General features: G+C 68.6%; 169 protein-coding genes, 3 tRNA genes and 1 other RNA gene (1 of these 173 only partly in view). 92 read left to right on the top strand and 81 right to left on the bottom strand.

All coding sequences use genetic code 11. The annotated features are described in order from the left end of the window. Nucleotides 1–159: 159 nt before the first annotated feature. Nucleotides 160–235, top strand: a tRNA-Cys gene (locus FN829_RS07370). Nucleotides 236–439: 204 nt separating this feature from the next. On the opposite strand, the gene FN829_RS07365 is transcribed toward FN829_RS07370, so the two are convergent. The 3 genes from FN829_RS07365 to FN829_RS07355 form a co-directional block, all read right to left on the bottom strand. Then, the gene (locus tag FN829_RS07365) at nt 440–3319 is read right to left on the bottom strand and encodes a UvrD-helicase domain-containing protein (RefSeq protein WP_142986336.1); all 2880 of its coding nucleotides are present in this window, start codon (nt 3317–3319) and stop codon (nt 440–442) included. Next, entirely contained in the window at nt 3312–5900 is a 2589-nt protein-coding gene (locus FN829_RS07360) for a PD-(D/E)XK nuclease family protein (RefSeq protein WP_142986335.1), read from the bottom strand. The genes FN829_RS07365 and FN829_RS07360 overlap by 8 nt, the downstream gene beginning before the upstream one ends. A gap of 236 nt (nt 5901–6136) precedes the next feature. Further along, the gene (locus FN829_RS07355; protein ID WP_142986334.1) at nt 6137–7180 is read right to left on the bottom strand and encodes a C-terminal binding protein; all 1044 of its coding nucleotides are present in this window, start codon (nt 7178–7180) and stop codon (nt 6137–6139) included. Between the two features lie 399 nt (nt 7181–7579). Between FN829_RS07355 and FN829_RS07350 the strand changes: the two genes are divergently transcribed. The 6 genes from FN829_RS07350 to FN829_RS07325 all read left to right on the top strand — a co-directional run bounded on the left by FN829_RS07350 (nt 7580) and on the right by FN829_RS07325 (nt 11802). Then, on the top strand, nt 7580–7780 hold the full coding sequence (locus FN829_RS07350) for a hypothetical protein (protein WP_142986333.1): 201 nt from the start codon (nt 7580–7582) through the stop codon (nt 7778–7780). A gap of 181 nt (nt 7781–7961) precedes the next feature. After that, entirely contained in the window at nt 7962–9617 is a 1656-nt protein-coding gene (locus FN829_RS07345) for a CTP synthase (RefSeq protein WP_142986332.1), read from the top strand. After that, nucleotides 9618–10535 (top strand): glutamine-hydrolyzing GMP synthase, encoded by a 918-nt coding sequence (gene guaA, locus FN829_RS07340; RefSeq protein WP_142986331.1) that lies wholly within the window; start codon nt 9618–9620, stop codon nt 10533–10535. Further along, nucleotides 10535–10894 carry a DUF7126 family protein gene (locus tag FN829_RS07335; protein ID WP_142986330.1) on the top strand — a complete coding sequence of 120 codons (360 nt, stop codon included), beginning with the start codon at nt 10535–10537 and terminating at the stop codon, nt 10892–10894. Before guaA ends, FN829_RS07335 begins: the two co-directional genes overlap by 1 nt. A 104-nt stretch (nt 10895–10998) precedes the next feature. Next, nucleotides 10999–11670: a DUF7119 family protein gene (locus tag FN829_RS07330; RefSeq protein WP_142986329.1), complete on the top strand. Its 672-nt coding sequence runs from the start codon at nt 10999–11001 to the stop codon at nt 11668–11670. Between the two features lie 58 nt (nt 11671–11728). After that, nucleotides 11729–11802: transfer RNA gene (locus FN829_RS07325), tRNA-Lys, on the top strand. 267 nt (nt 11803–12069) lie between these two features. Here the strand turns inward: FN829_RS07325 and FN829_RS07320 are convergent. The 5 genes from FN829_RS07320 to rio1 form a co-directional block, all read right to left on the bottom strand. Further along, nucleotides 12070–12723, bottom strand: coding sequence for a lactate utilization protein (locus tag FN829_RS07320; RefSeq protein WP_142986328.1), 654 nt, complete (start codon nt 12721–12723; stop codon nt 12070–12072). 352 nt (nt 12724–13075) lie between these two features. Then, complete coding sequence (thsA, locus tag FN829_RS07315; protein WP_142986353.1) at nt 13076–14728, bottom strand: thermosome subunit alpha; 1653 nt, start codon at nt 14726–14728, stop codon at nt 13076–13078. A gap of 678 nt (nt 14729–15406) precedes the next feature. Beyond that, a complete protein-coding gene (locus tag FN829_RS07310) occupies nt 15407–15949 on the bottom strand; it encodes a KH domain-containing protein (protein ID WP_142986327.1) in 543 nt (180 codons plus the stop codon). A 117-nt stretch (nt 15950–16066) separates the two neighbouring features. After that, nucleotides 16067–16819 (bottom strand): hypothetical protein, encoded by a 753-nt coding sequence (locus FN829_RS07305; RefSeq protein WP_142986326.1) that lies wholly within the window; start codon nt 16817–16819, stop codon nt 16067–16069. A 75-nt stretch (nt 16820–16894) separates the two neighbouring features. Continuing rightward, entirely contained in the window at nt 16895–17863 is a 969-nt protein-coding gene (gene rio1 / locus FN829_RS07300; protein ID WP_142986325.1) for a serine/threonine-protein kinase Rio1, read from the bottom strand. 112 nt (nt 17864–17975) lie between these two features. On the opposite strand from rio1, the gene FN829_RS07295 reads away from it, so the two are divergent. Next, nucleotides 17976–20021 carry a DUF460 domain-containing protein gene (locus tag FN829_RS07295; RefSeq protein WP_142986324.1) on the top strand — a complete coding sequence of 682 codons (2046 nt, stop codon included), beginning with the start codon at nt 17976–17978 and terminating at the stop codon, nt 20019–20021. 77 nt (nt 20022–20098) lie between these two features. Next, the gene (locus FN829_RS07290) at nt 20099–21085 is read left to right on the top strand and encodes a tyrosine--tRNA ligase (protein ID WP_142986323.1); all 987 of its coding nucleotides are present in this window, start codon (nt 20099–20101) and stop codon (nt 21083–21085) included. A gap of 71 nt (nt 21086–21156) precedes the next feature. Here FN829_RS07290 and FN829_RS07285 read toward each other — a convergent pair whose 3' ends face one another. The 3 genes from FN829_RS07285 to FN829_RS07275 all read right to left on the bottom strand — a co-directional run bounded on the left by FN829_RS07285 (nt 21157) and on the right by FN829_RS07275 (nt 24596). After that, nucleotides 21157–21897, bottom strand: coding sequence for a topoisomerase DNA-binding C4 zinc finger domain-containing protein (locus FN829_RS07285; RefSeq protein ID WP_142986322.1), 741 nt, complete (start codon nt 21895–21897; stop codon nt 21157–21159). Between the two features lie 52 nt (nt 21898–21949). Beyond that, nucleotides 21950–23257: an amidohydrolase gene (locus FN829_RS07280; RefSeq protein ID WP_142986321.1), complete on the bottom strand. Its 1308-nt coding sequence runs from the start codon at nt 23255–23257 to the stop codon at nt 21950–21952. 82 nt (nt 23258–23339) lie between these two features. After that, nucleotides 23340–24596: an MFS transporter gene (locus FN829_RS07275; RefSeq protein WP_142986320.1), complete on the bottom strand. Its 1257-nt coding sequence runs from the start codon at nt 24594–24596 to the stop codon at nt 23340–23342. A 129-nt stretch (nt 24597–24725) separates the two neighbouring features. On the opposite strand from FN829_RS07275, the gene FN829_RS07270 reads away from it, so the two are divergent. Then, nucleotides 24726–25067, top strand: a complete 342-nt coding sequence (locus tag FN829_RS07270; RefSeq protein ID WP_142986319.1) for a dihydroneopterin aldolase family protein — start codon at nt 24726–24728, stop codon at nt 25065–25067. A 33-nt stretch (nt 25068–25100) separates the two neighbouring features. Here FN829_RS07270 and FN829_RS07265 read toward each other — a convergent pair whose 3' ends face one another. Then, nucleotides 25101–26801 carry a GTPBP1 family GTP-binding protein gene (locus FN829_RS07265; protein ID WP_142986318.1) on the bottom strand — a complete coding sequence of 567 codons (1701 nt, stop codon included), beginning with the start codon at nt 26799–26801 and terminating at the stop codon, nt 25101–25103. Nucleotides 26802–26958: 157 nt separating this feature from the next. Between FN829_RS07265 and FN829_RS07260 the strand changes: the two genes are divergently transcribed. After that, nucleotides 26959–27804, top strand: coding sequence for an HFX_2341 family transcriptional regulator domain-containing protein (locus FN829_RS07260; RefSeq protein ID WP_142986317.1), 846 nt, complete (start codon nt 26959–26961; stop codon nt 27802–27804). Between the two features lie 458 nt (nt 27805–28262). Beyond that, nucleotides 28263–29507, top strand: coding sequence for a tellurite resistance/C4-dicarboxylate transporter family protein (locus tag FN829_RS07255; RefSeq protein WP_185955712.1), 1245 nt, complete (start codon nt 28263–28265; stop codon nt 29505–29507). A gap of 90 nt (nt 29508–29597) precedes the next feature. Here FN829_RS07255 and FN829_RS07250 read toward each other — a convergent pair whose 3' ends face one another. After that, nucleotides 29598–30593, bottom strand: a complete 996-nt coding sequence (locus tag FN829_RS07250; RefSeq protein ID WP_142986315.1) for a transcription initiation factor IIB — start codon at nt 30591–30593, stop codon at nt 29598–29600. Nucleotides 30594–30754: 161 nt separating this feature from the next. Here FN829_RS07250 and FN829_RS07245 point away from each other — a divergent pair, with 161 nt between their 5' ends. Beyond that, nucleotides 30755–31276, top strand: a complete 522-nt coding sequence (locus FN829_RS07245; protein WP_142986314.1) for a DUF7858 family protein — start codon at nt 30755–30757, stop codon at nt 31274–31276. 168 nt (nt 31277–31444) lie between these two features. On the opposite strand, the gene FN829_RS07240 is transcribed toward FN829_RS07245, so the two are convergent. Beyond that, a complete protein-coding gene (locus FN829_RS07240) occupies nt 31445–32218 on the bottom strand; it encodes an AAA family ATPase (RefSeq protein WP_142986313.1) in 774 nt (257 codons plus the stop codon). Nucleotides 32219–32367: 149 nt separating this feature from the next. Between FN829_RS07240 and FN829_RS07235 the strand changes: the two genes are divergently transcribed. Then, a complete protein-coding gene (locus FN829_RS07235; RefSeq protein WP_142986312.1) occupies nt 32368–33585 on the top strand; it encodes an MFS transporter in 1218 nt (405 codons plus the stop codon). 34 nt (nt 33586–33619) lie between these two features. On the opposite strand, the gene FN829_RS07230 is transcribed toward FN829_RS07235, so the two are convergent. Beyond that, nucleotides 33620–34051, bottom strand: a complete 432-nt coding sequence (locus tag FN829_RS07230; protein WP_142986311.1) for an HIT family protein — start codon at nt 34049–34051, stop codon at nt 33620–33622. 99 nt (nt 34052–34150) lie between these two features. Then, a complete protein-coding gene (rnz, locus tag FN829_RS07225; RefSeq protein ID WP_142986310.1) occupies nt 34151–35083 on the bottom strand; it encodes a ribonuclease Z in 933 nt (310 codons plus the stop codon). A 117-nt stretch (nt 35084–35200) separates the two neighbouring features. Between rnz and FN829_RS07220 the strand changes: the two genes are divergently transcribed. Beyond that, complete coding sequence (locus FN829_RS07220; RefSeq protein WP_142986309.1) at nt 35201–35536, top strand: DUF7538 family protein; 336 nt, start codon at nt 35201–35203, stop codon at nt 35534–35536. A 145-nt stretch (nt 35537–35681) separates the two neighbouring features. Beyond that, nucleotides 35682–37628: an ABC transporter ATP-binding protein gene (locus tag FN829_RS07215; RefSeq protein WP_142986308.1), complete on the top strand. Its 1947-nt coding sequence runs from the start codon at nt 35682–35684 to the stop codon at nt 37626–37628. Between the two features lie 4 nt (nt 37629–37632). Here FN829_RS07215 and FN829_RS07210 read toward each other — a convergent pair whose 3' ends face one another. Beyond that, complete coding sequence (locus FN829_RS07210; protein WP_246066468.1) at nt 37633–37950, bottom strand: DUF5789 family protein; 318 nt, start codon at nt 37948–37950, stop codon at nt 37633–37635. Between the two features lie 122 nt (nt 37951–38072). Here FN829_RS07210 and FN829_RS07205 point away from each other — a divergent pair, with 122 nt between their 5' ends. Beyond that, nucleotides 38073–38864: a creatininase family protein gene (locus FN829_RS07205; protein ID WP_142986307.1), complete on the top strand. Its 792-nt coding sequence runs from the start codon at nt 38073–38075 to the stop codon at nt 38862–38864. Nucleotides 38865–38869: 5 nt separating this feature from the next. On the opposite strand, the gene FN829_RS07200 is transcribed toward FN829_RS07205, so the two are convergent. The 4 genes from FN829_RS07200 to mdh form a co-directional block, all read right to left on the bottom strand. Further along, nucleotides 38870–39154, bottom strand: a complete 285-nt coding sequence (locus FN829_RS07200; protein WP_142986306.1) for a hypothetical protein — start codon at nt 39152–39154, stop codon at nt 38870–38872. An 89-nt stretch (nt 39155–39243) separates the two neighbouring features. Then, nucleotides 39244–39651 (bottom strand): DUF5790 family protein, encoded by a 408-nt coding sequence (locus FN829_RS07195; RefSeq protein WP_142986305.1) that lies wholly within the window; start codon nt 39649–39651, stop codon nt 39244–39246. Nucleotides 39652–39754: 103 nt separating this feature from the next. Next, on the bottom strand, nt 39755–39916 hold the full coding sequence (locus tag FN829_RS15880) for a hypothetical protein (protein ID WP_185955711.1): 162 nt from the start codon (nt 39914–39916) through the stop codon (nt 39755–39757). A 150-nt stretch (nt 39917–40066) separates the two neighbouring features. After that, the gene (mdh, locus tag FN829_RS07190) at nt 40067–40981 is read right to left on the bottom strand and encodes a malate dehydrogenase (protein ID WP_142986304.1); all 915 of its coding nucleotides are present in this window, start codon (nt 40979–40981) and stop codon (nt 40067–40069) included. 144 nt (nt 40982–41125) lie between these two features. Between mdh and FN829_RS07185 the strand changes: the two genes are divergently transcribed. From FN829_RS07185 to FN829_RS07175, 3 genes are read left to right on the top strand one after another with little or no spacing between them, the layout of a single operon-like run. Then, nucleotides 41126–41719 (top strand): DUF7474 family protein, encoded by a 594-nt coding sequence (locus tag FN829_RS07185; protein WP_142986303.1) that lies wholly within the window; start codon nt 41126–41128, stop codon nt 41717–41719. Nucleotides 41720–41765: 46 nt separating this feature from the next. After that, complete coding sequence (locus FN829_RS07180; RefSeq protein WP_185955710.1) at nt 41766–43178, top strand: MFS transporter; 1413 nt, start codon at nt 41766–41768, stop codon at nt 43176–43178. 47 nt (nt 43179–43225) lie between these two features. After that, on the top strand, nt 43226–45013 hold the full coding sequence (locus tag FN829_RS07175) for a sensor histidine kinase (protein WP_142986302.1): 1788 nt from the start codon (nt 43226–43228) through the stop codon (nt 45011–45013). A 48-nt stretch (nt 45014–45061) separates the two neighbouring features. On the opposite strand, the gene FN829_RS07170 is transcribed toward FN829_RS07175, so the two are convergent. Both FN829_RS07170 and FN829_RS07165 read right to left on the bottom strand, forming a co-directional pair. Then, nucleotides 45062–45805 carry a DNA polymerase sliding clamp gene (locus FN829_RS07170; RefSeq protein ID WP_142986301.1) on the bottom strand — a complete coding sequence of 248 codons (744 nt, stop codon included), beginning with the start codon at nt 45803–45805 and terminating at the stop codon, nt 45062–45064. 72 nt (nt 45806–45877) lie between these two features. Beyond that, nucleotides 45878–47257: a phosphoglucomutase/phosphomannomutase family protein gene (locus FN829_RS07165; protein WP_142986351.1), complete on the bottom strand. Its 1380-nt coding sequence runs from the start codon at nt 47255–47257 to the stop codon at nt 45878–45880. Nucleotides 47258–47731: 474 nt separating this feature from the next. On the opposite strand from FN829_RS07165, the gene FN829_RS07160 reads away from it, so the two are divergent. Both FN829_RS07160 and FN829_RS07155 read left to right on the top strand, forming a co-directional pair. Beyond that, entirely contained in the window at nt 47732–48265 is a 534-nt protein-coding gene (locus FN829_RS07160) for an NADPH-dependent FMN reductase (protein WP_142986300.1), read from the top strand. Then, nucleotides 48262–48660 carry a rhodanese-like domain-containing protein gene (locus FN829_RS07155; RefSeq protein ID WP_142986299.1) on the top strand — a complete coding sequence of 133 codons (399 nt, stop codon included), beginning with the start codon at nt 48262–48264 and terminating at the stop codon, nt 48658–48660. Before FN829_RS07160 ends, FN829_RS07155 begins: the two co-directional genes overlap by 4 nt. Nucleotides 48661–48902: 242 nt before the next feature. Here FN829_RS07155 and argF read toward each other — a convergent pair whose 3' ends face one another. The 15 genes from argF to FN829_RS07075 form a co-directional block, all read right to left on the bottom strand. After that, entirely contained in the window at nt 48903–49817 is a 915-nt protein-coding gene (gene argF / locus FN829_RS07150) for an ornithine carbamoyltransferase (protein ID WP_142986298.1), read from the bottom strand. A gap of 119 nt (nt 49818–49936) precedes the next feature. Continuing rightward, nucleotides 49937–51046, bottom strand: a complete 1110-nt coding sequence (locus tag FN829_RS07145; RefSeq protein ID WP_142986350.1) for a [LysW]-lysine hydrolase — start codon at nt 51044–51046, stop codon at nt 49937–49939. A gap of 89 nt (nt 51047–51135) precedes the next feature. Beyond that, nucleotides 51136–52263 carry an aspartate aminotransferase family protein gene (locus FN829_RS07140; protein WP_142986297.1) on the bottom strand — a complete coding sequence of 376 codons (1128 nt, stop codon included), beginning with the start codon at nt 52261–52263 and terminating at the stop codon, nt 51136–51138. Then, nucleotides 52260–53195 (bottom strand): acetylglutamate/acetylaminoadipate kinase, encoded by a 936-nt coding sequence (locus FN829_RS07135; RefSeq protein WP_142986296.1) that lies wholly within the window; start codon nt 53193–53195, stop codon nt 52260–52262. The genes FN829_RS07140 and FN829_RS07135 overlap by 4 nt, the downstream gene beginning before the upstream one ends. Then, nucleotides 53192–54268, bottom strand: coding sequence for an N-acetyl-gamma-glutamyl-phosphate reductase (gene argC, locus FN829_RS07130; RefSeq protein ID WP_142986295.1), 1077 nt, complete (start codon nt 54266–54268; stop codon nt 53192–53194). Before argC ends, FN829_RS07135 begins: the two co-directional genes overlap by 4 nt. After that, on the bottom strand, nt 54265–55200 hold the full coding sequence (lysX, locus tag FN829_RS07125) for a lysine biosynthesis protein LysX (protein ID WP_142986294.1): 936 nt from the start codon (nt 55198–55200) through the stop codon (nt 54265–54267). Before lysX ends, argC begins: the two co-directional genes overlap by 4 nt. A 41-nt stretch (nt 55201–55241) precedes the next feature. Then, nucleotides 55242–55430 carry a lysine biosynthesis protein LysW gene (gene lysW / locus FN829_RS07120; RefSeq protein ID WP_066413002.1) on the bottom strand — a complete coding sequence of 63 codons (189 nt, stop codon included), beginning with the start codon at nt 55428–55430 and terminating at the stop codon, nt 55242–55244. Between the two features lie 217 nt (nt 55431–55647). Beyond that, nucleotides 55648–57123, bottom strand: a complete 1476-nt coding sequence (argH, locus tag FN829_RS07115; RefSeq protein ID WP_142986293.1) for an argininosuccinate lyase — start codon at nt 57121–57123, stop codon at nt 55648–55650. After that, nucleotides 57124–58383, bottom strand: a complete 1260-nt coding sequence (locus tag FN829_RS07110) for an argininosuccinate synthase (protein ID WP_142986292.1) — start codon at nt 58381–58383, stop codon at nt 57124–57126. Nucleotides 58384–59185: 802 nt separating this feature from the next. Continuing rightward, entirely contained in the window at nt 59186–60523 is a 1338-nt protein-coding gene (hemL, locus tag FN829_RS07100) for a glutamate-1-semialdehyde 2,1-aminomutase (RefSeq protein ID WP_142986290.1), read from the bottom strand. A gap of 78 nt (nt 60524–60601) precedes the next feature. Beyond that, nucleotides 60602–61057: a hypothetical protein gene (locus FN829_RS07095; protein ID WP_142986289.1), complete on the bottom strand. Its 456-nt coding sequence runs from the start codon at nt 61055–61057 to the stop codon at nt 60602–60604. 94 nt (nt 61058–61151) lie between these two features. Next, complete coding sequence (locus tag FN829_RS07090; RefSeq protein ID WP_142986288.1) at nt 61152–62837, bottom strand: ammonium transporter; 1686 nt, start codon at nt 62835–62837, stop codon at nt 61152–61154. 478 nt (nt 62838–63315) lie between these two features. Next, nucleotides 63316–64347: a DNA repair and recombination protein RadA gene (gene radA, locus FN829_RS07085; RefSeq protein WP_142986287.1), complete on the bottom strand. Its 1032-nt coding sequence runs from the start codon at nt 64345–64347 to the stop codon at nt 63316–63318. Between the two features lie 99 nt (nt 64348–64446). After that, nucleotides 64447–64947, bottom strand: a complete 501-nt coding sequence (locus FN829_RS07080) for an amino acid-binding protein (protein WP_142986286.1) — start codon at nt 64945–64947, stop codon at nt 64447–64449. A gap of 56 nt (nt 64948–65003) precedes the next feature. Next, the gene (locus tag FN829_RS07075; RefSeq protein WP_142986285.1) at nt 65004–65474 is read right to left on the bottom strand and encodes a histidine kinase; all 471 of its coding nucleotides are present in this window, start codon (nt 65472–65474) and stop codon (nt 65004–65006) included. A 170-nt stretch (nt 65475–65644) separates the two neighbouring features. Between FN829_RS07075 and FN829_RS07070 the strand changes: the two genes are divergently transcribed. After that, nucleotides 65645–67834: an ATP-dependent DNA helicase gene (locus FN829_RS07070; protein ID WP_142986284.1), complete on the top strand. Its 2190-nt coding sequence runs from the start codon at nt 65645–65647 to the stop codon at nt 67832–67834. A gap of 38 nt (nt 67835–67872) precedes the next feature. Here the strand turns inward: FN829_RS07070 and FN829_RS07065 are convergent, their stop codons facing one another. Next, the gene (locus tag FN829_RS07065) at nt 67873–68232 is read right to left on the bottom strand and encodes a DUF7473 family protein (RefSeq protein WP_142986283.1); all 360 of its coding nucleotides are present in this window, start codon (nt 68230–68232) and stop codon (nt 67873–67875) included. 56 nt (nt 68233–68288) lie between these two features. Then, nucleotides 68289–68849 (bottom strand): TATA-box-binding protein, encoded by a 561-nt coding sequence (locus FN829_RS07060; RefSeq protein WP_142986282.1) that lies wholly within the window; start codon nt 68847–68849, stop codon nt 68289–68291. A 551-nt stretch (nt 68850–69400) separates the two neighbouring features. Between FN829_RS07060 and rdfA the strand changes: the two genes are divergently transcribed. From rdfA to FN829_RS07045, 3 genes are all read left to right on the top strand, one after another. After that, a complete protein-coding gene (gene rdfA / locus FN829_RS07055) occupies nt 69401–70012 on the top strand; it encodes a rod-determining factor RdfA (protein WP_185955709.1) in 612 nt (203 codons plus the stop codon). A 46-nt stretch (nt 70013–70058) separates the two neighbouring features. Then, nucleotides 70059–71999 carry an archaea-specific SMC-related protein gene (locus FN829_RS07050; protein WP_142986281.1) on the top strand — a complete coding sequence of 647 codons (1941 nt, stop codon included), beginning with the start codon at nt 70059–70061 and terminating at the stop codon, nt 71997–71999. Between the two features lie 142 nt (nt 72000–72141). After that, nucleotides 72142–73044 (top strand): HpcH/HpaI aldolase/citrate lyase family protein, encoded by a 903-nt coding sequence (locus FN829_RS07045; RefSeq protein ID WP_142986280.1) that lies wholly within the window; start codon nt 72142–72144, stop codon nt 73042–73044. A 5-nt stretch (nt 73045–73049) separates the two neighbouring features. On the opposite strand, the gene FN829_RS07040 is transcribed toward FN829_RS07045, so the two are convergent. From FN829_RS07040 to FN829_RS07025, 4 genes are all read right to left on the bottom strand, one after another. Next, the gene (locus FN829_RS07040) at nt 73050–73871 is read right to left on the bottom strand and encodes an IclR family transcriptional regulator (RefSeq protein WP_185955708.1); all 822 of its coding nucleotides are present in this window, start codon (nt 73869–73871) and stop codon (nt 73050–73052) included. A 448-nt stretch (nt 73872–74319) separates the two neighbouring features. Continuing rightward, nucleotides 74320–75138 carry an aldo/keto reductase gene (locus tag FN829_RS07035; RefSeq protein ID WP_142986278.1) on the bottom strand — a complete coding sequence of 273 codons (819 nt, stop codon included), beginning with the start codon at nt 75136–75138 and terminating at the stop codon, nt 74320–74322. Nucleotides 75139–75232: 94 nt separating this feature from the next. Beyond that, nucleotides 75233–75916: a 4-carboxy-4-hydroxy-2-oxoadipate aldolase/oxaloacetate decarboxylase gene (locus FN829_RS07030; protein ID WP_142986277.1), complete on the bottom strand. Its 684-nt coding sequence runs from the start codon at nt 75914–75916 to the stop codon at nt 75233–75235. A gap of 141 nt (nt 75917–76057) precedes the next feature. Further along, nucleotides 76058–76504: a universal stress protein gene (locus FN829_RS07025; protein ID WP_221929826.1), complete on the bottom strand. Its 447-nt coding sequence runs from the start codon at nt 76502–76504 to the stop codon at nt 76058–76060. Between the two features lie 238 nt (nt 76505–76742). Here FN829_RS07025 and FN829_RS07020 point away from each other — a divergent pair, with 238 nt between their 5' ends. The 9 genes from FN829_RS07020 (at nt 76743) to FN829_RS06975 (ending at nt 87497) form a co-directional block, all read left to right on the top strand. Continuing rightward, a complete protein-coding gene (locus FN829_RS07020) occupies nt 76743–77405 on the top strand; it encodes a hypothetical protein (RefSeq protein WP_142986276.1) in 663 nt (220 codons plus the stop codon). A gap of 162 nt (nt 77406–77567) precedes the next feature. Continuing rightward, a complete protein-coding gene (locus tag FN829_RS07015; protein WP_142986275.1) occupies nt 77568–78470 on the top strand; it encodes an ABC transporter permease in 903 nt (300 codons plus the stop codon). Continuing rightward, a complete protein-coding gene (locus tag FN829_RS07010) occupies nt 78471–79514 on the top strand; it encodes an ABC transporter ATP-binding protein (protein ID WP_142986274.1) in 1044 nt (347 codons plus the stop codon). Then, entirely contained in the window at nt 79511–80575 is a 1065-nt protein-coding gene (locus FN829_RS07005) for an oligopeptide/dipeptide ABC transporter ATP-binding protein (protein ID WP_142986273.1), read from the top strand. The genes FN829_RS07010 and FN829_RS07005 overlap by 4 nt, the downstream gene beginning before the upstream one ends. Before the next feature lie 112 nt (nt 80576–80687). Continuing rightward, entirely contained in the window at nt 80688–81686 is a 999-nt protein-coding gene (locus FN829_RS07000; protein WP_142986272.1) for an ABC transporter permease, read from the top strand. Between the two features lie 141 nt (nt 81687–81827). Then, nucleotides 81828–83660 carry an ABC transporter substrate-binding protein gene (locus FN829_RS06990; RefSeq protein ID WP_185955707.1) on the top strand — a complete coding sequence of 611 codons (1833 nt, stop codon included), beginning with the start codon at nt 81828–81830 and terminating at the stop codon, nt 83658–83660. A 134-nt stretch (nt 83661–83794) separates the two neighbouring features. Next, nucleotides 83795–84574, top strand: coding sequence for a fumarylacetoacetate hydrolase family protein (locus FN829_RS06985; protein WP_142986269.1), 780 nt, complete (start codon nt 83795–83797; stop codon nt 84572–84574). A gap of 546 nt (nt 84575–85120) precedes the next feature. After that, nucleotides 85121–86233, top strand: coding sequence for a TIGR01177 family methyltransferase (locus FN829_RS06980; protein ID WP_142986268.1), 1113 nt, complete (start codon nt 85121–85123; stop codon nt 86231–86233). Nucleotides 86234–86375: 142 nt separating this feature from the next. Beyond that, a complete protein-coding gene (locus FN829_RS06975; protein WP_142986267.1) occupies nt 86376–87497 on the top strand; it encodes an ORC1-type DNA replication protein in 1122 nt (373 codons plus the stop codon). Nucleotides 87498–87539: 42 nt separating this feature from the next. Here the strand turns inward: FN829_RS06975 and FN829_RS06970 are convergent, their stop codons facing one another. After that, a complete protein-coding gene (locus FN829_RS06970) occupies nt 87540–90503 on the bottom strand; it encodes an outer membrane protein assembly factor BamB family protein (RefSeq protein WP_142986266.1) in 2964 nt (987 codons plus the stop codon). Between the two features lie 111 nt (nt 90504–90614). On the opposite strand from FN829_RS06970, the gene rpiA reads away from it, so the two are divergent. Next, nucleotides 90615–91316 carry a ribose-5-phosphate isomerase RpiA gene (gene rpiA, locus FN829_RS06965; RefSeq protein WP_142986265.1) on the top strand — a complete coding sequence of 234 codons (702 nt, stop codon included), beginning with the start codon at nt 90615–90617 and terminating at the stop codon, nt 91314–91316. A 79-nt stretch (nt 91317–91395) separates the two neighbouring features. Here rpiA and FN829_RS06960 read toward each other — a convergent pair whose 3' ends face one another. After that, nucleotides 91396–91563 (bottom strand): DUF1931 family protein, encoded by a 168-nt coding sequence (locus FN829_RS06960; RefSeq protein ID WP_004267503.1) that lies wholly within the window; start codon nt 91561–91563, stop codon nt 91396–91398. A 205-nt stretch (nt 91564–91768) separates the two neighbouring features. Here FN829_RS06960 and larB point away from each other — a divergent pair, with 205 nt between their 5' ends. Both larB and FN829_RS06950 read left to right on the top strand, forming a co-directional pair. After that, nucleotides 91769–92569: a nickel pincer cofactor biosynthesis protein LarB gene (larB, locus tag FN829_RS06955; RefSeq protein ID WP_142986264.1), complete on the top strand. Its 801-nt coding sequence runs from the start codon at nt 91769–91771 to the stop codon at nt 92567–92569. A gap of 4 nt (nt 92570–92573) precedes the next feature. Continuing rightward, the gene (locus FN829_RS06950) at nt 92574–92822 is read left to right on the top strand and encodes a GIY-YIG nuclease family protein (RefSeq protein WP_142986263.1); all 249 of its coding nucleotides are present in this window, start codon (nt 92574–92576) and stop codon (nt 92820–92822) included. 22 nt (nt 92823–92844) lie between these two features. Here FN829_RS06950 and hisG read toward each other — a convergent pair whose 3' ends face one another. After that, the gene (gene hisG, locus FN829_RS06945; RefSeq protein WP_142986262.1) at nt 92845–93735 is read right to left on the bottom strand and encodes an ATP phosphoribosyltransferase; all 891 of its coding nucleotides are present in this window, start codon (nt 93733–93735) and stop codon (nt 92845–92847) included. Nucleotides 93736–93831: 96 nt separating this feature from the next. Then, the gene (locus FN829_RS06940; RefSeq protein ID WP_142986261.1) at nt 93832–94197 is read right to left on the bottom strand and encodes a hypothetical protein; all 366 of its coding nucleotides are present in this window, start codon (nt 94195–94197) and stop codon (nt 93832–93834) included. A 137-nt stretch (nt 94198–94334) separates the two neighbouring features. Here FN829_RS06940 and uvrB point away from each other — a divergent pair, with 137 nt between their 5' ends. From uvrB to FN829_RS06910, 6 genes are all read left to right on the top strand, one after another. After that, complete coding sequence (gene uvrB, locus FN829_RS06935; protein WP_142986260.1) at nt 94335–96389, top strand: excinuclease ABC subunit UvrB; 2055 nt, start codon at nt 94335–94337, stop codon at nt 96387–96389. A gap of 117 nt (nt 96390–96506) precedes the next feature. Beyond that, nucleotides 96507–96752, top strand: a complete 246-nt coding sequence (locus FN829_RS06930) for a DUF2061 domain-containing protein (protein WP_142986259.1) — start codon at nt 96507–96509, stop codon at nt 96750–96752. A 67-nt stretch (nt 96753–96819) separates the two neighbouring features. Then, nucleotides 96820–97347, top strand: a complete 528-nt coding sequence (locus FN829_RS06925) for a hypothetical protein (RefSeq protein ID WP_142986258.1) — start codon at nt 96820–96822, stop codon at nt 97345–97347. 85 nt (nt 97348–97432) lie between these two features. Continuing rightward, on the top strand, nt 97433–97999 hold the full coding sequence (locus FN829_RS06920) for a hypothetical protein (RefSeq protein ID WP_142986257.1): 567 nt from the start codon (nt 97433–97435) through the stop codon (nt 97997–97999). A gap of 298 nt (nt 98000–98297) precedes the next feature. Then, nucleotides 98298–100895: a ribonucleoside-diphosphate reductase subunit alpha gene (locus FN829_RS06915; protein ID WP_142986256.1), complete on the top strand. Its 2598-nt coding sequence runs from the start codon at nt 98298–98300 to the stop codon at nt 100893–100895. 108 nt (nt 100896–101003) lie between these two features. Next, nucleotides 101004–101996 (top strand): ribonucleotide-diphosphate reductase subunit beta, encoded by a 993-nt coding sequence (locus tag FN829_RS06910; RefSeq protein WP_142986255.1) that lies wholly within the window; start codon nt 101004–101006, stop codon nt 101994–101996. 36 nt (nt 101997–102032) lie between these two features. On the opposite strand, the gene FN829_RS06905 is transcribed toward FN829_RS06910, so the two are convergent. Both FN829_RS06905 and FN829_RS06900 read right to left on the bottom strand, forming a co-directional pair. Continuing rightward, nucleotides 102033–103262, bottom strand: a complete 1230-nt coding sequence (locus tag FN829_RS06905) for an SPFH domain-containing protein (RefSeq protein WP_142986254.1) — start codon at nt 103260–103262, stop codon at nt 102033–102035. Between the two features lie 74 nt (nt 103263–103336). Then, a complete protein-coding gene (locus FN829_RS06900) occupies nt 103337–104524 on the bottom strand; it encodes a trans-sulfuration enzyme family protein (RefSeq protein ID WP_142986253.1) in 1188 nt (395 codons plus the stop codon). 219 nt (nt 104525–104743) lie between these two features. Between FN829_RS06900 and FN829_RS06895 the strand changes: the two genes are divergently transcribed. Continuing rightward, on the top strand, nt 104744–105064 hold the full coding sequence (locus FN829_RS06895) for an antibiotic biosynthesis monooxygenase family protein (RefSeq protein WP_142986252.1): 321 nt from the start codon (nt 104744–104746) through the stop codon (nt 105062–105064). 500 nt (nt 105065–105564) lie between these two features. On the opposite strand, the gene FN829_RS06890 is transcribed toward FN829_RS06895, so the two are convergent. Both FN829_RS06890 and FN829_RS06885 read right to left on the bottom strand, forming a co-directional pair. Next, entirely contained in the window at nt 105565–106260 is a 696-nt protein-coding gene (locus tag FN829_RS06890; RefSeq protein WP_142986251.1) for a DUF192 domain-containing protein, read from the bottom strand. 101 nt (nt 106261–106361) lie between these two features. Continuing rightward, nucleotides 106362–106856 carry a DUF309 domain-containing protein gene (locus FN829_RS06885; RefSeq protein ID WP_142986250.1) on the bottom strand — a complete coding sequence of 165 codons (495 nt, stop codon included), beginning with the start codon at nt 106854–106856 and terminating at the stop codon, nt 106362–106364. Nucleotides 106857–106936: 80 nt separating this feature from the next. On the opposite strand from FN829_RS06885, the gene FN829_RS06880 reads away from it, so the two are divergent. Then, entirely contained in the window at nt 106937–108097 is a 1161-nt protein-coding gene (locus tag FN829_RS06880) for a PAS domain-containing sensor histidine kinase (protein WP_142986249.1), read from the top strand. Between the two features lie 30 nt (nt 108098–108127). Further along, nucleotides 108128–108211 (top strand) — tRNA-Leu (locus FN829_RS06875). Nucleotides 108212–108874: 663 nt separating this feature from the next. Here the strand turns inward: FN829_RS06875 and FN829_RS06870 are convergent. Next, entirely contained in the window at nt 108875–111217 is a 2343-nt protein-coding gene (locus tag FN829_RS06870) for a DEAD/DEAH box helicase (RefSeq protein ID WP_142986248.1), read from the bottom strand. Between the two features lie 183 nt (nt 111218–111400). On the opposite strand from FN829_RS06870, the gene FN829_RS06865 reads away from it, so the two are divergent. The 8 genes from FN829_RS06865 (at nt 111401) to FN829_RS06830 (ending at nt 121167) form a co-directional block, all read left to right on the top strand. After that, nucleotides 111401–111763, top strand: coding sequence for a TRAM domain-containing protein (locus FN829_RS06865; RefSeq protein ID WP_142986247.1), 363 nt, complete (start codon nt 111401–111403; stop codon nt 111761–111763). 118 nt (nt 111764–111881) lie between these two features. After that, nucleotides 111882–117329 (top strand): LAGLIDADG family homing endonuclease, encoded by a 5448-nt coding sequence (locus FN829_RS06860; protein WP_142986246.1) that lies wholly within the window; start codon nt 111882–111884, stop codon nt 117327–117329. Further along, nucleotides 117330–117635 carry a DUF7854 family protein gene (locus FN829_RS06855; RefSeq protein WP_142986245.1) on the top strand — a complete coding sequence of 102 codons (306 nt, stop codon included), beginning with the start codon at nt 117330–117332 and terminating at the stop codon, nt 117633–117635. Between the two features lie 136 nt (nt 117636–117771). After that, on the top strand, nt 117772–118110 hold the full coding sequence (locus FN829_RS06850) for a DUF7855 family protein (protein ID WP_142986244.1): 339 nt from the start codon (nt 117772–117774) through the stop codon (nt 118108–118110). Continuing rightward, nucleotides 118107–118916 carry a DUF7856 family protein gene (locus tag FN829_RS06845; RefSeq protein ID WP_185955705.1) on the top strand — a complete coding sequence of 270 codons (810 nt, stop codon included), beginning with the start codon at nt 118107–118109 and terminating at the stop codon, nt 118914–118916. Before FN829_RS06850 ends, FN829_RS06845 begins: the two co-directional genes overlap by 4 nt. Before the next feature lie 24 nt (nt 118917–118940). Beyond that, nucleotides 118941–119768, top strand: a complete 828-nt coding sequence (locus FN829_RS06840) for a DUF7857 domain-containing protein (RefSeq protein WP_246066467.1) — start codon at nt 118941–118943, stop codon at nt 119766–119768. Then, a complete protein-coding gene (locus FN829_RS06835; RefSeq protein ID WP_142986242.1) occupies nt 119765–120415 on the top strand; it encodes a nucleotide-binding protein in 651 nt (216 codons plus the stop codon). The genes FN829_RS06840 and FN829_RS06835 overlap by 4 nt, the downstream gene beginning before the upstream one ends. Nucleotides 120416–120507: 92 nt before the next feature. Then, nucleotides 120508–121167, top strand: a complete 660-nt coding sequence (locus FN829_RS06830; RefSeq protein WP_142986346.1) for a M48 family metalloprotease — start codon at nt 120508–120510, stop codon at nt 121165–121167. Nucleotides 121168–121190: 23 nt separating this feature from the next. Here FN829_RS06830 and FN829_RS06825 read toward each other — a convergent pair whose 3' ends face one another. Next, complete coding sequence (locus FN829_RS06825; protein WP_142986241.1) at nt 121191–121496, bottom strand: HalOD1 output domain-containing protein; 306 nt, start codon at nt 121494–121496, stop codon at nt 121191–121193. 381 nt (nt 121497–121877) lie between these two features. Between FN829_RS06825 and pheS the strand changes: the two genes are divergently transcribed. The 5 genes from pheS to FN829_RS06800 all read left to right on the top strand — a co-directional run bounded on the left by pheS (nt 121878) and on the right by FN829_RS06800 (nt 129215). Continuing rightward, nucleotides 121878–123383, top strand: a complete 1506-nt coding sequence (pheS, locus tag FN829_RS06820) for a phenylalanine--tRNA ligase subunit alpha (RefSeq protein ID WP_142986240.1) — start codon at nt 121878–121880, stop codon at nt 123381–123383. Next, nucleotides 123383–125119 carry a phenylalanine--tRNA ligase subunit beta gene (gene pheT, locus FN829_RS06815; protein ID WP_142986239.1) on the top strand — a complete coding sequence of 579 codons (1737 nt, stop codon included), beginning with the start codon at nt 123383–123385 and terminating at the stop codon, nt 125117–125119. The genes pheS and pheT overlap by 1 nt, the downstream gene beginning before the upstream one ends. 56 nt (nt 125120–125175) lie before the next feature. Beyond that, on the top strand, nt 125176–125682 hold the full coding sequence (locus FN829_RS06810) for a LutC/YkgG family protein (RefSeq protein ID WP_142986238.1): 507 nt from the start codon (nt 125176–125178) through the stop codon (nt 125680–125682). Continuing rightward, nucleotides 125683–127938 (top strand): LUD domain-containing protein, encoded by a 2256-nt coding sequence (locus FN829_RS06805; protein ID WP_142986237.1) that lies wholly within the window; start codon nt 125683–125685, stop codon nt 127936–127938. A gap of 131 nt (nt 127939–128069) precedes the next feature. Further along, on the top strand, nt 128070–129215 hold the full coding sequence (locus tag FN829_RS06800) for a DNA cytosine methyltransferase (RefSeq protein ID WP_142986236.1): 1146 nt from the start codon (nt 128070–128072) through the stop codon (nt 129213–129215). A gap of 21 nt (nt 129216–129236) precedes the next feature. Here FN829_RS06800 and FN829_RS06795 read toward each other — a convergent pair whose 3' ends face one another. After that, the gene (locus FN829_RS06795; RefSeq protein WP_142986235.1) at nt 129237–130046 is read right to left on the bottom strand and encodes a hypothetical protein; all 810 of its coding nucleotides are present in this window, start codon (nt 130044–130046) and stop codon (nt 129237–129239) included. Between the two features lie 135 nt (nt 130047–130181). Here FN829_RS06795 and FN829_RS06790 point away from each other — a divergent pair, with 135 nt between their 5' ends. The 3 genes from FN829_RS06790 (at nt 130182) to FN829_RS06780 (ending at nt 133725) form a co-directional block, all read left to right on the top strand. Beyond that, nucleotides 130182–131309: a tRNA (guanine(26)-N(2))-dimethyltransferase gene (locus tag FN829_RS06790; protein WP_142986234.1), complete on the top strand. Its 1128-nt coding sequence runs from the start codon at nt 130182–130184 to the stop codon at nt 131307–131309. Nucleotides 131310–131415: 106 nt separating this feature from the next. Beyond that, entirely contained in the window at nt 131416–132720 is a 1305-nt protein-coding gene (locus tag FN829_RS06785; protein ID WP_142986233.1) for a YihY/virulence factor BrkB family protein, read from the top strand. Nucleotides 132721–132726: 6 nt separating this feature from the next. Continuing rightward, entirely contained in the window at nt 132727–133725 is a 999-nt protein-coding gene (locus FN829_RS06780) for a phosphatase PAP2 family protein (RefSeq protein WP_142986232.1), read from the top strand. Nucleotides 133726–133774: 49 nt separating this feature from the next. Here the strand turns inward: FN829_RS06780 and glnA are convergent, their stop codons facing one another. Next, on the bottom strand, nt 133775–135145 hold the full coding sequence (gene glnA, locus FN829_RS06775; protein WP_142986231.1) for a type I glutamate--ammonia ligase: 1371 nt from the start codon (nt 135143–135145) through the stop codon (nt 133775–133777). Nucleotides 135146–135271: 126 nt separating this feature from the next. On the opposite strand from glnA, the gene lrp reads away from it, so the two are divergent. Beyond that, on the top strand, nt 135272–135733 hold the full coding sequence (gene lrp, locus FN829_RS06770; protein ID WP_142986230.1) for an HTH-type transcriptional regulator Lrp: 462 nt from the start codon (nt 135272–135274) through the stop codon (nt 135731–135733). A 40-nt stretch (nt 135734–135773) separates the two neighbouring features. Here lrp and FN829_RS06765 read toward each other — a convergent pair whose 3' ends face one another. After that, nucleotides 135774–137048 carry an amidohydrolase gene (locus FN829_RS06765; protein WP_185955704.1) on the bottom strand — a complete coding sequence of 425 codons (1275 nt, stop codon included), beginning with the start codon at nt 137046–137048 and terminating at the stop codon, nt 135774–135776. A gap of 165 nt (nt 137049–137213) precedes the next feature. On the opposite strand from FN829_RS06765, the gene FN829_RS06760 reads away from it, so the two are divergent. After that, nucleotides 137214–137624, top strand: coding sequence for a hypothetical protein (locus FN829_RS06760; RefSeq protein WP_246066466.1), 411 nt, complete (start codon nt 137214–137216; stop codon nt 137622–137624). A 112-nt stretch (nt 137625–137736) separates the two neighbouring features. Here the strand turns inward: FN829_RS06760 and FN829_RS06755 are convergent, their stop codons facing one another. Beyond that, nucleotides 137737–138588 carry a hypothetical protein gene (locus FN829_RS06755; protein WP_142986228.1) on the bottom strand — a complete coding sequence of 284 codons (852 nt, stop codon included), beginning with the start codon at nt 138586–138588 and terminating at the stop codon, nt 137737–137739. 103 nt (nt 138589–138691) lie between these two features. Here FN829_RS06755 and FN829_RS06750 point away from each other — a divergent pair, with 103 nt between their 5' ends. Continuing rightward, nucleotides 138692–139087: a CopG family ribbon-helix-helix protein gene (locus FN829_RS06750; protein ID WP_142986227.1), complete on the top strand. Its 396-nt coding sequence runs from the start codon at nt 138692–138694 to the stop codon at nt 139085–139087. A 134-nt stretch (nt 139088–139221) separates the two neighbouring features. Here the strand turns inward: FN829_RS06750 and FN829_RS06745 are convergent, their stop codons facing one another. Together FN829_RS06745 and gap are read right to left on the bottom strand one after the other, a co-directional pair. After that, nucleotides 139222–140448, bottom strand: a complete 1227-nt coding sequence (locus FN829_RS06745; RefSeq protein ID WP_142986226.1) for a phosphoglycerate kinase — start codon at nt 140446–140448, stop codon at nt 139222–139224. A 94-nt stretch (nt 140449–140542) separates the two neighbouring features. Beyond that, a complete protein-coding gene (gap, locus tag FN829_RS06740) occupies nt 140543–141595 on the bottom strand; it encodes a type I glyceraldehyde-3-phosphate dehydrogenase (RefSeq protein WP_142986225.1) in 1053 nt (350 codons plus the stop codon). Nucleotides 141596–141733: 138 nt separating this feature from the next. Between gap and FN829_RS06735 the strand changes: the two genes are divergently transcribed. Then, nucleotides 141734–142111, top strand: coding sequence for an Hsp20/alpha crystallin family protein (locus FN829_RS06735; protein ID WP_142986224.1), 378 nt, complete (start codon nt 141734–141736; stop codon nt 142109–142111). A gap of 15 nt (nt 142112–142126) precedes the next feature. Here the strand turns inward: FN829_RS06735 and FN829_RS06730 are convergent, their stop codons facing one another. Both FN829_RS06730 and eif1A read right to left on the bottom strand, forming a co-directional pair. After that, a complete protein-coding gene (locus tag FN829_RS06730) occupies nt 142127–143044 on the bottom strand; it encodes an ATP-grasp domain-containing protein (protein ID WP_142986344.1) in 918 nt (305 codons plus the stop codon). A gap of 110 nt (nt 143045–143154) precedes the next feature. After that, a complete protein-coding gene (gene eif1A, locus FN829_RS06725) occupies nt 143155–143445 on the bottom strand; it encodes a translation initiation factor eIF-1A (RefSeq protein ID WP_066413624.1) in 291 nt (96 codons plus the stop codon). Between the two features lie 119 nt (nt 143446–143564). Between eif1A and FN829_RS06720 the strand changes: the two genes are divergently transcribed. From FN829_RS06720 to FN829_RS06700, 5 genes are all read left to right on the top strand, one after another. Then, nucleotides 143565–143744, top strand: a complete 180-nt coding sequence (locus FN829_RS06720) for a DUF7470 family protein (RefSeq protein ID WP_142986223.1) — start codon at nt 143565–143567, stop codon at nt 143742–143744. A 93-nt stretch (nt 143745–143837) separates the two neighbouring features. After that, nucleotides 143838–144083, top strand: coding sequence for a hypothetical protein (locus FN829_RS06715; protein ID WP_142986222.1), 246 nt, complete (start codon nt 143838–143840; stop codon nt 144081–144083). A 60-nt stretch (nt 144084–144143) separates the two neighbouring features. Then, nucleotides 144144–144341, top strand: coding sequence for a hypothetical protein (locus FN829_RS06710; RefSeq protein ID WP_142986221.1), 198 nt, complete (start codon nt 144144–144146; stop codon nt 144339–144341). A gap of 71 nt (nt 144342–144412) precedes the next feature. Further along, nucleotides 144413–145387, top strand: a complete 975-nt coding sequence (locus FN829_RS06705) for an aldo/keto reductase (RefSeq protein WP_142986220.1) — start codon at nt 144413–144415, stop codon at nt 145385–145387. Between the two features lie 58 nt (nt 145388–145445). After that, nucleotides 145446–145877, top strand: coding sequence for a hypothetical protein (locus tag FN829_RS06700; protein ID WP_142986219.1), 432 nt, complete (start codon nt 145446–145448; stop codon nt 145875–145877). A gap of 405 nt (nt 145878–146282) precedes the next feature. On the opposite strand, the gene FN829_RS06695 is transcribed toward FN829_RS06700, so the two are convergent. Next, nucleotides 146283–150587 (bottom strand): LAGLIDADG family homing endonuclease, encoded by a 4305-nt coding sequence (locus FN829_RS06695; RefSeq protein WP_142986218.1) that lies wholly within the window; start codon nt 150585–150587, stop codon nt 146283–146285. Between the two features lie 429 nt (nt 150588–151016). On the opposite strand from FN829_RS06695, the gene FN829_RS06690 reads away from it, so the two are divergent. Continuing rightward, nucleotides 151017–151256, top strand: coding sequence for a hypothetical protein (locus FN829_RS06690; RefSeq protein ID WP_142986217.1), 240 nt, complete (start codon nt 151017–151019; stop codon nt 151254–151256). 34 nt (nt 151257–151290) lie between these two features. Here the strand turns inward: FN829_RS06690 and FN829_RS06685 are convergent, their stop codons facing one another. After that, the gene (locus tag FN829_RS06685; protein ID WP_142986216.1) at nt 151291–153564 is read right to left on the bottom strand and encodes a CDC48 family AAA ATPase; all 2274 of its coding nucleotides are present in this window, start codon (nt 153562–153564) and stop codon (nt 151291–151293) included. After that, a complete protein-coding gene (locus tag FN829_RS06680) occupies nt 153561–153812 on the bottom strand; it encodes an Hsp20/alpha crystallin family protein (protein ID WP_142986215.1) in 252 nt (83 codons plus the stop codon). The genes FN829_RS06685 and FN829_RS06680 overlap by 4 nt, the downstream gene beginning before the upstream one ends. Before the next feature lie 218 nt (nt 153813–154030). Here FN829_RS06680 and FN829_RS06675 point away from each other — a divergent pair, with 218 nt between their 5' ends. The 4 genes from FN829_RS06675 (at nt 154031) to FN829_RS06660 (ending at nt 157716) form a co-directional block, all read left to right on the top strand. Continuing rightward, entirely contained in the window at nt 154031–154801 is a 771-nt protein-coding gene (locus FN829_RS06675; RefSeq protein ID WP_142986343.1) for an alpha/beta fold hydrolase, read from the top strand. A 66-nt stretch (nt 154802–154867) separates the two neighbouring features. After that, nucleotides 154868–155560, top strand: coding sequence for a DUF2391 domain-containing protein (locus FN829_RS06670; protein ID WP_142986214.1), 693 nt, complete (start codon nt 154868–154870; stop codon nt 155558–155560). A 47-nt stretch (nt 155561–155607) separates the two neighbouring features. Beyond that, the gene (locus FN829_RS06665) at nt 155608–156036 is read left to right on the top strand and encodes an Hsp20/alpha crystallin family protein (RefSeq protein ID WP_142986213.1); all 429 of its coding nucleotides are present in this window, start codon (nt 155608–155610) and stop codon (nt 156034–156036) included. Between the two features lie 3 nt (nt 156037–156039). After that, nucleotides 156040–157716 carry an ABC1 kinase family protein gene (locus FN829_RS06660; RefSeq protein WP_142986212.1) on the top strand — a complete coding sequence of 559 codons (1677 nt, stop codon included), beginning with the start codon at nt 156040–156042 and terminating at the stop codon, nt 157714–157716. 13 nt (nt 157717–157729) lie between these two features. Here FN829_RS06660 and FN829_RS06655 read toward each other — a convergent pair whose 3' ends face one another. The 7 genes from FN829_RS06655 to FN829_RS06625 all read right to left on the bottom strand — a co-directional run bounded on the left by FN829_RS06655 (nt 157730) and on the right by FN829_RS06625 (nt 165021). Next, entirely contained in the window at nt 157730–158530 is an 801-nt protein-coding gene (locus tag FN829_RS06655; protein ID WP_142986211.1) for an FkbM family methyltransferase, read from the bottom strand. A gap of 8 nt (nt 158531–158538) precedes the next feature. After that, nucleotides 158539–159690, bottom strand: coding sequence for a site-2 protease family protein (locus tag FN829_RS06650; RefSeq protein ID WP_142986210.1), 1152 nt, complete (start codon nt 159688–159690; stop codon nt 158539–158541). Nucleotides 159691–159932: 242 nt separating this feature from the next. Next, a complete protein-coding gene (locus tag FN829_RS06645; protein WP_142986209.1) occupies nt 159933–160193 on the bottom strand; it encodes a DUF7123 family protein in 261 nt (86 codons plus the stop codon). A gap of 383 nt (nt 160194–160576) precedes the next feature. Further along, the gene (locus tag FN829_RS06640) at nt 160577–161395 is read right to left on the bottom strand and encodes a molybdopterin synthase (protein ID WP_142986208.1); all 819 of its coding nucleotides are present in this window, start codon (nt 161393–161395) and stop codon (nt 160577–160579) included. A 44-nt stretch (nt 161396–161439) separates the two neighbouring features. After that, nucleotides 161440–162297 carry a 3-hydroxyacyl-CoA dehydrogenase family protein gene (locus tag FN829_RS06635; RefSeq protein WP_142986207.1) on the bottom strand — a complete coding sequence of 286 codons (858 nt, stop codon included), beginning with the start codon at nt 162295–162297 and terminating at the stop codon, nt 161440–161442. A gap of 44 nt (nt 162298–162341) precedes the next feature. Next, nucleotides 162342–163994: a histidine kinase N-terminal 7TM domain-containing protein gene (locus FN829_RS06630; protein ID WP_246066464.1), complete on the bottom strand. Its 1653-nt coding sequence runs from the start codon at nt 163992–163994 to the stop codon at nt 162342–162344. Between the two features lie 85 nt (nt 163995–164079). Further along, nucleotides 164080–165021, bottom strand: a complete 942-nt coding sequence (locus FN829_RS06625) for a UbiA family prenyltransferase (RefSeq protein WP_142986206.1) — start codon at nt 165019–165021, stop codon at nt 164080–164082. Nucleotides 165022–165290: 269 nt separating this feature from the next. Between FN829_RS06625 and FN829_RS06620 the strand changes: the two genes are divergently transcribed. Continuing rightward, a complete protein-coding gene (locus FN829_RS06620) occupies nt 165291–166094 on the top strand; it encodes a class I fructose-bisphosphate aldolase (protein ID WP_142986205.1) in 804 nt (267 codons plus the stop codon). After that, a complete protein-coding gene (locus tag FN829_RS06615; RefSeq protein WP_142986204.1) occupies nt 166094–167020 on the top strand; it encodes a class 1 fructose-bisphosphatase in 927 nt (308 codons plus the stop codon). Before FN829_RS06620 ends, FN829_RS06615 begins: the two co-directional genes overlap by 1 nt. Nucleotides 167021–167360: 340 nt before the next feature. On the opposite strand, the gene FN829_RS06610 is transcribed toward FN829_RS06615, so the two are convergent. The 6 genes from FN829_RS06610 to FN829_RS06585 form a co-directional block, all read right to left on the bottom strand. Then, entirely contained in the window at nt 167361–167597 is a 237-nt protein-coding gene (locus FN829_RS06610; RefSeq protein ID WP_142986203.1) for a hypothetical protein, read from the bottom strand. A 170-nt stretch (nt 167598–167767) separates the two neighbouring features. Continuing rightward, nucleotides 167768–168766, bottom strand: a complete 999-nt coding sequence (locus FN829_RS06605) for an NAD-dependent epimerase/dehydratase family protein (RefSeq protein WP_246066463.1) — start codon at nt 168764–168766, stop codon at nt 167768–167770. Next, the gene (locus FN829_RS06600) at nt 168763–169434 is read right to left on the bottom strand and encodes a phosphate ABC transporter permease (protein ID WP_142986202.1); all 672 of its coding nucleotides are present in this window, start codon (nt 169432–169434) and stop codon (nt 168763–168765) included. The genes FN829_RS06605 and FN829_RS06600 overlap by 4 nt, the downstream gene beginning before the upstream one ends. Before the next feature lie 86 nt (nt 169435–169520). Beyond that, nucleotides 169521–169799 (bottom strand): zinc ribbon domain-containing protein, encoded by a 279-nt coding sequence (locus tag FN829_RS06595; RefSeq protein WP_142986201.1) that lies wholly within the window; start codon nt 169797–169799, stop codon nt 169521–169523. A 38-nt stretch (nt 169800–169837) separates the two neighbouring features. Beyond that, nucleotides 169838–171154 carry an MFS transporter gene (locus FN829_RS06590; protein WP_142986200.1) on the bottom strand — a complete coding sequence of 439 codons (1317 nt, stop codon included), beginning with the start codon at nt 171152–171154 and terminating at the stop codon, nt 169838–169840. A 135-nt stretch (nt 171155–171289) separates the two neighbouring features. Beyond that, the gene (locus FN829_RS06585; protein WP_142986199.1) at nt 171290–173083 is read right to left on the bottom strand and encodes a hybrid sensor histidine kinase/response regulator; all 1794 of its coding nucleotides are present in this window, start codon (nt 173081–173083) and stop codon (nt 171290–171292) included. Between the two features lie 144 nt (nt 173084–173227). Here FN829_RS06585 and FN829_RS06580 point away from each other — a divergent pair, with 144 nt between their 5' ends. The 6 genes from FN829_RS06580 to FN829_RS06555 all read left to right on the top strand — a co-directional run bounded on the left by FN829_RS06580 (nt 173228) and on the right by FN829_RS06555 (nt 177985). Next, the gene (locus tag FN829_RS06580; protein ID WP_142986198.1) at nt 173228–174667 is read left to right on the top strand and encodes a Y-family DNA polymerase; all 1440 of its coding nucleotides are present in this window, start codon (nt 173228–173230) and stop codon (nt 174665–174667) included. A 58-nt stretch (nt 174668–174725) separates the two neighbouring features. Further along, the gene (locus FN829_RS06575) at nt 174726–175187 is read left to right on the top strand and encodes a hypothetical protein (protein ID WP_142986197.1); all 462 of its coding nucleotides are present in this window, start codon (nt 174726–174728) and stop codon (nt 175185–175187) included. 74 nt (nt 175188–175261) lie between these two features. After that, nucleotides 175262–175807 carry an NUDIX hydrolase gene (locus tag FN829_RS06570; protein ID WP_142986196.1) on the top strand — a complete coding sequence of 182 codons (546 nt, stop codon included), beginning with the start codon at nt 175262–175264 and terminating at the stop codon, nt 175805–175807. Between the two features lie 82 nt (nt 175808–175889). Next, a complete protein-coding gene (locus FN829_RS06565; RefSeq protein WP_142986195.1) occupies nt 175890–176807 on the top strand; it encodes a CPBP family intramembrane glutamic endopeptidase in 918 nt (305 codons plus the stop codon). Nucleotides 176808–176863: 56 nt separating this feature from the next. Next, nucleotides 176864–177215: RNase P RNA component (gene rnpB / locus FN829_RS06560), an RNA gene on the top strand. 167 nt (nt 177216–177382) lie between these two features. Continuing rightward, nucleotides 177383–177985, top strand: coding sequence for a TIGR00296 family protein (locus FN829_RS06555; RefSeq protein ID WP_142986194.1), 603 nt, complete (start codon nt 177383–177385; stop codon nt 177983–177985). A gap of 68 nt (nt 177986–178053) precedes the next feature. Here the strand turns inward: FN829_RS06555 and FN829_RS06550 are convergent, their stop codons facing one another. Together FN829_RS06550 and FN829_RS06545 are read right to left on the bottom strand one after the other, a co-directional pair. Continuing rightward, complete coding sequence (locus FN829_RS06550) at nt 178054–179211, bottom strand: nicotinate phosphoribosyltransferase (protein ID WP_142986193.1); 1158 nt, start codon at nt 179209–179211, stop codon at nt 178054–178056. Between the two features lie 113 nt (nt 179212–179324). Next, a complete protein-coding gene (locus FN829_RS06545; protein WP_142986192.1) occupies nt 179325–181097 on the bottom strand; it encodes an Hvo_1808 family surface protein in 1773 nt (590 codons plus the stop codon). A gap of 119 nt (nt 181098–181216) precedes the next feature. Between FN829_RS06545 and FN829_RS06540 the strand changes: the two genes are divergently transcribed. The 6 genes from FN829_RS06540 to hisD all read left to right on the top strand — a co-directional run bounded on the left by FN829_RS06540 (nt 181217) and on the right by hisD (nt 185451). Beyond that, entirely contained in the window at nt 181217–181795 is a 579-nt protein-coding gene (locus FN829_RS06540) for a cysteine hydrolase family protein (RefSeq protein WP_142986191.1), read from the top strand. A 90-nt stretch (nt 181796–181885) separates the two neighbouring features. Then, nucleotides 181886–182509, top strand: a complete 624-nt coding sequence (locus FN829_RS06535; protein WP_142986190.1) for a hypothetical protein — start codon at nt 181886–181888, stop codon at nt 182507–182509. Between the two features lie 50 nt (nt 182510–182559). Further along, nucleotides 182560–182733: an HVO_2523 family zinc finger protein gene (locus FN829_RS15875; protein ID WP_185955713.1), complete on the top strand. Its 174-nt coding sequence runs from the start codon at nt 182560–182562 to the stop codon at nt 182731–182733. Between the two features lie 188 nt (nt 182734–182921). After that, nucleotides 182922–183887 (top strand): phytoene/squalene synthase family protein, encoded by a 966-nt coding sequence (locus FN829_RS06530; RefSeq protein WP_142986189.1) that lies wholly within the window; start codon nt 182922–182924, stop codon nt 183885–183887. Between the two features lie 14 nt (nt 183888–183901). Next, complete coding sequence (locus FN829_RS06525) at nt 183902–184111, top strand: hypothetical protein (protein WP_142986188.1); 210 nt, start codon at nt 183902–183904, stop codon at nt 184109–184111. 62 nt (nt 184112–184173) lie between these two features. Then, nucleotides 184174–185451 (top strand): histidinol dehydrogenase, encoded by a 1278-nt coding sequence (gene hisD / locus FN829_RS06520; RefSeq protein ID WP_142986187.1) that lies wholly within the window; start codon nt 184174–184176, stop codon nt 185449–185451. Nucleotides 185452–185535: 84 nt separating this feature from the next. On the opposite strand, the gene FN829_RS06515 is transcribed toward hisD, so the two are convergent. Next, entirely contained in the window at nt 185536–186432 is an 897-nt protein-coding gene (locus FN829_RS06515; protein ID WP_142986186.1) for a hypothetical protein, read from the bottom strand. Between the two features lie 217 nt (nt 186433–186649). On the opposite strand from FN829_RS06515, the gene phnD reads away from it, so the two are divergent. Beyond that, nucleotides 186650–187752 carry the 5' portion of a phosphate/phosphite/phosphonate ABC transporter substrate-binding protein gene (phnD, locus tag FN829_RS06510; RefSeq protein ID WP_142986185.1) on the top strand. It continues 145 nt past the right edge of the window, so the window shows 1103 of its 1248 coding nt (coding positions 1–1103); it begins with the start codon at nt 186650–186652; the stop codon falls past the right edge of the window.

Raw genomic sequence — 187752 nt, 5'->3', positions numbered from 1 at the left:
TGGGAACCGCGGTTCGCCGCCTCACCATTCATCGGGATCATTCCCGTTTTCCACAGCCCACGGACATCGCGTTCGTGGGCTGTTTTCACGTGTATCGGGCGAGTAGCCACGCTCCACGACCGCTAGGCTTAAACGCTCGACTGCGGTACGTTCGATAGCGCCAAGGTGGCAGAGTCTGGTCAGACGCAGCGGCCTGCAGAGCCGCCCAACGCCGGTTCAAATCCGGCCCTTGGCTCTCACACGATACTCTAAAGCCGAAGACGACTATCTATTGATGTCTCCCTCCTATCGCAAGATAGCATCAGATACTCGATGATTATGGAGAATCGGGGGGAAGCCTCGCGCTTCAGCGTGGGGAGGATGCCAAAACATCTCACGAGTCCCCACTTCTCTTGGTAGTTAAAAACGAACTCCAGCGGCAATCTCTACAGTAGTTGAGTTACATCTCTACTCCAGTCTGTACCAGCGAACGTAGCTCCTCGGACGTGAGTGGAGTAACCTGTTCGCGTGTTCCATCCGTCGTATAGAACAGACTCGCCGTGACGTCTTTTCCGACAAACCACTCGGAAATGACGTGGTAGTACACGCTAAGCTGTTTCCGGTACTCCGACTGTGCGTGTCGCGTACCGTCCGTCTTGTAGTCGATGATGTCTACTTGGTCTGCCGTCACGTGAACGAGATCGACGATCCCTGAGATGGTGACCCGATGACCATCGATCTCGATTGGGAGCGTGACCGGCTCTTCGACGTACAGTTCACCAGGGAGGTCATCGACGAAGTCGACGATCCGTCTCTCGTGGGGATTCGACGGCGTCACTTCCTCGTCGAGAACGTACGCCTCGGCGAACTCGTGAACCCGTGAACCGAAGTCCACTCCTCGGGTTTCTGGCTCCGTTTCGAGCGTCGCTTCCATTCGTGCGTCGATCTCCTCGAAGACAGTCTCGTCCATCAGCGTATGCGGTGTCTGACTGATCGGCCCCTGCGGAGTCGTTACGGTGAACGGCAGCTCCGCGTCGGTGAACTCCTCGCGATCGAGTGGTTCGACACTCGGATCGATCGCCTTGTCATCGGCTGGGAGTTCCTCGAAGAACGTATTTGGTTCCGCTCCGGCCGCGAAGACGACGTGATTCTCCGCGCGCGTGACGGCGACATAGAGTAATCTGCGCTCTTCATCGTACTCTCGTGGCAGGCAGCGCCGGAGTACGTCAGATCGCCAGTTATCGTAGACGTGGGGAGAGGGACGTTCCTCTGAGTAGATCTTCCGCTGGCGGAGACCGACTGGATCCTGGTATTGAATCACGCTCGAACCGCTCGAACGTGGCGGGAAGCTCCCGTCGTTCATGTTCGCGAGAATGACGATCGGATATTCGAGTCCCTTCGCGGTGTGAATCGTCTGGACGGTCACGGAGTCGTCCCCCGCGCTCGCGCGAACGTCCACTATCGTACCGTTCTCGATGCCGCGCTCGATGAACCGGATCAGTTCCCCCCGAGTGAGCGTCGTCGAATCGTAGACCGATTGGATCGTGTGGAGAAGGACGTCCGCCCTATCGTCCGTGTATCCGTAGCGATCGAGAACCCGACGAGCGACCGCGCCGATCGACTCCGACCCACGAAGCTCATCGCGGAACGCGGCCGGGTCGGACGGATACGCGTCCGTCTCCAGAATATGCTCTATTTCGTCGTACGTGTACCCGATCCGTTCGAGGACGACCGCCCAGCCGCGGTCGGCGTCCGAATCGAGGATTCGGAGCCACGCGAGAAGCAGCTTCGCCGGGTCGGTTCGGAAGAGTTCGATCCCGCCGTCGTACGCCATCGGGAAGTCGTATTCGTCGGCGACCTCGAGTAGCTCTCGACCGTAGTCTCGCGTCCGGGTGAACACCGCGATGTCGCGGTACTCCGGCGGGCGCGGGTCGCCCCCGTCTCCCTCGACGGCGTAGTCGTCGTTCCCGACGATCTCTTGAATCGTCGAGAGTACGGCCTCGTGTTCGTCTTCGTGGGTGATCTCCTCGACGGCGGTGTTGTCGAAGGCGGCGTTCGAGGAGAGTTCGACGACGTCGTCAAGGGAGGCATCGACCTCCTCGCCGCCCGTTGCCGGCGTCACGATCGCCCGCTCGGAGAGGTCGATGATCGACTCCGTCGAGCGGTAGTTCTCCCGCAGTTCGATCCGGGTGAGGTCGCTCGCGTCGAAGGCGACTCGCTCGGCGTCGCCGTTGAGATCCGTGCTGAACTGCGCCAGCCGGTCCTCGAAGTCGAGGATGTTCCGAACGTCCGCGTACTGGAAGGAGTAGATGCTCTGCTTCCAGTCTCCGACGGCACAGAAGTTGTCCGTCCCGGACAACAGCAGCGCGAGTTTGAACTGGATCTCGCTGGTGTCCTGGAACTCGTCGACCATCACGTACTCGAACTGCGCCAGCCGTCGGACGCGCCGGTCCTCACAGAGCAGGACGAACGCGAACAGCTGGAGGAAGCCGAAGTTGAGGTAGTTACGGCACAAAGCGAACCGGAGGTACTCGATGTAGACGTCGTGAACGAACGATTTGAGGTCCTCGCGGTCCTCGTGGAAGACGTCGGCGGCGACGTCGTCGCCTAACTGTTTCGTCCCGCGACCGCCGCGTAGCTCCGATTTCGACGGCGCGTCCGAGAGATACGTCTTGTTGCGGCCGAAGCGACTCAGATCATCGCGCAACACCGACTGCTTTCGACCGTCATTGCGCGGCTCGTTCACCGCGTCGAATCGTTCTTTGAACGCCTCGAAGTCGCCGTCGAGGTGTGATTCGCCGTCTCGATACCAGCCCTCGGTAGTGGGAAAGACGCCTTTCGAGGCGAGCTCTCTGATCAGATCGAGTAGCTCACCCGGACTCGAGAGCACTCGATAGAAGTCGGCGTACTCGGGATGATCGTCACGGAACCCGCCGAAGAACTCGCGGAACAGTTCGGCTTCGATCAGTTCGTCGTCGATGAGTCGCGTCGAGTCGGTGATCCGCTCGTCGAGCCCGAGATGCGTCGGGGCGGCGTAGCCGTGCTCTCGGAGGATGTCGTGACAATGCGAATGGAACGTCTGTATCGGGGCGTCGGCAAGCTCTCTGAGCCCGTACGTGCTGTGATCGACGATCCGTTCTTTCATCTCTGTCGCGGCGCTCCGCGTAAAGGTCGCAAGCAGGGTGTCTTCGGGTTCGACGTCGGGCTGGTCGACGATCGTCCCGTAGCGACGGGTGATGGCGAACGTCTTTCCCGTCCCCGGTCCTGCGTCGACCAGATACAACCCCTTGGTGTTCTCGATGAGTTCCCGCTGCCCGTCGTTCGGCGTCGGGTCAGTCACCGCTCTCCCCCGCTAACAGCAGGTCACGGTTATCGACACGACGGTAGTTGGGCTCGCCGGCGAGGCCATCGACGGGGAAGCGCTCCTCACCCGCTCGCCTGTCGTTGAGCTCCTCGAGGCGCTCGTCGACGAACGATTCGAACGCGTCCAAGTCTTCGCGGAAGAACGACCGCTTGCGAACGCCGTTGAGTTCGCGGATCGCCTGATCTGCGCCCTTCTCGGCGTCGACGTCATCGGACGTTCCGCTATCGACGGCAGCCGTGAACTCTTCGGCAAACTCGGAGGCGCGCAGCTCGTTTCGGTCCGTCGTCTCGGGGAACGACAGTTGCCTCATACTGTCGCTATACGCTGAATGCCCGAGTTCGGTGAACGTCTCTCGGCAGTCGTTGTACCCGTCGAGAAGCGTTTCGTATGCGTCTCGAGAGCCGACGTACTCGTCGAACGTGAACGGGTAGTACGTGACGGTCGTGAGCGCGTCGTCGAGGTCGGCCTCGCCCGCGATGACGTCGTCCATCGGTTCGAGGAAGTGAAAGAAGGTGAACTCCAGTTGCTCGTTCGGTTGGACCGCTCGATAGTAGGTCAGATACAGCGCCGCCTGGAAGTTCGGTGTATCCGCCGGGGGATCGATCGCCGCGCGCTTGACGATCTGAGAGGTTCGCTTCTTCCCTCCGCTTTTGTAATCGAGGAGGCGATCCGGGGCGTTCACGAGGTCTATCTTCCCCTTGAGCCCGAGGGCGTGATCCTCGAACCACCGTTCGGTGAGCGGCGAGTCGACCGCTTCGTCGAAATACGCCGCGAAGAAGTTCTCACCCCATCCGGACGTCCCGGTGAGAAAGGCGTCCGACTCCGGACCGTGATCGTCCAAGTACTCCGTGATCAGCTCCAGTCCGATTCGGTACTTTCGTCGACGGAGCGTCTCATCTGCACTCGAAAAGAAGGGCTTCGCCTCCTCGAGCATCGCGTCGATCAGTTCGTCGATATCCGTGTTCGCGACGACGTCGGGATGACTCACGTAGAACTCCGCGAAGTCGTGAAAGAGATTCCCTTCGACAAATCGTTCCTGATCGGGCGCGTCGAGGAGTTTCCCGAAGAAGTAGTCTCGCGGACTGTTGACGTAGCTGTTGAGACTGGATTGGCTGATCGTCTCGACGGTCTCGGACTCGACGTCGAGCGATTCTCGATCGAAGCCGACGCTCGTCGATCGCGGTCGTCGTCGGTGGTGGACCGAATCGAGGTCGCCGAACCGTTCGAACTCCTCGTCGATGAGGTCGCCGAAGTACAGACAGGGCGTGACCGGCTCGCCGCCGGCCGTGTCTTGGACGAGGTAGTACTGCCTGTCGCCGCTCTGAAGCAATCGCTGGAAGTTGCCGATGTAGCGCTCGAACTGCGCCTCGGTGTCGACCCACGGCCGCTGTGGAGCCGAATGCGTCCACTCCCGTCCCATCCCGAGGTGGAAGACCACGGGCCGGTCGACGTGGGCGGAGGATTTCGCATCGGCGAGGAGAACGCCCTCGTTGTCCCTGTCAACGGGCACCTCGTACGTTTGTAAGTAATAGGAAAGGCGATCGACGCCGCCGCCGGTCACGGGTTTCTCGGCGATACCGAGCGTTCGCAACTCCTCATCGAAGCGTGCGAGTTCGACGTCGGCTTTCCTCGCGTACGTACCGAGCGCCTCCGAAAACGTCTGTTCTTCGACAGACCGACGGAACTCCCGTAACCATTCAAGCCCTGGTCTCTCTACCGTATCGAGTCGCTTTTGATTGTCGTCTATCGGGACGTCACTACCCGTTTCCGCGAGTATCGGCCGGCACTCTCCGACCGTCGTTTCTGTGCCTCGGAACCCGATGCGAAGAAGCCGGATGAACGCTCTATGATGTGGGTCCTCGATGAACCCCGGCCCACCGTAAAAGGGAACATCGGCCGCTTCGAGTGCGGATTCGACGAGCGATGAATACCGGCTCCCGCCGTCGAGAACGACGGCGACACGCTCGGCGTTCTGGTCTGTGACCGTATCCAAGAGCGCGGCGACGATGTCGGTTGCCGAATCGAAGACGTGGAACTGTGGCTGTTCGAACTCCTCTTCCGTGAATAACTCGACGCGGTCGAACGTCTCCGGGAGAATGCTCCGCTCCAAGTTGGTCAACTGATCGTATCCGACAACGGCGATCGATCGCTCGTCGTCGATGACAGTTTGAGCGAGTCGTTTCGAGGTCGTCGGGAGCGTTCGCATCACGTCGACGACTTCGCGGGTCGTCTCGTCACTGTAGCCCTCGTACTCGAGGATCGCATCAAGACTTCCCTGGTGTTCCCAGCACTGGAGGGCGTTCCCGATCGCATAGGCGACAGCCCGCCAGTCGTGATCGGTCCGGTCGATGACCTCGAGAAATGCGAGGCGGTCTTCGGCCTGTTCACGTCGGCCGGCGGCGAGACGCCGCGGCGTGATCGCGAAACTTCCGAAATGGGGTCGATCGAGGCGTCGATTGAGCGCACTCGCGAACGGAGCGTCGGGGACGATGACGAGGTCGTAGTCCGCTACCTCGTCGTAGAGTGAATCGAGACCCTTTATTCGTCGGATAGGCACGGCCTGACATGATCGGCCCGGTGACAAAAAGGTATAGCGACCGATCTGGTCGTCAATATCCGATGACGAATGACACGGCGAATTGCTCGACTCCACCGCCTCATGAGCGACCTCCCGGACGGCAGCGGGGGCCGCCATCGCTCTCCCGTGAGTGTCCCTCCGAGGGAGGACCGACGCCGGCCGCGGAGACGCTCGTTCACGAGGGGTTCCTCTTGGAGACGGGGCGCTCCTCCAGGCTACTCACGGGAACCGGGAGCGGGAGCGACCCCGTACGCGTCGGGGTCGACCCGGTACGCCGGCTCCGCGCCGCGGAGGTACCGCCGGACCTCCTCGGTGGCCTTTCGGCGCACCTCGCGTTTCGACTCCTCGGAGTACCACGCGATGTGCGGCGTGACGACGACGTCCTTCCGACCGGTGAGTCGGTCGTTCGCCGGCGGCTCCGCCGGGAGGACGTCAAGTCCGGCGCTCCGGACCGTCCCGTCGTCCAAGGCGTCGATCAGCGCGTCCGCGTCGACGACCTCGCCGCGCGCCGTGTTCACGAGGATCGTTCCCGATTCGGCCCCGCCCCGCTCGCGCATCGCGTCGAAGGCGTCCGCGTCGAACATCGCCCGCGTCTCCGGCGTCAGCGGGGTGTGAACGGAGATCACGTCGCTCTCGCGGAGGACCTCGTCGAATCCCACGGGCTCGGCACCGAGGTCTCGGACCTCCGCGTCGGGCACGTACGGGTCGTGGACGACGACCTCCCCGAACTGCGGGTCCGCCTTCCGCACCGTCCGGCTCCCGATCCGCCCGCAGCCGACGACGCCGACGGTCAGCTCCGCGGGTCGCGAGAGCGGCGCGCTGACCTGCCAGTCCCACCCGCCGGCCGCGGTGTCGGCGCTCGCGGCGGGGATCCCGCGGACGAGCGACGCACAGAGCGCGACCGCGTGCGCGGACACCTCGTCGGTGCCGTAGTCCGGGACGTTCGAGACCGCCACGCCGGCGGCGTCCGCCGCCGCGAGGTCGACGTTGTCGACGCCGACCCCGGCGCGGACGACCGTCCGGAGGTTCGAACACCCCTCGAGGACTGCGGCGGTCATCGGCGTCCCCGCGTCGATGACTATCGCGTCCGGGTCCGTCTCGATCACCGACTCGGGCGACCGCAGCGGGTCCTGCGTCAGGACGACCTCGTCGCCGAAGACCTCGCGTTCGGTCTCGAGGCTCGTGAGTTTCGTGTCGCTGATCACGACTCGGGGTCGGTCGCGCTCGTCGTCGCCGTCGGCGTCGCCGGGTCCGGTCATCGCCCTGGAGTACCGCCGACGGAACCATAATACCTCGACTCGAAGTCGGCGCGGAGACCCGAGTCTCCCGGACGCGTCGAACCGGGAAACTTCGCGGTCGGCGCGCGCCGTGAGCGGCCCGTCGGGCCGCGAACGCACCGCGCGAGGGAGGGCGAGGCGACCCGCCGGCGGTTCCGGCGGGTCGGCGAGACCGAGGCTGGGGAGGCGTGAGGTGCGGTTGCGGTACGGGCTGCCCCTTCGACCGTGTTCACCGCGTCAGCAACGACGGACGGTCGAGCGGCCAGGTCGTCAAACGGCTCGCTTCGGAAACGACGCTCGCGACGTATGAGACCGGGTTCTTCCTGATCGATCCCCGCCAACAGCGTTATTCCCGGCGAACGCCTACCGGTTCCACCGACAGTGTCCACCCATCACACCTCCACCGACGACACGAACTCGCGCCCGAAGGCGGTGCTGTTCTGCCCCGACTGCGGCCACGAGAGCGGCCTCTCCGGCGACTGGATCGTTAACAAGGGTCCCGAACGGACCACCCACACGTGCCCGGTCTGTGACGCGACGGTCGAAGACCGTCGTCGCCCGAAGCCGATGCTCGCGCCCTGACCGGCGACGGCCGGCGACATCACGGCCGCATCTCCCTCCCTCTCTTCGCGATCCCGCATGCGAACTGTTCTCGTTCGACGAGCGGTCGCTTCGATCCTGACCCTCACGGACGACCGTGTGTTTTCGGTCCGGTTCGGAACCCCTCCGAAACGGTTTTGCCGGCCCCTGACGGACGGTCGATATGCCAACGGATCCTGACACGGGATACGACCCCTCGCTGGGTCGGAAGTTCGTGTTCGTCACGGGCGGGGTCATGTCCGGGCTGGGCAAGGGAATCACCGCCGCCAGCACCGGCCGGCTCCTCTCGAACGCGGGCTTCGACGTGACCGCGGTGAAGGTCGACCCCTACCTCAACGTCGACGCCGGGACGATGAACCCGTACGAACACGGCGAGGTGTACGTGTTGAAGGACGGCGGCGAGGTCGACCTCGATTTAGGCAACTACGAGCGCTTCCTCGGCACCGACATGACGTTCGACCACAACGTCACCACGGGGAAGACCTACCAGCACGTCATCGAGCGCGAGCGCGCCGGCGACTACCTCGGTAAGACCGTCCAGATCATTCCCCACGTCACCGACGACATCAAGCGGCGCATCCGCGAGGCCGCCGAGGGGAGCGACGTCTGTCTGATCGAGATCGGCGGCACCGTCGGCGACATCGAGTCGATGCCCTTCCTCGAGGCGCTCCGGCAGTTCGCCCACGAGGAGGACGACGAGGACATCCTCTTTACGCACGTCACACTCGTCCCCTACTCGAAGAACGGCGAGCAGAAGACGAAGCCGACCCAGCACTCGGTGAAGGAGCTGCGCTCCATCGGGCTCCAGCCCGACGTGCTCGTCGGACGCTGTGAGGACCGGCTGGACCCGGAGACGAAAGAGAAGATCGCCCTGTTCTGTGACGTGCCCACGGACGCGGTCTTCTCGAATCCCGACGTCGAGGACATCTACCACGTCCCGCTGATGGTCGAAGACGAGGGGTTGGACGAGTACGTGATGGAGCGGCTCGGGCTCGCCGAGGAGGCGCTCCCGAAGGCCGAGCGCTCGACGGAGTGGCGCGAACTCGTCACGCGCGATCGGGAGGACGAGATCGACGTGGCGCTCGTCGGCAAGTACGCCTTAGAGGACGCGTACATGTCGATCCACGAGGCGTTGAAACACGCCGGCATCCAGACCGAGACCGAAGTCAACGTACTGTGGGTCGACGCCGACGAGACCCGCGAACACCACGAGAAACGGCTCGCGACCGCCGACGCGGTCGTCGTCCCCGGCGGGTTCGGCTCCCGCGGGACCGACGGGAAGGTGGAGGCGATCCGGTACGCCCGCGAGAACGACGTGCCCTTCCTCGGGCTCTGTTTAGGCTTCCAGATGGCCGTCGTCGAACACGCACGCAACGTCCTCGGGCTCGAGGACGCCCACTCCGCGGAGATCGACCCCGAGACGCCCCACCCGGTCATCGACCTCCTCCCCGAGCAGTACGAGACGGAGGACATGGGCGGGACGATGCGGCTCGGCGCACACGAGACCGACATCGAGCCGGACACGCTGGCGGCGCGGGTGTACGGCGCTGACTCCTGTACCGAGCGACACCGCCACCGCTACGAGGTGAATCCCGAGTACATCGACGAGCTGGAGGCCGACGGGCTCTCCTTCTCCGGACGCGCCGACAACCGGATGGAGATCCTCGAACGCGAGGACCATCCCTTCTTCTTCGGGACGCAGGCACATCCCGAGTTCCGGTCGCGGCCGGACCGGGCGAGTCCGCCGTTCGTCGCCCTCGTCGAGGCGGCGCTGGGATCGACGGACACAACCGAGCGGAACGCGGACGTGAGGCTATAGATGGTCGAGACGGACGAGTTCATCGAGGACGCGGTGGCGGAGATCCGTGAGGAGATCGGCGACGCGAACGCCGTGATCGCCTTATCCGGTGGAGTCGACTCCTCGGTCGCGGCGACGCTGGCGTACGAGGCGATAGGCGACCGGCTCACCCCGGTGTACGTCGACACGGGACTGATGCGGAAGGGCGAGACCGCAGAGATCCGCCAGACGTTCTCCTTCATGGAGTCGCTGCGGGTGATCGAAGCCCAAGACCGGTTCTTCGACCGCCTGTCTGGCGTGGTCGACCCGGAGGAGAAGCGCCACGTCATCGGCGAGGGGTTCATCGACGAGTTCGAGGCGGTCGCCCGCGAGGTCGACGCCGACTACCTCGTCCAGGGGACGATATACCCCGACCGCATCGAGTCGGAGGGGAACATCAAGTCCCACCACAACGTGGGTGGGCTACCCGAAGTCGTCGACTTCGAGGGGATCGTCGAGCCGGTGCGTGACCTCTACAAGGACGAGGTCCGCGAGGTCGCCCGCGCGCTCGATCTCGAGGAAGTCATCTCCGAGCGGATGCCGTTTCCCGGGCCCGGACTCGCCGTCCGGGTCGTCGGCGAGGTCACCCCCGAGAAGGCCGACGTCGCCCGCGAGGCGTGTCACGTCGTCGAGGAAGAACTCGAGGAGTACGACCCCTGGCAGGCGTTCGGAGCCGTTATCGGGAAGGCGACCGGCGTGAAAGGCGACAACCGCGTCCACGGCTGGGTCGTCGCCGTGCGTTCGGTCGAGAGTCGAGACGGGATGACCGCGCGCGCCCAGGAGATCGACTGGAGCACGCTCCAGCGCATCCAGAGCCGGATAACGGGCGAGAACGAGAACGTCGCTCGCGTCGTCTACGACGTGACCCACAAACCGCCCGCGACCATCGAGTACGAGTGATGGCGGGGAACACGCGGATCGCGGTCGTCGCCGGTCCGGACGAACACGGGATCGGCGAGGAGCTGGAGGCGCTCGGCGCGACGGTGTCGCGGATCGAGGGCGTCGTCTCGGCGGAGGCGCTGAAAGCAGCGGGGATCGCGGACGCCGACTACCTCGTCTTGACCGACGCCGACGAGGCGACCGGGATCCCGGTCGCGAAGGAGCTGAACCCGTCGGTGACGGTCGTGACGTACGCTGACCGGTCACTGCCGGAGTTCGTCTCGGGCGTCGCCGACCTCGCGGTCGACCCGGCGCTCATGCGTCCGGACGTCGTCGCCGAGGAACTGACGCGCGACGAGGGCGTCGCCGACGACGCGTAGGACCGTCCTGACGCGTGGGTCGTTCGGACGCGTGGGTCGTCCGAGTCGTCTGCGATACCTGCCACGGTGCCTGCCCCTTATGTGCCCGCGGTCGAAGTAGGCGTATGGACGAGCAGTCACCCGCCGACCGACGGTCTCCGGTCGGCGAACCCGTCGTTCGCTCGGACCCGGCGGTCACCGGCGAGCGCGCGGCCGATGCGGTGGGGTTCGACCCCGACGATCCCGAGAGCGTCGCCGAGGCCGCGGAGACGGTCCGTCTCTTCGCGTCGGGCGACGTCGGCGACGACGACCACGTGTTGATGCTCCGCGGGGCCGCCGCCTGCGCGGCGCTGGTTCGCGGCGTCGGCTCCTACAAGGAGGCCGCGGCCCGCGCCGGCGACGAGGTCACCGTCGCGTTCATCCGCAAGTGGGCGCGGGTTCACGACCTCCCGCAGGCGATCCGGCGACAGGTCGCTCGCGGGCACATCACGCCGAGCGCGGCCAAACACGTCGCGCGGCTCGGCGGGACGGATCGATACCTCCTGGCGTGGGCCGCCATCGACGGCGACATGACCGTTCGGGAGGTCAGATCCGTCGCCTCCGCGGTCAACGACGGCGACGACGTCGAGACGGCGGTCCGCGAGGTTGGCGTCGATCTCGGTCGGATGGGTCTCGACCTCCCGCTCGAGACGTACGTCGAACTCCGCCGGCGAGCCGCGATGCGGAACGTCGAGCCGGGCGCGATCGTCGCGACCGCGCTAGAGGGCCACTTCGCGTCGTCGCCGGCGGACGAGTAACGGTCGACTCCTGCCGTTTCTAAACGTTTATCCGTGGTCTGATCGTAGCGATCGACGCGGGCCGGTAGCTCAGTTAGGGAGAGCGTCCGGCTTTTAACCGGACGGTCGGGGGTTCGAATCCCTCCCGGCCCGCTGTTCCGCCGCGAGCAACGTCGCGAGCGGCGGTACCGTGCTGAGGGAAGGGTTCGAACCAGGGAACACGCAGCGCCGAGCGAAGCGAGGCGACCGTGTGAGTGGGGTTCGAATCCCGTCGCATCCTTCGGATGCGACTGACCCACGCTCACTTTGCTCGCGTGGATCCCTCCCGGCCCGTGACCTGTCGCGGCGAGCAATATCGCGAGCCGTAGGGTACTCGATCGGTCGAAAACGCGAAACGCGTGTAGAGCCCGCAGGCGTCGTTCAGTACCCGAGTTGCTCGCGCACGAGCACGACCGTCGTTCGGCCCTCCTCGGTCTCCCGGCGGTAGATCAGCTGTTTGGCGATCGCGGACTCGACGCCGTACGCCTCCTGGGCGCGCTCGTTCTCGAGCGGGTACGCGACTGACTCCAGGCGGTCGAGGGCGTCATCGAGCGTCGGGACGACTTTGTTCGTGCCCGAAACGATGATCACGTTGCCGGCGGCGAACGGATACGCGCCGATCCGGCTGCCGGAGAGGTCGGCAGCGACGAGTTCGCCGGTCTCGGCGATGGCGTTGATCCCGCCGAGGAAGTAGTCCGCCGTCTGCGACTCGCGTCGTGCGGCCTGCCGTTCGGCGTCATCGTCGATGCTCCAGATCTCGTCCGGGAGGCTCTCCCACTCGTGATCGTCCCCTCCGAGGAACTCGTCGAAGCCGATCTCCTCGAGCGTCGTCGAGTGGCCGTTCATCACGGAGGCGCCCGCGGGGATCCGATCGGTTACCGCCTCGAGCGCCGCCTCGGCGTCGTCGACGACCACCACGTCGAAGCCGCGTTCCTCCAGGTTCGCGACCGTCGCCTCGACGGTCTCGGCGTTCGGGAGGTCGTCCAACTCCGCGTCGATCTCGGTCTCGTCTACGTCCGCCTTCCGTTGTGCCATTGGAACGTGAGAACCTCGTCTGGACGATCGGAGGTGCGGAACGCACTTAATCGCTCGCGGACGCCGCCGTCCGGTGGTTACGTCGGTGTTACCCTCGTGTCCGGCGGGGCGAATGTGAGAACCGATGGCGCGGCTTACCGTCGGTCGGAGGACGGGACGCTTCGCGGTCGCGTCGCTCCGTGACGGTCGGAGTGGGACGCTTCGTGGTCGCATCGCTCCGTGACGGTCGGCGTGGCGTCGAAAAAGATCGCTATCGTCGAGGCCCGAACGGGCCGCGCGACGGTCGGCAGAGGTGATACCGCGAGTGGTTAGGTCAGGACGCGGTTGGGAGCGTGTGTGTTCTCGCCGAACTTCACATCGCGCCGCCCATGCCGCCCATCCCGCCCATGCCGCCGCCCATGCCGCCGGGCGCGCCGCCGGGGCCGCCGTCGTCGCCGTCGTCGTCGGTGCCGCCGCCCTTGAGGTCGCCGGCCGCGATGACGTCATCGATGCGGAGGATCATGACGGCCGCCTCGGTGGCGGACTCGATGGCCTGGGTCTTGACGCGGAGCGGCTCCACGACGCCCTCGGCCTCCATGTCGATCACGTCGCCCGTGTAGGCGTCGAGACCGGCGCCGAACTCGCCGCCGTCGTGCCGGGAGCGGAGGTCGACGAGCGAGTCGATGGGATCGAGACCCGCGTTCTCGGCGAGCGTGCGCGGGATGACCTCCAGCGCGTCAGCGAACGCCTCGACGGCGAGCTGCTCGCGGCCGCCGACGGAGTCGGCGAAGTCGCGGAGCTGGAGAGCGAGCTCGGCCTCGGGCGCGCCGCCGCCGGGCAGGACCTGCCCGTCGAGAAGCGTCGTCCGGACGACGCCGAGCGAGTCGTCGATGGCGCGCTCGATCTCGTCGACGACGTGCTCGGTGCCGCCGCGGAGGATGAGCGTGACGGACTTGGCCTCCTCGACGTCCTCGACGAAGATGCGCTCGTCGCCGCCGACGTCCTTCTGGGCGACGGAGCCGGCGAAGCCGAGGTCGTCGCTCTCGATGTCCTCGAGGTTCGAGACGACGCGGCCGCCCGTCGCGCGGGCGAGCCGCTTGAGGTCGTCGGACTTCGCGCGGCGGACCGCGAGAATGCCCTCCTGGGCGAGGTAGTGCTGGGCCATGTCGTCGATGCCGTCGCCGACGAAGACGACGTCGGCGTCGATGTCGACGAGGTGGTCGACCATCTCACGGAGCTGCTCCTCCTCCTGATCGAGGAACTGCTGGAGCTGGTCGGGGTCGGTGACGTTGACCTCGGCGTCGATCTCCGTCTCCTTGACCTCGATGGCGCCGTCGAACAGCGCGACGTTCGCGTCCTCGACCGCGTAGGGCATGTTCTCGTCGACGCGCTCCTTGTCGACGATGACGCCCTCGACGAGCTCGGACTGGTCGATGGAACTGCCGACGACCTTCTCGACGGAGACGTTCTCCGTGTCGATGCCGTCCTCGTCTTTGACCGCGAGCACGGCGTCGACGACGAGGTCGGCGAGCAGGTCCTTGGAGTTCTCCGCGCCCTTGCCGGTCATCGCCGTCTGGGCGATCTCGACGAGGGTGTCGCGGTCGTCCTCGGTGACTTCGATGGCGTCCTCCTCGAGGATCTCCTTGGCCTTCTCGGCGGCCTGGCGGTACCCCTGTGCGAGGGTGGTCGCGTGGATGTCCTGGTCGAGGAGCTCCTCGGCCTGGTCGAGAAGCTCGCCGGCGACGACGACGGCGGAGGTGGTGCCGTCACCGACCTCGTCCTCCTGCGTCTCCGACACCTCGACGATCATGTTCGCCGCCGGGTGGTCGATGTCCATCTCCTTGAGGATGGTGACGCCGTCGTTCGTGACGACGACGGACCCGCCGGAGTCGACGAGCATCTTGTCCATCCCCTTCGGGCCGAGCGTGGTGCGGACGGACTCCGCGACCGCCTTGCCGGCCGTGATGTTCATGTTCTGGGCGTCCTTCCCGGAGGTGCGCTGCGACTCCTCGGAAAGTACGATCATGGGCTGATTGCCCATCCGCTGTCGCTGAGACATAATCAAGCTCTGATTGTTTGTGATTCTATATAAATCCTTCGTTCGATTCGTGCGAAACCGCAACACGGTGGTGCCGAGGAACCGCGTATGTGGCTCGTTATCACGGGACTTTATATAGAACGACCGATCGAGGAGTCTCCGGGATCGGAGCCGAGGAGATCGACGGGCGAACGGGAACCGAAGGGGAACCGAACCACGCGGTGGCGCGTGCCTCCGAGCGCCCGACAGGGCGTGAGGAGACCGCGCGAGGGAGGTCGAGGGGACCCGCCAGCGGTTTCGGCGGGTCGCCGAGACCGAGGCTGGGGAGGCGTGAGGTGCGGGTGCGTTCCTGCGGGTGGAACGAGCGGGAGCACAAATCGCACCCCGCGCAGCGAACAGCGAGGGATCGAAGGTCCCTCTGGCAGCCGGCGCGAAACGCCGGCGACGATGTAAGCGAGCAGGACCGGGGCGAGACCGGTGGTCTCGCTTGCTCACGCGGTGAAACCGCATGACTGTCCTCCGGTGGTGCGGTCGAGATGGGACCCAAAGGACTTCGGACGCGTTCACCGCGCCGGCAACGACGACAGCCGGGCGACTGGAACTCCGGAGAAACCGTCCGGAAAGACGTCGAGCACACGGGAGGAACCTTCCACTCCCGAAGCGCGCCTATCGCGGCGCGTTGAAGCTCACGTCGTCGTTCAGTTCGTTGGACTTGCGCTCGAGGTACGAGTACACCGCGCCGTGGGGCGCGCCGTCGAGCAGCATCCCGACCGCCCGGCGGACGACCTGAAGCTCCTCGGGGCCGCCGACGGCCCCGACCGTGGTGCCGTAGATCACGACGTTCGCGCCGGTCAGCTCCTCGATCAGCTCGCGAGTCCGTCCGTTCTCGCCGATGATCCGGCCCTTCTTTCGCTGGAGGTCGTTGTCGTTGCGAGTGTGTTCGGAGAGATCGATCAGCTCCAGCGTCCGGAGGTCGTGATCGAGGATCGACAGCGCGGTCTCGGGTTTGAACCCCCGTCCGATCGCCTTGATCACGTCCGGCGCGACCAGCGCGGCGACGGGGTCGTCCGTCTCCTCGATGGCGACGCTGCCGGACTCCGAGTCGACGTCGAGCCTGACGCCCGCCCGCTCTTCGATCTCCCGCATGGTCTCGCCCCCGGAACCGATGACGACGCCGATCCGGTCCTGCGGAACCGTCACGTGTTGCATACCGAGTGATACCCGGCGGAGCCTTTTAAACGTGTTCCGCGAGCCTCGGTGTGTGTCCGGATACCGGGCGCGTGCGGGCGGCTACCGTGGATTCTCCGTTCGCCGGGGCCGACCCCCTCACGTCGACCACGACACCGAGCGGTCGGCGACCCGGTACCCCTGCGCCGAGAGGACCCGATCGAAGTACCGCTCCGCGACCAACGCCTGCGGGACCGACCGCAGGTCGAATCGCCGGTCCGTCGTCAACGCCACGTCGACGACCGTCCCCGCGTCGCTCTCGCGTATCGACACGTGATAGGTGCCCCAGGGCCGCCCACCGGCCGTGGCGCTCACCTCGAGGGTTTCGACCGCGTCGCCGTCCGTGACCGCCTCGTCGCCGTCCGTGACCGCCCCGGCGTCATCGACCCCCACCGACCGAACCTCGAGGTTCATCGACACGGACCGCAGTCCGAAGAGGTAGGAGAGGTCGTAGGTCGCGCGGGTCGTCGGGGCAGCGTCGGCGTCGCCGTCGGCTCCACCCACGCCATTCCGACCCTCGCCGCCCGAGTCGATCTCGTCCGCGGCCGCCCACTGGAAGGCGAGTATCGGTGGAGTGGCGCTCCGGAACGCGGCGACGACCGCGGAGGGATCCGCGTCGGCGACCAGCCGCGTGCGCCCGCTCCGGGACACGATCGGGACGCGGACGAGGGCCACGACGCCGATCGCGACGAGCGCGGCCGGGAGGAGATCGAGCGTGCGGATCGCCGTCAGAACGACGGCGACGACGACGAGGGCGACGAGCCAGCTGACCGCGCGCTCGACGCGGTGGTATCGCCGGACGACGGAGGCGACCTCGGGCGGGATCCCCGCGGCTCCGTTCGTGGAGGACATGGAGGCTCGTCGACCGGGACACAAATCAGTACTGTCCTTCTGATCCTCGCTCGTCGGTCCTCGCCGCCCGGATCCTCACTCGCTCGGATCGTCGCCCGGGGCGGGGCCCAGTCCCTCGTCCGGCTCCCCGCTCGGGTCGGGTTCCGGCTCGGTGACGTACGCGCGGAGGTCGTCGGGGTCGACGTCGATCCCCTGTCGGGTGAAGAAGGTCGCCACGTTCTCGCAGTCGCGGTCGAGGAACTCCCCGGCGTTCGGGTGATGAACCGTCACGGCCTGTCCCAGGTCGATGACCACCAGCTCGCCGTCGTGGATGATCATGTTGTACTCCGAGAGGTCGCCGTGGATCAGCCCGGCGCGGTAGAGTCGCCGCATGTACTCGCGGACGACCTCGTAGGCGGTCTCGGGGTTCTCGACGTCGACCTCGCTCAGCCGTCGGGCGCGCTCCTCGGCGTGACCGACCAGCTCCATCACCAGGACGTTCCGCTGGACCGCGATCGGCTCGGGGACGCGCACGCCGGCCTTGCGGGCGCGTTTCAGGTTCGCGAACTCCTTTTTCGTCCACGCCAGCACGACCGCCTTCTTGTCGTTCGCGATGCCCTCGAAGCGCGGGTCGCCCTCGAGGTAGTCGCGCATCTGCCGGAAGTTCGAGGAGTTGATCCGGTACACCTTCACCGCGACTTCGCGGTCGGGCGTGGTTCCGTCGGGGCCGCCGCCCGCGGCCGCCGACCCCGGCTCCGGTCGCTCGCCGGCCTTCCCGCCGAGCGCCTCGAAGACGCTCGCCTCCTTCCCGGTCGAGACCGGGCCGCCGAAGGCATCGACGTAGCCGTCCTGGACCAGTTTGTACACCGCCGCCAGCGTCGCGTCGTCGAAGACCGACTCCTGGAGTTTGAACTGCTCCGTGTCCTTGATCCGCTTGCGGAACTCGTCGAACTCGCGGTCCTGCCGGCGGGCGATCCGGTCCGCCTCGGTGTCCGAGACGTCCAGTTCCTCCCACTCGTCGCCGGGCTGGTCCTCGGGCTCGAGCAGCACGAACTCCTCGCTCATTCGTCCGGACTTCGCCGCGACGACGTATAAGCGGGCGGGTCGAGCGGCCGATCACGCCGACGGATCCGGGCTCAGCGTGGGGTATATACGCCCGAACGGCCTACGTGATCCCGTGACATCCCGGACCATCCGCGCCCGCGACCGGCCGGTGTTCGGCGTCGACGTGCAAAGCGGCGACGTTCGCGGCGACGACCCCTCCTACGCGCTCGTGATCTTGGACCCGGTCGACGACGACGATCCCGACGCCCCGGACGCCGAGGGGCCGCTCGCACGGGTCACCCGCGACGTGGTCTCCCTCCGGAAGCTCCGTCGGCTGATCGACGACCGCGAGCCGCTTTTCGTCGCCACCGACAACGCCTACGAGCTGGCCCCCGACAAGAACGCGCTCGTGGGCTTTCTGCGGTCGCTGCCGGACGGCACCCGACTCGTCCAGGTGACCGGTGCGGAGCGGCCGGAACCGCTCTCGCGGGTCGCCTCCAGACACGGGATCCCGTACGGGAAAAAGCCCATGAAGGAGGCGGAGGCGGCCGCCCGGCTCGCCGCCGCCAACGTCGGCCACGAGGTGACCGCCTTCACCGACGAGACCACGGTGAAGGTCTCGCGCGGGCGCTCGACCGGGAAGGGCGGCTGGAGCCAGGACCGCTACACCCGCCGGATCCACGGCAACGTCCGGAAGCGGACCAGACAGGTCCAGTCGAAGCTGACGGAGGCGAACCTGGAGTTCGACCGGGAGGTGACGGAGAAGTACGGCGGCTACGCGAACGCCGTCTTCACCGTCGAGGCCCGCCCGGAGGACATCCCCGTGTCGAACTCGCGGGCGGGCGACGTCCGTGTGGAGGTCGAACGCGAGCGCCGCGACGGGATCGAGTACGAGCCGCTCGTGAAGCGGCGCGACCGCGTCATCGTCGGGATCGACCCCGGAACGACCACCGCGGTCGCGGTCGTCGGCCTCGACGGCACCGTCCACGCGCTCTACTCCTCGCGGACGGCCGACACGGCGGCGGTGACTGAGTGGATAATCGAGCAGGGCCGGCCGATCCTCGTCGCCGCCGACGTGGAGCCGATGCCCGAGACCGTCGAGAAGTTCCGCCGCTCCTTCGACGCCGCCGGCTGGCGGCCCACGACGGACCTCCCGGTCGACGAGAAGCTCCATCGCACGCGGGAGGCGAGCTACGGGAACGACCACGAGCGCGACGCGCTGGCGGCCGCGCTGTACGCTTACGACGCCCACGCCGACCAGTTCGAGCGGATCACGGAGAAGACGCCGCCGCGGCTCGACCGCGAGGAGGTGATCGCGGGCGTCGTCGCCGGCGGCGCGTCCGTCGAGGCCGTCATCGAGGACCTCCGGGAGGACCCCGACGGCGACGGCGACGAGGGGGGGTCCGCAGGCGAGGAGGACCCCACCGAGCCGGAGCGCACCGAGGAGGAGGAGACGATCCGGCGGCTCCGCGACCGGGTCGACCGGCTGGAGTCACACGCGGAGTCGCTGGAGGCGGACCTCGCCGAGCGGGACGAGCGGATCGGGGAGCTCGAGGCCGACCTCGAGGAGGCGAAACGGGAAGAGCGGATCGAGGCGCGCAGCCGGCGGATCGTCTCGCGGCTCGAACGCGAGACCGACCGGCTGGAGCGCGAGCGCGACGAGGCCCGCGAGACGGTCGCGGAACTCGAGGGGAAAGTGGAGACGCTGAAGGAGCTGTGGCGGCTCGACCACTCCAACTTCGACGACGTCGCCGAGGGGCGGGGCCTCGTCAGCGTGAAGGTCGTCGAGCAGTTCACGCTCGACGCGATCGACGCGGCCGACGAGGCCTACGGGCTCGTCGCCGGCGACGTGGTGTACCTCCGGGACGCCTCCGGGGCGGGACGGCGGACCGCCGAGCGGCTGGCGGAGACCGACCCGCGGGCGGTGATCCGCGACGGCAACCTCTCGGAGGTCGCGGACCGGGTGCTCTTCGACGGCGGGATCCCGGTCGTTCCCGCGTCGGCCGTCGACGTCCGCGAGGTCGACGAGCTCGCGGTCGCCGAGGAGTCGGCGCTGGAGGCCGCGATCGGCGACTGGGAGTCGCGCGCCGAGCGTCGCCGTCGCGACGAGCGGGCCGAGCGGCTCGACCGGATCATCTCCGAACACCGGGCGGGGACGAGACTCGAGACGGAGGAGTGACTGGACGGTGGAACGACCGCCGACCGGCTCGTGGCGTTTCCAGAAGTCATATGCCGAGCGCCCGCGCTATCGTAGCCATGGACGCCCACGAGCGGATCACCCGGAACACGGCCGAGGTGGTCACCGAGGAGGAGATCGAGACGCTGGCCGACGACCCCGACGGCAAGCGGGCGTACGTCGGCTACGAGCCCTCCGGCGTTCTCCACATCGGCCACATGCTCACGGCGAACAAGCTGATCGACCTCCAGGAGGCCGGCTTCGAGGTCACCGTCCTGCTCGCGGACGTCCACGCGTACCTCAACGACAAGGGGTCGTTCGCCGAGATCCGCAGCACGGCGGAGCGGATGCGCGACCAGTTCATCGCCTACGGGCTCGACGAGTCGAACACCCAGTTCGTGCTCGGCTCCGACTTCCAGCTTGACGAGGACTACACCCTCGACCTCCACGCGCTCGAACTCGAGACCACCCTCGCCCGCGCCGAACGCGCCATGGCCGAGATCAAGTCGGGCGACTCGGTGAAGGTCTCACAGGCGGTGTACCCCCTGATGCAGGCGCTCGACATCCCGTACCTCGGCGTCGACCTCGCGGTCGGCGGGATGGAACAGCGGAAGGTCCACATGCTCGCGCGCGACGTGCTCCCGAGCATCGACCGCGAGCCGCCGACGAGCCTCCACACCCCGCTCATCGCCGACCTCGGCACCGGCGAGGGGAAGATGTCCTCCAGTACGGGCGTCACCATCTCGATGGAGGACTCCCGCGAGGAGATCGAGGAGAAGGTGAACAAGGCGTACTGCCCGCCGACGGCCGACCCCGAGCCGACCGAGGAGGGCGTCGAGCGCGAGAACCCCGTCCTCCAGGTGTTCGAGTACCACGTCTTCCCGCGGTTCGAGACGGTCGTCGTCGAGCGCCCCGAGGAGTACGGCGGCGACCTCGAGTACGGGGAGTACGACGCGCTCGAGGCCGACCTCGAGTCCGGCGAGCTCCACCCGGCGGACGCCAAGGGCGCGCTCGCGGCGTACCTCGACCGACTCGTCGCGCCGGGTCGCGAGCAGTTGGCCGAGTAGCCGCGCCGGGTCGCGAGCAGTTGGCCGAGTAGCCGCGCCGTCGACCGCGGTCGTCGGCGGATTCTCCGTTCTCACGTCTCTCCACCGACCGGACAGGTTCCGTCGAGACACCGTCGACCGGTCGCCGTCTCGAACACCGGTAGCCCGCAGCCGCACTCGTCGACGACGACGCCCGAGGGGAGCGAAAGCGTTGTCTCGCAGTCGGGATCCGCACAGGCGAGGTAGACGCGACCGGGCGCGTACCGGACCGCGAGGTCGTTCCCGCAGTCCGGACAGTTCCAGGCGCGATCGAAACGGTCCGAGACGGCCTCCTCAAGCGGTTCACACGACGGGTCCAGACACAGGTGGAACGCCTCGCCGCGCTCGACGCGGATCTTCGGCAGCCCGCACGCCTCGCAGGTCGCGTCGGTGACGCTCGCCCCGGCGGGAAGCCCCCACCGGCGCTCGCAGTCGAGACAGACCACGTCGCCGCGCGAGCGCACGAGCGACCCGCCGTCGTCGGGACAGGTCCCGACCGGGATCCCGGCCTCGGTGACCGGGAGCGCCCGGCTGGCGGTCGCCTCCTCGGCGACGACGCGGAGCCGCCGGGAGCCTTCCCGTGCGGTGACGGTGAAGCCCGCGCCGTCGCCCTCGACGACGACGGAGTCAGGACGAGTGAGCCACGCCACGGGCTGGTAGCCGTCGGCGTCGTGGACGAGCGTGGTGTTGTCGGGCTTTATCAGGACGACGACGCGGCCGCGGTGCGTGCGGGTCCGGTCGCCGCGCTCGGTCACCCGACAGTCGCCGGCGAGGACGCGAAGGCGTGCTGGCATGGCCCCGACTGGCCGCGGTATGTGGCTTAAGCGGCAGGGAGTTCAGAAGCCGTCACACCCGCGAGACGAGGTCGTCCGCCGCCTCGGCGGCGCGAGCCTGAACCGCGTCGGCGTCGAGCGTCAGCACCTCCCGATCGCGCATGAGGACGCGCCCGCCACAGACGGTGTGACGCACGTCGCTCCCGCGGACCGCGTACGCGAGGTGGGAGACCGGGTCGTGAACCGGCGTCAGGTGCGGCGCGTCGAGGTCGACGACCGCGAGGTCGGCGGCCTCTCCCTCCGCGATCCGGCCGCCGGGCAGGTCGAGCGCGTCCGCGCCGCCGGCGGTCGCCATCTCCACGACGGCCTCGGCCGGGACCGCGCTCGCGTCGTCCGCGGCGAGTTTGCCCACCATCGCGGCGTCTCGCATCTCGTCGAACAGGTCGAGGTCGTTGTTCGAGGCGGCCCCGTCCGTGCCGAGCGCGACGGTGACGCCCGCCTCACGCAGGCGCTGGACCGGGGCCATCCCGCTCGCGAGCTTCATGTTCGAGGCCGGACAGTGGACGGCCGCGGTCCCGGTCTCGGCGAGCAGCTCGATCTCCGCGTCGTCGACGTGGACGCAGTGGGCGAGGAAGTTTCCCTCGCCGAGCGCCCCGAGGTCGTCGGCGTACGCGAGGGGTCGCTCGCCGCGCTCCCCGAGGATCGGGTCGACCTCCTCGCGCGTCTCGTTGGCGTGGAGATGGACGGGGACCCCCTCCGCCGCGGCCCGCTCGATCCCCTCGCGGAGGTACGCCTCGGCGACCGTCGTCAGCGAGTGGGGCATGAACGCGGTCCGCACCCGCCCGTCCGCCGCGCCGTCGAGGTCGGCGGCGACCGCGAGGCTCTCCTCGACGTCCGCGATCGCTTCCTCCTCGGATTTGCCGACCGTGACGACGCCGTGGCCGAGACGCGCGCGCACTCCCGCGCGATCGACCACGTCGGCGACGCGGTCGGTCGCGAAGTACATGTCCGCGAAGGTGGTCGTCCCCGACCGGATCATCTCCAGAACCCCTAACTCGGCCCCGACCTCGATGTCGTCGTCGGTGAGTTCGGCCTCCGCGGGCCAGACGTCCTCCCGAAGCCACGCGTCGAGCGGCTTGTCGTCGGCGTAGCCGCGGAGCAGCGTCATCGAGACGTGGGTGTGCGCGTTGACCAGTCCGGGGATCACCAGTCCGCCGGTCGCGTCGAGGGTCTCCGACGCGTCGGCAGCGTGCTTGGCGATCGCCTCGTCCGCGCCGACGCCGAGGATCGTCCCCGCCTCACGGTCGACGACGACGTCGCCCTCGCGCACGCGACCGTCGGGGTGGAGGACCCGTCCGCCCGTGATACACAGCGTGTCCATGCGGGCCGGTTTCGCGCCGCGGACCTAACGCCTTCCGTTCGCCGACGACGCTCGCTCCCGTCGACGGGTCGTCGAACGCCGCTTACTCCACGTCGACGACCGAGTACAACACGAGTGCGACGACCGCGCCCGCCGCCGGGACGAGCGCCAGCGCCAGGAAGGTCTGCCCGACGGTCGTGACGTCGAGCAGGAAGCCGGCCAGTGCCGCGCCGGCCGCGCCGATCCCGAAGTTCGCGAGGTAGGTGTAGCCGTACGAGAGCCCGCGACCGTCCGGCGGGCTGTACACGGCGATCGCGGCCTGATACAGCGGCTGGATCGAGAAGAGGACGAAGCCGAAGACGGCGCTGATAGCGACGAGCGGCCAGAGTCCGGCCTCGGCGACCGGGATGAACGCCACGGCGAGGACGACGAGCGCGCCGAAGACCGCGGCCAACCCGGCCGACACGGGGATCCGGTCGGTGAGCTTCCCGCCGACGTACTGCCCGGCGATCCCGACCGTCAACAGCCCCGCATAGAGGTAGGAGGCGAGGTCGAACTTCCGGGCCATCGGGCTGTCGGGCGCGAAGAGGCCGATCGTCCCCGAGACGTCGGGGAGATAGCCGCCCAACACGTCCGGCAGGAAGGTGAGCACGCCCCGGTAGAACACGCCGTTCATGAGGACGACCGCCATCGCGAGCGCGAATCCGAGGGTGAAAAGCGCCCGGCTGTCGGCGAGGAACGCGCCGATCGAGTCGGGGCCGTCGGACCGGTCCCCGTCGTCAGCGTCCCCGTCGACGTCGACGGCGGCCATCTCGTCGAACTCGGCGGTCAGCGCGTACGCGACCGCGAGCACGGCCGGCGCGACGAGCAGCGCGGAGACGATCCGCCAGTCGAAGACGATGAGGAGCGAGGCGGTGACGAGCGGACCGAACGCGATCCCCAGGTTACCGGCCATCCCGTGGTAGGCGAACCCGGTGCCGCTCTCGGAGACGCCAGTCGAGATGAGCGAGAGCGACGCTGGGTGGTGGACGCTCGCGAAGACGCCCCACAGGCCGAGTGCGAGCGCGATCGTCGCCGTCCCTTGCGCGGCGCTCAAAAGCAGGAACGACGCCCCCATCCCCGCCAGCCCGATGAGTACCATCGACTTCGTGCTGTATCGGTCGGCGAGGATGCCGCTCGGGAGCGCGCCGATCCCGAAGAGCGCGTAGCCGACCGCGACGATGGTGCCGATCGTCGCGGTCGTCACGGAGAACTCCGAGAGCCAGATCACGACGAGGATCGGGATCGAGAGTTCGTAGGTGTGGACGATCGCGTGAGACACCATCGTGAACGCCACGATCGACCGGCCGTTCTCGTTCATTTACGTCCACGACGCTTGGCCGGTGGGTAAAGCGTATCGAAGCCGGAGGGAGATGCGAACCCGCCGCGGATCCGCCCCGCCCCACGCCGGCTCCGAAGCTTCTTACGCCGACGGTTCCCGCCTTCGAGCATGGCCACGGACGCCCAACAGGCGTGTTTCGAGGCGGGGATCAAGTTCGGCTCGCTGTACCACCAGTTCGCGGGGACGCCCGTGAGTCCGTCGAGCACGCGGAGCCTGGAGGCCGCGATGGCGGAGGCGATCGAGAACCAGCCGTTCTGTGCGTCGGTCGACGTGACGATCCACGACGACCGCGTTCGCGACGCGATCGACCACGAGAACGGCTACACCGAGCTGACCGGCTCGCTCATGGACGTCGAGATGCGGATCGAGTACGAGGGGACCGCCGTCGAAACGCGCATGACGATGCGCGACGGCTACCCGCTGATGGAACTGGTTTCGGTGGCGGACTAGCTCAGCGACGCGCGTGGAGGTCCGCGTCAGGGTTCACGCGCCGTCGCGCGATTCCCCCGACTCGTCCGGCCCCGTCGAACCGTCCGGATCCACGTCGCGGACGGTTCCGACGCCCTTGCTCGAGCCCTCGCGGAAGACGAACCGCTGTCCCTCCTCGATCAGGTACGGGCGGAACTTGAACCGCACCCGCGTCCGCCCCGTGTCGCCGGGGAGCAGCCGCCCCCCGGCCGGCTCGAACGCGGCCGCCTCCGAGACGGTCTCGACGTGGACGACCGGCTCGTACCCCTCCCGGATCCGCGTCGGGTGGTTGAGCACCATCACCTCGGCGTCGAACTCGCGAACCGGATCCGGGTCGGCGTCGCGGGGCACCAAGGCCATCCCGCGTTCGATCTCCGCCTCGTCGACGCCCTTCAACGCGATCCCGACGATCCGTCCGGCCTTCGCCTTGTCGACCCGGTGGTAGTGCATCTCGATCGATCGGACCTCGACCTCGCGGAAGGAGCCGTCGGCCATCGGCCCCAAGAGCAACTCGTCGCCCGCCTCGACGGTCCCGGAGTTGACGGTGCCGGACGCGACCGCGCCGACGCCGGTCACCTTGTAGCTTCGGTCGACGTACATCCGGAACGCCTCCCGTTCCGGCGTCACCCGTTTCGGCAGCGTCTCGAACAGCCGGTCGAGCGTATCGACGCCCTCCTTCGTCACCGCGCTGGTCCGGACCACGGGGACGACCCCGTCGCCCACTTCCGCGACCGCGACGTCGACGCCGTGGCGGTCGAGTAAAAGCGGCGTCTGGCCGGCGTTCCGGAGCGTCGACTCCACCTCGCGTTCGACCGCGGCGAGCCGATCGTCGGTCACGGCGTCCGCCTTCGTGATCGCGACGATCGTCGGGAGATCGGTCGCGAGCAGGATGCCGAGGTGTTCTCGGGTCGTCGCCGTCGGGCCGTCGTCGGCCGCGACGACGAGCAGGCCGTAATCGAGCTTCTGGCCGACCAGCCCGCGGATCGTGGTGTGGAGCCACGGCTCGTGGCCCACGGTGTCGACGAACGAGACCAGCCGGTCCGCCTCCTCGACGATCCGCGCGCGGTCGGACTTGCGGTGCGGGTTGTCCATGCGGATCGCGTCGTCGTCGGCGGTTTCGGTGTCGTCATCGTCGGTGTCGCCAGCGAAGCCGTACACCGCGTACGAGAGGTCCGCCGATAGACCGCGTTCGACCTCGTGGGGCTGAACGTCGAGGAAGCCGCGGGTGCCGCCCTGTCCGTCGTCGGCCCGACCCGTGACGAGCGTCCCGACGAGCGTCGACTTCCCGTGGTCGACGTGGCCGGCCGTCCCGACGACGAGGTGGTCGTCGTCGGCCTCGAACATCCCGCCCTCGCGGACGGTCGCGAGCCCGACGAGCCCCGCGTCGTCGCCGTCGCCGTCGGCCCCGGCGCTCCACGTCTCCACGTCGGCGATGTGGGCGTCCGCCTCCTCGGCCAGAAGCGAGAGGACGTCCATCGTCTCAGAGAAGGCGTCCGGCGGGACTCCCGCGAGCCCGCCGTCGTCGGTGACGCCGAGGACGTACGTCGCCTCGCCGTCACCTGAGAGCACCCGGTGGCGGAGCTGTGCCACGAGCGACTCCATGCGACCGTCAGTGAGATGGACCTCGCGAGTGAGCCGTTCCTTGAACTCGATCGCCCCGCCGTCGCGCTCGCCGCGCTCGATGGCCCGCCGCAACGCGGACCGGTCAGCGCTCATGGAAGCCCGTAGGTGACAGCCGGGCTTAACGGTTTTCGTGGTATCCGTCCCCACGCCACACGATCGGAACGGAAGTCTCCGGAGACCGATACGCGACGCACCGTTTGAGCGACCGTCACGGCGCACCGTTTAAGCGGACGCCACGGGGAGGGGGAGCATGGACACAGCGGTCCCCCGCGTTTCCGAACGGCGCGTCCACGTCGTGCCGCTCGGTCACGAGCACGACCGGATAGTCGAACCCCTCCGCGGCCACGGCGCGGACGTGGTGTACCTGCTCGCCGACGCGCCCGACCGCGAGGCCGAGCGCGGCGCGGTCGACTTCGAGGCGGCCGCCGCCGGCCTGGGAGACGGCCGCGTCGACGTCGACCGGCTGACCGACTACCAACGCGACGCGTGGGCGGAGGCCGCCGAGTTCGCCGCGGTCCGCGCGCTGCCCGTCGCGCTCGCGGACGTGTACGACGTGCTCGGCGTGACGACCACCGTCGCCGCCCGCCACGACGCCGGCGAACCGGACGGCGACCGGCTGTTCGCCAATGTCTCCACCGGCCCGCGGATCGCCGCGGTCGGCGTCGCCATCGCGTGTATGGTCGTCGGTGCGCGACCCTACAGCGTCGAGCCCGAGGTCCACCGCCACGACGTGGCGGAGACGCCGCTCACCGCCGGCGTCGCGGGGACCGTCGACCTGCCGATCTACCCGATGGACGCGCCGACGACGGACCAGGTCGCGGTGCTCGGCCGGCTCCGCGAACGGGCCGACCGCAACGTGACGACGGACAAGTGGAACCTGATCCAGTGGGCCCGCGAGCGCGACCTCTCGTTCCTTCGTGAGGCGGGCGAGAGCCGGACCGCGAAGTACCGCGCGCTGGAGACGCACGTGCTCTCCCCGCTCCGCGACCGCGGCTACGTCGAGTTGGAGGACGTCGGGCGCTCGGACACGGTACACCTCACGGAGACCGGCCGGCGCGTCTTCTTCGCGTTCCAGCACAAGCTCGGCGAGCGCTGAGCGCGTCAGCGGAAAAGCGGAGCGTCGGTTCACGCACCGCCGCGGATCGAGCGATCCGTGCGGATTGTACGGCTCATCCGGATCGTCTATGGCTAACGTAGAATCACCCACCGGGCGTCGGTTTAGGTGCGTGACGCCCCGTCGGGCGGGCGCGGCGCCCCCTCGCCCTCCCCCGCCCTCCGGCCGTCGCCGACCCCTCCCCCCATCGGCGCTCGGCCACCCTCCGTCGCGGTCCCCGCTGACGCGGTCGCGGCCGCTCGGCGGGCGTCACGGACGACGGCTCGTCCGTCGTTTCTTCTCGCGAGGCGACGCCGCTCGTGACGCGTCGTTCGGGTCGTCGGTGTCGAGACGGGTCGAGCCGACCGCTCCCCGCCACGCACCCGAGAACGGTACGCACTTACGGTTTCCCCGACCAGCAGCGCACGGATCGGCGGCGACGACGCCGCCGTGGGACAGCCATGAATGACACGCCGGGAACGGAGGACCGATCCGCCCCTGACCGATCCGCCTCCGACGACCCATCCGCCTCCGACGACCCATCCGCCTCCGACGACCCATCCGTTTCCGACGAGAGGTCGGTCACCGCTCGCCTCGGCCGGGCGGTAGAGACGCTGGACCCGGCGTACTTCGGGTTCGTCATGTCCACCGGGATCGTCTCCGTCGCGTTCCGGGAGCTGGGCGTCGCGGCGGTCGCTCGGCCCCTGTACGTCCTCACCGTCGGGGGATACGGTCTGCTCCTCCTCCTGTTCGCGGCGCGGCTGGCGAGGTCCCCCGAGCGCGTGCTCGCCGACCTCCGCGACCGGGAGCGCCACTGGGGGACGCTGACGTTCGTCGTGGCGACGAACACCGTCGGCGTCCAGCTGTTGGTCTTCTCGGAGGCGACGGCGGCGGCCGCCGCGCTCTGGGCGACGACGGTGGTCGCCACCCCGCTGCTTCTGTACTACCTGTTCGCGACCGAGATCATCGGTGCGCGCAAAGCCGGCGTGAGCGAGCGCATCGACGGCGCCTTCCTGTTGGTGATCGTCTGTGTACAGTCGCTCGCGGTCCTCGGAGGGCTGCTGGCCGAGGCGCTCCCGGCGTACGCCGACGTGACCGTCCTGTTGAGCGTGAGCTACTTCGGCTCGGGATTCGTGCTGTACTTCGTCGTCGTCACCGTCGTCACCTATCGACTGCTCGACGGCGCGGTCCGGCCCGACGACTGGACCGGGCCGTACTGGATCACGATGGGCGCGGCGGCGATCACGACGCTCGCCGGGACCACGATCGGCCCCCAGTTGGAGTCAGTGACGGGGTGGACCCCGTACGCGCCGGTGATCGTCGGCGTCACGTTCCTCGCGTGGGCGATCGCCTCGTGGTGGATCCCGCTTCTCCTGGTCCTCGACGTCTGGTCGTTTCTCACCGACGGCGTCGACTCGAGGCCCCCGACGTGGGCGGTCCTCGTTCCGTGGGCACGGCTCGGGGTCGGTCGGCGACACCACGCGTACGCGCCGACCGCGTGGGGACGGGTCTTCCCGATGGGGATGTACACCGCCTGTACGCTGAACCTCGCCGGCATCGGCACGTTCCGACTGCTCTCGGTCGTGCCGGCGTACTGGGGGTGGTTCGCGCTGGGCGTGTGGGGATTGACCTTCCTCGGGATGACGCGGGCCGTCGTGCGGGTGCTCTCCGAAGGGACGGAAGCGACGCAGTCCGAGTCCGCTTGAGCGTCCTCGTTCACGTCCGTTCGTCGACGCCCAGTTTCTTCGAAGACCGACGGCGGAGACGAGAGCCGGGTCGTCCCGCGTGGTGAGCGGCTACGGCTCCTCGCGCAGTTCGACGTACGTCCGGCGGATCGTTACGGGCGTGACGCCCGCGGCGTCGGCGGCCTCCTGTTGGGTACAGTCGACGTCGCACTGCCGAGCCGCGGTGTACAGGCAGGCGGCGGCGACGCCGACGGGGTTGCGGCCGTTCGCGATCCCCTCCTCGACGGCGCGGTCGGCGAGTTCACGGGCGCGCGCCTCGACGCTCGAGTCAACCCCGAGGTCGCTCGCGAACCGCGGGAGATACTCGGCGGGCGCGGCCGGACCGATCGGGAGCCCGAGCTCGCGGTTCATCGCGTCGAAGGCGGCGCGGTGTTCCGCCTCGGTCGCTTTCGCCTCGGCGCACACCTCGCCGACGGTCCGGGCGACGTCGGCGGTGCGGCAGGCGACGTAGACGCACGCGGCGGCGAACCCCTCGAGCGAGCGCCCCCGGAGCAGGCTCTCCGACTGCGCCGAATCGAACAGCGCACAGGCCGTGTCTCTGAGGCTCGTCGGCAGCTCCAGCGCGCCGGTAAGCCGCCTGATCTCGGTGTAGGCGTACACCTTGTTGCGGTCGCGCTTCGTGGAGATCCGCGCGCGGTTGTGCTGGGTACGCATCCGGGCCATCCGGCGGCGTTTGCGTCCCTTGAGCCGGGTCGATCGACCGATCTCCGTCGAGAGTCCGCGGTCGTGTCGCGAGCGCGTCAGCGGCGCGCCCGTGCGTTTGGGGTCCGTGTCGTCGTCCGAAAAGGAGCGCCACTCGGGACCGTGGTCGATCCGGTCTGCCTCGAGGACGAGCCCGCAGTCGACGCAGGCGCGCTCCGCACTGTCGACCTCGGTGCGCCCGCCGCATTCGGGACACTCCTCGGCGGCGTGGACGGCGTCGGTCGCGGGCGAGGTCGTTTCGGCCGTCGCGGGCGAGGTCGCATCGACGGTTCGGGAGGCGGTCTCGGCGATGCGGGCGTTCCGGGTACGGCGCGAACGGATGCGGGTCGAAGGTGCCTTGCTCATCACATCTGAACCTCGGTCCCGATCCCTTACTTAAACCCCGGTGGATCGGGGGGTGAACCACCGGACCGGCGGGCTCACACCGACCGGTTACCGGTCGGTGATCGGCGTCGACCCCGCCGGAGTACGGTGGTTTTATGTACACGACCGCGTGAGCGGTTGACATGACGCTGTCGGAGATCGCGGAGGGGCTCGAGGTCACCGTCGGCCAGCGCGACCGGGGCGTCGCCGTCGCCGACGACACGGAGACGCCGTTGGCCGATCGCCTGCGCGAGCACGCCGAGAAGCTGCCGTGTACGCCGGAGGCGACCGCGACGCTCGTGGACGCGTACACGGCCGGGAGAAGCGTCGGCGACGCCGCCGCTGACGCCGGCGTCGCGCCCATGACCGCCGCGAAGACCCTCCACCGCTGTGGCGTTTCCGGGGTCTGCCCGCTCGCGCCCACCCGGCGAGGCGTCGTCCGCGACTGGCTCGACGGCCGGCTCGCCCGCAGCGAGGCGGTGACGCTCGCCGGCGGCGACGACGCGGACTTCGCGCTCGCGACGTACGTCGAGACGCACGACCCGGTTCCGGCGGTCGCCGACGTGGTGGCGGCGAAGCTCGCCGGGTCCTCGACGCTCGGGTCCGGCCTCGGCGCGGACGACCCCCTCGGCGACGCGCTCGGATCGCCCGACGACCTCCGCTGACTCCGCCGACCTCCGTCGCTACCTTCTCCGTCGCTACCTTCTCCGTCGCTACCTTCTCCGTCGCTACCTTCTCCGTCGCTACCTTCTCCGTCGCTACCTTCTCCGTCGCTACCTTCTCCGTCGCTACCTTCTCCGTCGCTACCTTCTCCGTCGCTACCTTCTCCGTCGCTACCTTCGCATCCGCTCGATCAGCCCCTCCTCCGAGAAGTCGATCTCGAGCGTCGTATCGAAGAGCCGGGCGTACGCGTCGGCGACCGTCCGCGCGTAGTCCCCGTCGCCCGTCGCGGTCACGGGCGCGGCCGTCACGCGCGGGTCCGTCTCCGGGAGCGTCACGTCGGCGTCGGTCTCGGCGCCGATCCCGCGCGATACCGCGACCGTCGCGTCGACGCTCGCGCCCACGTCGGCGATCCGACCGTGGAGCCGCTGGACCGCGTCGCTGCCGTGCGGTGTCGCGGGGCGGACCGCGACGACGCCGTCCGCGGCCGTGACCGCCGCGACCGCCTCGTTCGACGCCACCGGCGACGCGTCGACGACCACCGCGTCGTAGGCGGTCGCCGCCTCGTCGATCCGCCGCTCGAGCCCACGCGCCGCCTCGGACGTCTTCGCGCGGGCGACCCGTTCGAACGGAGCGCGGGCGGGGATCACGTCCGCGCGTCCCGGAAGGCTCCCGGCCCCGTCGCCTCCGTCTCCGGACCGGTCGCCGAGCGCGATCGGGTACGTCGCCGCCGACAGCGACGCGCCGGCCTCGTCGGTGAGGAGCGTCGTGAGGTCGGTTCCGATCCGACCGTGAACGTACTCGGAGAGCCCCTGCGTCGCGTACGCGGCGTCGATCACCGCCACGTCCCGGCCGCCGCGCGCGCCGACCGTCGCCAGCTCGACGGCCGTCCGTGTCGTCCCTGCGCCGCCGGTCGCCCCGACCAGCGCGAGCGTCGTCGCGTGCATGGAGTCGCTCTCTGGAGTCGGCTGTTAAGCGTCGCGGATCGCCTCGGGGGACCGCTCCGTCGACGAGGCGGGAGCCCCGCCGCTCGTCCGGCCCGATCCGGAGGCCGTCCCAAGGTTTATGTTCCGATTTTCGGTACCGTGACCGATAGATGGCAGCCATCGCAGACGGGAAGTGGCGCGCGCTCGCGCTCGTCGGCGTCGCGGAGTTGTTCGTCATGACGCTCTGGTTCAGCGGGACCGCCGTCGGGCCGGAGCTGGCCGCCACGTGGGGGCTCTCTCCCGCCGAGACGGCCTGGCTGACCAACGCGGTCCAGCTCGGGTTCGTCGTCGGGGCCCTCGCGTCGGCGTCGCTGACGATCGCGGACGTCGTCCCGCCGCGGTACCTGTTCGCCGGCTCCGCGCTGGCCGGCGCCGCGGGGACGGCGGTCATCGCGGCGGTCGTCGCGAGCGGGCCGCCCGCGATCCTCCTGCGGTTCCTGACGGGCGTCGCGCTCGCGGGCGTGTACCCCACGGGGATGAAGATGATGGCGTCGTGGTTCGACGAGGGGCGGGGGCTGGCGATCGGGGTCCTCGTCGGCGCGTTGACGGTGGGATCGGCGTCGCCGCACCTCCTGCGGGCGGTCAGCGGGATCGGTCGCCCCGACGTGGTTCTGTACGGCACCGCCGCCCTCGCGGCGCTCGGGGGCGTGCTCGTCCTCGCGTACGAGGACGGCCCACATCAGCCCGAGACCGCCCCCTTCGACCCGAGCGCGATCCGGCGGATCGTCACCGACCGTGGCGTCCTCCTCGCGAACCTCGGCTACTTCGGCCACATGTGGGAGCTGTACGCGGTCTGGACGTGGATCCCCGTCTACCTCGCCGCGAGCTTCGAGGCCGGCGGAGTGGTCGCCGCCGACCGGCGAGCCGCGCTGCTCGCGTTCGCGACGATCGCCGTCGGCGGCGTCGGCGCGTGGCTGGCCGGCTCCGCGGCCGACCGCTGGGGGCGCTCAGTCGTCACCAGCGCCTCGATGGCCGTCTCGGGTGGCGCCTGTCTGCTCGCGGGCGTCGTCTTCGGCGCCGCACCCGTCGTGGTCGTCCCGTTCGTGCTCGTCTGGGGCTTCGTCATCGTCGCCGACTCCGCGCAGTTCTCCGCGGCGGTCTCGGAGCTCGCCGACGAGAGCTACGTCGGGTCGGCGCTGACCCTCCAGACCGCGGTCGGCTTTCTCATCACCATCGCGTCGATCCAGCTCGTTCCGGTCGTGCGCGACGCCGTCGGCTGGCGGTGGGCGTTCGCCCCGCTCGTCGTCGGGCCGCTCGTGGGCACCGCCGCAATGCTGTGGCTCCGCACGCTTCCGGCGAGCGAGCGGCTGGCCGGCGGACGGGGATGACTCGGTTCGATCGGGGCGCGGGCGGGGGAGGCGCTTACACGTCGATCGCGGCCGCGACCTCCTCGGCGATCCCGTCCAGTTCGTCGTCGGAGAGGTCGGGACGCTTCCCGGCGACCGCGTGGATCGGCGCGCCGCCGTCGCCCTCGAACCGCGGGACGACGTGCGCGTGAACGTGCGGGACCTCCTGGCCGGCCGCCTCCCCGTCGTTGATCCCGACGTTCGCCGCGTCGGCGTCGACGGCGTCCTGGACGCGGGACGTGAGGTCGCTCACCGCGTCGAACAGGGCGCTCGCGGCGTCGGCGTCGAGGTCGCCGACGCGCTCGGCGTGTGTCTTCGGGATCACGAGCGTGTGCCCGCGTGCGAGCGGGTTGGCGTCGAGGAACGCCAGGACCTCGTCGGTCTCGTACACCGTCCGCGCGGGGATCTCCCCGTCGACGATCGAACAGAAGATACAGTCGTCGGACATACGCGAGGGGTCGACGCCGCGACGTATCAAGGTTTCCCGGCCGAGGAACGCGTCCGGGAGGTAGTCTCGGGCGTCACTCCTCGAGTGAAGCGTCGGACGTCACTCCTCGGCGTCGGGGAACGGCACCTCGATCAGCGTCCCGTCGTCGGGGAGGAGACACTCGCCGTCGAACGCCTCGCGGGCCTCCCGCAGGATGGGCGAGGCGTCCGCCGCGTACCGCGAGGAGATGTGGACGAGCGCGAGTCGCTCGGCGTTCGCGCGCTCGGCGATCCCCCCCGCCTCGCCGCCGGTCGAGTGGGCCGTGTCGCGGGCGCGATCGGCCATCTCCTCGGCGAAGGTCGCGTCGTGAACGAGGAGGTCGGCTCCCTCGGCGACCTCGACGGTGCGCTCACGGGGTCGGGTGTCCGCGGTGTAGACCAGCTTCCGCCCGGGTCGCGGCGGCCCGACGACTCGGTCGGGCTCCACGACGGTTCCGTCCTCCAGCTCGACCGACTCGCCCGCGTGGAGTCGGCCGAACGCCGGACCGACTGGGACGCCGAGCTCCTCCGCCTTCGGACGGTCGAACCGACCGGGGCGATCGATCTCCTCGAGGACGTACCCCTGTGAGACGGTGCGGTGTGTCGTCTCGAAGGCGCGAACCTCGTAGTCGTCGGCGCCGAGCGCGACGTCGCCGGGGGCGACCTCCGCGATCCGGACCGGGAACCCCGGTTGGTGGCCCGCGGCGTGGACGAGGTCGTGGAGATCGTCGCCGGTCCCGGGCGGGCAGTGGATCGAGAGCGGCTCTGTCCGGTCGTTGAACCCGAGCGTCTGTACGAGGCCGGGGATCCCGAGGACGTGGTCGCCGTGGAGGTGCGAGACGAACAGGTGATCGAGCCCGAAGCCGGTGCCGGCCCGCATCATCCCGCGTTGGGTGCCCTCGCCGCAGTCGAACAGCAGGCGGTCGCCCTCGCGGTTGACGAACAGGGCGCTCGGCGCGCGCTCGGTGGTCGGGACGGCACCGCCCGTCCCGAGGAAGGTGACGCGAAGGGACATACGCACCCTGCGGCCGGCGGGGGTAAACTCCTTTCGAGCCGCGTCGCCGGGGCGGTCGAGTCGAGAGGGACCGTCCGCGGTCGAAGCCGACATGAGGCTCCCGCCTCGAAACCGAACATGAACGACGAGATCGCCGCGCTCGTCCGCCAGGAGGGGTGGCGGGCGGAGGGTGCCGCGGCGCGCGTCCACTACGACGGCGGGGGGATCCGCTTCGCCGTGGAGTTCTACGCCGAGGCCGACGCCGTTCTCTACTGGACGGTCCCCGAGAGCGCGGGATCGGAGGCGTCGGTCTCGGAGGGGGGATCTGCCGCGTCGAGCGGCGAGTCGACGCCCGGAGCCGACACGGCCGCGCCGGTCCCGCGCGAGTCGGTCCCGGACCCGCTCCGGCGACGGATCCGCGAGGACTTGGCGGACGCCGGCGTCGATCCCGCCGTGGAGCGTCGGACGATCTGACTCGGAGCCACCGTCGCTACCGTCGTCCGGTCGGAGTTCGATGGCACGTGGCCGTATCCGCCGATAGCGGTCGTTCTCTCCGGTTTCTGTTGGCTAGGATCGACCCGAAGGAAACGCACTTGCGTCGTGGCCCGATAGGATCGGTATGAGTGGGACCGAGTGGGACGACGACGACCCGTTCGAGGAGCAGCGCGCGGAGGTCGAGAACCCGATGAAGCGGCTGTTCTCCGAGTACGGCCGCGCGTACATCCCGCAGGTGACGGTCGGCGTCGTCGCCAGCGTCTTCGCGCGGCTGCTCGACCTCCTCCCGCCGCTCATGTTGGGGATCGCCATCGACGCGGTGTTCTACGAGGACGCGCTCTTCAGCGAGCAGATCCCGCTCGTCGTGCTCCCGGAGGCGTGGCTCCCGACGGACCGACCCGAACAGTTCTGGTTCACGGTCGCCGTCATCGCCGGCGCGTTCGCGCTCGGCGCGGCGTTCCACTGGGTCCGCAACTGGGGGTTCAACGCCTTCGCCCAGCACATCCAACACGACGTGCGGACCGACACCTACGACCGGATGCAGCGGCTGAACATGGAGTTCTTCTCCGACAAGCAGACCGGCGAGATGATGTCGATCCTCTCGAACGACGTGAACCGCCTCGAGCGCTTTTTAAACGACGGGATGAACTCGCTGTTCCGGCTCTCCGTGATGGTCGTCGGCATCGGCGGGCTCCTGGTGTGGATCAACTGGCAACTGGCCCTCGTGGCGCTCCTGCCGGTCCCGATCATCGCCGGGTTCACGTACGTCTTCATCCGGACGATCCAGCCGAAGTACGCCGCGGTTCGCTCCTCGGTCGGGAAGATGAACTCGCGGCTCGAGAACAACCTCGGCGGCATCCAGGTGATCAAGTCCTCGAACACCGAGCCGTACGAGTCCGACCGCGTCGACGACGTCTCGATGGACTACTTCGACGCCAACTGGGGCGCGATCCGGACCCGGATCAAGTTCTTCCCGGCGCTGCGCGTGCTCGCCGGCATCGGCTTCGTCTTCACCTTCGTCGTCGGCGGCCTCTGGGTGTTTCAGGACGCGCCGCCGGGACCCTTCACCGGCGAACTCTCCGTCGGGATGTTCGTCGTCTTCATCCTCTACACCCAGCGGTTCATCTGGCCGATGGCGCAGTTCGGCCAGATCATCAACATGTACCAGCGCGCCAGGGCCTCCTCCGAGCGCATCTTCGGGCTGATGGACGAGCCCTCGAAGCTCGAGGAGGACGCCGACGCTCCCGACCTCGTCGTCGAGGAGGGAGAGGTAGTCTACGACGGCGTCACCTTCGGCTACGACGAGGAGCCGATAGTCCGGGACGTCGACTTCGCCGTCGAGGGCGGCGAGACGCTCGCCCTGGTCGGACCGACGGGAGCCGGGAAGTCGACCGTGCTCAAGCTACTCCTCCGGATGTACGACGTCGACGAGGGGTCGATCCGGATCGACGGCCAGGACGTCGGCGAGGTCACGCTGCGGTCGCTTCGCCGGTCGATCGGCTACGTCGGACAGTCCTCGTACCTGTTCTACGGCACCGTCCGCGAGAACATCACCTACGGCGCGTTCGACGCGACCGACGAGGAAGTCCGTGAGGCCGCGAAGGCCGCGGAGGCGCACGCGTTCATCGAGAACCTCCCGGACGGCTACGACACGATGGTGGGCGAACGCGGCGTGAAGCTCTCGGGGGGACAGCGCCAGCGGGTCACCATCGCCCGCGCGGTGTTGAAGGACCCGGACGTCCTCGTCCTGGACGAGGCCACCTCGGACGTCGACACGGAGACGGAGATGCTGATCCAGCGGTCGATAGACAGGCTCACCGCCGACCGAACGACGTTCGCGATCGCCCACCGGCTCTCGACGATCAGGGACGCCGACACCATCCTCGTGTTGGAGGACGGCGAGGTCGTCGAGCGGGGCAGCCACGACGACCTGCTGGAGAACGGGGGGCTGTACGCGCACCTCTGGGGCGTTCAGGCCGGCGAGATCGACGAGCTACCGCAGGAGTTCATCGACCGAGCCCAGGAGCGGACCGCACGGGTCCTCGAGGACGCCGAGGGAGACGACGACTAGCGACTCACGGCGACCGCCGGCTCCAGTCCCCGGTCTCCCTGCCGACCGTCTCCGGATCGACTGGGTTCCCGGTTCCATCGACGCCGACGATCGCGAGGATCGCGTCGCGGACCTGCCGGGGTTCACGGAACGTCGCGACCTCGGTGCGGCGCAACACCGCCTCCAGCCGGTCCGTTCCGTCGGCGTGTTCGAGTTCGAAACCGCCGTATTGCTCTATCAGTTCCTCCTTCGTCACCGGGTAGGCGTGCTCGCGAAGCGCCGGCTTCAGCGGGCCGAACGTCACGCCGTAGACCGCCTCCGAGGTGACTTCATCGTCGGTCATATCCGCCGATCCACGCCCGACGAATTAAGTCCCGGGGCGAACGCCGGCGAGGACCGTCCCGCCGCCCCCGCGGAACCCGCCTCGACCGTCGACTATACGGGGCCGGTGGACGGAATGGGCGTATGCGACTCGCGGACGCGACCTGGACCGACGTGCGGGACGCCGACGTCGACGTGGCGTTCCTCCCGATCGGCAGCACCGAACAGCACGGCCCGCACGCGCCGCTCGGTACCGACACGCTGAACGCGGTCGCCGTCGCGGAGGCGGCCGCGGCGGCGTACGACGCGGAGCCGCGGGCGGGCGTCGCCGACGGCGTCTCCCGCGGCGAGGCGCTCGTCGCCCCCCCGATCCCCGTCGGCGTCGCCGAGGAGCACCGCGCGTTCGACGGGACGATGTGGGTGAGTCCCGACGCGTTCCGGACGTACGTGCGGGAGGCGGCCGCCTCGCTTACGGCGCACGGCGTCGACCGCGTCGCCTTCGTGAACGGTCACGGCGGGAACGTCGAGGCGCTCGCGGAGGTCGCCCGGCGCTTCTCGCGTGACCCCGCCCACGACGGCTACGGGGTGGCGTTCACGTGGTTCGAGGCGGTCGGCGAGCACGCGGGCGACATGGGCCACGCCGGGCCGCTGGAGACGGCGCTTCTGCGCGCGACGAACCCCGACCTCGTCCGCGAGGACCGCGTCGACGACGCGCGCGACGGCGGGGCCGACCGCTGGGGCGAGTGGGTCTCGGGCGTGAACCTCGCGCACGACTCCGAGGAGTTCACCGACAACGGGGTCGTCGGCGACCCGACCGCGGGTGACGGCGAGCGCGGCCGGGAGCTGCTCGACCTCGCGAGCGACGCGCTCGCCGAGCTGGCGCGGGCGGTCGTCGACAGGGAGGCCGTCGATCGGCAGGTCGAAAACGACGGGTAGCCCGCTTAGATGAGGTCGTCGGGGTCGTGTGCGTCGCGCATCCGCCGCGCCTCCGCGGCGTAGCGCTCCCGTAACTCGGGGTCGTCGACGGCCCCGAGTTCGCCCGGCCCGGCCTCAACCGCCGCGGTGGTGTCCCGAACGTCCGAGAACGACGTGAGCGCGCGCTCCTTCCGGAAGTACCGCTCGCCGTCGGGGGTGGCGTACGTGAGGATCACCAGGTTCTGTTCGTCGTCGGAGTAGGTCCGCTCGACCAGCCAGACGCGAACGGCCTCCGTGGTTGGTTCCGCCATGTCCGGGAGTTCGTGCGCACGATACATAAACCGAGGAGGGCGTTACCGGCGGGAGAGGACGGGTCCTGGACCGGTCCCTCGGATCCGCCCTACTCGTCGCCCTCGGCGTCCCCGGCGTCCTGGAGCGCGCCGCGGATCGCGGGGATCGTTCCGGTGAGCGAGGCCACCTCCTCGGCGGCCGACTCGATGTCGCCAACGAGCGACTCCAGGTCGGCGATCTCCGCTTCGAGGTCCTCGGCGTCCTCGAAGGCGTCGGCGCGCTCGCCGAGGACGTACGCCTTCTTCGCCGAGCGGACGTGATCGACCGCGTCGCCGACGTCGAGCGCCGATTTGAGCCCGTTGAGCGCGCCGAGCACGTTCTCGGCGTCGGTCACCCACACGTCGTCGGGGTCAGGAAGCTCCTCGCGGGCGGCCTCGAGGTGCTCCTCGACCTCCGCACGAGTCTCCGCCGCCGCCTCCCCGAACAGGTCGTCGTCGTCGAACGTGGACTGGCTCATGCGGGGACCGTCGTGCCGACGCGGTTTATATTCGAGCCCGAAAGCGAAAGTGAAATCCGGCGATAGCGTGGCCCCGTGTGGGATCGACGAAGCCGCGTGCGGCTCAGACCCGGCCGAGGAGTTCGAACGTCACGAGGAGGATCGCGACCGTCAGGAACCCGGCGAGGACCGCCAGGGTACGCAGCCACGGGAGGACGGTCTCGGCGTCCGGCGTCGCCGCGATCAGGAGGCGGAGCGCCCGCGGGTCGGCCTCTCCCTCGTTCATGTTCGAGCCACGGAGCGGCGACCAGATGAAGCCGACTATGAGGCGTCCGTCCGGGATCGGCGAGGTCGGGAGCGGTGCGGAGCGAAACGGAGCGGTACGGAACGGTACGTACGGAACGGAGCAGTACGGATCCCGATGGAACCGCGTCGTCTACGCGATCTTCCCGTACTGCTCGGAGAGCTTCTCGGCGGCCTCGTCGAGGAGTTCGGTTTCGTACTCGTCGAGGTCCCACTCGATCACCTCCTCGACGCCGTTCGAGCCGAGCTTCGCCGGAACCCCGAGCGCGGTGTCCTCGTAGCCGTACTCGCCGTCGAGCACGACCGAGCAGGGGAGCACCTCTCCGGTGTCGTTCACGATCGCCTCGACCGTGTGTGCGACGCCGGTGGCGGGACCCCACTGGGTCGCGCCCTTCCGGCTGATCACGTCCATCGCGGACTCCTGGAGGTCAGCGAGGATCTCCTCGCGCTCGTCGGCGTCGAAATCGGGGTCGCGGCCGTTCACGCGCACCTTCGAGAACACCGGTGCCTGCGCGTCGCCGTGCTCGCCGAGGATCGTCGCCTCGACGTTCCTCACGGGTGCGTCGAACCGCTCGGAGAGGACGTACCGGAAGCGCGCGGAGTCGAGCCGCCCGCCGAAGCCGACCACCTGGCCGCGGTCGCGGTCGCCCGCCTCGTAGAGGTGGCGGTTGAGTAGATCGACCGGGTTCGAGGTGGTGACGGTGACGAAGTCGTCGTTGTGCTCCGCGATCGACGAGCCGATGTCCTCCATGATCGGCGCGTTGTCGCCGGCGAGATCGATCCGGGTCTGCCCCTCCTTTCGGGGGATCCCGGCCGTGATCACGACGACGTCGGAGCCGGCGGTGTCCGCGTACTCGCCCTGTCTGACCGTCGTGTTCGAGTCGTAGGCGACGCCGTGGTTCGCGTCCGCCGCCTGGCCGATCGTCGTCTCCCGCTGGTCCGGGATGTCGACGAAGACGAGTTCGTCGACCACGTCGCGCAGTGCGAGATTGTAGCCGGCCGCGGCTCCCACCGTTCCCGCCGCGCCGATCACGCTGACTTTGGTCATGCCAGTTACTAGCGGGGTCGGCCGGCGAGTAAACGTTTCGGAAGGGCCGATCGACCGCCGGAGGACGGCGGCGTGCGAGCGAGCGAACTCGGCTCCGCACGCGTCGCGAAAACCCTAACTCCGGCCGCGACGCAGGGGCGAGTAGTGCCGACGTTCCGCTACCCGTGTCCCGGCTGTCGGACGACCAACAGCCTCCACGACGCCGACTGCGAGTTCGAGGGCGTGAGCTGGCCCACCGTCGAGAAGGCGTACACGGACCTGCTGTCGGTCCTCACGAGCGAGCCTGACGGGCTCTCCGAGCCGGCGCTCCGGGAGGCGGTCCCCGCCGAGTGGGGCGGGCTCCACAAGGCCGCGCTGGGCGCGCTCGAACGCGAGCAGCGGGTCGTCCGCGAAGACGACGACCTCAGGCTGCTCACCGCCGCGGAGTTCAAGGAACTCGTCTCGGAGCCGACCCGCGAGCCGATGCGAACCGTCTACGAGCGCGGCTCCGTCCCCGGCTGTCACGACAACGCCGTCTTCGCGATGGTCGCGTGGTACGAGATGGTGGGACTCTCCTGGCCGGAGACCAAGGAGAACGTCGTCGAGTGGCTCCACACCTCCGGCGCGTGGGACCGCGGCGGCTTCGATGAGTCCTCGCCCGAGGAGCTCGTCGAGTCGAAACGCCACGTGTACGACGCGGGGTACGGCTGGAAGGAGAAGGGGCAGGCGGCGAAACGGGTCATCGAGCGACACGGCTGACCGTCGACGTCGTCCCGTTTAAGCCCCGTCGGGACGTTTCGCGACCGTGACACACCCGGAAGCGGGAGCGGCGTCGCTCGACGGCGCGAACGGGAGCGCGGCGTCTCCGTCGGAGGAGGATTCGGAGGGTCGCTCGTTGGGCCCTCCTGCCGTCTCCAATCCCCGCCGCGCGCTCGCCGTGGTGATCGGCGTCGTGTTCATCGACCTCGTCGGCTTCGGGATCGTGATCCCGATCCTCCCCTTCTACGTGCGGTCGTTCGGCGTCAGCGACGCCTTCATCGGGCTGCTCGCGGCGTCGTACTCGCTCGCACAGTTCCTCGCCGCGCCCACGCTCGGACGGCTCTCAGACCGGATCGGCCGCCGGCCCGTCCTGCTCGCGTCGCTCGCGACCGCCGGGGTCGCGTGGGTGACGTTCGGCTACGCCGGGGAGTCCGGCGCGCGCTTCGGAACGACCGCCGCGCTCGCGACGCTCTTCGCCTCCCGGACCCTCGCGGGAGCGATGGGGGGAAACATCGCCGCCGCACAGGCGTACGTCGCCGACATCACCCCGCGGGACCGTCGGGCGGGCGCGCTCGGCCTCGTCGGGGCCTCGTTCGCGCTCGGGTTCGTCTTCGGGCCGGCCATCGGCGGGCTGCTCGCCGCCGACCCCGTGGTCGCCCGCGCCGACGCGCTCCTCCCGGCGTTCGTCCCGGCGACGCCGTACTCGCTGCCGAGCTTCGCCGCCGCCGGGATGAGCTTCCTCGCGGTCGGTGTGGGCGGTCTCTTCCTCGAGGAGCCGGACCGCGACCGCTCCGGCGGATCGGCCGCCCGGACGACCGCGATCGGACAGTTCCGGGAGGCGCTCGACTCCGTCACCCTCCGGCCGCTCACGGTCGCGTACTTCCTCGTCGCCGTCGCGTTCGCGGGCGTACAGGTGATGTTCATTCCGTACGTCGCCGACGCGTTCGGCTACGACGCGACCGCCGCCGCGTTCCTGCTCACCTACGTGGGCGTCCTCGGCGCGGTGAACCAGGGCGTGCTCGTCGGACGGCTCTCGCGGGTCGTCCCCTCCCGAACGCTCGTCGCCGCCGGCTCCGTGGTCCTCGGCGGGGCGCTCGTCGCGATCCCGACGACCGGGGTCGTCGACCGCGTCGCCGGCGGCGTCGCCGTCGGCGGCCCGGCGTGGCTCACGCTCCCGCTCGTGTGCCTCCTCGTCGCGCTCGCGGCGCTCTCGTTGGGGAACGCCCTCGTCAACGTCTCGCTGGCGACGCTCGTCTCGGCGTCCGCCGGCGACGCCGAACAGGGGGCGGCCTTCGGCGTCACGCAGGGCGCGTCGAGCCTCGGGCGGACCGTCGGCCCGCCGCTGATGGCGGTGTTGTACACGGTCGCCGTCGCCTCGCCGTTCCTCGTCGGCGCCGTGCTCCTCGTCCCGGTCGCGGTCGCGTTCGGGCGGCGCTCCGCCGTCGTTCGGACCGCGTGACCGCGACAGTTTTACGCCGACCGTCGTCGTCGTAGCCGACACGACACATGGTCCCCGACGTCGTCCCCGCGTGGCCCGTCCTCGGCTCGTTGGCCGGTGGCGTCGGTGCGCTCGGGCTCGCGTGGACGATCCGAGAACACCGGGGGCGTCCCGGAGTCGCTTGGTTCCTCGGCGTGTTCGCCGCGCAGGCGACGTGGTGTCTCTCCTACGGGGTGGGGTTACTCGTCGAGGGCCGGACCCTCCGTATCGCCCTCGAGGCGGCGACCTGGCTCGGGATCGTCTGGGCGGGGATCGCCTTTCTCGGCTTCGCGCTCGCGTACACGGGACGGAGCGACGTGATCCGGAGTCGCCTCTTCGTTGCCGCCGTCGGGTTCGGCCTGCTCTCGACGCTCGTTCTCGCCACCAACCCGGTCCACGGCGCGTTCTGGACGGAATTCGGGCTCGATCCGGTCTTCGGCGTCTCGACCGTCTCGTACGCCTTCGGCCCGTGGGCGTACCTCGTCGTCGCCGTCGAGACGGTGCTCGTCGCGAGCGCGGTGTTCCTGCTCGTCGACACGCTGCTCAGTTACGGGCCGCTCTACCGCCGCGAGAGCGCCGCGGTCGCGTTGAGCTCGCTTCCGCCCGGATTCGCCTTGGTCGCGTGGACGCTCGAGATCGGTCCAGTCCCGCAGCTCCAGCTCGCGCCGCTCATGTTCGTCCCGCACGTGCTGCTCGACGCGTACGCGTTCGACCGCGCGGAGATGTTCGATCGGTACCCGACGACCAGTCGCGCCGCCGAACGAACGGCGATCGACGACCTGACCGACCCCGTGATCGCGCTCGCGCTCGACGGACGGATCGTCCGGCTCAACCCGGCCGCCGAGACGCTCGTCGGGGTCGAGGCCGCGACCGCCCGCGACCGCCCGCTCGACGCGTTTCTCGACGTGCCGATCGACGTCGACGAGGGGAACGAGGGCAACGCGGACGCCGAAGTGGCGGTCGAGGCGGACGGCCGCCGGCGCACGTACGCGGTGTCGACCTCGCGACTGACCGATCCGAACGGGACGCACGTGGGGTACACCGTCGTCCTCTCGGACGTCACCGAGCGCGAGCGCCGCCGCCAACAGCTCGAGGTGCTCAACCGGGTGCTCCGACACAACCTCCGCAACGACGCCGGCGTCGTCCACGGATACGGCGAACTGCTCGCTGACCGGATCGAGGACCCCGAACTCGCGCGGATGGCCGACGCGCTCGAGCGACGCTCCGGCGCGCTGGCCGCGCTCGGCGAGAAGGCCGGCACCGTCGAGTCGCTGCTCGACGACGCCGAGCCGACCTCGGTCGACGTCGTCGAGGCGGTCGAGACGATCGTCGCCGCCGCCCGCGAGCGCGAACCGGGCGCGACCGTCGAGGCATCGATCAACGCCGGCCGTCGCGAGGGGTACGCGACCGCTCGGCTCAGAGCCGACGCGTTCCGGGCGATCGTCGAGAACGTCGTCGAGAACGCGATCGACCACCACGACGGCGCGGGCACGGAGCGCGAGGACGGCGGGCCGTGGGTCCGTGTGACGCTTCGACGCGAGGACGCGGACGGCGGAGAGGATTCGGAGAGCGACGGGGGTGCGGGCGGTGGCGACCGGTTCCTCCTCGTCGTCGAGGACGACGGACCGGGGATCCCCGACCACGAGGTGAAGGCGGTCGAGTCGGGCCGGGAGACCGCGCTCGAGCACGGCTCCGGGCTCGGACTGTGGGTCGTCGAGTGGGCCGCCGGCGCGCTGGGAGCCGACGTGGAGTACGCCGACCGCGACCCGCGCGGAACGCGGGTGACGGCGTCGGTCCCGGTCGCGGACGAGGAGTGATGCGCCGATCGTGTTCGAACGAGCCCGAAAGGGCCGTTTCCCCGCTTCTCAGTCGCTCTGGATACGCGGCGCGAGCATATACGTCACGTGGCCCAACCCCTCGCCGAAGCCGTAGTGGAGCTTGACGGGGAACTCCTCGCCGAGCTCGACGGTGACCTCGGCGTCGCCGGGGATCGCCTTGTTCATGTCCTTGAGGTAATCGAGGCTGAAAAGCGAGTCCGCGGAGCCGGCGGTGAGCGCGATGAGGTCCTCGCGGGCGAGCTCCAAGTCGACGTCGTCGGTGTCGCCTTCCGCCTCGATGAGGTACGTCTCCGCGGTCTCGTCGACGCGCAGCCGGATGTGGTCGGAGACCATGTCTGCGGCCTTCACGCCGCGGTCGAGCTGTGCGCCCTCGACGACGATCTCCGCGGGGAGGTCCAGATCGGGGATGTCCGGCTCTTGGCGGATGGAGTCGGGGTCGATGAGCGCGAGGGTGTACGAGAGGCCGTCCGTCTCGATGTGGAGCTTGCGGGTCTCCTCGTCGAGTTCGAGGTGGATCAGGTCACCGGAGTTGGCCATCCCGGCGATGTCCTCGAGGCGGGCGAGGTTGACGCCGATGACGCCGCCGTCGGCCTCGTAGGACTCGAACGCGGCGGCCTCGAGGGTGAGGTCGACCATGCCGACGTTCGCGGGATCGACCGCGCGGATCGAGAGCGCCTCCTCGTTCAGGCGGATCTTACACTCGTCGACCAGCACGCTCACCGAATCGAGCGCGTCCTGTAGCGTCGACGCGCTCACGATGGCCTTGAACATATACGAGCGACTAGGGTGGTATCCCCTAAAAAGGCACCCAATCCGAACGCCTCCGCGTCGCTCACACCGGGCTCACACGAGCGGTTCGACGAGGTCGCGGCCCTCCGCGAGCAGCGAGTCGACCCGGTCGTCCGAGTCGGCCTCGGCGTAGACGCGCAGCTTCGGCTCGGTCCCCGAGGGGCGGACGAGGAGCCAGGAGCCGTTCTCCAAGAGGAGCTTGAACCCGTCGAGCGTGACGACCTCCGCGACCGCGTGGCCGTCGACCGACTCGGGGATGTGACCCTCCAACTCGGCGAGGACCGCCTCCTTGCGGTCGTCGGGGCAGTCGATCGAGACCTTCCCGGCGGCGATGTGGCCGTGTTCGTCGAGCAGGCGGTCGACGCGGGCGTCGAAGGGTTCCGCGTCGGCGGCGTCGGCCGCGAGTAGCGCCATCAACACGCCGTCCTTCTCGCGGACGTGCCCGCGAACGGAGAAGCCGCCGGACTCCTCGCCGCCGAACAGCGCGTCGTGTTCGCCCATCGCCTCGGCGACCCACTTGAACCCGACGGGGGTCTCGTACACTTCCTCGCCGTGCGCCTCGGCGATGCGGTCGACGAGGAACGTCGTCGAGACGGTCCGGACCGCCGGACCCGAGTCGGTCTCCAGGAGGCGGTCGTAGCAGGCGGCATAAAAGAGGTTGGCGTCGAGCACGCCGCGCTCGGGTGTCACCACCGCGACTCGATCGGAGTCGCCGTCGTTGGCGACGCCGAGGTCGACGTCGCTTTCGGAGTCGGTCACCAGATCGGCGAGCTCGCCGAGGTGTTCCGCGCTGGGTTCTGGAGATTCGCCGCCGAAGGTCGGGTCCCGGTCACAGCGCAGGCGGCGCACCTCCGCGCCGGCGGACTCGAGCAGGGCGTCCGTCACCCCGCGGCCGCTGCCGTGCATCGCGTCGTACGCGACCGTGAGCCCGTCGAGGTCGGCGTCGACGAGGTCGCGGGCGGCCTCTGCGTGCGGCGTCACGAAGTCGTGGCGGCGGACCTCGCCGCGCTCGTCCTCGGGGAGGAGGTCCGGCTCCGCGAGCCGGGAGACCACGTCCTCGGTCACGTCGGGGAGCGCGGGCGCGCCGTCGCTCGGGATGAACTTCACGCCGTTGTACTCGGGCGGGTTGTGCGAAGCGGTGACCATACACGCGCCAGCCAGCCCCTCGTCGACGATGCCGTAGGCGATCAGGGGAGTGGGGACGTCGCGTTCGGGCAACAACACGTCGAAGCCGTTCCCCGAGAGCACCTCCGCGAGGCTCTCGGCGAACCCCTCGGAGGTCTCGCGGGCGTCGTACCCCACGGCGACCGGTTCGTCGTGGCCCGCCGCCTCGAGATGGTCGGCGACCGCCTGCCCCACGATCCGAACCCGGTCGTCGGTGAAGACGTCGAGCGTCGCCCGCCAACCGTCCGTACCGAACGAGATCTGGTCCATGTCCGCACCCTGGACGGCCGGGACCATAACGTCCGGTGTCCCTCGCGAACCTTGCGCGGGCGAGTCGGCCACGTGAGAGGACGGACGGATCGGTCAGTACACCACCTTTTTCTCGTCGGGTACCCTCGCTCACTGCGTTCGCTTCGGGAACCGCTCCTCGAAAAACCTGGAGGGAAAAAGGCCGACGGCTCGGCGTTCGCCTCGCCGTCGGTGAACCGCTCGCTTCGCTCGCGGATGTTCACTACAGATGGGGAGTGTATCAATTCGGGCGGTGGCGTCGCCGGCGCTTTGCGCCGGCTGCCAGAGGCGCGGAGCGCCTCGCGACTGGGGTTTTGGATATCGTCACCGCGCCAGCAACGACCCGTTCTGTCGATATGGAACCGAGAACCGGGGGACGAACGGGGACTCTACACGACCGTCGACGCCTCACGACGAACCGCCCGCGTTTTTGGTTCCTCGCCTCGAACCCGGCGTATGACACGGATCGTCGCGATCTCCGGCAGCCGTCGGGGGGCGAGCACCACGAAGGCCGCCCTCCGCGTCGCGCTCTCAGCCGCGGCCGACGCCGGCGCGGAGACCGACCTGATCGATCTGGGCGCGGTCGACCTCCCGCTGTACCACCCCGACGAGGACGATCAGGGCGACAGCGAGCGCCTGAAACGCCGAGTTCGCGAGGCCGACGGCGTGCTCGCGGGCACTCCGGTCTACCACGGCTCCTACTCCTCGACGTTCAAGAACTTCCACGACTTCTGCGGCTTCGACGAGTACGAGAACACCGCGGTGGGGCTGCTCGCGACCGCCGGCGGCGGCTCTTACGGCGGCACCCTCGAACACCTCCGGTCGACGTTCCGGAACGTCCACGCGTGGGTGGTCCCCCACGAGGTCGGGATCCGCGGCGCGTCCTCCGAGATCGACGACGAGGGACGGATCTCCGACGAGGACCTCCGCAAGCGGACCGAGCGGCTCGGCCGGATCGTGACCGAACACGCGGAACGGCTACGAGGATGAACGGGATCCGCCCGGACGAGTTGGACGAGCGTCTCGGGGGCGGGAGCGGAGAGGGAAGCGAAGGGACGAGCGGAGACGAACCGTTCGTCCTCGACGTTCGCCCGGCGGACGCGTACGAGGCGGACGCGATCGACGGGAGCCACAACCTCCCCGTCTACGAGGACCTCCGCGGCGGCGACGAGTCGGCGCTCCGGGCGCGTTTGGACGAGGTCCCGCGGGACCGGGAGATCGTCACGGTGTGTAAGATGGGGATCGTCGCGAAGCAGGCGACGACGGTGCTCGAGGAGGAGGGATACGACGCGAGGACGCTCGCGGGCGGGATGAGCGGCTGGAACGGCTACCGGGCCGGATCGATCGGGTACAAACTGCGATCGCTGTGGTGGCGGCTTCGGTAGGCCGGCGGTCGTCCCCGGTAAGCTCCGGTCGTCCCTGGTAAGCGACGGCCGGCGAAGCGTGGCCTCTCGCCTCCCCAGCCTCGCACCGGCCGCGCCGCCGGACCGCGACGGCGCGGCCGGGTGCTCCCTCGCGCGCGGTCCGCCGCGGACTCCCGCCGGTCGTCCTCGCGGGTCGCGCGCGCCGAAGCGGGCGGTCGGGGGGACGACGGTGCCGGCGGGGTCGGCCGGATCGGCCGGATCGGTTACGACCCGTTTCCGGCCTCGTCCTCGAGCAGTTCGACGAGCAGCGCGTTCTGCGCGTGCATCCGGTTCTCAGCCTGCTCCCACGCGAGCGCGCGGTCGGACTCGAGCACGTCGTTCGTGATCTCCTCGCCGCGGTGGGCGGGCAGACAGTGCATCACTTTCGCGTCCGTGCCCGCGAGCAGGTCGGCGTTCACTTGAAATCCGTCGAAGGCGGCCAGCTTCTCGTGGCGTTCGTCCTCCTGTCCCATCGAGATCCACACGTCGGTGTAGACGACGTCGGCCCCGTCGAGGACGCTCTCGGGGTCCGTCGTCGGCTCCACGTCCGCGCCGAAGGCGGCCGCGCGCTCGAAGACGGCGGGATCCATCCCGTACTCGTCGGGCGTCGCCACCCGCACGTCGATGCCGGCCATCGCCGCGCCGACGACGAACGACTGCCCGACGTTGTTGCCGTCGCCGACCCACGCGACGGTGGCATCCTCGCCGACGAACTCCCGGATCGTGAGCAGGTCCGCGAGCGTCTGGCAGGGGTGTGCCTCGTCGGTGAGCCCGTTGATCACGGGGCAGTCGGCGTGCTCGGCGAGCGTCTCGACGTCGGCGTGGTCGAACAGCCGCGCCATCACGGCGTCGACGTACCGGCCGAGCACCCGCGCGGTGTCCCGGAGCGGCTCGCCGTGCCCGAGCTGGAGGTCGTCCGGCCCGAGGAACATGGCGTGGCCGCCGAGCCGCGTCATCCCCGTCTCGAAGGAGATCCGCGTCCGCGTCGAGGGCTTCTCGAATATCATCCCGAGCGTCGCGTCGGGGAGCCGCGGCTCCGTCTCGCCGGCCTTCATCGCGGCCGCGCGGTCGAGCAGGGCGTCCAGTTCGGCCGGCGTTACGTCGTCGATGTCGAGGAAGTCGTCGGTAGCGAGTGGCATGTGTGGGTGAGTTCGATGGCTGAGACGTGGTTGATCTGCGTCGATGGTTCGGATTCGGTGATGGGTCGATACGGGAGGCTTCGGAGAGAAGGGAGCGCCGCGGCCCGCGGCCGCGACGCCTATCGTCGGTCGCGACAGACGTCGGCGAGGACGGTCGTCGCCCGGTCGAGCTCCGAGAGCGGGAGCCGCTCGTCGGGCGCGTGGTCCAGCTCGGAGTTTCCGGGGCCGTAGGTGACCATCGGGCAGTCCCACTCGGCCGCGAAGAGGTTCATGTCGCTCGTGCCGGTCTTTCTGAGTAGGCGGACGTCGCCGCCGGCCCCGCGGATCGCGACGCGGAACGCCCGCGCGAGGTCGGTCCGGGGGCTCTCCATCACGGGCGGGATCGGCTCCTTCCAGTGGACCGACCCCGTGGTCAGCTCCGCCTCCGCCAGCTCGTGGACCTCGTCGACGGTGCGGGACGGCGGCACCCGGAGCTGGACGTCCATCGCGGCCTCGACGGCGAGGCCGTCGTCGGTCAGCCCGCCATCCATCGAGACGGGTTTCGTCGTCACCTGCTCGAAGACGGGCGTCTCCGGGTCCGCCGGCGTGAATGCCTCCTCGACGCCGTGCCACCAGTCGATCGCGTGCTGGATCGCGTTCGGCTCCGGCCGCGAGGAGTGGCCCGACTCGCTGGTGTTCACGTACGTGCCCGCGAGGAAGCCGCGGTAGCCGAGCGTGACGCCGTCCCAGCCCGACGGCTCGCCGTTCACCACCGCCTCGGGCGCGTCGCGGTCGGCGACGAGGTGGCGTGCGCCCCGCGAGTTCGTCTCCTCGCCGACGACCCCGACGAAGGAGACGCCGGTCTCGACGGCGGCGACCGCCATCGAGACGAGCGGGCCGGTCGCGTCGACCGCGCCGCGGCCCCACAACACGGGCTCGCCCGGCTCGCCGACCCGGACGTCGGTCCCGCCGAGGTCGTCCACGTCCTCGGGAGCGGGACGCACCTCGACGGGGATGTCGCCGGGGACGGTGTCGACGTGCGAGGTCAGGAGGACCGCGTCGTCCGCGGGTGCGCGGACGTTCCCGACCTCGTCGATCCACGCCTCGCGGCCGTTGGCCTCGAAGAAGTCGACGAGCCGCTCGGCGGCCGCCGTCTCCTCGCCGGAGGGCGAGGGGATCGAGACCAGGTCGAAAAGCAGCTTGCGCGCCGGGGTGTCGCAGGCCTCGGGGTAGCCGCCGCCGGCGACCACGTCGGTGCCGGCAGCGTCGCCGTTGTCGGCAGCGTCACCGTCGCCCGCCGCGGGAGCCTCCGCGTTCCCGGCCGAGTCGGGCGCGGCGGTCACGCGATCACCTCCTCGAGCGCGTCGACCACGCTGTCGACGTGGTCGCGCTCGACCGTCAGCGGCGGCAGCAGGCGCAACACGGTGCGACCGGCCGGCAGCGCGAGGATCCCGTGGTCGATCGCGAGGTCGCGGAGCAGCCGGTTGGAGCCGCGTTTCACCTCGATGCCGACCATCAGCCCCTCGCCGCGGACCTCGCGCACGTCGTCGCCGAGGCGGGTTTCGATCTCCTCGCGGAGGTACGAGCCCACGTCGGCCGCGTGATCGGCCAGCCCCTCGCGTTCGATGACGTCGAGGGTCGCGCCGGCCGCCGCGGAGACGACGGGGCCGCCCGAGAACGTCGAGCCGTGGTCGCCCGACTCCGCCGCGATCCAGTCGCGACACAGCGTCGCGCCGATCGGGAGCCCGCTGGCGAGCCCCTTCGCCGTCGTGAGCACGTCCGGGACCACGCCGTGACGCTCCGCGGCCCACATCGAGCCCGTGCGGCCGAGCCCGGTCTGGATCTCGTCGAGGACCATCGCGGCCCCCGCCTCCGCCGTGGCCTCCCGCACCGCCTCGAGGTACGCCGTCGAGGCGGGATTGATCCCGCCCTCGCCCTGGAGGGGCTCCAGGATCACGGCCGCGGTCTTCTCGTCGACGGCCTCGCGCATTGCCGCCTCGTCGCCGTACTCGACGAACTCGACGCCGCCGGCGAGCGGCTCGAACCCCTGTTTGTACTTCGCCTTCCAGGTGGTCGCGAGCGCGCCCATCGTCCGGCCGTGAAAGCCCTGAGTGGTCGCAACGATCTTCTCGCGGCCGGTCGCGTGCCGCGCGAACTTCAGGGCGGCCTCGTTGGCCTCGGTCCCGGAGTTACAGAGCCAGACGTTCCCGACGTCGCCGGGCGCGACCTCGGCCAACCGCTCGTACAGCGCCGTCCGCGTCGCGTGCGGGTACGACGCCTGGACGTACATGAGCTCCTCCAACTGGCTCGTGGCCGCGTCGACGACCTCGGGGTGACAGTGGCCGACCGGGGTACACGCGTAGCTCGCGCCGAAATCGAGGTAGTCGTTGCCGTTCGTGTCGGTGAGGTGGACCCCGTCGCCGGAGGCGATCTCGATCGGCTTCTCGGAGAAGACGAAGCCGCTCATGCGTCGACCGCCTCCGTCTCCTCGGCATCCTCCGCGTCCTCGTCCGTTCCGTCGACCGCCGACCGCTCGATCGTCGTCCCCGAGCCGTCGAGCGCGGCGAGGATCGGGTCGTCGGCGTTGGCATCGGCGATAAAGACACGGCCGGAGCCGCCCGAGAGCGCTTCTTTGGCCGCCATCACCTTCTTGCCCATGAACCCCTCGGCGGCGTCCTCGACCGCCTCCAGGTCCGCGGGCGTCGCGGCCGACTCGATCAGCGTGTCGGGGTCGTCCGGGTCGGCGTAGACGCCCGCCACGTCGGTCAGCAGGACCAGGTCCGCGCCGAGTGCGCCCGCGACCGCGGCGGCCGCCCGGTCCGCGTCGGCGTTGACCGGCGTGACGCCGCCGTCGCCCTCTTTCCCCTCCATCGGGGGCGAGACGACGGGGGTGTAGCCGTCCGCGAGCAGGCCGGCGAGCAGGTCGGCGTTCACCGACTCGATCGTCCCCGAGTGCTCGCCGCGCCTGATCTTCCTCTTTCCGTCCTCGACCACGCGGACCGCCGACTTGCGCGGCCCCGAGAGGAGCCCGCCGTCGACGCCGGAGAGGCCGACCGCGTCGACGCCGGCCTCGCGGAACAGCGCGGTCAGCTCGGTGTTGAGCTTGCCCGCCATCGCCATCGTGAACGCCTCCATCGCGTCGGCGTCGGTGAATCGACCCGTGACGCCGGAGGCGGACTCGACGTACTCGGGCTCCATGCCCAGCCGCTCGATGGTCTCGTCGACGACCGTCGAGCCGCCGTGGACGACGACGACCGCGCGACCGTCGGCGACGAGGTCGGCGACGTCGCCGACCGCACCCGCCGGGTCGACCGCCCTCGCGCCGCCGATCTTGACGACGACGGGAGGATCGCCGGCGGCGTCGCTTCCGCCGTCGGCGACCGCGTCGGAGCCGCTCATGGCGACCCCACGGGGTGAAGCCCCCCGAACTCGAGGCCGGCGGTCTCGGGCAGCTCGAGCGCGACGTTCGCCGCGTGGACCGCCTGCCCCGCCGACCCCTTGGTCATGTTGTCGATCGCCGAGAAGACGACGACGCGCCGGTTCCCGGGGTCGAGCTCGAAGCCGACCTCGCCGTGGTTGGTGCCGGCGACCGACTTCGGCTCGGGGTAGCGGTAGACGCCGCCCCCGCCGGAGACGACCCGCATGAACGGCTCGTCGGCGTACGCGCCGCGGTAGCTCTTCCAGAGGTCGCCCTTCGAGACGGGCTCGTCGGGGAAGACGTGGCAGGTCGCGGACGCGCCCCGGACCATGTCGACCGCGTGGACGGTGAAGGAGACGGAGAGCCCGAGGTACGCCTCGATCTCCGCCTCGTGGCGGTGGCCGGTGGGCGCGTACGGGCGCACGACGCCCGAGCGCTCGGGGTGCGAGGAGGCCGCGCCGCCGCCGGCGCCACCCTCCGAGGAGCCGACCTTCACGTCGACGACGACCTCGCCGCTCTCGGGGCCGAGCACGCCCGCGTCGACGAGCGGCTTCAGCCCGAGGATCGTCGCCGTGGCGTTACAGCCGCCGCCGGCGATGAGGTCCGCCCCGGGGAGGTTCTCGCGGTTGAGTTCGGGCAGCGCGTACTCCGCGCGCTCAAGGTACTCCGGCGACTCGTGGCCGTCGTACCACTCGTCGTACATGGTCGCCTCCGGCAGCCGGAAGTCCGCCGAGAGGTCGACGACCGTGTCCGCGACCTCGAAGTAGTCGTCGACCCGCCCCATCGAGACACCGTGTGGCGTCGCCGAGAAGAGCACGTCGACGGACTCGAGGTCGTCGGGGGAAGAAAAGCGCAGATCGAGGTCCCGGAGGTTCGGGTGCGAGCGGCCGACCGTCATGTTGTCCGCCGACCGCGAGGTGGCCTGAACGACCTCGAAGTTCGGGTGACCGGCGAGTAAGCGCAACAGCTCGCCGCCGGTGAACCCCGTGCCGCCGACGACGCTCGCGGTGTACGTGTCGGTCGCGGCGTCCGCTCCCGAACCCGTCCCGCTCATAGGACGACCTCGTCGGCGTCGGTCGCGTCGTCGACGTTCGTGTCACCGCTCGAGTCGTCGCCGTCGGCCGCGAACGCCTCGGCTTTCGTCTCCAGCCAGTCGACGACCCGCGCGGGGACGTCGACGTCGCTGGCCTCGGTGAGCGCCTTGAACTCGACTGTGTGGTTCACCTCGTGGACGGTGTACTCGCCGGAGCCCTCGCCCCCGACCTCCATCAGGTCGACGCCGAGCATCCCGCCGCCGACCGCCTCAGAGGCCCGCTCGACGAGCTCGAGCGCCCGGTCGTCGAGGTCGAACGGCTCCGTCGTCCCGCCCTTCGCGGCGTTCGTGAGCCAGTGGTCCGACGAGCGCGTCATCGCGGCGACCGGCTCGCCGTCGACCGAAACCACCCGGATGTCGCGGCCGGGTTTGTCGACGAACTCCTGGACGTAGAACACCTTGTGCTCGTAGTGGCCGAGCGTCTCCTTGTGCTCTAAGATCGCCTCGGCGGCGCTGCGGGTGTCGATCTTCGCCATCAGCCGCCCCCAGGATCCGACGACGGGTTTCAACACGCAGGGGTAGCCGAACGACTCGATGGCCTCCATCGCGGCCTCCTTCGTGAACGCGACCTCCGTGGCGGGCGTGGGGACGTCCGCCTCCGCGAGCGCGAGCGAGTTCTTCGCCTTGTCCGCACAGACGTCGCCGGTCTCGGGGGAGTTCACCACGGGAACGCCGTAGCTGTCGAGGAACCTCGTCGCGTACAGCGACCGGCTCGTGGAGAGACACCGGTCGACGACGATGTCGAGGTCGGCAACGTTCGCCGTCGTCGACTCCAGCCCGAACCGCTGTTTGCGCACGTCGATCTTCTCGATCTCGTGGTCGCGGTCGCGCAGTTCCTCGAGCAGCAGCTTCTCGTCGCGGCGGATCCGCGAGTAGAGGATCCCTATGCGCATGCCGACCACTCGCGTGTCGACGTCGTGAGGTTCGTCACCATCTACTCTCCCCAGTCCTCCTCGAGTTCGGGAGCCTCCTCCAGCGTGACGGGATCCAGCGAGATGACCTCCAGTTCGGTCCCGGTGACCGGACTGTCGATTATCTCGCCAACCTCGACGTCGGCCGGAAGCTCGATCTCCTCGCCCGTGATCGGGTCCTCTGCCAGCACCGGATCGGTATCGGTCGTCATCGTGGGCGATACTCGCCTCCGATAAAACATAAACCCTTCGAAAATATAATTTTGTTTACAATAAATAGAGTCGACTCTAACGGTTCGAAAAGCCAATTCAGCCGTCGTGTGAAATCCGATGACAGATTTCAGTAATTAGTTGTCCCCTCGCGGGGACGGCGGCGATCGCGGCGGTCGCGGCGGCTGTCGGAGCGTCGAGTCCGCGTCACGAGTCGACTCACGCATACGTCTCCACCTCCGTCTCCAGCCGGTCGGTCGCGGCGGCGAGCGTGTCGCGGCGTGCGGCCAGCGCTTCCGCGTCGTCGTCGAGACCGGCCTCGCTCGCCGCGAGCGCCTCGGCGACCGCGTCGGGGGCGGGCCCGCCGGTCGAATCGCGACTCGCGACGCTCTCCGCCGGATCGAGCGCGGCCTCCACGTCCTCGCGGCTCACGTACGCCGAGAGGGGCTCGCCCGTGACCTCTCGTGCGGCCTCGTCAACTTTTGCGGCCGCGGTCGCCGGGTCGTCGGCGTCGTCGATCGACTCGGCCGCGGCCGCGACGATCTCGTGGGCGGTCCGGAACGGCAGTCCGCCCATCGCGAGCAGGTCGGCGACGCCCGTCGCCGTCGAGAAACCGTCGCCGGCGGCCGACGCGAGCTCCTCGACCGCCCAATCGGCGGTCGCGACCGCGCCGGCGGCGACCTCCGCCGCCTCCCGCACGTCGTCGGCGGTCTCGAACACGCTCGCGTGCGCGCGCTGGAGGTCGCGGTTGTACGCGCGGGGCAACCCCTTCAGCAGGCTCAGCGTCCCCGTCGCCTCGCCGATCGCGTCGCCGGCGACGCCGCGAGTCAGCTCCAGCGTGTCGGGGTTCTTCTTCTGGGGCATGATCGAGGACGTCGACGAGTAGTCGTCGGACAGCTCGAGAAAGCCCTTGTTCGAGAAGAGGATCAGGTCCTCCGCGAGCCCCGACAACGTCGTCGACAGCGTCGCACAGGCGGTCGATGCCTCGGCAAGGAAGTCACGGGCGGACGAGGCGTCCATCGAGTTGTGGACGAGCCCGTCGAACCCGAGCAGATCGGCGGTGCGCTCGCGGTCGACGTCGAACGGCGTGCCGGCGAAGGCGGCCCCGCCGAGCGGCGAGCGGTTCGTCCGGTCGTACGCGCCGAGCAGGCGCTCGGTGTCGCGACCGATCCCGCCCTCGTACGAGAGCAGGTAGTGGCCGACGGTCGTGGGCTGGGCGGGCTGGAGGTGGGTGTACCCGGGCATCACCGTCTCCGCGTGCTCGTCTGCCACGTCGAGTAGGGCCTCCCGCAGCGTCAGCGTCGCCTCAACGACCGCAAGGAGGTCCTCGCGCAGGCGGTAGCGGATACACGTCGCCACCTCGTCGTTGCGCGAGCGCGCCGTGTGCATCCGACCGCCGTCGGGGCCGACTCGGTCGATGACGGCCGTCTCGATCGCCTCGTGGACGTCCTCGCCGTCGGGGAGAGCGCCGTGGCCGGCGGCCTCCACGTCGTCGAGGGCTTCGAGGACCTCGCCGGCGACCGCGTCGTCGACGATCCCCCTCTCCGCGAGCATGACCACGTGCGCGCGGTCGACCGCGAGATCCGCCGCGAATATCGCCTCGTCGGCCGCCAGACTCGAGAGGAACGCGCGGGCGGGGCCGCCGCTGAAGCGGTCGCGGCGGACGGCGGTTCCGGAGTCGTCGTCGTCAGTCATTCAGTTCTCGTCCGTCTCGCCGGAGCCGTCGTCGGTGCCGTCGTCGGACGCGGCACCGCCGTCCGTGGCGATCTCGGGCTTCGAGACCGCCTTCTTCACGTCGTTGGCGAGGCGCTCCTGGAGCCCGTGGTACTTCGCGACGCCCGTGGCGTCCTCCTGGGCGATGCCGGCGACGTCCTCGGTGTTGAACGAGGCCATCTCCTCGGAGTAGACGGCGTACTCGGAGTTGCGAGCGACGACGCGGCAGTTGCCGCCGGAGACCTTGACCGTCGCGGTGCCGGTCACCACGTCCTGGGTCTCGTCGATGAAGGCGTCCAGCGCGTCGACGACGGGTGCGAAGACGAGGCCCTGGTACGCCTTCTCGGACCACTCGTGTTCGATCCCCTTCTTGAACGAGCGCTCGTTCTTGGTGAGGACGAGGTCCTCGAGCGCCTGGTGGGCGGTGAGCAGGACGGTCGCGGCCGGGTGCTCGTAGTTCTCGCGGACCTTGAGCCCGAGCATGCGGTCCTCCATCACGTCGGTGCGGCCGATCCCGAACTCGCCCGCGTACTCGTTGAGGTACTGGATGAGCGGGACGGGGTCCATCTCCTCGCCGTCGACGGCGACGGGGACGCCCTCCTCGAAGGCGATCTCGATGGTCGTCTCGCCCTCGGGCTCGGCGGTCCACTCGTAGATGTCCTCCGGCGGCTCGTAGTTCGGGTTCTCCAGTTTCCCGCCCTCGACCGCGCGCGACCAGATGTTCTCGTCGATGGACCAGACGCCGCCGTCGCCGGCCTCGACGGGCAGCTCCTTCTCGGCGGCGTACTCGATCTCCCACTCGCGGGTGAGCCCCAGCTCGCGGACCGGCGCGATCACTTCGAGGTCGGAGCCGCGCCAGACGGCCTCGAACCGGAGCTGGTCGTTCCCCTTGCCCGTACAGCCGTGCGCGATGGCGTCACAGCCCTGCTCCTTGGCGACGCCGAGAATGGCCTCGGCGATGACGGGACGCGCGAGCGCGGTCCCGAGCGGGTAGCCCTGATAGGTCGCGTTCGCCTTCACCGCGTCGAAACAGAGGTCAGCGAACTCCGCCTTCGCGTCGACGACGTGGAGGTCGAGCCCGAGCGCTTCCGCGGTCTCTTCCGCCTCGTCGAACTCGTCGGTCGGCTGGCCGACGTCGACGTTGACGCCGATGACCTCGTCGTAGCCGTACTCCTCTTTCAGGATCGGAACGCAAACGGTCGTGTCGAGTCCGCCACTGAACGCGAGTGCAACGCTTGTCATTACCGGAGAAGACCCGCCTTAGGGCCTTAAATTCATCGATTTAGATGTTGTAATGAAGTGGAAAAGCCGACGCTGACGAACGATACAGCGACGACTCTCCGGGACGAAACGGCGCGAACGCGACGAGTGAAATCTGCGGCCTCAGGGGGCCGGTCGTCGCGCCGCGCCGGAAGCCGGTCGCGGCGGTCGGACTGCTCGTCGCGGTCGCGGGGCTCGTCGCTGTCGGAAGAGGGCGAGGTCGCGACGAGCCTCCGCGGTCATCACTAGGACGTAATTCCGGTTCGGCATAAAAAGGTTGCGTACTTCCGACGAGCGCGGCTCTCGAGAAGGCCCGTACGTGAACGGCGACGACTCGACGACGATCACCACCGGAGTTCCAGCCGCTCGGCTGTACGCAGTTGCCGTCGCGGTAAACACCGCCAAAACCCCAGTCGCTCGGCTGTACGCTGCTGAAAACGTGACTGCGATGAACACCTCCAAAGCCCCAGCCGCGAGGCGGGCGCACGCTCGCTGCGCTCCTCACTCGATCGTTCGCTTCGCTCACTCTCTCGTTGCGGTGCTTACGTCGCCTGCGCCCGCCTCGCGACTGCCCCTTTGAGTCCCGCCCGACCGCAACCGCCGGAAAACGGTCGCCTCGCTTCGCTCGGCGCTGCGACTTCCGTGCTCCCGCTCGCTATCGCTCGCGGGAACGCACCTCACGCCTCCCCAGCCTCGTCAGTCGCCGAAGGCGACTGACTCCCTCGCGCGGTGCGTTCGCGGCCCGACGGGCCGCTCACGGCACGCGCCACCACAAGTGGCGTGCTCAGATCGCCTCGCGGTACGCCTCAAGGGTCGTCTCGACGTCCTCCTCGGTGTGCGCGTAGGAGGTGAACTGGCACTCGAACTGGTTGGCGGTGAGGAAGACGCCGTGATCCTTCATCTCCTGCCAGAACACCCGCTCCCAGCGGTCAGTGGCGGCGTTCGCGACGTCCGCGCCGGTCTTCGGACAGGCGTCGTAGCGGTCGCAGTCGGGGTTCTGCCGGCAGCCGCCCGCACAGCAGGCGTCGGGGTCGTCGGGGGCCTCGCGGGTGAAGACCGTCTTGAACATCGAATCGGTGCCGACGACGGTGTACTCGGGGGCGCGCTCGGCGCAGATCTCCGCGATCCCCTCCCGAAGCTTCCGGCCGAGGCGGTTCACGTGCTCGTACACGTCGTTCTCTGCGGCGTACTCGAGGGTGGCCTTCCCCGCGGCCATCGTGACCGGGTGCCCCGAGAACGTGCCCGACTGGAAGACGTCGCCGGACGGGGTGAACCCCTCGATGACGTCCGCGCGCCCGCCGATCGCGCCGACCGGGAACCCGCCGCCGACGATCTTCCCGAAGGTGGTCACGTCCGGGGTGACGCCGAACTTCGACTGCGCGCAGCCGAGGCCGCCGACACGGAACCCGGTGATCACCTCGTCGAAGATAAGCAGCGACCCGTGGTCGTCACAGAGGTCCCGGAGCGTCTCGTGGTAGCCGTCGATCGGGGCGACGATCCCCGTGTTCGCGAGGATCGGCTCGACGAGGACCGCGGCGATGTCGTCGCCGTGTTCGGCGAACACCTCCTTCGCGGTCGCGGGGTCGTTGAAGGGGATCGGAAGGGTGTGTTCCGCGAACGACTCGGGGATCCCCGCCGTCGAGGGGTGAGGGTTCTCGGGGCTCCCCTCGACGAGGGTCGACTCCTGTGCGCCGTGGTAGCCCCCCTCCATCACGACGATCTTGTCGCGGCCGGTGTGGCCCCGCGCCAGCCGCACCGCCGACACCGTCGCCTCCGTTCCCGAGTTGACGAACCGGATCGACTCGACGCTCGGGACGTGTCGCGCCACGAACTCCGCGTGTTCGACCTCCACCTCCGTGGGCGCGCCGTACATCGGTCCGGCCGCGACGTGCGACTGGATAGCCGCCTCGACCGGCTCGGGCAGGTCGTGGCCGTACAGCAGTGGACCGTACCCCATCACCCAGTCGACGTACCGGTTGCCGTCGGCGTCGATCACGTGGCCGCCGTCACCGCGCTCGACGAAGAACGGGTGCGGCATCGTCGCCCGGACCGAGGAGTTGACCCCGCCCGGCATGACCGACAGCGCGCGGTCGTACAGCTCGCGGGAGCGCTCGTGGTTCATGTCCGGCGCTTCGAACGCCCCGTGGAAAGGTGTTACCGAGTCGGCTTCGGTCGCCTCGGTCCCTCCGGCATCGGTCGGCTACATTCCGTCGTCGCTCCGGAGCATTATCGCGCCGCTGACGAGCATGAGCAGCGCGAGCACGGCCATCCCGAGGTCCCACGGCATCGCCGCGGTCATCGTCGCGTCGCCGCCCATGCTCCCCATCGTCCCGCTTCCGCCGCCCATCGACCCGCCGGTCATTCCGCCGCCGTCCGTTCCGCCGCCGGTCGTCCCACCCGCCATGCCGGTCGCCAGCGCCGCCTGGTTCGCGAGCATGACGACGGCGTACGCGAGCATTAGCTCCCCGCTCGTCGCGTCGTCGAGGGGAACGGCCGGCACGAGCAGGAGGGCGCCGTGGACGACGACCACCGCTCCGAGCGCGAGCATGAGCCACGCGGTCAGCGTCGTTCGCGTCGCGCCGGCGGCGCTCGCGATCGAGTAGCCGCCGGAGGCGAACGCGATCGCCGCGCCGTACAGCCGCGTGTCCGAGACCATGCGGTACGTGGCGACGGCGGAAACAAAAGGGTTGGTCGGTCGTGTGTCGATCCCGCGAGGCGGGTCGTTTCGCGAGGCGAACCGCGCTCGCGGACTACACCGCCTCCGGTCCGGTCGCGCCGGTGCGGACCTGAATCGCGTCCTCGACGGGCAGGACGAACACCTTGCCGTCGCCCGGCTCGCCGGTCTCCGCGGCCCCGCGGATCGCCTCCGCGACCTCGTCGGCCGGGATGTCGGCGACGACGACGTCGACTTTCACCTTCTGGTGGAGGTCGACCGTGAACTCCTCGCCGCGCCACTGGCCCGTCTTCGCGGGCTGGCTGCCGCGGCCGGAGACGTTCGTCACGGTGAGCGACGGGGCCTTGATCTCCGCGAGCGCCTGCTTTATCGCGCCGAGCTTGTCCGGACGGACGATCGCGGTGACCATCTTGATCTCCGTGCCGCCCTCCTCGCCACCGTCGGCCCGCGGCGAGCCGTCGGGCGAGGACGCGTCGGCGGCGACCGTCCCGCCGTCGGTGCTGACGGTCGGCTTGCCGAACTCGGGGTACGTCTCGACGCCGTGTTCGCTGACGTCGAGCCCGTCGCGCTCGTGTTCCGGCGTGACGCGCGCCTGCCCGACCGCCTTGAACGCCCCGAAGACGGCGGCGGTCGCGGCGACCGTCCAGACCGTGATGACGGCGACGCCGATCACCTGCGAGACGAGCAGGCCGGTGGAGAAGCCGTCGACGTGGACGAACGGCAGCGCGAGCACGCCGATGACGCCCGCGGAGCCGTGGACGGGGAACACCGCACAGACGTCGTCGATCTTCATCCGGTCGGCGGCGAACTCGAAGACGAGCGGGAGCTGGAGGCCACACACGAGCGCGACCAGGATCGCTCCCCACCACGTGACGACGTTCGCGATGCCCGTGACGCCGACGAGCCCGGCGAGCAGGCCGTTCGCGACGTACAGCGTGTCGACCTTCTTCGTGGCGTACAGGGAGGCGAGCGCCGCACCGGCACCGCCCGCGGCCATTCCGAGGGTCGTCGCCAGCGAGACGCGGCCGACCGACGCGTAGCCGCCGAGCGCGAGCTCGCCCGCGTCGGTGACCGAGAACACGGTTGCGGTCGTGCCGACGTTGAAGCCGTACCAGCCGAACGCCAGGACCAGCGTGCCGAGCACGGCGAACGTCATCGAGTGACCGGGGATGACGTTCGTGGAGCCGTCCTCGGCGTAGCGGTCCATGCGCGGGCCGAGCACGTACGCCGCGGTGAGACCGGCGATGCCGCCGACGCCGTGGACGATCATCCCGCCGGCGAAGTCAGTGAAGCCGAGCCCGGCGCCGCCGAGGAAGCCGCCGCCCCAGGTGATCCCCGCAACCACCGGGTAGATCACCGCCGAGATGGCGACCGTGTACGCCACGTACGCGCGGAGCTTCGCGCGGCCGGCGACCGCACCGGAGACGATGGTGGCCGCCGTCATCGCGAAGACGGCACCGAACAGCCAGCTGTTGACCCAGCTACCGTCGCCGAGCGCCGCGGCCGATGAGAAGCCGCCGCCGCCGGCGACGCCCTCGATCCCGAAGCCGACGAGGAAGTAGACGAGGACGCCGATGCTCCAGGTGAGCAGGTTCTTCGTGAGCTGGTTCGCGACGTTCTTCGCGCGGACCTGCCCCGCCTCGAGCATCGCGAAGCCGGCGTGCATGAAGAAGATGAGGAAACACACCACCGCGACCCACATCAGGTTCACCCCCTCCGCGAGCACGCTCGGATCGATGCTGGCGAGGACGCCGATCGTCACGCCGAACGCACCTCAGTTGAACGTACGTCTACCACACGAGTCTTTTCATCCGTGTTCATGTGTTGAATCACGTTTTCGGGTCAGGTATCACGAATATATAAACGTTTGAGTTGGGTTTCGAAAGAAATCTCTTTAATAATACTGCCAGTGTCAAATATAAGGAGGACACTATGGTGTTTAAGGACGTATTCCGACCGGTCGTTCGGCAATCGTTGCGAGGGAACTGACCGAATATAGTGTTGTTTTTCTAACTACTCTCGCGGGAACGGCGGCGATCGTCGGCCATCGCGCCGGGCGCGACCCCCTTTTGCGAATATTGCCGGCCGAGGAGTCGGCGTTGACGCGGGATATCCGTCGAGTCCGCGGATTACGGACGATACACCCGATGTACGGAGAAGTTGACGTTCGTACACCGACCATCGCGACCGGCCGGGACGAGACCGTCGAGTGACGGACTACGCGGAGCCGATCGCCGCGATCACTCCGGTTTCAGTCCCTCGCCTTGGACGCGCATCACGGCCTCGCCGTCGGCGAGGTTCGGCGCGTCCACGAGCCGGACGATCCGCTTGTTGCCCTTGGACTTCCGGAGGTAGATCCGGAACGTCGAGGCGTGACCGAGGATGTTGCCGCCGATCGCCTGCGTGGGGTCCCCGAAGTAGGAGTCGGGGTTCGACGCGACCTGGTTGGTGACGAGGATGGCGGTGTTGAACAGGTCGCCGATCCGCATCAGGTCGTGGAGGTGTTTGTTGAGCTTCTGTTGGCGCTCCGCGAGTTCCCCCCGACCGACGTACTCGGCGCGGAAGTGGGCGGTGAGAGAGTCCACACAGACGATCCGGATGGGCCACTCGCCCTCCTCGTGTTCGCCCGCGAGCTCCTTGGCCTTCTCGGCTAACAGGATCTGATGGTTGGAGTTGAACGCCTTCGCAACGTGGATCTGATCGAGGAAGGCGTCGATCAGCTCCTCCATGGCCTCCTCGCTTCCCGGCGTTCCCTCTATCTCGCGGCGCTCCATCTCGTCGGCGAGGATCTCGTCGTCGAGCCCGCGGACCATGTCGTCGATGCGCTCCGGGCGGAACGTGTCCTCGGAGTCGACGAAGATACAGCCGCCTTCGAGGCCGCCGTTCTCCTTCGAGAGCTGGACGTTGACGGCCATCTGGTGGGTGACCTGCGATTTCCCGGAGCCGAACTCGCCGTACACCTCGGTGATCGACTGTGTCTCGATGCCGCCGCCGAGCAGGTCGTCGACCTCGTCGATCTGCCAGGAGAGCTTGCCGATCTCTTGACGGCGTTCGAGGACGGTCGCGCCCGTCTCGAATCCGCCGACGTCGGCCGCGTCGCGGGCGGCGTTGATGATGTCGGAGGCGGACGACTCGCCGATGTCGGCCGTGTTCGACATCTCGCCGGGGCTCGCGACCGCGATCGACTGGTAGCTCTCGAATCCGTTCTCGACGAGTTTGTCCGCGGTCGCCGGGCCGACTCCTGGGAGGTCCTCGAGTTCGTCTTCAGGCATGTACACCCGGCTTGTGCGGCTTCGGATATAAACCCTGGTTAACACCCGAGTGAAAGTGAAATGTGGAGCGATCGGGAGCCGTGGCGTTCCGAACGCGCGCTAGAACCCGACGCGGCGGACGTACCCCAGGTCGCGGATCTCGACGAGCAGTTCGCCGGGAAGCTCGGCGTCCGTGATCACGTACAGCTTGGGGTCGTCGGTGAACTCCGGGTCGTCGCTCAACACCTGGCGGATGGGGACGTCGTGGTCCGCGAGGATCCCGGTGACCTCGGCGACGATCCCCGCCTCGTCGGCCGCCGCGACCTCGATCGTGAGGACGGTGAGATCGAGGACGGGGGCCAGATCCATTAGGCTCGGGATCGACGAGATGTTGGTGAAGATGCGTTTCAGTTCGGGGTCCGCCAGGATCGCGTCGGTCGTGGAGTCGACGACGCGCCGGTCGACGTCGAGCTCGCGGGCGATCCCCGTGTACGGGATCTCGATCCCACCGGAGACGACCCGTCCCCCCTCGTTGACGGAGAAGCCGCGCTCCAAGAACAGCCGGATGACGGCCTGCTGGCTCGGGGACCCCTCGAACTTCTCGAGGATCTCGTCGAACATTCGTTGCTACGGATCCGAGCCGTGAAGGGTTAAAAAACGGGATCCTGTCGCACCGATCAGTTCGCCATCGTCGAGTAGACGCCGCCGAGGACCACACCGTAGACGACGTGGCCGACGAGGCTCTCGACGCCGACGTTCGGCAGCGGCGGTGTGCCCGGGAACCCGACGGCACCGAGCCAGATCGGCATCACGATCACGGCGAGCGCGACCCAGACGAGGAGACCGTAGCCCGCGCCGACGCCGAGACTCGTTCCGATCGAGTCGCCGATATCCGGCTTTAGACCCGCGATCACGGCGAATCCGAGACCGATGACGGCACCGTGGGACATGTGGATCACCCAGCCGAGGGCGCCGGCAGGGCCCTCGATGCCGTACATCGCGGGGATCCCCATCTGTAGGACGCCGGGAGTCATCACCGACATCATCGCGCCGAACACGAGTCCCCCGAACAGTCCGCCGGCCACCCCCGCTTGCCAGTGTCTGGTGTCGGTCGATACGTCCGTCGCCGTCGCGGTTTCGGTCGCCATACCCCGCTCGTCGCCCGACAACCGGTAATATATGCCGGAAATGTGCGTTCGCGCCGCACGGAACCTCAACGGATATATACGGTGAGTCCTAATTACACGGGGTTTCGTCGATCGACCACTTCCGCCGAGGTACCCCACCCCTTTTGCCCGATGCCGACGAAGCCGCGACCGTGTCAGAGTCGCCGCACCTTCGGTTCTTCCCCTACGAGGAGCCGTACCCGAACCAGCGCGAGGCGATGGATCGAGTCGCCAACGCGCTCTCTCGGGGCCAAGACGTGCTGTTCGAGGGCGCGCCGGGGACGGGGAAGACCCTCTCCGCGCTCGTTCCCGCGCTCGAGCACGCACGAGAGAACGACCGGACGGTCGTCATCACGACGAACGTCCACCAGCAGATGCGCCAGTTCGTCGAGGACGCGCGGGCGATCACGCGGACCGAACCGATCCGCGCGGTCGTCTTCAAGGGGAAGTCCTCGATGTGTCACATCGGCGTCGACTACCAGGAGTGTCAGACCCTCCGGGACGCCACCCGCTCGATGGTGGAGACGGAGTCCGAGAAGCGCGAACTCGAGCAGCGCCAGCGCGAACTCCTCGCGGAGAGCCGCGAGGGCGACGCGGGGGCCGCGGAGGCCCGCGAGGCGATCATGGACGAGCTCGACGACCTCGAGGACGAGATCGACGAGTTCGAGTCGGCCAACGTCTGTGAGCGCTACCACAACAACCTGACGCGGGACACGGACGGCTTCTTCGAGTGGCTCTTCGAGGACGTGCGGACCCCAGAGGACGTCTACGACTACGCCGAGGAGCGCGACCTGTGCGGCTACGAGCTGTTGAAGGAGGGGATGGAGGGCGTCGACCTCGTCGTCTGTAACTACCACCACCTGCTCGATCCGAACATCCGCGAGCAGTTCTTCCGGTGGATCGACCGCGATCCCTCGGAGATAATCACCGTGTTCGACGAGGCGCACAACGTCGAGGACGCCGCCCGCGAACACGCCTCCCGGTCGCTCACGGAGAACACCCTCGACGCCGCCCTCGAGGAGCTCGCCGACAGCGACGACTCCCGCGCCGAGCCCGCCGAAAACGTGCTCTCGGCGTTCCGCGACGCCCTCGTCGACGCGTACGACGGGGCGCTCGGCTTCGGCGCGCGCGAGTCCGTCGGCGAGGGCTGGGAGGACGTGTCGATCGCCAACGACGACCGCCGCGACGACCTCACGCTCGCCTTCCTCGAGCGGTACGAGGGCCGGGGAATCGACGCCGAGCTCGAGTTGGCCGTCCAGCTCGGGAAGGCGATCGACGAGGAGTACGAGCGGGCCTACCGCGAGGGCGAGGTGACGAGCCGGGCGGAGTGTCGCACCCTCCAGGCCGCCCGGTTCGTCTCGACGTGGATGGAGGAGGGGACCGCGCTCGGGCAGTACCCGGTGGTCTCCGTGCGCCGCGACGGCGGCACCGACGAGGTGTACGGGCGCGCCGAGCTCTACACCTGTATCCCGCGTTCGGTCACCTCGGCGCTGTTCGATGAGGTCGCCGCCTCGGTGCTGATGAGCGCGACGCTCCGCCCCTTCGACGTGACCGAGGACGTGCTCGGCGTGGAGGACGTCGCCACCCTCGCGTACGGGATGGGGTACCCGGCGGAGAACCGGCGGACGTTCGCGGTCGACACGCCGCCGCTTTTCGCCTCCGAGCGGAACGACCCGGAGACCCAGGAAGCGGTGGCCGGGCTCCTCCGCGACGCGATCCGGTTCACACCGGGAAACACGCTCGTCTTCTTCCCCTCGTACGGCGAGGCCGAACGCTACCACGAACGGCTCGGCGGCGACGGCGGCCTCGCGGGCGCGGACCTCGGCTCGCTGTACCTCGACGGCCCCGCCGAGGACGAGGAGGAGCTGCGTCGGCGGTTCGTCGCGAGCGACGACGCCGCGCTCTTCACCTCGCTGTGGGGGACGCTCGCGGAGGGGGTGAGCTTCGACGGCGACGACGCCCGGACGGTCGTCGTGGTCGGCGTCCCGTACCCGCACCTCTCGGACCGGATGGAGGCGGTTCAGGACGCCTACGACCGGGCGTTCGCCGACCGCGACCGCGCCCGGGACCCCGGTTGGGCGTACGCCGTCGAGATCCCGACGGTCCGGAAGACGCGGCAGGCGATCGGCCGGGTGATCCGCGGCCCGGACGACTTCGGCGTTCGGATCCTCGCCGACCGGCGGTACACGACCGCCGACATGGGAAAGTACTCCGTGCGCGGGGCGTTCCCTCCCGAGGAGCGCGAGGAACTGCTCGACGTCGACCCCGAGAAGCTGAAGTTCGCGACGTTGAACTTCTACGGCGATCACGACGCCTACGAGGGGTCACCGCCGCAGCCGTGAACGGCCGTCTCAGCCGGCATCGAGGGCATGAAGCCGGGTCACGCCGGACGCGTCGAGAGCAGCAGGGCGATCCCGCCGAGAACGACCCCGACGAGGATCGTGACGGCGGCGTGGATAACGGTCATGACCGCGACGACCCGCGGCGGCTGCTCGTAGCTCCACTTGAACATGACGGCGTCGAGGGCGAACGCGACCGTCACGGTCACGGCCGCCGGGACGGCGAACCCACCGCCGACGACGCTGACGACGGCGGGGAGCGGACCGACGTACAGCGCGCGCCGCGGGTCGACGTCGCCGAGGACGTTCCGGGCGGCCACGTGGGCGGTGACGGAGAGGAACAGCGCGAAGGTGACGGTCGTCACGAGCACCGACAGCGGCGTCACCGTCTGAGCGGGCATACCCGGCGTAGGCGGCGGAGGCTAAAAGGGCCGACGGGATCCGGACGCGCGTCGCGTCACTCGAGGAGGCCGAGCCCCGACAGCTCCTCGACGATCACGTCGACGGCGGCGGCCGCGTCGGACGGGTCGGTTCCGCCGGTGACGACGAGCTTGCCGCTGCCGAAGAGCAGGGCGACGACGTCGGGCTCGTCGATCCGGTAGACCAGTCCGGGGAACTGCTCGGGCTCGTACTCGATGTGCTCCAGCCCGAGTCCGATGGCGATCGCGTTGAGGTTGAGGCTCTCGCCGAGATCGGCGGAGGTGACGATGTTCTGGACCGTGATCTCGGGGTCGTCCTCGATCGGGATGTCGAGCGCGCGGAGCTTCTCGAAGACGATATCGAGGCTCTCGTGGACCGCTTCCGTCGAGTTCGCGCCGGTACAGACGATCTTTCCGGAACGGAAGATGAGTGCCGCCGACTTCGGCTCCGCGGTCCGGTAGACGAGTCCGGGGAACTGCTCGGGGTCGTAGTCCGCCCCCTCGAGGTCCATCGCGACGCTCTGAAGGTCGAGTTCCTGTCCGATCCCGGTAGAGGCGACGACGTTCTCTATCGTGATCGTGTCCTTCGGGTCGGCCATTCTTCCGAAAGTATGGCGGTCAGGGTTTTAAAAAGGTCGGTAGCCGGGAACGCCGACCGCGTCGGCGGGTCCACGGACGATCCAGAATTATCAATATAATTTGATACACTTTTTTCTGATACGTTATAGACAGAGAGATCGCCGGCTGACTATCCGGACGATGCCGGCGACGCCACCGACACCATCGACGACGCCACCGACACCAGCGGTGACACTTCCTCCGAGAACCGATCGGATCGTTAGCGTTCGAGAGAAGTGTACTGATATCGTCGAAGAAACGGATTTCTGGCCGGTTCTACGATCGAGTGGGATCACCGGACACGAATCGGTAGGACCGAACCCTCGAACGTGCCGGCGGAGTACGCTTTCCACTCCGCGAGGTTCGATCGGCTGTCACCTGAACGCCGATCGGGTGTCGAAGTAATGTATGTCTTAGTAATAGTCGATTGAATAGTACGATATCGTATGTTTCAGATCCGGCACGGTCGACCTTCGGCGGTCGAGTCACTTTACATCAGTACTTTTGTAAAGCAAAAGGTCGGATCGGGCGTATGGACGACGCCGGATCCGGTTCGACGAGCAAGGTCGAGCGGATGATCGAGAAATACGACCTCGAGGGGCTCGGTACGGAGCTCGAGGCGGCCTGGACGGCCGAGGACGGCGAACGGACCAGCCTCCGGTCGCTCGCCGAGGAGTTCAACCGAACGGTTCTCGGAACCGCCATGCGGGAGGCCGGCGGATCGGTAACGCAGTCCGACGTCGAGAGCGCCCATCGGACGCTCACCGCCGATGACGTCCCACGATCGGAGACGCTCCGGACGCGGCGGGAGCTCGAACGACGCGGGGTCGACGTGGACGCCGTCCTCGAGGACTTCGTGAGCCACCAGACGGTCCACACCTACCTCACGACCGATCGGAACGCCCGTCCGCCGGAGGGGAACGGGAACCGTCTCGACGAGCGGCGAGAGACGATAGAACGACTCGCGGGGCGGACGGAGGCGGTCGCCGACTCGGCTGTCGATTCGCTCGCGGACGCGGACGAACTCGCCGACCGCCCGTACGAGGTGTTCGTGGACGTTCGAGTGACGTGCGGCGCTTGCGGAACCGACTACCGGGTGGGAGAGCTGCTCGAACGGGGCGGGTGCGGTTGTGCGACCGAGTGACGACGAGACACAAGTATTTACCGACGGGGGAGTGTGTGCGTACACGATGTCACGGAGTGAAGTGGCGCTGGAGTCCGTTCATGTACGCGCGCGGAACATCGGCGGGATCGACCGGACCACGGTCGACCTCTCTTCCGGCGTGACCCTGTTACGCGGGCGAAACGCCACGCATCGGTCCTCGTTCCTACAGGCGATCATGGCGGGACTCGGAAGCACTCGCCCCTCGCTGAAGGGCGACGCCGACGAGGGGGAGGTAACGATCGACGTCGACGGTGAGACGTACTCGCGGACGCTGACGCGACGGGACGGGCGGGTCGTCTTCGAGGGGGATCCGTACCTCGACGACCCGACCGCCGCGGACCTGTTCGCGTTCCTGCTCGGGGATAACGAGGCACGGTCGGCCGTCGCACGCGGAGAGGACCTCCGGGAAGTGATCATGCGCCCGATCGACGTGGACGCGATCGAAGCGACCATCGAGGAGCGAACGCGCGAGCGGAACGCGGTCGACGATCGCATCGCGGAACTCGAGGGGATCGAAACGGAGCTGCCGCGGCTCGAATCGGAACGGAACGACCTCCGCGAACAGCTCGATCGGAAACGGACGGAACTCGAGGAGGTGGAAGACGCCATCGAGCGGGCGGACGCCGACATCGAGGAGAGCCGCGAGCGACGCGAGGAGATCGACGACGCGTTCGAAACGGTTCGACGGGCACGATCGGAGCTGGAAGACCTTCGATTCGAGCGCTCGACGGAGGAGGCGACCGTCGAGGAACTCGAGACGGAGCGTACGGAACTCGAGTCCGAACTCGAGCAGGTCGATGTACCGGAGACCGATCCGGATCGGATCGACGACCGCATCGACGATCTACGTGAACGGAAGCGAGACCTCGACGACACGCTCGGGGAGCTTCGGAGCGTCGTCAATTTCAACGAGGACATGTTGACCGACGGGAAGCTCGACGTCGATCTCGGCGACGAACGCGAGGACACCGACGAGGAGGTGACCGACGCGCTGGTCACCGACGGGGATCGGACCGTCTGCTGGTCGTGTGGGTCACGGGTCGAGCGGGCCGCGATCGAGGAGACGATCGAGCGGCTTCGGAGCCTTCACGAGGAGAAGCTCTCCGACCGGAACGAACTCCAGACGCGGATCGATGACCTCTCCGAACGCCGGTCGACGGTCGTCGATCGGACTCGCGAGATCGAGAGGGCGGAGGATCGGCTGTCCGACGTGATCGCCGAACTCGAACGGTGTCACGCACGGATCGACGAGTTGAACGCGGATATCGACGAAAAGGAGGCCGAGATCGAGAGGTTGGAATCGGAAGCGCGGAACACCGGCGGTCCCGACTACGACGAGGTCATCGGGCTCCACCGCGATGCCACCGAACTCGAACTCGAAATCGATCGGCTCGAGACCGAGATGGAGGAGGTCGACGACGAGATCGACGAGGCGGAAGCGTCGATCGGAGAGCGGGAGCGCCTCGAGGACGAGCGCGAGACGCTCACGGAGGAACTGGTCGACCTCCGAACGCGCGTCGACCGCATCGAGGCGGACGCGGTGGAGTCGTTCAACGAGCACATGGCCGCCGTCCTCGACATCCTCGAGTACGACAACATCGAGCGGATCTGGATCGAACGACGGAAACGAAACCCGAGCGGGGCGGGTGCCGTTCGAACGGAATCGGAACTCCACGTCGTCCGGTCCAACGACGAGGGCACGAGCTATCAGGACTCCGTGACGCATCTCTCCGAAAGCGAGCGCGCCGTGACGGGGCTGGTGTTCGCGCTGGCGGGATACCTGGCACACGAGGTGTACGAGGACGTCCCGTTCGTGCTGCTCGATTCCCTCGAGGTCATCGACGCCGACCGGATCGCGCGCGTGGTCGAGTACTTCGAGGAGTACGCCGAACACCTCGTCGTCGCTCTCCTCCCGGAAGACGCTGCCGCGCTCGACGACGGCTACGACGTCGTCTCCGACATCTGAACGGTCGCCGTTCGCGAGTGGGCCGCGAATACGGGAACGGCGGGCGGTGGGATCGGACGCGAACGAACGGCGGGCGGCGCGATCGGACGCGAATATTCGTCGCGCACGTGGATTTTTACATCGGGGTGTGGATCCGATAGCTATGAACCTCAGGCGCACGCTCCTCATCACGCCCGCTTCGGACGAGGACTTGATTCGAAAGGGTCGCACGACGGACGCGGACGCGCTGTTCCTCGATCTGGAGGACGCCATCCTCTCGGAACGAAAGGATCGAACTCGGAGCGATCTCGTCGAGTTCCTCGCCTCGGATCCCGACGTGGACAAGTCGATCGCCGTGCGGATCAACGCCGTCACCACGCGGTGGTGGTACGACGATCTGATCGAGACCGTCACCGCGGGCGGAGACCGCATCGACAGCGTCATCGTCCCGAAGGTCTCGAAGGTCGAACAGCTCCACGCCGTCGACCTGTTGTTGCGGCAGGTCGAAGTGAACGCCGGGGTGGAGACGGGGGAGATCGGCCTGATTCCACAGCTCGAGAGCGCGACGGCGGTCAACAACGCGACGCGGATCGCCCGGTCGGTGGATCGGTTGACCGCGCTCCTGTTCGGTCCCGGTGACTACGCGGCGAGCATCGGAGTCGGAGAGACCGGAGGGGAATCCGAGCCGGGACAACACTGGGAGTACGCGCGTTCCCGAGTGGTGAACGCGGCGAGGGAGGTGGGGATCCAGGTGATAGACGGGATGTATCCCGAAACGGGCGACACGCAGGGGTTCCGAACGGCGTGTCAGCGAAGCCGTGCACTCGGATTCGACGGGAAGACGGTCGTTCACCCGAACCAGATCCACATCGCGAACGAGATCTTCACGCCGAGTCCACAGGACGTCCGACGCGCACGCCGGATCTACGAGGCGTACACCGCGTCCGATCACGACGAGCGAGGGACCATCGAGATCGACGGACAGGTGATCGACGAGGAGACGTTCGAGATGGCCAGAGAGATCGTCGAGAAGGCGACCGAGGCGGACGAACTGTCCGACCTCTGAGGGGCTCAGTTCGAGTGGACGTGCCAGGAGTGTTTCGGCGAGAACGTCGCGTGGGAGTCGTACCAGGAGGTGAGCGAGAGTTCGACGCGCTCGACCGCTTCGAGCAGGCGGTCGCCCGCCGAGAGCGGGCTGGCGGCGTCACCCGGGACCGTCACCGTCAGTGCGCCCATGACGGTGCCGTCCCGACGCGAGAGCGCGCCCGCGAACGTTCGATCGGAGCCTGTCGCACCCGTCTCGACCGCGTACCCGCGACGGTGGATGCGATCGAACCGGTCCCGGACCGCCTCGTCGATCTCGGAGTGAGTAACGGTCCCGTCGTCGTCGGGATTCCCGGCGTCATCGGCTTCTTCCCCGTCGTCGGAGTACTCTCCGTCGCTCCGTCCGTGCTCGGCGAGCATCACCGGCCCCGCGATCGACTCGGTGAGCGGGGTTCGTTCCCCGAGGTGTCGTTCGCGAATACCCGGATGGTACCCCTCCTGGGCGATCATCGTCGCGTCGTCGCCCTCCTTGAGGTAGAGACGAACCACGCCGTCGGTCTCGGCGGCCAGCGACTTCATCTCGATCCGCGCCGCCTGATACAGCGGTGACTGATCGCGGAGTCTGCCACCGAGCCGGAGGAGCTTCGTCGAGACGTGGTACTGCTTGTCGTGATGGGTCACGTACCCGCAGTCGACGAGCGTCGTCAGGTGGCTGTGGACCGTGCTCTTGCTCATATCGAGCGTCGTGGCGACTTCGGTGACGCCGGCGCCGTCCTCCTGCTGGAGGTGCTCCAGGATCGTGAGCGACTTCTCGGTGGTTCCCACCCGGTTCCGCGATGGTTCGGTCATACGTAACGATCGATCCATGGATACTAATCTGTTCGGATATGCTAAATCAGTGATGTGTGTCTCCCCGCGATCGGAGTCGATCGGGGACGAGGACGGCGAAATCGCGGTTCCGGAACCGCGATACCGCATGGTCGTTCATTATGATAGAACGAAATCGTGTGGTGGTTTCACAATCCATACTGGGATTCGGGACGTACGGACAGTGAAATGACTGTTCTCCGCTACAGGGACCGGATCGTCGGCTCGAGCGCCGCCGCCGAACCGCATGCGTTCAGATATGTTGAACACACCCACGGCAGCGCGGCGATAGCGGTTCGGCACCGCGGATCTGGAAGGACGTGGCGACGGGAGCGAGAACGGAGACTCGAAGCGGAGGTGGTGGAACGGGATCGGAGAAGACGGAGGCCCAACGTCGCCTTCGGTGGGACTCGGTCGGATTCGATCGCCGTCAGCCCGACCAGGCCGGGGCGTACGGCGGGTCGTACTGGCGGTCGCGTCGGTCGATCCCGTCGATCCGCTCTACGTCCGCCGCCGAGAGGTCGAGGTCTCGCGCGCGGACGTTGTCGGCGATGTGCTCGCGGCTCGTCGCCTTCGGGATGGGGACGACGCCCTTCTCGATGGCCCACGCGATACTGACGCGCGCCGGACTGACGCCGTGAGCGTCGGCGACCTCCGCGAGTTCGGGAACGTCGAGGACGCGTCCGTTCCCGAGGGGCGCGTACGCGACGAGGTCGATGTCGTGTGACTCACAGTACGACCGGAGCCGAGGCTGAGGGAGAAGCGGGTGTAGCTCCACCTGAAGCGCGTCGATCGGGACGGCGGACGCCTCGCGTGCCTCGTCGATCTGAGCTGGCGTCATGTTACAGACGCCGAGCCGGTCGAAGAGCCCCTCCTCGTGGAGGTCGGCGACGGCGTCGAACGTCACCTCCGGATCGTAGCCGTCGGCCGGCCAGTGGACGGCGTAGAGGAGGTCGACGCGGTCGACCCCGAGCCGGTCGAGACACGCGCGTGCGTTCTCCTTGACGCTCGTCGCCGAGTAGTCGTCGGTGAACTTCGGGTGTAACACCTTGGTGGCGAGGAAGACGTCCTCGCGGTCGACGTCGGCGGCGGCGATCCCCTCGCCGACGGGGACCTCGTTCCCGTACGCCTCCGCGGTGTCCACGTGTCGATACCCCTCCTCCAGTGCGGTCCGGACGCTCCGGACGCAGTCGTCGTGGTCCGTGACCCGGTACGTCCCGAGCCCCGGCGCAGGGATGTCCGCTGTCATGCGTCCGATTCACACATGCGGAACGACGATAGTAAGTGTTGTCGTGTGACAAACGGCGCGTGCCGTCGTGTGGCGAGGCGATCGCCGGTCCCGCTCAGACGTCGTCGGGCGAGTCCACCACGCGGACGTCGGCGTCGTCGATCATGTCGTGAACGCCGAGCAGGTCGGCCAGCGTCTCCCCGCCGTCGATCCGCTCGCGCAGGTCGGCCTCGTGGTCGGCGACGTCCGCCGCGGCCGCCGCGGTGGCGTCGGCCGTCTCACGTGGAACAACGGTGACGCCGTCCCGGTCGCCGACCACCACGTCGCCCGGCCGGACGGCGACGCCGCCGACGGAGACCGGTACGTTCACCGACCCGGGAGTCTCCTTCACCGCGCCCGCCTGCGAGACGGCCGCGGAGAACACCGGGAACTCGCTCTCCGCGAGGTGGTCCGTGTCCCGGACGTTCCCGTCGGTGACGACTCCGCCGAGCCCCCGTCGTTTCGCGTTGCGCGTGAGGAGCTCCCCCCAGACGGCCGCCCGACGCGACTCCGTGGCGACGACGAGGACGTCGCCCGGTTCGGCCAGGTCGGACGCGAGATGGACCATCGCGTTGTCGCCGGGCGGGACCCGGACCGTACAGGCCGGGCCACAGACCCTGACCTCCTCGTTTATCGGCCCGATCTCCGGGTCCATCGCCGTCCGTTCCCCCAGCGCCTCGTGAACGCTCGCGGAATCGGAGTCGTCGAGCGCGTCGATCGTTTCCCCGTCCGGCCGTTCGAAGTCCCTCACCACGACCATACCGTCGCGTTTCGTCGACGGGTCAAGAACGTACCGGCGGGTTCGCTCGCGAGAACGGGCACTTCGTCGTGAGAAGGGCGTTCGAAGGAACGCACTCGGAGGGGGAGCCTTCGGAGGAACGTCGAGTAACGGCCCGACCGATCAGTCCGTCATCACGGTGACGACGGGACAGTCGACGTCAAGCAGCACGTCCTGGGTGATGCTCCCGAACAGCGCCTTCCCGACGGGCGACCGGCGCCGACCGCCGAGCACGAGGAACCGTGGATCGACCTCGTTCGCGATCGAGACGATCTCATCGGACGGTTCTCCGACGGCCCCACGCGCGTCGATGCGGGCGGTGTCGGAGTCTGGGACGGCATCCCGAACCGCACGGCGAGCGAAGCGGGCGGCGCTCTCCTTCTCCTGGGTGATCGAGATGTCGTGAAATCGTTTCGAACTCTCGATGGTTTCCTTGTGGTCCTCGAACTCCGCTCGCGGAACGACGTGGAACGCGGTGACGGTGTCGTCGTATTTCTCCGCGAGCTCGTAGCCGAGCGGGATGACGCGGTTCATGGCCTCGGTCTCGCCGACAGCTATCAGAACGGTCACACCCGTGGTGATCGATCCCCCCTGTAATATAGATTGGCCCCGGGATCCCCACGAGTCCGCGTACTCTGGATATACGCCGTGAAGACCCCGTATTCAACGACTCCGTATTCGGAGGACGCCTGTGAGGAACCCGTCTCTGGAGGATCAAGGCGAACGTGGAATCCGCTACGTCCGCCGGTGTCGGGGCGATTCCGCTGCGGAAGCGTTTATGTGGGTACGGTGACCGGGTAGGGACACCATGTCAGCCGACAACTCGCTTTTCGCGTCCGGCGTCCTCACCACCCAGGGGGGATCGGTGACGCTCTCCGAGGGATTCGAGGAAGCGGTCGAAACGCACCTGTCGCGATTCGAGGGACACACGAACGAGGACTTCGTCGCCGAGATCGAGGCGGCCGTCGGCGACGACGTCGCGGTCGAACCGCTCGCGGCGCTCGGCGAGGAGGACCCGCGAACGATCGCCGAGCTGTGCGTCCTCGCCGAGCGCCTGGGGGCCGACGCCGAGACGGACGGAAACCCGATACAGCTGCTTCCGTCCCTGCGGCTGTTTCGAGACGACGACGTTCGGTCCGACGGCGCACCCGAGTCGTTCGTTCCCGTTCCCGCGACGCAGCTCCCGCAGCTGTTGCGGATCTACTCGCCGGCGCTCGTGTACGTGTGGCTCGACGACTCCGAGAAATGCGACCTCGCGAAACGCGACCTCGAGACGGTGTTCGAGCAACCACAGGACGTGATGCCGTTCGCGGTGTACGGCTCGGCGTACAAGGAGTTCCTCGACCGGGAGTACTCCCTGACCGCGGGTCCCGCGGTGTTGTTCACGCGTGACGGCGCGGTCGAGGCGCGACTGTACGGAGCCCACGGTCCCGGTACCATCGAGACGGAGCTCGAGCGACATCGGCGGTGAATCCGTCCGACCGGATCCGAGTCCGGATCGGGACCGCCGAGCCGTCCCGGACTAACGACCCCACCCACCCGAACTTTTATTAAGTATTGTGAGAAGCCGACATACACCCCACAATGGCGATAACGGAGAGTATACACACTATCGAGAGGTCCGCACAGACCGATGAGCATCGCTGACAAGGTTCACGCGTACCGCAATAGCGATCTCGCGATCATCGCGAGACGGGCGCTAGGGAACCTCCTGGAGGAGCGAATCACGAGGGCCGCCTTCGTGATCCTGGCGATCATCCTCGTCATGGGTCTGATCGGCCCGGCGATCGCACCGTACTCGTACAACACCCAGCAGACGACCGACGACGGGGACTTGATGCGCTACGCCGAGCCGTCGCTCGAGCATCCCCTCGGCACGAACGACCGCGGCGAGGACGTCCTCTCGCGACTGCTGTACGGGGCGCGCGCGACGCTGATCACCGGACTGCTCGCCGGCGGCCTGATGATGACGATCGGGTTGACGGTCGGGATGACGGCCGGATATGTCGGCGGACGGACGGAGAGTTTCCTCATGCGATTCGTCGACTTCATGTACGGGATCCCCTTCATCCCGTTCGCGATCGTTCTCATCACGTTCTTCGGGGCGGGATTCTACACCACGGTTGCCATCCTGGGACTCGTGCTCTGGCGGTTCATAGCCAGGGTGATACGATCCCAGGTGCTTCAGATAAACCAACGGCCGTACATCATGGCCGCGCGGGCGACCGGGGCGAGCACCCCGTGGATCATGCGGAAACACATCCTCCCGAACATCGCGAACATGGCCGCGCTGTTCTTCGCGATGGGGGTCGGCCTGGCGATCCTCGAGCAGGCCGGTCTCTCGTTCATCGGCGTCACCGACCCGTTCACGCCGACGTGGGGGATCATGATCCGGAACGCCAACCAAGCGGGTCGTATCGCTGAAGCCTGGTGGTGGACGTTCCCGCCGGGCATCATGATCGCGTTGACCGTGCTGTCGCTGTACCTCCTCGGTCGCGGATACGAGGGGAGCGGAGACGACGAGGTGGTTGTGTAAATGACGGACCCAATACTCGAGTTCGAAGACGTCGACATTCGCTACCGGACGGAGAAAGGAAACGACGTACACGCGGTCAACGACGCGTCGTTCTCGATAAACCGGCACGACTACTTCGGGCTGGTCGGCGAGAGCGGTTGCGGCAAGAGCACGATCGCGGACGCCATCGTGGGCGGTCTCGACGCCAACGGCGAAGTCACCTCCGGGACGATCCGGTACAAGGGCGAGGAGATCCAGGACTACTCCGAAAAGGAGTTCAACCAGAACGTCCGCTGGAAGGAGATCTCGGTCATTCCCCAATCGTCGATGAACAGCCTGGACCCGGTGATGAAGCTGAGCAACCAGGCGGTTGAGATGGCCAAATACCACACCGATCTCACGAAAACGGAGGCGATCGACCGGCTTCGCGAGCTGTTCGAGGTCGTCGGACTCTCCGAGTCGCGGATCCACGACTACCCGCATCAGTTCTCCGGCGGGATGCAACAGCGGGCGATCATCGCGTTCGCGCTGTACCTCCGGCCCAGCCTCATCATCGCCGACGAGCCGACGACGGCGCTGGACGTGATCATGCAGGACCAGATAATCGACTACATCAACGGCCTCAAAGACGACTGGGACATCAGCATGCTGATGATCACCCACGACATCTCGGTCGTCTTCGAGAACTGCGACTCGATGGCCGTGATGCACGGCGGGCAGGTCGCCGAGACCGGAAGCGTCGTCGACGTGTACGACAGGCCGCGTCACCCGTACGCGATCCTGTTACAGAACGCGTTCCCGGACGTCCGGTTCCCGGACCGCGAGCTGGCGGTCATCGACGGCCACCCGCCGCAGCTGCGCGGCGAGGTCGACTTCTGTACGTTCGCCGACCGGTGCCCGTGGGCCCAACCCGAGTGCCGCGAGGGTGCTCCCGACGCCCAGGCCGTCGCCGGCGACGACGACCATCAGGCCTGGTGCGTCCGGGCCGACGAGATGGAGGAACTGGCGGCCGAACACCTCGAGCCGAAGGCCGAGGAGGAGAGCATCCTGGGGGGAGGAGAATGAGCGCGACCGACCCCGTTCTCGAACTCGAGTCGGTGGATAAACACTTCCAGACGACGTCGAGTTTCGTCGAGTCGGTCAAGGAACGCATCTTCGGGGAGGGGCCGAAGCTGGTTCGCGCCGTCGACGACCTGGACATGACGCTCGAGCAGAACCAGGTCCAGGGCGTCATCGGCGAGAGCGGTTGTGGAAAGACGACGCTCCTTCGGACCGTGATGGGTCTGTACGACCCAACGGACGGCGACATCCGGTTCCAGGGGAAGTCGACGAGCGAGTTCGGCAAGGCCGACTGGAAGGAGTTCCGTCGGAAGGTCCAGATCGTGTTCCAGGACCCGTTCAACTCCCTGGACCCGAAGTTCAGCGTTCGGCGGACGATCGCCGAGCCGCTGGAGATACACGACATCGACTACGAGCGGTCCGACATCGAGGAGATGCTCGAGAAGGTCGGACTGACGCCCGCGAGCCAGTACATCCAGCAGTTCCCGAACCAGCTCTCGGGCGGGGAGAAACAGCGGGTCGCCATCGCCCGGGCGCTCATCACCGATCCCGAGGTGATCCTGGCCGACGAGCCGTCGTCGATGCTCGACGTCTCGACGCAGGCGTCGATCCTCAACCTGCTGAACGATCTGACCAGCGAGTTCGGCGTCTCGATGATCTACATCTCCCACGACCTCTCGACGGTCTCGTACGTCTGTGACGAGATCAACGTGATGTACCTGGGTCGGATCGTCGAAAAGGCCGAGACGCGAGAGCTGCTCTCGGACCCGAAACACCCGTACACGAAGGCGTTGATCCAGTCGATCCCGATCCCCGACCCGCACCACAAGCGCGAGCGGGCGACGATCGGTGGGGAGCCGGGCGACCCGATCGACATGCCGGAGGGGTGTCGGTTCAAGACGCGCTGTCCGGAGCGGATGGACGTCTGTGACCGGAAACCGCGAGACGTCGATCCGGACGGTGACGGGGAGCGTACGGTCGCCTGCCACCTCTACTACGATCACGAAGCGACGGCCGGTCAGGCGGACGAGCCGGCCGGGGAACACACTCCGGAGACACCGACATGACTCGATACGACCCGAGCACGAACACGCGAGCCGACGTGCAGCGACCGACGAACACCGTCGCGGACGGAGACGGCGACGACAGAGCGTGGCTCCGAGCCGGAGGTGAGCGTCCGTGAGCCGCCTGAGCTACTTCGTCCGCCGGACGGCGATAACGGCGGTGCTCATCTTCCTCGTGGCCTCGGCGCTGTTCTTCTTCTTCCGGGCGATGCCGGGAGACTACTCGTCGCTTCTGGTCCAACAGGGGATGAACCCCGAACAGATCGCACAGCTGCGGGCGGATTGGGGGCTCGACGAGCCGATATACGTCCAGTACTACGAGTACATCACCAACCTCTTCACCGGGAACGCGGGGCAGTCCTTCCGCTTCAGCCAGCCGGTCTGGGAGCTCGTGGCCCCGCGCATCCTGAACTCGTTCGTGCTCGTCGCGCCGGCGATCACCGCGACGTACATCGTCGGCGGACTCTTCGGCGCGTACATCGGTCGTCGCCGCGGGAGTCCCCTCGAGAAGTCGGGGATCATCTCGGTCTCGATCTTCCACTCGATCCCGGACTTCTTCCTCGGTATCATGCTGATCGCGCTGTTCTCCTCGACGCTGGGTATCTTCCCGACCTCGGGGATGCTCCCGCCGGCGGAGATGATCCAACTCGGAGACCAGCCGTACTGGCAGCGGTTCCTGATCCCGGAGTTCTGGAGACACTACACGCTGCCGTTCATGACGGTGCTCCTCTACTTCATGCAGTACCCGACGCTCATCATGCGCAACAGCGTCGTCGAGGTGAGCGACCAGGAGTACCTCCACTACCACCGGCTGAAGGGGCTTCCCGAGTCGAAGCTGCTCCGGAAGATCATCCGTCACGCCTCGCTGCCGGTCATCACGCTGTACCCGATCTCGCTCGCGGCGTCGATCAGCGGCCTCGTCCTCATCGAGGTCGTCTTCAACTGGCCGGGGATCGGCCAGCTGTTGGTCTCGTCGGTCCTGGCCCGAGACTTCCCCGTGATCCAGTTCGTGTTCCTCATCGCGGCCACCTGGGTCATCATCGGGAACTTCTTCGTCGATCTCCTGTACGGCGTGCTCGACCCGCGCGTGTCCGTCGCCGGCGACGAGGACTGACGGAGTCCGTTTCACCACCGACGGCCACGTTGGACCGTTCATGTGGTCGATTTCGGCCCGTAACGCGGGACGTGACGCAACGTACGTCAGAAATTCTAACTATCACAAATTTTTTAAATAGTTCCTTCGAACGCACAAGGTATGCCACCAAGTGGCAACCGCGTTGAAGGGGAGGGTATCGATCGCCGACAAGCACTGAAAGTCATCTCCGTGGCGTCAACCGCGGCGCTCGCCGGCTGTGGCGGGAACGGGTCGGGCGGCGACGGAAGTGGCGGTGACGGAGGCGGCGGCGACGGAAGCGGCGGCGACGGAGGCGGCGGCGGCAGCAGTCCGGAAGGGCTCGGGGAGCGCGTTCCCACGCTGACCTTCCAGTACTGGTCTGACCAGGGACCGCCGACGATCCTGTTCGAGGAGACCATCTCGAGCATTCAGTCGGTCGCATCCGACATCGGCATCCAAGTCGAGACGCAGCCAATGACGACCGCGGAGGGGATCACGGCGGTCAGCGACGACGTGCGCGACTTCCACCTAGCCGTGAACAGTCACGGACCGGACCCGGGTCGACTCGATCCCAACGGGCTGTTACAGTCCTACAGCATCGACAACGCCGGCTCGAACGGACAGTACAACCCGTCGAACTACGCGAACACGGAGTTCTCGAACCTCGCCGACGAGCAGGCGTCGATCGGGGTTCCCTCCGACCGGCGGGAGGTCGTCGGGGAGGCGATGAGCCTCTACTCGGAGGACCTGCCGTTCATCCCGACGATCGAGCGGCCGACGACGGCGGCGATCAACACGGACATGGTCGAACCGGTCGAGGCGGGCGGCGCGGGTCTCTCCGCGGTCAACTGGGCCGCGCTGGTCGAGTCGGGCGCGCAGACGACGAGCGGGACCGACACGATCCTGGCGAACCTGCCGGGCGAGTTCCTCACGAGCAGCTTCTACCCGACCGTCGGGGACACCGACTCGCTGGGGCTGTACACGCAGCTGACGCACTCGCCGCTGATGCTGTACGACTCCAACTACGAGCGGGTCCCCGTCCTCGCGGAGGACTGGGAGGTCTCGGACGACGGGACGGCGGTGACGTTCAACCTCCGCGACGCCACCTTCCACAACGGGGAGCCGGTGACCGCGAGCGACGTCAAGTGGACCTACGAGTTCCTGAGCGAGCAGTACCACAACGGTCCCTACCAGTGGACCGACCTCCCGGAGGAGCTGACCGTCGTGGCCGTCGACGAGACCACCGCCCGGTTCGAGACGCCGGAGCCGGCGCCGACGCTGGTGACCGCACAGCTGCCGACGTTCGGCGTGCTTCCGCGTGACGCGTACGTCGACGCCGGGATCGAGGAGAACCCGACGGACTTCGAGGACCCCATGATCGGCGCGGGGCCCTACGAGATCGCGACGTACAACAACCAGGAGAACATCGAACTCGTGCCCCACGACGGGAACCCGGCGTTCGACGTCGAGTCGTCGATCATCATGTCGATCTACGACAGCGTCTCCGCGGTCCGCCGGGCCTTCGAGAACGAGGAGCTCGCCATCGCGGTGACGCTGACGCCCGACGCCGGCCGGCAGATCAACGAGACGATGGGCGACACCGCACAGATCGTCAACGGGGCGGCGTTCCTGCCGTTCGGCATGATGCCGCAGATGTCGTACGCGCCCGGCATGCACCACGAGTTCCGCCAGGCGCTCTCTCACATGGTCGACCGGCAGGGCCTGAACGAGACGTACGCCTTCGGCGAGTCCGAGGAGGTGACGTACTGTACGTTCAACTCCCAACAGCACCCGTGGTACGACGAGGAGTACCTCAGCGAGGCCGGTCCGGAGACCCGCGACGTCGAGACCGCCCGGCAGGTCCTCGAGGACGCCGGCTGGGGCTGGGACGACGACGGCAACCTCTACTACCCCGAGGACGCGGACCTCGAGGCGTGGCCCGAGGGCGAGACGCCGAACCCGGATAACTTCTGACCGGCGTCGCGATCCGCGACGGTTTTTTTCGGTTCGGACGTCCGCCGAGTTCCGACGACGTGACGCCGAACGTCGCGGAACCGCGGCGACGACCCCGAACCTTTTTTTGGGAGAGTGTCGCACAGTAACTCGCCATGCGAAAGGTTAGATTTCGAGATCCGGCTGGATCCGTCCGTACCGGCGAGTGGACCGACGACGACGAGCTTCGCTTCGGCGAGGAGAAGTTCGATCCGGACGAGGTCGACGTACTCCCGCCGACCGAACCGAGCAAGATCGTCTGCGTCGGTCTCAACTACTCGGCGCACGCCGAGGAGACCGACTCGGAGATCCCCGAGCGCCCGCTGTTGTTCCTGAAGGGGCCGAACACGCTGGCCGCTCACGGGGACACGATCTCGCTGCCCGAAGGGAAAGAGCGGGTCGACCACGAGGCCGAGTTCGGCGTCGTCATCGGCGAGCAGTGTCGAAACGTTCCCGAGGACAGAGCCGAGGAGGTCATCGCCGGCTACACCTGCGTGAACGACCTCTCGAACCGCGACGACCAGGAGAAAGAACAGAACTGGATCCGCGGGAAGGCGTTCGACAACGCCGCGCCGATCGGGCCGGTCGTCGCCGACCCGAAACACGTCCCCGACGACGCGGAGATCAAACTGACGGTCAACGGCGAGGTGAAACAGCACTCCTCGATCGACGACCTGATCTTCTCCGTCCCGGAACTCATAAGCGAGATCACGAAACTGGTCACCCTCGAGCGCGGCGACGTCATCGCGACGGGGACGCCCTCGGGCATCAGTCCGCTCAGCGACGGCGACACGGTCGCGGTCACCGTCGAGGGCGTCGGAACGCTCGAACACGACATCGTGGGTGCCGGGGAGTTCTCCGGCGACGTCGACCACCGGTTCATGCCGAACCAGTGAGTCTCACCGATCGACTGCCGAAGCGACGCTGAGCCGAACGGATCGACAGGGGAGACGCGAGCCGAGGGACCCGGAGACGACCGAGAACGGTCACAGGAGGCACACGTATCTCCGGCGCTCGAGCGCACACGCACCGAGTGATCGCCGGAAACGAACCGGGATCGCTCGAACGCCACCGACCACGGCGCTCGAGTAGCCGACGTCCCGTTCGAAACTACAGATATCTTATATACCTCTCGTATTTATAAATAATAGACTATCATATACCGTCTTTATCTCTGAGAACTCTCGAAACGTCCGTATATGCCGCGTACACGTGAACATTCGACGTGAACGCGCGAAGCGTTCGAGAGGAGATCTGTAACACGAAATATGCTCGAATACTCCGTATAAAATCGGAAAAAGTGGGATCAGACGATCCGAGCAAGACTCATTCTCGAATATACATCTCTTGACACGTATCATAATCATCCAAAAATAATATTCTTTCAGCGACCGTCGACCGGATCCGTCATCCTCATGCGACGCCGTCGCGGACCACCGGGCGTGTACTGGCTCGAGCTCGCGGGGGAGACGGACGCGTTCGCGGCCTGTGAGGCGGCGACGGCCGCGACCGGCGTCGAACTCCTCGCGCCGGGGATCGCGGGTGCGGGGAGCGTCGGCGAGGGCGTCGAGCGGCTCGCGTATACTCACGCCGCCCACGAGGCGATCGCTCGGACCGACGCGACCGTCGGCTCGGCGGTCGCCGCCCTCGAGGCCGCGCCGCTCGACCGGACGGGGAGCGTCGCGGTCCGCGCCCGCAACGTCCGGAACACGACGGACGCCTCCACGACCGACGCCGAGCGCGCGCTCGGGAGCGTCCTCGTCGACCGCGGGTTCGCGGTCGACCTCGAGGACCCCGATCACGTCCTGCGCGCGCTGTTCGCGGCGGGCGAGCGCGCCGACCACGACGCGGTCGAGGGGGCGGACGGAGGGAGCGCCTCCGTCTGCGCGCTCGGCTGGGTCGCTCGGGAGGCCGCCCGCGACTTCGCGCCGGACCCGACCGACCGGCCCTTCTTCCAGCCGGGGAGCATGGCTCCCGCCGACGCTCGCGCGTACGCCAACCTCGCCGGCGCGGCCCCCGGACGAACCCTGCTCGACCCGATGTGCGGGACCGGCGGACTCCCGCTCGAGGCGGGACTCGTCGGGGCGGACACGGTCGCCTGCGACGCCCAGGAGAAGATGGTCCGCGGAACGAGGGAGAACCTCCGGACGTACGTGGGAGACGGTCGGGACGGCGGGGGCGGCGGCGACCGAGACGGAGGGAACGGAGGAGACGAGAGCGATGCGGGCGACGCGCCGACCTGGCACGTCGCCCGCGGCGACGCCACGGATCTCCCGCTCGTCGACGACGCGGTCGACGGGGTCGCCTTCGACGCGCCGTACGGCAGGCAGTCCAAGATCGCTCGCCACGAGCTCGCGGACCTCGTCGCCGGCGCGCTCGCGGAGGCCGCCCGCGTCGCGCCCCGCGCCGTGATGGTCGCCGACCGCGACTGGCGTCGGCTCGCTCGCGAGGCCGGGTGGGACGTCGTCGCTGCCTTCGAGCGCCGGGTTCACCGGTCGCTGACGAGACACGTGCTGGTCTTAGAGCGCGACCGGGGGCCGTCCCGGACGACGTGAGGGCGGCGGCGAACCGGGGACCGAGCGACGTGAGAGTGAAACCGAACGCCCGGGTACCGAGGGATTCGACCGCCGGAGAACGGGTTTTCAGTTTCGCCGCGGCCGGGCAACGATTAAGTGACCGGCGGGGAGTGGTACCTCCATGCCCGGGGACGACGACATGCTCTCGTGGGACGAGTCGGTGTTCCGCGACGAGTCCGTGTTCGAGATCGACCACGTCCCCGAGACGTTCCGCCACCGCGAGAGCCAGCTCGAGAGCCTGAAGTACGCGCTCCGGCCGGCCGTCCGCGGCTCCCGCCCGCTCAACACCATCGTCCGGGGTCCGCCGGGGACGGGCAAGACCACCGCGGTCCAGAAGCTCTTCACGGAACTGCGCGCGCGGACGGAGGTGCGGACCGTCCGCGTGAACTGCCAGGTCGACTCGACGCGCTACGCCGTCTTCTCCCGGCTCTTCGAGGGAATATTCGAGTACGAGCCGCCCTCTTCAGGGATCTCCTTCAAGAAGCTGTTCGGACAGATCACCGACCGGCTCGTCGAGGAGGACGAGGTGCTCGTGGTCGCCTTGGACGACGTGAACTACCTCTTCTACGAGAACGAGGCCTCCGACACGCTCTACTCGCTCTTGCGCGCCCACGAGGCGCACTCCGGCGCGAAGATCGGGGTGATCGTCGTCTCCTCGGACCTCTCGCTCGACGTCATCGACGACCTCGACGGCCGGGTCCAGTCCGTGTTCCGCCCCGAGGAGGTGTACTTCCCGGTGTACGACGCGACGGAGATCTCCGACATCCTCGGCGAGCGCGCGAAACGCGGCTTCCACGAGGGTGTCGTCGGCGACGCCGAACTGGACCGGATCGCCGATCTGACCGCCGAGACCGGCGACCTCCGCGTCGGGATCGACCTGCTGCGTCGGGCCGGGCTCAACGCCGAGATGCGCGCCTCGAAGACGATCGCGATCGAGGACGTCGAGGCCGCCTACGACAAGTCGAAACACGTCCACCTCTCGCGGTCGCTCCGCGGCCTCTCCGACTCCGAGCGCGCGCTCGTCCGCGTGCTCGCGGCCAACGACGGCGAACAGGCCGGCGCAGTGTACGAGGCGTTCCGCGAGGAGACGGACCTCGGCTACACCCGTTACTCGGAGATCATCAACAAGCTCGATCAGCTCGGCGTGATCGACGCCGAGTACGCCGACGTCGACGGTCGGGGGCGCTCGCGCGAACTCACGCTCGCGTACGACACCGAGGCGGTGTTGGACCGGCTGGAGTGAGCGGATCGGCGACGGCTCGCGTCGACCCGCGAGTCCGCGGACTCACCGGGTCGCGTCGAATCCGGTGGCCGCTCGATCGCGCCGCCGTTCGACGTCGGCCCGGTCGCCGAAGGCGGTCGTGTCGCCGTCGGAGCGCCACGAGAGCGCCGTCAGTCTGGAGACGGCGGACGCCTCGAGGTCCCCCTGCCCGCGGGCCGAATCGAGCGCGGCGGCGAGATCGCCGCTCTCGTCGTCGGCCGCCGGATTCGCGGCGTACAGGTCGGCTACCGTTTCGAATCCGGCCTCGCTCAGCGCCCCGGCGGCGCCGTCCGACACGCCCGGGAGGTCGGCGAGCGGCGCGTCGGCGAGGTCGCTTTCGCCCGCCGGGGAGACCTCGATCGGAGACGACGGGACGTTCGCGTCGGCGTCGTCGATCGCGTCGAGTGCGGTCCCGAACCGATCACGCGCCTGCCGGTAGCGGAGCTTCGAGAGCGTGGATCGCCCCTCGACGTGTGCGTCGATAGCCTCCCGAAGGCTCTTCTCCGCGCTTCGGAGCGTCTCACGGAGGGTGTCGCGGGCTCGTCGACGCGTCCGGACGGCGTGTAGCTCCGCTTTCACGTCGTCGAGCGCGGCCGCGAGTTCGGCTGCGTCGGGGCCGTCGAGACGTTCGATCGGGTCGTCGTACGTTCGAACCGCCCGCTCGTACCGGGCGACGGCCGCGTCGAGGTCGCCGTCCTCCTCGGCGCTCTCGGCCGCGTTCGCGGCCTCGGCGAGCCCGGTACGGATCGCCTCGACCGAACCCGCGGGATCGTCGAGGTCGACCGGCGGTTCCGGATCGGACGAACTCGACGCTGCGTCGTCCGGATCGGCGTCTCCACCGCTCGCCGCACCCCCGCCGGCGTGCGATCCCGACGCGCCGGTCGCCGGGCTCGGATCGCCCGCCGTCGACGGATCACCCGCCGAATCTCCGTCGTCGGCGAGCCCGTCCACCTCCGTCCCGTCGGCGTCTCCTCCCTGCGAGCGACGGAAGAGCGCGCCGCCCGTGGCCAGCACGGCGAGCGTCCCGGCGCCGAGGAGGTAACGAGAGTCGACGGGAGAGAGGACGGTTCCGGCGGCAGCGGTTCCGTCCACGGCGGTATCGTCGCCGGCGTTCCCGTCCGTGGTGGCGTCGTCACCCTCCGATCCGGATCCGCCGGTTCCGTCCGTTGCGTCACCGCCGCCGGACTCGGCCGCCGGATCGGACACCGTCACCGATATCGAGTCGCCGTCCGTCCCGCTGTCGACCGCGACGTCGAACGTCCCGACGCTCTCGGAGTCCGTGGCGAGCGTGGCCGTCTCGGCGCTCGTCTCTCCCGAGTCGAGTCTCGTCCGGACCGACGTCGACCCGATCCCGTCCGCGGAGACGTCGATCGTCCGAGCGGCCTCCGCGTCCCCGTCGTTCGTTACGTCGAAGGAGACCTCCAACTCCGCTCCCGCCTCGATCGGACCGTTCGTCCCGGTGACGGTAACGCTGAACTCGGCGTTCGGCGCGAGCGCCTCGGAGTAGACCGCGTCGGTTCGACCGTTCTCATCGATCACGAGGAGGCTGTACTGCCGATTCCCGCCGGTGTCGTACTCGTAGGCGTAGGTGGCCTCCTCGCCGGTCCGAAAGAGGCCCCCGGAGAGGTTCCAGAGATACCGGTCGATCTCGCCTCCGGAGCCCGACGCGTCGAACGTGACCTCCCGGCCTATGGCCGGACGGTCCGGGTCGTGGGTCGCGGTCGCGGTCGGCGTCGACTCCACGTCTCCGCCCACGATCGCGAACACTCGTCCCGCGACGTTGAGAAGCAGTCGCCCGTCGTGAAACGAGAGGTCGGCGCGAACGTTGTGGCTCCCGAGCGGAAACCGCCAGCGACGTTCGCCGGTCTCGAGGTCGAACGCCCCGATCTCGCCGGTGAAACCGTCGTGGAGGTACGCGGTGTCGCCGACGGCGATCGACGAGGACTCCGGTCCCGTGAACCGGCGCGTTCGCCACAGCTCCGAGCCCGATTCGCGATCGTACGCGACCAACCCTCGCGACTCCGAGTGGAGCACGCGTTCTCCGGTCACCGCGGGCGCGTTCCACGAGTTCCCGGATTCGACGCTCCAGCGTTCCTCGCCGGCGTCCGCGTCGATCGAGAACAGCCGCTCTTGGGACGCGACGTACGCCTCCCCCGGCGCGATAGCCGGGACGCTTCCCTGGAAGTCGTGATCGCCGTCGATCTCGAAGACCCACTCCTCGCTCCGCGACTCGACGTCGATCGCGTAGAGCCGCCCGCCGCGGCCAGTCGCGGCGTAGATCGTCCCGTCGGCGTACGCCGGCGAGGCCGCGGAACGAACCTCGCCGACCGGGTGGTTCCAGAGACGCTCTCCGGAGCCGGCGTCGAGCGCGACGACCAGCCCCTCCCCGGTCGATCGGTCCTCGACGATCGAGTACACCTCCTCGCCGACGGACACCGGCCCACCCGTCGGGAAGAAGTCGTCTTGAACCCACTCCACCTCCCCGTCGGTTCGGCCCAGCGAGAGGACGCCGTTCAGCGAGTTCAGATAGAGGGATCGGTCGTCGGTCGCGAGCGGTCCGGTGGCTCCGTTTACTTCGGGGGCGACGCGCCACGACTCGGATCCGGTTTCGAGGTCGATCGCGGCGAGGCGAAACGAGCCGGAGTCGGCGGTCGTCTCCGAGGAGGTCTCCGCGAACGCGTACGCGACTCCGTCGCGAACGATCGGGTGTTGCTGCCGAAGCGACCCGTCGCCGCCGGTGAACCCCGTCTCGAACAGCCACTCGATCCGGGGGTTCGCTTCCGGACCGGTCCCGTCGGGAACGTACCCGGTTCGACGACGGTTCCCGTGGTACGTGCCCCACGCGCCCCTGTCCCGCTCGCCGACGGACGGGAACGCCGTTGGATCGACGTCCGCCGTCGACGATACTCCCCGAGCGCCGCCGACCGCCGGAACCGCGGTGATTCCGGCGAACGCCTCCAGCACCGACCGCCGTGAGAAGGGACCCATCAGTATCCATCGAGTGACGTGTCCGGTGGGTTATAAACGCCTCGCCGGCGAGGGCCTCCGACGCCTCGCGACGCTCCCGGATTTAAGAGAGCCCCGCCCGCACGCGAAGGCATGAAGACGAGCGGCGGCAGCGACGCGATGAAGCGACGGGCGGGCGAGTCGGCGGCCGAGACGGTCGAGGACGGCGACGTGGTCGGTCTCGGGACCGGGTCCACGGCCGCGCACGCGATCCGCGCGCTCGGGGAACGCGTCGACGCCGGAGTAGAGATCCGGGGCGTGGCGACCTCCTTCGCGAGCCGAGAACTCGCCATCGAGGAGCGGATCCCGCTCGTCGACCTCGACGAGGTCACGGGACCGGACGCGGCCGGGATCGACGTCGCCATCGACGGGGCCGACCAGGTCGCCGGCGGCGACCTGATCAAGGGCGGCGGGGGCGCACACGCTCGCGAGAAACTCGTCGATTCGGCCGCGGACCGGTTCGTCGTCGTCGCCGATCCCTCGAAGGAGACCGGGGTCCTCGACCGGCCGGTTCCGGTGGAGGTGCTCGCGAGCGCCCGCGGCGTCGTCGCCGACGCGGTGCGGGCGGCCGGCGGCGAGGCGACGCTCCGTCGGGCCGAACGCAAGGACGGCCCCGTCGTCACCGACAACGGGAACCTCCTTCTCGACTGCGCGTTCGGACCGATCCCGGAGCCGGCGGCGCTCGCGACGACGCTCGCGGGGACCCCGGGCGTGCTCGAACACGGGCTGTTCGTCGGGCTCGCCGACGAGGTCCACGTCGGGACCGCGGACGGGGTTCGCGTACTGGAGCCGTGACCGCACCGACCCGTGATCCGCCGATGGCGGCCGCTATCGGAGGAGAGCGGATCGAAAGAAAACGGCAGGGTCGGACGCCTTACAGGTCGCGAGGCTGGACCGTCTTCCGGTCGTTGGCCTCGGCGCGGCGTGCGGCGTCTTCGAGCAGCTCGTCCACTTCTTCGTCCAGCGCGTCGTAGAAGTCCGAAGCGACGTTCTTGTCGTCCAGGGCTTCCTTGACTGCCGCTTTGACAATGAGGTCTGCCATGCGATCTGGCGTATCCGTCGGGAGTTAATAAGAGTTCCTGAATTCGCCCGCGAGGGACGCCGTGCGGGCGGTTCACGGCGGGGTGCCGAGCGGACGACTTATATATCTTGTGGAGCGGCGAGCCGTGAAGAGGATCGGACCGGCGGGGTGGAGGGGGTCGACACGGATCGACGGCTACGAATCCCTGGGTCTCGAGAGTCCGGCCATGCGTGAGCAGAGCCCGAACGAAACGGACGGTTCGCGGACGCGAGATACCTTGGAGGCGCTCGCGGCCGGGGATATCGGCGTCTCGGAGGCGGAGTCTCGGATCGCGGGATACGCGACGACGGCCGCGGGGCGGTTCGACGCCGCCCGCGAGGACCGACGCGGGATCCCGGAGGCGGTCCTCGCGGAGGGAAAACGCCCCGCCGAGGCCGCGGCGCTCGCGACGACCGCCCTCGAGACGACGGGCCGGGCGCTCGTGACCCGCGCGAGCCCCGACCACGCGGCGGCGGTCAGAGAAGCGGTCGGGGACGCCGCGCCGGACGCCGACGTCGACCACGACGAGGTGACCCGCACCGTCGTCGTCCACGCCGCGGGGTTCGAGCCGCCCGCGCTCTCCGCGACGGTCGCCGTCGTGACCGCCGGAACCGCCGACGCGCCGGTCGCGGGCGAGGCGGAGGTCGTCGCCCGCGAGATCGGTGCGGGCGTCGATCGGATCGAGGACGTGGGCGTCGCGAACCTCGATCGGCTACTCGATCAGGTGGCGCGGATCCGGGAGGCCGACGTCGTCGTCGTCGCGGCCGGCCGCGAGGGGGCGCTCCCCACGGTGGTCGCCGGGCTGGTCGCCGCGCCCGTGATCGCGGTCCCGGTCTCGACGGGGTACGGCGAGGGCGGCGAGGGCGCGGCCGCGCTCGCGGGGGCGCTCCAGTCGTGTACCGTGCTCACGACCGTGAACGTCGACGCCGGGTTCGTCGCCGGCGCACAGGCGGGGCTCATCGCCCGCGCGATCGACGGCGGGGTCTGAGGTCGTGTCGGACCACCACGTGTACGTGATCGAGTGTGCCGACGGCACGCTCTACACCGGCTACACGACCGACGTGGAGCGGCGGGTCGCCGAACACGACGCCGGCGAGGGGGCCAAGTACACCCGCGGGCGGACGCCGGTGACGCTGCGGCACGTCGAGTCGTTCGAGTCGAAGTCGGCGGCGATGTCGCGCGAGCACGCGATCAAGTCGTTGTCGCGCGCCGAGAAGGAGGCGCTGGTCGGCGGGATGTGAGTTCCCGGCGGGACGGCAAGTCCTACTCGACGAGCCGCTCGATCTCGGTGACGAGGATGCCGCTCGCGCCGACCCCCTTCAGCTCCGAGATGGTCGCGAACACGTCTCGCTCCTCGACGACGGCGTGGACCGCGACCGTCCCGTTCCCGTTCTCGTCGGCCTCGACGTCCATCACGGTCGGGCCGTCGAGCCCGGGGATCACGTCCTTCACCTCGTCGAGTCGCTCCTTGGGCGCGTTCATCATCAGGTAGCGGCGGCCGTCGGCGGCCAGCACGGACTCGAAGGCGGTGGTCACCTGTTCGACCTTCGGGTCGTCGACGACGTCGGGGCGGGCGAACAGCCGGACCGAGGAGTCGAGCACGTCGTCGATCACGGCGAGCCGGTTCACCTTCAGGGTCGTGCCCGTGGAGGTGATGTCGACGATGGCGTCGGCCATGTCGACGTGGGGGGTAAGCTCCGTCGCGCCGGTGACGGTGACCACGTCGGCGTCGACGCCCACGCGCTCGAGGTAGTTTCGGGTGACGTTCGGGAACTCGGTCGCGATCGTCTTCCCGGCTAGGTCCTCGACGGTCGTCACCTCGCCGTCCTCGGGGGCGGCGAGGACGAGTCGACAGGAGCCGTACCCCAGATCGAGCACGTCGACGAGGTCGCCCTCGGTCGCGTCGGCGGCCTCTCCGACGACGCCGCCGGACTCGGCGGCCTGGTCCAGCCCGGTGACGCCGAGGTCGGCCGCGCCGTCGCGGACGTACTCGGGAATGTCGGCCGCACGCGCGTAGAGGACCGTCACGTCGGGGTCGACCGTCTCGGCGTACAGCTGTCGGTCGGCGGTCTCCTCGACGTGGAGCCCGGCACGCTCGAGAAGCGAGAGCGTCGGCTCGTGTAGGCGGCCCTTGTTGGGAACGGCGATGCGCATGCCGAAGGGTCGCGCGGCGAGGGGGAAACGTTTTCGTCCGGCGGCGGTAGCGATCGCGGGGCGACCGCGGTCACACGAGCGATCCGGCTCGTACGCTCAGATCAGCCGGGACGCGACGGGGAGACAACAGACGAAGACGACGGGCCACGCGAGCATCTGAACGACCGGGTCGGCGGGCGACGCGGCGATGCTACCGATGAGCCCGCCGAACCCGGCGAGCGCGACGACCGCGGCGCGTCGCTCCCACCGGGACGGGTCCGCCTCTCGGGCGTGCCCGCGACGCCACCAGAGCATGTAGTACAGCAGGAGGATCCCGGAGAGCGGTGCGAGGACGCCCCAAAGGAACGGGTGGGCGCTCCCGCGGGCGCGGGCGTCGAGGACGACCCACGCGCCGGTCGCGACCCAGACGACCGGAAACAGCAGCGCGCCGAACGTGATGACGAGCGCGAACGCGGGTGACACGGGTCCCCTTTCGGTTCGAGGAGGGTAGGTCTTCGGTTCGACGGGAGTGGATCTTCGGTTCGAAGAGGACACGAGGCCGCCCGAGCCGCCGCCCCGGGCGCGCCGCTCAAGTGTCTCGGCCACCAACGAGGCGTATCGTGAGCGACGCCGACTCCCCCCTCTCGGAGGACCGCCCGACCGCCGACCGACCGTTTCGGGTGGACGCCCCGTTCGAGCCCGCGGGCGACCAGCCCGAGGCGATAGAGCAGCTCGTGGAGGGGTTCGAGGCGGGCGCCAAAAAGCAGACGCTGCTCGGCGTCACCGGCTCCGGCAAGACCAACACGGTCTCGTGGGTCGCCGAGGAGTTGGACCAGCCTACCCTCGTGTTGGCACACAACAAGACGCTCGCCGCCCAGCTGTACGAGGAGTTCCGCGAGCTCTTCCCGGACAACGCCGTCGAGTACTTCGTCTCCTACTACGACTACTACCAGCCGGAGGCGTACGTCGAGCAGACGGACACGTTCATCGACAAGGAGATGTCGATAAACGAGGAGATCGACCGGCTGCGGCACTCCGCGACCCGCTCCCTGTTGACGCGAGACGACGTCATCGTCGTCGCCTCGGTCTCGGCCATCTACGGGCTCGGCGACCCCGAGAACTACCGCGAGATGGCCCTCCGGCTGGAGGTCGGCGAGGAGGTCGGTCGCGAGGGGCTGCTCGCGGACCTGGTCGACCTGAACTACGAGCGCAACGACGTGGACTTCACGCAGGGCACCTTCCGGGTGCGCGGCGATACCGTCGAGATCTACCCGATGTACGGCCGGTACGCGGTCCGCGTCGAGCTGTGGGGCGAGGAGATAGACCGGATGGTGAAAGTCGACCCGATGAAGGGCGAGGTCGTGAGCGAGGAGCCCGCGGTGATGCTCCACCCCGCCGAGCACTACTCGATCCCCGACGACAAGCTGGAGCAGGCGATCGCGGAGATAGAAGAGCTGATGGAGAAGCGCGTGGCGCACTTCGAGCGGGAGGGCGACCTCGTCGCGGCCCAGCGAATCGAGGAGCGCACCACCTTCGACGTCGAGATGCTCCGGGAGGCGGGCTACTGCTCGGGCATCGAGAACTACTCCGTCCACATGGACGACCGCGACCCCGGCGACGCCCCCTACACGCTTCTCGACTACTTCCCCGACGACTTCCTCACCGTCATCGACGAGTCACACCAGACGATCCCCCAGATCAAAGGGCAGTACGAGGGGGACAAGTCCCGCAAGGACTCGCTCGTCGAGAACGGGTTCCGGCTCCCGACCGCCTACGACAACCGCCCGCTGACGTTCGAGGAGTTCGAGGAGAAGGCCGACCGGACGCTGTACGTCTCCGCGACGCCGAGCGAGTACGAGCGCGAGGAGTCGGCGAACGTCGTCGAACAGATCGTCCGGCCGACCCACCTCGTCGATCCGAAGGTGGAGGTGACCGGCGCGACCGGACAGGTCGAGGACCTCCTCGAGCGGGTCGACGAGCGCATCGAGCGCGACGAGCGCGTCCTCGTCACCACGCTCACGAAGCGCATGGCAGAGGACCTCACGGAGTACTTCGAGGAGGCGGGAATCGACGTGGCGTACATGCACGACGAGACGGACACCCTGGAGCGTCACGAGATCATCCGCGACCTCCGACTCGGCAACATCGACGTGCTCGTCGGGATCAACCTGCTGCGGGAGGGCCTCGACATTCCGGAGGTGAGCCTCGTCGCCATCCTCGACGCCGACCAGGAGGGGTTCTTACGCTCCACCACGACTCTCGTCCAGACGATGGGACGGGCCGCCCGCAACGTCAACGGCGAGGTGGTCCTCTACGCGGACCGGGTCACGGACTCGATGGAGGCCGCCATCGAGGAGACCCAGCGCCGCCGCGAGATCCAACTCGAGTACAACGCCGAGCACGGCCACGAGGCGACCACCATTGACAAGCCGGTCGGCGAGACGAACCTACCGGGCTCGAAGACGGACACCAGCGGCGTGAGCGTCGGCGACGTGGAGGGCGAAGAGGAGGCGGAAGCGCGGATCGAGGCGCTCGAAGACCGGATGAACGAGGCCGCGAGTAACCTGGAGTTCGAGCTGGCCGCCGACATCCGCGACCGGATCGCGGAGCTACGCCGGGCGTTCGAACTCGACGGCGACGAGGAGGGGGTTCCCGCGCCGATGCTCGAGGAGTGACCGGAGATCGGTTTCGTCGTGTCGGTCGTCACGGAGTAATGAACCCGAAAGAGATTACATAGAATCGAAACCGTAGCCGATAGAAGTTACTTAGTTCCTACGGTCCCACGAATGCGTATGTTCGGGGACCACCTCGCGGGATCGGCGCTCCAGGCGCGGCGGCGCGCGATCGTGAAGACGCTCTGTTACCGGCTGATCATGGTCCTCGTCACCGTGACCGTCGCGTGGGCGGTCGTGGGGGACGTCAGTGACGCGGTGAACATCGGGATCGTCGCGAACGTCGTGAAGACCGGGACGTACTACCTCTACGAGCGGACCTGGGACCGGATCTCGTGGGGCGTCTCGGCGTCGACGTCGGGATGACGGCCGATTATCACGCGAGCGACCCTCGGCGACGGAGTTTTTATCGGCGGACGACCGACCGGAGAGCATGTATCGTCGCGCGGTCGTTGCCGGTGCCCTCGCCGTCGCGACCGCGGGGTGTACGGACCGCGTCCACGACCTCGCGGCGTCGGCGCCGGGAGACATCGGGGTCAGGAGTCGGTACGTGGACGCCGACCCGCTGGTTCCCGAAGAGAGCGTTCGCACCCAGCCGCCCGAGCTTTTGACGCACGCCCTCTCGTTTCGGTCGGCCGCGGCCGCGAGGCGGGCGATCCGCCCGGGCGCCGAGCGGACGCTGTCGTTCGTCGGATCGACGCCGTTCGTCGACGACGCGGGAGACGCCGTGCTCGTGATCGCCCAGCGGCTGGCCCCGCCGGGGCTCGACGTCCGCCTGGGGTCGGTGAGCCGGATCGGCGACCGCGCGCTGCGGGTCGCGGCCGACGAGATCGGTCACCGTCCGGGCGACGAGGACGACCTCGTGGTCCACACGCTCCTCGTCCGGCTGACCGACGAGCGCGGGCCGCCGGAGCGCGTCGTCGTGTCGATCGAGGGCGACCGCGCCGGGGTCACGGTCTGAACCGGTGGCCCCTCGCGGCCGGCGGAGCCGGCGACGCCTTCGAGCGGTTCGGCGAATATATACGCCCCGCTGGTGTCGCACGAATATGACCTCCGACACCTCCGTCTCCCGCCGCGCGCTCGGGGCGGTCCAACTCGTCATCGCGGCGCTACTTCTCGCCCAACCGCTCGCGCTTCGGTCCGTCACCGCCGACGCGGCGATTCCGGCGCTCGCGGAGCCGCGGTCGCTGATCGGGCTGGCCCCGCCCGCGCTCGTGGCCGCCGGGGCGGTGACGCTCCTCTCGGGGATCGCGGCCGTCCGCGGTCGGACGCTGAGCCCACGCGCGAGCCTCGCGTCGCCTCTGGTCGGCGTCGCCGTCGGCGTCGCCCTCGGCGTCGACGTCGGTCCCGCCGCCGTCTCGGTGCCGGCGCTGCGCGTCTCGGGCGTGACGCCGTTCGTCGTCGCCGGCGCGGCCATCGGCGGATCGCTCGCGCCCGTCGTCCTCGGGGCGACCCGCGAGGACACGATCGCGCTGCTCGCCGGAGCCGTCCTCCTGTTCGTCGGAGTCGGTCTCGCGCCCGCGCCCGCCCTCGCGCTGGCCGCGGGACTGCTCGGCGGCGGGCTCGCGATCGCGCTCCTGTGGACCCTCGACGCCGAGGGCTGGCGGCCGTGAGCCGCGCCGGCCGGGGACGAGTCCCGGTCGAACGTGGACCGTCGGGTTCGGGCCGCGAGCGACTCGCGACAACACGGGCTCAGTTGTGCGCTAAACAACTGTATTTGTATTACTGAAATCCTGTTGGTAATGTTTATGTCGATGCGGCCGGAGACGTTTGACACGGTTCACACGGGACGGTTCGTCCGGAGCGATTCCCCCGGTTTCCACGGGTAGCAGCACGCTCGCGCCGGATGAGGAACGCACCGCGAGTGGCGACGCCGTCCGGCACGCCGGCCCGTGGAATCCCAGAACACACATGAGCACGACGACACACGACACCGCGGTTCGCGACCTACTCGACAGAGCCCGAGAGGGGAACGAGGACGTACTGGATGCCGACGAACGCGACCGGCTGGTCGCCGAGATCGAGCGCGCGCTCTACGACGGGGCCGACGCCGACGAGGTGGCCGAGGCGACTGTCGACGCGCTCACCGCGCGGATCGAACGCGACCCCGCCTACGACGCGATGGCGGCCCGCGTCGCCCGCGAGGACTACGTCCGTCGGGTGACCGGCGAGCGCCCGCCCGACGACGAGGGCGAGCTCGCGGCGGCGTACCGCGACTCCTTCCGCGAGGCGATCGACCGCGGCCTCGGGGCGGAACTCCTCGACGAACGGATGGGCGAGTACGACCTCGATCGGCTGGCGGAGGCGCTGGAACCGGCGCGCGACGAGCTGTTCGAGTACACCGCGCTCGACACGCTCGAGCAGCGCTACTACCTCCGGGAGCCGGATTCGGAGCCGTTCGAGCTCCCGCAGGTCTTCTGGATGCGGGTGGCGATGGGGGTCGCGCTCCGGGAGGACGAGTCGGAGCGGGCCGCGCGCGCCGAGGAGTTCTACGAGGTCCTCTCGACGCTGCGGTTCGTCCACTCGACGCCGACGCTGTTCCACGCCGGGACGACCCACCCGCAGCTCTCCTCGTGTTACCTCACCACCGTCCCCGACGACCTCGAGGGGATATTCGAGGCGTACAAGGAGCATGCGAAGCTCTCGAAGTGGTCCGGCGGGCTCGGCAACGACTGGACCCCGCTCCGGGCCGACGGCGCGTTAGTCTCCTCGACCGGCGTCGAGTCGACCGGGACGGTCCCCTTCCTCAAGATCTCCAACGACGTGACCGGCGCGATCAACCGCTCCGGGAAGCGTCGGGGGGCCGCGGCCGCCTACCTCGAGGCGTGGCATCTGGACTTCCCGTCGTTCATCGACCTCCGCCGGAACACCGGCGACGAGCGCCGCCGCACCCACGACATGAACACCGCGGCGTGGGTTCCCGACCTGTTCATGAAGCGGGTCGAGGCCGACGCGGAGTGGACGCTGTTCTCGCCCGACGAGGTGCCGGAGCTCCACGGGACCTACGGCGAGGAGTTCGAGGAGCTGTACGAGAAGTACGAGGAGGCCGCGAAGAACGGCGAGTTACGCCAGTACGAGACCGTCGACGCGAGCGAGCTCTGGCGCGAGACGCTCACCCGGCTCTTCGAGACGGGCCACCCGTGGATCACGTTCAAGGACCCGTGTAACGTCCGGTCGCCGCAGGATCACGTCGGCGTCGTCAACTCCTCGAACCTCTGTACGGAGATCACGCTCAACACGAGCGAGGAGGAGACCGCCGTCTGTAACCTCGGCTCGGTCAACCTCGCGCGCCACATGACGTTCCGCGGCGACGCCGAGGCCCATCCCGCCCCCGACGACGTCGCGGTCGCGGCGCGGGGCGACGGGGCGGACGGGGACGCGGGCGGAGGGGTCGCCGTCGGCGTCGACGGCGAGGCGGCCGAACTCGACGCCGAGCTGTTCGCCGACACCTCCGAGACCGCGATGCGGATGCTCGACAACGTCGTCGACCTCAACTTCTACCCGACGGAGAAGGCAGAGCGCTCCAACACGCGCCACCGACCCATCGGACTCGGGATGATGGGTTTCCACGAGGCGCTCCAGCTCGCGCGCGTCCCGATGAACTCCGAGCGCGCGCTCGAGTTCGCCGGACGAGCGGGCGAGCTGCTGGGCTACCACGCGATCGACAACTCCGCGAAGCTGGCGGCCGAGCGCGGCGCGTACGACTCCTTCGAGGGCTCGAAGTGGGACCGGGATCTCCTCCCGCAGGACACCCTCGACCTCCTCGCCGAGGAGCGCGGCCGGGAGGTCCCCGTCGCCCGCGAGGAGACCCTCGAGTGGGACACGGTCCGCGAGCGGATCGCCGAACACGGCATGCGCAACTCCAACACCACCGCGGTCGCACCCACGGCGACCATCTCGACCATCGCGGGCACCTCCCCGTCGATCGAGCCGCTGTACTCGAACCTCTACGTCAAATCCAACATGTCCGGCGACTTCACCGTCGTCAACGAGCGGCTCGTCGCCGATCTCAAAGCCGAGGGGCAGTGGGGATCGGAGGCGCTCGACCGCCTGAAGTACCACGACGGCGCGGTCGGCGACCTCGACTTACCCGGCGAGCTCTCCGACCTCTACCGCGGCGCGTTCGAGATCGACCCGCGCCACCAGCTCCGGCTCACCGCGCGCCGCGGCGCGTGGATCGACCAGAGCCAGTCGCACAACGTCTTCTTCCCGTCGACGGACGGCTCGCTGCTCGACGACGTGTATCGGACCGCCTGGGATCTGGGGCTGAAGACGACCTACTACCTGCGCACGCTCGGCGCGTCGAGCATCGAGCAGTCGACGCTGGACATGGCCGAGTACGACGACACGCAGTCGCGCGGCGGCGGGTTCGACGGCGGAGATGAGGCGGACGACGAGCCCGGCGGCGACGCGGAGGCCGCCGCCGACGACGAGAGCGACGAGAGCGGCGGGAACCGCGTCGACGGGCTCCCGACCGTCGAGGACCCGACCTGCGACGCCTGTCAGTGAGTCGGAGGAGCGAACGGCAGCCGACACCGTACCGCACGTCTCACACGTCCCACACGAACCACACGAACCACACATCCCACACGAACCACACCCCACACGACACACACCATGCCGCTCATCAACACCGACAGCCAGCACGACCCGAACAAGATCCTCCCGATCGACTACGACTGGGCCCGCGAGTACTACCGCGACGGCGTCAACAACAACTGGGTGCCCGAGGAGATCCCGATGGCGGACGACGTCCACCAGTGGGAGGGCGACGAGTTGACGGACGCCGAGCGCCGGCTCGTCGAGTGGAACCTCGGCTTCTTCTCGACGGCCGAGTCGCTGACCGCGAACAACCTCGTCCTCGCCGTCTACGACTACGTCACCGCTCCGGAGTGTCGCCAGTACCTGCTCCGGCAGGCGTACGAGGAGGCGGTCCACACGGACACGTTCATTTACTGCTGTGACTCGCTCGGGTTCGAGCCCGAGTACCTCTACGGGATGTACGACCGCATCCCCGCCATCGAGGCGAAAGACGAGTTCGTCGTCGACCTGACCCGCGCGATCGATCGCCCCGACTTCACGATCGAGACCGACGAGGACGTCCGCGAGTTCCTCCGCGACCTCGTCGGCTTCTACGTGATCATGGAGGGGATCTTCTTCTACGCCGGCTTCGCGATGATGCTCGCGTTGAAGCGCCGCGGGAAGATGGTCGGCGTCGGGGAACAGTTCGAGTACATCATGCGCGACGAGTCGCTCCACCTCAACTTCGGGGTCGAGCTGATCAACACGGTCCGCGAGGAGAACCCCGGCGTCTGGACCGACGAGTTCGAGGCGGAGATCGACGGGTTGGTCCGCGAGGCGGTCGAACTCGAGTCGGCCTACGCCGCGGAGGCGTGCCCGCCGGACCTGATGGGGATGTCCGCGGAGGGGTTCATCGAGTACGTCGAGTACATCGCGGACCGCCGACTCACCCAGTTGGGAATGAAGGAGGCGTACGGGACCGAGAACCCGTTCCCGTGGATGTCCGAGGCGGTCGATTTGAACCGCGAGGCAAACTTCTTCGAGCGACAGGTGACCGAGTACCAGTCCGGCGGCTCGCTCGACTGGTAGGACGCCGAGGGTACGCCGGGAGCCGGACGTCCCGTCTCAGCGCCCCGGACTCTCGGACTCCGACTCCAGTTCGATGTCGCGGTCGGCCTCGCGCGTTTCCTCCGCCTGCCGGGCGAGGTCGACGTCGCGGGCCGTGTCCGCGTCGCGCGTCTCGTCGGTCCGGAGGTCGCTGTCGGCCACCGTATCGAGCTGTTCGAGCGCGCTCTCGATGTCGTCGAGGCCGAGCAGCTGTTCGGTCTCCTCGTCGAACTCCTTGCCTTCGAGGCCGTCCATCTGTTGGACATCGGAGCCGGAGAGTGCCTTGCCGTAGCGGCCGACGAGGCTCGTGAGTTCCTGAGGCAACACGAACGTGGTCGAGTCGCCCTTCCCGATCGCCGCCAGGGTGTCCATGCCGCGCTCGATGATGGCGCGTTCGCCCATCGACTCCGCGGACCGCGCTCGCAACACCGTCGAGATGGCGTCTCCCTGCGCCTCGAGGATCTGGCTCTGTTTCTCCCCTTGCGCGCGGATGATGTTCGACTGCTTGTCACCCTCCGCCTGCTCGACCGCCGAGCGCCGTTCCCCCTGCGCCTCGAGGATCATCGCGCGACGCCGGCGCTCCGCACCGGTCTGCTGTTCCATGGCGCGTTTGACCTCCTCGGAGGGGCTCACTTCGCGGACCTCGACGCCCTCGACGCGGATCCCCCACTCGTCGGTCGGCTCGTCCAGCTCCTCGTTGATCCGGTCGTTGATCTGCTCGCGCCGCGAGAGCGTGTCGTCGAGCTCCATGTCGCCGAGGACGGCCCGGAGCGTGGTCTGTGCCAGATTCGAGGTCGCCTTCTTGTAGTCGTCGACCTCGAGGAACGCCTTCTTCGCGTCCATCACTTTGATGTAGACGACCGCGTCCGCGGTCACCGGCGAGTTGTCCCGCGTGATCGCCTCCTGACGGGGCACGTCCAGCGTCTGCGTCCGCATGTCGAACGCGTACGTCCGCGAGACGAACGGCGGGATGAGGTGGACGCCGGGATCGAGCAGCGTCCGGTACTCGCCGAACACCGTCAGCGCCTCCTTGTCGTAGGCGTCGACGATCTCGACCGCGCTGGCGAGCGTGACGAGCGCGAGGAGGATCGCCAGCACGCCGACCCCGAGGGTGAGGCTCTGGCTCAGCACCGCCAGTCCGACGACCAGCGCGAACGCCAGCGCCGTGTACTGCCAGACGGAGTCGGGGATCTGCCCCGTCAGGTCGCCGAGGTCTGGAGGGTCGCTCTGCGGACCTTGTGTTCCCATACACGAGGTTACGGTTCGACGACGTTAACAGTTCGCACGAAACCGACGACGGGAGCGCGAGTCGGCGCGCCGGCTCACGGGAGCGCGTTCCGGAGGTCCTCGCGGAGGTCGCGAACGTCCTCGAGGCCCACCGACACTCGGACCAGCGTCTCCGGGACCTCCGCCGACTCCTCGCTTCGAGCGAACTCCTCGGGGAGCATCAGCGACGGGACCTCGACGAGGCTCTCGACCCCGCCGAGACTCGCTCCCGGCGTGAACACCTCGAGGCCCTCCGCGAACGCCTCGAGTTCGACTGGCGTGCCGTCGAACTCGAAGGACAACATCCCGCCGTACCCCGACATCTGCTCGCGCGCCAGATCGTGTTGCGGGTGGCTCTCGAGACCGGGATACCGGACGCGATCGACTCGATCGTGGTCCTCGAGGAACCGAGCGACCGCCGTCGCGTTCCGCTCGTGTCGTTCCATCCGCGCGGGCAGCGTCTTGACGCCGCGCGCGACGAGGAAGCAGTCGAACGGCGAGAGCCCGTTGCCGAGTCCCACCCGCTGTGCGAACGCCGACCGCTCGAACGCCTCCTCGTCGTCGGTGACGACGGCCCCGCCGATCGAGTCGGAGTGCCCGTTGAGGTACTTCGTGGTGCTGTGAACGACGACGTCGGCACCGAGTTCGAGCGGGGCCTGACAGTACGGGCTCGCGAAGGTCCCGTCCACGGCGAAGGCAACGTCGTACTCGTCGGCGACGTCGGCTATCGATCGAATATCATAGAGCCTGATCAGGGGGTTCGACGGCGTCTCCGCCCAGATCAGATCGGTGTCTGCGTCGACCGCGTCGGCGACGCGGTCGGGGTCGCGGGCGTCGACGAAGTCGACGTCGACGCCGAGCCGCCCGACCAGGTGTTCCGTGAGCAGTTTTTCCGTTCCGCTGTAGATCGAGTCCGAGGAGACGACGTGGCCGCCCGGGGGAACGAGAGACAGCATCGTCGTCGACGTGGCGGCCATTCCGGAGGCGAACGCCAGCCCGTGTTCGCCGCCCTCGAGGCGAGCTAACCGCGCTTCGAGGGCCGCCCGCGTCGGATTGCTCTCGCGCGAGTAGTCATGTTCGTTGGCGTCCTCCCCGGTGGCCCACTCGAACGTGGTCGAGAGGTGGACCGGCGGGACGACGTCGTTCGCTCCGCCTCCGGAACGGCGCGGTTCGGTTTCGGCCGCGCCGACCGCGACGGTCGCGAATCGGTTCCTGTCGGATCGGTCGTCGTCGTTTCGTGTCATCGAGTGATCACCACGGGACCCGCTCGAACCCGATCGAGGGGACGCTCACGGAGACGTTCTCCGCCGTGTCGGATAGGCGTGGAGTTTCCGGCGAGGGTGGCCAGAACCCCGATCCGATTCGAAGGTATCCGACTCGGACGCGATCGCGGGTCGGCGGTCGCCGATCTCCGTCCGCGCCGTGGGGAAGCGTCTTGGTCTGTGGGCGAGTGGGTACGCTGGATGTATCTGGTGACGTTCCGCCTCGCTCCGGGCGAGTACGACGCGGATTTCCACGAGTTGAACGACGCGATACAGGCGGCCGCCGAGGACACGGAGGGGTATCTGGGCAAACGGACCTGGCACGCGCCGGACGGCGAGGAGGTGCTCGTCGTCTACTACTGGGAGTCGCTGGACGCGCTCGAGTCGTTCGGGGCGGATTCGGACCACGAACGCGCGAAACGGCGGTGGACGGAGTGGTACGACGCGTACGAGGTCACCGTCACGGAGGTCGTCGAGGCGTACGGGAGCGGGTTCGGTGAAGATGCGAACCCGTTCGTGTGAGACTCGAACGAGAGAGATCCGTTGAATTCTGTTCTTCGGATGCGTTCTCTACTGAGATCCCCGTTCGGATCTGCGTGCTTGTAGGACGGGTGTTTCGTAAGTGATCGAGGTGAGAAGAAGGGAACAGTTGCTGGGGCGGTGAACTCGACTGGGAAGAATACCGCCAAAGCCCCAGTCGCGAGGACTCGTGCGACTCGCTGTGCTCCTCAGTCGCACACTCCGTTCGCTCCTTTCGGTGCTTGCTTCGTCGGACTTCGCCTTCGCGACTGCCCCTTTGAATCCCCCCCGAACCGCACCTCACGCCTCCCCAGCCTCGCGGCTCGCGGTTTCACCGCTCGCCGCGTCCCTCGCGGACTCCTCGTGGCCGCGTCCACGCGGCCACTCGGAGGCGCGCCACCGTACCGCGGATCGCTTGTTCCTTCGTCTGTACTGGGCGAACTGGATCGGGATCGATCCCCTCTCACGGAGTTCAGCGAAGCCGTCCAGTTGGTTCGATCCGGTCACTCGATCGGATCGAACCGGAGCACGTCGCCGACGCTCACGCCGCGCTCCTCGGTCCATCGGTAGGTGACCTCGAGGACGTACTTCCCGCGGCCGCCGTACGTCTGCTCCGTCCCGTCCTCCCCCGGCCCCGGAGCCGGCGCGTGGTGGATCTCCGTGATGACGCCCTCGGCGTCCGCGAACGCGATGTCGATCCCGAAGTCCATCTCGCGCATCCAGTACGTCCGCTCTTGGATCGAGCCGTGGACGAACAGCATGCTGCGGTCCTCCGGAAGCGATTCGGTGTCGCTCAGACCGATTTCTCGGAGGTCGTCCGTGTCCGCGACCGCCGCGGTCACCGATCCGAGTGCGTCGCCGTCGGGGGTCTCGACGACTACCTCGCGGGTCTCGTATTCGGGATGGATCGGGTCGCCCTCCGCGTCCGCAGAGTCGCCGCCGCTCTCGTTGCCGTCGCTGTCGCCGTCGGCGTCGGCGTCGTTCTCGTCCCCGTCGACCGCCCCGTCCTCGCTTCCGGTCGCGTTCTCTCCCTCGATTTCGGCGTCGTCGTTTTCGGCGTCGACTTCGCCCGCGTCGACGCCCGTCGGCTCCGTTGATCTCCCGCGGTTCAGACACCCGGCGAGAGAGCATCCCCCGATCCCGGCGATCGTGCGGAGGTATCGACGGCGGGACCGAGAGTCGAATCCGGGGCGCTCCATCGTTGTACACGTTCCGCGCTCCGGCGGCATAAACCGGTCGTCGGGGCGGGCGATCCGATCCCGTTCCGACCACCGCGTCGCTCAGTCGACGCCCAGTCGATTCAGTCGAGTTCCTCGGCGTAGGCGTAGCTGTCCGGGCCCGCAGTCGGGTGGTCGCCGTCGAGTTCGATCCGCCAGCCGTCGATGGCGGTCGGGTCCTCGAGCGCGGCCGCGAGCGTGGCGCGCACGTCGTCGACGTCGACCCCGTAGTAGTCAAGCGGGACGCCGCGGAGGTACTGGAGCGCGGTCTCGAAGAGACTCCGCATTCCCGCGTCGCTCTCGAAGTCGACGCGTTTGTACGCGCCCGCCGCGACCTGGACCATCCCGTGGAGGAAGGCGCTCTCCGTCGTCCCGCGGCCGTAGTTGTACCACTCGTCTTCGAAGCAGTCGTGTGACTCGTGGTACGCGCCGTCGTTGTACAGCCGGACGCCGTGGACCACCGCGCGCCGGAGCGTCCCGTGTTCCCACCCGTTCGACGCGGGTCGGTCGCGCCGCCACCCCGCCGGCTCGCCGGAGAGCGGGGGAGCGACGCCCGGATGTCGGGTGTGGTCGTCCATGCCCTCCCGTCGAGCCGCCACCGACCTAACCGTTTCGCGGATATCGCCGTACACTTACCGTTCGCCTCCGTGCTCGGTCCATGGACGACGAAGGGATCCCGGATCACGACGGGGTCTCGGCGGACACGCGGGTCCCAGACGACACTCGGGCGCGAGGCCACGAGCGATCCCGGTACGCGGCCGCGGTCGTCGACGCCATCCGCGACGGGGCGTACGTGCTCGACGCCGACCGGGTTCGCGTGTTCGTCAACGACCGGCTCCGGGAGGTGACGGGCTTCGACGACGACCTCCTCCTCGCGAAACACCCCGAGCGGCTCGTCGAGACGGGTTACTGGAACGAAGGCGAGGGCGACCGATACCGCGAGGCGGTCGAGCGCGTCCTCGCCGGCGACTCCCGGGAGGAGCGGATCCAGCTGACGACGACGCTCGGCGACGGGTCGTCGGTGACCACGGAGACGCGGCTCACGCCGCTGACCCCCGACGAACTCGATCGGGTCGAGAGCGAAGAGCAAAGCCGCGACGGCACGCCGGACGACCCCCGGATCGTCGGGGTCGTCGGAGTCATCCGCGACGTCACGGAACGCGTCGAGCGCGAGCGTGAACTGGAGCGACTCAACGAGCGGCTCGAACGGCTCTCCGGGTTCCTCTCACACGACCTGCGGAACCCGCTCTCAGTCGCGCAGGGGTACGTCGATCTGGCCCGCGAGACCGGCGACCTCGAGCGGTTGGACTCCGCGGAGGACGCGCTCGACCGGATCGAGGCCCTGATCGACGACGCGCTGGTGTTGGCGCGCGACCCGTCGGCGATAGACGTCGACGAGACCGCGGTCGATCTGGGCGACCTCGCGCGCGACTGCCGGGAGTCCGGTGACTTCGGCGATCCGCCGACCGACGCGGCCCTCGTCGTGGAGGACGAGGGACCGGTGTGCGGGGATCCGACCCTCCTCCGGCGGGCGCTCGGGAACCTGCTCTCGAACGCCTTCGAGCACGGCGGGAAGGATCCGACGGTTCGGGTCGGCGTCGACGACCGCGGCGTGTACGTCGCCGACGACGGGCCGGGGATTTCGGAGGAGGAGCGGGACGCGGTGACCGAGTTCGGCGTCTCGAAGGACGGCGGGACCGGGATCGGACTCGCGATCGTCGAGCGCGTCGCGGCCGCACACGGCTGGACGCTGGAGATCGGCGAGTCGCGGGCGGGCGGGTTCGAGGCGCGGCTGGTCGGCGCGGAACCGACGACATAAAGGGCAGCGGTGTCGAACCCCCGACCGCGTGCGAGGGTAGCCAAGCCCGGAAACGGCGGCGGACTCAAGATCCGCTCCTGTAGAGGTCCGTGGGTTCAAATCCCTCCCCTCGCATGAGCGTGCTCACAGCGCGCGAGTGCAGGAGAGATTTGAATCAGGGAGCGCCTTCGGCGCGACCGTGGTTCAAATCCCTCCCCTCGCACTGGCAACAGTGCGGAAGACGCTCTCGGAGCGCTCTTCCCTCGCAAAAACTCCACTTCACTGAATTCACTAGCGACAGGTGATCGAGAGCGGTTCTGGATCGTTGCTACCGTGGAGAACACCTCCAAAGCCCCGGCCGCGACGACTCCCGCGCTTTGCTGCGCTCCTCGCTCACTACGTTCGCTGCGGTGCTTTCGGCAGCGTGCTTCGTCCTTCCGAGAGACTTCGTCTCTCGACTTCCCGCTCGCTCACGCTCGCGGGAATCGCGACAGCGAGGCGCTCCGCGCCTCTGGCAGCCGGCGGCGAAGCCGCCGGCGACTGCCCCTTTGAGTCCTACCCGACCGAACCGCATCCGCACCTCACGCCTCCCCAGCCTCGCTGCTCGCGCTTTCCAAGCGCTCGCAGCGTCTCTCGCGGGCTCTCGTCGGCGGCGTTGCCGCCGGCTGTCAGAGGGACCTCCGGTCCCTCGCTACTCGTGCCCCTCCGGGGCACTCGGAGGCGCAGGGCGAGAGCGGAGCTCTCGCTTGAAGCCGGCGGCGGAGCCGCCGGCGACGCCACCGCACCGCAATCGATCCCCTACTCCACTCGAACGGTCCGGCTCGCGCGCACGGGCATCAGCGGCAGGTCGGGGAAGACGGCCTCGACGACGAACTCGAGTTCGTCGGCGTCCGGGGGGCCGAACACGCCGACCGGGGTCGTCGTCTCCCCGTCGAGGTACGTCGCGGTCTCGGTCATCTCGACGTCGTTGACGGTGACGCGGATCCCGACGCGCGCGCCCCCGCCGGCGGTCGAGACCGCGACCTCGCACAGCTCGTTCTCGCCGACGGCGACGGTCTCCGGGAACGCGCCCCAGTCGACCTCGATCCGCGGGCACTCACGTGCGGCCTCGACGATCCGCTCGGCGACGGAGTCGCTCATTCCGGCGCTCTCCAGCGCACCGGAACCCGCCTCGACGACTTCGGCCGGTGAAGTCAGCCCGGCGTTCGCGAGCCGCTCGGCGCGCCCGGAGCCGACGCCGTCGATCGCGGTGAGCGCGACCGCCTCGCGGGAGACGCCGTGTTCGACGCGGGCTTCGACCCGGCACGCGAGGTTGGCCGCCCGCGGGCCCGAGAAGCGGTCGAGGAACTCCGAGAGCGCGGCGAGCAGCCGGAGGGCGTTCTGGCGGATCACCCACGCGTCCGAGCGGAGGTCCGAGGGAGTCGAGTCGGCCATCCCCGCGAGCAGGATGGCGAACACCTTCCGGTGGCCGTCCTCGAGGTCGGTGTCGCGGCCGTCGAGGATCCGGTCGACCGCGTCCGCCTCCGCGGAACGCGCCGAGACCGAGTCGAACTCGCCGGCGGCGGCGACCGTCTCGAGCACCGAATCGACGGTGAGCCGGTCGTGCTCGGCGAGGTCGCGGAACTGTCGGGCGGTCTCCAGACGCATGTAGTACTTCGAGGCGAGCCGGCCGAGCGTCGTCGGCTCGATCGTCAGGTCGTCGTCGGCCGCGACGAACCCATCCGCGACGAGCGAGTCGAGAGTGTCGCGCACGCGGTCGCGGAGGGTGCCGAAGTCGTACGCCTCCGGCTCCGACTGCGCGCGCACGTAGTAGAACGTCGTCTCCAACCACTCCATCACGTCCTCGAGCCCGCGGATCGTCCCCATCGCGACCTCGGCGTTGAGGTGCGACTCTAGCTCCGCCGCGAGCCGCGATTCGATCTCCTTGCCCTCCCGGAGGAGCTTCCGGTACTTGTCGGCGTCCGCGCGGTCACACACCACCCAGCCGTACCCCACGTCGTCGTAGCCGGGCCGACCCGCCCGCCCGAGCATCTGGAGCACGTCGAGCGGCGAGATGTCGGTCTCGCCCTCCAGCGGGTCGTGGTACTTCGTGTCGCGGATGACGACGCAGCGCGCGGGGAGGTTCACGCCCCACGCCAGCGTGGACGTCGAGAAGAGCAGCTTGATCTTTCCCTCCTTGAACCACTCCTCGACGCGGTCGCGGTCGCCTTTGGAGAGCCCGGCGTGGTGGAATCCGACTCCGTCGAGGACGGACTGCCGGAGCGTGTCGTTCGAGAGCTCCTTCGCCGCGTTGTGGAAGTCGTAGTCGCCCCGCGAGTCGATCGGGACGTCACGCTCCGTGATCTCGTCGCGCGCCTTCTTCGCGGCCTGGACCGTGTCCTGTCGCGAGGAGACGAACACGAGCGCCTGTCCGTCCTCGCGGACGTGCGGCTCGGCCAGGTCGATCGCGCGGTAGAGCCGGCGGTACTTGTCCGCGAACGCGTTCGAGCCGTGGCTGTACGTCTTAACGCCGGTCTCCAAGTCGACCGGGCGGTACTCGTCGCCGAAGGAGTAGGTCGTCTCCGGCGGCGCGTCGAGCCACTCGGCCACGTCCTCGACGTTCGGCATCGTCGCCGAGAGCGCGACGACGCGGGGGTCCTGGAGCCGACGGAGCCGCGAGACGGTGACCTCGAGCACCGCGCCGCGCTTTTCGGAATCCAGGAGGTGGACCTCGTCGATCACGACGCAGTCGACGTCGGTGATGAACGAGTAGCGCGCGGAATCATGTTTGCGGGTCGCGCTGTCCGCCTTCTCCGGCGTCGTCACGAGCACGTCGGCGCGCTCGGCCCGCCGGGGGTTGAGGTCGCGTTCGCCGGAGACGACGTACACCGAGTAGCCCAGTTCCTCGAACCGCTCCCACTCGCTCTCCTTCTCGTTCGTGAGCGCGCGGAGCGGCGCGATGAACAGCGCCGTCCCTCCCTCCGAGAGAGTCTTACAGATCGCGAGCTCGGCGAGCGCCGTCTTCCCCGAGGCCGTCGGCGCGGACGCGACGACGTTGTGGTCAGTCTCGACGATCCCGGGGAGCGCCTCGCGTTGCATCCGGTTGAACTCCTCGAACCCGAAGGCGTCGGCGAACTCCGGCACCGCGTCCGCGACCTTCATTCGGTACCACGCCCGTGGGGAGTCCCTCCGAGACCGAGGCTGGTTCGCATCACTTCCAGACGGGGGCCTCGAGGGCAAAGGCGTTTCTCATGCGACCGGGCCGCTTCCGAGAGGCCGATCCGGACCCCCCGAAGGCCGGTCCGGACCCCGGCCGTTTAGGTGGTCGCGGGTCGACGGAGAGGTATGATTCCCAGCTCACCGGTCACCGTCGTCGCCGCAACCGCGGTCGTTCTGCTCGTCCTCATTGGGATCGTCAGGCGCGTACGCGGCCCATCAAACGAGGCACGCGAGTCCAAGCGAGCACACGAGGCCGCACAGGAGCGTGAACCCCCCGTCGAGATCGGCGAGACGTACGAGTTCGGCGTGACGGAGCTCACCGACCACCACTCCGGGAATGAGGTCGCCGTCGGCAAGGTCGAAGGGTTCGTCGTGTTCACCGAGGACATACCGAACGGCATCGGGAAGGGCGACGTGATCCGCGCGAAGGTGCTCTCGTTCAACGAGGGCCGGACCTCCGCGGACGCGACGTTCGTGACGGAGGCGTGAGGACGACGATGACGGAGGCGTGAGGACGACGCCGTGAGCAGGAGCGGAAGGCCGACGATCGGACCACCTCCGCCCCGAACATGGGGTTCATACGTGATGCCGACGAAGGGGTGGCGTAATGGCTCAGGCCGGGAATCAGGACCTCACCGAACGGTTCATCCAGTTCTACCGGAACTACTACCGCGAGGAGATAGGCACCCTCGCACAGAAGTACCCCAACGAACAGCGCTCGCTGTACGTCGAGTACGACGACCTCTTCCAGTTCGACCGCGACCTCGCCGAGGACTTCCTCACGAAGCCCGACCAGATGCGCGAGTACGCCGAGGAGGCGCTGCGGCTGTACGACCTCCCCGCCGACGTCAGCCTCGGGCGCGCGCACGTCCGACTCCGGAACCTGCCCGAGAACATCGACATCCGCGGGATCCGCGTCCACGACGACCACATCGGTAAGCTCGTCTCGGTCCAAGGGATCGTCCGCAAGGCGACCGACGTCCGCCCGAAGGTGACCGAGGCGGCCTTCGAGTGTCAACGCTGCGGGACGATGACGTACATTCCCCAGAGCGACGGCGGCTTCCAGGAGCCCCACGAGTGTCAGGGGTGTGAACGACAGGGACCCTTCCGCGTCAACTTCGACCAGTCGGAGTTCATCGACTCCCAGAAGCTCCGGATCCAGGAGTCGCCCGAGGGGCTCCGCGGCGGCGAGACGCCTCAGTCGCTCGACGTCGACATCGTCGACGACATCACCGGCGAGGTGAGCCCCGGCGACCACGTCACCTGCGTCGGCGTCCTCCACATCGAGCAGGTCGAACAGGGCAACGAGAAGTCCGCCATCTTCGATCTGTACATGGACGGCGTCTCCATCGCCATCGAGGACGAGGAGTTCGAGGACATGGACATCACCGACGCGGACCGTCGCGAGATCATCGAGCTCTCAAACCGCGACGACATCTACGACGCGATGGTCGACTCCATCGCGCCCGCCATCTACGGCTACGAGGAGGAGAAGCTCGCGATGATCCTCCAACTGTTCTCGGGCGTCACCAAACACCTCCCCGACGGCTCGCGGATCCGCGGCGACCTACACATGCTCCTTATCGGCGACCCCGGAACGGGAAAGTGTGTTCACGGAGACACGCTTATCACGCTCGGAGACGGTCGAGAACGTCAAATAAGGGAAGTCGTCGAAGAGAACCTGGACGATCCGAAGGAAGTAGACGACGGCGTTTGGGACGACGTCGACTTCGAGGTTCCTGCCCTCCAGCAGGAGGGATCGATCGCACGGTCACGAGCGACGAAGGTCTGGAAGCGAGAAGCCCCCGAAACGATGTATCGGATAGAAACCGCGTCGGGACGGAGGATCGAAGTGACGCCGTCTCACCCCTTGTTCGTCCAGCGCGACGCACGGTTCACTCCGGTGGTGGCCGACGATCTGGACGCGGGCGAGTTCGTGGCGGCTCCCCGACGACTCGACGTCGACGCCGATGACACGCTTGACGTCGACTTCCGTAGGGCACGGTCGTACAACGCGGTTCGTCTCGAACCTCCGACGCAGTGGACTGCGGCGCTGGCTCGTCTCATCGGATACGTCGTAGCGGAGGGATACGTGGCGAAACGTGACGACCACTCCGGCTTCGTCTCGATCACGAACAACGACGAGGCAGTCCTCGACGACGCCGGCAACACGCTCGCGAACCTCGGACTCGAATTCACCATCCGAAAACCACACGACGGGAAGAGCGCACGCGAATTGCTCTGCTCCGCGGGAGAGTTCGTCAGCTTCCTCGAAGGGATCGATGAGGCTATACTCGAGAACTCGTCAGAAAGACGAGTTCCTCCGAGTATCTTCGGCACTTCCGAGGCTATCACGGCAGCATTCGTCAAAGGCTTCGTCGAGGGAGAAGGTCACGTCTCGTCCTCACAACGTGAAATAACCGTCGCGTCGATGAGCGAGGAGTTGCTCACGGGCGTTCGTTCTCTCCTGCTTCAGCACGGGATAACGACCCAGATACACGAGCGGCAAAACGGCAGTCACCGTCTCCGTATCAGCGGGTCACAGTTCGATCGATACGTTACCGAGATCGGGTTCATCACCGATCGGAAACAGGCCGCAGCCGAGGAACACCTCCGGACGGATCAGAACACGAACGTGGACGTGGTCCCCGGCGTCGGTCCGACCCTTCGTCGGTTACGTGAATCGCTCGGGCTGACGCAGTACGAATGCGGCGTCCCACGGAGCACGTTCCGACACTACGAAGCCGGAAATCGAAACCCGAGTCGGACCGCGCTTCGTCGGATCGTCGATGCGTTCGAGGATGCGTGTCGATCCTCGAACGGGCCCGAGGTGCTTGCTAAAGCGGACGGCGGCTCTACCGCGCGTGACGTTGCCGCGCTGCGTCAATTCGTCGAGGGAGACGTTCGCTGGGATCGAATCGAGTCGATCGAACGGGTCGAATCCGAGGACGACTGGGTGTACGATCTCGAGGTAACGGGGGCGCATAACTACGTCTCGAACGGGATCATCTCGCACAACTCCCAGATGATTTCGTATGTAGAAAACATCGCGCCACGATCGGTCTACACCTCCGGGAAGGGCTCCTCGGCGGCGGGGCTCACCGCGGCGGCGGTACGCGACGACTTCGGCGACGGCCAGCAGTGGTCGCTCGAGGCCGGCGCGCTCGTCTTAGCCGACAAGGGGATCGCTGCAGTCGACGAACTCGATAAGATGGACTGCGTGACCGGCGACACGCTGATCTCACTCGCCGACGGACGCGTGGAACGAATCGACGAACTGGCGCGGGAAGCGGCCGAAGACGGTGATATAGAATCGCTCTCGAACGGTCGCCGCATCCGAGACGTCGACCTCGCCGTCTGGTCGATGGACGAGAGCGGCCAGTTGGTCGAGCGTCCCGTCTCCGCCGTCCACGAGTACGACGCGCCGTCGGAACTGACCCGAGTGACGATGGAGACCGGCGAGTCGCTGACGGCGACGGCCGATCACCCGTTCTTCGTCCTCGAAGACGGTGAACGCGTCGAGCGCGAGGCGGCCGCGCTCGACGACGGCGACTGGGTCTACGTTCCCCGCGAGGTTCCGAGGAAGGCGACGGACGGTGGAGCGGCGGCTACGAACGGTATCGGCGGATGCGAATCCACCGCCCCCAACGAAGGAATCACAGCTCCGATGGCCAGCGTTCTCGGGTACCTCTCCGGGGACGGGAACGTTTTCTACGACCGCGACGAGGGCGTGTACGGCGTCCGGTTCACCAACACGGACGACGAACTGCTGGCCGACTTCGAGCGAGCGGCGCGGTCGGCGTTCGACGCGGAGCCGACGCGGCCGCCGAGCGAGAAGCGCGGCGGCGTCGAAACGGTTCGCGTCACCGGAAAGGAACACGCCGACGCCGTCCTCAACGCGGGCATGAACCTCGGTCGGTACGACGAGAAGTGCTTTCCGACCGCCGTTTCGACGGGGAATCGCGCGGCGAAGGCGGCGTTCGTTCGTGCGCTGGCCGACAGCGAGGGACACGTCGACGAGTCGGCGGGGAACGTCCGCGTGATGTCCGCGAGCCGGAACCTGCTGGAAGGCGCACGGAACCTCCTCTTAGGGTTCGGCGTGTCGAGCCAGATACAGCACCGCGGACGCGACGACGGTCGAGACGTGTACCTCCTCACGGTGACCGACGCGGACTCGCTGGCGGCGTTTCGGCGGCTCGTCGGGTTCACCGCTACTCGGAAGGCGGCGGCGCTCGATCGGGTCGTCGAATCCGCCGACGGCGACCGCACGATCCTCGACGTGATCCCGGAAGTCGAAGGGGTGATCGCGCGGTGTCGAGACTCCCTCCGGCTTCACCAGCGTGAATGCGGGCTCAATGCGGGTACGTATCACGACTTCGAGAACGGGACCGCGAACGTGTCGCTCCACCGAGCTCACCGGATCCTCACTGCGTTCGAGGAGCGGCGGGAGCGGGCCGCCGAAGACGCCGACGCGCTCGACGGGACGGCGACGTGGGAGACGCTCGCCCAACTGCGGCATCGGTACCACGTCTCTCAGTCCGAACTCGCTGACGGAACCACGCTGTCACAACAGCAGATATCCCGCGGTTGGGACGAAAGCGACGAGGTCAACCGGACGGTGACCGCCCGACTTCGGGATGTCGTTACCGAGGTCGCGAACACCGATCTCGGCGACCTTCGTGAGTTCGTCCGCGGCGACGTGAAGTGGCGTCGGGTTGGGTCGGTCGAGACGGTTCCTCCGGAATCAGTCGAACACCGTGGCACGGTCCTCCGACAGCGACTCGCCGACGCCATCGGCGGACCGATCGAGACGGTCGAGCGACGCGCGCGAGAACTCGTCGACCGCGAACTCCCTGGGAGGACGCGAACGGAATTGCTGGCCGCACTCGACGCGTACGGCGTCAGTCAGGCCGACGTCTCGTCGTCGCTCGACGTGAGCCAGGCGACCGTCTCGCGGTGGCTCTCCGGAGCCGTCGAAACGGATCGGCTCGACGAGTTGCGTGAGGCGGTCGTTAGCGAGGTGACCGCCGTCAGAGAGGAACTGCGGTCGATCCTGTCCCGGATCGACGACGGGCGACGGCCGAAGGTGTACGACCTGACCGTCGAGGGGACGCACAACTTCGTCGCGAACGGGCTGGTGGTCCACAACTCTTCGGACCGCTCCGCGATGCACGAGGGGCTCGAACAGCAGAAGATCTCCGTCTCGAAGGCGGGAATCAACGCCACCCTCAAGGCGCGGTGTTCGCTGCTCGGTGCGGCCAACCCGAAGTACGGGCGGTTCGACCAGTACGAGCCGATCGGCGAGCAGATCGACTTGGAGCCCGCGCTCATCTCGCGGTTCGACCTGATCTTCACGGTGACCGACCAGCCGGATCCCGAACACGACTCGCGGCTGGCGAAACACATCATCAAGACGAACTACGCCGGCGAGCTCAACACCCAGCGCGAGGAGCTGGCGACCTCGGAGTTCACCTCGGATCAGGTCGCGGAGGTGACACAGGAGGTCGCCCCGGCGATCGACGCCGAGCTGCTGCGGAAGTACGTCGCGCACGCGAAGCGTTCCTGTTACCCGACGATGACGGAGGAGGCCAAAGGGCTCATCGAGGAGTTCTACGTCGACCTGCGCTCGAAGGGAGCCGACGAGGACGCGCCCGTTCCGGTCACCGCCCGGAAGCTGGAGGCGCTCGTCCGGCTCTCGGAGGCGAGCGCGCGGGTCCGACTCTCCGATACGGTCGAACGCGAAGACGCCGACCGCGCGACCGACATCGTGGAATCGTGTCTCCAGGACATCGGCGTCGACCCGGAGACGGGCCAGTTCGACGCCGACGTCGTCGAGACGGGCACCTCGAAGAGCCAGCGCGACCGCATCAAGAACATCAAGACGCTCATCGCGGACATCGAGGAGGAGTACCAGGAGGGCGCGCCCGTCGAGGAGGTGCTCGACCGCGCCGGCGAGATCGGGATGGACGCGGGGAAGGCGGAGCAGGAGATCGAGAAGCTCCGGACGAAGGGCGAGGTGTACGAGCCACAGCAGGGTCACCTGCGGACGACGTAGATGGACCGGATCTCCGCGTTACGGAACGTCGAGAACGCCCTCCGTGCGTTCGAGAACGGCGAGGAGGACCTCTCGGGAACGGAGCGGCGCGTCGCTGCCGTGCTCCGGACGTACGCGACGGAGTTCGACGGCGAGGACGCCGTCTTCCGCGCGGTCGGCGACCCGCCGGTCGACGGGCGCGTCGTCGTCGCTCCCTCGGAGCCGGCGGCGCGCGAACGGGTGCTGGCGGCCGCCGGGATCGATCCCGTGGATGCGGAGTCGACGGCGGGCGACGACGTTCCGGAGTTCGACCTCGAGCGGGTCTGAGATCGTCGAGGATCCGATCGGTCGCCGACATCGTTCGCCGACATCGTTCGCCGATGTCGTTCACCGACACCGGTCACCGGCGCGGTCGCCGCTGGCGTTCGGAACCGATTTATCCGATAGCCGAGCACCGACGCTCGTGTTACTGGTCGTAACGTACTCGGAGGCGGCCCGGACCGGGCTCCGCAACGCGTGTCGCCGTCACGACGACCAAGTCGTCCGGCGGTTCGGCCGCGCGGCGTTGCTCGAAGCGACCGCGTACGGCGCGTTCCTGGCGTTGCGGCTGCGCGAGGCCCACGGCGACGCCGTCCAGATCGAGCGGACCGAGCCGTTCAACGAGTTCGCAGTCGTCGACACCGCAGTCAGGGAGGCCGCGAGCGCCTACGCCGACCGGGACGCGAGATCGACGCCGTACGCCTCGTTCGCCGCCGGAACGGACCACCCCGACCCGGAAGCGATGAAGCGCCGAGAGCTGTGACCGCTCGGCGCGACCGCGGTCCCCTCGGTCGTGATGACTCGGACCGTGACGGTCTCGATGGCGAGTCGTCAGATCCAGCCGAGGGACCACTCCCGAATCCTGCGGAAGTGCTCGGGCGAGTTCCGACCGGGACGAGTCTCCGGCGTGAACTCGCCGCTGCGGCTCGTTCTCGAGGGCAAACCTCGTCGTTCGCGATCGAGATCGAGGCGATCCACGCGGAGCTGACGACGATCGAGATCCCGGAGGTCGACCTCGAGAGCGCACGACGGCGGGTCGCCGATGCCACCGGCGAGGAAGGCCGATTGAAGGAACGCGTCGCGGCGGTCCGCGGTGACGTCCGGACTCGCCGGGCCGTCGACGCCGATCCCGCGGAGGCGCTCGACGATCTCGAGACGGCCGCGGCGGAGCTCTCTGAGGCACAGACCGCCAGGATCGCCGCCGAACAGGCGCTCGAGCGGGAGCGCGAACGAGCGGCCGCGGCGCGTGACGAGCGCGAGCGCCGTCTCGCCCTCCGCGATCGGCTGGGGAACCGGAAGCGCGACGCACGGAAGGAGCTCTCGATCGCGATGTACCCCGAGTTTCGGGAAGCGCTCTCGGCGGTTCCGGGAGGCGATCCCGTCGACGCCGGAACGGCCCCGAGCGAGTACGGCGGCTGCGCGGTCGCCGCCTCGCTCGCGGCGATACGGATCGCGGAGATCGAGGATCCGGTGACTCTCCGACCGGCGATCGACTCCGTCTCGGACGCGTCGGAGGAGGCGGACCTGGAATCGGTCCTCGGCGTCCCCGTTACCGGACCCGACCTTTAGATAGGATGCCGCTCCAGCCGACGCATGAGTGTGGACCTCTCGTGGACCGTCGAACGCGAATCTGGCGTGCGGTTCGTCGCCTGTCGCGTCCACAACGCGGGCGCCGTCTCCCGGTGCGTTCGCGTCCGGAATCGGATCGACGGCCCGATCCTCCCGCCGCGACGGTCGGGCGTTCCGGAGGAGGGGTGGGACGCGACCGGCGTGACCCTCCGTCTCGAGCCGGACGAACGCCGCGGCGTCGGGTTCGCGGTCGTCGGTCCGGCGGACGAGTCGGTCGCCGATCCACCGGTCGAGATCGCGGACGCCCGTCCGATCGACGGCGACGAGGAACCCACCGTGACGGCGGCTGCGGCGGTTCGATCGCTCGGTGAACACCGCCCACCGCGGGACGCTCTCGTCGGTTCCGAACCGACGGATCCGCCCGCAGTCAACGTGGACCTCGAAAGCGACTCCGCCGACGCGACGGACGAGGTCGCCGGCGCGGTCACGGGAGTGTCCTCGCCGGACGGCGGGACGACACCTCCGATCGAGGACGATGGCTCGGGGGATCGCGACGCCCGGTTGCCTCCCGGAAGTTCGCGCGCCGTTTCGATCGGATCGCGCGGTCTCGAGGACCGGCTCGATCGGGCGGAGCGTCGCATCGAGCGGGCGGAGCGGTTGACGGACGCCGACCTCGCGACGGCGACCGACGCGGTCGAGCACCTCGGCGGCGTAACTGGGGTCGCGACGCTCGCGGAACGTGTCGCGGACGACGCGGCGGCGCTCCGGCGACTGAGCGAGCGCGCGTCGTCGTTGGCTGCGCGCGCGGAGGCGACGGACGTGCCGACCGAGGCGCTGGAGCGACTTGCGTGATCCTCGCCGTGGCGGGCGGCAAGGGCGGCGTCGGGAAGACGACGCTCGCGTACAACGTCGCGGCCGCGCTCGACGCGGTCGTCGTGGACGCCGACCTCGGCATGGCGGACCTCCCGGCCGGTCGCGGCCCCGATCTCCACGACGTGCTCGCTGGCCGCGCGGCGGTCGCGGAGACGCTCCGACCCGGACCGGTGGACGTGATTCCTTGCGGCCGAACCCTCGCCGGCGCGCGGGCGTCCGATCTGACTCGTCTCGCCGACGCCGTCGAGGACGTCGAACGGACGCACGGAACGGTCGTGATCGACTGCCCGGCGGGGCGGCGTGCCGACGCAGGCGTTCCGTTGGCGGTCGCGGACGCCTGTCTCGTCGTCGTCTCCCCGCGGGCGTTCGCGCTGGCCGACGCGATCCGAACCCGGGAGCTCGCTCGCGAGCTCGACGCCGGACTCGTCGCCTGCGCGGTCAACCGGGTCGTCGAGGAGCCGCCGGCGGAGGCCATCGCCGACGCGCTCGGCGCACCGACGGCGGTCGTCCCCGCCGATCCCCGCGTCGGTCGGTCCGTCGTCCGGGAACGTCCGATCGTCGACGCCGCCCCCGACAGCGCGGCCGCCGCCGCGGTCCGCGAGCTGGCACGTCGCGTGCCGCGGTAACGGGACGGAGCGGGTCGGCGGTCGCCGGTGGCGCGTGGGGTTAGCCACCGGGATCGCGTGGTTTTAGCCGCCGCGTGCTCGACGATCGGCCGATGCTCACGGTCGCGTTCCTCCTCGGCGTCGTCGTCCTCGCGTTCCTCGCCGTCGCGGTCGGTCCGCTCTACGCGGCCGACCGCCTTCGCGACCTCCGCGAGCCGACCGATCCGGAGCGCGCCGCGCTCGACGAACTCCGTCGCGAGGCCGGGCTCGACGTCGACCGAATCGCCGTCGTGGAGGTCGCCGATCCGGACTCGATCGACGTCTCGGTGAAGGGTCCGCCCCGCCGGCGGGTGCTCTTTCTCACCGAGACCGTCCTCGGGGACCTCGAGGAGGACGTCGCCGTCGGCTTGCTCGCCGCCGAAGCGGGTCGCGTCCGGACGTACTACGGCGAGTTCCGGGCGCTCGCGGTCGCCGTCGTCGTCGGGATCCTCGCCGCGATCGTGACGGCGAGCGCCGCGTTCGACGCCGGGTTCCTCTCGCTTCTCGCGGTCGGCATGGCCTCCTTCTGGGTCGGGCGGCGCGTCCAGTACGCGGCCGACGACCGCGCCGCCGACGCGGTGGGGGCCGCTCGGGTCGCCGACGCCTTCGAGCGAGTCGCGGAACGACGCGGCGTCGAACCCGCGACCGGCGACTGGTCGACGTGGTTCGAGGTCCAACCCCCGCTCGGCGATCGGATCGCGGCGCTACGGGAGCGCGCGGCAGAGAGCGCCTGAGAATCAGCTTCGCGGACGGGTCGTCAATCGGCGAGCCGGACGACGGCCTCGTCGCAGTCGACCCGGACGTCGTACTCGCCCACGCTGAACGAGAGCGCGACGTCACCGTCGGGGCAGTGAGTGACGAGCGCGGCGAGCGCGTCCGGATCGACGTGGTCACACAGGACGATCCCCGCTTCCTCGCCGAGCGCATCGGGGTCCACGCCGGCGAGATCGGCGACCGCGTCGGCGACGGCGAGGACCGGGGACCGGTCGCCACGACCGTGGGGGACGCGGACCGGTTCGGAACGCGATCCGGCGTCGGAAACGTCCGTCGTGGCGTTGCTCATACCTCCTCACACGCGCGACAGCGTATAAACGTCCGCAACCGATTATCCAGTCTGATAACACCGATCTCGGCGGAGGGAGACTCCGGGCGGCGAGCGAAACGCATAATTGGACACACGATCCACGGGAGCACATGGCACCCGAACGCGCCAGCGAGGGTATCGTCGAGGAAGTCGGACGCGACGCGTTCAGGCCGTTTTTCGCGTGAACTGCGCGCGGCGGAGCCGCCCCGCGGCGGGACGGTGAAACCGCGCGGTTCGACCGGTGGCGACGGGTAGTGCGGTCCGGTCGGTCCGGACCCCGTTCGTGCCCGCTGCCCCGTACCGCGCCGGCGACGTGCCGGAACCGTTACCACGCAGCCACACGCGTATCCACACAACCGAATGCGACTCCCGGAACGACAGCTCGCGGTCCTCGAGGCCGCGAGCGCGACGGACGAACTGACGATGGACGAGATCGCGACCGAGACGGGACTGAAACCCGAGACGGTCACCGGCGCGGCCTTCGACCTGCGCGACGAGGGCCTGCTCGCCGTGACGGAGACGACGACGGAGATCGCCGAACTCACGGACGAGGGACGCGAGTACGTTGCCGAGGGGCTCCCCGAGACGCGGCTCTACCGAGCCGCGGTCGACGCCGGCGCAGTCGACGGGGCTGTTTCCATGGGCGAGGTCATCGGCCGCGCCGACCTCGCGGGTCCCGAGGTCGACATCGCCCTCGCGAACCTCCCGCGGAAGGGGTTCGGGACGATCGACTCGGGCGAGCTGACCGTCGATCCGGACGCCGACCCCGACGCCGATCCCGAGGCGGCCGCGCTGGCGACGCTCTCCGACGGCGGGAGCGTCGACGACGAATCGGTCCTCGACCGGCTCGCCTCGCGCGGGCTCGTCGACCTCGCGGAGCGAACCACCCGCGCGGTCACGCTCACCGACGCCGGCGTCGACGCGCTGATGGAGGGCGTCGAGGCGGCCGAGACGGTCGGACAGGTCACGCCGGACCTGCTCGCGAGCGGCGAGTGGGCGGACGTCGAGTTCGCCGAGTACAACGTCGAAGCGGATGCACCCGCGGTCGAGGGCGGCCGGAAACACGTGCTCCGACGGACTGCCGACCGCGTGAAGGACGTCCTCGTCGGGATGGGCTTTCAGGAGATGGAGGGACCCCACGCCGACAGCGACTTCTGGATCAACGACTGCCTGTTCATGCCTCAGGACCATCCGGCCCGGACCCACTGGGACCGGTTCGCGCTCGATGTGGAGCCGATGGAAGACATTCCCGAGGCCCTGATCGACCGGGTCGAGACCGCCCACCGCGACGGGTGGGGCGAGGACGGCGACGGCTACCACTCGCCGTGGTCCGAGGAGTTCGCGCGCGAGGTCGCCCTCCGCGGCCACACCACCTCGCTGTCGATGCGGTACCTCTCGGGGTACGCCGGCGCGGAGTTGGAGCCGCCCCAGCGGTACTTCTCCGTCGAGAAGGTGTACCGCAACGACACGCTCGACCCGACGCACCTCCTGGAGTTCTTCCAGATCGAGGGGTGGGTGATGGCCGAGGACCTCTCGGTGCGCGACCTGATGGGCACCTTCGAGGAGTTCTACCGCCAGTTCGGGATCACGGACATCCGGTTTAAACCGCACTACAACCCCTACACCGAGCCCTCCTTCGAGCTGTTCGGCGACCACCCCGAGACCGGCGAGGAGATCGAGATCGGCAACTCCGGCATCTTCCGCGAGGAGGTGACCGGGCCGCTCGGCGTCGACTGCGACGTGATGGCGTGGGGACTCGCCCTGGAGCGGCTCGCGATGCTCACCACCGGCGCGGAGGACATCCGCGACCTCCACGGGACGTTGGCGGACATCGACTTCCTGCGGAACGCGGAGGTGAGCTACTGATGCCCGTCGTCGACGTCGACCCCGACGCGCTCCGCGGGCTCACCGGCCACACCGAGAAGACGGACGAGGAGTTCAAGGACGACCTGTTCGGGCTCGGGCTGGAGTTCGAGGGAGAGACGGACGACGGCGAGTTACAGTTCGAGTTCGCGCCCGATCGGCTCGACCGGTTGAGCGTCGAGGGCGTCGCCCGCTCGCTGCGGTACCACTACGGTGACGACCGCGGCGTCTACGTCCCCGAGGTCAACGACGCCGAGTGGACGATCGAGGTCGACGAGTCGGTGCCCGACGAGCGTCCCTACGTCACGGGCGCGGTGGTCCGCGGCGTCGACCTCGACGAGTCCGCCCTCGAGTCGCTCATCCAGCTTCAAGAGAAGCTCCACGCCACGATGGGTCGCGGCCGCGCGAAGGGCGCGATCGGGATCCACGACCTGGCGATGGTCAAGGGCGCGCCGCTTCGGGAGGGCGCGGAGCGCTCGATCACCTACCGCGGGATCGAGCCGGACGGCGAGACGTTCGTCCCGCTGGACTCCAACGACGAGTTGACGCCCGCCGAGGTGCTCGAGGAGCACGACACCGGCCGGACGTACGCCGACCTCGTGAGCGAGTACGACCGCTACCCCGCGATCTACGACGAGCTCGGGCTGTTCTCGTTCCCGCCCGTGATCAACGGGAGGCGGACCGAGGTCGACACCGAATCCCGCGAGCTGCTCGTCGAACTCACCGGCACGGACCAGTGGACGATCGACAAGATGTGTACGATCGTCTGTTACGCGCTCTCCGCGCGCGGCGCGACGATCGAGGAGGTCGAGGTCGCGTACGCCGACGGCGCGACCCACCCGGAGGAGTACGGTCCAGAACTCGTCCGCCCGAACCTCGAGGTCGACGAGAAGTCCGTGAGCCACGACCGGATCGAGACGCTGCTCGGCGTCGACTTCGAGCCGGAGGCGGTCGTCGACTGCTTCGAGCGCTCCGGACTGGACGCCAGCTACACGCTCGACGAGACGGTGACCTACGAGGTGGAGATCCCGCCGTACCGCGTGGACGTGCTCCACCCGCTCGATCTGGTCGACGACGTGGGACGCGCCTACGGCTTCGACGAACTGGAGCCGCGCTACCCCGACGTGGGAACCGTGGGCGGGCGTCACGAGCGAACCCGGCTCGAGGACGCGGTCCGGACGAGCCTCGTCGGGCTCGGCTTCGAGGACCTGCTCAACTTCCACATGACGAGCGGGGTCGAGAACTACGACCGCATGAGGCTGGAGCCGGGGACCGACCTCCTCGGCGGCGGCGAGCCCGTCGAGATAACGGAGCCGTACAGCGAGGAGTACACCCAGCTGCGGACGTGGGCGCTCCCGTCGCTGCTGCTCTTACTCGAGGGCAACACCCACAACGCCTACCCGCAGGACGTCGCCGAGATCGGCTTCGTCGCGGAAGGCGACGAGTCGGAGAACACGAACGTGGCCGAGTCCCGCCACGTCGCCGGCGCGGTCGCGCGCCGGGACGCCTCCTACGAGACCGCGAAGGGTCGACTTCAGGCGGTGTGTGACGACTTCGGCGTCGAGCTGGAGACGCCGCGGACCGATCACCCGACGTTCATCGACGGTCGGACCGCGAGCGTCGTCGTCGACGGTGAGTCGGTCGGCGTGATCGGCGAGGTCCACCCGGAGGTCCTCGTCGAGCACGACTTGGAGGTGCCCGTCGCCGCCTTCGAGTTCGACCTCGACGCGCTTCGCTGAGCCCGGATCGGTACGGGAGGGAAACGCCCATTAGGCTGTTTCTCGGACGGTAACACATGCCAACGGAACCGCTCGCGACCTTCGAGTCGTCGGTCGCCGATCTCGGAGTCGGCCTCGTTCGGACGACGGCCGCGGAGTTCGAGTCGACGCTCGCCCCGCTTCTCGACGCGCCCGCGGTCGGCGCGCCGCTCCCGTTCGAGGGCGTCTCCCTGCCGGACGCCATGGAAACCGACCCGACGGTGGCTGACCTCGAGGCCGCGGCGACCGGCGTCACCGCCGCGGGATACGGCATCGCCGACTACGGCTCCGTGGTGATCCAGGGGGGGTCAGCAGGCGAGGAACCCGTGAGCCTCTACGCCGACGAACACGTCGCCGTCCTCGCCGCGAGCGACGTCCTCCCGGACATGGACGCGACGTTCGATCGACTCGCAGAGGACGTCCGAAGGGGCGTCGGACAGGCCGTCATCGCGACCGGACCGAGCGCGACCGCGGACATGGGTTCGCTCGTGAAGGGCGCTCACGGACCGATCGAGGTCACGGTCGTGCTCCTGGAGGACCGGTAGATGAGCGCCGACGACCGCCGAGCGAAGGCCGAGCGCATCCGCCACCTGCTCGACACCGAGGGCGACAGCGTCCAGCAGAACACGCGGGTGTTCAACGACGGGCGGTACGAGTCCACGGCGGACCTCGAGGACTACGAGGAACTCAAAGACGAGGCCCGCGCGATCAAGGAGGACGCCATCGAGCGGTTGCCCGAACTCCTCGATCGGGTTACCGAATCGGTCGAATCCAACGGCGGCACCGTCTACGTCGCCGACGACGCGGACGACGCGAACCGATACATCGAGGAGGTCGTCGACGGCCGGAACGTGGTGAAATCGAAGTCGATGACGACCGAGGAGATCGACGTGAACGACGCCCTCGAGGCCGACGGCGCGGGCGTCTGGGAGACGGACCTCGCCGAGTTCGTCCTCCAGGTCGCCGACGAGGCCCCCTCACACATCGTCGCGCCGGCCGTCCACAAGTCCCGAGAGGAGATCGCGGACCTGTTCAACGAGGTGTTCGAGCCCGACGAGCCGCTCGAGACCGCCGAGGAGCTGACGCGGTTCGCTCGCGAGTACCTCGGCGAGCGGATACTGGACGCCGAGGTCGGCATGACGGGGGCGAACTTCGTCGCGGCCGAGACCGGCACGCTCGCGCTGGTCACGAGCGAGGGCAACGCCCGCAAGTGCGTCCAGGCGACGGATACCCACGTCGCGGTCGCGGGCGTCGAGAAGATCGTCCCGAGCGTCGAGGACCTCCAGCCGTTCGTCGAACTCATCGGTCGGTCGGGGACCGGACAGGACATCACCTCCTACGTCTCGCTTTTCACGCCACCCGGCGACTCGCCGACCTTCGGCCGAGGGGGAGGGGGAGGGAAGGGATCGGGTTCCGACGGCGGATCGGGTCCCGACGGACCCGGTGCCGACGACGACCGCGAACTCGAGTCGGGCGACGACCGCGAGTTCCACCTCGTGCTCATCGACAACGGCCGCATGGAGATGCGCGAGGACGACGACCTGCGGGAGACGCTGTACTGTATCCGGTGTTCGGCGTGTGCGAACTCCTGTGCGAACTTCCAGCACGTCGGCGGGCACGCCTTCGGCGGCGAGACGTACTCCGGCGGCATCGCCACCGGCTGGGAGGCCGGCGTCCACGGGCAGAACAGTGCCGCCGAGTTCAACGACCTCTGTACGGGGTGTAGCCGGTGTGTGAACCAGTGTCCGGTGAAGATCGACATCCCGTGGATCAACACCGTCGTCCGCGACCGCATCAACCGCGGGAGCGAGGGCGAGTTCGACTTCCTCGTCGAGGGACTCACCCCCGACGAGGAACCCGGCGGGATCGACCTCCAGAAACGCCTGTTCGGGAACTTCGACGCGCTCGCGAGGCTCGGCTCGGCGTTCGCACCCCTCTCGAACCGGATCGCACGGAGCGGCCCCGCCCGATCGGTGATGGAGCGGACGCTCGGCGTCGACGGCCGCCGAGACCTTCCGACGTTCGAGCGCGAGTCACTCGTCGACTGGTTTGCGGACCGCGGGTCGCGAGTGGGTCCCGACGAGGCGCGCCGGACGGTCGCGCTGTATCCCGACGCGTACACGAACTACGTGCGCACCGAGCGCGGGAAGGCGACCGTCCGCGTCCTCGAATCCCTCGGCGTCCGCGTCGAGGTGCCGGCCGCCGGCGAGAGCGGACGGGCGCCGCTCTCACAGGGCATGGTGGCGACCGCCCGGTCCAACGCCGAGGCCGTCTACGAGGCGCTCTCGCCGGCCGTCGCCGCGGGCCACGACGTCGTCGTCATCGAACCCTCCGACCTCGCGATGTTCCATCGGGAGTACGAGCGACTCCTCCCCGAGGACGCCTACGACGCGTTGAAAGGGCACAGCTACGAGGTCATGGAGTACGTCTACGGCCTGCTGGAGAACGGCGCGGACGTCGACGCGCTCTCGGCGGGCGACGGCGAGCGGGTCGCCTACCACAGCCACTGCCAACAGCGCACCCTCGATCTGGAGCCGTACACGCTGGCGGTGCTTGAGGAATCCGGGTTCGACGTCGTGACCTCGGACGTGGAGTGTTGTGGCATGGCCGGGAGCTTCGGCTACAAGTCGGAGTACTACGAGCTCAGCGTGGACGTCGGCGAGACGCTCGTCGACCAGTTCAGTACGGACGACGCCGCGGACCGAACCGTCGTCGCCAGCGGCACGTCGTGTCTCGAACAGCTCGACGCGCTGCTCACGCGACGACCCGCGCATCCGGTGCGGCTGCTCGACGGACGGTAGCCGCCGGCGGCGGGGTCGGGGACGGAACGCGGCCAGCCGATCGCCGAAGATGGGTGGTTTTTATGCGATCGCGACGAAGCACGGGTAGATGAGTCGACGAAGCGAGCGCGCGTCGCCCCGAGGTGACGGCGATGGGCGCTGACGGAACCGAGGGCGGGCCGGTCGTCGCCAGCTTCTTCTCCGGCTGCGGCGGGCTCGATCTCGGGTTCGAGCGGGCCGGGTTCGACGTGATCCTCGCGAGCGACCAGTGGGAATCGGCCGCGGAGACGTACCGAAGTAACCGTCCCGACGTCCGGTTCCTCGAGGAAGACGTCCGCGAACTCGACGACGACGACCTTCGAGAGACCGTCCGGGAGACGGGCCACGATCCCGACGACGTCGACGTCGTGATCGGCGGCCCGCCGTGTCAGGGGTTCAGCCGGCTCAACAACGAGCGGATCGAGCTCGACGAGATGGAGAAGGACCGACGCAACACGCTCTTCGAGGAGTTCCTCCGGATGGTCACCGTGCTCGATCCGCAACTGGTCCTGATGGAGAACGTCCGCGACCTGATAAACCGGCAGACGAGCGACGACCGGTACGTGAAGGACCTGATCGTCCGGCAGTTCGAGACGGAGGGATACAACTGCGAGTACCGGGTGCTCGAGGCCGAGCGGTACGGCGTCCCCCAGAAACGCCGGCGGATCTTCTTCATCGGGACGAACCGGGACGTCCCGATCCGGTTTCCGGAGCCGACGACGCCGTCGGAGGCGAACTGGCGGACTGCGGGGGAAGCGCTCGCCGACGTGACCGACGCCCTCCCGAACGTGACCTACGCCAATACGCAGGAGAAGACGCTCGAGCGGATCCGCCACGTCCCGCCGGGGGGCTACTACCGGGACCTCCCGGACCGGCTGAAGACGAAGAAGTACCGGTGTGATTGTGATGACACCGACGCCTGCCCGCACGAACCGGAGATCGTCAAGCGGTACGGGACGTACCTCCGGCGGCTCCATCCCGAGGAGCCGTCGCTGACGGTGAGCACCAACGTCTTCATCCACCCGACCGAGGACCGGTACCTCACGCCGCGCGAGATGGCGCGGCTCCAGACGTTCCCCGACGAGTTCGCGTTCGAGGGGACGAAGACTGACGTGATGAAACAGATCGGCAACGCGGTCCCGGTCGGGCTGGCCGAGAGGCTGGCGGAGCGGTTTCGCGAGTACTACCCCGAGATCCGCGAGGTGGATCGCGTCGACCCCGACGTCTACGAGCAGCAGTCGCTCACCGACATCGCGTGAGTCGGCGGCCCGCGATCCGTCCTACCCGAACGTCACTCGATAGACCGTCTTGATCCGGGGTTTCCGGGTGCTCCCGCTGTACTGGCCGTACATGTCGATCCGGAACGCCGCCTCGCCGTCCACGTCGAAGAAGATCGAGGTGTCGTTCGACTCGGTGGTGTAGATCGACAGGTCGCCGGTCCCGTCCTGGAACTTCCGGAGCGGGGCCCGCTCCATCGAGGCGAACCCGTGGAAGTTGCCGGCGGCCGTCACCTTGCACGCGACCATGTCCGCATCGAGGCGTACGTGCTCGAGGAGTCGCTCCCGGAGCGTCGCCTCGTCGGCGTCGCGAAACGCCCGGAATTTCTCCGCGAACACGGGGGTCATCGCGGCCGCCATGTCGGAGCCGCCGCACTCCTCGGCGACGAACTCCCGCGTCACCCGCTCGTAGGTCGCGAACTCCTCGGGGCTCAGAAGCTCGGAGATGTCCTTCCCGAAGACGTCCTCGGCGACCTTCGATGCGAGGGTGTTCCGGACGTTGATGGCGGTGCTCGAGGTGAGCTTCAGCGAGTAGCCCTTGCTCCGACCCTCGCCGTGGACCACGACGTCGACGTCGTCGGTCGGGTCGGTCTTCCGCGCGTCGCCCTCCTCGGTCGCGCGTTCGATCGCGAAGGGCGTGTGTTCGCGGACGAACTGCGCGGCCTCGCGAGCCCCGATCCGCACTCGCTCGCGCTCGTCCTCGTCGAGGTACTCGAGCTGGGCCTCGGTGTCCGGCTGCGGGTCGTCCCCGTTGAGCTCGTCGCGCGTCCACGTCTCGTGGGCCTTTCCGAGTCGCTCGGGGCTCCGTGGCATACGTCCACGCCGAGTCGGCGGGGCGTCTTACCGTTTCGGTTCGACCGCGTCGTTCGCCGCTAGGCCTTCGTCGCCCCGACGCGCTCGACGCACCCGGAGCGCGGCCCTTTTGTCCCGTATCGACGAACTCGGGGCATGAACATCGAGGAGGGAGGAGTGGCGATCGAGGTCCCCGAGGCCCGCGACGGCGCCAGCGAGGGGACCGGCGGCGGCGTCTTCTTCAACCCCACACAGGAGCTGAACCGGGACGTCACCGTCGCGGTGTTGCGCGCCTACCGCGAGCGCGAGCCGCGCGCGGCGTCGTACCTCGACGCGATGGCCGCCTCGGGGATCCGGGGCGTCCGGGCGGCCGCCGAGGGGTACGACGTGACCTGCGCCGACGTCGACGCCGACGCGGTCGACCTCGCCGAGCGGAACCTCGCCGGCAACGACCTCGAGGGCGAGGCCGTCCACCGCGACGTCAATGCGCTGTTGTACGACGAGGGGCCGTTCGACGTGGTGGATCTGGACCCGTACGGGACGCCGATCCCCTTCGCCGACGCCGCGTTCGCGAACGGCCGGAACCTGATCTGCGTCACGGCCACCGACACCGCGCCGCTTTGTGGCGCGCATCTCAACAGCGGGATCCGCAAGTACGGCGCGGTGCCGCGAAACACCGACTATCACCCGGAAATGGGGCTCCGGACGCTGATCTCCGCGCTGGTTCGGACCGCCGCGCGGTACGACAAGGCCGCGCGACCGATCCTCTCGCACGTCTCCCGACACTACGCGCGGACGTACCTCGAACTCGAGTCGGGCGCGCGGGCGGCCGACGACGCCGTCGACGAGCTCGGATACGTCGACAACTGCGAGGACTGTCTCTGGCGAGAGCCGACTCGCGGGCTCATCGCGAATCCGGCCGAGGCGTGTCCCGTCTGCGGGGGAGATCGCGTGTTGACCGCCGGGCCGCTCTGGCTCGGCCCCGTCGCGGAGAGCGACTTCGCCCGCGCGGTCCGCGAACGCGTCACCGACGACATGGGCGAGGCGAAGCGCGCGCGGAAGCTGCTCGGGACCGTCTCGCGCGAACTGGACGTGCCGACCCACTACGACCAACACCGGCTGTACAAGCAGTGGGGCGAGCCGGCGATCGGCATGGACGAGTTCGTCGAACGACTTCGGGGAGCCGGCCACGAGGCGACACGGGCGCACTACCGCGGGACGGCGGTCAAGACCACGGCGTCGATCCCCGAGATGCGCGAGGCGGTCCTGGGCGACGGGGCGTAGCCGGGCGACAGGGCGTAGCCGGGCGACGGGCGACACGCCCCGGAACCGGTGACGGGGCCGACGACCGGCCCGGCGCGTTTTTGGTTCCGTCGGCCGAACTCCGGACGTGTCCCGCCGTCAGACAGCCACGTTCGACGCCGTCCGCCGCGTCGCCGACCTCGCGCTGGACCGACAGGTGACGTTCCTCGCGGCTGCGATCGCCTACTACGCGTTCGTCTCGCTCGTGCCCGCGTTGCTCCTGCTCGTCGCCGTCGCGAGCGCGGCGTTCGGCGAGACGATCGCCGCCGGGGTTGTCGCGGCCGCGGGCGACTTCCTCACGCCCGCGGGCGAGGAGGCCGTCGCCGCGGCCGTCTTCTCCGCGAGCGGGCGGACGGGGGCGGGCGTTCTGGGGCTCGGCCTCCTGTTGTGGTCGACGCTGAAGGTGTTTCGCGGACTCGATACGGCCTTCGGCGTGCTCTACGGCGGCGAGTCGCCGCCCGGCTTCCGCGAACAGGTCACGGACGCGGTCGCGGTCGTACTCGGGATCGGGGTCGGACTCGGCGTGATGGTCGGTCTCGGCGCGTTCCTCGCGGCCGCGGACGCGATCCCGGCGATCGAGGCGGCGAGCATCCTCGCGTTACCCGTCGTGCTTACGGTCGTGTTCCTCCCGATCTACTACCTGCTCCCGGAACCGGCGATCGGCGTCCGCGAGGCGCTGCCAGGAGCCGCGTTCGCCGCGACCGGTTGGACGCTGCTCCAGGCCGGGTTTCAACTGTACGCCGCGAGCGCCGGGCAGTACCAGGTGTACGGAGTCATTGGCGGCGTTCTGCTGCTCGTGACCTGGCTCTACCTCGCGGCGGTCGTCGTCGTCGTCGGGGGCGTGATCAACGTCGTGGCCGCGGATCGTGACGTCGGCGACGCCGGGATCGTCGACGACGCCGAGCGCACCGACCGTGACCCGGACCGGCAGTTACAACACGGCCGCGACCGACCCACGGGTATGAACGGCGAGTCGGACGGTTCCGGGGACGACGGCGACGCGGAACGCCCCCGCGGAGCGCCGGACGTCGCGGCGCTCGAGGAGGAACTCGACGAGTTGCGCGCGGAGTTCGACGAGTTCGAGACGGACGTCGAGGATCGCACGGTCGACAAACCCGAGCTGGAGTCGGAGCTGAAACGGTACGTCCGCTCGCGAATGCGGCGCGGGCACGCCCGCGGCTGGGGGCCGTACCTCGTCCTGCTGTACGGGACGGTGCTGACGCTCGGGGCGTTCACGTTCCTCAACGGGATCTACGCGATCGCCGCGATGATCGTTCTCGGGCTGTCGACGCTGGGGCTGTACACGCTCTTCATACTCGTCGGCGTCGGCCTCAACCTGATCGAGACCCCCGGAAAGGCGCTCGAGTACGCCCGTAACCGGGGTGACGACTGACGGACCGTGACCGGACTCGTCTCCGCGGAGCGCGGAGTCGGCGAGACCGCCGTCGTCGACGCGCTCCCCGAGTTCGTCGTCGTCGTCTTCGCGGCCGTCACCCACCTCGCGGACCCATGGTTCCTGTTCGGTCTGCTGGCGGTCGGCTACTGGTTCGCCGGCGACCGGCTCGCGGCCTCGCCGCGCCGCGCCGGTGCGACCGCGATCGCCGCCGTCACGTGTGCGTACGCCGCCGTCGCGCTCGGGAAGGCGTGGTTCGCGGTTCCCCGCCCGCCGGGCGCGGTGGGTCCCGCGGACGTGCCGACGTGGCTTCCCGGCCTGTTCTCGGCGTGGTACGAGACACAGGTGCTCTCCGACGGCTTCGGCTTCCCGAGCGGGCACGCCACCGGCGGCGCGGCCGCCTACGGCGCGCTCGCGTTGCTGTACGACCGCGCGATGACGGGCCGGCGGAGACTCCTCGGAGCCGGCGTCGTCGCCGTCGCCGTGGCGATCTCCCGAGTGGTCATCGAGGTACACTACGCCGTCGACGTGCTCACCGGCGTCCTCCTCGGCGGTGTGGTCGTCGTCGTCGCGCTACGACTCGCCGGCGACCCGCGGTTCCGGGACTCCGAACCCGACCTCGCGGAGTCCACGAACGGGACCGATCGCACCGATCCGACGGCCGATCTCGATCCCACGCCGGCGTTTCTGCTCGCGGCGGTCGTCTCCGTCGCCGCGGCCGGCGTCGCGGTCGCCAACGGCCAAACGAGCGAGGTCGTCGAGGCGGGCATCGGCATCGCCACCGGAGTCGGCGGCGCGGTCGGCTGGCTGCTCGTCGACGGCGACGAACCCGCCGTTCCGGTCCGGATCGCGCTCCCCGCGCTCGCCGTCACGGGTGCCCTGTGGGTCGGTGCGTACGCACTTGTCGATTCACTCGTCGTCACGCTCGTCGCGACGACCGCCGCCGTGGTCGGCGTCGTCGCGATGCCGGCGGTGCCGCCGCTGATCGATCGCGTCGGCGCGTGAAAAACGGGAAGGCGAGTCGGGTCGCTCGAACTCGGGGGCCGGAGCCGGCTCAGAACGTCTCGAGGTAGCGGTCCTCCTCCCACTCGGAGACCTGGGTGAGGTACTCGCTGAACTCCTGGCTTTTCGCCTCCGCGAACTTCTCGGAGACGTGGGGTCCGAGCGCGTCCTTGACGACCGCGTCGTCCTCGAGCGCCTCGACGGCCGCGCCGAGGTTCGGCGGGAGCGTGTCGATGCCGTACTCCTCGCGTTTGGCGTCGTCGAATTCGTAGATGTCCTCGCGGACCGGGTCGCCGGGGTCGGCGTCGGTCTCGATCCCGTCGAGGCCGGCCGCGATCATCGACGCCAGTCCGAGGTAGGGGTTACACGACGGGTCGGGGCTACGGACCTCGAAGCGCGCGGAGACGCCCGCGGCGTCGGGGACGCGAACCAGCGCCGAGCGGTTCGTGTCGGACCACGCGACGTAGATCGGGGCCTCGTAGCCGGGCACCAGCCGCTTGTAGGAGTTCACGGTCGGGTTCGTCACGGCCGTGAACGCCTGCGCGTGGTTCAGGATGCCGCCCATGAACTGGTAGGCCGTCTCGCTCAGGTTGAACTCGTCGTCGTCGGCGGCGAAGGCGTTGCCGTCCTCGTCGAAAAGCGAGATGTGGCTGTGCATCCCCGAGCCGTTGATCTCGGCTATCGGCTTGGGCATGAACGTCGCGTGGAGATCGTGTTGGGCGGCGACCGCGCGGACGACGGCGCGGAACGTCGCGATGTTGTCCGCGGCCGTGAGCGCGTCGTCGTACTTGAAGTTGATCTCGTGTTGACCCTCCGCGACCTCGTGGTGGGACGCCTCGATCTCGAAGCCCATCTCCTCCAAGGTGAAGATGATCTCCTTGCGGACGTCGCTCGCGAGGTCCTTCGGCGCGAGGTCGAAGTAGCCCCCGTTGTCGTGGGGGATCGTCGTCGCGTTGCCGTCGTCGTCCGTCTTGAACAGGAAGAACTCCGGCTCCGGGCCGATCGAGACCGTGTACCCCATGTCGTCGGCCTTCGAGAGGACGCTCTTGAGAACCTGGCGTGGACCGCCCTCGAACGGTTCACCCTCCGTGGTGACGATGTCACAGATCAGGCGGGCGGCGGCGGAGTCGTCGTCGCCGTCGCTGCGCCACGGGAGCACCGTGAACGTCTCGGGGTCCGGGACGAGCCGCATGTCGGACTCCTGGATGCGAACGTACCCCTCGATCGAGGAGCCGTCGAAGTAGATCCCGTCCGTGAACGCCTTCTCGGCCTGGTGGGCCGGCACGGAGACGTTCTTGACGACGCCGAGGATGTCGGTGAACTGTAACCGCAGGAAGTCGACGTCCTCCTCGTCGATCTCGTCGAGTACCGCCTGTTCTTCGGCCGTGAGGCCGCCGTCCGGTTTGGCGTGGTCGCCGGTCATGTTTTGGACGGTTACGTACTTATCTGCCAGTATAAAGGCCTTGTCGCTTGACGCATGAACCGCCAAGTCCCCGTGAGTAGTGGACGTTCGTAAAATTCTAAACCCCCCAAACCGTGATCGAATCCAATGACGTACGAAAACCTCGACGCCAAACTCGTGAATTCGCTTCTCGGAAACGGTCGCGCCAGTCTCCGCAGTCTCGGTGACGAACTCGACGTCTCCGTGACGACCGTCTCGAATCACCTCCGCGACCTCGAGGACGAGGAAGTCATCCGCGGGTACAGCCCGATCGTGGACTACGACAAGCTCGGGTTCGACGTGACCGCCATCCTCCAGTTGAAAGTCGAGGGGAGCGCGCTGCCGGACGTGACCGAGAAGCTCCGCCAGCAGAAACAGATGATCAGCGTCTACGAGGTCACCGGCGATTACGACGTGATCGCGATCGGGAAGTTCACCGACACCGACGGCATGAACGACCAGATCAAGGAGATCCTCACCGACGCCGATATCCGCGAGTCGAACACCAGCGTCGTGCTCAACGCGGTGGTCGAGAACAAGCAGTTCGAACTCGACCTCAACGAGGAGTGAACGGCCGCGGCGGACGCGTCCGTCGCGACGAGACGACCGATCAGTTCTCCGCGAGGCGACCGATCGCGTCCGTGATCACGTCGACGCCGATGTCGATACACGCCTCGTCGACGTCGAAGTACGCCGTGTGGTGGCCGTCGGGGTTGCTCCCGCCGACGCCGAGGTACGTCGCGGTCCCGCCGCGCTCCTGGACGCGCCGGATCAGGTAGGAGGCGTCCTCGCTGCCGCCGAACTCCTTCGTGATCACTTCCCCGACCGAGTCGGTCGCGTTCGCGGCCGCCTCGACGACCGACACGACCGACGCGTCGTTCTCGAAGGTCGTCGTCTTCCCGTAGAGGCTCGTCTCGTAGCTCACGTCGTGCATCGTCGCCGCGCCGTCGACGACCTCGCGTGCCCGCCCGAGCATGTACTCGTTGAGGTCGTGCGTCTCGCCGCGGACCTCGACGCGCATCGTCGCCTCCTCACAGATGACGTTCTGGGCGTTGTCGGCGTTGACCCGTCCGACGTTGATCCGGGTCGCGCCCTCGCCATGTCTGGCGATCCCGTAGAGGTTCCCGATCGCCGCCGTGGCCGCCTGGAGCGCGTTGCGGCCGGCGTGCGGCTGACCGCCGGCGTGAGCAGGCGCGCCCGAGAAGGTCACGTCGAGCTTGGCGTTCGAGAGGGGGCCGTCGTAACTCGAGACGACCGTGCCGACGGGCTCGTCGAGCCCGACGTGGACCGCGAGCAGGTGGTCGACGTCGTCGAGGTGGCCCGACTCGGACATGGGTTTTCCGCCGCGACCGCCCTCCTCGGCGGACTGGAAGAACAGCTTGAGGGTGCCGTCGAAGCCGCCCTCCGCGAACGTGCGGGCCACGCCGAGCCCGGTGGCGGCGTGGGCGTCGTGACCGCAGGCGTGCATCTCGCCGGGGTGAACGCTCGCGAACCCCTCGGCGGCCGGTCGGTGGTCGTCGTCCATCGCCTCCTGACGTTCCAGGGCGTCGATGTCGGTGCGAAGCCCGATCGTCGGCCCGTCGCCGAACGTCCGGGTCGCGATCACGCCGGTGATGTCGCCCATCCGATCGAGGTACTCCTCGGGCGCGCCTTCCTCGCGTGCGCGCTCGCGGGCCGCGGCGACCTCGTCGGCCGGGGGGACGCCCATGCGCGAGTCGGGGTCGACGGTGTCCTCACCGAGGAAAACCTCGTAGCCGAGGTCCTCGAGTTCGGCGGCGAGCAGCGCCGAGGTCCGGAACTCCTTCCAGCCGGCCTCCGCGTGTCGGTGGAGGTCGCGGCGGATCTCGGAAAGCGAGCTGTCGGCGAACGTCGTCAGTGGCTCCATACGCGTCCCTCCGAGCCGAGCGAAAAAAGCGTTGAGTAAACGGAGAAACGCGCCTCGGCGGGACGGGGCGAATCGCGTCGACCGACCCGCTCGCGGAAATCGGTTCTCGTAGGGGAACGTTTATGAAACGTTCATCGGATCGACACTAACGAATCCCTGACACGTGTGCTGAAGTCGTCCGGATTTCTCGGATTGGCGGTCATGATGGCGGTCGGGTTACACCAGTTCGTACTGCTCGCGGGCGGCGGCGTCGTCCCGCCGTGGATGATCGGCGGGCACGCCCACCTCGGCGTGCTCTCCATCCTCGCCATCGTGATGGGGTTCGCCGTCCCCGCGCTCGGCGTGACGGGTACCGTCAGGACCGCCGTGACCGGTCTGTTCGTCGCCGGACAGTGGGGGATCCCCGGGATCGTCTGGCTCGGCGAGGGGTTCGGGCTGACGTTCCTCATGCCGACCGGGTTCCTCTGGGGCGGCGCGCTGATCGTCTCGATGCTGATCATGCTCTACTACTCCGCGACGGGGGCAGGCGACGCCGCGGGCGGCGGTTCCGCGAGTTTCGCGCCCGGCGACGACTGAGCGCCGGGAACGGCGGGACGGTCGATCGCGGAGTCTCCGATGAACGTCCGTCGTTCATGACGAGATCGCATGAAACGGCCGGTATATTTCGAGTGCGTATTGAACGGACGAGTCAGAAGATTCCGGTGATGAAACCGACTCCCATGATGATGAGGACGAATGCGGAAAACGCCGGTAGGTACGGCGTGTACTGCTTGACTTTCTCCTCGGAATGCTGGTAGCCTGTAATCAATAGCATCGTCAGTCCGACGATACCCACGATGACGGTGAGGGCGTACGCACTCATCAGTTCGAGGCAGTGGTTTGACCCGGCACAGAGCGCAATGATCTCGAACTCTTCTTCGTGGGCGAAGCCGAGAACGAACGCGAACCACGCGATCCCGAAGAGGCCACGGTCAGCAGTCTCCTCGGGGGAATCGTGTGAGTGATACCCCCCACCGATGAAGGGAACGGAGCCCTTCAAACGGGTGATCGGTCCAGCGGTGTGGTCGTGTGAACGGCTGTGAGCCCGATCGGATGAATGGTCCTGTTGGCGAGAATGGCTTGAATGCACGTCCATATCGTGGTGGTGGTCGTGACTGTGATGGTCAGAGTGGCCGCCATCACCATTGCCGTGAGAGTGTCCGTAGAAGTATTCACGAATCCCAAGCGCGATGAGCAGGACCCCGGCAACGAGACTGACTGGCCCGCCGATTTGGATCCCACCAAGTATCGTCATCGGCTCGTTAACCTGCGTGAGGTTGAAGTAGTCTTTCGCGTAGAAGAACACCCCGACCATCGAAACGCTGCTGATGAGGTGGCCGACGCCGATGATGAGACTCGCCGCAAACCCGTACACCCACTTGTTCGTCTGGTCGAGCGCATATGAGGCGGCAACGGGCCACCCATGACCCGGTTCGATGCCGTGAACGGCACCGAGAGCGACAGCACCGACGAAAAGGCCGAGTGCTTCACCGTGTAACATCCCGGGCGAGAGTCCGCTCCCGAGGTGAATAACGATTGTTAATACCGGAACGGGCGGATCGTCATACGAGACCCTCTTGTAGCATCCCGCCGAGTCGGCACCTATGCGAACGAGTTTCAATATTCCAGACGAAGTCGTCGAAGAGTTCGACGAAGTCTGGCAAGAGCAGGATCTCGAGAATCGATCGCGGGCGGTCCGGGAAGCGATGCTGGAGTACATCGAGTCTCACTCCCGCCTCGAATCGACGAGCGGAGAAATCGTCGCGCTCATTGCGTTCGATTATCGCCACCACGAGGTGATTCAGGAACTCCACGCAGTCCAACACGAGTATCAAGAGGTGATCCTCAACACGAGCCATACGCACCAAGGAGAGTGGTGTCTCGAATCGCTGTTTTGTCGGGGGGAAGCCGAGCAGATACGTACCCTCACCTACCGACTCCGTGATTTTGACGGCGTAAACCGGGCCAAGGTGATGGTCATCCGCGACGGCGAGGACTGACGAGCTACCGGAATCCTTTGAGAGGTGTACCCGCTATGCGTTTCACCCGTGTTGACCGGAGTCGGACCCGAACGCATCGCTCACAGGACATCTCGATGGAGCGACGACGGACGGATCGGCCGACGCCGAGCGCGCTACGCCCCGCCGTCGTCCGCGCGCCGGAGCAGTTCGATCGCCGGCAACGGCTCGCCGGTGAGCGCGCGGATGTACGCGCCGCCGGCGATGGAGACGTGCGAGAAGTCGTCCTCGTCCAGCCCGTACATCTCGATCGCTCTCGAGGTGTCGCCGCCGCCGACGACCGAGAAGCAGTCGGTCTCGGCGATCGCCTCGAGCACGCCGACGGTGCCGTCCGCGAACCGCTCGTCCTCGAAGACGCCGAGCGCGCCCTTCACGAAGACGGCGTCGGACTCGCGGATGAGGGGGGCGTAGTCGGCGACGGTCGCGGAGCCGACGTCGAGGTACGCGTCGGTCTTCTCGTCGAGGTCGGCGACGCGGACCTCGGCGCGGTCGCCGTCCGCGCCCTCGTAGGCGAGGTCGATCGCGAGGCGGATCGCGTCGCCGCGCTCCTCGAGGATCGCCTCGACCGTCTCGTGGTTGACGTCCCACTGCTCGTCGAACAGGTCCATCCCCTCGAGGTCGCGGCCGACCGGGTGACCGGCCGCGCGCAAGAAGAGCTCGCCGGCGACGCCGCCGAGCAGGAACCGGTCGACGCGGTCGCCGAGAGCGTCCATCACGCCGATCACGTCGGTGGCCTTCGTCCCGCCGACCACCATCGTGACCGGGCCGTCGAACTCCTTGCGGGCGATGGCGGTGTTGGCCTCGTACTCCGACTCCATCACGCGGCCGGCGTAGGCGGGCAGCGCAAGCGGGAACCCGACGAGCGAGGCGTGTTTTCGGTGGGCCGCCGAGTAGGCGTCGTTGACGTATACGTCGAAAAGCGGCGCGAGCGTCCGGACGAACTCGGTGTCGGCCTTCTCCGCGGGCGACGCCTCGGGAAGCTCCTCGTCGCACATCCGGGTGTTCTCGAGGAGGAGCACCTCGCCCGCCTCGAGCGCCTCGATGGCCGCGAGCGCGTCCTCGCCGTAGGTGTCGGCGACGAAGTCGACCTCGCGACCGACGTGATCGGCGAGGACCGCCGCGTGTCCCGAAAGCGACGTGAAGTCGTCGCGGCCGGGACGGCCCTGGTGGGCCATGAGGACGACGCGGTGGCCGGCGTCGGCGAGGTCGCGCACGGTGCGCGCGTGTCGCTCGAACCGGCGGTTGTCCTGCGGCTCGCCGTCCTCGATCGGGGAGTTCAGATCGAGGCGGACGAGTACGCGCGAGTCGGCGGGCAGGTCGTCGATGGTCTGGAACGTGGACATGGGTGAGAGTGGGTGGACGTGCGTCGGCGGCGGTTGTCAATACTGGGGGTCGAGCGTGACGCCGACCCGCCGGGTTCGGCGGCGGATCGCGACGCTACGACTCCGCGTGGACGTAGGCGGCCATGTCGAGCATCCGGCAGGAGAAGCCGTACTCGTTGTCGTACCACGTGAGGACCTTGAGCAGGCCGCCGTCGGCGATGACGTTGGTGGACTGGAGGTCGACGTAACTCGAGAACGGGAGGCCGGTGACGTCGCTGGAGACGATCTCGTCGTCGGTGTAGCCGAGCACGCCCGCGAGCGGTCCGTCGTCGGCGGCGGTGCGGAACGCGTCGTTGACCTGCGACTCGGTCACGTCCACCGCGAGGTCGACCACGAACTCCGTGATCGAGCCCGTCGGGACGGGGACGCGGATGGCCATCCCGTCTATCTTGCCGTCGAGCTGCGGGAGGACCTGCTGTGCCGCGCCGGCCGCGCCCGTCGAGGTCGGGACGATGTTCTCGGCGGCCGCGCGCCCGCGGCGGGTCTTCGCCTTCGGGCCGTCGATGAGTGCCTGCGAGCCCGTGTAAGCGTGGACGGTGGTGAGGGTGCCGGCCTCGATGCCGAACTCCTCGTCGAGCACCTTCGCGACCGGCGTGATGGAGTTGGTGGTACACGAGGCGTTCGAGACCACGTCCTCGCCGTCGTACTCGTCGTGATTGACGCCGTAGACGAGCTGTTTGACCGGCTCCTCGCCCTTCGGCGGCGCGGAGATGACGACGGTGTCGGCCCCGCCCGCGAGGTGTGCGCTCGCGTCCTCCTTCGTCCGGAAGATGCCGGTACACTCCAGGGCGACGTCGACGTCGAGGTCGTCCCACGGGAGGTCCGCGGGGTCCTGGACGTTGAAGAGCGGGACCGACGTGCCGCCGATCGTCAGCTCGTCGTCGACGAGCTCGACGCCGTCGAGCCGCCCCATGACGGTGTCGTACTTCGCGAGGTAGCCCATGTCCTCGAACTCCATCACGTCGTTGATCCCGGCGAGCTCGACGCGGGGGTCCTCCAGCACCGCGCGGAAGACGTTGCGGCCGATCCGACCGAACCCGTTGAGCCCGACCCGCACGACCTCCTCGTCGGGTACTTCGTCGCCAGCGGACAGATACGATTTACTCATATACGAAAAAGGGGTGCGCAGCCACTTAAATCCGCCCGAGTCGCGTGAACCGGGCGCCCAGCGGGTCTCTCACGGTAGATCCTCGGGTATCCGTCGACCGACAGAAGGCTTATCGGGGAGACCGCCCTCACACGGAGCATGGACAGAGACGACCGAGACGACCCGTTCGGCGACTTCTTCGAGGAGATCGAACGGATGATGAACGAGATGGCCGGGAGCCAGCGCGGGGCCGACGACGCCGGCTTCGGCTCGGAGACACACGTCGACGCGTACGCGACCGAGGAGTCCGTCCGACTCGTCGCCGATCTCCCGGCCGTCTCGAAAGAGCAGCTCTCCTTGCAGTGTGACGGGGAGGCGCTCACCATCTCGGCGGCCTCAGACCGGCGCGAGTACGACGAGACCGTTGAACTCCCCGCCACCGTCGACGAGCGGTCCGGCGAGGCGACGTTCAACAACGGCGTGCTCGAGGTCGAGTTCGAGCGCGACGACGACTCCGCCTCCATCGACGTCGTCTGACTTCGCCCTCCCCCGCTACCCGTTCTCCGCGACCCGCCGGATCAGTCCCGCGAGCCGGTCGTAGAACTCCGGTTCGTACTTCGTCGCCGCGTCGACCGTCGGCCGGGCGTTCGTTTCGTTGATCAGGTACCCGTCGCGGGTTTCGAGCAGGTCCACGCCGAGGTAGTCGATCCCGAGCGTCGTCGCCGTCCGCTCGGCCAGTTCGCGGCCTGCCGCGTCGAGGTCGACCCCCCGAGCTTCCGCGCCGCGGTGGACGTTGTGTTTCCACCGGCCGTTCGCGAGCGCGTCCGCCGGAAGCTCGCGACGGACCGCGCCGACGTACGCGCCGTCGACGACCATCACCCGGTAATCGCGCGCGTCGGGGAGGAACTCCTGTATCAGGTACGACTTATCTCCCGTGGCGCGGTAGTCGTGCGCGAGGTTCAGGTAGTCGACGACGCCAAAAAGCGAGTCGAGGTCCGTCGCCTTCGCGACGCCGACCCCCCGGGTCGCGGAGTTCGGCTTGATCACGACCGGAAACTCGAAGTCCGCGGCCGCCTCGGCGACGACCGACTCGTCGACCGAGTTGGATATCAGCGTCGTCCGCGGAACGGGGAGTCCGGCCTCCGAGAGCGCCGCGAGCACGCCCGCCTTGTTCCGGGAGGTCACGACCGCGTCGCGACCGTTCACCCAGGGGACCGACAGCCGCCGGTCGAGGACCGCGCCCTCCATGAGTCGCGGGGGGTAGACGAACCCGACGTCGAACTCCGCGGGAGCCGGCGTCGAGTCCACCTCGTCGTCCGCCTCCGCGCCGGTACTCGCGTCGTCCTTCGTGTCGTCCGCGGCGCCGTCGAGCCGGAACGCTCGTTCCTTCGCTCGGACGTGATCGACGTCGATCCCGCGGTCGCCGAGCGGCCCGCGGACGCGCTCGTAGGTCTCCGCGGCGGTGGTCATCGCGAGCCGGATAGGAGCGGTCACGGGTCCGGGTTACCGGTCGCCGACGGGACCGGCGCGGAACCGGGCGCGGGACCGGGGACGGGACCGGCGCGGCGACGCGACCGCGCTCACTGGAGGTGGCCCTCCTCGCGGAGCTGTTCGGCCTCGCTCTTCTCGTAACGCCAGGAGATGTCCGCCTTCTCGTCCTGCCAGTCCCACGGCTCGACGAGAACGATGTCGTCCTCGCGGATCCAGACGCGTTTTTGCATCCGTCCCGGGATCCGGGCCGTCCGTTCCTTCCCGTCCGCACAGCGGACCTTCACGCGGTTGGCCCCGAGCATCTCGACGACCTCCGCGAACACCTCGTCGTCGTCGGGCATTCGAAGATCGCGCCGCCCCTGGCCGTCTCCGTCGGTCATGCGTGCCGGGTGATACGTGTCCCACCCGATAAAAGCCCCACTCTCCGTCGCGGTGCTCCCGGTCCGCGGCGGCGGTCGCGAGGCGTCCCATTTAACCGGCGGCGGACGGAGAACCGCACATGCGAGACACGCTCGGACCGGAGGGGATCGCGGGAGTCGTCGTCGTGTTTCTGGCGGTCACGGTCGTGACGCTTCGAGATCCCGTGATCGGCGGGGGGCTGATGCTTCTCGTCGCCGGCCTCGCGCTGATCGCGAAGGGCGTCGCGGCGTCGACGATGCGCGCGTTCGGGCTGAAGTGACGACGTCGGAATCCGAGACCGCATTGGCGACGGGCGACGCGAGTCGATCGCGCGGCCGAAAGGGCTATAGCCGACCGTCGCCGCCGCTTCGATATGGCACGGATCCCCGAGTTCGCGGTCGAACTGTTGGAACTCCTCGCGCTCGTCGTCGGGTCGGGCCTGGCGTCGGTCATCGGCGTCGAACTCGAGCGCGTCGGCGTCGCCGGCCTCGCGGGCGGCGACCTCGCGGTCGGGCTCTGGGCGCTCGCGATGGGGCTCGTCGCGCTGTACGTCGGCGTCGTCGCGCTCGGCTACGAGCAGGTGCTCCCCCGGATCCGCGCGCTCGCCGGAAGCTCGTAGGGGAGGAACCTCCCGGATGAACACCCGCCCTTTTTGTCCGCCGTCGACGAGGAGCGGGACATGGACGAGATCCTCACCAACTGGCTCCTCGGGCTGATCGCCGCCCTCCTGGCCGTCCTCGTGCTCGACTCGACCGGTCAGCCGTTCCTCGACCCGCTCTCCCCGGTCGCGAACGTGCTCGCGCTCGTGACGTTCCTCGCGTTCGTCATCCTCACCGGCGCGTTCCTCGTGTACACCGCGTCGTTCCGGAACGACTGAATCCGCGGACGCACCGACGGAGAGTCGCCTCGCCACGAACACTTTTGCTCGCGGCCGATGACCGCCGTTCCATGGAGTACACGACGCTCGGGAACACGGGCCTGACCGTCTCGAAGATCTGTCTCGGCTGTATGAGCTTCGGCGACCCCGACTGGCGGGAGTGGGTGCTCGACGAGGAGGAGGGGAAGGAGCTCGTCGAGCGCGCGCTCGAACTCGGTGTGAACTTCTTCGATACCGCCAACATGTACTCGAACGGCGAGTCCGAGCGGATCCTCGGGGAGGCGCTGGAGGGGCACCGCGAGGAGGCGGTCGTCGCCACGAAGGGCTACTTCCGGATGGACGAGTCGAACCCGAACTCCGGCGGGCTCTCGCGGAAGGCGATAGAGCAGGAGCTCGAGAACAGCCTCGACCGACTCGGTATGGAGACGGTCGACCTCTATCAGATCCACCGGCTCGATCAGGCGACCCCGATCGAGGAGACGCTTCGCGCGCTCGACGACGCGGTCCGGCGCGGGAAGGTGCGATACCTCGGGGCCTCCTCGATGTGGGCTCACGAGTTCGCCGAGGCGCTTCACGCGAGCGACCGGCTCGGCCTCGACCGGTTCGCCACGATGCAGAACCACTACAACCTCGTCTACCGCGAGGAGGAACGGGAGATGCTCCCGCTGTGTGAGAAGGAGAACGTCGGCACCATCCCGTGGAGCCCGCTCGCGCGCGGCTACCTGACGCGCCCCGACGACGACGTGGATGCGACGGAACGCGGCGAGACGGAAGAGCACCTCTACCGACATCCGTACCGCGAGGGCGGTGGCCCCGAGGTCAACGCCCGCGTCGAGGAACTCGCCGACGAGAAGGGCGTGAAGATGGCGCAGATCGCGCTCGCCTGGCAGTTCCACAAAGAGTGGGTCGACGCGCCGATCGTCGGCACGACGAGCGTGGAACACCTCGAAGACGCGGTGGAGGCGCTCGACATCGATCTGTCCGACTCCGACGTCGAGTGGCTCGAGGAGCCCTACGAGCCGGTCCGCGTCTCCGGACACGACTGATCCCACCTCGACGATCCGAGAAACAACCCTTTTCGGACCCCGTCACGAACCCGCGGGTATGAGCGACGACGAGACACCCGAGACGGACGAGACGGGAGCCGACGAGGCGACCGACGGATCGGACGACGAGGAGAAGTCCTTCCGCGAGCGCGTCGAGGAGATCCGCGAGCGACGCGAACAGGAGCGCGAGGAGGGCGACCGGCCCGACCCCGAGGAGATGATGGGCGGCGGCGGTGGCCCGCCGGGCATGGGCGGCGGTGGCGGCGGCAACCCCTTCGCGCAGATGATGTCCGGAATGATGGGTGGCGGCGGTCCCGGCGGCGCGGGCGGCCCGCCGGGCATGGGCGGCGGTCCGGGCGGTCGCGGCGAGGCCGGCGGCGAGGAAGCGGGCAACGAGGAACTCGTCCGCGAGGTGCGACAGCTCCGCGACGAGGTCCGCGACGCGACCCGTCAGCTCCAGCGCATCGCGCAGGCGCTCGAGGACGACTGAGACGACCGCAACCCCGTCGTTTTCGTGTTTTTCTCACCGATCAGCCGAGCATCCGTCACGAGCCGAGCGTCCGCCGGACAGTCGTTCGGCGCGCCCGGTCGCGGGCCGCTGGCCCGCGACCGGGCCCGCGAGGGAGTCGTGAGCGCTTGAAAAGCGCTCACGACGAGGCTGGGGAGGTGTGAGGTGCGGGTCCGTGTGGCTGCGGATCGACCGGGATTCGAAGGGACGGTCGTGAGCCGGACGGCCGGGATTTGGCGAGGATCCCCGCGCTAGCAACGACGTGAACCGAGCACAGGGGTTTCGGAAACCGAACCCACCGCTACGCGGTCCGACCGCGACATCACGGGAAAGCCGCGCCGTCAAAAGAACCGCTCTCGAACCGCTACCGGGTCGTCCCCGTCTCGCTCAACACTCCGACCAGCCACAGGACTCGCACGTCTTACACCCTTCCGAGAAGTAGAGGTTCATCCCACCGCACTCGGGACACTCGGGCGACTCGCCCGCGGCGATGAGGTCCTGCGTGACGTCGTCCTCGGCGTCGCCGCCGGGACCAGCCGGCGGCTTCGACGCCCCGGCGTCAGTCGACGAGTCGACGGCCACGTCGGCCGAACTCCCGCCGGCGACCGCGCCACCGTCGGTCTGGCTCTGCGAGTCGGTCGCGTCCGCTCTCCCCGCCGCGTCGCCCTCGACGTCGTCGAGGCTCTGCTGTTGGGGGATCCCCTTGTCGATCTCGTCGTCGAGGTAACGCCGGAGCGCGGTGCCGATCGCGTCCGGGATGGACTGGATCTGCTCGCCCTTGTCCCAGGCGACCTTCGGGCTCCGGGTGCCCTGTAGCTCGTCGACGATCTCCTCGGGGTCGACGCCCGAGCGGAGCGCGGTCGAGATGACCTTCGCGAGCGCCTCCGTGAAGGAGTTGGTGTACCCGCCGGAGTGGCCGATGTTCGCGAACAGCTCGAACGGGCGGCCGTCCTCTTCCTCGTTGATGGTGACGTACAGCTTTCCGTAGCCCGTCTCGACGCGCTGAGTCACGCCCGACAGCGAGTCGGGACGGGGCCGGGTCTCGGTGTACGCGACCTCCGGGCGGTCGGCGGACTCGAGCAGCGCCGAGACCTCCGTGTCGACGGCCGCCTTGACGTCCTCGTTGTCGAGGAACGCCTCCACGCCGCCGAACACCTCGCGGATCTGCTCGACGATCGTCTCCGCGGCCTCCGACTCGTCGGCGAACTCCGTGTTCTTCGCACGGGTCGTGAGCACCTGCTTCGAGCGGGTGCCGTCGCGGTAGACGGTGACGCCCTTCCCGCCGTGGTCGTAGATGTAGCGGTACACCTCCTCCATGTCCGCGGCGGTGGCGTCGTTCGGGAAGTTACACGTCTTCGAGATCGCGGAGTCGACGCCCTGCTGGCAGGCACACTGGACCGCCGCGTGTTGGATCCCCGACAGCGACCCGGTGACGACGAACAGCTCGCCGATCGCGTCCGGCACCGTCGAGAGCCCCTCGACGCCGTCGAACTCGTTTTCCGCCATCTGCTCTTGGGCCTCCAGTTTCACCGCGTCGACGTCGATGTCGTTCGCCTCCAGCGTGCGCAGGAAGTAGTCGTCGAACTCGACGAGCATCTCGTCGCCTTGGACGTCGTCGGAGACGTTCTTGTAGAACGCGACGTTGTAGATGGGCTCACAGCCGCCGGTGGTGTTGCCGATCATCGACGTGGTGCCCGTCGGCGCGATGGTCGTCGTGTTGTGGTTGCGGATCGGGAAGCCGTCTTCCCACTCGTCGGCGTCGAGCCCGGTGTGGTGTTCGAACCACTCGCGGTGTTCGGTCGGGTTCGCGTACTTCGAGTCCGCCCAGTCGTTGAAGACGCCGCGCTGTTCGGCGAGCTCGTGGGAGGTCGCCTTCGACTCGTGGTTGATGTGGGTCATCAGCTGGCGGGCGACCTCGTTGCCCTCCTCGGAGCCGTACGTGACGCCGAGCTGGATGTACAATTGGGCGAGCCCCATGATCCCGAGGCCGATCTTCCGCATGTCCCGGACCTTCTGTTCGATCTTCTCGACCGGGAAGTCCGACATCGTGACGACGTTCTCCAAAAAGCGCGTGCCGTACTCGATGCGGTCGTCGAACTCCTCGAAGTCGATCGCCTCCGCGAGGAAGGCGTCGACCGCCGCCTCGTGGGTGTCGTACTCGTCCGCGTGCTCCTCGCTCCAGACCCGCCAGTCGGGCGCGCCCTCCGCCGCCAGCGTCGAGAGGTTGATGTGACCGAGGTTACAGGCCTCGTACTCCTCAAGCGGCTGCTCTCCGCAATTGTGAACCACGAGGCCGTTCGCGATGAACGAGCTCGTTTCGGGTTCCGTCAGATCGTAAACCGCCTCGTTGCCGTCCCTCTCGACTGCGGAAACGGTCGCTTCGAACCCCTCGCTGTACGGCCCGCGATCGTAGTTCGCGAGACGCTCATCAAGTGCGTCCTGTTTCGAATCGAGGAGGAACCCGATCTCCTCAGTAAACCGGACGAGGTTGTCCTTAGAAACGACGAGATCGTGATCCGCCTGTCGATCGTATTCCGCCGTTCCGCCCTTTCCGTCGGGCATCTCCTGGATGCCCGCCTCGTGGCGCTCCTCGTAGATCTTGCTGAAGATCCCGAAGTTGAGCAGGAGTCGCTGGACCTGTTTTAACAGGTCGGTGCTGGTGCTCGTGAGTCGGACGGAAACGCCCTTCTCGACGTTCCCCTGAACGCCGCCGTCCGCGGAGAACAACGCACGGAGGTAGCCACGTGCCATCTCCTCGCTGCCGCGCATTACCGCTTCGGGAACCTGGTGTTTCTCGTCGACTAAGCCGGCTTTCTCGGCGTACTCGTACAGCCGAGCGGAACGGATCCGCTGTTCGACGGCCTGTGGGCCGCGGTAGTCGTCTCCCCTGGAGATATCGCTGACTCCGACTTCGTAGTCGGCGTTACCGACGGGCTCGCGAACGACCTCGTTCACGTCGGCGGCGAACGATCCCGAGACTTCGGTGTCCTCGTCGTAGAAGTTGAGAACGGCACGCTCCTCGTCGTTTTTGAGGTGACCGTCACCGACCATCCACCCGAGTACGCGGCCCTCCGCAGCGGTTCCGTGCTGACCGAACGAGCCTTTCCGGTTCTGGATGTGGACCGTGTCGCCCGCGCCGAGATCGCCGGCTTCGGCCCATCCGTCGTCGGTCATGACGCGGTGATCAGCGGTCAGACGGAGTTCGTACCCCTCTTCAGTGGTGAGCTTATAAACGTCCTTCTCGCCGGTTTTGTAGACGCTGCTCGCCTCCTTGAGCGTCTCTTCGCTGAGGCGTCCGTCGACGACGACGTCGCGCGCGATTCCTTGTTCGTAGAGTTCCTCGGCTTCGACGAGCCCGTTTTCGGTACTGATCAGCGTGTCGCCAGTGACACAAGGGTTGGTCGCGAGGATGCGGTGATCGGGGTTCTCCTCCACGTCGAAGGAGTGTTCCTTGTTCACCCGTTCGAGGTAGATGACGCCGGGCTCGCCGTTCTCGTGGGCGCCCTCGATCATGTCGTCCCAGAGCTCCTGAGCCGGGATCGAGAGGACCTCGCCGACCTCGACGTGCTCGCCGAGACCGAACATCTCGTAGATCTCCTTCGTCTCCGGCGTGGCGACGTGGGGCTCCTCCGTGCGCGGGTTGGTGAAGGTGAACTCCTCGTCGTTGTATAACGCCTCCATGAAGTCGTCGGTGACGCCGACGCTGATGTTGAAATTCGAGAGGTGCCCCTCCACCGCGTTCCGGAGGTGCTCGGGGACGCGCCCCTCGTCGTCGATGAGTTCGCGGGCCTCCTCCAGAGCGTCCGCGAAGGAGTTGTGCGTGAAGTCGTCGGGGTCGTTGAGCCGCAGCGAGTGGGCCAACGAGACGTCCTTGTTCTTCGAGTGGATGAACTGGATGACGTCCGGATGGGAGACGCGCATGACGCCCATCTGCGCGCCGCGGCGCGCGCCGCCCTGTGCGATCGTCTCGCACATCTGGTCGAAGGTGCGCATGAACGTGATCGGCCCGGAGGCGATGCCGCCGGTGGAGCCGACCGCGTCGCCGTACGGGCGCAGCTTCCAGAATGCGTATCCCATGCCGCCGCCGCTCTGGAAGACCTCCGCGGCCTCCTTGGCCGTCTGGTGGATGTCGGTGATGTCGTCGCCGGGCGAGTCGACGAAACACGCCGAGAGCTGCTGGAGCTCGTCGCCCGCGTTCATCAGGGTGGGCGAGTTCGGCATGAACGAGAGCGACTCCATCCCGTCGCGGAACGTCGCCGCGGTCTCCTCGACGTGCTCGCGGACCCCCTCGGGAAGCTCGGGGACGACCGTGTCGTACGCGAACTTGTTCACGTTGTGTGCCGAAAGCACCGCCTCCGCGTCGTCGTCGGCGGAGACGCCCGCGCCGAAGACCTCCTCGGCGAGCTCGTCCCGGCGCGGGTGGTCGGGCTTGAGCTGGTCGGGCGTGACGGTGACCTCGGTGCCCTGGGTTTCGGCTTCGAAGACAGCCTCCGCGAGCGCGACGTTGCGCGCGACGCGGTCGAACAGCTCCTCCTGCGTCTCGACCGGCTCCCCGTCGGCGTCCTTTCGGAGGTAGCGCGCGGGGAGGATGTTGTGGTAGGCGTTGTCCGTGAGACGCTCCTCCATCGTCTCGCCCGTGGTGCGTTTGATCGGCAGTTCGAGCTCGTCCGCGGAGACGCCGTCGCTGCTCATTCGACGGTCACCCCGCTCGGTTGGCGTGGGATATGGATCATCTGTAGTGTTGGTGTACTGGCGAGGCGGGCCCTTGTACGTTCGGATGTCCGGACCCGATAGGCATCGATATGTGCGGTTCGTTATGTAACGTTCGTGCCGTCCGTCTGACGCCGAATTCGAGTACGTCGGAAACGAACGGGGTCCGAGAACATAAGGGTAGTCAGACCGGAGTGAAACTGGTCCGATCTCGCCGAAACCGTGTGACAGAGACGAGTTCGCATTCGAACAGAAGGGGGTATTGTCGATGGGATTACCATCGAGAATACGGGGCGACATCGGGTTCGGATCCGATCTGTCGGGACGGATACGGCCACGATCACCGCGAGATATATCACGAACATGTCAAAATAGAGCGGCGAGGGCACCGGGTGCCGCTCCCACAAACTTATACCGAGGCTCGCCGTGCTCGGGGACATGACCGCTCCGCTCGCCGCTCACGCGACGTCGATACCGCTTCAGGCCGGGATCCTCGCCAGCCCGATGGGCCAGCTGCTCGTCGCGCTCGTGGCCATCGCGGTCGTGATCGTGCTCGGGAAGTTCGTGTTGAAGCTCGCGTGGCGACTCGTCACGATCGGGATCGTCGTCGTCGCCGCGCTCTTCCTGCTGTCGACGGCGGGAGTGATCTAAAAATCCGAAAGATCGACCGCCTCCGCGTGACGGCCTACTGGAACGCGCCGAACTCGGATTCGGCCGGATCGTCGACCTCGGAGCGCTGGAACTGCTTTTCGATCTCCGCGTAGCGTTCGCGGGTCTCCGGGGTGACGCTCGGGTTCACCTCGTCGAGGGCGTCCTCGAAGTGGGCCATCGTCACGCGGACGTTGCCGACGGACTCGCCGACCTCCTCGCGCGAGACGCTGGCGATGAACTCCCGAGAGGCGTTCATCGACGCCTCGCGGGCCACCGCCTCGAGGTCCGCGCCGACGTACCCCTCGGTCTTGCGGGCGATCGCGTCGAGGTCGACGTCGTCCGCGAGCGGCTTCTCGCGGGTGTGGACCTCGAGGATCTTCCGGCGACCCTCCTCGTCCGGGACGGGAACATGGACGTGCCGGTCGAGCCGGCCGGGCCGGAGCAGCGCCGAGTCGATCAGGTCCGGACGGTTCGTCGTCGCGATCACGACGACGTCCTCCAGCGACTCGAGCCCGTCGAGCTCCGTGAGCAGCTGGGAGACGACGCGCTCGCCGACGCCGGAGTCGCCGGAGTTCTTACCGCGCTCGGTCGCGATCGAGTCGATCTCGTCGAAGAACACGATCGTCGGCGCGTTCTCGCGGGCCTTCGAGAACACCTCGCGGACGCCCTTCTCGGACTCGCCCACGAACTTGTTCAGCAGTTCCGGCCCCTTGATCGAGATGAAGTTCGACTCGCTCTCGTTGGCGACCGCCTTCGCGAGCAGGGTCTTCCCGGTTCCGGGCGGACCGTACATCAACACGCCCTTCGCGGCGGCCATGTCCAACTGGTCGAACACCTCGGGGTACTCGAGGGGCCACTGGATCGTCTCGCGCAGCCGCTCTTTGGTGTCGCCGAGCCCGCCGACGTCGTTCCAGGTGACGTCGGGCACCTCGACGAACACCTCCCGGAGCGCGGAGGGCTCGATGCCCTTCATCGCCTCCTTGAAGTCGCTCTCGGTGACCTGGATCGAGTTCAACACGTCCGCGTCGATCTCGTCGCTCTCGAGGTCGAGCTGCGGGCGGATCCGGCGGAGCGCGTGCATCGCCGACTCCTTCGCCAGCGACTCGAGGTCCGCGCCGACGAAGCCGTGGGTGTTCTCGGCGTACTCGTCCAAGTCGATCCCGTCGACGAGCGGCATGTTCCGCGTGTGGACCTGCAGGATCTCCTTGCGGCCGTCGCGGTCGGGGACGCCGACCTCGATCTCGCGGTCGAACCGGCCGCCCCGCCGGAGCGCGGGGTCGATCGCGTCGACGCGGTTGGTCGCGCCGATCACGACCACCTCGCCGCGCTCCTCGAGCCCGTCCATCAGCGAGAGCAGCTGGGCCACGACGCGGCGTTCCACGTCGCCGCCGGCCTCCTCGCGTTTGGGGGCGATGGAGTCGAGTTCGTCCATGAACACGATCGCGGGGGCCTCCTCGGTGGCCTCCTCGAAGACGTCACGGAGCTGCTCCTCGCTCTCGCCGTAGTACTTCGACATGATCTCCGGGCCGGAGATCGTGTGGAAGCTGGCGTCGATCTCGTTGGCGACCGCCTTCGCGATCAGGGTCTTCCCCGTCCCCGGCGGACCGTGGAGCAGGACGCCCTTCGGCGGGTCGATGCCGAGCCGCTTGAACAGCTCGGGGTGGCGCATCGGCAGCTCGATCATCTCGCGGACCTGCTCGAGCTCCTCGTCGAGCCCGCCGATGTCCTCGTAGGTGACGTCGGGAGAGCCGTCCGCGGCCGCGCCCTCCGGCGCGCCCGTGCCGCCGACGATCTCCTCCGCGGGCTTCTCGGAGATCTCGATATCCGTCGAATCGGTGACCACGACGGTCCCCGATGGCGACGTTCCCGCGACCTTCAGCGGAACCGCCTGCGACTGCCCGCCCATGAAGCCGAAGCCGAGCGGGAGCTTGACGTTCTGGCCCTCGGTGACGGGCTGGCCGCCGAGCTCGCGACGGATCAGCGCGTCGATGTTGCCCCGGATCCCGAGGCGCTGGGGTAAAGCGATCGTGATCCGGTCGGCGGGCTCGACGTCGACCTGCTCGAGCGTCACGCGGTCGTCGATGCCGACGCTCGCCTCCTGGCGGAGCTTCCCGTCGATCCGGACCACGCCGGTCCCGTCGTCCTCGGGGTATCCGGGCCAGACGCGCGCGATCGCGGCTCCCTCGGAGCCCTGGACGCGAATGAAGTCGCCGCCGGAGAGCCCGAGCTCCTCGGCCGCGACGCGGTCTATCGCCGCGAGCCGGCGGCCGGCGTCCTTCTGTTTCAGCGGTTTGACGGTGAGTTTCATCGGTCTCCCTCGATCGTCAACACGCCGTTCGTCACCGAGACGTCCCGGGCCTCGCCGGGCAGTTCGAACTCCGACTCGACCGACTCCTCGTCGCGCTCGATCACGACGATCGCCGTGTCGCCGACGGTGTCGACGCTGATCGATTCGTCGTCGACGCCGACGTCGGCGGCGACGACCCACCCGTCATCGTACTCGTACCGGCGAAGGAGCGAACCGTCGCCGACCGATCGGGTCTGTCTGGTAGTCATCCTAACCACAAGTTAGGCGCGAAAGTATTTAAACTAACCGGATAAAATCGCATGACGTGAGAATATCGACGCTTGAACGGTAGTATTGCGGTTCGGGTCCGAGTCGCCGCGTTCGACGGACAGATCGTGGAGCGGGCCTCCGTTTTGGAGAAGCCCCCCGTTTAATCTCTCCCGCGTGCATGGGTCAACCGGACATGGCTCCGGACGCGACGCCGGGTGTGGATCGGGTCACCCATCACGACCGCCGGACGGCCTACCGCCGCTTCGATCGCGGCGGCGACGGGCCGACGGTCTGTTTCGTCCACGGGAGCGGTGGGAACGCCGGCGTCTGGAAGGCACAAGCCCGGCTGAGCGACCGGTTCCCGGTCGTCGCGCTCGACCTCTCCGGACACGGCGGGAGCGACGACGTGGAGACGCCCGCCGGAGAGGCGACCCTCGAGGCGTACGCCGCCGACGTGGTCGCCGTCGCGTCGGCGACCGACGCCGACGTGCTCTGTGGCAGCTCGCTCGGCGGGGCCGTCGCGCTGCGGATCGCGCTCGAACGTGCCCTCGAACTCGACGGACTCGTCCTCGCTGGCACGGGCGCGAAGCTGGCGGTGAGCGAGGGGCTGTCGGAGGCGCTCGCGACTGACTTCGACCGGGCGGTGTCGCTGTTACACGAACCGGACCGGCTGTTTCACGACGCGCCTGCCGACCTCCTCGATCGCTCGCGAGCGGCGATGCGAGAGTGCGGCCGGGCGGTGACCGAGCGCGACTTCCGGACCTGTCTCCGGTTCGACGTGCGCGACCGCCTGGAGGAGGTGGCCGTACCGACGCTCGCGCTCGCCGGCGAGCACGACGCGCTCACGCCGCCACGATATCACGAGTTCCTGGCGGACCGGATCCCGGACTGTGAGTACGCGGAGATCGACGACGCCGCCCACCTCGCGATGCTGGAGGAGCCGGCCGCGTTCAACTCAGCGCTCGCGGGATTTCTATCGCGACTCTGAGAGCCGCCCGGGCGCCGACCGCGCCGGTCGCGCACCTTTTTCCCCGCCGCCGGCGACGCGGAATCCATGAGCACCGAGGACGGCGGTCGGGACGCCGCGGATTCGGCGGTCGAATCCCCGGGCGACGGGAGACGTACGAACCCCGACATCGACGACCTCCTGGCGCAGTTGGACGCGCTGGAGGAGGAAGTCGACGACGACCACGAACGCGAGAGGGTCAGACAGACCATCTCGCTGGTGGAACGGATGCCGGGAAGCGACGCGTTCACGACGCGGATCAGCAAGTACACGGGTCGGGACATCGCCCAGTCGTTCGTCGGGGGGATCGTCTTCGCGCTCCCGCTTCTCGTCGAGGGCGGCGTCTTCGAGATCGCCGCGTGGTTCGCGACGGCGCGGATCGCCGGGCTCCCCGTCTACCTTGCCGGACACGTCTGTTTCGTCGTCGGCGTGACCACCGGGCTGCTGTACTACGCCGACTTCCGGGACGTTCGGGTGTACCGGCCGATCTTCGGGCTCGTCCCCCGCCGACTCGTCGGCGTCCTGACCGTCGCGTTCATCGTCTCCGCGGGGCTGATGGCGCTGTGGGGCCGGCTCTTCGCGGAGGACCCGACGACGCTGGAGGCGTTCGCCAGGGTGACCGTCGTCTGGGGCGGGGCGGCGTTCGGCGGCGCGCTCGGCGACATCCTTCCCGGGGAGTCGACCGGGCGGGACGTCAGCGAGCATCTCGAGGACCTCGGCGACGTCTTCGACGACGACTGAGAGACGGGTACCACAGGTTTTTCGCCGCGGCGACCGTACCAACTTCCATGTCAGCGCTACGCGACGCGCTTCGGGACCTCCCGGACGCGGTGTTTGCGGACCTGCTCGAGTCCGACGACGGGTACGTCCTGCTCGTCGACCTCCCCGGCGCGACGGCGGGGACCACGGAGGTCCTCTTCGAGGACGGCCGGATCGTCATCGAGGCCCGCCGCGAGAAGTCGACGCCGGAGGGATTCCGCTACGTCCGGGAAGACCGGCCGCTGTTCCTCGACGCCGAACTCCCGCTGCCGCCGGACGCCGACGGCGACGACGCCGACGCCGAGATGGACCGTGGCGTCCTCGAGGTGACGCTCCCGAAGCGCGCCGACGCCGACTCCCACCGGATCCCGGTCGAGGGGAGCGACGACGGCGGGAGTGCCGAGGAGACCGGAGGCGACCACGACGAGGCCGGCGACGGAGACGAGGCCGGCGCCTGACGGGTGATCACGCTGGTCAACCTCCGCGCCTACTGGCGCTTCTTCGTCGTGATCCGGCGGTTCTCCCCGCTGATCGTCGCCTACTGGCGGGACCGGAAGCGGTTCCTGCTGTTCGGGCGGGGCCGCGAGGTTGACGCGGCGACCCAGCGCGAGCGCGCCGACGTCCTCCTCGACATCCTGCTCACGCTCGGCCCGACGTTCATCAAGCTCGGCCAGCTGCTGTCGACACGGCCGGACGTCCTCCCGCCCGCCTACATCGAGGTGCTCGAGGGACTCCAGGACGACGTTCCGCCCGCCGACTGGACGGACTCGAAGGTGGTTCTCGAAGACGAGCTCGGTCCCGTCGAAGAGACGTTCGACGACTTCGACACGGAGTCGATAAGCGGGGCCAGCCTCGGGCAGGTGTACACTGCGCGGTTCGAGGGTGAGGACGTGGCCGTGAAGGTTCGTCGCCCCGGGATCGAGTCGCTCGTCGAGGCCGACCTGCGGGCGATCCGCTGGTCGCTCCCGATCGTCCGCCGGTTCATCGGCGGCGGCCGGGCGTTCTCGATCGAGAACCTCTCCGAGGAGTTCGCGAAGACGATCCGCGAGGAGATGGACTACCGCCGCGAGCGGGAGATGCTCGAGGAGATCAAGGCGAACTTCGCGGGCGACGACCGGATCCGGATCCCGGAGGTCTACGAGGCCGCCTCGGGTCCTCGGGTGCTCACGATGGAGTACATCGGCGGGACGAAGATCAGCCGGACCGACGAGCTCGACGCGGCGGGGCTCGACCGGACCGCGATCGCCGAGACGCTCCAGGAGGTGTACCTCCAGATGATCGTCGACGACGGCGTCTTCCACGCCGACCCCCATCCGGGGAACCTCGCCGTCGACGCGGACGGCGCGGTGGTCTTCTACGACTTCGGGATGTCCGGGCGGGTCGACCCGTTCGTCCAGGAGAAGATCGTGGAGTTCTACGTCGCGGTCGCGAGACAGGACACCGACGCGATCCTCGACACCCTGATCTCGATGGGGACGCTCTCGCCGGAGGTCGACCGCGACGTGATGGGCGAGGTGATGGACCTGGCCATCGCCGACGCCCGCGGCGAGCAGATCGAGCAGTACCGCGTCAATCAGATCATCGAGCAGGTGGAGTCGACCATCTACGAGTTCCCGCTCCGGCTCCCCCGCAACCTCGCGTTGGTCCTCCGGGTCGCCACCGTCGTCGAGGGAGTCTGCGTCACGCTCGACCCCGAGTTCGACTTCATCGCGACCGCGACGAACTACCTGGAGGCGGAGGGGTACTACGAGCAGACCGCTCGCGAGCTCGCCGAGGACGCCGGCAGGCAGTTCCAGCGGACGACGGAGTCGCTCTTCACCGTCCCCCCGAAGGCCGAGTCGTTCCTCGACCGGGCGAACCGCGGCGACCTCCACGTCGACGTCACCATCGAGGACGAGTCGCGGGTGCTCGACAAGCTGGCGATGCGGATCGCCTACTCCGTGCTGCTCGCGGTCGGCGTCCTCTCGGCGACGATCCTCTACTCGTTCGCCGAGGAGTGGCGGCTCGCGGCGATCGTCCTCCTGCTCGCGGCTCCGCTCGCGGTCGCATTGTACCGGTCGTTCCGCAAGAAACGGCGGACGATACCGGGGAACCCGCAGTTCACCAGACAGGGGATGCGCGAGCGACGGGACGACTGACTGAGTCGGCGAGTCACCCCCGACAGACCCAGACGTCGCCCCGCTCGTCGACGTCGTAGTCGCGCTCCGCGATCCACGACCGGAGCGCGTCGGCGCGGTCGTCGCCGGCGGTTCCGTCGTGGACCTCGACGACGAGCAGCGGCCGGTGGGCTCGTATCGTCGCCTCCGCCCCCCGAAGCACCGCCAGTTCGCGGCCCTCGACGTCGACCTTGATCGCGTCGGGCGGGGTGACCGGGTCGCCGGCGGGGGTCGCGTCGGCGGCGACATCCACGCCGGCCGCGACGACCCCCTCGACCAGGTCGTCGAGCCGGAAGACAGGCACCTCCTCCACCGCGTCGACCCGCGCTCCCCAGCGCGTCGCGCGGTCGCGGTCGAACGCGGAGCACTTCGAGAACGTCGAGCGGTAGAACGGCAGCGACCCCCGCTCGTCTCCGAGGCCGGCCCGCCGGAGGTCGAGCCGGCGGTCGGTCCCGGCGGCGAGCCCGTTTCGGGCCGCGTTCCGGACCAGTCGGTCCGCGCTCTCGCCGTTGGGCTCAAAGGCGACGACGCGGCGGTCAGTGTCGGCGGCAAGCGGGATCGCGTGCTCGCCGACGTGCGCGCCGACGTCGAGGACGGTCGCGTCGTTCGGGATCCGGTCGAGCGCGGCCAGCCCGGGGTCGTCGCCGTGGGGGTTCGTCGGCTCGTAGCTCCAGTAGGTGCCGGCGACGGTTCGCTTGGGCGTGGCGACCCCGAGGGCGTACGTCAGGTCCGCGAGCCGGTAGAGCGTCCGGAACCCGACCCGTTCGAGCCACGCGGGGGTGTCGAGCACGGACATCCTCGGGCTCAGGCCGACACGATCTGTATCGGGACGAGGAGGAAACAGAGCGCGCCCGCCCCGAACGTCAACACGCCGACGGCGACGCGAGGCCAGTCGAGCCGCGCCTCATCGGCGGGGTTCGCCGGACCGTTGAAGGCGATGAGAAGCGAGAAGACGCCCCAGAACGCCCAGAGACCGACCGACTCGTCGAGGCCGAGTCCGCGACCGTAGTGGAGGTACGCGGCGATCGCGAACAGCGCGCCGGGCACGAGCGACGCGATCGTCTCCTGGCGCGGCCCGACCATCGCGCGGACCATGTGGCCCCCGTCGAGCTGGCCGACGGGCAGCAGGTTCAGGAGCGTGAAGAACATCCCGACCCAGCCGCCGATGATCACCGGGTGGACCGCCCGCGTCGGGTCCGCGTAGGAGGTCGGCTGCCCGATCGCCTCGGCGATGAGGTCCAAAAGCGGCGGATTGTTGAAGCGGATCATCGTCCCGGAACCCGTCACGAGCTCCGGGGGAACGCGGATCGGATCGAGCGAGAGCCCGACGACCGTGACGACAACGGTGGCGACGAGGCCGGCGATCGGGCCGGCGACGCCGACGTCGAAGAGCGCCTTCCGTGAGGGCATCCGACCGCGCATCCGGATGACCGCGCCGAGCGTCCCGAACGGGAAGACGAACGGGATGACGTACGGCAGCGACACGTCGACGCCGTGGTACCGGCCGGCGACGTAGTGGCCCAGCTCGTGGGTCATCAACACGCCGAGGACGGCGGCGGTGAACGGCCACGCCTGAAGCATCGTGAGAGGGTTTGCGCGGATCTCCGCGAGCGGGACGTAGTACCAGCCGTACGCGCCGACGAACAGGGTGGAGAGCACCGTCGCGAGGAACAGTCCCACGTTCACCCACGGGACCCCCTCGCGCCCGTGGCCGAAGGGGGTCGCGACGACGACGTGGCCGTCCTCGACCGTCTCCACGTCGACGTCGTAGCCCGCCTCGCGGAACGCCGGAACGATCTTCCGGAGGAGCGTCCGTTCGGGGATGTACGACTCGCCGACGTAGCGGACGCGACCGTCCTCACGGCGGACCTCCTCGACGCGGAAGAAGGTCCGGAGCGGGTCGGGACGAGGGACGTCGGCGGCCGCCGAGGCCGTCCCGTCCTCGCGTTCTGACATCGTCGGTCGTTGGCCGTCGCCGAGTATAAACCCCGCGTCACCGGACGCGGAACGAACCGATCGGAGGGCGAGGGGGTCGGGCCGGGGAACGGCGGATCGAGGCGGAGAACCGACTGATCGACCGACGGAAGAATCGAAAGGACGGGAGGACGTGCCGTTCGGGGTCCGGAACGGACTACCGTTCGAGGGTTCAAAACGATCGGCGGGGACGCGTGAGCGCGTCCGGTTTGACGATGGTTCGATCAGGCGGGTTCGACCCGCCAGGTGGTCGCGCCCGTGTACGACCACTTCTCGACGGTGAGCTCGGTGGCCGACTCGCTGAGTTTCACCATCAGCGCGCCGATCTCCTTCGGCGAGAGTTCGACGTCGTCCGAGATGAACTTCCCTTTGAAGTACATCTCGCCGTCTTCGGCGCGTTCGAGCAGGTACCGCTTCAGCCGCTCCTCCTTGGAGAGGTCGTCGGTCGTGCTCGCGTTCGTGGAGGGGTTCGCAGTCGCGCTCATGGTACATCCCGTCCATGGCGACGGGGGATGTTATAAAGGGGAGACCGTTGGGTGGCCTTCAGGGGGTTTCAGCACCTTTCAAACGACGAACGGAAAATAAAACGTACCGAACGACGTTTTATAACCGTTCGATAGACGGTTAGACGGTTTATAACCATTATAGGATCGTTCGATCCGATCTCGAGAGGTCCGGCTCGTCCGAGGACCGACCGGTCGTTGGATTCGAGTTTACCGGTGGTATTTGCTTCTACAATGCCGGCCGGACGACCCGATCACGGTCGAGCGCGGAGCGGAGACGACGCCGGACGGGAGGGGCCGTCGCGGATCGCGGAGCACGGAAGGTGGTCGAATCGAGGGAACCGGAGGACCGACGCCTCCGACGTTCACGACCGCTGGTGGAGCCAGAACTCCTCGGATTCGGTGGTCTCCTTCTTGAAGATCGGGACCTCGTCCTTGAGCCGGTCGATCCCGTCCTCGACGGCTCGAAACGCCTCCGCCCGGTGGCCCGCGAGGACGACCACGAAGACGATGTCCTCACCCGACTCTATCACGCCCGTGCGGTGGTGGAAGGCCACCTCGAAGACGCCCTCCCGGTCGGTCAGTTCCGCGGCGATCGCGTCCATTCGCTCGCGAGCGACACCCTCGTACTTCTCGAAGGCGAGGTGGGTCGTCCGCTCGTCGTCGGGAGCGTCCCGGGCACGGACACGCCCGGTGAACGTCGCGATCGCGCCCGATCGCTCCGCGTCGGCCGACCGCTCGACGCGGTCCACGAGCAGCTCGCGAGTGATCCACGGCTCGGCGCCCGCGAGCGCCGTGAGGAGGGCGTCGACGTCGACGTCCTCGGGACCCGCCCCGCGAGCGAGCACGTTCCCCGGCGTTTCGTCGGGGTCGGCGTCGTCACCGAGCAGCACCGCCGGAACCCGGAGCCGAGCGAGTCCGACCGCGACGAGGTAGTCGTGGTCCGGCGCGAGCCGATCGAGGATCGCGTCGAAGCCGTCGACGGTCCCGCGGCCGGTCCAGGAACCGTCGGACGAAAGCGAGAGGGTCGTGTCGCCCACGGCGTCCCCGTCGTGGTGTCCCCGTTCGTTCGATTCGTCCGGGCTCTCGTCCCGACGGACGACCGCGACGCGTCCCTCCAGCCGCTCCGCGAGGGTCCCGGCGAGGTCGCCCGCCCCGGGACCGAGTATCGAGATCGGTTGCATGCCCGAACGCGGGCGGCGAGCGGCTTAGGCGTTTCCCGGTCGGCTCACTCGTAGGCGTAAAACCCCTCGCCCGTCTTCTTTCCGAGGTCGCCGGCGGCGACCTTGCGCTTGAGGAGGTACGCCGGCTTGTACCGGTCGCCGAGCTCCTCGTGGAGCGTCTCGCTGGCGTCGAGCACCACGTCGAGGCCGATGTGGTCGGCGAGTTCGAGCGGGCCCATCGGGACGTTCGTGCCGAGTCGCATCCCGCGGTCGACGTCGTCCCGCGTGGCCACGCCCTCGTCGTACGCGCGGATCCCCTCGTTGATCCACGGCATCAGGATCCGGTTGGTGACGAACCCCGGCTTGTCGTCCGACTCCCACGTCTCCTTGCCGAGGTCGGTCGCGAACGCGTGGGCGAACACGACGGTCTCGTCGGCGGTCCGCTCGCCCACGACGACCTCGACGCCCTCCATCACCGGAACCGGGTTCATGAAGTGGAGGCCGACGACCCGATCCGCGCGGTCCGTGGCGCTCGCGATCGACGTGACCGAGAGCGTCGACGTGTTGGTCGCGAGGACGATATCGTCGTCGGTGACCGACGCGAGGTCGGCGAACACCTCCCGTTTCACCTCCAGGTCCTCGATCACGGCCTCGACGACGAGGTCGGCGTCGGCGAGGACCGCGAGATCCGTGGTGCCCGAGATCCGCGATCGGATCGTCTCCGGGTCCTCCGCGAGCGCGTCCTTCGCGGCGAGTCGATCGAGACTCGAGGCGATCCCCTCGAGGCCCCGGTCGACGTACTCGGACTCGACGTCGCGCATGGTCACGTCGTAGCCGGCGGTTGCCGCGACCTGTGCGATGCCGTGACCCATCGTGCCGGCCCCGACCACGCCCACCGTCTCCACTGCCGATAGCTCGCGCATGGGAGTCGCTGGCGCGGGAACGGGACTAAGTATTGTGGTCCCGCTCACCGGAGGGGAACGGTCGTCGTGACGACCGTCCCGCTCGGCTCGTTCGGCTCGAAGGAGACCGAGCCGTCGATCACCTCCGTTCCCCACTTCACGAGCCAGAGCCCGAGACCACTCGCGTGTCGGAGCGGCGTTTCGGTGCCCGAGTTCAGGACGTCCAGTTCGTAGTCGTCGATCCCCGGCCCGTTGTCGGCGACGCGGATCCGGGCGCGGTCGTCGTCGATCTCGGCGGTCACGGTGACCCGCCGGTCCTCACCCTCGTTGTGTATCGCGGCGTTCTCGATCAGGTTGTCCACCACGACGGAGAGCCCCTCGGAAACGGCGGCGTCCTCGGCGGGGGACTCGAGTTCGAAGTCGACCTCCGGGAACGCATCGCGGGCGGCCTCGAGGCTCCGTTCGAGCAGGTCGGCGAGGGACGTTCCTTCGCGGTCGTTCACCGCGTCCTCGAACAGGTCGATCGCGTCGCGCCCCTTCTCGCTGATCTCGACGATGCGCATCGTGCGTTGCTTGATCGTCTCGGCGGTGTCCCCGGTGGTGCGTTCGGCGTAGCCCTGGATGACGTTCACCTCGGTGCGGATGTTGTGTCGCAATACGCGGTTGAGCACCTTCAATCGCTGCTGTTGTTGGAGGTACTGCGTGACGTCGTGGAGGGTGAACACGTACCCGAGCGTCTCCCCGTGCCGGTCGGTGAGTTCGCTCACGTTCACGTCGTACGACCGCGACGTCGACTCCGTGCCGACGGTGAGGATCTCGGCCCCGTCCTCGGCTCGGAACGGCTCGCTCAGCGGGAGGAGCTCGGACGCGGACCTCCCGAGCACCCGGTCCACGTCGACGTCGAGGATCGCGGCACCCGCCCGGTTCACGTCGACGATCGTGTCGTGTCCGTCGACCACGACGGCACCGTCGTGGATGTGGTCGAACAGGAACTGCTTGGCACGCCACGCGGGGGCCGGATTGGCCCCGAACATCCGGAACCGATCGATGGCACCCAGGTACGCGACGCCGGAGATCGCGAACGCGATCGGCGTCGGGTCGATACCCACCTCCGGGAGCACCCCCAGGTTGTAGAGGACGTTCGTCGCCCACGGCGTAACGACTCCGACGATCAGCGCCGCGCTCTGTCCGCGGAACGCGGTCGCCCCGCTCGAGAGGAGCCCCAGTATCGGCGCGATCCCGAGCACGCCGAGCAGGTAGGTGTAGACGGCGGCCACCGAGTACCAGACCCCGCCCTGCTCGACGAGCACGGAGCCGTGGGCGGTGACGCCGACCGTTCGGACGTACAGGAGACCGTGGTACTCCTCGGTCAACGCGAGGAGAACCGTGAGCGTCGGAACCACGGACAACAGCGCGACGTTCCGGCGGGTGATGTGCTCGTCCCGTCCGGTGTACTCCAGGGCGAACAGGATCCACGCGACGGGGACGGTCATGACGCCGATCCAGCCGACCTTCGTCCAGAACGTCGCCTCGGCCGCGGTCTCCGCCGAGAGACTGAAGACGATACACGTCGACCACCACGACTGGCCGATCAACAGCCACACCAACGAGACCGCGCCCGGGTTCGGCCGTGCCCGCCACGCGAGGATCGCCGCGCTGGCCCCGAGGGCGACCGAGCCGAACAGGAGGGGGACGGCGATCGACGTCGGGGAGATCACGTGTTGGGTGAAGAGCACCCCGGCATATGAATTATCCGGGAATTGTCGAGAAAACAAGGGACGATCGGTGGCCGACCCGTTCGCGTTAGACCCCCGTCGTGAACACGAGGAGGAGCGCGAACACCACGAGATGTTTCGCCTCGCCGGCGATGGCGAGACGACCCGGTGCCGTGTTCCGGCCGACGAACCACGCGAGAACCAACGCGTAGCCGAGGCCGACGAGTATCGCCGCCGCGACCGCAGTCGTCAAGATCCCGGACGACAGGGCGGCCACGACGAACGCGATCAGCGCCAGGTCGAGTCCGTACAGGATCCGCCGGGTCCGCCGGATCCCGAAGACGACCGGGAGCGTCGAGACGCCGACGGCCTCGTCGGCCTTGACGTCCCGGACGTTGGGGATCTCCGTGTTGACGAACGTGTCGACGAGGAAGTAGACGAACACCACCGTCGCGAGCGGCGTCACCGACGCCTCGGCGAACGCGATCGGTAAGCCGACGACCGCGATCGCCCACGCGGAGGCGACGATCGTGGAGTTCACGACCAGAACCCGCTTCAACCGCTTGAAGTAGGACCCGAACGTCGGGAGCCAGTCGGACGCGTAGAGGATCCAGAAGCCGCCGGGAAGGAGGGTGATCGCGAGCGCGAACGGGCCGCCGGTCAAGGAGAGGGCGATCGCGAGACCGTACGTGATCGCCGTGAGGACCGACAACAGCGTCCGGTGGCGCGTCACGAACGCGCTCCGTTCCGGACTCGATATTGCGTCGTCGTCCGCGTCGGCGATCCGATCGCCGGCGTACACCGCGAAGGTGACCAACCCGACGACGACCGGGGCGGGATTCAGCGGCAACGACAACACGATATGTACCGTCAGTACCTCGATCATCGCGATGAACACGAGGTATGCCGAGCTATACGTCAGGACGTCTCTGATCCGGTACCCGACATCGACGATCGATGCGGGTACGGCGGCGCGCCACGGGGCGAAATCGCCCGTGGACGCCGGGAGTTCGTTGGTTTCGCTAGCCATGGTTTCGACGGCGACCGGTCGTCGGTCGCCGGGTGAACCGTCGTGCCCCAAATTCCTCAAATGACGGGTCGAAACGAGGACGAAACCGCACCGGAACGGCGCTGACACGCGTCGACCCGGACCGGACACATGGAGTTACTATATTCGTAGTCATTATTGTACGATCCGAGAACGACGACCGTCGAACCGAAACGAACGGTCGGATCCGACCGCGGAACCGCCCGAACGACCATAGCCCTTTTTGGTTTCGTAACTGGAAGGATGACCCGATGCTTCCTCACGCCGCCGACGAGATCTCACGGGACGGAAAGTCGCTTATCCTCGCGTACGACCACGGGCTCGAACACGGGCCGGTCGACTTCGAGCCGAACCCGGCGACGGCCGACCCCGAGCGGCTGTTCGAGCTGGCGACCCACGAGGCGGTGACGGCGCTGGCCGTCCAGAAGGGGATCGCCGAGGCGTACTACCCGGAGTACGAGGACGACGTGAACCTGCTTTTGAAGCTCAACGGGACCTCGAACCTCTGGATGGGCGAGCCGGACAGCCCCGTCAACTGCTCGGCGGAGTACGCCGCCGGGCTCGGCGCGGACGCCGTCGGCTTCACGCTCTACGGCGGATCGAACCACGAGGTCGAGATGGCCGAGGAGTTCCGCGAGGCACAGGAGGGCGCCCGCGAACACGACATGGGCGTCGTGATGTGGTCGTATCCGCGCGGCCAGGGGGTGAAAAACGACACGAGTCCGGACACCATCTCGTACGCGGCCCGGCTCGGGCTCGAGCTCGGTGCCGACTTCGTGAAGGTGAAGTACCCCGGCTCCGCCGAGGCGATGGGCGAGGCCGTCAGGATGGCCGGTCCCACGCAGGTGGTCATGTCCGGCGGGACGATGCGCGACGACAAGGCGTTCCTCCGGAACGTCGCGGACGCCATCGACGCCGGCGCAACGGGGCTCGCGGTCGGCCGAAACGTCTTCCAGCGCGACGATCCCGAACGGATCCTCGACGCGCTCGAGGCCGTGGTCTTCCAGGAGGTCGACCCGGCGGAGGCGCTGGCCATCGCCGAGAGCGACGACTGATGGCCGACCCCGACCCGGTCGTCGAGGCCGTCTTCGACGCGGTCGCGGCGACGGCCCCGACGATCCGCGACGCCCTGCCCGGCCGGCGCGTCGAGAGCGGGACGGAGAACCCCTCCGGCGAGACGGTGTTGGCGGGCGACGTGTACGCCGACGAGCTGCTCTTGGAGGCGCTCTCCGCGGTCGAGGGCGTCGGCTCGTTCGTCAGCGAGGAGCGCCCCGAGGCGATCGACGTGGGCGGCGCGGTCGGCGAGGGTGGCGAGGGCGGAGGGGGCGCGTACGCGGTCGCGATCGACCCCCTCGACGGCTCCTCGAACCTGCGGTCCAACAACGCGATGGGGACCGTCGTCGGGATATACGACGCGCCGCTTCCGGCCACCGGCCGGGACCTCGTCGCCGCCGGCTACGTCCTCTACGGCCCGATCACGACGATGGTCGTCGCCGACGGATCGGGCGTCCGCGAGGAGGTGGTCGAGCGGGGAGACGGCAGTGAGCGTGACGACGACGACGAACCCGGCGTCACCCGATCGGTCGTCGAGGACGACCTGACGCTGCCCGACGAGCCGACCGTCTACGGCTTCGGCGGCCGGGTGCCGGACTGGCCCGACGCGTTCCGCGAGTACGCACGCGAGATCGAGGACGAACTCAAACTGCGGTACGGCGGGGCGATGGTCGGGGACGTGAACCAGGTGGTGACCTACGGCGGAGTGTTCGCGTACCCCGCGCTGGTCGACGCGCCCGACGGGAAGCTCCGGCTCTCCTTCGAGGCGAACCCGATCGCGTACGTCGTCGAGTCGATGGGCGGGGCCTCCTCGGACGGCTCCGGCTCGATCCTCGACGTCGAGCCCGACGGGATCCACGACCGCGTCCCACTCCACGTCGGTAACGAGGAACTGATCAACCGGCTCGAGAGCGCGCTCGACGGATAGGGCCGAGCGGTCTCGGACGTTTTCGCAATTTTCGGTCGCGGTGGCGCGCCTCCGAGCGTCCCGACGGGCCGCGAGGAGCCCGCGAGGCTGGGGAGGCGTGAGGTGCGGTTGCGTGGCGGTCGGGTGGGACTCAAAGGGGCAGTCGCGAGGCGGCCGTAGGCGACACAAGTACCGCAACGAGGGAGCGATAGCGACTGAGTGAGGAGCGCAGCGAGCGTACGGCCGCCTCGCGACTGGGGCTTTGGAGGTGGTCACCGCAGTCGTTCATTTCACTTCGTACAGCCGAGCGGCTGGGGCTTTGGCGGTGTTCACCACAGTCGTCCCTTCGTATCGAATCGGATCACACCTTCATCACTACCACGGCGGCGACCGCGAGGACGCCGATGTGTGTGGCGTTGACCAGCCCACTCGTTTCGGTCCGACCCACGATCACTGGCAATACGTCCAGATACGGTGCCCACGAGGGTGCTCCCGCGTGTGGCGCGAGGAAGTTCCACGCCGCCAGCAGTACCACTCCCACCGCAGCGTACCGGATGCCGTTTCGGACGTGTCGAGCGGGGCCGACGCCAGTACTCATGTGGCGGCCGTCACGTCCGCCGAAGAAAAAGGTAGTCAGCGAAGTAATCTTTCGAACTCGCACGTCCCGGAGGGAACGCGTTTTCAACAAGTCAGTGATCTCAATGCGGTGCCATCGAGAGAGCCGAATATCGGCGTACGAACGCCCGATCTACACCGATCCACATCCATCTACTCCGGCGGTTCGGACATCGCGTTCCCCGAGTCTAACGGCTCGTACCCCACCCGATCGCGGGCGTGTTCGATGTCGAACCACGAGTTCGGATTGTCGCTGATCCCGTAGAACACCTCGAAGGCCCCGCCGGCGAGGGTGTTCGGACTCTGGTCGTCTTCTCTCTCATCGCCACCGTCGCCATCCAGGCCGTCCCGCAGGCACGCGTCCACCAGTCCCGCACAGTCGCGCCGGGAGAGCCACGTACACCGCATCCGCGCGACGGCCTCCCCGTACGTCTCGTCGCCGCGCTCGCAGTCGCCGCGGGCGACGGCACGCTCCGCGTCGCCGAACGGGTGGTCGTGAGTCGGGTCTCGCACCGAGCCGATCCGGAGCGCGTAACAGTCGATCCCCTCGCGCTCGGCGTACAGTCGGCACCACGCCTCGCCGGCGGCCTTCGACGCGCCGTAGTCGGAGTCGGGCCGAAGCGGGCTCTCGGCGTCGACCGTCAACTCGTAGTCGGGGTCGTACAGCGACGGCGCGTGCTGTTCCTCGTACATGCCGACCGCGTGGTTCGAGGAGGCGAAGACGACCGTTCCGACTCCCGCCCGCGAGGCGGCCTCGAGGACGTTCCGCGTCCCGCGGACGTTGTTGCGCTCGACGGACTCGTAGGGGGTCGAGACCGCCGGAGCGCCCGCGAGGTGAACGACGGCGTCGACCCCGCGATCGTCCATGACCGCCGCCAGCGATGCGGGGGCGTCGGCCTCGCCGAGGTCGAGGACGACCGTCTCCGCTCCGTCGCGGTCCCGATGCGGGTGCGGCGTGCCGTCGCCGAGTTCCGCCGGCGGCTCCCGGCGGTCGTGGAGGAGGTAGTCGGCCGCGGAGTGCGCCGTCACCGCGGTGCCGACGGTGCCGTGTGCGCCGGTGAGAAGCACCGTGGCGGCCGCGAGGGGGTCGCCGCTCGCGGGAGAGGCGTCGCCCGCGGAAGATTCGTCGTCCGCGGGAGCGTCGTCGCTCACGAGGAGGCTCCCTCGTCGTCGCCGGCGGTCCAGCGGCGTGCGCCGGGCAGTATCCCGACCAGCTTCGTCACGTAGCCGAACTTGAACAGCCCGAGCTGGGAGAGCCCGCCGAGGACGAACAGCGCGAGGAACGGGAGCGCGGTGGGGTCGAACAGCAGCGACTGGACGGTCAGCTCCTCGGCGGCGGTCGCGAACGACGCCGGCGTCAGCGAGCGGGACGCGAGCGCCGCGCCGATGAAGGCCGTCGAGACCACGAGCGTCGTCCGCGTGAGGACGAAGCCGAACAGCGCGCCGACGGCGACGCCGGCGAGCGTCGCCCCGACGAGCAGTGCCGTGCCCTCGATCCCGGCCGCGTCGGCCGCGTAGAGCGGGCCGACGGCGAACCGGCCCGCGAAGCCGCCGACGACCCCGCCGATCGCGAGGACGGCGAAGGAGAGCCCGGCGTACGCGAGGAAGCCGCCGACCGCGCCGCCGAGCAGGACGCCGCCCGCGGAGAGCACCAGCCCGTCGACCGCGATCAGTCCGGCGAGGTTCGGCGCGACGAGGTAACCCGCGCCGGCCCCGATAAGGAACCCGGTCAGCGACACGGCGTACACGGAGACCGCCGCGCCGACGAACGTGAGCAGGAGGCCCGCGACGACGACCCCCGCGTTGAGTGGCGTGAACATACCGTCACGTGTGCCGCCGTCCGTCTTAAAAGGTCGCGACGTAGAAGGGTCGCCCCGCCACACCCGACTCTCACCGCGCCCGACGCTCACCGCGCCCGGCGCTCCGCCGTCCGGTCGACGTGGCGCGTGTAGCCGCCGACCGCGAGCCCGAAGCCGACGACGAGAAGCAGGAAACCGGCGAGCCGGGTCGTCCCGATCGTCATCAACGCGAGGATCGCGCCGAAGACGAACGCGAAGACGCCGGAGACGACGATGCCGACGTCGACGAGCGGCGAGGGTTGGAGCGCCCGACAGTGCGGACAGACCCGCGCGTCGCCGGGGATCGGCTCGCGGCAGTCGACGCAGTGGACGCGGTCGCGAGGCACGGCCCCCGTTCGGGCGGCGGGGACTTATCGAGTCGGGTTCAGTCGTCCGCGGCGGTCCCGCCCGCGGGGTCGGCCGTCTCGAGCGTCTCCTCGACCTGCGTCATCACCAACGCGAGCGCGACGAGCGCGAGGACCCCGCCGACGGCGAATGGGACGACGAAGCCGAAGCCGACGAGCCAGCCGGATGCCAGCGGCCCGAGCGCGACGCCGAATCCGAACCCCATGGTGAGCACCGACAGCGTCGTCCCCGACTCGCCCTCCCGCGCGAGGTCGCCGGCGAGTGCGAGCGAGGGCGCGAAGACGAACGCGACGGCGACCCCCTGGCCGAGGCGAACGATAGTCATCAGGAGCGGCGAGAGGACGATCCCCTGTAACAGCGTCGTGGGCGCGAGGAGCAGGAATCCGGCCACCAGAAACGGTCGGCGGCCGATCCGGTCGCTCGCACGCCCGACGGGGACCTGGAGGGCCACGTTCGCGATGGTGACCGCCGCGAACTGGACGCCGAACCAGACGGGCGGCTGATCCAGCCGCAGGTTCACCTGGTTCTGGAGCGTCGCGTACAGCGCGATACACAGTCCCATCGCCACCGTCGCGATCCCGAGCACGAAGACGGGGTCGAGCAGGCGGTCCTCGCCGCGGACACGGATCGAGAGGTCGTCTCCCGCCTCGGCCGCGTCGGCGGCGTCGTGAACGAGGAGGTAGACGAGGAGGAAGCTGAGGTACGCGCCGAGACAGGCGGCCGCGAAGGCCGCGTCGAATCCGTTTATCACGGGGAGCCCGACAGCAGAGAGGTCGTAGGGGCCGTTGTCGACGACGACGCCGGCGAGGACGGGGCCGAAGCCGAACCCGATCAGCCGGAAGGTGTTGAACACGCCGAAGTTCCCCCCGCGCTGGTCCGCGCTGCCCGCGTACTCGTTGACGAGCGCGACCGTCGCCGGGATCGTCAACGCGGCTCCGAAGCCCTGGGTCGCGCGGAGGACGACGAGGATCCAGTAGGCGTCCGCGAGCGTGTAGAGCGCGCTCGCGGTCCCCAAAAGCAGGATTCCCGCGAGCACGAACGGTCGCCGGGTTCCCAACCGGTCGGAGAGTCGCCCGGTGAACGGCTGTGAGAAGCTGTTGAGGAAGCCGAAAAGCGAGAGGACGATCCCGATGAGGAGCGGCTCGGTGAGCGTCACGCTCGCGGCCCCGACCCCGACGCTCGATCCGATGAGCGCGCCGATGTCGATCAGGTCGCTGGCGACGTAAAGCGGGAGGACGACGATGAGAAACGAGTTACCGACCGCGCCGACCATCCGCGCGAGCGCGAGGACGATCACGCGGCGATCGGTCCCGAGTATCTCCGAGATCGATCCCATTCGGTCCGGGTTCGATCCGGCCGGTCAAGGCCCTTGCGGACGGCGGGAGGGGATCCGGTTTCTCGCCGCTTCGGTTCCTCGTCGGTCCCGTTCCTGTCAGTCCGATTCCTGTCGGTCCGGTTCAGAGCGTCTCGTCTACTCCGCGGGCTCCTTCTCGGGGCGGACGACGCCGCGGATCTCGAAGCGTGCGCCCCCCGTCTCGGGGGTCGTGGCCGCGATCTCCCAGCCGTGTGCGGTGGCGATCTCCTTGACGATGGCCAACCCGAATCCGGTGTTCCCCTCGGCTCCGCTCTCGCCCGGCTCGAACAGGTCGTCTCGAACCTCCTCGGGGATCCCGGGTCCATCGTCCGCGACGTAAAACCTGTCTCCGAGATCGCCGACGCGGATCGTGACGGGGTCGTCGGCCCCTCTGTGTTCGATCGAGTTCCTGATGAGGTTCTCGAAGAGGTTTCTGAGCCGATCCGGATCGGCGAGGACGTGTCCCTCGAGGTCGATCTCGAGGTCCGCCTCGTCGGTGTCGACGGTGCCCCAGCTGTCGTCGACCAGCGTTGCGAGGTCGACCGGCTCCGGGTCGCCGACGGTCTCCCCCTCGCGGGCCAGCGTCAGCGTGTGCTCGACTATCGACTCGATCCGGTCGAGCGCGTCGGCCGCAGCGGCGAGGTGGTCGTTCCCCGTCTCCTCTTGAGCCAGATCAACGCGCCCGCGGGCGACGTTGAGCGGGTTCCGGAGGTCGTGGCTGACGATCCCGGCGAACTCGTCGAGCCGTTCGTTCTGCCGGCGGAGCGCCCCTTCGCGTTCCTTGAACGCCGTGATGTCCTCCTGGAAGCCGACCCAGCCCGTGACGCGGTCCTCGTCGTGTTCGCGGATCGGCGCGACGCTGACGCGGTTCCAGAACGGCGTGCCGTCCTTCCGGTAGTTCAACAGCTCGACGCTCGCGGGCTCCTCGGCGTCTATCGCCTCCCGGAGTTCGGTGACCGCGGCCTCGTCGGTCTCCTCGCCCTGTAGGAACCGGCAGTTGACCCCGACCGCGTCCTCGCGGTCGTAGCCGGTCATCTCGACGAACTCGTCGTTGACGTACACCATCGGGTTGTCCGGCAGGCTCGGGTCGGTGATGGTGATCCCGACGGGGGCCTCATCGAGCGCCCGGCGTTTCGTCTCCAGCTCCTCGCGGCGAGCCGCCTCCTCGGAGACGTCCCGGAGGATCCCCACGCTGCCGTCGAACTCCTCGCCCTCGTAGGGGAGGACCGCCATGTGGTCGCGACAGGGAATGGGATCGCCCTCCTTGGGATCGATGTCGACGCGGAACCGCTGGATGCCCGGACCGTCGCTCGAGAGGATCGACCCGAGCCGGTCTTCCGCCTCGGCGACCGCCTCGTCGCCCTTGATCAGGTCGGGCGTACTGCCGAGGATCTCCTCGCGGTCGTACCCGGTCAACTCGGCGAAGGGCTCGTTGACGAAGGTGAACGCTCCCGTCTCGTCGACGACGTACACCGGGTAGCCGAGCGCGTCGATGACCGTCGAGTAGCGGTCCGCGACCGCCCTGGTCCGATGCTCCTCGACCGCCTGGTCGACCCGGTTCGCGAGCCGCTGGAGCTGTTCGGGTCCGCCCTTCTGGAAGTAGCCCGTGACGCCCGCGTTGAGCGCCCGACTCGCGATCTCCTCGGATCCCTTGCCCGTGTACAACACGAACGGGACGTGCGGGTCGTCCTCCCGCAGCGTCTCGAAGAACGCCAATCCGTCCATCCCGGGCATGTCGTAGTCGCTGACGACGCAGTCGAACGACTCCTCGTCGAGCCGCTCGAGACCGGCCTCCGGCCCCGTCACGCTCGTCACCGACGCCGACGCCAGCTCGCGGTCGAGATACGCCTCGGTGAGGTCGAGCACCGAGGGATCGTCGTCGACGTGTAACACGTCGATCCGTTCCGTCATGGTCGATCAAGCGGATCCGGGGATAAACGCGTATCGGCTCCGGTATCGAGAACGGGGGCGGAGTCGGGTCGGTCGCGAACGCCGGGTTTCACCTCCGCTGCGCGTGGCCGGCGCTTAAGTCGACGCGGGGCCGACGCACGGACGATGGACGGCGGGACGCTCCCCGGATCCGACGCGGACGACGACGCGAGCGAGCGGAGTCGCGTCGTCTTTCACGTCGACATGGACTGTTTTTACGCCTCCTGTGAGCGCCTGCGTCACCCCGACCTCCGCGGCGAGCCCGTCGTGGTGGGGATGGGGTACGAGCCCGGCGAGACGGTCGGCGCGGTCGCGACCGCGAGCTACGAGGCTCGCGCGTTCGGCGTCGAGAGCGCGACGCCCGTCTCCGAGGCGCTCGACCGCCTGCCGCGACGCGTCGACGCGGATCCCGACGATCCGGCCGCGCCCGACCCCGAGGAGACCGGCCGCTACCTCCCCGTCGACATGGCGTACTACGAGGAGGTCGCCGCCGACGTGAAGGCGGTCCTCAGAGACTGCGCCGACGTGCTGCGCGAGGTGAGCGTCGACGAGGCGTACCTCGACGTCACCGACCGTACCGCGTGGGACGCGGCCGGGGGCGCGGGCGGCGACGGGCCGGCACCCAGCGCCGCGGCGGGCCCAAGCGAGGTCCGGACGCTCGCGGAAGGGTACGCGAGACACGTCAAACAGCGCATCGAGCGGGAGGCCGGCGTGCCGGCGAGTGTCGGCGTCGCGCCGAACATGTCGGCGGCGAAGGTCGCGAGCGACGCGGACAAGCCGGACGGGCTCGTCGTCGTGCCGCCCGGCTCCGTCGCGGAGTTCCTCGCGCCGCTGCCGACGGCGGCGCTCCACGGGGTCGGGCCGGTGACCGAGCGGGCGCTCGCGGAGCGCGGGATCGAGACCGCGGGCGACGTGGCGGACGCCGACCCGGACGCGCTGGCCGATGAGTTCGGCGACCGCGGTCGAGAGTTAGTCCGGCGCGCCCGCGGCGAGGACGACCGCGAGGTCACCCCGCGCGGACTCCCCAAGAGCCTCTCTCGGGAGTCGTCGCTGCCGCGGACGGTCGACGAGGAGCGCAAACGGGAGACCGTCTCCGCGCTCGCGGCCGACGTGGCCCGGCGCGCCCGCGAGCGCGGCTGCCTGTACCGCACGATCGGGATCAAGGCGGTCCTGCCGCCGTTCGACGTCAACACCCGCGCGCACAGCCTTCCCGGTCCCGTCGACGACCCCGACCTGGTCGAGTCGGTGGCGCTGGAGCTGCTCTCCGAGTTCGACGACGACGAGGTCCGAAAGCTCGGCGTGCGCGTGTCCAAGCTGGACTTCGCCGACAGCGACCAGGCGACCCTGGGGGGGTTCGAGGGGACCGGCCGCGACCGTGGAGACGACGGTCTGGAGGGGTCCGGCGGCCGCGGCGAGCGGGAGGGAGCCGGCGGGAAGCTCACCGACTGGGTCGGCGGGGGACCCGACGGATCGGCGTCCGGCGACGACGACGCGGCCACCGAGGCGGACGACGCGCCCGACCGGCGGACCGGCGACGGGCAGGCGTCGCTCGGCGACTGGTCGTGAGACGGCGGACGGGGATCGGTGGGGTAGTTTTAGGAGTCGGCCGCGAGGGAGTACGGACATGGTCTCGTCCCTCCGCGCGATCCTCCTCGGCTCGAACCGGGAGGACCGACCCCGACCCGATCCGCGGCTCGTCGCCCCGCCGCTCTGTTTCCTCGGCGTCTTCGTCGGCTACGCGGTCGGCGTCTTCGAGGTCCTCGGCGGCGTCGTGTTCCTCCCGTGGGACGCGGCGGTCGCGGGCGTCCTCGTCGCCGCCATCCTCGCCTACCGCGGCGACGGGCTGGCGGTCGCGTGGGTCGTCGTCTACGCGGCGCTGCTCGGGTACAGCGCCGACCACTACCTGCTCGGGCTCCCCGGCCGACCGGTCGTCGAGCGGATCGCCGCGCTCCTCGGCGTGGACGGGCTCGTCTATCTCGGCGTCCAGGCGCTCGTGTTGGGAACGCTCGCGTGGATCGGCGGGACGGTCGCCGCGCGCGTGGCCGCGGTCGTCCGGGACCGGCGGTCGACGACGGAAGGGGAGTGAGGCGTCTGCGTCCGAACGCGTGAGCCGCCCGCCCGATGCCGAGGGTTTACCTCGCGGAGCGCCGAGTCGGGGGTATGAGCGACCTCGCGTGGGAGACGACCGACACCGAGATCGACTACCGCTGTCCGGGGTTCGACGTGCGCCGCGACGAGGTGCGGTTCCCCGACGACGGCGAGGGGGAGTACCACTACGTCGACGAGCCGCCGGCGGTGGTCGTGCTGCCGGTGACCCCCGACGGCGACGTCGTCGTCATCGACGAGTGGCGGCAGGCCGTCGGCCGGACCAACCGCGGGCTGCCGGCGGGCACGGTCGAGCCCGAGGACCGCGACGACCTCGAGCGGGCGGCCGCCCGCGAGCTCGCCGAGGAGACCGGATACGAGGCCGCGGCCTTCGAGCACCTCACGACGGTCGAGCCGGCCAACGGCGTGACGAACGCGGTCCACCACCACTTCCTCGCGACCGGGTGTGAGCCGACGGCCGACCGCGACCTCGACCGCGACGAGTCGATCGCGGTGGAGACGGTCCCGTACGACGACCTGCTCGCGAGCGTCGTCGACGACGACCTCCGCGACGGCCGGGCCGTGACCGCCGTGACGTGGTACGAGCTGTTGTACCGATGACGACGACCCGTTCGCCGCCGGCCCGGAGGCGACCCGCGGCCGACGGACAAGCCCTTTGTCCGGCGGACGCCAACGGGAGACGATGACGACTCCCTCCGACGACGACCCGGTCGAGCGCGCGGCGGCCGCGGGGCCGTCCGACGGTGACGCTCCCGCGGCCAACCCGGTCGACGACGCTCCCGCGGTCAACTCGACCGACGGCGACGCGGCGACGGACGGATCTCGTAGCGGCTCGATCCCGAAGGCGATCGCGGCCGCTGTCGGCCTCGGCGTGCTCGGGCCGGTGTTGGCGGTGCTCGGTGGACAGGGGATCTTCCTCGTCGACGCCGCCGTCGGCGGGCTGCCGCTCGTCGTGTCCGTGATACTCACGCTGATCGTGGGCCAGTACGTCGCGTTCGGCGGGCTCGCGGTGAGCTACCTCGCCTGGCGGGGGTTCGACCGGACGGGAATCGTCTCGTATCTCGGCGTTCGACGACCGAGCCTGACGGAGGTCGGGCTCGTCGTCGGCGGCTGGGTCGTGATCGTGATCACGCTCATCGTCGTCTCCTCGATCGTCCAGCTGCTCGGCGCGGAGGCGGCCTCGAACCAGAGCGCCGAGCTCGCCCTCCAGAATCCGGCGATCATCCCGCTTTTCGTCGTCGCCATGTTCCTCGTGGTCGGCCCCTGCGAGGAGATCCTTTACCGCGGCGTCGTCCAAGGACGGCTCCGGGAGTCGCTGCCGGCGGCCCCGGCCATCGCCATCGCCTCGGGGATCTTCGCGTTCATCCACGTGATGGCGCTGACGGGCGGGGTCTCCGGGCGCCTCACCACGGTCGCGATCCTCTTCTTCCCGAGTCTGGTCTTCGGCGCGGTGTACGAGTACACCGAGAACCTGGTCGTCCCGGCGCTGCTCCACGGCCTCCACAACGCGGTGATCTTCACCCTGCTGTATATCACCGTCACCTACAGCGACGAGCTCCAGGAGATGGCGGAGGGCGGCGCGGCGCTGCTCCCGGTCTGATCGACCCCTCGCCCCGACCGGATCGCTTATTTCGCGAGCGGGGGTAGGAACCGGCGGACAGAGGGAGCCCGACTCCCGTGCCTCTGGCATGAGGAAAGTCCCCCCACCGGCCGGACGGGCGACCGGGCACACGCCCGGAGTCGGAGACGGCTGGCTCTGGAACAGCAACGACACCCCCCGCCCCGACCCGTGATTCGCGCGAACCGACCCGCAAGGGAAGGGAGTTAACCCGATGAGGGCGCGTGGCGCTGCCGCCCCGAGGCGACGGGGCCACGTTACAGACGGGCGGGAACGGATGGAACGGCGAATCCTCGCCGGTGCAAGTCCGTGCCGATAGGTAGTCCGGCCACGGCGCGGACGCTCAGCCGAATGTCGGGACGAACCGAAGGGGGCTTACTCCCCTCAGTCCGCTCGCACGCCGAGCGGCGCGACCGGCCGTAAAGAAGTCCGCGGCCGGAAGACGCCGAATCGGCTTCGGTGGGTGCGTAGGAGGCACCGTGCGGTCGTTTTCGTTCGATCACGAACGTTCACCATCAAGGGAAGCGTTCAAGTCGTCAGCACCGCTAACAGTGTGTATGTCCGAGGCACAGACCGTTCGGCTGTCGTACGACGACGGGGCACGAGCGGTCGAACTCGCACGCGAGGCGGTCGAGTCGTTCGTCCGACACGGACAACGCGAACAGCCCGGAAGCATGCGCGAGGCCTTCTACGCGCGGACCGGGGCGTTCGTTCGACTGGAATCGACCCGCGGACGCGGCCGGCTGCGGGGGTGTGCGGGCGCGTGGGACGGATCGGACCAGCTCGGCCACGCGATCGTCGAGGCCGCGATCAAGGCCGCCTCCGGTGACTCCTGCGGGTCGGAGGTCGAGCCGAAGGAGCTGGAGAACATCACCGTCTCCGTCTGTATCGTCTCGAACACCGTCCTCACGAACGACCCGCTCGAGGACCTCGAGATCGGTACCCACGGCGTCGCCGTCGACGGCGGCAACGCCCACGGCTGGCTCTACCCGACGGTCCCCGTCGAGAACGGCTGGTCGGGCGCGGAGTTTCTCTCGCGGGCCTGCCGCAAGGCGAAGCTCTCGCCGACCGCCTGGCAGGACGACGACACCATGGTAACGCTCATCGAGGGCCAAGTGTTCCGAGAGCGCGCGGACGGCGGCGCGGTCGAGGAGCTGTAGTCCGACCGACGGAACGCCGAAACTCCCTCGCCTCGGTTCGTTCTCTCACCCCGTTCGATCTACACCCGTTACTCCGACCCGTACCCGACGCGCTCCGCGTCCGCGAGCGCTCGCTCCGTCGCCGCGTCGAGGTCGAACGCATCGTCGGCGACCACCTCGCCGCCGCGGATCACGGGCTCCATGAGCGGCTCCGCGTCCGCCGGCCCGTCGCGAGCGGCGAGCCCGACCGCGTGGTCGCCCTCGGCGGTGCGGTAAACCGCCTTCGCACCCGAGAGCTTCCCGCGCTTGGCGGCGGGCTCGCCCTCGACCGCGACGATGTCGAGCGCGAAGTCGACCGGGTCGGCGTTGGAGACGTAGCCGCCGACGCCGAAGCCGTCGACGACGTCGCGGAGCCGCCGGAGGTCGGCCGGGCCGAGTCCGCCCGAGACGTACACGTCGACGTCGCCGTGGCCGCGGGCGTCGAGCTCCCAGTTCACCTCTCGCACGATGTGTCTAAAATCGCCCCGTCGCGAGCCGGTGGTGTCGAGTCTGACCCCGTCGAGCCGGTCGCCGAGCGCGTCGACCGCGCGCAGGACCTCGTCGACCTCGTCGGAGTAGGTGTCACAGAGCGCGATCCGCGGGACCGACTCGTCGACCGCCTCGTCGAAGGCGCGCCAGGCCGCCTCCTGCTCGCCGCGCCCGAAACAGATCGAGAGCGCGTGCGGCATCGTCCCCGACGCCTCGCGCCCGATCAGGTCGCCGGCGGCGACGTGTGAGAAGCCGTCGAGCCCGGCGACGAGCGCCGAGCGCTCCACGGCGGCCGTCATCGCGGGGTGGACGTGACGCGCGCCGAAGGAGAGCACCTGCGAGTCAGGCGCGGCCACCCGGCAGTCGAGCGCGGCGGTCGCGATGGCGGAGGCGTGCGAGAGGAAGCCCAGAAGCGACGTCTCCAGTCGCGCGAACTCGAGATAGTTTCCCTCGATCCGCATCACCGGGCCGCCGTCGAACAGCCGGCCTTCGGGGATCGCGTGGACGTCGACGTCGCGGCCCGAAAGCAGCGCGACCGCGTCCTTCAGCCCGGCCAGCAGCTCGAACTCCCCAGTCGGAAACTGGTCCGCGGTCACCTCGGCGACGACCCGGGGGTTCCGTCCCGCGCCCTCGAGGGCGGTCGCCGTGCGGTCGAAGTAGGCGTCGGTGGCCCGCCCGCTCCGGACCGCCTCGGCGTCGACGATGTCGAACTCGCTCATGATCGGGCGTTCGGTCGGCGGGGACGAAAAGTCATCCGTGTCGTCCGCACGGCTGGTGTCGGAACGAGGGGTACGGGCGCGGACGGTGCCGGCGGTTCCCGCGTCGCGACCGGCTACCGCCGCGAGCGACGCCGGAGGAGCGCGGTCGCGGAGAGCAGGGCGACGAGCGCGGCGACGACGCCCAGTCCGGGCACCCCTTCCTCCGTGGACCCGTCCGCGGGAGGCGATCCCGCGTCGGTTCCGTCCGGGTCGCCGTCCGACGCCGAGCCGCCGTCCGACGCCGAGCCGCCGTCCGACGCCTGTTCGTCGTCCCCGCCGTCCGCCCCGCTCGACGAATCCGTTCCGTCGTCGACCGTCCCGTCGTCGATTGAATCGTCGTCGACCGTCCCGTCGTCCGTCGCCTCACGGGGTTCCGCGAGGTCGATGTCGGGGCGGAGTTCGAAGACGTCCGGCGGGTCGGGCGCGTGGACTATCGTCACCCTGGTCCCGTCGCGCTCGATCCCGTAGGACCCGCGGAAGTCGCCGGTCGATATCTCGCGGACGCCCTCGTCGAGCCGGTCCGCGCCGTGTTCATCCAGCATCGTGCGGTAGGTGGCGTGGAACTCCGCGGCGTCCGTCGGCGTCCGCCACTCGGTCACCCAGACGTAGCCGTCGCGCTCGGCGTCGCCGGCGTCGTTCCGGTAGGGGTACAGCTCGTCGTCGACCCAGCCCGTCGTCGCGGAGTCCGCGTAGTTGTACGTCGACCGCGTGTCGAGCCGGTCGCTCGTGGCGGTGTGAATCTCGACGTTCTCGCGGACGTCCCGCGTCGGCTCGAGGACGGGGTGGTCGTACTCCCAGCTCTGGTACCAGAACATCACGAACATCGACGCCTCGCCGGCGGTCTCGGATCCGTTCGCACCCTGGTCGGTGTACGTCTCCCAGCCGTCCTCCGCGCCGTCCTCGAAGTCGATCTCGCGGGTCTCGTAGTCGGGGTCGCGGTGGATGACCTCCGCCGTCGCGTTCGGCGGGTCGTTCATCGTCTCGTTGACCGCGCTCCAGCCGCCGTCGTCGATCAGCTCCTCGACGTAGAACGGCCCGTCGGAGTACGGGTGGAGGACCGTCTGGAGGATCCCGACGTTGTAGTCGACCGTCGATCCGCCGCCGGATCCGCTCGAGTCGGGCGGGGCGAGACAGCTCCAGTTCGCCTCACAGCGGTCGGCGTACCGCTCCTCGATGTAGACCGCCTCTCCCTCGACGATCCCGTCGACCGCGAGGTCCGCGTCCTGGGTCGCGCCGACGAACCGTGGCGCGGCGAGGTCGTGGTACTGGTCCTGCATCGCGTGGGTCAGCTCGTGGACCAGCGTCGACTCGCTCACCTGAAGCTCCTCGCCCTCCGCGACCACGAGGACGATCCGGTCGTCGGCCGGCGAGTAGAACCCCGAGACGGAGCCGCCGAACACCGCGTCGATCGCCTCCGCGGTCGACTCGTCCTCGCCGACGACGAACAGCGCCTTCCACACCTGGTCGTTCCAGCGGTCGAACTCGGTCCCGACCGTCGCGTCCGTCCCGTCGCCGCCCGTCCCGTTCGACCGGAACTCCTCGCGCGTGACCGTCTCGACGGGGACGCCCGTCTCGAAGGGACGTTCCCGGAGGTGCTCGACGCGCGCCATGCTCCGGTGGGTCAGGGTCTCGAGCTGATCGGCCGTCAGGCCGTCCTCCTGGTCGAATCCCAGTTCCTCCGCGTGGTACGTCCCGTTCCAGCAGCCGACCAGGTCGTTGTCGGCGGGGGTCTGACAGTCGGCGGCGGTCTCCGCGACCGCCGCGTCCGCCGCGGCGGCGCCGCCCGTCCCCGCGACGAGGAGAACGAACAGGGCGAACGTCGCCGCGAGGGGGAGAGCCCGTCGCATACGGTCGATTACGGGGGACCGGGTAAGTAGTTTGTCCGTCCGATCCCCCCGAGCGCCCCTGCCGTCCGGCGGCGGCTCGCGAGTCCGGTCTTTTGTGTCCGGACGCCCAAGGGTCGACCATGCCGTACGATCCGGCCGACACCGCGGTGGTCGTCGTCGACATGCAAAACGGGTTCTGTCACCCAGACGGGAGCCTCCACGCCGAACCGAGCGAGGCGGCGATCGGACCCGTGACCGATCTCGTCGCGCGCGCCAGAGAGGCCGGCGCGCGCGTCGTCTACACCCGCGACGTCCACCCGCCAGAGCAGTTCGAGGACACCCACTACTACGACGAGTTCGACCGCTGGGGCGAACACGTCGTCGAGGGGTCGTGGGACGCCGAACTCGTCGACGACCTCGACGTCCGTGAGACGGACCACGTCGTCGAAAAGCACACCTACGACGCCTTCTACCGGACGGACCTCGAGGGGTACCTCGACGCCCACGGGATCGACGACCTGCTGATCTGCGGGACGCTCGCGAACGTCTGCGTGCTTCACACCGCCGGCAGCGCCGGGCTGCGGGACTACCGCCCCGTCGTCGTCGAGGACGCGCTCGGCTACATCACCGCCGACCACCGCGAGTACGCCGTCGACCACGCCGACTGGCTGTTCGGCGAGACGGCGACGCTGGAGGAGGTTGCCTTCGAAGACGCGTGAGTCGCGGCGGGCGATCCGACCTGATGCGGCGATTATCAGCCGCGTCAATCGGCGTGTAACCCTTTTGAGCCCCGACCGGGAGCGAGGGGTATGGAACTCTCTCGACGCGGCGTGCTCGGCGGGCTCGGGGCCGCGTGTGCGGTCGGAGCCGTCGGCTTCGTCGGAGCGGCTTCGGTGGGCGACGAGGGCGGCGACGGAAGCGATTCGGACGACGCGGCGACCGGTGCGGACGACGCCGTCGGCGACGGCTCGAGCGGCGGCGGCTCCGACGGCGACTCGGAGGCGTCGACCGCGACGTCGGTCGCCGTCGATCCGGACGCGCCGTTCGAGGCGCGGCTCCTGCGCGAGGACGGGTCGGACAGTGGATCGGGCGGCGGGTCGGGAGACGACTCCGGCGACCGCCTCTTCGACGCCGGGGACCTCGACTACGTTCAGGGAGTCACCGAGGATGACGGCGAACACCTCGTGGGGATCTCGCTATCGGCGGACGGCGAGGAATCGTTCCGCGAGCGGCTCGAGGCGTCGGGCGCGGTCGACGACCCGGAGCCGTTCGCGGTGTCGATGACCCTCGACGGCGAGGAGGTTCGCCGCGTCGACCTCGACGACTCCACCGTGACGGCGCTCACGGATCCGGAGTGGAACGGCGTGTTGACGCTGCCGTTCGAGTCGGCGGAGACCGCGGAGTCGGTGTACACGTCGCTGGCGGCGGAGTGACGTCGGCGGGAGGAGAGTCGTTTATTATCTCGGCGGCCGTCGAGGCGAGCGTGAGCGACCCGACCGAGCGGTCCGGCCGCGACCGCGGAGGCGACACCGGTCGCGGAGAGGACCACGGTGGACGACCGTGTCCCCGCTGCGGGGAGGCGATGGTCCACAGACACTGCAAGTACGTCTGTCCGATCCACGGGGTCGTCTACGACTGTAGCGACACGTTCTATTAGGGGATCGACGGGCGGTCCGCGCCCCGAGGAACGGGTCGCCGCTGGGGAATAATCGAAGCGATACGATGAGAAAATAATCCGGGCGTGGGGGCGATATCCGTGGGAACTGTTATACTTCTGCGGCCCGACCCGTTGTACATGATGGGCGACCCGCTCTCGACCCTCCCCGGCACGCCGCAGAGGGTACCATGGTAGAGAAACGTCAGGTTGCCCGTGGGAAGCGGATCCAGCGCCGCACCGGGAAGACGTTCCACGTCGCCACCCGCCTGCTGCCCGAGGAGATCCGCCACCCCACGTACGTGTTGTACGGGTTCTTCCGCGTCGCCGACGAGATCGTCGACGCCGAGGAGACCGCGCCGCCGGCCGAACAGCGCGCCGAGCTCGAGCGGCTCCGCCGGGCCGCCCTCGGCGAGGAATCGACGAACGACCCGGTGTTGTCGGCGTTCTCGTCGGTCCGCGAGGAACGAGGCATCGCGGACGCGGACGTGAACGCCTTCATCGACGCGATGGAGAGCGACATCGACACCGACCGCTACGAGACGTACGACGAACTCGAGACGTACATGGACGGCTCCGCGTCCGCAGTCGGGCGGATGATGACCGCGATCATGGACCTCGATCCGGCGGTCGAGGAGACGGCGCTGCCGCACGCCACCCGGCTCGGCGAGGCGTTCCAGATGACGAACTTCCTGCGGGACGTCCGCGAGGACGTCGTCGAGCGCGACCGGGTCTACCTCCCGCTCGAGACCCTGCACCGACACGGCGTGAGCGAGGGCCGGATCTTGAACCTGGAGTTCGACGACGACGTGGCCGCCGCGATCCGCGAGGAGCTCGTCCGGACCGAGCGGCTCTACGAGGAGGGCGTCGCCGGGATCAAACACCTCCCGGAGGACTGTCAGTTGGCGGTGTTGCTGGCGGCGGTGCTGTACGCCGACCACCACCGCCTGATCAGGAACCTCGGGTACGACACCGTCTCGACGACGCCGGATCTCTCCTTTACCCGGAAGCTCTCGCTCCTCGCCCGGACCCGCTGGAAGTGGCAATGGAACCCGGATCCGGAGGCGGTCTTCTACGAGATGAGCCACGGCTTCGACCGCGACCGCGGTCGGCACGGTCACGGCCGACGCGACCACACGGTCCTCCGGACCGACTGACCCGTCGGTAGCCGATGGACCGGGCACGATTCGTTCGACTCGCGTTCCTCGCGTTCGCGCTCGGTATCGCCGCCTTCGTCGTCCGCGGGACGACCCGGCTTCTCGCGCCCTACGGGGTCGCCGTCGCGCTCTCCGCGCCGCTGCTTTTCGCCGCCGCCGCGATCCTCGCCGGGCTGGTGATGGTGGCGGCGCTGGACGTGACGGGGATTCGGCCGGTGGAGTGAGGACGCGACGGCGTATCGCCGCGAGCCGGAACGCCCTTTTCCCGTCGCCTCGGAGGGGGTCCATGAACGTACGAGCCGTCGCCGACCTCTCGCCCGCGGAGCGGCGTGCTTTCTTCGAGCGCGACGCAGGGATCGAGGCGGTCCGCGGAGACGTAGAGGAGATCGTCGACCGGGTGCGCACCGAGGGCGACGTGGCCGTCCGCGAGTTCGCAGAGGAGTTCGACGGAGTAGCGGTCGGCAACCTCGACATCACCGACGAGGCTGCGCGCGCGCACGCCGAACTCGAGGACGCGGACGACCCGGTCCTCGAGGCGGTCCGCGAGGCCGCCGACAACGTCCGGGCGTTCCACGAGCGACAGCGACCCGAGGACTGGCGCGAGTCGTTCGAGGGACGCGAGCTGGGCCGCCGGTTCCGGCCGATCGACCGGGCGGGCGTCTACGTCCCCGGCGGCGCGGCGGCGTACCCCTCCAGCGCGCTGATGGGCGTGATCCCGGCGGTCGTGGCGGGCGTCGACCACGTCTCCGTCGCGACGCCGCCCGCGGACGACCCGAACCCCGTCACCCTCGCGGCGATCCACGAGGCGGGCGCGGACGCGGTGTACCAGGTCGGCGGGGCACAGGCGATCGCCGCGCTCGCGTACGGGACGGAGACGGTGACGACCGTCGAGAAGGTGGTCGGCCCCGGCAACAAGTGGGTGACCGCCGCCAAGGCGATCGTCCAGGGTGACGTCGAGATCGACTTCCTCGCGGGACCGAGCGAGGTGTTGGTACTCGCGGACGACACGGCCGATCCCGAGTACGTCGCCGCCGAGCTGCTCGCACAGGCCGAACACGACCCGAACGCCTCCGTCGTCGCGGTGACCGACGACGCCGACCTCGCGGACGCGGTCGCCGAGGCGGTCGAGACGGGCATCGACGAGCGCGAGCGCGCGGAGACGATCCGGACCGCCCTCGAGAACGACGCCTCCGGCGTTCTCCACGCGCGGTCGATGTCGGAGGCGGTGCTGTTCGCCGAGGAGTACGCGGCCGAACACCTCTCGATCATGGCCGACGACGACGAGGGGCTGCTCGACCGTATCTCGAACGCGGGATCCGTCTTCCTCGGCTCCCACTCGCCGGTCGCCGCGGGCGACTACGCGGCCGGCCCGAACCACGTCCTCCCGACGAACGGCGGCGCGAAGCGGTACGGCGGGCTCTCGGTGGACACGTTCCTGCGCTCCTCGACCGTCCAGCGGCTCGACCGCGAGGCGCTCTCGGGGATCGCCGACGTCGTGACGACGCTGGCGGAGGCGGAGGGGCTGGAGGCGCACGCCGAGAGCGTCCGGAAGCGATTCGAGTAGGACGGTCGGAGCGTTCGCGGACGGGAACGGTCGCGTAGGACGGTTAGGGTGTCCGCGGTCGGAAACGCGGTCGCGTAGAACGGACTACGCGGGCTCGAACGTGTACAGCCGGACCTCGCAGGCGGGACAGACGAGCGTCTCGGCCGGCTCCTCGCCCGGCCCGCTGTAGCCGCCACAACAGGGCATGTCGACGCCCCGTTCGAGTTCCGTCTCGCAGTCCGGGCAGCGGTCGAGGAACATCCGATTCGTCCGCGCAGCCGCGAGGCGGACCGAGTCGTCGTCGAGGAACGGCTCGGCCGCGCGGTAGCCGGCTATCTCCGCGATCGCGGTCGGCCGGTCGATCCACGTCTCCTCCATGACCGTCGCGTCCTCCGACGCGAGCGCGATCCACTCGCGGTCCTCTCGGATCACGCGCGAGGTGGTCGCGGGCGAGATCTCCCGCGCGATCTCGGCGAGCGACTCGGTGTCGCGGTCGCGAAGCCGGTCCATCTCCGCGCCCCAGCGCTCGTCGTACGCGGCGGTGGGAGCCACCGTGTCGCCGTCGACCGCGAGGACGTCCGCCGAGACGAGGCGGTCGAGGAGGACGGCGGGGTCGACGGCCGTCGGGCGGAGCGACCCGGCCTCGCCGTCGGGAGGTCCCCCCATCCCGCCGGCCGCGTCCGTTTCGCCGGGCGCGTCCGGTCCGCCGGCCGCCTCCATTCCGCCGCTCGTGCCGACCCCGTGAAACACCGCCTCGCTGCCGGGGATCGGGGCGACCAGTCGCGGCGCGAACCGCGGCGTCCCCGGGACGACGTATCCCCGGAGCCAGACGAGCGCGAGGCCGGCGAGGGCGACGGTCCCCCCGATCGCCGGCGAGCCGACGGCCGTGAGCGCCGCGGCGGCGATCGCGACGATAGCCACGTTGACCGTCGTACACGGCCAACAGCGGTTCTCGCCGGTGTGTGCGGGTCGCCTGATCGCGCTCGCCGTGGGGAGACGCATTCACACGGGGTTCCGGCCGCCGCGGCATCAAGTTTGCCGTGCTCGGACGGACAGTAGGTTCGACCGGCGATCGCTCCCCACGAGTACGTTTCTCACGGGGGGGCTCGGATCACGTCCGGGCGCCTCGGCGGTCTCCGGAGCGTACGTGAGCACTCGAATCCGGAACGTACGGGTCATAGCAGCCTTCTTACGCCGAATGAGAGGGTTTCAGAGTGTAATGGTGGAAGATACCGGTGGACGGACTGGACCGAGTTCGAGACGGCGATTCATCCTGACCGGCGGGGCCCTGGGGCTGGCCGGGCTGGCCGGCTGTGCCGGCGGGAGCGACGGCGGCGACGGCGAGGCCGGGGCCGGCCTCGAATCGAGCGGCGGGGACGGCGGCGGTGGCGGCGACGGCGGCGACGGCGGCAGTGGCGGCGACGGAAGCGACGGCGGGTCGAGCGACCCGATGCTCGCGGAGGCCTCGGAGTTCGATCCCGCCGAGCCCAACTGGGAGGAGAACAACTACCTGATGACGGCGGTCTCGGAGAACGACTACTTCCAGGGGAGCCAGACGGACCTGGAGAACATGCGGAACCAGGACGTCGAGAAGATAGCTCACGGCAACCCGCCACGGGAGCTGCCCGACGACGAGAGCGAGTGGGTCGACCCCGACCCGCTCATTTTCGTGGACAAGCCCGGCGAGTCCGGCCAGACGCAGTACCAGGATACCATCCAGCCGCTGCTGGACCGGCTCGAGGAGACGACGGGACGGACGGTCGAGTGGCAGCCCGTCGACTCCAACGCGGCGACGGTCGAATCGTTCCGGGCGGGGCGCGGACATTTGGGCGATATCTCGACCGGAACATCCGCCTTCGGGGTCAACCTCGGCGGCATCGTTCCGTTCGCGGTCCCGATAAGTCCCTCCGGACAGTTCGGCTACCGGCTGCTGGCGATCACCCGCGACGACGAGCACGACATCCAGTCCGTCAACGACTTCGCGCGTGACAATGTCACAGTCACGCACTCCGAGCCGGCGTCGAACTCCGGCAACCAGGCGCCGTCGGCGCTGTTCGACCAGTTCTTCGACGTGACGGCCGGAGAGGACTACGAGAGGGAGTTCTCGGGCGGCCACGACCAGACCGCCCGCGGCATCGCGGCCGGCGACTACGACGCCGGGCCGATCTGTAGCACCTGCGTCGACGACCTCGTCCAGTCGACGGAGGACATCGACTACGACGACTTCAAAGTGGTCTGGGCGAGCAACCCGTTCCCGCCGGGTCCGATGGTCCACCGATACGACCTTCACCCGGACATCGTCGAAGGGATCAAGGAGGCGAC

Source organism: Halorubrum cibi, from assembly GCF_900182635.1.
GTDB lineage: Archaea > Halobacteriota > Halobacteria > Halobacteriales > Haloferacaceae > Halorubrum > Halorubrum cibi.
The sequence above is the reverse complement of the archived record's forward strand: the minus strand, read 5'-3'. Positions and strand labels throughout refer to the sequence as shown.

Bases quoted from the DNA above. Each gene is read 5' to 3' on its own strand.
- FN829_RS07355 (WP_142986334.1), bottom strand. From the start codon at position 7,180: ATGACCGGACCCGGCGACGCCGACGGCGACGACGAGCGCGACCGACCC.
- FN829_RS07345 (WP_142986332.1), top strand. From the start codon at position 7,962: ATGCCAACGGATCCTGACACGGGATACGACCCCTCGCTGGGTCGGAAG.
- guaA (WP_142986331.1), top strand. From the start codon at position 9,618: ATGGTCGAGACGGACGAGTTCATCGAGGACGCGGTGGCGGAGATCCGT.
- FN829_RS07335 (WP_142986330.1), top strand. From the start codon at position 10,535: ATGGCGGGGAACACGCGGATCGCGGTCGTCGCCGGTCCGGACGAACAC.
- FN829_RS07330 (WP_142986329.1), top strand. From the start codon at position 10,999: ATGGACGAGCAGTCACCCGCCGACCGACGGTCTCCGGTCGGCGAACCC.
- FN829_RS07320 (WP_142986328.1), bottom strand. From the start codon at position 12,723: ATGGCACAACGGAAGGCGGACGTAGACGAGACCGAGATCGACGCGGAG.
- thsA (WP_142986353.1), bottom strand. From the start codon at position 14,728: ATGATCGTACTTTCCGAGGAGTCGCAGCGCACCTCCGGGAAGGACGCC.
- FN829_RS07310 (WP_142986327.1), bottom strand. From the start codon at position 15,949: ATGCAACACGTGACGGTTCCGCAGGACCGGATCGGCGTCGTCATCGGT.
- FN829_RS07305 (WP_142986326.1), bottom strand. From the start codon at position 16,819: ATGTCCTCCACGAACGGAGCCGCGGGGATCCCGCCCGAGGTCGCCTCC.
- rio1 (WP_142986325.1), bottom strand. From the start codon at position 17,863: ATGAGCGAGGAGTTCGTGCTGCTCGAGCCCGAGGACCAGCCCGGCGAC.
- FN829_RS07290 (WP_142986323.1), top strand. From the start codon at position 20,099: ATGGACGCCCACGAGCGGATCACCCGGAACACGGCCGAGGTGGTCACC.
- FN829_RS07285 (WP_142986322.1), bottom strand. From the start codon at position 21,897: ATGCCAGCACGCCTTCGCGTCCTCGCCGGCGACTGTCGGGTGACCGAG.
- FN829_RS07280 (WP_142986321.1), bottom strand. From the start codon at position 23,257: ATGGACACGCTGTGTATCACGGGCGGACGGGTCCTCCACCCCGACGGT.
- FN829_RS07275 (WP_142986320.1), bottom strand. From the start codon at position 24,596: ATGAACGAGAACGGCCGGTCGATCGTGGCGTTCACGATGGTGTCTCAC.
- FN829_RS07270 (WP_142986319.1), top strand. From the start codon at position 24,726: ATGGCCACGGACGCCCAACAGGCGTGTTTCGAGGCGGGGATCAAGTTC.
- FN829_RS07265 (WP_142986318.1), bottom strand. From the start codon at position 26,801: ATGAGCGCTGACCGGTCCGCGTTGCGGCGGGCCATCGAGCGCGGCGAG.
- FN829_RS07260 (WP_142986317.1), top strand. From the start codon at position 26,959: ATGGACACAGCGGTCCCCCGCGTTTCCGAACGGCGCGTCCACGTCGTG.
- FN829_RS07255 (WP_185955712.1), top strand. From the start codon at position 28,263: ATGAATGACACGCCGGGAACGGAGGACCGATCCGCCCCTGACCGATCC.
- FN829_RS07250 (WP_142986315.1), bottom strand. From the start codon at position 30,593: ATGAGCAAGGCACCTTCGACCCGCATCCGTTCGCGCCGTACCCGGAAC.
- FN829_RS07245 (WP_142986314.1), top strand. From the start codon at position 30,755: ATGACGCTGTCGGAGATCGCGGAGGGGCTCGAGGTCACCGTCGGCCAG.
- FN829_RS07240 (WP_142986313.1), bottom strand. From the start codon at position 32,218: ATGCACGCGACGACGCTCGCGCTGGTCGGGGCGACCGGCGGCGCAGGG.
- FN829_RS07235 (WP_142986312.1), top strand. From the start codon at position 32,368: ATGGCAGCCATCGCAGACGGGAAGTGGCGCGCGCTCGCGCTCGTCGGC.
- FN829_RS07230 (WP_142986311.1), bottom strand. From the start codon at position 34,051: ATGTCCGACGACTGTATCTTCTGTTCGATCGTCGACGGGGAGATCCCC.
- rnz (WP_142986310.1), bottom strand. From the start codon at position 35,083: ATGTCCCTTCGCGTCACCTTCCTCGGGACGGGCGGTGCCGTCCCGACC.
- FN829_RS07220 (WP_142986309.1), top strand. From the start codon at position 35,201: ATGAACGACGAGATCGCCGCGCTCGTCCGCCAGGAGGGGTGGCGGGCG.
- FN829_RS07215 (WP_142986308.1), top strand. From the start codon at position 35,682: ATGAGTGGGACCGAGTGGGACGACGACGACCCGTTCGAGGAGCAGCGC.
- FN829_RS07210 (WP_246066468.1), bottom strand. From the start codon at position 37,950: ATGACCGACGATGAAGTCACCTCGGAGGCGGTCTACGGCGTGACGTTC.
- FN829_RS07205 (WP_142986307.1), top strand. From the start codon at position 38,073: ATGCGACTCGCGGACGCGACCTGGACCGACGTGCGGGACGCCGACGTC.
- FN829_RS07200 (WP_142986306.1), bottom strand. From the start codon at position 39,154: ATGGCGGAACCAACCACGGAGGCCGTTCGCGTCTGGCTGGTCGAGCGG.
- FN829_RS07195 (WP_142986305.1), bottom strand. From the start codon at position 39,651: ATGAGCCAGTCCACGTTCGACGACGACGACCTGTTCGGGGAGGCGGCG.
- FN829_RS15880 (WP_185955711.1), bottom strand. From the start codon at position 39,916: ATGAACGAGGGAGAGGCCGACCCGCGGGCGCTCCGCCTCCTGATCGCG.
- mdh (WP_142986304.1), bottom strand. From the start codon at position 40,981: ATGACCAAAGTCAGCGTGATCGGCGCGGCGGGAACGGTGGGAGCCGCG.
- FN829_RS07175 (WP_142986302.1), top strand. From the start codon at position 43,226: ATGGTCCCCGACGTCGTCCCCGCGTGGCCCGTCCTCGGCTCGTTGGCC.
- FN829_RS07170 (WP_142986301.1), bottom strand. From the start codon at position 45,805: ATGTTCAAGGCCATCGTGAGCGCGTCGACGCTACAGGACGCGCTCGAT.
- FN829_RS07165 (WP_142986351.1), bottom strand. From the start codon at position 47,257: ATGGACCAGATCTCGTTCGGTACGGACGGTTGGCGGGCGACGCTCGAC.
- FN829_RS07160 (WP_142986300.1), top strand. From the start codon at position 47,732: ATGACACGGATCGTCGCGATCTCCGGCAGCCGTCGGGGGGCGAGCACC.
- FN829_RS07155 (WP_142986299.1), top strand. From the start codon at position 48,262: ATGAACGGGATCCGCCCGGACGAGTTGGACGAGCGTCTCGGGGGCGGG.
- argF (WP_142986298.1), bottom strand. From the start codon at position 49,817: ATGCCACTCGCTACCGACGACTTCCTCGACATCGACGACGTAACGCCG.
- FN829_RS07140 (WP_142986297.1), bottom strand. From the start codon at position 52,263: ATGAGCGGCTTCGTCTTCTCCGAGAAGCCGATCGAGATCGCCTCCGGC.
- FN829_RS07135 (WP_142986296.1), bottom strand. From the start codon at position 53,195: ATGAGCGGCTCCGACGCGGTCGCCGACGGCGGAAGCGACGCCGCCGGC.
- argC (WP_142986295.1), bottom strand. From the start codon at position 54,268: ATGAGCGGGACGGGTTCGGGAGCGGACGCCGCGACCGACACGTACACC.
- lysX (WP_142986294.1), bottom strand. From the start codon at position 55,200: ATGCGCATAGGGATCCTCTACTCGCGGATCCGCCGCGACGAGAAGCTG.
- lysW (WP_066413002.1), bottom strand. From the start codon at position 55,430: ATGACGACCGATACCGATCCGGTGCTGGCAGAGGACCCGATCACGGGC.
- argH (WP_142986293.1), bottom strand. From the start codon at position 57,123: ATGACTGACGACGACGACTCCGGAACCGCCGTCCGCCGCGACCGCTTC.
- FN829_RS07110 (WP_142986292.1), bottom strand. From the start codon at position 58,383: ATGACAAGCGTTGCACTCGCGTTCAGTGGCGGACTCGACACGACCGTT.
- hemL (WP_142986290.1), bottom strand. From the start codon at position 60,523: ATGAACCACGAGCGCTCCCGCGAGCTGTACGACCGCGCGCTGTCGGTC.
- FN829_RS07095 (WP_142986289.1), bottom strand. From the start codon at position 61,057: ATGGTCTCGGACACGCGGCTGTACGGCGCGGCGATCGCGTTCGCCTCC.
- radA (WP_142986287.1), bottom strand. From the start codon at position 64,347: ATGCCTGAAGACGAACTCGAGGACCTCCCAGGAGTCGGCCCGGCGACC.
- FN829_RS07080 (WP_142986286.1), bottom strand. From the start codon at position 64,947: ATGTTCGACGAGATCCTCGAGAAGTTCGAGGGGTCCCCGAGCCAGCAG.
- FN829_RS07075 (WP_142986285.1), bottom strand. From the start codon at position 65,474: ATGGCGACCGAAACCGCGACGGCGACGGACGTATCGACCGACACCAGA.
- FN829_RS07065 (WP_142986283.1), bottom strand. From the start codon at position 68,232: ATGCCCGCTCAGACGGTGACGCCGCTGTCGGTGCTCGTGACGACCGTC.
- FN829_RS07060 (WP_142986282.1), bottom strand. From the start codon at position 68,849: ATGGCCGACCCGAAGGACACGATCACGATAGAGAACGTCGTCGCCTCT.
- rdfA (WP_185955709.1), top strand. From the start codon at position 69,401: ATGGACGACGCCGGATCCGGTTCGACGAGCAAGGTCGAGCGGATGATC.
- FN829_RS07050 (WP_142986281.1), top strand. From the start codon at position 70,059: ATGTCACGGAGTGAAGTGGCGCTGGAGTCCGTTCATGTACGCGCGCGG.
- FN829_RS07045 (WP_142986280.1), top strand. From the start codon at position 72,142: ATGAACCTCAGGCGCACGCTCCTCATCACGCCCGCTTCGGACGAGGAC.
- FN829_RS07040 (WP_185955708.1), bottom strand. From the start codon at position 73,871: ATGACCGAACCATCGCGGAACCGGGTGGGAACCACCGAGAAGTCGCTC.
- FN829_RS07035 (WP_142986278.1), bottom strand. From the start codon at position 75,138: ATGACAGCGGACATCCCTGCGCCGGGGCTCGGGACGTACCGGGTCACG.
- FN829_RS07030 (WP_142986277.1), bottom strand. From the start codon at position 75,916: ATGGTCGTGGTGAGGGACTTCGAACGGCCGGACGGGGAAACGATCGAC.
- FN829_RS07020 (WP_142986276.1), top strand. From the start codon at position 76,743: ATGTCAGCCGACAACTCGCTTTTCGCGTCCGGCGTCCTCACCACCCAG.
- FN829_RS07015 (WP_142986275.1), top strand. From the start codon at position 77,568: ATGAGCATCGCTGACAAGGTTCACGCGTACCGCAATAGCGATCTCGCG.
- FN829_RS07010 (WP_142986274.1), top strand. From the start codon at position 78,471: ATGACGGACCCAATACTCGAGTTCGAAGACGTCGACATTCGCTACCGG.
- FN829_RS07005 (WP_142986273.1), top strand. From the start codon at position 79,511: ATGAGCGCGACCGACCCCGTTCTCGAACTCGAGTCGGTGGATAAACAC.
- FN829_RS06990 (WP_185955707.1), top strand. From the start codon at position 81,828: ATGCCACCAAGTGGCAACCGCGTTGAAGGGGAGGGTATCGATCGCCGA.
- FN829_RS06985 (WP_142986269.1), top strand. From the start codon at position 83,795: ATGCGAAAGGTTAGATTTCGAGATCCGGCTGGATCCGTCCGTACCGGC.
- FN829_RS06975 (WP_142986267.1), top strand. From the start codon at position 86,376: ATGCCCGGGGACGACGACATGCTCTCGTGGGACGAGTCGGTGTTCCGC.
- FN829_RS06970 (WP_142986266.1), bottom strand. From the start codon at position 90,503: ATGGGTCCCTTCTCACGGCGGTCGGTGCTGGAGGCGTTCGCCGGAATC.
- rpiA (WP_142986265.1), top strand. From the start codon at position 90,615: ATGAAGACGAGCGGCGGCAGCGACGCGATGAAGCGACGGGCGGGCGAG.
- FN829_RS06960 (WP_004267503.1), bottom strand. From the start codon at position 91,563: ATGGCAGACCTCATTGTCAAAGCGGCAGTCAAGGAAGCCCTGGACGAC.
- larB (WP_142986264.1), top strand. From the start codon at position 91,769: ATGCGTGAGCAGAGCCCGAACGAAACGGACGGTTCGCGGACGCGAGAT.
- hisG (WP_142986262.1), bottom strand. From the start codon at position 93,735: ATGCGCATCGCCGTTCCCAACAAGGGCCGCCTACACGAGCCGACGCTC.
- FN829_RS06930 (WP_142986259.1), top strand. From the start codon at position 96,507: ATGTTCGGGGACCACCTCGCGGGATCGGCGCTCCAGGCGCGGCGGCGC.
- FN829_RS06925 (WP_142986258.1), top strand. From the start codon at position 96,820: ATGTATCGTCGCGCGGTCGTTGCCGGTGCCCTCGCCGTCGCGACCGCG.
- FN829_RS06920 (WP_142986257.1), top strand. From the start codon at position 97,433: ATGACCTCCGACACCTCCGTCTCCCGCCGCGCGCTCGGGGCGGTCCAA.
- FN829_RS06915 (WP_142986256.1), top strand. From the start codon at position 98,298: ATGAGCACGACGACACACGACACCGCGGTTCGCGACCTACTCGACAGA.
- FN829_RS06910 (WP_142986255.1), top strand. From the start codon at position 101,004: ATGCCGCTCATCAACACCGACAGCCAGCACGACCCGAACAAGATCCTC.
- FN829_RS06905 (WP_142986254.1), bottom strand. From the start codon at position 103,262: ATGGGAACACAAGGTCCGCAGAGCGACCCTCCAGACCTCGGCGACCTG.
- FN829_RS06900 (WP_142986253.1), bottom strand. From the start codon at position 104,524: ATGACACGAAACGACGACGACCGATCCGACAGGAACCGATTCGCGACC.
- FN829_RS06895 (WP_142986252.1), top strand. From the start codon at position 104,744: ATGTATCTGGTGACGTTCCGCCTCGCTCCGGGCGAGTACGACGCGGAT.
- FN829_RS06890 (WP_142986251.1), bottom strand. From the start codon at position 106,260: ATGGAGCGCCCCGGATTCGACTCTCGGTCCCGCCGTCGATACCTCCGC.
- FN829_RS06885 (WP_142986250.1), bottom strand. From the start codon at position 106,856: ATGGACGACCACACCCGACATCCGGGCGTCGCTCCCCCGCTCTCCGGC.
- FN829_RS06880 (WP_142986249.1), top strand. From the start codon at position 106,937: ATGGACGACGAAGGGATCCCGGATCACGACGGGGTCTCGGCGGACACG.
- FN829_RS06870 (WP_142986248.1), bottom strand. From the start codon at position 111,217: ATGAAGGTCGCGGACGCGGTGCCGGAGTTCGCCGACGCCTTCGGGTTC.
- FN829_RS06865 (WP_142986247.1), top strand. From the start codon at position 111,401: ATGATTCCCAGCTCACCGGTCACCGTCGTCGCCGCAACCGCGGTCGTT.
- FN829_RS06860 (WP_142986246.1), top strand. From the start codon at position 111,882: ATGGCTCAGGCCGGGAATCAGGACCTCACCGAACGGTTCATCCAGTTC.
- FN829_RS06855 (WP_142986245.1), top strand. From the start codon at position 117,330: ATGGACCGGATCTCCGCGTTACGGAACGTCGAGAACGCCCTCCGTGCG.
- FN829_RS06840 (WP_246066467.1), top strand. From the start codon at position 118,941: ATGAGTGTGGACCTCTCGTGGACCGTCGAACGCGAATCTGGCGTGCGG.
- FN829_RS06830 (WP_142986346.1), top strand. From the start codon at position 120,508: ATGCTCACGGTCGCGTTCCTCCTCGGCGTCGTCGTCCTCGCGTTCCTC.
- FN829_RS06825 (WP_142986241.1), bottom strand. From the start codon at position 121,496: ATGAGCAACGCCACGACGGACGTTTCCGACGCCGGATCGCGTTCCGAA.
- pheS (WP_142986240.1), top strand. From the start codon at position 121,878: ATGCGACTCCCGGAACGACAGCTCGCGGTCCTCGAGGCCGCGAGCGCG.
- pheT (WP_142986239.1), top strand. From the start codon at position 123,383: ATGCCCGTCGTCGACGTCGACCCCGACGCGCTCCGCGGGCTCACCGGC.
- FN829_RS06810 (WP_142986238.1), top strand. From the start codon at position 125,176: ATGCCAACGGAACCGCTCGCGACCTTCGAGTCGTCGGTCGCCGATCTC.
- FN829_RS06805 (WP_142986237.1), top strand. From the start codon at position 125,683: ATGAGCGCCGACGACCGCCGAGCGAAGGCCGAGCGCATCCGCCACCTG.
- FN829_RS06800 (WP_142986236.1), top strand. From the start codon at position 128,070: ATGGGCGCTGACGGAACCGAGGGCGGGCCGGTCGTCGCCAGCTTCTTC.
- FN829_RS06795 (WP_142986235.1), bottom strand. From the start codon at position 130,046: ATGCCACGGAGCCCCGAGCGACTCGGAAAGGCCCACGAGACGTGGACG.
- FN829_RS06790 (WP_142986234.1), top strand. From the start codon at position 130,182: ATGAACATCGAGGAGGGAGGAGTGGCGATCGAGGTCCCCGAGGCCCGC.
- glnA (WP_142986231.1), bottom strand. From the start codon at position 135,145: ATGACCGGCGACCACGCCAAACCGGACGGCGGCCTCACGGCCGAAGAA.
- lrp (WP_142986230.1), top strand. From the start codon at position 135,272: ATGACGTACGAAAACCTCGACGCCAAACTCGTGAATTCGCTTCTCGGA.
- FN829_RS06765 (WP_185955704.1), bottom strand. From the start codon at position 137,048: ATGGAGCCACTGACGACGTTCGCCGACAGCTCGCTTTCCGAGATCCGC.
- FN829_RS06755 (WP_142986228.1), bottom strand. From the start codon at position 138,588: ATGTTACACGGTGAAGCACTCGGCCTTTTCGTCGGTGCTGTCGCTCTC.
- FN829_RS06750 (WP_142986227.1), top strand. From the start codon at position 138,692: ATGCGAACGAGTTTCAATATTCCAGACGAAGTCGTCGAAGAGTTCGAC.
- FN829_RS06745 (WP_142986226.1), bottom strand. From the start codon at position 140,448: ATGTCCACGTTCCAGACCATCGACGACCTGCCCGCCGACTCGCGCGTA.
- gap (WP_142986225.1), bottom strand. From the start codon at position 141,595: ATGAGTAAATCGTATCTGTCCGCTGGCGACGAAGTACCCGACGAGGAG.
- FN829_RS06735 (WP_142986224.1), top strand. From the start codon at position 141,734: ATGGACAGAGACGACCGAGACGACCCGTTCGGCGACTTCTTCGAGGAG.
- FN829_RS06730 (WP_142986344.1), bottom strand. From the start codon at position 143,044: ATGACCACCGCCGCGGAGACCTACGAGCGCGTCCGCGGGCCGCTCGGC.
- eif1A (WP_066413624.1), bottom strand. From the start codon at position 143,445: ATGACCGACGGAGACGGCCAGGGGCGGCGCGATCTTCGAATGCCCGAC.
- FN829_RS06720 (WP_142986223.1), top strand. From the start codon at position 143,565: ATGCGAGACACGCTCGGACCGGAGGGGATCGCGGGAGTCGTCGTCGTG.
- FN829_RS06715 (WP_142986222.1), top strand. From the start codon at position 143,838: ATGGCACGGATCCCCGAGTTCGCGGTCGAACTGTTGGAACTCCTCGCG.
- FN829_RS06710 (WP_142986221.1), top strand. From the start codon at position 144,144: ATGGACGAGATCCTCACCAACTGGCTCCTCGGGCTGATCGCCGCCCTC.
- FN829_RS06705 (WP_142986220.1), top strand. From the start codon at position 144,413: ATGGAGTACACGACGCTCGGGAACACGGGCCTGACCGTCTCGAAGATC.
- FN829_RS06700 (WP_142986219.1), top strand. From the start codon at position 145,446: ATGAGCGACGACGAGACACCCGAGACGGACGAGACGGGAGCCGACGAG.
- FN829_RS06695 (WP_142986218.1), bottom strand. From the start codon at position 150,587: ATGAGCAGCGACGGCGTCTCCGCGGACGAGCTCGAACTGCCGATCAAA.
- FN829_RS06685 (WP_142986216.1), bottom strand. From the start codon at position 153,564: ATGAAACTCACCGTCAAACCGCTGAAACAGAAGGACGCCGGCCGCCGG.
- FN829_RS06680 (WP_142986215.1), bottom strand. From the start codon at position 153,812: ATGACTACCAGACAGACCCGATCGGTCGGCGACGGTTCGCTCCTTCGC.
- FN829_RS06670 (WP_142986214.1), top strand. From the start codon at position 154,868: ATGAGCACCGAGGACGGCGGTCGGGACGCCGCGGATTCGGCGGTCGAA.
- FN829_RS06665 (WP_142986213.1), top strand. From the start codon at position 155,608: ATGTCAGCGCTACGCGACGCGCTTCGGGACCTCCCGGACGCGGTGTTT.
- FN829_RS06655 (WP_142986211.1), bottom strand. From the start codon at position 158,530: ATGTCCGTGCTCGACACCCCCGCGTGGCTCGAACGGGTCGGGTTCCGG.
- FN829_RS06650 (WP_142986210.1), bottom strand. From the start codon at position 159,690: ATGTCAGAACGCGAGGACGGGACGGCCTCGGCGGCCGCCGACGTCCCT.
- FN829_RS06645 (WP_142986209.1), bottom strand. From the start codon at position 160,193: ATGAGCGCGACTGCGAACCCCTCCACGAACGCGAGCACGACCGACGAC.
- FN829_RS06640 (WP_142986208.1), bottom strand. From the start codon at position 161,395: ATGCAACCGATCTCGATACTCGGTCCCGGGGCGGGCGACCTCGCCGGG.
- FN829_RS06635 (WP_142986207.1), bottom strand. From the start codon at position 162,297: ATGCGCGAGCTATCGGCAGTGGAGACGGTGGGCGTGGTCGGGGCCGGC.
- FN829_RS06625 (WP_142986206.1), bottom strand. From the start codon at position 165,021: ATGGCTAGCGAAACCAACGAACTCCCGGCGTCCACGGGCGATTTCGCC.
- FN829_RS06620 (WP_142986205.1), top strand. From the start codon at position 165,291: ATGCTTCCTCACGCCGCCGACGAGATCTCACGGGACGGAAAGTCGCTT.
- FN829_RS06615 (WP_142986204.1), top strand. From the start codon at position 166,094: ATGGCCGACCCCGACCCGGTCGTCGAGGCCGTCTTCGACGCGGTCGCG.
- FN829_RS06610 (WP_142986203.1), bottom strand. From the start codon at position 167,597: ATGAGTACTGGCGTCGGCCCCGCTCGACACGTCCGAAACGGCATCCGG.
- FN829_RS06600 (WP_142986202.1), bottom strand. From the start codon at position 169,434: ATGTTCACGCCACTCAACGCGGGGGTCGTCGTCGCGGGCCTCCTGCTC.
- FN829_RS06590 (WP_142986200.1), bottom strand. From the start codon at position 171,154: ATGGGATCGATCTCGGAGATACTCGGGACCGATCGCCGCGTGATCGTC.
- FN829_RS06585 (WP_142986199.1), bottom strand. From the start codon at position 173,083: ATGACGGAACGGATCGACGTGTTACACGTCGACGACGATCCCTCGGTG.
- FN829_RS06580 (WP_142986198.1), top strand. From the start codon at position 173,228: ATGGACGGCGGGACGCTCCCCGGATCCGACGCGGACGACGACGCGAGC.
- FN829_RS06575 (WP_142986197.1), top strand. From the start codon at position 174,726: ATGGTCTCGTCCCTCCGCGCGATCCTCCTCGGCTCGAACCGGGAGGAC.
- FN829_RS06570 (WP_142986196.1), top strand. From the start codon at position 175,262: ATGAGCGACCTCGCGTGGGAGACGACCGACACCGAGATCGACTACCGC.
- FN829_RS06565 (WP_142986195.1), top strand. From the start codon at position 175,890: ATGACGACTCCCTCCGACGACGACCCGGTCGAGCGCGCGGCGGCCGCG.
- FN829_RS06555 (WP_142986194.1), top strand. From the start codon at position 177,383: ATGTCCGAGGCACAGACCGTTCGGCTGTCGTACGACGACGGGGCACGA.
- FN829_RS06550 (WP_142986193.1), bottom strand. From the start codon at position 179,211: ATGAGCGAGTTCGACATCGTCGACGCCGAGGCGGTCCGGAGCGGGCGG.
- FN829_RS06545 (WP_142986192.1), bottom strand. From the start codon at position 181,097: ATGCGACGGGCTCTCCCCCTCGCGGCGACGTTCGCCCTGTTCGTTCTC.
- FN829_RS06540 (WP_142986191.1), top strand. From the start codon at position 181,217: ATGCCGTACGATCCGGCCGACACCGCGGTGGTCGTCGTCGACATGCAA.
- FN829_RS06535 (WP_142986190.1), top strand. From the start codon at position 181,886: ATGGAACTCTCTCGACGCGGCGTGCTCGGCGGGCTCGGGGCCGCGTGT.
- FN829_RS06530 (WP_142986189.1), top strand. From the start codon at position 182,922: ATGGTAGAGAAACGTCAGGTTGCCCGTGGGAAGCGGATCCAGCGCCGC.
- FN829_RS06525 (WP_142986188.1), top strand. From the start codon at position 183,902: ATGGACCGGGCACGATTCGTTCGACTCGCGTTCCTCGCGTTCGCGCTC.
- hisD (WP_142986187.1), top strand. From the start codon at position 184,174: ATGAACGTACGAGCCGTCGCCGACCTCTCGCCCGCGGAGCGGCGTGCT.
- FN829_RS06515 (WP_142986186.1), bottom strand. From the start codon at position 186,432: ATGCGTCTCCCCACGGCGAGCGCGATCAGGCGACCCGCACACACCGGC.